The sequence below is a fragment of the Sporosarcina sp. BP05 genome (assembly GCF_014282005.1).
In the GTDB taxonomy this organism is placed as follows: Bacteria; Bacillota; Bacilli; order Bacillales_A; family Planococcaceae; genus Sporosarcina.
This window is the reverse complement of the sequence record NZ_JACFTD010000002.1, coordinates 230687-461372: the sequence shown is the minus strand read 5'-3', so window position 1 is coordinate 461372 and position 230686 is coordinate 230687. Positions and strand designations below refer to the sequence as shown.

The window sequence follows — 230686 nt, the reverse complement described above, 5'->3', positions numbered from 1 at the left end:
CATTATGATTGCGACTGGAAGACCGTACCGCGCGAGTGAAGTGTATTACCGTCAGCTTGGACTTAAAACACCGATTGTCAATTTCAACGGTGCATTCGTTCACCATCCTTATGATCAATCTTGGAAAACGATTCATGAAACAATCTCACTACCTGTAGTGAAAGACGTCATTGATGCGATGCAGCAATTTACATTCCATAATATTGTTGCCGAAGTGATGGATGATGTATACATGCATCATCACGATGAAAAACTGCTTGATATTTTTGGATTTGGTGATCCTAAAATAACGCAAGGAGACATTCGGAACTTTTTGCAAGTCGATCCTACAAGTTTACTGATCCATGCACCTGACGATAAAGTCGATGCAATTAGACGCCATCTCGGCGATGTACACGCAGAAGTCATTGATCATCGTCAATGGGGAGCTCCGTGGAAAGTCATTGAAATCGTACGGCATGGCTTGAATAAAGCTGTCGGACTTTCACATGTCTCGAAGTGGATGGATATTCCCAGAGAGCGGATTATCGCTTTCGGTGATGAAGACAATGACCTTGAAATGATTGACTATGCTGGAGTCGGGGTTGCAATGGGAAATGGCATTGATCGCCTGAAATCGATTGCAGATGAAGTAACAGACACGAATAATGAGGATGGCATTGCACGGGTGCTCCGCGAAAGGTTACACTTGGAATAACTATAATTATCCAATGGAGGGAAATACATGAGAATATTTGCGGACAGTGCAAGTGATTTACCAAAGTCATTTTTCGAAGACAATGATGTAACACTCTTCCCATTACGCGTCCTCATCGATGACCAAGAGTACGACGATATAATGACAATTGATTCTAAAGAAGTCTACCAAGCCATTCGCGATGGCAAACAGCCTAAAACGTCACAAGTATCACCTGAACTGTTCCTTCGGAAGTGGAAGGAACTCGCAGTATCAGGCGAAAATGGGATTTACATCGCTTTTTCTTCCGTGTTATCCGGGACATACGACACCGCAATCATGACTGGAGATCAAGCAAAAGAAACGAATCCGAATATGAACCTTATTATTATCGATTCAAGATGTGCTTCGCTTGGTTACGGACTTCTAGTAAAAGAAGCAGTTCGGCTACGCGATGCGAGAGAAGACGATGTGCGTACGATAGAGAGAAAAATCCGATACATGGCGGCACATATGGAGCATCTCTTCACGGTGCAAGACCTTGATTATATGGCGCGCGGTGGTCGCGTATCTAAAACAAGTGCATTCATTGGCGGGCTGCTGAATATTAAACCCCTGCTCCACGTCGAAGGCGGTAAACTTGTTCCGATTGAAAAACACCGTGGACGCAAAAAAGTTTTGCGCCGTATGACTGAGCTCATGGCAGAGCGCGGCGATCAACTTGCTGAACAGACGATTGCAATTTGCCATAGTGACGACGAAGGCATAGCACTCGAATTGAAAGCCATAATAGAAGAACAATTCCATCCAAAAAGTATTGAAATTCAAATGATTGGATCTGTTATCGGTGCTCATGTGGGTCCTGGTACAGTAGGCGTCTTTTTCTTGAATAAAGTTAATCAGTAATCTGATTCGAGGAGGATTTATTGATGAAGATTATAATTGTCGGTGCAATTGCGGGCGGTTCCACTGTCGCCGCACAAATTAGACGCGCAGTTCCAGAATCGGAGATTATATTAGTTGGACGTGATCCGGTACTTGGTTATGGTACATGCGGAATGCCATACGTCATCGGGGGATTAATTGAAGATAAGTGGCAGTTAGTTGGCTCGTCTCCCGAAAAGTTTAGCGAGCAAAGAGATATAACCGTTAAGTTAGGGCATGATGTACTTGCCATTAATCGGGAACAGAAAACGGTTGAAGTACGTAATATGGAGACAGATCATGTCTTTACAGAATCATACGACAAACTTATTTTATCGCCTGGTGGAATCGCCCGTACACCTGACTTAAAAGGACTCGGTGATTTACCTTTATTTACACTGAAGAACTTTAGGGAAATGGAAGAAATTATCGACTATATAGAACGTGAAAAACCGAAGTCTTGCGCTGTTATTGGAGGCGGATTCATCGGGATTGAACTTGTTGAGAACTTCACCCACAAAGGATTAAAAACAACTCTTATTGATCGTAATGAACGCGTCATGAAAGTAATGGATCCTGAAATTTCTCAAGTGCTCGGCAAGGAAATGAAGGATAATCAGGTCGACCTCTACTTCGAAGATACCATCGAACGCATTGAAGGCAAGCGCTTGATTATGAAAAATGGCATGAACTTTGAAGTTGACTTTATCGCGGCTAGCATTGGAATCGACCCTGATACGCAACTTGCGATTGAAGCCGACTTACATATCGGGCCGACGAAAGGGATCATCGTCAACAGTTATATGCAGACAAATGACCCTGACATTTACGCAATTGGCGACGCGGCTGAATGTAAAGATTGGTTCACGGGTAAACCGAAAAGCGTTAAACTAGCATGGCCTGCGCACAGGCAATCGTTCATCGTTGCGCGCCATCTGGCCGGCAATCCAGTCGAAATGAATGGGCTCCTTGGCACGACGATTACGAAATTGTTTGCTCTGACCGCGGCTATGACAGGTCATTCGGCTAAAAGCTTAACCGACGAAGGGATTGAATTTGGCACGGCCGTCTATGAAGGCCGAACAAATGCAGGTTATTACCCCGACCACGGGCGTATTTTACTGCGTGTTCATTATGACGTAAAATCCCGGCTCATCCTGGGCGCACAGGCGGTCGGTGATAAAGGAGTCGACAAACGAATTGACGTCATTGCAACCGCAATCATGGGCAAAATGACTGTCGATGACCTGGCTGCCCTTGAACTCGGCTACTCCCCACCCTATTCATCACCGAAAGATCCCGTTAATATGATTGGGTATAAAGCGCGTTAAAAAAACACCAGATTGGCAAAGTTGCCGATCTGGTGTTGTTTAACGCGCTTGCTTTTCAGCTTTTCTATCTTGTCTACCTTGACGCCCTTTTCTCCATGCCATAAACAGGAATCCAAGGAACAGTACATAGATTAAAATCGATGCGATTAGATAAGGCGTATTGAACCCTTTGTCTTCATCAGCGATGTAAATTTCTGCAACTTCACGTTCCAATACGACGCGGTAAATTCCATCCTTACCTTCTCGTACCAAATCACCATCGAGTAAACCGCGCAATTTTTTATTGTCTCCGATTACTTCTTTCGGTATTTCCAAATTGGATGTCCCAGTCGTATTATTAAGCGCGACAATCCATGTCTCTTCATCATTTGACAGCTTATACACTGTAAATCCTTTGTCATTGTGCAACATTTCAAAGTCCCCGTTACGGAACGCTTCTGATTTGTTGCGCAACTTGTTAAGATCACCGATGTGTTCAATTAACTCCTCATCGATTTTGAAATTCATGAGCTGATGACTTTCAGGAGCCGATTGGCCATTCACAGCGATTTCGGTACCATAAGGCATAATCGGTACCCCTGGCATTGAAAATAGTGCCGTAATCGCAAGTTTCCACCTCGTCGGCGGGAACATTCTAGCTTCTACGATGTCGTATGTAAAACGCGGTCCTGTTAATTCATCGAACTGGATTAATTCCTTTTCAGTTGCATTTGAAAATATCGATAGCGGTGAAGAGTCCGCGTCATAGTTAACAAATGAATTTCTCATTGCGCTCATCTTTTCGTTATTCGGAGCAGAATCGAAATCCGCGTCACTTTCTTCATTCGTTAGTACATATGCTTTTGGATTAACCGTTTTTACAGCCTGAATGATTTCATTCAAAAATGCTGTGTCGACCTTGTCCATCTTTGTTAAACGGATTCCATCCAATTTATATGTTTCCACGAAATCAACGATGGCTTCCTTCAACGCTTTCTGTGTTGCTGCGTCTGTTGTATCCCAATCAATTGTTCCGTCCGCAGCAGGAAGTGCCTTGACCGTTCCCTCTTTTGCCCAAACATGATTCGCACTTACTCCTGCGAGTGGAAAGTCAGCTATTACGGACATATCCTGCTTATGAATTGCTTTGATCATCTTACTAAATTCTTCAGAAGTACCGAAATGCGGTTCAAGCTTCGCATAATCAAGCACTTTACTTCCATCATACGTTTCCGTTTCAAAGACGGATCCAAGTGAAATAAGCGTAAAGCCCATTCGTACAATATGCTCAAGTCTCGTGCCGACTCCTGTAAAGTCGCCTCCGCTGAACGCACTCAAATCTTGCGTATTCACGTCAATGTCGTTCTTGCCATCCGCGTTATTAAACCGGTCCACAAGCAAATCATATATACTTTCATCCTCTATTGTTCTTTCCGTTTCTGCAAAAACCCCTGCTGGAGATAGGGTAGATACCAGTAATAGAAAAGTTGCAATAAGTCCAAACCATTTATTCACTTTCACAAAATTGCCTCCTCAATACGAGCTGTCACTCGTCATTTTACCAAACGAAGTGACTTGTCGCCATTGTTTACGCCAAAAACCTTACCCTTACGAATGAAATAGGTCGATATTGTGAATAACGAAAAGCGTAAGGTGCCGTTTAGCCCCGACAAGCGCTGGCCGACTAAATTCGCCACGTCCTGTGGCAACGTCGGCACTAGTACGTCCTGTACGTCGGAGGGCTTGATGATAAAGGCGGTCTTTGCCTTTTTCAACAAGTCTGAAGCGACTCGAGGGGCTGGCACCTGTAGCCTAGACAATATGGAAAAGTCGATGCGGCCTGCATAGACGCGACAGGCATAAGGCGAACTGGCGAAGCGGCGTTCTTCCCGCACAGCCAGTCCGACTTATGACCCCGAGCGTCTGGCCGCCTGAGACTAGACAATACGGAAAAGCGCAAGGTGCCGTTTAGCCCCGACAAGCGCTGGCCGACGTTGCCACGTCCTGCGGCAACGTCGGCACTAGTACGTCCTGTACGTCGGAAGGCTTGATGATAAAAAGCAGGTAAGAAAGAGTTATTAAACTCCATTTTCTCTGGTTCATTTGCGGTTCGCTTTCGGCGAAATAATCACGACACTTTTTCCGAGAGGCATGTGTGGCTAGAAGTGACTCCGTCACTTCTAGCCACACTTATTTCGGTCATCCTGTTGCGAATAATTGCCTGTCGCGTACCTTCAATGTTCAAGTGAAAAATGCAGTTATGTTTGAATGAAACGATTAGATGACTTTCTATAGAGAATGTCAGTGCCCGAAGATGCAATTTCGGGCACTCTTGCACGTTGTACAATGCGTTCCTTGCTTACTTCTAGAAAATAGTATGCATGTAATCATGTGATGATTTGTAGAAAGCAACACTTCTCTACTTGTAAAAAAGAGAAAACACTAAAGATAATTTCAGCCGCCAAAATTTCATCTTTGGCGGCTTTTCTCCAGGTAGATGACCCTCTATTCTTTCGTCCAAAAAAGCTCTAGCTCTTTGTGTACGAATACATTTGGAGCGCGACGGATGAATAAGCACCATACGATTACCGAGAAAATGTGTAGGGATGTGACGGAGTCGCATCCCTACACATCAAGACATCTAGGTAATCGTATAGAGGTCGTTCAATCCAATGAAATCCAAAAATAACTGTACACGAAGCGCCTAATGTTTGATTAAGTTATTTACTGGTTTTTTTAGTTAATCAACGCATGTGTTATCTTTTAGGAAACCCTATTCCCAACCCTAAATTTCCAATTCAATAAAAAACACCCGCCAGCACAATCGCCAGCGAGTGTTTCATTCATCAAATAGATCAACGTCTTCAACAGATGACCGCTTTTTTCGGGAAAACAGGAAGACGGAAACGGCAAACAAGACCATTAACATCAAAACAACGATAAGTAAAATCGGCCCGATACTAGATTCCATCTTCACACCCCGTTACTAAAAATTAAGCGAACCAGCTAATACCAATTGGCAATTTAAAGCCGAGGAACATGGTCGCCAATACGAAGACGAAAAACAGGATCCATACTACTTTGACACTCTTGTTCTTTGAAGAACGAACGAGCACCATTTCCATCATACCTATTGTCAGGAAGCCCAATAAGAATTTGACGCCATATAACGCGCCGTCAAGTGATGAGTATTCGAAGAATAACAATGCGCCTGAAATTAAAATTAGCACGTAGAATAGGCGTGCAATCATATGAAGAATCTTTCTTCCTTTTGACTCTGTATCCATACTTGCAGCAACTAGGAATAAGATAATTCCAACAACCCATGTGAAAATATGAAGATGTGTAGTGTTTGATAATACGTCCAAATTAGTCACCTCATTTAGTTAGTAATACTAAATAATCGTATCACAATTGACTAAATCACAAAAGGGAAACTACTCAAACAAACTTATTTACAAGAGTTCCGATGCTTTCAATGGACACTTTTACAGTATCGCCTTGTTTTAAAAATGTTGGAGGCGCCATGCCTTTGCCGACGCCAGCAGGTGTACCCGTCAAAATGACATCACCTGGTTCAAGCGTCACATAACGTGATATTTCGGCAATCAGTTCATCGATTTTGAAAATCATCGACGCTGTGTTTCCATTTTGTCGCACTTCATCATTCACTTTTGTCACAACTGATAAATTTTGTGGATTCGGTATTTCATTTTTCGTCACGATATATGGCCCCATTGGACACGATCCATCGAGACTTTTTCCTAAGAAGAACTGGCCATGTGCCGCTTGTACGTCACGCGCTGTCACATCATTTGCAATTGTGTAACCAAAAATATAATCATAGGCCAATTGTTTCGGGATATTACGGCCGCCCTTGCTAATAACAACCGCAAGTTCCCCTTCGTAATCAAGGCTATCCGTCACATCGGCATGGACTGAAACGTCTTGCTCATCCGCTGCAATAGCGGTTGGTGATTTCGTGAAGATCATCAGTTTTTCAGGCGGTGCATCTGCACCCATTTCCGCTACATGATCTGCGTAGTTCTTGCCTACACACAGGATATTTTTAGGCGTTCTCGGAATTGGAGAAAGCCATTCAATAGCTGTGAATGCATATTTGAAACGCGCCGAATCTTCATCCACTCGCGCCTGTTCTGCAAGTTTTCGTACCTTTTCAACGAAATCCAGACCAGATGCAATACCTTCCGTGATTGTTTGTGGAAAATCAGTATCCTCAAACGCTTCTGCAATAGCCAGCATATCCCATACTGCATCTTCCTTCTTCACTTTAGGTCCAAATAACGTCCTGCCGTCGTAACGGAACGATAATAATTTCATCTGTCAGCCCATCCCTTCATAATAAAACCCCTATTCTGATTACTACGACAAAGGTCGATCCTTTTCCTCTTTATTCGGCAAAACTTTTCCGTATGTTCCTTTACGCCACAACCACTCCAGTGGACCCATGCGGAATTTCGACAGCCACAGTTCTGCAAATAGGACTTGAATGATGAACACGCCGACTGCAATACCTACTCCCGTTGCCACGTCTACTTTGCCATACATGCCGAAACCGTAGGCATAAAAAATTAGTGTCCCTACAATCGATTGCGTAATATACGTCGTCAACGACATCCTGCCCGCTTTTGAAATAGGTCGCAGTAGTGTGCGAACTAACGGCAGTTGGTAAAGTAAAAGTAACAAGCCGATATAACCAATCGCTAAAACAGGCCCACCAAATTGTGATTGCAAAGTAATCGCGTCCATTGAAGGACTACCAATAAACGGCGCAGCTTTCATCCAAATGCCCGCAGCTAGTGAAACTGCAGTCACGATTGCGATGCCCACTTTTAATTCCCCAGCACGCTCAATTACTTTCCACTTAGACAATCCGGCCCCAATCATTATCAGCGGCAATATAACAAAGACGCCCAGTAACGATGCCGGCAATCCGTAAGTAAGCCATTCAGAAAGACGGAAGCTAAAGATTTCGCCATAACTACCGTAGGCATACGCTTCAAGCGATCGTTCAATTTGATGTATATCCACGTAACCTTCCATAAGTGCATTCGGATCAAATTTATTTAGAAAATAAGTGAATCCATACATGATTCCTGAAGGCACAATATACACGAAGGAAGCTAAAGGCAGCATCCACTTCTTCGGAATTCTTACAAATGCAATCATGATAAAGCCCATCAGCGCGTATGTGAATAAAATGTCGCCCATCCAGATGAGCAGTGCATGGATCAATCCGAACCCAAGTAATACACCCATACGACGTGCCATAACCGGCGCAAATGGCATCTTGTTTGCAATCGATTTCTCATATTGCATATTCAAACCATAGCCAAACAGCATCGCAAAAATCGGGTAAAAACTCGCTTCTACAAAAATATCAATCCATTTAAATGTCGCCATATCAGCCGGTGTACTGAACCATGTATACGGATCCATATACATATATGGCGAATGGAATACTAGCATATTCGCGATGAATATGCCGAGTAATGCAAACCCACGCAGCATATCGAGCGCCTCAATACGATTTCCAAGCGTTGTTGGTGTTAATTTCAACTTGATTCCCCCTGAATAGTTACAGTCCTCTGTCCGTCAAATAAATATAGGACCATCTCTTTTATGTCGATTTTCACAATTTCTTCAATCGCCTTCTTGTACAAATTCAACTGGATGCCATACCGGACCTGCATTTCCGCATCGACTTCTTCATCGGAACCAAAGCGTCCGCGAACTCGGTCAGTTTTATAATCCAGCAGTACCCAGCCATCTTGCTCTTCGAATAAACAATCCGCGATTCCTTGCAGAATTTGGTAGTCGCCGTCTTTATCATCAAAAGCGTACGTAAACGGCAATTCCCGCTCCACTTGCGCAGCTGTCATAAGCCGTTTCGCAATCGCCGTTTGGAAAAATTGTGCAACCGCATTCGCATCGACCGCAATCGCTTCTTCTGTAGTCAGCAACTGACGGCCCGTCAATTCCGTTAAGAGCTTCTCAACGTCAGCGACGCTACTTTCTCTACGGATATCAATATGTTGCATGATCGTATGCATCGCTGTCCCTACTTCCGCCGCAGATAGTGCCCGCGATTGCATGAAGGCTGGTCGATTATGAAGATACGCCGTACTGACATCAGCATTCGTAGACACCAAGAAGTCATCTTCCGCCTGCTGTTCTAGAATCGACAGCCGTTTCAACTCACTGACCGTCTGTTTGGACCGTTTTGTCACCGATGAAAGATACGGGTATGTCGCGTCAAACCTGCGTTTCACTTCAAGCAGCATACCCTCGTCCACCTCTTTAATCGGGACCGCGTCCAATGATTTCACTGTTCCCTCATCGATTTCTTCAACCTTCGTGAACAATGCCGAAACTGGAAGCGCATCTATTTGCCACACCGAGGCATCTATTACAGACTGACCGCCTGGGACACTACCAAATTTCGCAAATGCCGGATGTCTAGCGACAGCTGGACCAATCCAGTCTAAATAACCGTTTGCGCGTGACCTTGTATACTCAGGCAACATCAGGTCAGGGTCGACCAACTGGGCGTCCTGCCATTTGACAATCGACTTTTCAATATCTTTTACGGAAGCAATGATTTCAAGATGCTCTTTCGCCCGCGTCATGGCCACATATAACACACGCATTTCCTCCGCACGCATTTCAAGCTCTTTCTTTTCTTTCATTGCAAGAAACGGTAGAGATGTATAGGTGATTCGGTTGTCCGGGTCAATCGCTTTCACAGCCAGTCCAAAATGCTGGTCAAATAAATACGGTTCATTGAAATCCATTTTATTGAATTTCCGGCCTGCCCCTGCGATGAACACAACAGGAAATTCCAGTCCTTTTGATGAATGGATAGTCATGATACGAACAACGTTTTCCTTTTCAGTAAGCGATCGCGCCGCACCAAGATCATCGCCCCGCTTACGCATACGGTCAACAAAACGTAGAAAACGGAACAGCCCACGGAACGACGTTTTTTCATAGTCAATTGCCCGGTCATGCAGCGCACGAAGATTGGCTTGACGCTGTTTACCATTTGCCATTGCACCGACCATTTCATAATAATGCGTATCGGAATAGACTTGCCAAATTAGTTCGGACAACGATCCACGCCGCGCCAAGTTGCGCCAATCCTCAAACTGATTGAAAAAGCGTTGCAGTTTTTCCTGCGTCGCCGCTGCAACACCTGCTCCGCCTGTTGTAACGAAACGCTTCAACGCTTCAAAGAACGGCTCACTTTTTCCAGCGAGCCGGATTTGCGCCAACTCATTTTCCGTCATGCCGATAAATGGTGAACGAAGGACAGATGCAAGCGGAATATCCTGATAGGGATTATCAATCACACGGAGCGTATTCAACATAATCATTACTTCAAGTGCATCAAAATAGCCGCGTTTTAGTTCAGCATAGATTGGAATTTCCGCCAGTTTGAATTCCTCTGCGATTTCACCCGACCATGTCATTGAACGCATCAAAATAACGATATCCCTATATTCAAGAGGGCGCTTTTTATCGCTGAACGCATCCGTTACTTCAGCACCTGATGCGATCATATCTCGGATTTTTTTAATCATAAATCGCGCTTCCGCCTGCGAACTCTTCAAGCTTTGGCCTGCTAGTTCCGTGGCAGCGTCTAGTTCCTGTTCGTCTTCCTCTTCTTCATACAGTAGCGTCAAACCTGCTGTTACGGCTTTTTCTGGGTAGTTTGCGCCATATTTCAACGCCGCCGCATCATCGTAATCGATTTCTCCGACACGCGCGCCCATCACTTGCGAAAAGATGAAATTTGTCGCATCGAGCACTTCTTTACGACTTCTGAAGTTGGCATTCAAATCGATTTTCAAGCCATGATGGCCATCCGTTGCCGTAAATCGATTGTATTTGCCAAGAAACAGCATTGGTTCAGCAAGACGGAAGCGGTAAATTGACTGTTTTACATCGCCAACCATGAACAAATTGCCGTCCTCTTCCCCGCCGCGCTTGACGAGCTGGATAATCGTCTCCTGCAACATATTGACATCCTGGTATTCGTCGACAAGAACCTCTGAAAACCGATTTTTGTAATCAACTGCGATATCAGAAGGGACTAGTTCTCCGTCCTGCGCATTCGATAAAATCCGTAGCGCATAATGTTCCAAATCCGAGAAATCGACAATCCCTCGGTCAATTTTCACAAGTTCAAAACGCCTGCCGAACTCAATCACTAAGTCAATAAGTGTATGCATGGTGGGCGCCATTAACCGAATTTCATCAAGTAAACGCGCTGGCGTTCTCGTGAAATAGGATTCTTTCAACGTATTAATAATTTTCTTCACCGCATCACGCAGCGCTTTCGCTCGTTTTGCAAGTTCTTCATCACACGAGTCTTTGCGAATTGTTCCCGCTTTTGCCCATTTAAGCGAGCCAAAAAATGCATACGTTTCTTCCCATGTACCATCCGTTACGCGCCGAATCGCTTCATTGATCCACATCAAATCCGCTTCAGCCGTAGCAGCAAGCGGTTCAGGTCCATCCACCATCAGCGCAATGTTTCGCATATCTCCAGTTAACGCCACTGCCTCTTCAAGCGTATGGCGTATAGCCGTTTTCAGTGGTTCGATGAATTCAAGATCATCTATAGAAGCTTGATCACCAATTTCATATTGCATGGGAATTTCGCGAAGCCATTGTTCCGGTACTGGGTGAACGCGGGAATAATCGTACAAGCGGTCAATCAGAGTTTCGATGGACTGATCGTTGCGGTCAGACGTAAAACTGTCCGCCAGCCGGTACATCGCTTCCGGATTTTCTGCACTATAAGCATCTTCAAGTACTGCCCCAATTGTATCGTCACTTAACAGCGCCGCTTCCGTACTATCCGCAATTCGGAATCCCGGGTCGATATCGATTAAATAAGCATATTGGCGAACGACGTTCATACAAAAAGAGTGCAGTGTGGAAATCTGTGCTTTGTTCAATAAATTCAACTGCCTGCGCAAGTGGACGGATTCCGGCCTTGCAGCAATCGCTTCTTCCAACGCTTCCGCCATCCTGTGTCGCATTTCCGCAGCAGATGCATTGGTGAATGTCACAACGAGCAATTCATCGACATCGATTGGATTATTTTCATCCAATACTTTTTCAATCATTCGTGTAATTAACACCTTTGTTTTCCCCGAACCAGCAGCAGCGGAAACGAGAATATCTTTCCCTGTCGCCCAAATTGCTTTCCACTGAGCGTCAGTAAATGTTAGTCCCTTAGGTTTCACGGGTATGTTCATCATCCGCCACCTCCTTGCGCATTTTATCAAGCGACATTTCTGGGTCCATTTCAGCATAAGGCCGATGTTCCGCTGACGGATCTGTTTGATCGAACTGACAAACCGAACGATACGAACAAAATTCGCATGGCATTTTATTTTTTAATTTATAGGGATAAACACGTGTATCGCCCGCAAGCATTGCATCTCCAGCTTTTTGATGGCGTGTTCTAACAAACGACCGCATCATCTGCAAATCATCTGATGATAGTACTTTCGACGTTTTCGCAAATGTACCGTCCGTTTTAATAGAGGCTGGCACGATTGAAGATGATCTGCCGATATCAGCATCCATGCCGATGACAACTTCCTGATTATCGAGCAGATAGCCTCTCATCTTATAGGATTTCGCGACTTCTGCCTCAAGGAGTGCAGGTGTTAATTCGGAACCGGAGCGGATCATCGGGTTATGAATATGCATATACAAAATGCCCGCTGGATCCGCATGTATGCCGAGCCATTCGTCTGCGTTTTCTAGTGCTACGTCAAGATAAGTCATCATTTGCAAGGACAAGCCGTAATACACTTCCGTTAAATCTAGGCTTTTCGCGGATGATTTGTAGTCGACAACACGGACATAGTTTTTGCCGCCTATTTCTGTCGCATCGACACGGTCAATTCGACCACGTAGTTTCATTGAATCACCGCGGCGCAATGGAATTTCAAGCGCTGGCAATTCTTCGCCAGGTCCAAATCCTGCTTCAATAGCAATCGGTTTGAATACAGTCGATTTGGCCTGCGTACTAAGTGAAAAAATCGTTCGTTGAATAATGTGCATGAGCTTACGTTTAATATAAACATAACGGTTCGTTGACAATAAAATCCGGTTGAAGAAGTAAGGCGATATATCTTCCACCGCTGCTCGCGCAAGCTTCCAACATTCTTCGCGCGTCAGTTCTGCCCACGATTTCCCGAGACGCATTGTTTCATCGGACACCCATTTAAGCGCGGCGTGAAATAAATCCCCGATTGCCGGTGCTTCCAGCGTAAATTCCGTCCGTTCACGCAAGCCAAGTCCAAACGACGCATAATGCTGGAACGGGCAGCTGTAATAAGATTCAATCCGTGACACACTAGAAACAAATGATTCCCCGTACAAGCCTTCCGTTATCTCTGGACGCAGTCGTTCCGCCCCATTCTTCGCATTCATCGGGCGTATGATATGACTAATTACAGACGACCAATAGGGATCCTCGTCGTAATACGCCATGACCGCACGCCATTCACGTTCCAGCACACCCGACTGTTCCGCTTCTTTCAACTTCATCGACACATAAGGTAGTGCCGAACGCGGGTGGCTGATGTAATCGAATTGATTGGCTTCTAGCGTCAATTCGGACGGATCCGTTACGGCGATTTTCGTTGTAGTTCCTGTCAGCATATGCCCAATTCTCGAAATGTACAGCGATGGAATAAGTGCTTTCCCTTCCTCGTCTGCCACGGGATATGACACATATAATTTTTCGCGCGGTGCTGTAAATGCACGATAAGCCATAAACGTTTCATCCATCAATTTCATCTTCGACGTGGGTGCCAGTTCAAAGCCGATTTCCGAAAACCATTCACGGTCTGCATCCGACAGCAGTCCTTCATTGTCAACGCGTTTCGGCATGACGCCATCATTGACCCCGAGTACAAATACTGCGTCAATATCCATTAAACTTGAAACTTCGACAGTCGATACCGTCACCTGGTCAAGCGACGGCGGAATGCGAGCAAATTCGAGTGAGTCGAATCCTTCATCCAAAATTCGAGCTGCTTCTACAGCATCCATTTTTTTATCCCCGAACATAAGGACAAACTGATCCAGCACATTAATCCAGCCGTTCCAAGCTTGTTCATGTTCCGTTGCGCCAAGTAATCGTCCTGCACGTTCTTCTTCCGCACGCAGATCGATGATTTTATCATAAACATGTAAGTTTTCCATGAATAAAAACAAGGCTTCCGCTACATCACGTCCCGTTTCGGACCGCTTCAAACGCTTTTCAAAGTCGGCAAGTGGATCCCGAATTTCATCGCGAATCATATGCAGTTCTTGCTCCATTGCACGCTCTTCGTCCGTTTGCACATCTGTATACAGTTCAAGGCCGCGATACTTTTTCACGCGCCAACGACTGTCATCGAACCACCGCTGGCCGTAAATCCCATGGGCAAGGACATAGTTTTCGAGTCTATCTGCACGATCACGCCATAATAACTTTGTTTCTCGGTGCGGGAAAAATAGATCTGTTTTTACCGCGCGGAACACTGATTCATACGACCAACCCGTTGTCACCGCTTCTAACACAGAACGTGAAAACTCGATAAGCGGGTGATGCAACATCGGTTTCTTCTGGCTAATGAACACCGGAATATCATAATGCGGGAAAATCGTTTCAATTAGTTCATCATACTTTTCAGGCTGCCTGTACAAAATCGAAATGTCTTTGTACCGCTTGCCTGCAATCATTAATTCGCGAATTGTACGTGCCACTGAATGGATTTCCGCGCGACGATTCGCCGCTTCAACTAAGACAATATTGCCTGCTGACGGCTGTTGTTTCGCGGGATAATGGTCGAATTCCGCCTCAAAATGTTTTAAATCTTCATTTTGATAACGCGGCGAATCTGCCAAATGGATATCTTCCTCTACTTCCACCGATTCAGCACGCGCTAGTTCACGCAATTTGAGGGAAGTCCGTACAGGGTTGAAAAATAATTCATGGTCCGCAAAACCAGTGAGAGCGCCTTCCATTGGTAACACAACTGTCAGTCGGTTGGCGTGTTTCATCAGTTCCGTGACAATTTCGTATTCCCGCGTCGTAAAGTTTTCAAAACCGTCAATATAGATATCAGCCCCTTTTAACAGGTCGGAATGGGTAATTTGTGAGGCAAGAAGGGCCAGATGTCCTTCACTATCGACGTAAGTCGTGCCCAGCTTTTCTTCGATTTTTGTCAGCAACAAGGATAAGTCTTCCGCTTTGTCGAGCAATGTGCGCGGTGCACCTGTTGAAGCCAGCGCATCGTAGAGATTGCTCATCGTTTGGTGATCGAGGCAATAGCGACTAAACTCTTTCAGCAAGTCCCCTATTTGTTCCGTGAATCCACGTTTGCTTGCCGCTTGCCGAAACAATTTGAACTGGTCCCGATTGTCTTCCAAAACACTTCGTACAAGCATCCGGTACCCGAAGCCATCTATTTCCTTGCGCGTAATGCCGCCTGTTTCCTGCAGCACACGCCACGCCAACCGTTTGAACGTCAACACTTGTGCACGGATGATCCCTTTTAAGCCGAAATTAACGGACATACTATGCTCCATCGAGAACGACATCTGGTCAGGCACAATGACAATAACAGGCGCCCCCATCGGATTCCGCTCTAGTTCGGCAGCCATTTCCCGCTCAATGAACGTCGTCTTTCCAGCGCCCGATCTACCGGTTATGAAACGCAGTGACATATGGTTTCCTCCCTTTCTATGTGTGTATGTATAATTTATCCAATAAAAAAATCCCTATCATCCTTACCTTCCATTGTACAGAAAGTTAGGGATGACAGGAACTGTTTCAACTGAATAGGGTGCGATTACTTATCATTACGCGGAGCGGCGGATGCACGGAAATCGGCTTCTATTTTTGCATTCAGTCTGCGCTCGAAATATTTGCCGACCAGCCATAGCAGAAAAATCACGCCAATTACAATTGCCGTCCGGATTGGATTGGTGAATAAAGCCCTTATATCATACCCGATATAGCTAATCATGGAAATCATCACAAATTTCCCAGCCATCAGTGTGATTAAATAATTCTTTTTCTTCATATCAGATAGGCCCGCTACAAAATTGACGAGTGCGGACGGTGTAAACGGAAAACAAATAAAGATAAACAAAGGTCCGAAACCATTTCGCTCCACCCACTTAATCAACTTTTGGATACGTGGACTTTTTGTTAGGAATTGAAGCATGCGGTTGCGCCCATATTTGCGGACGATAAGAAATACTGCATAAGAGCCAATGACTGTTCCCGCCCAGGATAGAAGAAAACCATACCAAAGGCCATAAGCTCCTGCATTCGCCAGAACAAATGCGAATAAAGGAAGAAAGGGTAAAAATGATTCTATAAGTGGCAGAAACAGCCCAAGGAATGGTCCAAGTGCCTTGTAATGCTGCGCTAATTCGACGATTTTATCAGGATTCATCCACTCGTTCATCAGTAACAACCTCAATTCGAAAACTTTTTTGTCAGGCTTCTACTTTTTTATTACATAGAAATACCCCGTATTTAGAGTTTTCCTTTAAATATGAACATTTAAACCCATAAGTATAGTATAATCACTTAAATATACTTTGGGAAGATGTGAATACAATGACCAATAACCAATTTTCAGCTGGCTTAAAAGCAGGGACGAGCATTGCAATCGGATATTTCCCCGTAGCCCTCACATTTGGACTGCTCGCAAAAACGGCCGGTTTGTCCATTATTGAAGCTACAGCAATGAGTATCTTCGTCTATGCCGGTGCCGCACAATACATGTCGCTCAGCCTAATTACTTTAGGTATCGACCCGCTGTTGATCGTCATGAACACATTCGTGGTCAATATTCGACACTTTCTAATGACGGCTTCGCTCAATGAAAAGATGCAGCCCGCACGAAAATGGGTCAAAGCGATCTATGCGTTTGGTATTACGGACGAATCATTTACAGTACTCGCAACAGGAAAGAAAGGAAAGATTCCGACAGCGTTCGCATTCGGCGTTACGCTGATCGCCTACGGCAGCTGGGTCATCTTCACAGTCATCGGACATATTATCGGTGCTAATCTGCCACAGTTCTTACAAGCCGCAATGTCGATTGCACTCTACGCAATGTTCATCGGATTGCTTGTTCCTTCGATGAAAGGCAACCGCAAAGTTGTCATGCTCGCTGCTCTTGGGGCGGTCATCCATTGTATCCTGTACTTTACAGAGGCATTGTCGACAGGATGGTCGATTCTTGTCGCAACGCTTGCGTCCTCGATTCTTGTGGAGATTGTTTATTCGCGGCGCGGGAAAACGGCGGAATCGATGTTCATACGAGAGGAGGAAGTATAATGGGGCCAAGTTATTGGTGGATGCTTCTCGGCATGGCGCTTGTGACGTACATTCCGCGTATGATTCCGCTGGCTGTTTTAGATGGTAAAGAGTTGCCGCCGGTTGTGTCAGGTGTCTTGCGTAATATTCCATATGCTGTCCTAGGTGCACTCATCTTTCCGGCGATTCTATTCGTACAGGAAGGGAATATCTTGTTTGGGGTGCTTGGAGCAGGTGCCGCATTTTTAATCGCAATTTTAGGCGGCGGGGTTATGTCCGTTGTTCTGGGTACGATTGCTGTGCTGGCCGTTTATAGTTTGTTTATGTGAGGATATGGGGGCCGCTTAGTTGCGGTCTTTTTTGTTGGAGAGGGCTGATTGGTTGACCGTGATACGCTCATCCACACTCCCCTATTTCATCCCACAACAAAACCGCTCCTTTAACAGCGAACGGCTCCATTCGTCATTCCTCTTGTTCATGCTGCCTTGCAATCTTCATCATACGTGTCGCATACCAGAATCCGACGGTGAGCGATAGCGCATCCGCCCCGTAAAGTAGCCAGTTATGCGTATAACCCGCGTAGACCGATGCCGCAATCAATGCAACCGTTAAAATAAGGCCAACGACATGGTGAAATGTCACACGGGTGAATAAAATCACAAGCAGACCCGGCAAAATTAAGGCAAGTAACAGTTTAGTTTCGAATGAATCCATTTTCAACATTCCTTCCAGAGTAATCGTTCACTCGATGTTCACCGAACGACGAGAAGTCCAAGGCGATGATGGTCATGTCGATAAATAACCTGCTGCATAAGCCGAACTTCCCCGTTACGATCAATCACTTGCAAGCGACAATGTGCAGCATTAAGCTGAATCGCATCATATAGTTCTTTCTCGTTGCTTACCTGAAGACCATTTACAGAACGGATATATTCACCCGGCAGAAGCCCCATTTTTTCTCCTGGAGATCCTGGCACAACACCCGCGATAACAACCCCCGTTTCACGCGGCGCAACAACGAACCCACCTTGCCTGTCATGTAGCCAAGCCGTAATGGAAATAACTGCCCGACACACTACCCCTAACAGTAAAGCTACCCACCCTAGAATCGGGAGCCATAGTGCAGCAATCCCAACGACAACTACTGTACCGCCTGTCCAAACGACAGCACGACCAATTTTAGGGAATAAAACATCTGGATACAGCGAGCGCGCCACTTGTGAAAATCCGATTAGTACAGGAACCGGAACAAAACTGAATGCACTCTCCCCAAATGTGAACTGCGGCCAATACGGTACGAAAGCCGAAATCATATCCCCCGGCACCAAGAATACAACTGGCAACAGCCATAGCCGCTTCGTCTTGAAGGCTGCAGCTCGCAGTCCACGGTTTGTATGCACCAAGGTCGGCGACGCATACCGGATCGTATGACGTCTAATAAGAAGTCCTTCTGCAATTAAGAATAACCCCGCAATGACTGGAATCGTTACCGCTAGATTGCCAAGTAGATCCGCCTGAGCTGGCGTCCATCCGCCAAACGAGAAATCTCCCATATACTTTTCTATGAAATAAAGAGCGAAAAAAGCCGCCGACGCAAAATAAATCGGTGAAGTCACTTTATAATAGAATGTCAGCAGGGCAATAAGCGCCGACGCAGAAAATAGCACAAGCCAACCTGGATCTGCTAGCAAACCCACCCCAGAAATCAAAACGGACAAAACAAGCGCATATGGCCATGACTCCGCCAAAAGCCGCTTCAATTCTGTTAACCCCGGCAACAAACGGACTTTGAAACTCCTACGCTCTTTTTTCACACGGAAATACCCAACTCCAACTGCTGTAAAAAGAACCGCTATCAATAATGGATTCAGGAAAAACAGCGCAACCGCTTCTACTATATTAACTATCGTTTTCTCGGACACGAACCGTCACCATCCAATCTTCGTTTACACTATCATGTTTCTACATTGTAACAAAAGAATGCCGCTCTATGTGAACGTTATTGAATTATTCAATGAACCTCCCGCCACTTAAAACGAATCGTTTTTGAAATGGGGGTTTCCTACGACATCGACAACAGCGTTCCAACAAAATAAGTGGGTGACACTTCTCTTTTGTGATCAATCACAGGAATCACTTTCGTCAACTACAGTAGGCAACAACTTACCTAGAGATAAGCAGGGTCGGAACTGACCATCTACTACTTCTTGCTATTAGGCAATCCGTAGATACTTTGTATGTTTCAAACTGAAGTCCAGTTCTCTTATTTTCCCATAAAATGTTTTGGCAAAGAAAGTTGACGCACCGTGAATATCACGATGGTTTGAGTAGCCGCATGGGCATTTGTACAATCTCGAAGACACTTTGCGTCTCTTCGCGCAACAAGGACATTGTTGCGTCGTATAACTTTCATCATGTTTATCGATTTTAATGCCTTCTGCATCCAATTTGTACGTCAAATATGCATACACTTTTCCAAAAGACCAATTCGATAATTTTTGGTTCGTCGTTCGACTCCGAACCTTTTTCTTTTTACGGCGAGAGGTATTGCGTTGCACTCCGTCTACATTACCAAACGCCACTTCCTTCACTTCATTTTCAACGCACCAGTCGACAAATTGTTTCGTGGTTTTATGAAGCCCATCTTGGAGCTGTCTTTCACTTTTGGAAAGCACATATTTTTTTGCTCGGTTATACTTTCCCCACTGCTTGGAGCCTTTTGTACACTTGCTCATTTTCCGTTGCAGTTCAGCGATTTTTTTATTGCGTAGCCGATGAATCGAGCGGAGTTTACGACCTGTAAGGATGATGTTTTCGCCATTCTCTGCCACTGCGGCAATAGTGTGCACTTCACCAACATCGATAGCTGCTCGTTTGTCAAAAGTATGTTCTTTGATTTTTTGACCGTTTTCATAAGCGATGGATAACAGGAGTTGTCTATCAAAAATCAATTCAATTTCTTTAATTTTGCCTACCGGAACTTCTTTTATCCAAACAACAAGAGGTGTCTGCCTTTTACCTTCAAAAACGCCCATCGATAATTCGATTTTCCCGTCTTCATACACCTTGAAACCATTGTTCGCCCATTTTGTATTGAAATACTTCTTCTGTTTATAGGGATATTTAGTTACATACCCTGCTTTTCTGGTTTTTTTTGCCGCATCCCGGGCAAACAAATATTTATGGCAAACAGCTTGTACAGATTGGGAATGAATCGGATATATCCCTTTTGACCTTTTTTGCAATTCACTTTTCGTGACCCATTTACCCGTTTTCAAATGGTGTTCTTTCGCAAGTTCCAAACAACGATTCCACACTTCCCCCGAAACTTGATTACACTGAAATAATCGGGCAATAGTTTCCTTGTTCGTTCGAAAAGACGTTTTTAGACAACGAATCACGTTCATCCCTCCAATCTTGTATAACAGACTATTCCCGCAATCAATTATAGCACATATTGAAACAAACGTTCTCTATAGGATTGCATCAAGTGCAAGCATTCATCCCCCACCTACGCTTTGCGTTGAGGAAGGAGAATTCTGCCCTGATGTGTTAAATGGTAAAAACCGCTTATAGTTTTGGTGTGGTGTAGACGATAGTCATGGCCGTCCTCTTCGAAGTTATGGCTACCTAAGTTAGTAAGGGCAAATCCCGACTTTGTCAAGGCTATTGTTCTTAAAGTCATGGCCGTCCGCTTCGGAGTCATGGCTACCTAAGTTAGTAAGGGCAAACCTCGACTTAGTCAGGGCTACTCTCCCTGAAGTCATGGCCGTCCTCTTCGAAGTCATGACCCCTGCCCCCCATCATCATCCAATAAACCCCCAAAAAACTCCCGACGGCTAACGTCAGGAGTCCCCTTTTACCTTCCAGCCACTATATGATGAATATAGCCAATTGCCATTTGCAGCTGATCGTCATTTTTACGGTCATTTCGGAACTCTTCGACTTTAAGTTTCAACGTTGAGTAAAATAATCGATCCATGGTCGGCCCCGCTTCTACTTTAGCGTCTTCACGGAAAGCACTAACTGCACGGGAAGTTGATTCGTCAAAAAATCCGTCTACACGAGCAACGCTATAGCCTAGCCCTGTCAGCAACTTTTGCCCATAAGCGATATCATCGTGGTAATCGCCTTCCGTATAGACCTCAGTGACGAGTCGTATATGCTCGCCAAACAATTCACTTTGGACAACTTCAAGGTCTTCTTTCACACCTTTTCCGTGAATCCACTTTTCTTTTGGTGTAAGCCATTTATGCGTCGACAATTTCATTTCTCCGCCGTTTGACAAGTCCAATGTTTCTTGAACCGTTCCTTTTCCGAAACTTGTTGCACCGATGATATAGCCTCTTTTTAAATCTTTCAATGCAGCACTCATCACTTCACTTGCAGAGGCACTGCCTTTATCCTGCAGCAAAACGACCGGCATTTTCTTCAGCTTTTCATCATACGGAAATTTCTCGAGCTTTTCCGTAACGAGCGGATCCAATGTTCCTGCCGCATCTTGCATGTAAGCAAAAACCGTATCTTTCTTCACCAGACTGCCCACGATACCGCCAACAGTATGCAAGTAACCGCCTGGATTGCCGCGCACATCGATAATCAGTGACTGCGCCCCGTCCTTAACAAGCTTATTTGTTGCGTCCAGCCACTCTTGACGGCTTTCATTGCCGAACATCGTAATCGATATGTAACCGATCTTCTGTCCACGCTCTTCCATTATTTCAGCGGATACAGTTTTTACAGGAATACTGTCTCGCACGACCGACACTTCGATATGCTTATCCAAATCCGGCCTAAAAATCGTCATTGAAACCGCTGTCCCTTTCTTGCCGCGGATTCGCTGTACAACGTCCTGTAGTGATTCCCCTTCAATTCGCTCACCGTCAATACGAATGATTTCGTCATACGGTTGCAAGCCCGCTTTATCAGCTGGAGAACCTTTGACTGGGGCCACGATGATGTATTTCCCATTCGAGCGCGTAATTTCAGCGCCGATCCCGATTCGCTCTCCTGCCAGCGATTCCTTATGGGCGGCCGCCTCTTCCTGCGACAGATACGTCGAATACGGATCGCCGATGACATCCGCCATTCCACGAAGCGCCCCTTCAATCAACATGTCCCTATCCACTGGATATACGCCTTGCTTCTTGATGACGTTGAACGCTTCATCAATGACTGGAAACGAGGCACTTAGCGTCCCTTCTTCCTTCTTGGTACTTCCTTCTCCTGCACAACCATCCAACAGAAGAAAGACGACCGTCGCCAAAGCGGCCAATACGACGAATAACATAAACCGGCTTCTTTGCATAATGCAATGTCCCCTCCTCCGTCCACTATATGAACGACAAAGGAACATTACGACAGCAGAAAACCGGCTTTCTTCAATCTAACTTCTTAACAAGGCCCCTCAATGTCTTTTCATCCATCGGCCCGACGATTTTCTGATTAATTTTACCGTCCGTACCAATCATAAACGTGGTAGGAATCGGGATAATCCGATAGTCATCCATCACTGTACCTTCTTTATCCAGCGGAATCGGGAACGTCAATCCATAAATATCGATGAATTCCTCAACGCCCTTAATGCCCCGCCTTTCCGCCGTCGTTAAATTGACCGCAACAATTTCAACATTATCGGCATCCTTGTATTTCTTATAGTATTTCTGCATATGCGGCATTTCCGCCTTACACGGACCACACCACGACGCCCAGAAATTTAAAATTACTTTCTTGCCCTTCAAATCCGATAGCTTAACCACTTCTCCAGAAAGCGTAGACAGTTCAAAGTCAGGTGGAATCGAACCTTTTTCCAAGCCAGGCTCTTCGTCTAATGCACTAAAATCTGCACCAATCAGAAATTCATCAATCTTCTTCGGTTTATCCAAATTCGATTTCACCATAACTACCACCATCGATCCAACTAGCAATGCAGCTACGATGAATCCAAGTGTTTTCTTATTCATAGTCGTTCCTCCAATCTAACTTCCGCATAAACACGATTACAAAAAACAAACCCATGACTACAGTCGTAATTAGCGGCGTCTGAATAAATTCATCCGGTTGAACAGCGGATACAAAAACATGAACCGCCATAAACACAAGCGCAAGTTGAACCGGCCAATTACCAGATTTCCCACTATTCATCCAGAAAAAGACCGCGAATAACCCGAATACAATAATTGTCACTGCTTGCGCAAACAGTTCGCCTTCATTCAATAAAACCATAATCACCTGATACACAACTTGAACTAAAACTGCACCCGTAAAAATGGCCCGAAATCCCTCAGCAACAAGCCGCCCCTTATTCATATCCCATAAGATCTTCCCGGCAATAAATAACAGTCCTAAGTAAAAACCAACGACCCCACCGTGGAAATAAATAATCGCAAGAGGTGACCGAAGAACCGATTCGTAATCAGTGAGTACGATACTCAATTTCCAAACAATCACCAAATAAAAGAAAGCATCCCCTATGATCTCCGCATGCTTCTTCCCATATCGGAACCGAACTGCACTATATGCAACAACAAATGCCGCCATGATGGCAATCCAAGACGCAGGAACACTGAGGCTTCCTATTGTAAAAAACGAAGTGACTGGCATTCGCATAAAACCCCTTCGACAATTTATACCATAATCGTATCCAATAATAGCCTCGAAAGCCATCATTCTAGTTTAAAGAAACAAAAAAAATCCGCCCCAGTCTTGGGACGGACACAATTAGTTAAAATGATACATAACGTAACGGATTCACGGCACTTGGTCCAGATGCTGACCAGTTTCCAATATGCATTTCAAAATGGAGGTGAGGCCCGGTCGATGCGCCTGTAGTTCCAATTTTCCCAATGAATTGGCCTTTTGCAACTTGCTGACCAGCGCCTGTATTAATGCTAGACAGATGTGCATAGACAGTTGTGAAAATCTGCCCATCAATTGAATGTGTCACCATGATAACATTGCCATAAGTCCCCATTGGACCCGCATGGGAAACAACCCCGTCCCCTGCAGAGACAACAGACGTTCCGGTGCTATTCGCAATGTCGGCTCCACGGTGTTGCCTTTGAGTACCGTAGATTGGATGCGTTCTCCAACCGAATGACGAAGTGTAAGTTCCTGAAGCTGGTTTCGTCCAATTACCGTTTGATACGGGTGGAAGATAAGATGACGAACCACCACTATTTTGTTTATCCTTCGCAGCTTGAGCTGCCGCTGCTTTACGAGCAATTTCGGCTTGACGAGCAATTTCAGCAATACGCTTTTGCTCCGTTAAAATCTTCGCTTCAAGATTTTTACTAACTTCATACGTTTCATGCAAATCAACTTCCAACTTTTCTTTTTCGTTGGCTAATTTCTGTTGTTCAGCTTCTAGCTGATCGATTAACTTATTCTTATCTTTTTTCTGTGCTAAAAGAGACGCTCTCAAGTTTTGAAGATCTTTTTTAGCTGCTTCTTGCTTAGCGAGTTTTGATTCGACAAGTGCTTTTTCTTCTTCAAGCTGCGCAATATCACTCGCTTGCTGCTCCATGATACCCCGATCTGCATCCATTAAAGAATTGACAGCCGAAAAACGGTCTATGAAATCTGCAAAACTATTTGCTCCAAGAAGAACGTCCAGATAGTTAACTTGTCCGCCTTTTACTTGCATAGTACGAACACGGTCACGCAATACCACATCACGTTCTTCAATTTTCTTTTCAAGATCAGCAATTGAAATGCGCAACGCATCAATTTCATTAGTTGTTTGATTTATTTGTCCGATAACACGGTTAATTTGTTCATTGGATTCGTTTATTTTAGCGTTAAGTGCTAAAATTTGATCCGTGATTTTTTCGATTGTTGTTTTTTTGCTTTGAATTTCAGTATTCTTTTTACTTATTCCCGTATTCAATTCACTTTTCTTCATATCAAGTAATTTCTGTTCTTTTTTCATGTCATCCAAGGGACTTGCTAAAACGCCCGCTCCATTAATAATAGTAGACAGGAAAACGATTGCAATTATACCTGACAATAGCTTTTTGTATCTATTCAATTTCCCAGTTCCCCTCTCACACTCTATCTCTAATTTACACTTTAAGAAATTTACGCACAGACATAAAGCTACCCCAAACACCAATAAAGATCCCCATAAATAGAATCAGTCCATTCAGTTGGATAATGAATGGTGTCGTGTTAAGTAATTGGAACAGTTCTCCTTGCAGTTTCGGTTCCAAAAGTTCAAATAGCTTGTAATAGGATATAGAAATGATGAGCATTGGAGCGATTGCCCCCAAAATGCCTAGCCACATTCCTTCCAATAAAAACGGAATACGCACGAAGTTATTCGTCGCTCCGACTAATTTCATAATTTCAATTTCAGTTCGTCTAGCAACGATTGTTATACGGATTGTGTTCGAAATAAGGAACATCGCCGTAAATAATAGTGCCACTATCAGAACCAGACCGACGTTTCGGCTCATGTTCAATATTCCGAAAAGCTTCTCCACTTTTTCTTCGCCATACACGACGTCATAAGTGTAGTCGTATGTATCAATTTTCTTTGCAATAGTAGCAGTCTGTTGTGGGTCCTTCGCTTTTACATACAGTGCATCGCCAAGCGGATTGCTCTGTTTATATAAACTAAGTTCATCACCAAATGATTTAATCATCTTGTCCAGCTCCGCATCTCGCGACGAATAAACCACTTCGAGAACACCATCTGTCGAACGGACCTTTTCTACTAGCTCTTTAATTGTCGTTTCGTCTGCTGCTGGATCAGCAACAACTTTGATTTCCACGTCATTCTCGATACTTTGCGCAAGTTGGTTTAAATTCATCATAATCACGATAAATACACCGACAAGCAGGAGAGTGACAGTAACAGCACTGACTGACGCAAACGTCATCCAGCTGTTACGGCGAATGCTTTTGAAACTTTCGCGTACATGCCGGCCGAGGGTTCTAGCCTTCATAGTACTCACCTCCGTATTCGTCACGGGTAATGAGTCCGCCCTCTATAGCGATAACACGGTGTTTTATTGTATTAACAATCTCCCTATTATGGGTGGCCATGACAATCGTCGTTCCACGAGCATTAATCTGTTCGAAGATCCTCATGATCTCCCATGATGTTTCAGGGTCAAGATTTCCTGTCGGTTCATCCGCAATGACAACTTTGGGTACATTGACGATTGACCTAGCGATGGAAACACGTTGCTCTTCTCCACCTGATAATTCGTTCGGGAACATCCGCGCTTTTTGCGTAAGTCCGACAAGGGCAAGAACATCATTCACTTTTTTCCTAATCTCTGCTGGAGGCGCTTCGATTACTTCGAGCGCAAACGCCACATTCTCGTAAACAGTCAATTTAGGTAATAATTTGAAGTCTTGAAAGACGACGCCAATCTGCCTGCGCAATTGCGGTACACGTTTGTTACGCAATGTTGCAAGATTTGTCCCATTAATAATAATATCTCCACTTGTTGGTCTTTCCTCACGATACATCATTTTAATGAACGTCGACTTACCTGCACCACTCGGACCGACCACATAAACAAATTCGCCCCGGCCGATTTCAATATTAATGCCATTTGCTGCAACGACGCCGTTTGGATATTTTTTATAGACATTTTTCATCACAATCATTCTAAAACCACCTGAATATTTTTGTCTCTCTTTTTTTCCAACAGCCCCATTATAACATGATTCGACTTTCTAAGTATTACAGTTGTGTTTCATTTAACTCTTGAATATAACATCAATAAACATAGACAATAGTTCTATAATACGACTAAACCACTAGACCAAAAGACCGTCTCACTTGTCTGTATTCGACCTTTAGGAGCAATTTCCTCTATTATTGACAATAATGTTTGGATTAGTGGTTGATTTCATCAAACGCCGAGGAGTGCCGTCGAACTGTGAGGGGAAGTCGCGGACTGTGAGGGCTATCTGTGCGATTGTCATGGCTAATCGACAAACTTTCATGGCAATTCAGCAAACTGTGAGGACTAACAAACCATCTGTCATGGCATTTCGACTAACTCTAATGGCAACGCCAAACTGTCATGGCATTTCAGCTAACTGTGAGGACTAACACTCGAACTGTCATGGCTAACGACTAACTCTAATGGCAACGTCAAACTGTCATGGCATTTCAGCTAACTGTGAGGACTAACAAACCAACTGTCACGGCAATTCGACTAACTCTAATGGCAACGCCAAACTGTCATGGCATTTCAGCTAACTGTGAGGACTAACACTCGAACTGTCATGGCTAACGACTAACTCTAATGGCAACGTCCATCCCATTGCGCTAACAAAACAAAAAACCGCCCCAGGCATATAGCCCAGGAGCGGTTTCATCGTAAAAGTTACTTTTTCTCAGAAAGCCATTTTGCAACTGCAGTTGCTTCGGCACCTTCGATAAGACCACCTGGCATACTTCCGCGGCCGTTGACGATTACGTCATGGATTTCAGTTTCAGTCATGTGGTCGCCGACATTTGATAAAGCTGGACCCACGCCGCCTTTAAGTTCAAGGTTACCACCGTGACAAGCGATACAGCTCGTGCTAACCACTTTTTCAACGTCAACGGATGCTGTCTCAGTACTAGTACCTGTCGTACCTTTGTCTACTTCTTTTGCTTTGTTGCCGCCACATGCCCCAAGAACAAGAACAGCTGCGAACATAATTGCTAATAACTTGATTTTCATTTTCTTACCTCCATTTATGAATTATTGTACTAACTACCTAAGTATACCAAAACAACATGCATTTAAATCACCTAGGGATTCCCCTAAATTCATCAAACCGGCGACAAATACCGTCCTATCAACCTCCACCACAGTTTGTTTCAACTTTGTGAACTCCGTTAATAAACGCACCAGACGACTAATCGAAATAAATTAGGTCTGCATTACTTAATATACACATAATCCATGCTTCCAAAACCTCTTTATCGGACTATCCAATTTTTTCATAAAAAAAATCAGGCAAAAGAAAAAGCACACCGAAGTGCACTCCTCTTCATTTCATTCTATTAAGATATACGTGAACGTAAGTAAGCATTAATGAACAGGTCGATATCGCCGTCCATTACTGCACTGACGTTTCCTGTTTCTGCACTCGTCCGGTGATCTTTTACCATGGAATACGGGTGGAAAACGTATGAACGGATCTGGCTTCCCCAACCGATTTCTTTTTGATCTCCCCGAATTTCAAGAAGGCGTGCTTCCTCTTCTTCGACTCTGATCTGGTAAATTTTCGCTTTCAATAAATTGATTGCGCGATCACGGTTTTTAATTTGTGAACGTTCTGTCTGACAAGTAACAATTGCGCCAGTTGGAATATGCGTCATACGAACTGCTGAATCTGTCGTATTGACGTGCTGTCCGCCCGCACCACTTGAACGGTACGTATCGATTTTAACATCTTCCATTTTAAGGTCAATGTCAACTTCACCTTCAAATTCCGGCATTACTTCAATCGAAGAAAATGACGTATGACGTCGGCCAGATGAGTCAAATGGCGAAATCCGAACGAGGCGGTGAACGCCTTTTTCTGCTTTTAAATAACCATATGCGTTATGGCCTTTAATCGACAGTGTGACGGATTTCACGCCAGCTTCATCCCCAGCTTGGTAGTCGAGTGTTTCGACTTTGAAGCCGCGATGTTCAGCCCAACGTGTGTACATGCGAAGCAGCATAGAAGCCCAGTCCTGGGATTCCGTACCGCCTGCACCCGAATGAAGTTCAAGAACCGCACTATTACTATCGAATTCATCACTTAGAAGCATTTGCAATTCGAATGCATCCAGCTTCTTCTTGAAGCCCTTCAACTCAACGCCAAGATCTTCTTGCATTTCTGCATCGTTTTCTTCGCGTAATAATTCAAGCGTCATTTCTAGGTTTTCTTGTTCATCAGTCAACTCCGTGTACTCGCCAACAACGTCTTTCAACGCATTTGACTCGGAGATTACTTTTTGCGCGCCTTCCTGGCTATCCCAGAAACCTGGCTCCAGCATTGTTTCATCTAACTCTTGGATTCGTGCCTCTTTGTTTTCTAAGTCAAAGAGACCCCCTAAAGTCCGCTAATTTCTTAGCTGATTTGTCAAGCTCGTTGCGTACATCGGATAATTCCATCATAATTGTTTCCTCCTGAATTTGGGTTGCCCGGCAGCTTATGCTGTTCCGTGGCAGTTTTTATACTTTTTCCCGCTGCCGCATGGGCATGGATCGTTACGACCGATGTTAACTGCGCGACGCACTGGTTTCTTGCGCACTGGCTCGCCATCCTCTTTCGGATTAACGGCCTGTGCTTTGACAACTTCTTCACGTTCTAGGTTGTTACGGATTTCTGCTTTCATCACATATTTCGCTGAATCGGCTTCAATCGATGCGACCATTTCCTCAAACATTGTAAATCCTTCCGCCTGGTATTCACGGAGCGGATCTATTTGACCATAGGCACGTAAATGAATCCCATTACGCAATTGGTCCATAGCATCGATATGATCTGTCCATTTCGAATCAATCGCACGAAGCAAGACTACTTTTTCGAATTCGCGCATGCGCTCTGCCGACATTTCCGCTTCCTTCTCATCATAACGTTCCGTGACCGCATTCTGAATAAGCGACGTTAATGGTTCAACAGATTTGCCTTCCATATCTACAATCGATAGACGACCGTCAGGAAGCAGATTAGCAGCCAAGAAATCTTCAAGTCCTTTTAAGTTCCAATCAGATTCCTTTTCTTCCGTTGTATGAATTGCCACTGCATTTGCGACAACATTTGACAGCATTTTCTCTAGCACTTCACGGATATTTTCCGTTTCCAGAATTTCATTCCGTTCTTTGTAGATGATTTCACGCTGCAGGCGTAATACATCATCATACTGCAGCAAACGTTTACGTGCATCAAAGTTATTTCCCTCTACCCGTTTCTGAGCAGATTCAACCGAACGTGACACCATTTTCGACTGAATTGGCGTCGTATCGTCCATACCCAGTTTCGTCATCATCGACTTCATTTGGTCAGAACCGAAACGGCGCATTAATTCATCTTCAAGCGATAAATAGAACTGCGTCACACCCGGATCCCCTTGACGACCAGAACGTCCACGTAGCTGGTTGTCAATTCGACGCGACTCATGTCGTTCTGTACCAAGAACCGCGAGACCGCCAAGTTCCTGCACGCCTTCTTCAAGTTTAATATCCGTACCACGGCCCGCCATATTCGTCGCGATTGTAACAGCGCCTTTATGACCTGCTTCCAAAATAATTTCCGCTTCACGACTGTGGTTTTTCGCATTTAAAACATTATGCTTCACACCGTATTTTGTCAAATGCTTAGAAATGATCTCAGACGTTTCAATCGCAACCGTACCGACAAGAACAGGCTGCCCTTTTTCATTACGTTCTTTGATGTCTTCCGCAACCGCCTTGTACTTACCTTCCATTGAAGAGTAAATAAGATCTGCACGGTCATCACGGATCAGCGGACGATTCGTGGGAATCGCAATGACGTTCATGTTGTAAATATTTCGGAACTCTTCTTCTTCCGTTTTCGCTGTCCCCGTCATACCGGACAGTTTGTCGTACATACGGAAGTAGTTTTGGAACGTAATTGTCGCAAGAGTCATCGTTTCATTCTGAACTTCTAGGCCTTCTTTTGCTTCAATCGCCTGGTGAAGTCCATCACTGTAACGACGCCCTTTCATAAGACGTCCTGTAAATGAATCGACGATAACGACTTCGCCTTCTTGAACAACATAATCGACATCGATATGCATGCTCGCATGTGCTTTCAACGATTGGTTAATCGCATGGTTAAGCGTTACGTGCTGCAAATCGAATAAGTTATCGATACTGAACGCAGCTTCCGATTTCTCGATACCGCTTTCCGTCAACACGACACCCTTCGTCGACTCATCATATGAATAATCTTCTTCTTTTTTGAGTGATTGTGTAAATTTATTCGCCAAGCGATACAATTCGGCCGCTTTTGCAGCTTGCCCAGAAATGATTAGTGGAGTACGCGCTTCGTCAATTAAGATTGAGTCAACCTCATCTATAACTGCGTAGAATAGCGGACGCTGCACTTTATGTTCATTATAAAGCACCATATTATCACGCAAGTAGTCGAAACCGAGTTCGTTGTTCGTGCTGTACGTAATATCCGCACTGTATGCTTCACGTTTCTCTTCTTTCGATAAACTATTTAAGTTCAGACCGACTGAGAATCCAAGAAACTCATAAAGTTGCGCCATTTCCGTTGCATCCCGGCTCGCAAGGTATTCGTTAACGGTTACAACGTGTACGCCAAGACCCGCAAGCGCATTCAAATAAACTGAAAGCGTGGACGTCAGCGTCTTCCCTTCACCTGTTTTCATCTCCGCGATATTACCTTCGTGTAAAGCCGCAGCCCCAATAATTTGCACACGGAATGGATACATGCCTAGAACACGTTTCGACGCTTCGCGAACGACTGCAAAAGCCTCAGCTTGAAGGTCATCGAGCGTTTCTCCTTTTAAGAAACGTTCTTTGAATTCGGCTGTTTTCGCTGTCAGCTGTTCATCCGTAAGCTGTTCCATTTGTGTTGCAAGCGCTTCGACCTTGTCCGCAATCTTGTCAAGACGCTTCAAATCCCGTTTATTCATATCAAACATTTTATTCAATACGCTAAGCATTTAGGTCACATCCTCATTAGGTTCACCCTTCATTTTAACACTGTGAATTGCACGGTGCAAATGGTCTAGCCAAAACTTGTAAAGTAATTTTTTTTTGCGCAGCGGTAGTGCTGTTAGGCGTGTAGCATTGCTGCTTACGCTTGGCTTCAGTCACCTAGATTCATGCGACTTTGTGCACTGCTCTCCTGTTAAATAACAAAACAACCCCCCTATGCAGTATTACCGCTTAGGGGGGTTCCAAACTCAATCTTCTAGTTAGCTTGTTTCGATTAAACCGTATTTACCATCGCTACGTTTATAAACGATGTTTGTGCCGTCAGAATCTGCATCTGTGAAGACAAAGAATTCGTGGCCAAGCATGTTCATTTGAAGAATTGCTTCTTCTTGATCCATCGGTTTTAGATCGAAATTCTTTGTACGGACAATTGCGAATGCCTGATCTTCTTCAAGGGCTGTATCGCTGTTTTTCTCTTCGCTTTTATTCACGGATGCGAAGAATGCTGCAACGCCTTCACGCTCACGGAACTTACGGTTTACTTTTGTTTTATATTTTCGAATTTGGCGCTCTAACTTGTCAATGATTAAGTCAATCGCTGCATACAAATCGTTATGGCGCTCCTCTGCACGAAGAGTCAGGTTTTTCATAGGAATTGTTACTTCAACTTTAGTTTGTTTGTCATTGTACACTTTCATATTGACATTTGCAGTTGCGTTCGCACTTTCATCGAAGTATCTTTCGATTTTTTGCAATTTCTTCTCGACGTGTTCCCGAATTGATGGAGTTACCTCAAGATTTTCACCGCGGATATTAAAGTCTAACATATGAACTCCTCCTTTAATTAACCTATACAGTACACTTCTACATGTTCCCCATAAAGTCCTTCTAAAAACATTTAGAAAATTAAATATATTGTCACTTTGTGACGAATCCGTTCAAAAACTACTTTTTTTCGTCCTTCGAATCGCGCCCTGAAGCGATTTCGGAACGTCTACGAAGTTTAAGCTCTTCGACGATTAAATGTTCAATTTCTAGGTTGTCATCAAAATCATAGCCGTACATGTATCCCCCACTATATGGCTTCTTCCACACAATTACGCCTTGCAGGTCGATTAATTTTTCATAAAGTGTGAATTTGATATGTAAACGGACAGATTCACGTTCAACAGGAATATCGAACTTCGCAAAAAGCTTTGCACCGCCTGGACTGATGTCTAAGAAACAACATTCGCCCGGGCTCGATTCTACATCCGTTCCATTTTCAACGACAATCCGGAATTCAGCTACAAGCGGTTCCCCAAATGTATATCTAAAATATTCAGTCCGTTTATAAAGCATCATGGCCACTCCGTTCCACCAAAATCTGTTTCCATCATTATAACAGACTCCTTATTTTTCAACGAACTTCAGCCAAGCTTTTCGTTCGCTGCATTGTTCCGTCCAGCGTCGTCACAATTTGCTCATTGTCTGCAACCGTTTCATGAATTGTCGCATTCACTTCTTCTAGTGAAGCACTCGATTCGGTCAGTAAGTCCGCAAATGAGCTTGTCATACGCCCGATGTCCGTCGTCTCCTTTGTAATCGAAGCCATCTTGTCGTCAAACATGCCGAACTTGCGGTGAAGGTCACTCAATGTGTTGTGCATGAGTCCAATCTTCATTTCAGCGTCCACGGACAAAGCCGCCTGTGTAACAAGTTTTCCTGTACTGCTCGTCAAATTGGCACGCGAGCGATCATTCATCGTATTGACATCTTCTAAATTGCCATTTATCTCAACCAATGTCACCGCTGTCAGTCCAGCAAGTTTCCTGATTTCATCCGCAACAACCGCGAAACCTTTGCCGTGCTCCCCTGCTCGGGCTGCTTCAATCGACGCGTTCAATGCAAGAAGATTCGTCTGTCCCGTAATCGTCTCAATCGACTTGGCAAGCGCATTCGTCTTCTCGATATTCTCAGTAAGCGCATCAAATGACCCGTTCAAATCAGTAAGATAGGTTTCCACTTCTTGCATACCCCTACGCAAGTTTTGCATCAGTTCTACCATGTCAGCAGATTCAGCGCGCAGACTAGCTGTGTCTTCATTCATAAGATGCGTTTCTTTATGCATATCAGCTACATCGTCTTGCGTACGTTGTGCATTTTTTGCGATGTTCGCAATTTGAGATGCTTCCTGTTCAACACTTGCTGAAACGCTGTCCATAATTGTCAGCAGTTCTTTCTGTGCTTCCAAATGACGTCCAGCAGTCTCACCAATCGCCGTCAAATCGGCTGCAACCTGTTCAATCCCTTCATTTAGCGAACGGTGCTTGCTCTCTTCTAATAACCTGTGTGCTGCCTGCTCAGTCGTAAACAGATTGACTTGCATTTCTAGCTTTTTCGTCTGTTTTATTTGGATGAACAGCCCCACTGCCATCAAAATTAACACAAGCGCCAAACTGCCTTTACTTGCTGCAATTTGCTCTTGATACGGATAGTTCGTTAAAAATACGCCTAGAACAGCAAGCGACAGTGCAAAACCATAGGTCATAATCCGCATGGATAAATGAACACTTGCAATACCCGCTATGAAAAAGGCAATTCCAGCTGTCGCTACAGACGGTTCCCCTATAACCCCATTCAATATCGCCGCAAATCCCGTCACACCTAGGACAATCCACGGAAACATATTTTCAAAAATAATGACCTTTTTCGCCAACGCATAAAACAATAGCGTAACCACAACCGGTATTGCCATACTCACCGTCTTCAGCATCCCTTGTCCCGTAACAAAATAAAAAATCAAGCCGATGAAACTCGAACCACCAAGTGTCAAAAATAGAATGAAGTTCTTATTGGCAAATTCCTTCTGCCGAATCGTGTCCACAGTGTGCATTCTACCTTCCCCCTCAAATTCCTTTCATGTGTAAAATATACCATTAATGAATAATCATTCACACGGGACCTAGTGACTATACTTGCATATAAAATAGAAAAAACCGACTAGAAAATAATCTCCAGCCGGGAAGTAGTTATTGCTTCGTATCGTAAAACGTACCATCGCGCGCCACATTGCTGTAGGGGTTAAGATAGTTTTTCATATTGTCTTTCTTCGCTTGTGATTCCGCGATGTCTGTACGAATCAGTTTCATAAATTGAGCAAGTTTCTTTTGGACATCCGCTTCCGTCACGACAAGACTTTTACCAAAGACTTCTTCTTCGGGCGTGAACGGAGCGGCAATATGCGGTTGCAACTTATCACGATCATCGAGAAGTGCTTCGATGCCCGCAATCGTCTCATCTCGCTTATCTTCCGCTGTTTCTAGCGTCAACCTGACTAGTTTTTCCGTCACATCACGCCACGCTGTCAGTGCAGGCCGAATCATATTTCGTCTACGTTCGCGTACTGTTTCTGCCGGTTAATTTGGATAACCTGCTTCCACGTATCGCGGAACTCCGTAATGATAGCAGACGCTTCATCGAACAGAGCACTGTCGTTTTTAATATTGCCATCAACCAGTCTGCTGTTCGCAAACTCATAGAGGACAAGCATATTTTGTGAAACCGGGTACGACTTATCGAGTGTCAACATGAGTTCGGAAATGATTGCTTGTGCTTTTTGGATGGCCTTGTTTTTTTCTTCAATATTGTTGTCATTCATCGCTCTTTTTGCTTGTAGAATGAATTTCAAACAACCGTTATAGAGCATAAGTGTCAGTTCGCCTGGCGTTGATGTATTTACAGAGTTATTCTGGTAGGTTGCGTAAGGGTTGTTAATAGCCATTTATATTCTATCTCCTTTTAGTTCACTGCTGTTGTTAATTATTACTAAATGCATTCATAAGACTAGCCGATTGTGAGTTTGCACGATTGATTGCCGTTTCCATTGCGGTGAACTGTTTCCAGTAGCGGCTTTCCATTTTTTGCAGACGTACTTCGAACCGTTCAATCTGGTTGTTCATCTCTTTTAGTGAGCGGCCGAGTGAAAACGTATCGTTGACAGATCCCACTTTTCCTGCGCGTTGGGCAATTGATTTTTGGGTGTTGTCAACAATAGTTCGAAGTTTACGAGCAAACCCTTGATCAGCCACAGTTGCTCCATCTTTTGAGAACATTTCATGAACTTTATTCGGATCATCACTGATTGCTTTTTTTAATTCTTGTTCATTAATGACGAGCTTGCCATTTGCTGAGTAGTCCTTTGACGTTGTAATTCCGAGACTTTTTAGTGTATCGCTACCTACAGTTCCCATAAGGGCTGTCCTCATTTGCGTCAGCATACTGGAAATGGTGGAGTCGTTACGAAGCGTACCACTCTTCGCTTTTTCCTCCCATTGCTTAATCTCATCTTCCTTCATATCTTTCTTCTGTTCCGCTGATAGCGGCTGGAAATCACGATATTTAGGTTCACGGATTTGTTTGTTCAAGTCTTCGATAAGTTTATTGTACTCGTCAACGAATTTTGTGACGGAGTCGAATATTTTATCAGTGTCTGGTGCAGAACTGAAAGTAACTGTTTTCCCACTTGCATTGACACTTTTATCAGCATTAAGCGGTGCTGTTATCTGTTTTATTGAAAACTCAAAGCCATTTAGTTGAAATGTATTTGTTGAACGTTTTGTTCTGAGTCCGTTAATAGTGATATCGGCATTTTGACCTGTAGTTCCAGCTTTATTAATGGAGGCAGCGGCCGCAGTATTTGTTCCGCCTACTTGTAAAATATCTGCGAAACTACCACTCATTTCAATTTCAGAACCATTAAGAACTTCACCGCTATGTTTTGCTACAATACTGATTTTCCCTGAGAATGAATCGTAAAAAGCATTTACACCTGAATTTTTATTAATCTTGTCAAGAACTGACTGAAGTGTTTCGTCTGCAGGATTAAAATCTAGGGTGTACCCTTTTACATCCAGTTCTCCCTTTTCATTAATTGCCTTAATAGTTATTGACTGAACTGTTTCGATACCAAGCTCAGAAAGTTTTTTTGACATGTCCGCATCTTTGGCAAAAATACGCTGCTCTTGTGATATGTTACTTTGCATCGTCGCGTTTTTAGCTAATTGATGAATTTGAATAGTCCCTGAAAAATCACTAGTAGAACCCATATTTCTAATTGAAACAGCTTCAGGTGCAGAAATATTTACCGTCTTCGCTGAAAAAGACGTTGACAAAATCATCGTATCAAACGTCTTTTTACTAAAATCAAACAGCTGACGGTTTGTCGTACGGTAATTATCTAGCTGCCATTCCAAGTATTGTTTCTTTTGTGTAATTTTATTGAGCGGGATACGATGTGCATTCATCATATCCTTAATCATTGACTCCGTATCCATTCCTGAAGCTAGTCCACTAATTCGCATATTATTTCACGCCTTCCTTAAATTTTCCGATCGACCAGTAAGCCGACGAATTCGCGCATTGCCGCATGGATGTCCAATAGTTTTTTGGATGGGATTTCCCGTATGACTTCGTCCGTTGTCGAATCGACGATCGTCACATAGTATTCGTTGAGCTTCTCATGAAACTTGAATCGCAATTGCGTATTCGCACTTTCCATAAACGTGTTCATGCTGTCAGTCATTTGCTTTGCCTTGTCAGCCGGCAACTGTTGTTCATTGTCGGCTTTCTGCTGCACTTTCTCCTGAATCGCTTGCACTTGCACCACCGAGACTTCCGTATCCTGTACCGTTTTTTCTGCTAATACATCCGCTTGATTCACTACGGCTCCGCCACCCACACGACTTACCATTCGCCAAACCTCCCTGTATATAAGAACATTCGTTATGGTTAATATCGGCAAGCCCAAAAGGAAGTTGAGCAAATTGGCAATAAAAAGTATTGAACCGCCCACAAAACGATATTCATTCCCAACTAAGCTTCCCGCCACTAAACTAGTTCTATTGAAATCTGAAATATATTTTTTTTTACCGTTAGCTAAACAAATGAATTTATGAACCGAAATCTCTATAGCATTACTATTTTAAAAGAGTGAAAGAGAAGGTGCTAGATATACATGTTTAAATCCATCAAAACAAAAATCATCATGACGGTTATGGTGTTATTCCTGGTTGGGATTGCAACAATGACATTCATCAGCAGTACACAAGTAAAGAATACAACCGCAAAAAGTGCTACCGAATCAAGCGCAGCACTTATCAATGAAATCAGCTTCGCAATGGAAAACTTTCTTGGGCAATATGGCAAAGGTGTCGGACACCTATCTACGACGCGAACAGTGACCGATTTTGAACTTCCTAGCCAGGACAACCCAACCATCAATTCCATCCCGGCACTCGAAATGGAATTTGAAAACTTCCTCAGCGTCTACGAAGATGTAACATCTGTCTATTTAACACTTCCCACTAAGGATATCTTCATCATGCCACACGCTGACCTTGGAGCCGATTTTGACCCAACAACACGTGAATGGTATCAAAATGCGGTTGCGCATCCAGATGCTGTTCAATGGTCTAAGCCCTATACCGATTCGGCAACTGGAGAATTGGTTATTGCCGTCTCAAAGGCCGTCCACTCCAATGGCAAAATCATTGGCGTTCTCGGTATCGACATTCAACTTACCGCATTAGCAAGTACAGTCGCAGCGAGTGATGTCGGCTACGGTGGTTTTCCAATGGTGTTGGATACGGATGGTACTGTCGTCGCCCATCCATACAGCAATGGAGAAAACTTTATGAGTATGCCCTTCATCGCAGCTATGTATGAGAACGGTAACGACCAGAATATGTCCCATTACAGCCATGAAGGTGTCGATTACGTAAATGTTCACACAACATTACCCGATTTAGGTTGGAAAATTTCGGCCATCTATCAAGAAAAGAATATTAATGCAACAGCTACTACCTTACGCACTTCGATGATTATTGTTGCACTTGTCACGTTACTGGTCATCTTCACAACATTGTATCTCATAATTAGCCGGACCATTAGACCACTTGGTCAGTTAAATTCATTAATGAGTTCCGTTTCTCAAGGTGATTTGACCGTTCGTTCTGACGTCAAAACAAATGACGAAATCGGAGAACTTGGCGATAACTTCAATATAATGATAGACAATATGAACGCTATTATTACTGTCGTCAACGGCTCTGCATCGAACGTCCGGGCAAGCTCTGAAAGTTTAAGCGCAGTTGCTGAAGAAACGAATGCATCAGGTGAAGAAGTTGCGCACGCAGTAACTGAAATTGCACATGGCGCTTCAAAATCAGCAGAAGATGCTGAAATCGTTACGGAAAAAGCCTATCTTCTTGGCCAACAAATTAACGAAATCACAACGAAAGCCGGCGTCATGTCTGACATTGCAATTAAAGCAGGTGAAATGAATACGAGTGGTCAAGGTCAAATGCAAGAGTTGAAACTGTCCTTCAACGATTGGGAAACAAATTTGCAGGCCATGTCCGAAGTGATCGGTACACTTGAAAGTAAAGTGAATGCAATCGGTGGAGTCATGGAAACAATCACCCAGATTTCATCGCAAACGAATCTACTTGCACTAAATGCTAGCATCGAGGCCGCACGGGCAGGCGAACACGGCAAAGGGTTCGCAGTCGTTGCGGATGAAGTAAGGAAACTTGCAGAACAATCCGCGCGTTCAACAGAAGAAGTTAAAGTGACAGTCCAGGAACTTCAAACAGAATCCAGACTGGTTTCTGAACAAATGAACGAAACGCGTGAGAACTTCCAGCGCCAAGGCACAGTCGTAACCGACACCGAAATCACTTTCGGTGAAATTTCAACTTTGATGTCTGACATGCAAGACTCAATCGACGCAGTGTACGAAGAAATTCAGAAGGTCGCGACACACAAAGACGACGTCGCTGAAACAATCCAAACAATGGCGGCAACGTCACAAGAAACAGCCGCAGCTTGCGAGGAAGTCAGCGCCTCAACAGACGAACAACTTCGCGCGATTCAATCTGTAACAGATGCAGCAGAAACGCTCACGGAGTTGAGTGAGGAATTGAATTTGGCGGTTAATCGGTTTAAGGTTTAATATTTTAAGTTTGGAAAACCGCTTAGGACAGTTTGTCCTAAGCGGTTTTTGCTTGAATTTCTAGTTTTAGTTAATCTCCAAATTGCGAACTCTTGTTTTTTTTTCAGAAGCCGTGATGGTACGATTGACAAACCTGTCGGAGAACCTTTACCTGTATAGAACAAAGGTTATCGTGAAATAATAAATGGTTAAGGCGAAAGAATTCGTGAAACACAAAAAACATGAGGGAATCTATAGTCTTCAACATTCATATATTTCCTTCCACAGACAAGAAAAAAACCTTAGAAATAATCCGATGGCGATCTAGCACCCTATTTTGACTGGTCTCACTATCAATAAAGTGGAATAATAACCATAAGATATCTTAACCGTTAACCACAAAATAATAGTACCAGTATAACAGAACGAAAGAAATTTAAGGGAGCAAAACCTATGTGGTTTTGCTCCCTTAATTTTTCAATAACTATTTGTAATAGATCCATAGGCATATTTCTTAAGCATATATTATGAAAATATGCCGAGTTTCTCAATCCTTGAAATTGCTTCGACAATTCGATTTTCATCTACTAATAGTCCGACGCGTATATACCCTTCTCCATACTGCCCGAACGCATGACCCGGTGCTACAGCTATATCTGCTTTGTCCATTAGTAGTTTGGCGAACGATTCACTTGTATACCCCTCCGGAACAGAAAGCCAAGCGAAGAAAGAAGCTGTCGGAGAAACGACATCCCAACCGATTCGTTTGCATTCAGCCATTAGGACATTCCTGCGGCCTTCGTATAGTGAAACGAGCTCATCTACACAGTCCTGACTACTCGATAACGCAACTGCGGCTGCGCGCTGAACTGCCGGAAAAATATCAATGAATAGATGGTCTTGCAATAAGTTGATGGCTTCGATGATTTCTGCATTCCCTACAGCAAAACCGACCCGCCATCCCGCCATATTATACGTTTTTGACAATGTGTACATTTCAATTCCGACGTCTTTTGCACCTTCCGCTTGTAAGAAACTTACAGGCTTTACACCATCAAAACCAATTCCTCCATATGCAAAGTCGTGCAAAATCGTAATATCATTAGCCTTTGCCAGTGCAATTGTATCTTCAAAAAATGGAATGTTGGCAGATGCACTCGTCGGGTTATTTGGATAGTTTAAATACATTAGTTTTGCTTGCTTTTTTTGTTCATCCGAAAGGGCGTTATAATTCGGCAAAAAGTCATTTTCCGCGAGTAATGGCATTAAGTCGTATTTAATATTTGCCAAGCTAACGCTTGATAAATAATCGGGATATCCCGGATCCGGAAGCAATAGTAATTCACCATCGTTCATAATAGCAAGTGGTAACTCAACTAATCCAGGTTTTGTTCCAAACATAACTGCCACTTCTGTTTTAGGGTCAATTACAACATCGAATTCTCTTTTATAAAAATCCGCAATAGCTTGTTTTAACTCTGGCGTCCCTCTGAATGGAGAATATCCATGTGTTAAAGGATCTTCAACTGCTTCTTGTAGTGCTTTTACAATATGGGGAGGTGTCGGTTGATCGGGGTTACCTCGCCCCAAGTTTATAACATCTCGCCCTTCGGAAAGAGCTTTTTCAACGCTTTGAACAAGTGATGCAAAAAAGTGTGGTGGTAAATTCTTTAATCGATTTGAAATCGTCATGTAATAACCTCATTTTCAATTTAGTCATTCTTACTATCCAAGTACTTGAAATAAATGGTTCCGGAAGAATTCGATATAAGCACACAACAAATCAAAGTTTAATATCTTTTAAGCGAAAACTTTTTTATTCACTAGATATTTCGGTTCTTTTCCATCATAAACATCTAATATATTCAGAATTGCTTTTTCCCTTATTTCTACAAATGCTTTATCTGAATACCATGCTGCATGAGGTGTTAATATGACTTGGTCTAGCCGCCTCAGAATGTGATCGTGTGGAAGTGGCTCAGTTTCGGTAACGTCTAAAGCACAGCCACTAATCTGTCCATCCTTTAATGCAACGATAAGGGCTTCCTCATCAATGATTGGTCCCCTGGCAGTGTTTATTAAAAAAGCAGTTTCTTTCATTAAATTAAACTCGTTAGTAGAAATTAAATGTCGAGTTTTTTCAATTAAAGGAACGTGTACTGAAATAAAATCGCTACTAGCAAGTAGTTCCGATAAATCTACTTTCTTAACACTCGCTTTTTCCATTGTTACTTTGTCAATAAATGGGTCGTAAGAGATAACTTGATAACCGATTGCATTTAGTTTTTCAGCAAGTCTCGCAGGTATTTTTCCGAATCCAACCAATCCAACTAAAGCATTGGAGGCTCGCAGGGGGATAGAAGCCTTTTTAAAATCCCAATCCCCTTTCTTTGTTTGCTCATGATATGTAAATAATCTACGGGCACTTGATAAAATAAATGAAAGTGCATGATCTGAAACTTCATCAACACAATAATCATTCACATTAGCCACCATTATTCCTAGCCGCGATGCAGAATCTACATCAATCATATTAACGCCAATCCCATAACGAGAAATTATCTTTGCTTTTTTAGCGGCTTTTTGAATCTCCTCGTCAATATCTGCGTACATCACTAATAGTGCATCTGAATCTTTAATAGCATCAATGATGTGGTCTTTATTTCGTGATTGCAATACTTGGAATTCAATCGGAGCATTCTTTTTCGTTCGTTTTTGTATGCATTCCTGCTCGATTTTTAAATCATCCCACTCATGATCAATAAGCGTAATCTTAAATGGTTTTCCCATTGTATCTACTCCATTCTATTGTTTATTTCAAGAACATTAAAGAAAGCCAAGGCACATACGTGATTATTAATAAAACGATTATAAGTGTTATAAAAGCCGGTATGATTTTCCTGACAATTTGGTCGATCTTTAAATTTGAAACGCCTGAAGCCACGTATAGATTTAGTCCAAGGGGAGGCGTTATAAATCCAAGACTTAAGTTGACAATCATTATTATTCCAAAATGGATTGGGTCAATGCCTAATCCCATAGCCAGTGGGAATAAGATTGGCGTCATAATAATAATTGCCGCAATCGTTTCCATAAATGTCCCTATTAATAAAAATAATATATTAATAATTAGTAAAAATACCAAAGGGTTATCCGATATAGAAGTAACCACTTGTGCAATTTGATTCGGAATTTGTTCTAAAGTAAGTATTCTTCCAAATATTGCCGCCGCGGCAACAATGATCATGATTGTCCCTGTTGTTAATGAAGAAGAAATAGTAACCTTAAAGAAGTCTTTGATATTCATCTCACGGTATACAAACATACTTAATATAAAGCCATAGATTACAGCGACTACAGCTGCTTCAGTAGGTGTAAATATACTTCCATAAATACCGCCAAGGATTACGACTGGCATTAATAGGGCCCATTTACCTTCATTAATTGCTTGTAGACGTTCTTTCCAATTTTTCTTTGATGATTTTCCAAATTTATGTTTTTTCGCATAAAGTACTGCCCAAATGATTAATCCAGCACCCATTAATATTCCCGGAACAATCCCTGCTAAAAACATATCACCAATAGATACATTAGCAGTCACTCCATAGATGACCATCGGTATACTTGGTGGAATAACAATTCCAATCGTCCCCGCCGCCGCAACAAGAGCCGTAGCGAAAGGTTTGTCATAACCTTTTTTCACCATTTCAGGAATCATAATCGAACCGATTGCCGCAACAGTAGCAGGTCCTGATCCTGAAATTGCAGCAAAAAACATAGCAGTTAAAATGGTTGCGATTGCAAATCCTCCCGTAAAATGGCCAACAAATGCATTTGCCACTTTAAATAGTCGGGTAGAGATACCACCTTTCCCCATTATATCCCCCGCTAAAATAAAAAATGGAATGGCCATTAACGGGAAGGAATCGTTAGCAGTAAGTAAAACTTGTGTAATCAAATTGAATGGTAAATCTATTTCAGTCAAAAGTATTGTCAGGACGCTTGATATAATTAGAGCAAACCCTACAGGCACTGATATTAGCAGTAGTACAATTAAACAGACGAAAAGAAATATTGCTGGTGACATCAGTCTTGCACCTCACTTTGGTTCGTCCATAAGGTAATGGAGATTTGTAAAAGTCGTATTGTTGTCAAAAGAAAGCCTACGGGAAGAGCTAAATACACTAGCCACATTGGTATTTGCATGTTGGCCGAGGTCTGTCCAAAAACCATCATTTGCTGTACAAGAATATATCCTTCATATACAAAAAATATTGATAGACTAAAAACCAATAAATATACAACTTGCTTCATTACTTTTTGAACGATGGGTGGACATAAATCTAATATAATATCTATGCTAATATGCTTGTTTTCCTTAAATCCTATTCCAATAGTTAGAAATATTAACCAAATAAACAAATAGCGCGAAGCTTCTTCCGTCCAAGTGACAGAATCCCCGAAAACATATCTTGAAATTACTTGTACAAAAATAAAAATAGACATTGTAATCATAAACAATGATATAAAAATTTTTTCAAATGAATCGTCTATTTTTTTTATTATAGACATTTAACTCCCCCCTAATAAAATTTACTAAAAAAGGAGCATATCTCAATGCTCCTTTTTAATAAATATAGTTTATTTTACATACCTACTTCTTTCATTAACTTATCGTAAATTTCTTCTCCAACTTCAGCTTTAACGTCATCATAAACTGTTCTCATAGCATCTTGGAATTCTTTTTTATGCTCCTCTGTTAAATCTACCACTGCCATTCCTTCTGCTTTCAATAGATCAAGTGATTTCGCCTCATCTTCTAAAGAAAGTTGTCTATTGTAATCACGCGTTTCAATAGCTGCATCCATAACAACATTCTGCAAGTCTTCAGTGAGCCCATCGTAAAACTTTTGGCTTATGATTACAGGCCATGGAGAATAAAGATGCCCAGTGAGTGTTAAGTTATTCTGAACTTCAAAAAACTTCATCGCGTACATAAGTGAAAGTGGTGTTTCTTGAGCATCTACTGTTTTTTGCTGCAATGCAGCATACAGTTCAGTAAATGCAATTGGAGTTGCATTAGCACCGGTTGCAGACCATGCGCCAATTTGCATTGGGCTTTCTAACGTACGTATTTTAATGCCTTTCATATCGCTAACACTTTCAATTGGTCTTTTATTATTTGTTAAATGGCGGAAACCATTTTCCCAATATACAAGTCCTTTAATTCCTTTATCAGAAAGCGAATCAAGAATTTCCTGTCCTACTTCACCATCTAAAACTTTATATGCAGTTTCATGATCTTTGAATAGATACGGGAGATCCCATAGTGCCATACTCTTTGAAAACGATACTAACGGAGCAGATGATGGGAAAGCCATTGTCAAATTCCCAAGTTGGATAGCTTCAATCATTTCTCGTTCCCCGCCAAGTTGACCATTCGGATAAATTTCCACTTTAATTTTCCCGTCACTATTTCCTTCAACAATTTCCTTGAATTTCTCTATTGAATCTTGTGCGAAGTGATCTTGAGATGCCGCGTGTCCGACTTTAATAAGAAACTCTTTGTCATCTGATGTTTTAGTACCTTCTGGTTCTGTTTTCGAATCTACTTCAGAACATGCCGCCATAATAACTGTTAATATTAAAAGCATAAAGAACAACAGCTTATTTTTCTTCATAAATTAACACTCCCTTTTCCTTTTATTAATTCTTAACTAACCCCAATTCTTGCGCTACCGTTATAATCCAATCTTCTTGACCGCCAACTGCTTCGAGTTCTGCTAACCTAGTCAAGATATCTCTTGCATCTACCCCATATTCTTTTCCAGCACGTTCTGCAAATAACAAGAATGATGAGTACACGCCAGTATAACCAAGCGTTAGGCTGAGTCTATCAATCTGAACTGGTCTTGGCATCATAGGTTTCATAATATATTCTGCAGCATCCATTACCTTATATAAGTCCATATTATGTGGAATTCCTAACTTGTTCATGACTGCTATTAATTGTTCAAGTGCCGCATTTCCTGCTCCAGCCCCCATTCCCGCAAGACTCGCATCTATTCGCGTGGCACCTTCTTCGATTGCTACTATTGAATTCGCAACGCCAAGAGATAGATTATTATGTGCATGGAAACCTACGGATACACCCAAATTCTCTTTAAATAATGAAACCCTTTGGCGCACACCATCCATTGTCAATGCCCCTGCGGAGTCTACAACGTAAATGGTTTGTGCTCCGTACGCTTCCATCTTTTTCGCTTCTTCAAGAAGATTTTCTGGCGTAGTTCTGTGAGCCATCATTAGAAACCCAACTGTATCCATATTCAATGATCTAGCAGCCTTTATGTGCTGTTCCGATACATCCGCCTCTGTGCAGTGTGTTGCAACTCTAACAACTGAAGCACCTAAATCGTTTGCATTTTTCAATTGATCAATTGTTCCAATTCCAGGAACTAGAAGAACTCCAATTTTTGCATTTTTGGCAGTTGCCACTGCTGTTGAAATCATTTCCGATTCTGACACCTTAGAGAATCCATACTGAATCGAACTTCCACCAAGTCCATCGCCATGTGTAACTTCAATAATGTCTGCTCCGGCATCATCGATTATTTCAGTTAATTGAACAATCTGCTCTTTACTGTACTGATGAGAAATTGCATGCATTCCATCACGAAGGGTTACATCATTGATTATAATTTTTTCACTCATCGAACATTCTCCTTTTTAGTCAGTGAAATAGCCATTAGTTCCCCTGTTTTCACAGCCGCGGAAGTAATTATATCAAGGTTACCAGCGTATTTGGGTAGGTAATCTCCAAGACCTTCAACTTCAACAAACACCTTTACAATACCGTCTTTAATTTCTGGAGCCGAGATTAGTCGATAACCTGGTACATACCCCTGAACGACTTCTACTACTTTTAATATAGAATCAATAATTTCACTTTCTTTATTCTCATGACCAGCCTCGATTTTGGCAAAAATTGAATTTCTCATTAGAAGTGGCGGATTCGCTGGATTTAATATAATAATAGCCTTTGCTTTCTTAGCTCCGCCAACTTTCTCTAGGGCGAGTGCTGTCGTTTTAGTGAACTCATCAATATTCTGTCTAGTCCCTGGTCCCGCGCCTTTACTAGCTACAGTAGAAACGATTTCTCCATATTCAACAGGTACGATGTTTGAAATCGCTTTCATTATAGGTACAGTAGCCTGTCCTCCACATGTAACCATATTTACATTATCATGTTGTTCTATTGAATCTGAATTTGAGCTAGCAGAAGGAACATAAAAAGGACCAATTGCAGCAGGCGTTAGATCGATTACTTTCTTTTCTAACCCCTTCAATATTTCAGCGTGGTTATAATGGGCTTTTGCTGATGTTGCGTCAAATAGGATATCAGCCATATTTGGGTTTTCTTCAAAACCTTGTATTCCATTATCAAATGTTTTTAATCCATTTTCTCGGGCTAAGGTTAATCCCTTAGATTCCGGATCTACCCCAATCATTACCACTGGTTGAAGTGTTTCACTTCTAAGCAGTTTATACATTAAATCCGTTCCTATATTTCCAGAACCGATGATGGCTACATTTGTTTTAGTATTCACTTTTCATTTTCATCCTCTCGTAACAATATGGCTGCTTTTTTATAAAATTCCAACGCACCTTTAAGGTGATGCTCTAATAGATCTTGTGCTTTCTTAAATTCTCCCACTTCAAGAGATTTCACTACCAATATATGTTCTTCAATAATTTCTTTTTGGTGCCCGGTATAATCTGAAGTTACATTTATTAGCGTTTTCACTATTCCTTGCAACGACTTCCACAATTGTATTAATGTTTTATTCCCAGTACTTTTTATAAGTAATTCATGAAATAGTAAGTCCGCTTCAACATCACGCTCCCCTTTTTCATAACCTTCCTCCATCAATTCGAGACATCGATACAGATCGGCTTTTCCATTTTCAATATCCTTTGAAGTGAGTTGCGAAATTGCATACGTTTCTAGATTAATTCTTGTATTGTATAAGTTTTCAAGATCTTTAATTGAAAAGCCCTCCACAGCCGTTCTTCCATTTGACTGCGTGGATACAAGGCCTTCACTTTCAAGTTGTGTTATCGCCTCCCTGATAGGACCTCTACTGACGCCTAGTTCTTTTGACAAAATCGTTTCTTTTAAATGAAATCCAGATTTCAAATGACCTAACATAATCTTTTCCCTTAAAATCACCAAAACCTTTTCACCTGTTTTTTCCTTATTGATACTAACTAAATCAATATTATTCATTTTCCTCAACTCCAGTTTGTTAACTGTTAACAATATTTATTCTAGTTTGAATAAACAGATTTGTCAATACGTTATTCACCTAGGATGCTGTATACTTTTCCTACCACGTAATGGAATATGAACTTTCTCCGAAGATAAGATTGAAGCAAAGTGTATTAATTTGTTATTAAAAAATCACCCATTTTCAGTTTTCCTTGCTTATTCCAGGACATTTCATGCTTGATTTACTCAAATATGATATCACTTTTTCTTCCAAACTAATTAGGAACAGATATAAATAAACGCTATTTCGTTTGCAACATTTTTCTTTAAAGATAGATGTATTGAGGTTATATTTTTAAATAATTACAAATATTTAAAGTTTTTATGTCGTTACTAGTTCTTCTACTTTCACTGGGATACCCAGTCCTTTTGCTTCAAGTTTTGATGTTAATTCTTTTATATTATGAAGAAATCCATAAAGGCGCAGCACATAAAGACGATGGCAACAACTTCACGCACTCCAGTCTGATACGGATGAGGCAGAGACGCTGACAGGGTTGAATGAGGAATTAAGTCAGGCAGTTAATTGGTTTAAGCTGTATGTACTGAAAACCTACTTAGACAGATTGTCCTAAGTAGGTTTTTACTTGTATTATTTAGTTTCAGCTAATCTCCAAATTGCAAACTCTTGGTTTTTGTGTTTTTCGGAAGCCGTGATAGAACCATTAGCAGTTGTCATCACTTTTCCGTAAATTTCTTCCCCTATTTCTTCTATTGTGTTTAAACCTTCGATTATTTTACCGGCATTCACATCAATATGTTCGGACATAATCTCATATAATCTTTGATTTGTTCCGATTTTTATAACAGGTACGATTGGCGATCCTGTCGGAGAACCTTTACCTGTGGAGAACAACACAATTTGCGCCCCACCAGCCGCCAGACCAGCTACCGATTCTACATCATAGCCAGGTGTATCCATAAAGATAAAGCCTTTTTCTGATGGCGTTTTTGCGTATTCAATAACTTCCATTAAAGTAGAATTTCCGCCTTTTTTAATACACCCTAAAGATTTCTCTTCTAATGTAGTTAATCCTCCTGCCATATTTCCTGGCGTTGGATTTGCCGATCTGATATCTTCACCTGTAGCTCTTATGCGATTCTCATATTCTTTTACAACTCTAAGGAGTTTCTTTCCCACCTCTGGGTTAACTGCTCGTTGGGCTAATATATGTTCTGCTCCAATTGCTTCTGTTGTTTCCGCTAAAATACTTGTACCGCCGTCCCTTACGATGGAATCTGAACAAGCTCCGATTGCTGGATTTGCAGTAACACCTGACCAAGCATCTGATCCACCACATTCTAGCCCGATAATTAACTCCGTGACATCCGCCGTTACTTTTGTTTCCGCTTTACTTCTCTCCATTGCTTTTTCTAACCATTCCTTGCCTTCTTTAAGGACCTCAGTAATTGGTTTATCTTTATTAAAATAAACCACATGAATATGATGATTCTCATCTTTTAAGAGTTCCTCAATCTCTTTGGCAAGTTTGTCTTCACCCATACCCAAAAATAAAGCGCCACTTACATTTGGATGCCCCGCTGTCCCTTTTAACGTGCGAATCGTCTGTTCATAGTCTTCCTTAAATTGAGCTTCTCCACTTTGATGCACGACTGGTATGACACCTGGGACTAGCTGCGCCATTTTCTTTGTGAAGCTCGCGAGCTCACCGACAGTGTTAATAACAATAACATGATTCCTGACACCAATACTTCCATTGGGCCTGCGATATCCTTCGAATGTTTTCATCGACTACACCTTCCTTTTCAAGCTTTAATTAATTAATTAATTGATTTTCGTATTAAATGGAAACAGCATGTTCTTTCAACGAAGATAACCGTTCTTCCTCATTCAGACCGCGAACATTAAAAACATGTACATGGTGGCCTGGATGAATTTCCGCTGTCGACATCCCCATACATTCACCATATTTAATAACTTTCTCTTCATGTCCTATATAAGCAGTGGCTACTTTATGGCCATATGCAATAGCATCTTCCACTTTAAGTTTTTCATCTACACCTTGTATAGAAAGCATTTCACCAGCTTTAATATTCGTTAGCGCAACAGCTACATTATCATTTACATTTAGTTTCAGTGCATTATATTTCATTTCCATCGTCATTCCCCCCCTTTTTTTGTTATTAAAATGTAGTTCCTATATGTGGAATAGAGAACTCTCCTAATTCGAATTTCTCAAGACTTGTTTGTTTGCCTGAACTAATAGCGATAAGTTCATTCATTAATTTCTCTACTTGGACATCCGTACTTTCTTCTGTAATAATATAATCCGTCAGTTCATCGAAAGCGCCACTTTTACTCTCCGGTGATATCGTCATGCATGGTAATGCGATTGAACCCGTTAGAATTCCTCTGCTGCTGACAACTAGTACAATATTACAACCGCTTGATGCCATAGTTGAGAAAGTTTCAACTATATTAGTTGTCGCCGATGATAAATGGAGTCCTTTGCTTTGAGGCTTTTCATTGTAATTGAGCAAGCTATTTATCGGGTTCGCCCCTGTTAATTCTGATTCTAAAATAGCAAAGGTCTTTTCTTCTTCAGTAAATCCTAGAACAGTACTATGTTCTTTCTTAATTTCCTTCCATTGTTTCCGTTCTACTCCTTCGCCTAACTTTCTTAATCTGTTTGCCACTTCTTCATGATTAGTTCGTTTAGCTAATAGCAATCCGGCCGGCTCTAACGTTTCTGACAGTCCCATAACAACCGTTGCATCGTTCTGTATTAATAGATTGATGAGTCCGCCAACGACTGGTGTGACTTTTCTTAACGTATCCTCATCTGTATCGATGGTTACAATCCCGACAGTCAAATTGGATAGCGGTAGTCGTTCCCTTTTTTCTTCATCAACTTCATTCGACCATTTGCCAATTATTTCAACACCTCTGTTTACAGTGTTTTCTCCACCAGCCATTTGCTGGATTCCAATTCCTTTTACGGGCTTCGTTTTCGGAATGCTGTGAAGCAAACCGCTAACTTGGTTTGTTTCGCACCCCAACCCTACGAGAAGTGCAGAGTGAAGATTCGGATTCGAAGCGACTCCAACCAACATGTTTTTCGTCAATTGGAAATCATCACCGAGCTGTGCACAACCATTTGCATGGACAATGGGAATCGCTTTAGGGAAGCGGTCCGATATTTCTTTGGCAATGACACTAGAGCACACAACTGAGCTTACAACGCCGATATAATTTCTCGTACCGACAGTTCCATCTTTTCTTAAATAACCTTCAAATGTATATGCCATCTGCTTATCTCACCCTTCATTAGTAGGAAATCCTTAATCACTTCGTTTATATTATGCTTGTACGTCTTCTACGACTGGTACACTATTTTTCGCCTTTTTCTCCTTACTCACGGCAAGTTCTACTCTTCCATCAATCCCTTTTCGCCTTTGGTATTTATCTGCAAGAATTACGGCAACAGGGACAAGTAATGAGGTCGAAATGGCCGCAATTGAGATTTGAGCAGTGGCAACGGTTGCGAGATTTTGATAGACAAGTGCGTCTGCCGTACTCATTAATCCAGATCCTGCAGCTACAGTAGCCGCCGCCGCAATTGCAGCAGGTGTAGCGACCGCATTTCCTGCCGTGGATGCTTCAGCCCAAGGTGCAATGACACTTTTCTCGCGAAAGATTTTAAATGCCAGTGCCATTGCACCACCAGAAAGGATAACAGTCATTAACGCTAGTGCAACACCGGCACCCAACACTTCCGGATTAAAGAAGACGGATAGATTCATTCCTGCACCTAATGCAAAAGCAAAGAACGGAATTACCAATGATTCACCGGCAGATAAAAACTCTCGAATATCGCCATCCAAATTCCCTAGAAGCATTCCAAGCATTATCGGTAAGAGAACTGCGATGAAGGCGATCAAAGGGAAATTGGCTCCCATCATGCCCAGTGCCATCAAGGTGAAGAATGGCCCATCATTAAGTGAAAGGACGGCTGTTGCACCTACGTCGGAACGATTTCCATATTGTCCTGTTAACGCTGCGAACATTCCGCCGTTCCCATTAGTCATTGCTGCGATGATTGCCAATGTAGATAATCCAAGGAAACCGTTGACCGGGTCAGATAGCAGACCCCAAGTAATCCCGACGATTACACCTGCAGCATACTTTGAAGTTGTTAAAATAACGCCTTTTTTAAGTGCTGCCCCCCCTACACGAAGGTTCATTTGACTCCCCGCACAAAACAGGAATAGCGCACATAATGTTAAAGCGCCATCTTTAAATAACGCTTGTGAAAAACCTCCAATTTTGAAGAATTCATAATACCCGGCATCTGTGGCCGAGACACCAAGACTTTTTAACATATTCATGATAAACGGAATATGAAGCTGGTCTATCGTATTTAAAAACGCGCCTGCCAACAATGGAACAACCATGAGACCTCCAGGAACTTTATCGATTGCCTTTTTGATTTTCATATTTCATCCCCCAATTTTATTATTCCAGAAAATTGTAATCGCTTTCACGACTCCCGTAAGTGATTCCACGAATCTTCATTTATATCAAAGTGAAGATAAACTTTCTTTTCGCTTACTTTCAAGTCCTACTGATTTGATAACGGAATTTGTAAGCGTTCCAATGTTTTCAATGGAAATAGATAACTGGTCTCCGTCCTTCAGCCAAACTTTCGGATTTCTTCCCATTCCTACGCCAGGAGGAGTCCCGGTTGCAATTAGATCCCCTGGTTTTAACGTGATCGATTGTGACAAATAGGATAGGATGTACGGTATCCTGAAAATCAAGTTTTTTGTATTTGATTGTTGCATCACTTCACCATTTAACGTTAAATAGATATCCAAATTATTAGGATCATCCACCTCATCCTTTGTCACGATAATCGGACCTATCGGTGCAAATGTATCCGCAGTTTTCCCCCGCACCCATTGGCCATCGGAAAACTGGTGATCCCTAGCACTGACATCATTCATAATTGTATAACCAAAAATATATTCTTCAGCAGCTTCTTCAGTAATCCTTTTTGCTTCTTTTCCAATTACAACTACGAGTTCTGCTTCAAAATCTACCTGAGTAGAATTTATTGGAATTTCGATTGCATCTTTTTCACCAATTATTGCATTCGCATATTTCGAGAAAATCACTGGTGATGCTGGCGGCTCTAGTCCTGTTTCTATACAATGATCCATATAATTTAAACCGACACAAATGATTTTTTCAGGTGTTAGAACCGGTGCTAAAATTTCAATTTCCGAGAGATTATATGAAATATCCGTTAAAACACCCTCATTATTTTCATAGTATCTGAGAAGTTGTTCAACATAAGGAAGTGACTTTTCATTCATCTGAATTAGTTGTTCCATAGTAGTAGGTAATATAAAATCATCATTGTTATACAATTTATGTAAAGCATTTAAATCCAAAACGCTATTCTCTTGTAACACACCGAGCCGTGTTGTTGATTGATAACGGAAAGTCATGAATTTCATCTAGTTTCCCCCTTAACTATTATTTTGCTGAAATAAAAATACTTGAGATAAGCTAATTATTTTGCGTATCTCAAGTATGAAAAAAATCTTATGTTGTTACTAAGTTGTCAACTTTCACTGGAATACCTAGTCCTTCAGCTCCAAGTTTTGATGTTTTTGCTTCCGGATAATATCGCTCGATCATTTGTACCCCAAGTGCCGTGCGACGTACACGTTCTTGAGCTAGTTCTACATTTATTTTCTCCCACTGTTTTCCTGAAGGATACACATCGGGATGATTACGGAGCCCGAATTTAATATAAACAGGAGCCAAAACACGAATAATTTCCGGAATTTCATAGTAGCGAAGGAAGCCACCTAAGTTATCCGGCACCTCAACATATAAGTCGATTGGAATATCGATGGATTGACGGATAGACGCAAGTTTGGCTAGCGTAAGTGCAGTTGGCACGTTGTATGTGTCTGCACCTAGGTCCTGCATTAGTTTGATCGAAACCGGATTTGCCGAGCCCATTTGAACAGATGCCTTCACTACAAAGTCTTCGGGTAATTGTCCGGCTTTTTTCATTTCTTTTGTCAAGAGAAGTAGACCTTCGTCTGCGACTAATGCACCTCGCAATCCAAGTTCAGCTCCTCTTTTTAAGTCTTCCATTGCGTAAACTAGTTGATCTGCTCCTTCATGGCGCAAGGCAATAGACTGCCCGCCACTTGTCAACGGCTGTGCACTGATATCCCATGTTCCGCGGGGTCCTACGAACAGGCTAAGCTCCATGCCTCTCTCAGCAGTAAGCTCACACATTTCCTTGATTTCTTCATCCGTTTGAAGCATAATTCCACTTCCTTGAGACACTCTGTGAACAGTTAAACCACGTTTGTCAATTTCGGCCAATGCTGCTTTTAGAGCAACCGGTCCTTCAACACTTGGTATCTCAATACGATACTGAGCGCCGTCTGGAAACGTTTTCGTTGATGTAGGAAGCTCTTTATAATCTGTTGAAGGGTACCCTAGTTTTTCTAATAGTTCGCGAGATTCTTTCATAATTTCATTCCTTCTTTCTTTTCAATTATTTTTTTATAAAGATGAGACCTGTTCTGATAGATCTGCAGGATATACATCAAATGGTGCCCGATGTCCTGCTTTTTCTGATAGCCATCTTTGATGAATTGCTTCTTTCAACGCCGTGAAAAGGCTGGTCCAATAATATAAATCCCCATTAACAGGGGTAGTCTTTTATGTTCTATTTCTGCTTCAGCAAGATTTTCTTTTCGGTATGCTTCATACAAGTCAACCGAAACTTCTGGAGCGAAGACGCTGCTCCAATTAATACTACCTACAGATCCAATCGTTCATGCAGGCAATAAATGTTCGTCAAAAGCGGAAAATATCATAAAGTCTTCTCTCACTGTTTTCACCGCTGTAATCATTTCCCGAATCTGACTAATCTTGCGAGCAGCTTCCCTTATACCGCGAATATTCAAGTAATTACAAGCGAGCCTTTTTACTAATTCAACTGACAGCGATTGACCCGTTAGACTAGGAATGTTATATAGAATAACGGGCAACTTCGTGCTTTCAGCGATGATAGAATAATAGTTATATAATTGCTCATCGGAAAGTTTCCAATAAAAAGGGTTCACTGCAAGTACACCATGAATGATATGTCTAAGCAGTTCGTTTACGTATCTTCGATTCAAATCTATATCAAGTTCCCCAGTTTCATCAAACAAGATGACCAATGGAGGGATAATTCCGCGAAATTTCATTTAACTTCGCTTCCTTTCCTTTAACCAATCCTGGTAGTTTGGTTGACTATGATTTGATGAAGACTGTTTTAATGGCTGTATAGAATTCTATTGCCGCTTGTCCTTGTTCGCGAGATCCAGTACTCGATGCTTTCATACCCCCGAATGGTGCCTGAAGTTCTACTCCTGCACTTTCCGCATTAATCCGAATTAACCCAACCTCAATTTCGTCAATGAATTCAAGGATAGAACCTATATTAGTTGTGAAGATTGATGCACTCAATCCGTACTTTGTATCATTAGCGATGTCAATTGCATTTTCCAAGTCTGTTGCACGGAGCAATGCAATAACTGGGCCGAAGATTTCTTCTTGAGCAATTCTCATATCTGATTGCACATCTCCGAAAATGGCTGGTGTAATATAAAAACCTTTCTCAAACTCTTCTCCAGTCAGTACTTCCCCGCCAACTAACAGGGTAGCTCCTTCTTCTTTCCCGATTTCAATATATTGTTTGACTGTATTAAACTGACTTTCACTAGCAGATGGGCCCATCCAGATTCCTTCTTTTAGCGCATCGCCTACAGTGACTTTTTTAGTTTCTGTAACCAGCTTGTCTACGAATCTATCGTAAACTTGCTCATCTACAATTACGCGGCTTGAGGCTGTACATTTCTGACCGGATGACCGGAAAGCTCCGCTAATCACCGCTTCTACTGCTACATCAATATCAGCGTCTTTCGTAACGATAACCGGATTTTTCCCACCCATTTCTAATTGGAACTTAATGCCGCGGGCTGCCGCTGATTTCGCTACACCTTCACCTACGTTTTCAGAACCAGTAAATGTAATCGCGTCCAGAAGGGGATGTTCAATTAAATCCTGGCCAATTACGGATCCTGAACCTGTGATGAAGTTCAGTACTCCAGCAGGCAATCCCGCTTTAACGAAACAATTCACTACTTTCGTAGCCGTAACAGCTGCTTCGGTTGCAGGCTTAAACACAACTGTATTACCATAAACAAGTGCAGGTGCAATTTTCCAAATTGGAATAGCTACTGGGAAGTTCCACGGCGTAATGATACCAACAACTCCAAGTGGCGTTCGTTTTGTAAACATAAGCGCGTCTTTGTCGGAAGATGGAATTACATCTCCCTCTTTCCTCATTCCTTCTCCAGCATAGTAGCGAAGAATTGCAACACCTCGTGCGGTTTCTCCTTTTGCCTCCGGAAGTGTTTTACCCATTTCCCTGGTCATTGTTTCAGCAATATCATCTATGTTTTCCTCAAGAATATTTGCTACTTTAAACAAATATTGTCCCCTTGCTGCTTGACCAATTTTCCTCCAAGCCTTTTTCGCTTCATGTGCTGCATTGACTGTTTTCTCCAAGTCTTCTTTGTTTGAGTTTTGAACGTAGCCGACTACATTTTCTTTATTTAACGGGCTAATGCTTTTAATTGTTTTCCGTGAAGATGACTCCACCCATTCGTTGTTAATCAGATTGTTGAAAACTTTCTCTTTAGATAGCGTTTGCATAATTGGTTAGCTCCTTCAGAATTATTATTTTCAAAATGGATTATTCTATTTCTTTATTGACGGCCTGTTTCATATGGCCTGAATACCCTGCAATCTGGGATAATCGAAATGCTAGATTTAGTATTTCATCTTTTGCTGCATCTTTTTTCGTTCCCCAACTGCTTTTCATCATTGTAAAACTAACACCAGCAATGATTTTATTTTCAAAGTTATAAATAGGGGCAGCTACGCAATGGAATCCTAGTGATGCTTCTTCATTCTCAATTGCATATCCATCGCGTTTGGCAAGTTGTACATTTTCGTAAAGTTCATCAAGGGATGATATTGTGTTTGGTGTTTTTTGTTCCCAATCACTGGTTTCAAATCTTTTTTGCAATTCTTCTTTTGTATGTCCAATTAATTGTATTTTACCAATTGAAGATGCGTAAGCTGGAAAACGCATTCCAGGATTTGTAACAAGTCGGACTCTTGAGTCGCCTTCCATTTTCCCAAGATAAATCACATCTTCTTCTTCCAAGATTCCTAGTTGTATATGTTCATTAATAACCGCAACTGAGAATCCCGCTTCTTTATGGAACGATTGAAGTATATTGAACTGGTTTAAATACGCCGCACTTAGTGCTCCGAGAGCAGGACCAAGATTATACGTATCACCTTCTTTTGTTATCCATTTTAAATTTTCTAAAGTATTCAACAGAGAAAACAAGGAGCTTTTATTTATTTCCAATTCCTTTGATAAGTCTATCAATCGTAATTGATTTGGTGACTGACCTATTTTTTTTAAAACCATGTCTGTTCTTTCTATAGATGGAACCCAATACTTTTTTTCCATATACCTTTTCACCTCTAGCTTAAAGATAAATTACAACGGTTTATTATAAAAAACCAAGTTTTCCCTGTTAAACTAAATATATCTTACCATGACCTTTCCGAGTGCACAAGTGGTTATCAGACAATTTACAATTTTTATTTCACTCCAGTGGAGTATGGCAGTAAATCCGTGTAAAGTTTAAGAAGCCACAAAACCCGTATTTGACTAAGTGTCCAATGCGGATTTTCAATTGTATTATTTGGTTTATGAATGGTAAAGAAGTAAGTGCTTCAACAGATGAACAACTTCGTGCGATTCAATCTGTAAAGGATGGAGCGGAGAGGTTGACGGAGTTGAGTGAGGAATTGAGTTTAGCGGTTAATCGATTTAAGGTTTAAGAAAATGAAAACCACTTAGGATATATTGCCCTAAGCGGTTTTCATTTTCACTAATTTCACAGCGGACTTTTATACATAACTTCAAAGTTTGATATCCCCGGATGCATCAATGACATATCCTATTGTTGATTCCAATAGATTGAGTGGATCATAATTGCGTAAGTCTTCAAAATCAAGACCTGTAATCGCTTCAATTTTTGAAATGGGTACTTGATATGTTTTATACTCGCCGTAAGCAAATTCTAAATCCTCAATAAGACTTTTTTGAGTCTGTAAATAAGCAGTTGCAGATAAATTCCCGTCTTTCTTAACGATGACGGCTATTTTCCAAAACTCTGCCGGTATCTGAACTCCCCTATAAATAATGTCATCCATCCGAAAAACGGGTCCAGTAAACACTGTCACTTTAAGATTCGAGTTTTCGGCATTGTCTAAAATGTAATTCTCCAGATCTAGCCAACTTTTTTGATTCAACTTACTTTCCTGAGGGGCACAATTTGTAAAATGGAACGTATCCTCATTTGCCTTTTTTGCTGAATCTCCCCAAACAGGATCACGTCGACGGACAAGATGTCCCCGATCAAGCGAATTATTTTTATATAATTCAGGACCGCACTGGTACGCTGTTTCAATGCGGGAATCGAGATACCATTTGTCGTTACGGCCAATCTTCATCAATTGATTGCCGTCAATATTCACCACCGTATAATAGGCTAAACGGCGCGACTTGCTCATGACAATTGAAAAATGCGTATAATGAAGCACATTGCTCCCGTCTTTTAACTGGGCAATATCCTGCTCAAGATCAGACCGGAATACCGGATGAGGAACGTCATAATCATTACCTAGAAATTGAGTGTCGTAACCGGTCAAACCTTCATACCATGAATCGCTTAGCTCTTCTACTAGCACCTCTTGATGGCTTTGACCAGGAATTTCCCATTCCTTCACAATATCCTTCATTAACAATTTTTGATCATCACTCAAGTTGGTACCTTGCTCCACGACGAACTGGATAATGCTGCTAATACGAATCCCTTCATTGGCTATAAATTCAGTCCCGTTCTTTGGATCTGGAACTCCTGCATGGTGGAGGGAAATGACAATCCATTCATCATTATATACAGGTGAACCGGAGGATCCTGGCATGGTATCTGTTGTGTAGTGCATGTAATCGTCAAATACATCCATTATCTGATTCTCTCTGATTGCTACAGCTTTGGGTGCACCTAGTGGATGTTGAATAATTGATACACATTCACCAACTAGCCCTTTGCCCGTTTGAGGTAGGAGAGGCAAGAACCCAAAATCACTTATTTTTGTGCCATCAGATGACACTTCCTCTATCGCGACTAATGTGAAATCAAGCTTTTGATCCGTTATAAAGAAACGCTCAGGTGTAAAATGGAAGCTTTTCACCGGGCGCTCCTTTAAGTCTAGACCAACTTCATAGTTGAATTGTGCGACACTGAACTGGGCCGTATTGTAATTCCCCAAAACATGATTATTTGTAAGCAATAATGAGGGTGAGACAAGAAACCCTGTAGCATGTCCGAGAACTTTGCCTATACGATCGCGGATTTCAATTCTACAAACTGGATTGGCTGCTTGAAGCCCCGCTGCAAGATAAGAAATAGGAAGCAAATCATCTTCGCCAATAATACGCTCAATTGCAAGTCCATCACGTGGATCAATCATCGATTTGCGAAACGCCACTCGTTCAGGCGTATCTACTTCAAGAGGATTTTTAGTCTTCAGTTCGCTAGCAATACGTTCACGTTCACTAATACGCGTGATGTAACGCTTTAATGCTTGTTGTTGTTGCGAATCCACAAGATCCACATTAAAATCCAGATACTTTTCAAGTCTTTTAATGGACATGTTTCTCCTCCTTAGATTTTAAAATCGAGCCTTATAAATTGAAATAAAGATTTCCTTCAATTAGCTCCGATGCTTTTGGGATGGTTACGTACAATTTAAACATTTATTCATAAGTTCAATTTGAAATAATTTCAATTATTGTAATTATTCTAACATTAGAGGCATTTTTTTAAAAGGTATTTCTTCAGTATAATTTAATAAAGTCTTTAGACCAATAATTATCCAATTGCGACTTTAGTCATTAAAGACCCGTTTTCACAGCGTTTTATCTGATAAATACAAGCATCAGTATAAGATTCAAGAAATTCAAAAAAACGTTCTAGACACTTTTGTGTCTAGAACGTTTTTTATTTTGTCTTCCTATAGGAGTTGGATCTTTATTTCATAGTTTGAAAAATGGTTTCCAAAAAAAAAAAGCATTTTCTACAACAATTCGACATATACATATTAATTTCACATATACATAATAATGAGTTACGTATAAAGTTTTTTAGTTTATGGGAGGAGTATGTATAACAGACAGTTAGGTACTTCAAAATGAAAAGAAGTGCAAACCAATGACAACATACGAAATACTAAGCTTTTTCATTTCACTATCTAGTGAATAGATTGCATTAATATCGGTGACTTTGTCAGTAATCTTTTTATTATCAAGAAAGAAGTAACCGCCCCCCATCGGCAGACGTGTGACAATTACTTCTTCCTTCTCGGCCAAATGCTTTTTCTATCCAACTATTTACACAGTCGAAAGATGTGCACTATTGACCTGCATTACATTTACTAGTATACCACTTTAGGACTGATTGTTCAATCAATTAATCCCTTTTAATTGCCTGCCACGTTTTTTATTCTATGATGAATTATCAATAAAGGCGGCCAAATCCACTCTTACATGGATTTTGCGCCCTATCTACCCTCGTTTTAGTCATTGATTAAAAAGCAAGCATAGCTCAACTTTATTTTAGCAGCATGCGCATTTAGGACTTACCGTTACACAATCTACACGTAACAATTACCCAAAATATGTAACATGTACTACTAATTGAAAAATTTCTTTTAAGTTCCGGGCTGCACTAGTGACTAAGCGCTAAAATGGATTAATCTTACATAAGGCTTCTGAATCAATTATTCAATCTATTGAATAATTGATTGGACTGAATAGTCAGTTTATGATACGATTTACATGAGGGTATCCCATATTTATCCTTGGGTTATAGTGGATATCACACTTTGTTTCTGGAATTTCCCGTCGCAAATAGACATATACATATTGATTTCACATATACATAATAGTAGGGCTTTTTATATAATTTTTCAACCCTATAAAATATGCATCTTGGTTTTAATTTATCTACAAAGAATAGAGGAAGGATTTTTAAGCCCTTTGAAATGAAAGGAGGTGAAAACCAATGACAACATACGAAGTACTAAGTTTACTCATGTCACTATCTGGTGGATGGATTGCTTTTATGTCGGTGTCGTTGTCAGTTATCGTTTTCCTGTCTAGAGAGAAGTAACCGCCCCCCATCGGCAGACGTGTGGACAATTACTTCTTTCTTCTCGGCCAAATGCTTTTCCTACCCAACCAGCTACACCATCGTACGATACGTAAAGTCGAACATGATTTTGTCTTACAGATTATTAATATAGGACTGAGTGTTCAAACGCCCAGTCCCTTTTTATTCTATGTCACGTTTTTTATTATATGATGAATTGTCTCCAAAAGTGCAATGCATTTTGCTAGATTCATTGCCAAGGCTAGACTTCTTCGTATTTAGTTAATGATCATAGACTAAGCTTGCACGTAGAGGACCTACTGCGACTGACTATGTAGGTTCCGTTCAATTATAGTATGTAGCAAGCACTACTAATAGAAACAAATAGTTTACTATTTTTACTGCAACCGTGACTAAATACTGGTAAAGTCTCTTTCTTAGCAGATTGCAAATCATACAATGAGGAGGTATAAAGTGGAGAATTTAGTTCATGTAATTCCATACGAAGTGATTGCTCAAGCCACGGAGGTCCATGAAGTTCCACCGGGCGTGGAATTAATTCAAGCACCCGCAATTTGGAAGGAAACAAAAGGAAAAGGTATCACGGTAGCTATCCTGGATACAGGGTGCGATAGTAGCCACCCGGATTTACAAGAACAGATTATAGGCGGTCAGAACTTTACGGACGATGATGGAAGCAATCCCGATATATACCTTGATTACAATGGTCATGGCACGCACGTTGCTGGAACGATTGCTGCACAACAGAACGATAAAGGCGTAGTTGGAGTAGCCCCTGAAGCTAGTTTGCTTATCGTGAAGGTATTGAATAGAAAAGGCTCGGGACAATATGGCTGGATTATCAACGGCATCAATTATGCGATTGAACAAAAGGTGGATATTATCTCCATGTCACTAGGCGGCCCAACCGATTTGCCAGAACTTCATGAAGCGATTAAAAAAGCGGTCACAAATAATATCCTCGTAGTTTGTGCAGCCGGAAACGAGGGTGACGGCGACGATTCAACCGATGAATTCGCCTATCCAGGCCGTTATAACGAAGTCATTAGTGTGGGTGCCATAAATCTTGAGCGACGCCCTTCCGATTTTTCCAACTCTCATAATGAAATCGATGTAGTTGCTCCGGGTGAAAAGATCCTCTCTACCTATTTAAACGGGAAATTTGCAACATTAAGCGGAACGTCAATGGCTGCACCCCATGTTTCCGGAGCACTAGCCCTCATCAAAGGATTGGTCAACAACAGTTTCGGTCGAGAACTTTCAGAGCCAGAGCTCTATGCCCAGCTAATTAAAAGGACCGTTCCACTAGGATTCTCGCCAAAGCTTGAAGGTAACGGGCTTGTTTATTTGACGGTGCTTGAGCATTTGACTAATGTATTTGAGAAAGAAAGTAGAGAGTTGATTTTGAGTTCGCAGTGATTTGAATAAAAAGTGGTGCACTACCATTTTTCCACGTATCAATAAATACAAAACGCGGCTATGGTTTCCCCTGGCCACGTTTCGCTAAATGGATGAGTATGGAATCAGGAGTTAACCTTGTTCGGAATAGGCGCTTCAGTTGGTGCGTTACCCTACACATAATTACACTAATGATAAATACCAATTCAATAAAATCGACGTATTCAACTGTCGTATGCGCAGAATTCACTTTTCAGCTCCTTTGTTGAATAGTGAATTCTGCTATTATTTTATTTCCGCTAACTTATACATTCGATCTTGTAGGCCAAAGTCTTGAATCAAGACTGCCCGTCCCTCTTCAACTAGTCTATCCATATAATATACACATTGGGGATATAGTTTCGTTCGTCCTGTTAAAAAACGCTCGGTATAATGTCCTGCATTGTGTAATTCCTCAGCGATTACCATACTGCTACTACAACCACTCTCTAGCATCCCGATGACAAATGCTTTTTCCGATTCTTTCAAATCGAAAGGTCCAATTGGTTTTGTATCATTAGTAAAATCCAATTCCCCAAAAAGGTTTATCGATTTCCTTTCATATTCTAAAATCGGCGCTCTTTGTGGGGGCAAACTTCTCCATTCTTGCCGTTGCGCTTCATTCACAAGACGGATTAGTTGTTCTTCTCCTCGCTTCGATAGTGGCAATCCGTCATCGAGTGTACTTTGCAATTCATCAGGTAGCTCCAACGACTCTGGTATCTCGAAAGTTAGACGCCAGTTTTCTTTAAGTCTTTGTTCAACTTCTTCAATCTCACGATCTGCAGCATTCAAATACTTCCCTATTCCCCGAATTGCTTGATCAGAAAACCCGGTTTCCGCCTGCAGATGATGAATGCCAAAGTTATGTATCTCTGCGGTTAAGCGATTTGTCACCGTGTATTGATAGCGTAGAACTTTTCCACAATCACACTTTAATGCACCAATCTCCCTCCACCTAGGACCTGCATCTTGAAAATTGGTCATATCCCACTCACCAATTGCATCACGATACTCAGCAAGAGCCAGTTGAAAAGCTTCTATTTTCTTTTTCTTTTGAAAAGCCAAGAGTTTTTTCATTTGTACTTCAGTTAATTCTTCTGAAACTAATGCAACTTCCATTAAATCGACACCCCCAGTATAGTTTAATTTTGTTATATTTTAACTATACCAATTGTTATAATAAAATCCACTACTAAACTACTGGTAATTCATTACCTTCAAAAAATTCATTGGTTAATAACTAAAATTAAAACAACAGTGATAAAACTAGTTTTAAAAGGTTACCTTCTTTCCTATGCAATTATCGTTTCCCCGAATTGTCGAAGGTAAAACTTTTTTCACAAAGTTGTCCCCTATCCCCCACATTTCTTCTATATAAAAAATAAAGGGGATATTCTTTATGACAACTTACCTTTCTGAATACGCTCACTTCACAAATAAACACGGTCTGGACGCTGCGACGAGGCAACATGTACTTACGAATTGGGATGCTATGAACCAAACAGAGCGGGCTGTTCTTGATATTATCCGTCGTTACTCCTTCAAATACGGCGCTGCACATTTGAAACACGAAACAATCGAAAAGGCTATTTTGAAATCCAACGCGACTGTACGACGCGCCATTCGCAAATTAGAAAAGCTCGAAATTATCGAACGCATCCACTATATCCGCCCTGTCATTAGCGGTCTAGGCGCTAACATTTACGTCATTAAACCTACTAGTGACCAGTCGAAAATGAGCACCCCTAAGAGTGATGAAAAGCCTACTGCCAGTAAGGTAGAACCCGCTAAACCGCAATTCGAAGCTTTTCTTTCTAAAGCGATAAATACTAAAGACCTTAAAAGAACGTCTCCTTCGGAAATTGTGCCTACTACACTTTTTGGCAGGATGAAATCTCATCTTTCTTCAACCATCGGAGAAAGTAAATTAGCACGTGATTTTTACGGTGTCTACCGGAAACAGTCCCTGCAAATGTTAAAATTCAGCATTCACGAAGACAAAGGGGAGCTGTTCGAGCAATTGGCCATGCAGGCCCTCCGTATTGCTATTCAAACTACCAAATCGAAAAAAGTCCGAAATCTGCCCGGCTATTATTCAGGGATTTTGCGCGAACTGATTGGCAAATCTTTATTCAGTGAGACTTTCATGGATTATGACGTGCCAGTTGAAGGGTTTTTCTCTCGATGAAATTATTGTGTGGGTGCCTATGCAACAGATAACAACCAAAATTCATACAAAGCTGCAATGTCAGACGGTGCAATATGCGCCATCGACAACGGCAAATTCATCCCAAGGGGAAGTGCAAATTGCACCCTCTAGAGAAGGCAAAATGCACCTAGCAATAACCAAAGAGTATAAGAGTATTAATCGAGTAGGAGGGAGTGATTAACTCCCGACCTCTCACACCACCGTACGTACCGTTCGGTATACGGCGGTTCAATTAAGATAAATAACGCAAGGTTTCATAACGAGCTTGCAGACTTTTGAGCCCTTGGGAATTCCAATAGGAATTCCCAAGGGTTCTGTGTAGTATTGGACTTTTCGATATTCTCCAGTAACTTTTTCGTGTATTTCCCCATTGATAGGCTTGCCAATCTGCAATACCTAATCGAATAAGATTCTTCACTTTCGTTTTAGGTTTCTTCCAATTCTTCCATAAGCACATTCGTAACCTTCTTCGAATCCAACCATCAAGCTCCGCAAAAATTGTCTTCGTATCCGCTAATGCAAAATAGCCACACCATCCGATTAGGTATTGATTCAGCTTACGTATACGATATTCCATTGGATATGGCATCTTCCTTGAAGTGATTTCTCGAATTTTCTTCTTCATTCGCTGTTGGCTTTCTTTTGCGATTCGAACCTTCGGTTCTTTGTTAGAAGTAAAACTAAATCCAAGAAATTTACGTTTCCAAGGGCGATCCACTGCGGATTTCTTTTCGTTTACTTTTAATCGTAGTTTCGTTTCAATGAATGATTGTATACTTTCCATTACACGTTCACCTGCACGTTTAGTTTTCACATAAATGTTACAGTCGTCAGCATAGCGTACAAACTTGTGTCCTCGTTGTTCCAACTCTATGTCTAGTTCGTCTAGGACAATATTTGAAAGCAGAGGGCTAAGGGGACCGCCTTGTGGCGTTCCTTCATTCGTACCTAGGACAATCCCATTGATTAATACACCCGATTGTAAGTATTTACGAATTAACTTGAGTAATGGTTTATCGTTGATTCTTTTCGAAAGTGTACTCATTAGACGGTCATGGTTCACCTTATCGAAGAATTTCTCTAAATCCATGTCTACCGTCCAGCGATATCCCTCTCTTATATAGCCTTTTGCTTTTCTTACTGCATCGTGTGCACTTCGACCTGGTCGAAAACCATAACTATGGTCTGAAAAGCTTGGGTCATATAGTCGGGATAGCACTTGGGCAATTGCTTGTTGAATCAAACGGTCTGTTACAGTTGGGATACCTAATAGGCGCACTCCGCCGTCAGGTTTCGGGATTTCGATTCTGCGGACTGGTTGCGGTTCATAGGCTCCGTTGAGAATATGCTCCTTAATGGATGACCAGTTTTCGAGGATGTGCTGACGTAAGGTTTGTACGGGCATCATGTCTACTCCATGGCTTCCTTTATTCTTTTCTACACGTTTTAGTGCTTGAAGCATATTCTCCCGTGACAGGATTTGATTCATAAGCATCGTTAGTTCTTCCTTCCGTGAATAGCTGTTCTTTTAATGCCCGAGTTTACTCCACCCTCCAAGAGGACCCTCATGGGATTCACCATTACCTTCTCTCAAGTGAGGTCATTTGTTTTCTGTGGTCATGATAAACTTCGGAATGCCAAGGGCTATTTTCTCATTAATCGTTCAGTCCTTCCCAATTGTTCTAGACCAATTGGTACTACGACGTCTGCTGACTTCTGATGATTCAGTTGTCTATCACTAGACAAGTTACTACGGGAACTTAGCGTGTTCATCAGATCTCCCCAGGTAAGAGCGTAATCTTTCCCTCCACCTATCTGCTTCATTTACTCCGTACAACCTTCGGTAGAAAGGGCTTTGTTTTGTTTTGCAAACTCACCCAATTGTACTTAGCCTTATATGAAGTTCGTGTTCCTCAGACCGGAGGTTTGCCGCTCGCTTCCTTCAGATTCCACGTCGCCATGGACACCCTTGCGTTAAGCTAACTGTTACTTCTACCTTCACAGTTCGGGACTTCCACCCTATAGATTACGCCCATGCTGGGCGCACAAAAAGAACATGTCGAGAACGATCTCGACGATGTGTCTGTCATTGATTATTTGAACGACAAAGCTTGCAAGCAATTTAAAGCCTCTTCGAAGGCGGCTGCACGATTGGTAAAAGGGAGTTTCAGCGAAGGGTACACAGTGGCGGATAGTAAAAAGGTCATTGACACGAAGGCTAAGAATTAGCTGGATGATCCACATTGGCAGGAGTACTTACGCCCTTCGGCGTTATTCAATGCGACGAGTTTTGAAAACTATTCGGAAGAATCTAGGGTCAGTGACTTGCCAGAAAGCAGGCCGCCAAAGCCGTTCGAATTAGACTGTAGCGAAGTGGAGGCGTAACGTGACGCTGTGCATGACAAAATGGCAAATAATCCACATCTCTTGATACGTATTCAGAGTACAGATATTCTCTCTTGAATATTCGATTCTACTTTTACTATTATGCAATTGCAGTGAATTCACTGTATAGCTCCTTGCACAGCCTGTAATGTGAAATTATTCAGGATTAAATGAGGACCTACTAGCATCCGTAATTAGTGGAGTATTGGATATAGCTGTCGTTCCAGAGAACTGAATTCAGTTTTCAATGTATCCAGTTCACCATTCAACCTCTCAATTTCAATTGCTGAAAGGTTATGTGCTAAAGCATACTCATCTATCCTTTTCATTTCATGCAACTTAACGTTCATCTCATCCAATACACGAACCTGTTCCACAGTCCATTGGAGTTGTTGTTCAAGGTGATTCTTCTGTTCTTGGTGTTCTTCATCCATCTTGTTTCCTCCTAGTTAGCAGCTACTAAGTAACTATTTAAAATCGGGTACCCCATACGAAGAGATTGCCCTAGCATTTCTTAATAATATGTGTCGTATCTATATCTTTTATATCGGTTCAATTATGAGTTATTCAAATAGGTGTTGGGGCAAGTTGTTGGGAGACGGCTGTATTACGATGTTGAAAAATCGGTACCCGCGCAACAAACAATTCACACAATCTCATAAAAACACAAAGAAGATTAGATATTACAATAAATACCTAATCCACGCCTTATAAATATGTAATTGTAGTAAATAGTGTTTGGTGCACGAAACTTTAAAGTTAATTTCAGCAAACATGTAAGTTTCACGGAAGAAACAACTCAGAATTGTGCTTGAATTGCGTGGTGCACAGGCACCCATCACTTATACAATTGTAGCGAATCTATAGAATAGTTTTATGTACCTAAAACTTTATGAATCCAATTCTTTGAAACTTCTCCTTAACATCTGGATGAATTTGATTCACTCCTTCTATGATTAATTCACCATTTCCAATTTCAGTGAACACACTATGGATTGATCTTAACTGATTCATTTGGTCAGCAGTTGGTGAATTGTTAACCATTTCGTTAAGAAGGTCAATTGTACTATCCAAAGAAATCTTTAGTTCACGATTCAGCTCTACAACCACTTTTAACTTTTGTTGAGCATTTTCAACATCAACTAAGATTGGCTCAATGATTGCCATTCTCTCCTGACGATCCTGAAGAGAATTCTCACTAGCTTCTAAGACTGCCAACGTTTTAGCCGTAAAAGCTATTTCCATTAGTTCGTATGCATCCTTAAAAAAACCATAAGAGGCAGGTTGATTATAGTGATCCTGCATATTCTCCTTATGATAAAAGGTTTCTATCTCATATCCCTTTTCTTTTTTATCATAAGTAAGTTTTTGAATGGTTATATTAGCGTGCTGCGTCATAAGCATCACAATTCCTGGTTCTCCATCAAAGGTTGTCGTACTAAAATCTAGTGATCCTAACTGAATATAATCATCAAAAAGCGGATAAGTGATCCCCCCATCTTTCACTACCAACAACCAGTCCTGTCCATCGTCCCAGGCCAACGATCCATTCTCCATTTTTTCCACGTTCACATACAACTCGATTATTTCATCCTCACCGTCTCCATCAATATCAAATGTACTACTCTTATAAAGTGTTTGTGGATACTTTTCAATATTCTTTGCTAAAAGCGTAGTAGAATCACTGGTCACTTGTTCATTCTTTGCTAACTCAAGCTCTTCCTTTTGATTCTTTATCGTACTTAATAGAGCTTCCTTTTCTAATGAGTTCTCCTCAATTTGCTTTTTAAGTTCATTGATATCTTGAGTTTGATCTGTGGTTGACTGAGCAGTGCAGCCGACTAGTATGACAATTGTGCAAATTAATCCGGGTAAAAGTCTCCTCACTACTATCACTCCTTTATTATATTAAATAATTAATGATTACATTAATTAGCATTGCGGGTGACGCAACCAATGCAATGAAAAAGTTGGAATAATTACCACAAATGAAACTAAAAATGTCCTTGAATTATACCCCATTTATCAGAAGTATTAGCACTGCATCTGTCTCTCCTACTTCCGGTTTCATAGGAGTGATGGTGTTGGTTCTAATCAGTAATTCCTGAACATAGTAGCGTACACTAACCTCTTGATTTTGAAAGATTCACTATTATTTCATTGTGCCCGTTTGTTTAACTTTTTTATTAACCAAGTAAAATAATTTCATATGTTCCTTTAAAAAATAAAATTATATCACCAAAAGAACCTATACAAAAGAAAGCGAAATAGTAGCTTGCATTAGTAATTTCCAATTTAAATAGTTCTTTGAATGCCTGGACAAATAACTTATTAAATTTAAACCAACTTAGTATCCAAGCAATCATAAGAAAAGTTAAAATCACCATTTTTATATCTCCTTCCTTAAATTAGATCAAAATACTATTTGACTTTTACAATATCTTCACTGAGTGAAATGGTTTATTCAAGTATATACTAATTAGTTGTTTGTGTGCCTGTGCAACAAAAAACAACCAACTATTCACCCTATTGTATAAAAAACCAAAATTGTTTTGATAATCAATTACCCATCTAAACCCCTTCGAATAAATATAAAATTGTAGTGAATTGTTCGAATACGACCTTGCACAGGTACCTGAAAATTATGTCATTGATTCTTTGAATGACAAAGCTTGCAAGCACTTTAATTCGTCTTCGAAGGCGACTGCACGATTGGTGAAAGGGTGTTTCAGTGAAGGGTACACATTGGCGGATTGCAAAAAGGTCATTGACACGAAGGCTAAGAATTAGCTGGATGATCCGCATTGGTAGAAGTATTAACGTCCTTCGACGAAAACTATTCGGAAGAATCGAGGGTCAGTGACTTGCCTGAAAGCAGTCCAGCAAAGCCGTTCGAATTAGACTGTAGCGAAGTGGAGGCGTAACGTGACGCTGTGCATGACAAAATGGCAAACAATCCACATCTCTTGATACGTCTTCAGAGTACTAAGATTCTTACATGAATATCTGATTCTACTTTTAAAATTATTCAATCGCATCGAATTCACTGAATAACTTCACAGCGTTTAATGTGAAATTACTCAGGATTAAATGAGGACCTACTAGCATCCGTAATTAGTGAAGTATTGGATATAGCTGTCGTTCCAGAGAACTGAATTCATTCTTCAATGTATCCAGTTCTCCATTCAACCTCTCAATTTCAATTGCTGAAAGTGTATGTGCTAAAGCGTACTCAGCTATCCTTTTCATTTCATGCAACTTAACGTTCATCTCATCCAAGATACGAACCTGTTCCACAGTCCATTGAAGTTGTTGTTCCAGGTGGTGCTTCTGTTCTTGTAGTTCTTGATCCATCTTGTTTCCTCCTAGTTAGCAGCTACTTAGGACATACTAAAAACCGGGATTTTTAGTAGCCGTATATAGCTAGATATTTTACAGATTTCATTGGCACAACCGATTTATCAGTATGGCTTTAGACGCTACTACCAAGGCTAAATAGTGCCTCTACTTTTTTATAGTGCACTACGTTCTATACCCTTTATATCGGTTCAATTATAAGTTATTGAATTAGTTATTTGATACAATTGGAATAAACGTTTGCAATCTAGGAGGTGTGTTATAGGATGAACGAATCAAGTAGGTTTCAAAATTATATCTGTGGCAAGTTGTTGGGGGACGGTTGCATTACGAAGCAGGTCGGAAGAAAACCCTCGCTTTCAGTTTATGCATCGAGCAGAGGACGTTGGATGGGCAGAATACTGCTATGATCACTTGAAAAACTTCATACCTCTATCTCCCCCGACCTATCGCAAAGTGATGGATTTACGAATCAAAAAGGGCTATTCGGAAAGCTATATCGTGCAATCCCGGACAGATGAAGTGATTACGAATTTGTATAAGAAATGGTATCCGTACGGAAAAAAGGTTCTTCCTTTCGACTATATTGAACAGCATCTAGATGAACGATCATTGGCGTGGTGGTATCAAGATGATGGCCATTTAAAAATAGTAAACGGAATTGTTAACAAAGTCATTTTATCGACTGTTAGTTTTTCTATCCCGGAAAATGAGTGGTTGATTCGATTGCTTTTTGATAAATTCAACCTGCGTTTTGTTATAGACGGACAAAACCGAATTCTACTTTATGATCAGTTTCAAATCAACTATTTTCTTCACCTTGTCTCACCCTGTTTGCATGGATTTATGAACAGAAAGGCTTTACCTATACAACCTATCCGACCGATTGCGAAACGTACAACAATTTACTTGTCGGAAAAGTTCAAGTTATTGAAGCCCACGTCTGAAATCAATTTAAAACTGGATAAGCTAGACACCTTGTTTGCCAATTCCAAGAAAGAGGTCTGTATCCATACTACTTTTTCAACATTCAATCCGTTATTATCGCATAAAGAAAACGCGAATAGTTACCAAATTATCATTGATGATAATCATAGACAAACACTTGCGAGAATTCGACAGCAAACTGGGCTGACGATTAGTCAACTAACAAACTATTGCTTTAGTATCTAAAAAATGCGACCGGAAATTTCCCTGACCCCGTTTTGTTGAGCAGATTATTTTAGAAGTACGCTCGTGGTTGCCTGGTTGTTCGTTTGTTAGTTGGCTTGCTTTTCTACTACTTCTTTAGACTATATCATCATCTTTAAGTTACCTGTAGGAGCTTAGTGTGTGGTGCCAGTTCACGAAACTTTCATGTTAATTTCAGCAAACATGAAAGTTTCATGGATGGAATAACTCAGAATTGTGTTTAATTTTGTGTGGTGCACAGGCACCCATCACTTTTATCCCTTCCTACGATTATGTGATCAAGCAAATCTATTCCAATAATCTCCCCAGCTTCCTTCAGACGTTTTGTTAGAGCATGGTCCTCTGGTGAAGGCTCGCAGTGCCCCGAGGGGTGGAAATGCTGATGTTAATTTTGGTAAGTTAAACTATTTACCCTATAATGATATTCCATTAAATTCCCATTCTAACTTGAACTCCTTAGATAAATAACGCCAAAAAAAGCAACTGTTCCATATAAAAGAAACTGTTGCTCTCACTAGACTCAATTCCATTATCGTTGTAGATTAAAAAATAAATTTGTACTGTCTATAAAAAAGTTCTACCGTATGAATAAAGTTCTTTAATGTCGGCGAATGAATAATAAAAATTATTAGAAGTTTCTTTACTAGAGAAAAGTGTACAAAGGGCAATAAATCAATCTAGTAGTATAATTGTTTAGCGAGTTATCTTATCCTTCATTTCTAAATAAATATGTTGAAATTATATAATCTAAAATTATTGAACTCAAAAACGTACAATGTTCTTGATAGTCATCACTTTTAGAACTATCAGCTAAATCAGAAACAACTTTAAACGCCAAGTAGGATGGTTTAGGGATGTTAGAAAGAAAACAAGCTCTTGCAAATCCGTATATCTCCATATCTACTCCTAATAGCCTTCTTTCGACTTCAGTTATACCATTTAAAATTGTTTCATTGGCAATTACGGCATTTCCGCTACTGACTGGTCCAATGATTAATTTTGGTTCACATTCAGGTTTCGAGTAGGTTGAAGCTTCATAGAAACCTTTTAAAATCTTGTGTTCATAAGATAATTCTTGGTACAAGGTTAACAAATTAGGGCTAGCTCTAATGTGAACCGCTGTAGGTTCAAATTTAACTTTATCTTCTTCAAATCTATCTATTGTGTATTTACCAGCCTCATGTGTATAACAAGGATCCGCTACTATAATATCACCTATATTAACTTTCCCTTTTACACCACCTGTTATACCTGTCATAAACATATATCGAGGTTTGAAATTTTCAATCATCTTCATAGTTGCGATTGTAGTATCTGTTATACCCATTTGATTTGGCGTAGAACAGACTATTTTTATCTTTCTGTTCCCTATAAATTTTTCTGCAACAAAATAAAGTGTACTATCATCTTTGTATATTCTTTTAGTAGACCAATCTAAATCTAATTCTAGGATTGGTTGCAACTCTTTTTGTAGTGCACAAACAATTCCAATATCGTAATTGTGTTCAAGCGATTTTGACAAAGTACTCTTTTTTATTGCTGTTACATGTTGTATAGCTTCAATCAGGGGCAATTGCCAAGAATCAGTGTATCCATCATATTTTACGATTTTAAAAAAAGTATCTTTAAATTGCTCATTAAAATCATCAATACTGCTGCTATGTTCAGTTAAAATAATTATAGTAGAAGGTCTTTTCAAAGAACTATTTCTATTTGGTCGACTTCCAATTATTTCTTTTAATAAACTAATACCAGCATCTTCTCTAATTTTTGTACTATCAATAAATTCAAGAAATTGTATATCAAGTATCATTAGGTCAAATACCTGTTCATTTAATTCTTTCCTTGCATCTGACATATTATTAATTTCTGTAAAGTTACATTCATCAATAACAGCCTCATTAACAAAACCCTTTATCCGGGAATTTTTTTCCGCATTATCTTCGATTAATAGGATTTGAATCATTTAATAAACCTACTTAATAATTCTTTTATTTCGATTTCCCAATCAGATTTCCCAGCCTCATAATAAATCATTGAAACTAAATTATTGCTAAATTCTTCTTTTAATTCTTTTTCCATTTCAACAAAGCTTTTTAATGTATCATTTTCACCGAAAGTAGCGTATTGAGTTATTACAATTGTAGGAGTTACTATTTTTCTTCTACGCATTTGCAATAATATCTCTTTTCCCGCGAACTGAACTAATTTCCCACCATAAGAAGAAGATTCATCCTTGTCAAAAGTGGGCATAGTCATATCTAAAAGAATTAAATCGTATTGATTAAACAATATATTTCTTAATCCAGAATTATATGAGTAGGATTTTTCGATTTCAATATATCTAAATTCATTAGTTAAAAAGGTTTCAATCTTATTGATTTTATTTATATCATCTTCAACTACTAACACTCTCAATTGCAACCCTCCCTGTATCTAAAATGATTTCAATATAAAATTCATCGTTCTCAATATCGAAGTTTAGTGTTGGCTTATCAGATTTAATATCGTATTTCAATAATTTAACAATTTTGTAAAATCCAGAGCCTCCCTCTTTAGAAGCACGAGACATTATTTCAGATTCCTCAGTATCTGAAATGATTTTTATTTCTTGTAGTTTTGCAGTTAACAATTGTTTTCTATTTGAAATTTCTATTTCAGAGAGGTGTAACGGGTTTCTACAAACTATTACCAGTTTATTATCCGTGTTGAGCGAAATTTCTAAAGAGAAATGAATTTCGTTTCGCATTCCACTTCTTTTTATTATATTATCAAATATAGTTATAAATATTTCGCTAAACCATTTCAAATATCTTCCATCAATTAATAAACTTTTAGTGTTAAGATTAGTTGTTTCGAAAATAGTAGTATTAATATTTATACTTTTAACAAATTCTAAAGCAATATTCACTGGTAAATCGATTGTGAAATTATCAATTTCAATTACTTTTTCTTTTGTAAACCAACTTGATACTTTGTTAATTTGGTAGCTCAAATCAGTTTTTAAATCCACCATCTTTTGATTGAATTCTCGAAGGTTAATTTGATGACTTACCTCAATTTGTTTAATGTTTTTTATGAACTCATCAATTTCAGTTAAAATCATGTTTTTGTATTCGATCTTCAGATAGTTTCGAACGTTTTCAAGATTCCCCTCGGTGATTGACCATAATTTATCAATATTATTATTTATAAATGAATCTAGCGATAAATTCTTATCTTTAATATCCTCTGAGAACATCACCATTAAATTAAAATCTGAGAGATGATAATTAAACAAAGAAATATCATTATTTACATCAGTAGTTATTTGTAACTTATGATCTTTTAAATAAATAAGTACCTCATCTATTTTTTGGTTGAAGATTTGAAATGCCATATCTACTTCATCAATAACTAAAGGATTTTTGATATTCATTTTATCAATCCAAAAAGTGTTTTTCTTGTACTTATTAAGATTTGAAACAAATAAAGTCATAAAGTTGTCTTTCTCAAATAATTTTCTAAGTTGACCGAAAATAGTACCATGTCTAATACCCAAACTTAGATATACATCCAGCCCGTATTCTTTACTAGAAATGAATGAGTCTCTAATTTGATGAATTAAACTGTTGTAAATGTCAGAATACCTATTCCCTTTGATCTGCGCTATATTACCGTCATCGCCTTGATAAGTGAAATATAAAACCTCTCCTTTATTTCTAGCACTGTTAAAATATTCCCGAATTCTATTAAAATTGTCCTCAATTTTTTTGCTTGTTTGTTTTTTTATCCCATCTATATCTACATATATCTTACTTCTTTCTAACGCTGCGCTATATTCTCTAATTTGCATTGTTTGTGTTATTTCTTTAATTTCATTATTGTATATTTCTTGATTATCACTATCGATTTCTGTTAAAAGTATACATATTTTAATCCGTTCTTCCTCAACATCTTCATAACGATTGAAGAAATAATATTTAGACATTGTCTCTATAGTACAATATTCTTTCAATACATAGATTAAACCTTGAAAATCAGATTCAAATAACGAAATATCCAGTTCACTTATAAGGTTTATTTTAAATTCAAGTAAAAAATCTTCTAAAAAATCATGTTTATTTTCAAAAAGCGTAGGATTAATATATTTTGTTATTAAATTAATAAAAATCAAGGTTTTTAAATTTGATGAAGAAGATAATGAAGACATAATCTTACTGGATATTGTTTCTATATCGATTTCTAATAAAAGGTTTGTATTTGAAAAATAAGAATCTACAATTAGATTAACGGTTAAATCAATTTCATCTAATGCAGTGTAAGCTTGTATTTTCCCTATGCTAATTTCAAAATAATTTATTTGTGAATTTTTCGAATCTATTAAATCGAAGTAATCTAATGCATCAGTATAATTAGCCTTCAGAAGATGCAAATTAGCGAGTAGTCTATACTTTCTGTTTTTATCTATTTCAAGAGTTTCTATTAATTTTAAATCAAGTGATGCATAAGCGTCATGAATTTTATTAGTTATATTTGATCCCGCAAAAACAATAGATATATATAAATCCTTTTTGTTTGCTTCATTATAAATATATGGTATTATTTGTGGTTTAATATATTTAGAGTTTTTAAACCCTTTCCTAATAAAAGGGCTACTTTCTAAGATTTTGTTACCGAACTTAAGAACGTAAGTAAGACTCAACATTTTCCAAGCCCAATCATTTGATAAGTGATCATTGGAAATTTTCAATAATTTTTTCACTGTTTCATCGTCGGTATCTTTTGATTTATAGAATTGCATAAATAAGTTTATTAATTCATTATAAAAATTACTATCATCTAATTCTCTTATATCACCTTTACTTAAAAGTGATTTTATTAGAATATCATAGAGTTCGATTTCATATGGCCGATCTTTAAGTATTAAATTACAAATTTCTATAGCGTTATCATAATTACCTATAGAATATTCATCAATTGCTTTTAGATTATTCAGATTAGAAGAGCGTGAGTTATTCAATAATATTTTTTCATTCTGGATTTGGTGATAAATAGTGGATTCTGTTCCTGAAATAAAAGTAATAACATTCATACATTTATCAATTATGGTTTTATTGAAATTTAAAAAGTTATCCTCAAAAATATATTCAATTAAAGTAGCCAAAGTAAAATATCTATCGATTATTGAGAGGTTTTCTTGCAGTTGTAAAATGGATAAAAAATCCAATTCATTAAGTTCTGTTCCAATAGAAAATTTAAAGAGTAAATAATCCTGAAAATTCATTTTTTTTATTATACTAAGGCTATTGATTGATCTTTCAAGCTCAATTTCGAATCTAGAAGGAGATACCATGTCTTCTGACTTCATAAATAATATCCAGCTGATGATTTTATAGTATTCACTAATTTTACTATTTATAATTCCATCTAAATATGCTTCACTTTGCTTGTATGTATGATCAATTTTTTTATAAAGGTTTATATGGCTTTCAATTAACCATATAGAAATACCAAACTTAAAGTTAATATTTTCAAGGATTTGTTTACACTTCTCGTAATCTGATTTAAAATAGGCTGTATTGTAAGAGTCTTGAAGTTTTAAAAATTCAACTATGTCATTTTTTGTAATGTTCAGCATCTCTAACAACCACTCAACTTCAAACTCTATATTATTTGAATTTCTTCTGAAATTAAAAATAGGGATGCTATCCTTTTGCGGAAAATGTTGATTGAAAAAAATCTTCTTTGAACCTGGAATTCTTTTGGCTTCTAAAAGTTTTATTTTGATATTTTTTTTATTAGAACGCTGTTTTATTAGGGGCAAATTTATAAACCGATTGCGATTTGGGTTCATTGATATCAGGTCTCCTTCGTAATATTTGTTATTTAGTTAATAAAAAGAAAAGAGGAGAAATTATGTTAGATGGTTTAGACGCAACTCAAAAAATAACTTTGATAGGAATAATAATTACAGCATTTACAGGTATAGTAACACTTATTTATACAGTTAGAATCAATAAAAATACAGCTTATGCAAATTCAGTTACTAAAGAACGGATAAATTCTATGAATACTTTAAAGCTTAACTTTTCAGAATTCATTTCGATTTTTTATAGTGAATTATCAAATGAAAACATGACTTCTTTAAAAGAATTGTATAAGTTAAAAATGTTAATAGAATTGCAACTAAACGAAAATAGAAATGTTGAGATTGGCATAGTATATAGATTGACCAATATTATGTGGTTATATAATTTATATAATAACATTCATAAAATTGCAAATTATTCAGAATTAAAAGCGCTATTAGAAAAAAAGAATATATCGTACTCAAATGAATTGATTTACTTGAGTAATCATCAACTGTTGAAGAGTATACTTACAATTGAATTAAACTTATTAGAATTAGATTTAAAAAAACAAGTTAAAAGAGAATGGGAAAAGGTTAAAGATGAATTCTAAATAAGCTATATTCCATTCGATATTACAGTGGAAACATGTTTGTTTTAATTTGGATCAGACTTGTTCAACCTAGCGTACCCCCCCACTTTTTACTGGGTAGTTATAAATAAAAGTCATTTATTTATTACATCATGGATTAATTCAACTAATAATGTTTCACCAATATCAGCATATCTGGCAGCTTGTGTTATCGATAATCCAATACAATTGTGCAGATACTCTGCTCCAAAAGTTGCGGAACAATATTGTAAGGCTGCTATTCTTAAATGCTTCGGAGATATCGAAATAACCGATTTTACATATTAAAGAATCGTATTAGTTTTTATAGATACATCATTTATTGAATTAAATGAACAAAAATACAATTTCCCCCTAATTTAATATTATCGAATTTTATTTCCACTAGTTGTTTACTTGTTAAACCATGAAAATAGATTAGGGAGCAAATTAACTTTTCAACAAATAATTCATTAATATCTGTGGTTAATTTTCGATATATTTTTGCATGTTCACGCTTTGATAACGGTTTTACTTCCATCATTCTGTCTCTTGAAACAAATTGCTCAATTGGATTATTAAAAATAAATCGTTGTTTTTTTGCATATTCAAAGAAATTAAACAATAATCTTTTTGTTATTTCCCTCGAACTTACAGGGAAATTTAATAAATAAATATTTATTTCTCGCTCAGAAACTTCTGCCCACCCCTGAACCTCAGTGGTATCTATCAACCATTTATAAAATTTAATAATGGCATCCATGCTATGCTCAACCGTTACCCATGTCTTTGTATTAACGGCACCTTTTTTACAAGCAGATCAATCGAGGCAGATTCTTTTTCTAGCATTTTTAGTACAAGTGCTTGAAATTTTTCTTCCATCGCATTGATTTTTTGTCTAATTTTTTGATAAGGATTTTTTAAAGGTGGTATAATTAATCCCCTTTTTTCAAGAAAAGCTAAAAACAATGAATAACTCACATTACTCCCTTTAAATTTTCGTTCAAACATATCTACCAATTCTTGTGAAAAAGTAAAATTAACCAAAGGTTTTCCACTAATCACGTGAAACCGTGTCGTTACTTCGCCCTCATTAGAATTAAAATTAAATAGTTCATTATCTATGTTATCTGGTATATAGTCACTCAAAAATAAAAAGTGTTCACGAGATTTCTCTAATATGTCTGCCACCGTTTGTGGTTTCCTACCTTGGCTAGCCATAAATCCACAAAAATTATAATATAAACCCTTAATAGAGTTGTTAGTAAAGTTTTCTTCAACGTACTCCCTACGCGTCCGATTATATATCGTTCGACAGGCTAAACAATCATAACAAAAAGAATGGGAGTTTTGTGGTTTAGGCTTTCCACAATCATGACATTTTTCTTTTTCAAAAAAATATTCTAAAATACCCTTTTCAAACCTTTGAACATGTCTAAAATCCAAGGGTTAAAATGAATTCGAAATAATATCAAATTTAATCAAGTCTTTGGAATACAAAAATACTAGGCTAGTTGTACAATCAAGTTAGCCGCCTAAATTCAGACAAAAAAATGGCCAATATAAAATTTCGTGTATCATTGAAGTTACTAGACTAACAATGAGAGGAAGTTTTATAATGGCACACACCGAGAATACCATACAAAACCGTAAAAATAAACACCTATCACCTTTTGAGCGTGGTCAAATTGGGGCTCTCCATAAGGCGGGAGATCCCAACTGGGAGATCGCAAGACGCTTAGGGCGAGTTCACCAAACGATTGCTAACGAACTTAAGCGTGGAACAACGACACAGCTTAAGACTGGTAGAGAACCATACAAAGCCTATTTTCCTGAAACGGGACAGGCGGTATATGAAAATAACCGAAGAAACTGTGGAGCGAAAAGCAAATTACTAGTTGCATCTGATTTTGTTGAATTTGCCTGTCAACAAATCACGACTCAAAGCTGGTCACCTGACGCAGTAGTTCGATTCGCAAAGCAACAAAACGATTGGAAGGACAAGCCAATGGTATCCACGAAAACCCTTTATAATTACATTGATCAGTGCCTATTAAGTGTTCGTAACGTTGATCTACCAATGAAAACAAAACTGAATACGAAGACGAAGCGTGTCCGAAAAAATCGTCGCATTCTAGGAACAAGTATTGTAGAACGGCCACTTGAAATTGAAGATAGAGAAGAATTTGGTCATTGGGAAATCGATACAGTAGAAGGTAAGAAGTCATATGACAACGCGCTTCTAACGATCGTTGAGCGTAAAACTAGAAATTATTTCGCAATTAAAATTGACGATCAAGATCATGACTCAGTTGATCATGCCATCAAACAATTACAACACTTTTACGGCGACCTATTTTCGCAAGTATTCAAGACAATTACTTCTGATAATGGAAGCGAGTTCTCCAATCTTTCTGCGAGTTTGGAAGGAGTCACGGAAGTCTATTTCGCTAGACCTTATGCGCCTTACGAAAGAGGTTCTAATGAGCGACACAACGGACTTCTTAGACGCTTTATCCCCAAAGGAAAAGCAATTTCAGACTACTCAAGAAAAGCAATTCAACGCATTTATCAGACAATCAATAATCTACCAAGAAAGATTCTAGACTATCAACAACCAGCAATGGCTTTTGAACAAGAAATAGCCAAATTAGCTTAACGTTATAAAATCAAATTCAAGGTCAAAACCCGCTTTCTAAGGTTGGTAAAAACAGGAGAATTTCATAAATACACCGGGTTTTATCAGAGTGGCTAACTTATTATTGCAATTTAGCACTCATTAATATTCCTTAAATTTAAAGCAACTGTTGCTGCTGTGTAACCTTTAACCAATTGCTGTCTTTCCCAATCACCTAATAATTGGGCTTGAAACTTACTTTTTTCTTCAAATGTCAAATCAACTTTACTATATTCTTCATTTATAAACAGCTTCAACTTATCCATTCAGCACCTCATTTTATTAGGTAACACCTAAATTTTCTAGGTGTTACCTAATATTATATGGATTTTAAGCTGTCTAACATAAACATAATCCGATGATTGTGAAAAACTACCAATGATGCGACATTAGACATAATTACCATTTTTAGCACCTCTCTAGGATGCACTATTGATGCATTAAGTGAGCCTATATGACACATTTGGATATTAATGGGCTGATTTTTAATATCAAGTGCCATGGAAATAAACATTTTCCTGTCCGAGTCTTCCAAGAATGTGCGAATGATGTCGTAGGAATCTTGTGGTGAGCGAATTTGGCGATTTTGATACAGAATACTGGAATCACGGATCATTTTAAGAGAAACAATGTTCACCCTTTTGGCCGGTACACGCTTCTTCTCCTCTTTAACCATCACCAATTCCAACTGATCCACTTTCGGTTCATACGTTTTACTCATAATAGATTCCTCCTCCAATTAAAATAAGCCCTACCTCCGTTGTTGGAAGTAAGGCTTTACTATTTGTATTCAAGATAATAATATCTACTTGAAAGAGCTATAGAAACAGATTCGATACAAAAACAAAATCCTCTCAAGTCCCGAAAGACTCAAGAGGATTTCCTCCATTGAATACACTCACCATTTACCTATTCTTACGAATGACTAGCAGTCGATTGTATGGATTGCTTTAAAATACAAAATATAGAGAAAAATCCGGTCTTCCAATTAAGGAATACCGGATTTTCATAAATATTAACGAAGAAGTTGTAGAACCCCTTGTGGTTGTTGGTTGGCTTGCTTTGCCGCTATGTCTTTCGATCATAGAATAGACTATATCTTCACCCACAGCATGATCTGTTTGGGGCTGGGCGCTTCGGACGGTGTTGCTTGTCCTACGGATTTCATCGTCATAGCCGTGAAGCCTTAGACGGTGTATCCTAGTCGTTGAACCTTCTCCAGAGTTTCCTCACAGGAGCTTGGCTGCTGATTGTCCATTGTTTCATCCTCATCATTTTCAGACCATCACGCTGACCGTTTCCAGATACGTTGTGGTTGATGAGGCTTTAGGAAGTTCCAGCAATTCACCCAGTTGTGCTATTATCCGTTACCAGATAAGACGCCCTTCGAATCATTATCTCAAAAGTTGTAAGACACCTTGAGGCATTTGATTAGATTGAGCCAACATTGCTTGTGCTGCTTGAGAAAGGATAGAGTTCTTTGTTTGTTCCATCATTTCTTTCGCCATATCAACGTCACGGACACGTGATTCCGCAGCAGTTAGGTTTTCAGAAGATGTGTTTAAGTTGTTGATTGTGTGCTCTAAACGGTTTTGAACGGCTCCAAGTTTAGAACGCTCTGTAGAAACAGTTGTAATTGCCTTATTTATTGTTTCAATTGCACTATTTGCCTTTGATTGAGTGCTAACATTAATACCGCCAGCAGCGCTTGCTTCTGTAGCGACAGTTCCATCAGTATTAAATGTAGCAGCGTTAGAACCTACACTAGCAAGATCGAATTTTGTATTCGCTCCAGTCGATGCTGTCAAAGCTGCAAAATTGAAACTGATTTTTGCTGTTGCGTCAGTGCTTGAATTACCTATTGTAGCACTTGTTTGGTCATTTTTAATTGTCACAGCTGAACCAATATTTGTAGTTCCCGCTGCATCCGCAAGTTGAGCAGTCGCCTTAGAAGCAGTTGCTCCGAAAGTCCATGTATCACCCACAGCATTTGTTGTTGATCCATCTAGTGCAATAGTAAGCCCAGTTCCTGTAAGTGTCGAAGCGCCACTACCTGTAACACTTATATCGGCTTCATTCCAGTTTACTCCACCGTCTAAAGAATATTGAACTTTGTTAACAAAATCATTACTATCAACACCTGTAGCTTTTACGACTAAGCTAGCTACATCATCTCTGCCAGTGTAGGTACCGCCAACTGTCAGCTCTGACCCTGAGCCATTAGACTTAACACTAGCATCACTGCCTGATAGTCCAGTTAGTGCAGCAGCAGATGTAGTAACTTTAACGCTATATTGTGCATTTGTTAATCCTTCTCCCGCATCACTAACTCCAGAAAGTGCTGCTGTGTTAGTTGAAGTCATGGATGCTGCTGTAGTGTCTCTTGAAACTCCAAGTGATTTTGCATCCATCGCATTGATGGAAACACTCATATTTTGACCTTTGTTTGCACCTATTTGAAACGTATTATTCAATCCACCTGCAAGAAGGTTCTGCGTATTAAACTCAGTAGTACCTGAAATACGTGTAATTTCTTTAGCTAATTGGTCAACTTCTGCTTGAATTTGCTTACGATCATCATTAGTATTTGTATCATTTCCTGATTGAACTGCTAATTCACGCATACGTTGAAGAATATCATGTGTCTCGTTAAGTGCTCCTTCAGCAGTTGCAATCATAGAGATTCCATCTTGTGAGTTTTTAGAAGCTTGATCCAATCCACGAATCTGCCCACGCATTTTCTCAGAAATTGCAAGACCAGCTGCGTCGTCCCCTGCTTTGTTAATGCGAAGACCTGAAGCTAATTTCTCCATAGATTTTGATTGGTTAGTAGTTGCACTGTTCAACTGACGATGTGTGTTAAGTGCTGCAATGTTGTGATTAATTCTCATTATAATTTCCTCCTTGAATGTATGTTGCTAACGTCCTTGTGAGCACATTTTTTTTTGCAACGAGGATACCGAGCCGGCCGGACCCCGTTTTCCTCGCTACAATACTATTATCGGATTGTCTTTTAGAATGTTTAATAGAAATGTTTATTTTTTAAAAATGGGTGCCAGTTGCCGCCACAATTAGACCAACAGCATGTTGGTCATGCATTCGTTACCAATCGAACTGCGATGGATTCGGTTTGCCGTATTTCTGTGTTCTTTGCAGAAATTAAGGCACCTTTGGATGTGACGAACTTAGAACACCTTCCTTTTGGATCGTGAATGGAGCCGGTAACTGGCACCCGGGCTTCAACTTATTTTGTTTCGTTTTTAAGATAATCCATAAAACTGTCTATTTTAACTGCTTCTGTATTCGACTCCGACACTTCTCTTATTAATTCTCCACGTAAAATAGTGACGTTTTTGGGTGCATTGATGGCAATTCGGACTTGGTCGCCTTTTATTTCACTGATGGAAATTTCGATTTGATCGCCCAGCCAAATAGATTCACCTTTTTTCCGAGATAATACGAGCATTCCCTCACCCCTTATCTTTCTGCATCTGTGCGGCAATGGAGTATCTAATTGGATAATCCGATTTTTCTAGAATGCATTGTTTTGCTTTTTTGGATTTTGTGTTGATGATGACAGGTGCTTTTAAATTTACTGTTGAGGCATTGAAAGGTTCTTTGACTGTAACAATTGTTAGTACAATAATATCCTCTTCTGAATCTATGTTGAGGGCTTCTAAGGTTGATGCATCCAAGTCGAACGTATAGTCACTGATGAATAAATAGGGATTGGCTGTTACAAAACCTACTTCTTTTGAATTTGTGGACTGGAGAATCTGATAGACTTCATTTCCTTCTATAGAAAGTAATATGAAGTTTTTTTCATTTTCGAATCCTGGTAACCCACTGTCAAAAGTAAGGATTTCGGATTCTGATGCTTCTACTTCTCCTAAGATCGTGGATTGGATTTTCATATATTTTTCCTCCTTTATAGGTTGCCAGGTGCTACTTAAACTTTCCAATCAATCTGGATGGATGGTTTTTGAAGTAACTCTGTTGTTACTTTTCCAGGTGTGTATGTATGCATTGGTTTGTTCGCTTTACTGTTATTAATCACTTTTTGAGGATCTACCCGAATATCGACACTACCGGGTTCAAAAGAAACTTTGACGCTGCCATAGGACGGGATGAATTTGAGGTTTAGACTACTATAGGGTTGTCTAAACGCTCTTTCGGCAAATGATGCATTTGGACTCCCCCCGTTTTCAATCTTCATCAGTTCATTGCCGTCTTCAGCACGGCGAGCGATTCCATTAGAGACTTCAGAACGGGCATACTGGGCGACTTCTTCTGTACGTTGGGCGGCACTTTTTAAGTCCATGTCGGCACGGGCTTGTGTTGTGTCTATGAATAGTCTCGACTTTGTAGTATTAATTGTCATTTCTGCTTGTGGTTGTTGTAAATCCAGGGTTGCTTTTGGTTGTTCAATTTGTTGCGTTGGTTGCCTAGTTGTTAGACCTAGTTGGGCTTTTGTTGTTGTTACTTGGAGTTGCGGGATGTTCAATGTTGTCACCTTCTAAAGAAAGCGTTTGGAGGTTGTCCAAACGCTTTCTGGGATTTGTATTGGGTGTACTTAACGTAAAAAGTCTACAAGTGATGGTTGGATAATACGTGAACCAACTGAAAGTGCTGCACGGTGGATGGACTCAAGTGTCAGCATATCGGTGATGGCTTTTTCGTAGTCAATGTCTTCGTTTTCACTCATTTGTTTTTTTGCAGCTGCTTCTTGGGACTCTAAGCGGTTACTCATCATTTCGACACGATTTTGGCGTGCGCCGATGTCGGCACGTTTTGTTAGAACGACATCCATATTATTTTGGGATTCACCGATGAACCGACCAAGTTCTGATGATTCCTTTGTAACCTCAATTGCATTTTCGATGTCGCCAAACATTTTGTCGATTTCTTTGAACATGTCTACTACATCCGTATTTACATTTAGTGTGACGCCGTCAAATACTTCTATGTCTACTGATTTACTAAAAGCATTATCCGCAATAGGATACCCTTCCTCAGTTGATGGTGCATGAACACCATGGAGGGGTGAGTCTGTTTTTGTTCCACTGAAGATATATTTATCCCCGACTTTTGTGTTCGCTAAATCTTGAACTTGCGCCCGCAACTGTTTAACCTCTGAAAGAATTGCCTCTCTATCTTCCTGTGTAAGAGTTCCATTGGGCGCATTCGTCATGAGATCTTTCACACGGTGTAGTGCTGAACCGACTTTATCTAGCGCGTCATCTGAGCTATCAAGGTAGTTGTTCACTTCTCCTAAATTACGCTGGTATTGAGCGACTTTGTCAACTTGCATACGGTAGCCCATGCCTTTCATAGCGACAACGGGATCGTCTGACGGTCGATTGACTTTTTTGCCTGTATTAATTTGCTCCTGTACTTTGCCCATATTATTGTAACTCGTAGATAAGTTCCTGAGCATATTACTAGAAAGCATTGATTGTGTCACGCGCATTTAGATTTTGCTCCTTTCTTACATTCCGACTCTGCCCATGCCGTTGATGATTTTGTCGAGGGTTTCGTCGACGACGGTAATCATGCGTGCGGATGCGTTGTAGGCTTGTTGGAATCTGATCATGTCTGTCATTTCTTCGTCTAGTGATACTGAACTGATGGAGTCTCGTCTGTTTGCGACGGCACCAAGTAGTGTTGCCGAGTTGAATGCCATTCGATCGGCTTGTTTGCCGTCGACGCCGAGTTGTCCTATTATGCTTTGGAAATAGGTTTGGATTGTCGAACCTTCAAGGTCATCTACTTTCGCAAATAGAACATCGCCAAGTTTTTTAGCGTTTTTTCCGTTCCCTACTTCTTTCTCGCCTGGTTCGGAACTTGATGCGGCTAGTAAGCTGGGATCTTTTGCAAGTGCTTCAGACACAGAAATATTCCCCGCTGTAAATGGACCAGGACCTTTTGTATCAAAGAAATTGCCTCCCTTGTCACCGTTGATATCAGTTCCACTTTGATGGGCGATATTCATTTGATCGCCGAAGGCTGCTGCCATTTTGTTTAATTTCGCAAACATTTCAGGGTACATGCCTTTGACGTCTTCCGTGCCATATGCATTCATCAATGACTTCAATTTTCCGGAATCTAAAAACTCTTCATGACCATATGGGATGGCTGTTCCACCGTCAACCGGGTTAATCGTCATTCCAGTTATCAGTGTATTGCTTTTATCAGTTGCAACAAGTGATTTTGGGTTTGTTTCTAGCGTTGCACTTTTGTTGCCTTCTACTAATGTCACTTTCGTTCCATCTTTCAATTTCAACGACACCGTTATAGAGCCTTCAGCAACCGCCGATGCCCGTCCACCTGATTTTTCATAGCTCGTTTCAATCGGAAAGTAGCCGGACAATTCATCCAGTAGCATATCTCGGGCATCGTACAAATCATTCGGTAAGTAGCCGTTTGGCTCGACTTGTTTAATTTGTGCGTTGAGCTCTGAAATCTGTTTTAGGATGGAGTTGACTTGACCTGTCGTTACATCGATTTCATTGCCAATGTTCGTCTGGATCTCCGTCAATGATTTGTGCATGTAATTGAACGAATCGGCAACTGCCTGACCGCGCTGTACGACAACCGCACGAGCACCACCGTTTTCAGGGTTGACGGCAAGGTCCTGCAGCGACTGCCAAAATTCACTGAGTGATTTCTGAAGCCCATAGGCAGATGGTTCATTTAAGACGTCTTCCATTTGAGCTATCGCTTTTGTTTGAGTATCCCAGTAGCCAAGTTTGTTGGATTCCTGTCTGAATTGATCATCAACGAAACCGTCACGAACGCGTTGGATGGAGCCCGCTTGAACACCTGTCCCGAGGAATCCTGTCATTGTACCAGCGTTCAGACCGACGCCTGGAAATCCTGCTGTTGCTTCCATATTCACACGCTGACGTGAGTAGCCGAGTGTGTTGGCGTTACTGATGTTGTGCCCTGTTGTATAAAGAGCGGATTGCTGTGTGAACAGACCGCGTCTGCTTGTTTCTAATCCCATAAATGTAGACATTAGTTTACCCCCTCAGGCATTTGTATCAAAAGATGGCTGTTTGTTAGATACTTTATTTCCGTTGATTTCTGTTTTTGAATAGTTGGTTGATTCCGGACGCGGTCTTACGATGTCCAGCGACAAATTCACGAACTGAAGAGACTGGTAGGTCAGCTTTTGGTTCAGATCATTTTGCCATTTCAAGTCGTGAATTGCATGCAGGAGACGGTCCCTCGCCTCCTCAAGGCTTGTCTTGTCCGCTTCCGGTACGACGTCGAGCAAGTCGGTGACGGTTGGATTGAGTGATGCTGATCGTCCTTGATCAGCCAAATACTGCGCCACATCCCGTTGTCTGAGACCGTCCATTTGGATGATTGCAGCCAAATGGGATTGCTCGTCTTTCAACAGTTGGTCGAGTCCTTCCATGTCCCCGTTTTTGATAACTGCCGTCTTGTCGTACGCAATCCGGAGCAGGCTTCTATGAAGTTTTTCCAGGTTGTTAAGTGACGTCAGGATGGTTGTGATAGACATGTTTTCTTCCTACTTTCATAAGTATATAGATTGAATTAGGGAATCCCAATGAATTCGCTGCGGCGCTAGGGGATGCCTCCCGCCCTAAGCCAGGCAGCTTCGCCGCTAGTCTTAGGGCTTCGGCGACCCCTTGTAAGGCGCCTTCGCTCTGTTTATATAGGTATTCATTTGTTCATAATCTAAAGTCAGTATTTACGGTTTGAAATATTTCACCAAGTTGGAGGCGAGCTGTTCGGGATTGACTTCGTACGTTCCAGCTTGGACTTGCGCTTTTAATTCTTGGACACGCTCATTACGCCCCGCTGTAAATGTGGAAGTTTCCGAAAGCTTTTTTGCTTCAGATGAAATTTCGAGTTTGTCGGTTTTCATTTTTGCTTGCTGTTCGGACTTTTCCGCTTTTACCTGGTTTGCCTTGTATGGATTAATGGCAGGTACATTAATTTTTTGGATTTTCATTTGATCTCGCTCCTTTCGTTAGTAGCTTATGCACTAAGTTATGCTCTATTCTTTATTTCGGCATAAATTATTGAACGTTTAGGGTCTTTCGAACGAAAAAACCGGTTAGTCCGAAAACTACCGGTTCATTCTTATTTTAGTCTACGGTCTGTATGGTAGGTTGCTTTTTCATTTGCATTGACCGCTTCCCTGAATTCCTGCACTGCTTCAAACGTTTTAATGTCATTTTTCAAATCAGCTGTACAATTAACGCACAATTTTCCCGTGATAGTAAGCTTGCCGCAATTATCACACGGATAACCAAGATTCGGGAATAGTGCTGGTTGAAGTCGTCCTTTTCGTACCCATTGGTGAAGGAGTGTTTCAGTCACGCCTGTCACTTCTACAATCCGTTCAATTGTTGCCGCCCGGTTTTCACGACGTCTTAAAAAACGATAGACTTCTTCATATATTTTCTCTTCATTCCCAGCGCACTTTGCGCAAACGTCTCGTAGACCCGTATAGTTAAAAAAGCCGCCACATTTCGGGCAGTCTCGTAGTTCAGCCATCTTATTCATCTCCTATTAATTCATTGCTCAGCTCGGATTAGTGTTACCGCTTCAACACGTGTAGCACCTGCCTCTTTTAAGACAGTTGCCGCATGTCGCAGCGTAGTACCGGTTGTATATATATCATCTACTAGTATGTACGTGCCAGGTTGGATTGCCGTTCCGGGTTTCACCTTGAATAAAGACTCCATTGCAATACGCTCCGCCCTCGATTTCTCGCCCATTGCTTCAGTTCCTGTTTTTTCAAGTAAAGGCGTAAACGGAATACGTGCACTTTTTAACAGTTCATCGACATGAGCGAATGTCCGCTGAATCCTTTTTTCCGGATGCATTGGGATTGGAACGATTGTTTCGTTTCCTTTTAAGTGGACACGCAGTTCATTCGCGAAGACACTCGCTAAAGCAACGTCTTGAAGGAATTTGTATTGGTGCAGGTATTCCCGCATTGCTTCGTTGTATGTGTATAGTGAAGTAATTTGATCCAAAAAAGGATCTTCTTCTTTTATGTCGGCACGTTGGAACTCTTTTGAACAGTCTTGGCAAATTTCTGTTTGTTTTTGGAGTGCTAGTAGCGCTTTCCAGGACGGTATTTGTGCAATCGGCGTTTCACAAAGTAGGCAGTTGTTCATGTGCGGACACTTCCTTTATTCAACTGAATGATTTCCTTCTTCGCTTCGTCCATTGCATACGTGATGCCGTGGTGAAAAAGGACGAAATCGCCTGTTGGATGTTGCGCGGAACGTCCGACACGGCCGCCAATTTGAATAAGCGCACCTTTGTTGAATATGAGCTGTTCGGCTCCGACAACTGCAACTTGGACATTTTGGATTGTGATGCCACGTTCCAGGATTGTTGTGGTTAGAAGCCCAGGTACTTCTTTATCGCGCAGCGCTTGGACGTGCTCTTTTCTGTCAGGATGCGAAGCATGGACGGCGTGAATGCGTGCGTCTAGCTGTTGAAATAACGGTTCCGCTTGTTCCATGAGTCCAATGTGATGGAAAAAGATGAGGAACGGTTCTTGTCTTTTGAGCCGCTCAGCTGTCCAGTTAGCGAGTTTTTTGGGTAGTTTACCTTTTTGGATCTGTTTCGTGTAATTCCATAATGTGTCACACCGTGGAACTGGTAATGGATGTCCGTGGTATCGGCGGTCAATGGTTGACACTTGTCCTGTTCGTTTGATGTCGGTTAGGAGTTTGTCCGATGGTGTGGCTGTGACGAAATGGACGGGTGCATCTAGTTTCGCGGCTTTTCGGACCGCTCGTCTCAATGTTTCCTCGGCTGTGTAAGGGAAGGCATCTGCTTCATCGACAAAAATGGCATCGAAAGCGTGACGGAATCGGTATAACTGATGGGTCGTTGCGAGAATGAGTTGGGGTGCGGATTCTGTTGTTGATTCTGAGCCGCCATATAACGCTTCGATTGCTGTCTGCGGAAATGCTGCGCGCAGACGTGGTTCGAGTTCGAGAATGACGTCGACACGTGGCGCTGCGATGCAAACCCTTTTTCCTTCCGTCAGCAGTTTATGGATTGGTTCGAAGAGGATTTCTGTTTTTCCAGAACCACAGACGGCATGGATAAGATGCGGGATGCGTTTTGTAGTACTGATTGTCAGTTCCTCTGATGCTTGTTGCTGGCGTGGTGTCAATGTACCTTGCCAAGCAATTATATGGTCTGTCGGATAGGTCGGCGGTGCCGCGTTCCAGACGATCAGTTCAGTGCAAGTTGACACACGCCCCATTTTTAGGCAGTGTCTGCAATAGGTACAAGGGGCTTCGCATTTTGCGCAATCGAATGTTGTGAAGCGGGACTGCGTGTCGTTTTCACATCGGTTGCAGAAGTGCTGTGGTTGACTAGCAAATGCTTTGGTTGATTGGATGCCTTGAATGGTTTTGATATGCTCGGAAGCGATGTGAGCGTCGATTGTTTCAGTTGGAAAAGGGGTGTGCAGGCGCAGCCAAATACGGCCAGCCAGGAAGTCCCTGACTGACGGATCGAATGTAATGGTCATTTGCAACACCTCCTGGCCTGCTGGACGCAGGTTATGCAGCGGAGAGGAATTGAACTTCATTCCTCTTTGTTGCGACAGGACGTCGCGAACTTAGGCTGCGTTCCTTTTTTAGTTACTTCTTCGTTTCACCCATCCAAGCCCCATAGACGCTTCCCCAAGATGTGTGCCGATGACGGGTCCAAAGTGACTGATGGTGAATTTGACGTCTGGCAACTGTGCTGAAAGTGCCGCGTGCCATACTTCGGCATCTTCTGGTCGGTTAGCATGAATGATCACCGCCTCGAGTGGCATTTTCGCTGCGTCCTCCGCCAGCATTTCTACAATCCGTTTCATGGCTTTTTTGCGTGTGCGGATTTTTTCAAACGGGACGATTACTTTTTCTTGGAAATGTAGGATTGGCTTTACTTGAAGAAGTCCGCCAATCAGTGCTTGTGCAGCGGAGAGTCTGCCGCCCCGTTGCAAATGTGTGAGGTCGTCTACCATGAAATAAGCGCGCATGGTCTGTTTCATGTCATCAAGCTCTGTCATGATTACGTCTGAAGTCGCCCCTTCTTTGGCAAGTTGTGCCGCGCGGAGTACGTAAAACCCTTGTAAATAACATGAAATTTCGGAGTCAAATGTATATACTTCGATGCCTTCTACCATTTTGCCGGCTTGTTCAGCACCTGCATATGTGCCGCTTATACCGCTCGACAGATGGATAGAAATGACTGCGTCGTATGTGTCTGTTAACGACTCGAACAGTTCAATGAATTTACCAATTGGTGGCTGTGATGTCTTTGGTAACGGTCCATCACCACGTACTTTATCGTAAAAGTCGGTTGAACGAATATCAATTTCTTCATCGTACATAACGCCGTTAAGTGCCACTGCTAGTGGAATCATATGAATATCCAATTCTTCCATTAAAGCTGCTGGTAAATAAGCCGTGCTATCCGTAACAATTGCTATTTTCAATGTCAAATCAGCTCCTCCCCCCATTCTACCTAAATCGAAGTGAAATGGGAATGTGTAAATGAAGCGATTCCGTAAAAGCAAAAATCGTCCACCCCATTAAAATAGGAATAGACGATACTCTTTTAGTGCTGCAAACTTTGTGTCCAACGATGTGCTTCTAGCGTACACCTACTCAATTCCGCTTGTGTTAATCCCATTTCGGTGACCAGTTGCTCGATACGTTGCCAATCAAAGCGTTCAACGGCTTCGGCAAGTTGAAGGTAAGGGGTGATTTCTGTCTGCTTCCCTCTAACTGTAAGCGCTACTTCGTCAGATAACGGAATGAGTTGTAAAATTGCATCCCAGTCCCGCTTCATGATGACGTCAATCAGTGAAAACATGCCCGCAAAGAAATACTCTTCGGGGTTTTTCTTGCCGTCATGTTTCGCGAGAAGTTCACACATTTTAGCCCGTGTTAACGAGTAGTCAGCAAGCGCTTGTGTACGACCATTTCCCGGCCCTTCCCCTATCTCACGTAAAGCAAGGACTTGTACCCACCTTTTGGTTTCACGCAACCCAATAAGAACAATGGCTTGTTTGATGGAACTAATCCGTTTTGGCACCCCAAATGCCAATGTATTAATCAGCCTCAGTAATTTATAGGACAGTGAGATGTCGTGCATGATGAGCTCCGTGACTTCATCGATATTTGGTGGTTCTGTATGAAGACGCTCGATAATTTGAAAATGAAGACCAACATTCGATGGGATTTCGATTCCCGTGACAATTTCCGGTTTGGAGAAGAAATAACCTTGAAACAATTTGTAGCCGGATGCTTTGGCCGCCTTGAATTGTTCTTCTGTTTCAATTTTTTCTGCAAGCATCACGATAGCGGGGTACTGTTTAACAAATTTTTCAATTTCTAATCGCTCCGCTGGCGTTGTATCTAAGTAATCGACCTTGATGTAATCGACAATTTCAAACAATTCACTATGTACACGATATTGTGCTTCCAGGATAAAATCATCTAACGCTATTTTAAAGCCCGTCCCTTTTAACAGCCGCAATTTAGTCAGGAGTGAGGGTGTAATCTCAACGTTTTCCAACACTTCAATGACGACTTTTTCAGGGTCAAGGTTTGCAAAAATGTCTTGGGTAAGTAATTCGCCTGTAAAATTGATAAATGATATCGTGTTCCCCGCTACTTTCTCGATTCCTATTGTAAGGAATGTATTAACGAGTAAGCCAATTGTCGCTTGTTCAGGGTTCACGTTCGGGAAAAAGTTCTTATGACTGTTTCTATATAACAATTCATAGCCATAGATGTCGCCATTTCGGTCCAATATTGGCTGTCTGCCAACAAATATATTTGTATCGTTCATTCATTCGCACCTCATTTCTTGTAGTATAGCAAAAAATCGATATTTTACCACTATAATTAATAAAAGGGACTAAATATGTTGAAATAAAAAACCCATTAAATTGTGACAGCAACTTATACCGAATAGCGCCTTCGCTCCGCTTATATAGGTATTCATTTGTTCATCTTATCAATCAATTAAAATAGCAACACACCATGAATAATGGTATGTTCTAGTTACTAATCGATTTTATCCAAGGGGGATATTAATATGGAAGCAATTCATTATGAACAAAAAGGGAATCTCGCTTTCGTGACGCTCGATCGTCCAGGAACGATGAATGCATTTAACTACGATATGTTGGTTGAACTGGGGCAGATTACAGAGTCAATACGCATCAATCCCGATATCCGCGTCATCATTTTCACGGGAGCCGGTGATCGTGCCTTCAGCGTTGGGGCTGATCTAAAGGAACGAAAAACGCTTACTGACCTGCAAGTGAAGCGCAATCTTTATAAAATTGGCGAGGTGTTCTCGGCGATTGAAAACTTGCCACAACCAACGATTGCGATGATGAACGGTTTTGCATTCGGGGGTGGCATGGAGCTTGCGCTAGCTTGTGATTTCCGAATTGCGGCTGATACTGCGCTTATGGGATTGACGGAAACAGGACTTGCCATTATTCCGGGGGCTGGTGGAACGCAGCGTCTTCCGCGGTTAATCGGCGAAGCGAAAGCGCTTGAACTGATTTTGACGGCACGCAGAATGTCAGCGGCCGAAGCGCTTAGCTATGGTGTTCTGACGAAGATCACTACGCCAGAAAACCTAAGCCAAGAAACAGCCGACTTTGCAGATTCAATCCTTGCGAACGGTCCAATTGCCTTACAGCAGGCGAAATTCGCGATTAAACACGGCATGAATGTGGACTTGCAGACGGGGCTTGCGATTGAACGGAAAGCGTATGAACTTACGATTCCGACTGAAGATCGTATTGAGGCCTTGAACGCGTTTGCGGAGAAGCGCAAGCCTGTTTTTAAAGGGAAGTAAAGTGGTGATGTGCGAAGGCATTCATTGCACAACCAAAAGCCTGTCGCTCCTAATGGAACGACAGGCTTTTGGTTGTTATACAGTTGCTGCCGGAGTAACAGGTTTCATCGCCGGGCAACGTGGACTACCTGACACAAATGCGGCCGCTTTTGTAACAATTAGTATAATATTCGTAGCACCTTGACGATCCGCTTCATGTGACGCCCTGACATAGGGTCCATATTCCTCGTTAGCAATATAACGTGGTGGCAATTCATTGAGCGCGATTGCCATGATATCGTTAAAGCATCGCTCACACTGACAAGTCAGTTGCAGTTGGTTTTTATATTGCATCAATACATCGCGTACGACTTCTTCCATAACATTGTAAAGGGCCATTTTCTCACGCTCCAGTAGTTAATAGATATGTTTCGCCAACACTCCCATATCCATCATTTCCCACCCAGTATATCATTTCCCAAATGGATTTCCCTCTGCTAAATGACCTAATGAATTCCTAATTTGTTTGTATCCATTACGCTCGTCTGAGTCTGAGTCCAAGTACATGCTTGGAAATGGCATATATAATCACTATTTTTATAGGGGGGTAAAATTAAAGGAGAAGGCTTGGATGCCTTCTCCTTTTTTATTTGATGAAAAATGCAATTATCGCGCCCATGATTGTTAATGAAACGATATGGTAACCTGCGCTAATGAAAAAGAGTGTATACTTTCGTCCCTCGAAAAAGGTAGGCGATAATTCGCGCGCGCTTGCAATACCAGCACCCGCTAAGAATCCAATTAACGCTCCCCCACCAACTGTCACTGAGTCTAGCATTGTGATGACTAACGATAAAATGATTGCTGTGATAATGCCGGCAAGTGTCGTAAGTCCGTATCCGATATTCGGATTGCTCGTATGCAGTTCTTCGCGTGTCTTTCCAAGGCTTTTCATCCAAATGTTGGCGAAGAGTAGTGGTGAATACCAGAGTGCACCAATAATCATATTTGCAACGACAGCAAGTATAATTGCTAAAATACTAATTTGTGATAAGTCCATTTGACGTTTTCCTCCTATAGGTAATGCAGTAGATCGATTGTACCATATACACCTATTTTTACAGTGAAATAAAGTAATAGCCGACTGATGACTACTCCTTTATTTCTTCACGTCTGTTGATTAACCATTTATTTGCGAAAAATACTGGCGAGAAGGGCTCGATATCCTTCATTTTCACTGGACTATTTCCGGCTCGCTTTCGACTAACTATTCATGACAGATTTACTGAGGGGTCCTGTTGCGTTTAGAAGTGACTCCTGTTGTGAATAGTTGCCTGTCGCGTTTCTACACTATTCAATTGAAAAATGAGGGTTTTTTGGAAGAAAAGACTAGATGACATTATATAAAGAGTGTTAGTGCCCGAAGATACAATTTCGGGCACTCTTGCACGTTGTACAATGTGTTCCTTGCTTACTTTTAGCAATGAGTTTGCATGTGATCATGTGATACCTAATAGAAAGTGAAACTACTTTACTACTAGCAAAAAAGAAAAAACCATAGAGTAAGCATTAGCCGCCAAAATTGTATCTTTGGCGGCTTTACTCCAGGTAAGAAACCAGCTATTCTTTCGTCCCAAAAAGCTTTAGCACTTTGTGTACTTATGCCTTTGGAGCAGGGCGGATGAAGGACCACCATATGATTACCGAAAAAGATGTGTAGGGATACGATAAAGTCGCATCCCTACACATCCAGACATCTCGGTAATCTTATAGAAGTCATTCAATTCAAAGCGCTCCAAAAGCGCAACTATACTAGGCGCAATAAGTGTTAGGCCATCACCATGCACCTAAGTGGTGTTGGAAGAACACTCCATTTGTTTAGTGCCGACTCTATATACTAAATTGTTCAATTTCATAGTCACTGCTCCGGCGCCAATCCTTTCATCAAAAACTTAACTGTCGAGTCTACCTCCGCTTCGTCATCCCAATCAGCATCAGGTAAAATACCATATCGAGTCACAAAATAGCCGATAATTGTCGAACCTGTTAAGCGAATGACGGTATCGATGGGCAGATTGATAATTTGCCCTTTTTCCTGGTAATGTTCAATAATCTGCCTGAGGCGTGTAAAGACTTTGCTGCCGACATGCTCCATGAATTGCTCTTTTAGTTCTGGATGAAAAGGAATTTCCTGAATGAAGATTTTAATGATTTTCACATTGTTCTTTAAAAACTTTCTACGATTGTCGATCATCGCTCTTACGAAATCTTCAAATGTCTCATGGTCATGATTCAGTACTTTATTGATATCCTTTATTATAATCGGCGCCATCAACTTGATCATCATCGGTGTGACTATGGACATCAGTAACTCTTTTTTCGTTTTATAATGTCTGAAAATCGTTCCTTCAGCTACTCCGGCTTTTTGAGCAATTTCCTTTGTGGATGTGGCAGAATAACCTTTTTCAGCGAATGATTCAATCGCGGCAGCTAGTATATTCTTTTGCCGCTCTGTTAAATCACCATCTAAATTAAACATTTCCTCTATCATTTGATCCTCGTTTATCATACTGATCTCCCTTTTCGTCAATCACTTCTATTAGATTTTACGGTATTTTCGAAGGGCCAGGATATTAACGCTGATAAACAGTAAAGAGAATCCTGCTAACGCGAAAATATCCATGTAAATAGCACCCCATCCATAGCCTCTGACCATTATATCGCGCAATGCATCCGCCGCGTAATACAAAGGCGTGAATGGGCCAACCCAGCTCAGCCACTTCGAGATTGTATCCAAATTGAATAGTCCGGAAAAGAAGATTTGTGGGACGACAATGATTGGGATGAACTGCATCATTTGAAGTTCATTATTAGCAAATGATGATAGTAAAATACCTAGCGTCAGCGCTGTTAACGCGAGCAGCAAGGTAATCAGTAATACATAGCCGAATGCCCCTTCCATCATCATTCCGAGCACATAAATCGCATAAGCGGCAATAATTGCCGATTGAATCATCGTAAAAATCCCGAAGCCAACTACATACCCCATCACGATTTCCCATTTCCGTAAGGGGCTCGCGAGTAAACGTTCAAGCGTGCCCGTTGTCCGTTCCCGTAAGAATGATACGCCCGCAATTAAAAAGACGAAGAAAAAGACGAAAAATCCAAGAAGAACGGGTCCGAAATAGTCGAACGTCCCCATATCGCTAGAGCCGTGTAAGTAGTCGATTTCCAACTGGGGACTATGACCATTTTCCTGTCCAGTCGGCATTGCTTGTTGAAGCCATTTCATCGTGGCTCCTGCTACACCCGGGTCACTTCCCTCCAAAACGACGGCGGGGGCATTGTTTGCAATTGTTAAGTAGCCATCTATCATTCGATTGGCTAAATCAGCCTTCGCGCTTTTTTCATCGCTATATGTTGTGACATCCGCCCCTTCTAAATTCATCTGTTCTACAACTGTAGTGGGGACATCCACGAAGCCTATTTTCGGGGTATAATCTCCTCCGTTAAACACGAGATGGAGCATCGTCAACACGAGAATGGGTGCTATGATAAGTAATCCCATTGTTCGTTTGTCTCGCACAATTTGTCGCAAGATTCGTTGTGTCAATGCGAAAACTCTCATTTTTTTGCACCCCCGTAGACCAGGAATGCTTCCTCAATCGTTGTTGTATTGCTCATTTCTTTTAATTCATCGGGCGTTCCGACCGCAATTAGACCACCGTCACGAATCAATCCAAGTCGATCACATTTACCGGCCTCATCCATTACATGTGTCGTCACAATAATTGTCGTTCCGTTTTGTTTTAATTTGTAAAAGGCTTCCCAAATGCTTTTTCGTAAAACGGGATCAATGCCAACAGTCGGCTCATCGAGAATTAAAATTTTTGGTTCATGAAGTAGCGCTATTGCTAATGAGAGTCTGCGCTTCATGCCACCTGAAAAGTTGGAAACTAACCTTTTTAAGTCACCAGAAAGTTGAACAAGCTCCATCACTTCTGCGATTCTACGTGTTTGTTTTTCACCTTTTAGACCATATAGACTTGAGAAAAATTGCAAGTTTTCTTTTGCTGAAAGATCTTCATACAGCGCATCCGATTGCGCCATGTAACCGATGCTAGTAATTAATTTTAATGAAGGCATTTTCGTTTGAAATACATAACTTTCCCCTGAAGTTGGTGTATCCAAGCCTGTTAATTGTTTAACTAATGTTGTTTTCCCCGCACCAGAAGGACCGAGGAGACCAAAAATTTCCCCTTCAAAAATATCTAAGTTTATGTCCTGCAACACATGGTGTTTCTTATAGCTTTTTGATACGTGACGAATTGATACACACGTCTTTGGTTGTTCCATCCTTAACACCCCTCTCCCGATAGTGAGTGAGTACTCACTTTTATTGTATGTAAAGAATTGGAGTTTGTACAGTGAGTAATTACTCATTATGGTCTTGGCGGATTGTATAATTTTGGGGACCGATTATATATCCCCTCATATCCCTCGCCAAATCCTAACATACATGAAATATAAACAGCCATCCCAATTTTTCTGGAATGGCTGTTTGTTATTCTATAGAACCAGCTACTAAGCTATGCTTGTAAGTCTGCTTGCTTCCTGATAAGTGCAAACTTCTTGTACAAACCGCTTTCTTGCTCAGAATCGATTTCTGCGAGTCTCCTCTTGCCAAACCGCTTATCTAATAAGCTAATTGCTCTTACAAACGGATGCTCATGCACGATTGCTTCTTCAAACGGCATATGGACGTAATCGAATAATAGTTCTCTCACAGCCCATGCAGGGAAAACTTCGTCAGCAATCATTGCCGTTTCAGTATCTTCATACGCACAATGATAGGCTTTGTAGTCTTCAGATTGTTCCCATTCCCGCCAATGGAGATGCCACGGGAACGGATTCAATTCCCGCTCGTCCCGCAAATCGCCACTGCGTCGAGTCAACTCCAATGCGTATGGAATATCCGATGCCCACCCAATCTCTTTACCGTCAAAGGTCATACGGAAACTGCTTGTCTGGTCATGACTTTTCCGATGAACGATTGCCTGATAATGTACCCGACCTTTCAGTGACTCACATAGTAAACCTTCCGCCATCTGTTTCAGCTTCGACCACCTCATGAAAGCCCGGATTCCCATTCTTCGCGGAGAATGCCCATCCGGATTGAATCGTAGTACGTACCATTCCAAAAGCGGACTTTCCGCAACCGTGCTTCCATCGTCATGCCCAGTTTTTCGCCGACTTTAATCATCCGCGCATTACCAGACCATGTTGTATAGCCGACACGAACCAACGGCATTTCATGGAATAAATGATCAATCCACATCGTGAGCGCTTTCGTTCCGTAGCCGCCGCTCCAATACTGCGGTTCGTAAATGACGATCCCCATCTCAAGCCATAAGGACGACTGATGTTCCCAGTAATAACTAACCATGCCAATCAATTCGCCATCCACTTCAATGCCCCAGTAATCGTCCTGTGCAACGATTTTATCGCGTTTTTCCAGAAATACTTCGTACGTCAATGTCTGATGCTCATAATAGGGGGCATCCCATTTTTTCCATTCAGGATTTTCATCTTTAAAACTCAGTTCCCACATTCGGTGTAAGTCCTGTTCTATGATTGGACGAATTGTTACGCCTTCTGTCGTATAATTCAACTAACTGCCACCTATTCTTATTAAAGATATTTAATTGTGTGAGTAAATTTCACGCTAACAACAAGTCCTCAGACTGTATCTCGGTTTTAGCCACCATACGCATGGCTTCCATTACTTCTTGAATTCGTTCTAACGTAGCCCCATAATATTCATTTCGCTCATCCCTCGACACTTGGGAAGCGGATACGCCTAAGCGATCTGCAAGTTCTTGCTGACTTAGCCCTACGTAAATCCGATAAGCAATCAATGATTTCCCCAAATTATAAAGGTTGATAATCGGTTCAAATTCGCCCCTTCGAATTCGTTCATAATAAACGACTTCCTCCTTCAATTGCTCATGGAAGGTGATGGAAGGTTGCAATGCTTTTTCCACTTGTTCTCCCGTTAATCCCATGTCTTCCAATGCTTTTTTTTGATCTCGAATAAATAACTTATCCTCTTGCAGCTTTTCAAGCGATTTTTTATAGGCTGTTTCTGTTTTAATCATAGTTCTTACACCTCCATCATTGAATAATTTTCACAATACCTTTTGGCAGATAAGAGTCCCTTGTTTTTCTAAATGCGGCTGGAAACTGCTGTTGATTTCCATGTTCATCCCGAATACCGGATGGCTGACCAAAATGAGGATATAACTCTACACGGTAGCGATGCCACATTGGCAATTGCTTTTTAGTAAAGCCACGATAAGGTTTTCGACTACTACTATCCCAAGTCCAAACTTTATAAGGATCTAAGGCGTTTAATTTACGCTCCAATTCCCCCGATGCCAAGTCCATTAACTCACATTCAAAATAACCATCGATGTCATTAGGATGGGCTTTATCCTCTACAAATGACCCGTCAATATAAATTTGATTAATCCCCACCGCCCAAAGCTGCTCAGCCATGATTTCCAACTGATTGACCAAAAACAATCGCCATTTCATATCCCATGGATTCTCATTTTGCGATCCCTTGACGAGAATGGATACCCTCAGTTCGCTTAACGTTAATTCATAGTCTTTTGGTGGTAACAGACCTTCTTCGTTAAATTTCATGATTTGATTTCTCCTTTTAGTATATTCAAAAAGAACGTGTTTGATAACTTAACAAATATGTTAATTATATCTTAACATGGTCATTCATTAATAAAAAGAAATGTGCGATACGCTTAAATACCCAGTAGCCACTTATAGATGTTTTACGGCAAAAAAACAATGCGCTCTTTTTTTTGACGGAGGCATTGTTTTTGCTTTTTTTTGGTTTTGTTTATAGATACTTCGCGAACCAGCCTGTTATCTCATCGAGCCTTGCAATGCGCAGGTTCGGTGTACCCGTGCGTGATAAGTTATGATTTGCATCTGGGAAGCGGACAAATTCTGTTTCTTTCCCCATGCTTTTTAATGTAATGTACAGCTGCTCTGCTTGTTCAATCGGGCAGCGGAAGTCTTTTTCTGAGTGTAAAATTAATAAAGGCGTCTCAACTTGTTTCGCATATTTCAGCGGCGAATGTTCCCACAGCTTTTCAACGTCGTTCATGTTCGCCCCGATTTGCCAATCACTAAAGTAGTACCCAATATCGGATACGCCGAAGAAACTAATCCAGTTCGAAATCGAACGTTGCGTGACAGCTGCTTTGAAACGATCCGAATGGCCAACGATCCAATTTGTCATGAAACCGCCGTAACTACCGCCTGTTACGCCCAGACGATCCGTATCAATCCAGTTATTTTCTTGAATAACATAATCCAGTCCAGCCATTATATCTTCATAATCTCCGCCGCCATAATCGCCTCGCACTGCATCTACGAATTCCTGGCTATACCCATGGCTTCCGCGCGGATTAACGTATAGGACGCCATATCCTTGCGCCGCCAATAGTTGTAACTCGTGGAAAAACGTATTCGCATACATGGCGTGTGGCCCGCCGTGAATTTCAACTATCAGGGGATACTTTTGCCCTTCAACGTAGCCCGCCGGTTTCATTAACCAACCATGCACGTCCCAATTTGTCGCGCCTTTATAGACGATTGCTTGCGGTTCGACTAGTTCAACTTCCTCTAAATACACCGCGTTAAATGAAGTGAGTGCTTGTCGTTCGCCAGTTGCGATTGTCTGCTTATACAGTTCGCCCGGATTGACTGCACTACTGACTGCAACAAGTGCGAACTCGCCATTAGACGATAGATCATAGCCATATACATGTTCATTTTCAGGTGTTGCTGGATATAATTCACCTTCAAGTGACGCAAAGTACAGACGGATATCGCCCATTGTCGACAACTGGAAATACAAATAGTTGTCCTTTGTCCAAACTGCTGATGGCGCCCCCGCCCCTTGCTGATGATCCGCAACTGCTGCATCTCCAACTGGGGCGTCTATGCTTTCCGTTAAATTCATGCGCATACCATCTTCCATGTCATAAACATACACATTGCTATGCGTCGCGTTTTCGAATATCCGCTCTGAACCAACGTACGCGATGTAGCGGTCATCAAAGGAAAATTGTGCGCCGCCGAAATAGCCCTCTTCATCGACAAGAACGGTTTCCTCTTTCGTTTCAACGTCTATAATAACTAGTGGTTGTCGGAATTCGAAATCCAAATTATCCTTTCGGTTGACGCCAACGACTAGTTTCTTGCCGTCATGCGATATCGCTTGCAATCCATGCTGGAAATTCCCCTCTGTGAACTGTGTTACCTCTCCCGTTCCGATATCGACAAGGCCGATTTGTCGGAATGTATCTTGCGGCAACAAGCCCGCACCGTCCATCTGGTATTTCATTGTCGTGACACGGTATGGTTCAGGCTTTTTCTTGTCGTCCTTTTCCTCTTTATCTGTGAACGTCTTGCCTTCTTTCACGACTGCGTCCACCCAAACTTTCTTGCCGCACGGCGACCAAAGGAAACTCGAAACCCCCTGTTCGAATGACGTCACTTTCTGTGCTTCCCCACCTCTTGCTTGTAGGATGAACAACTGATTCTTTTCTTCACGGTCCGATAAAAAGGCAATCTGCTTCCCATCAGCAGACCATTCGGGGGATGAAATCGTCCCTTTGCCATGCGTCCACTGCGTCACTTCGTTCGATTCCAAATCTATGTGATATAAATTCGCTATATACTTATTGTCTTCCTCGTCAATATGCGTCTTCACAAATACCGCTTCCTTGCCATTCGGCGCTAACTTCGGATCCGTCACAGACTGTAATTTGAATAGGTCAGCTACTTGCAGTTTACGTTTTCCCATTGCTAATTCCCCCTTATTTCTTCTCTATCTACTTGTTTCGACATTCGTGATAGTTTCCCTTTTTTTATGGAAATGAAAAATGATCTCCTTGCGCGGCAAAGGAGATCTGGCACGGAACTATAAGGGCTAGGCGTGATGCTGTCATAGCCAACTTCGGAACTGTCATGGCTAATCGGCTAACTGTAAGGGCAATTCGTCAAACTGTCATGCCTAACTCCGAAACTGTGAGGGCAACGCGGAATTGTCATGGCTAATCGGCTAACTCTAAGGGCAATTTGTCAAACTGTCATGCCTAACTCCGAAACTGTGAGGGCAACGCGGAACTGTCATGGCTAATCGACCAACTGTAAGGGCAATTCGTCAAACTGTCATGCCTAACTCCGAAACTGTGAGGGCAACGCGGAACTGTCATGGCTAATCGACCAACTGTAAGGGCAATTCGGCTAACTGTCATGGCTTACTCCGAAACTGTGAGGGCAATGCGGAACTGTCATGGCTAATCGGCTAACTGTAAGGGCAATTCGGCTAACTGTCATGGCTTACTCCGAAACTGTGAGGGCAACGCGGAATTGTCATGGCTAATCGACCAACTGTAAGGGCAATTCGTCAAACTGTCATGGGTAACTACGAAACTGTGAGGGCAACGCGGAACTGTCATGGCTAATCGGCTAACTCTAAGGGCAATTCGTCAAACTGTCATGGCTTACTCCGAAATTGTGATGGCAACGCGGAACTGTCATGGCTAATCTACCAACTGTAAGGGCAATTCGTCAAACTGTCATGCCTAACTCCGAAACTGTGAGGGCAACGCGGAACTGTCATGGCTAATCGACCAACTGTAAGGGCAATTCGTCAAACTGTCATGGCTTACTCCGAAATTGTGAGGGCAACGCGGAACTGTCATGGCTAATCGACCAACTGTAAGGGCAATTCGACTAACTGTCATGGCTTACTCCGAAATTGTGAGGGCAACGCGAAACTGTCATGGCTAATCGACTAACTGTCATGCCTAACTCCGAAACTGTGAGGGCAACACGGAACTGTCATGGCACAATCAGCTCCCTACATGAAACCGCTAATCCTAATCTACCAATTCGCCTACATATACCGATTGTGGTCGAAAAATGGTGTTATCACTTAACTGTTCAATCGCATGCGCTGTCCAACCAACAATTCTTGCTGCACTAAACGTCGGTGTGAATAACTCCGGCGGCATTTCGATTGAGCGCATGATAGCTGCGGCATAATATTCGACGTTTGTATACAACTTGCGTCCTGGCTTATACTCTTCCAGTAAAGAAATAATTTCTTTTTCAGCTGCTGTTGCCAAATCCAGCCAGTCATCTTCCCCCGACATACTCATACATTTATCTCTCAACAAAATTGACCGCGGATCCTCCGTTTTATAAATTCGGTGACCAAATCCCATAATCCGTTCGCCGCTCTTCATTTTATCTTCAACGACAGAACGGATATTTTCCTGCGTTCCCATCTCTTCCAACAAATCGATGACACCCGACGGCGCGCCTCCATGTAATGGCCCTTTCATCGTTCCGATTGCCGACGTGATTGCAGATGTCAAATCCGATTCAGTCGAAATGGTGACCCGTGCTGCAAATGTGGACGCGTTCAATCCATGTTCCATCGTTAATTTCAAATACGTTTCGAGCGCCTCGACTTGTACTACATTTGGAACAACGCCCGTAAGCATCCACAAATAATTTGCTGTGTGCGATAAAGCCGGATCTGCCTGAATGATTGATTGTCCTTGTTGATTTCGATAATGACGCGCAATAATCACAGGAAGTGCAGCTGTCAATTTAATCGCCTGATCCTCGATTGTTTCATCTTTAAATTCAGTATATCCATAAGCGGAAATTGCCGTCCGCATCGCATCCATCAATGCCATATCAGCAGGTAGTGCATCTATAATCGCCATAACGTGTGGAGGAAGTTCTCTTCCTACACGCATTTTTTCATCCAATTTACGACGTTCATTTTCATCTGGGAACACCCCACTCCACATGAAGTAAGCTACTTCCTCGAATGAATGCGTCGCGATTAGTTCGCCTACAAAAACACCCCTATACCGCAATTCTCCTTTATCCCCATCGACCGACGCAATTTTCGTGTGTACTGCAATAACATCTTTCAACCCTTTTTGAAACATGATTATTCCTCCTTCTTTTCTTTAGTATAAGGCGGAGGTATAATTATGGAAATTGAATGTTCTCCATCAAATCAATTAGGATTCTTAATTAAGAAGGAGCCCTGCCTAATGGACTACCAATGGTTAAAAACATTTATTATAGCCGCAGAGACCTTAAATTTCCGTAAAGCTTCTGAGAAATTAATGTTATCTCAACCGAGCGTGACCGTACATATTCGCCTTTTGGAGGAGCAACTTGGCTCCAAACTTTTTGATAGGATGAATAACCGCGTCACGTTGTCAAATGCCGGCAAGTTTTTTTATCCTGAAGCGGTTCGACTTACCAAGGACGCGGACGCAAGTGTAAATCGGATGCATTCGTTTTCTCAAGGCTATCGTCGCAATTGGACCATCGCCATTTCACCGTTAATGGCAGAAACGATATTACCCTATTTATTGCGGACATTCATGGAACGTCATCCCGATGTCGAACTATCAATTCGCATCGAAGAATCGGATTTGATTGAGCAGCTTGTGGACAATGGTGATGTGCATCTCGGTGTTTCAGCACTCGATGCTAAGTTCAAAAGTATTGAATCAATCCTGATTTACAAGGACCCCATTTTATTCATCATGCCAACGGATCCATACGATGAAGAAAGTGGCCCACCCATTGACGTTTCTAATGAACTGCGGAAAAACTACTTATTTACGCATCATCATCCTGTCTATTGGGACGACTTACTTTTCACTCTTAATAAACATATCCCTGGCATCCGGACGATGAAAGTCACACAAGCGCACATCGCAAAACGGTTCATCCAAGAAGGACTAGGCGTCTCGTTTCTCCCTCATTCCATCGTTCGGCGTGAACTGATTGAAGGTAGACTTATGCAGCCACATTTTGACCTATTAGAATTGCCAACCGTTTCGACATATATTATTGTGAAAAAGAAAGGCAAGCTTGAAGAAGAGTTTATCAATCAGATTTCTAATTATTATTTTGGGTAGATTATGCAAAACCACGTAAATCACGTAGGAACCGGACCCTTCGCTGTCCAGTTTTGGTATACTGAGAAGACTAGATAAGGGAGTGATTTTTATGCACGTTGAAATCTTCCATAAGGTTCGTGAATTTAGTATAGAAAAACTAAATCCCGACTTCATCATTATTTTCGGTTCTTACGCAAAGGGGACAACGCATAGCGAAAGTGATATTGACGTAGCATTCTATCGCGAAGATAAGGTGTTCTCTGCTTACGAACTTTTTATGTTCGCGCAGCAACTTGCAGACATCATTGACATTGAAGTCGATCTTGTCGATTTAAAAGAGGCATCCACTATTTTTGCGACCCAAATCTTTTCAACTGGAGAAGTCATTTATTCAAAAAATGAAAACCTGCGAATGGAATTGCATATGCGGACATATAGCATGTATGCAAAGCTCAACGAAGAACGACAACCGATTATCGATAAAATTATTGAAACGGGGTCAGTTTATGGTGAATGATGTGATTCTGAATAAAATCAGTGTAATTGAAAGATGTATTGCAAGAATTAAAGATGTATACGCCGAAGATGCAAACAATTTAATTGATTTCACAAAGCAAGACTCCATCGTTTTAAATATCCAACGCGCTTGCGAAGCGTGTATTGACTTAGCCATGCATATATCAGCCGCCAATAAATTCGGTGTTCCACAAAAAAGTAGAGAAGCATTCGAACTATTATACGCGAATCATGTAATTACTGAAGAATCTGCGGCTAACATGAAAGCAATGGTTGGCTTCCGCAATATCGCGGTCCATGATTACCAAACCATCAATACAAACATCTTAAATGAAATTATTAAGAACCACCTAGAAGACTTTACTTCTTTCACAAAACAAATTCTTGCATACTAATTCAGCCAAAAACCCTCTCCTCCATGGAAAGGGTTTTTCAAATTTCCACCTAATGCAAAGCATCTAATTGGCTTCTTATATAGTTTCCTCGAGCCTCAATATACGCACAGATGAAATCCGGTTCACCATCGAAAAGGTCGATATTGTCCTTTTCATAGGGATCCTTTTGAACATAAGGCCTTATTAAATTATGCATAGCTTGTATTTTAGGTTTCATATAGTCCACATTAAATTTGCTAGTTAATATCTCTTCTAACAGATTCTTGTATTGCGTTCGAAATGTTTTCACATCGAGAATTCTTGCGGTAAGGGTATTAAATCCTTCGATTCTCAAATAATCTGCCCGCATGCTTTCTCCATTAACATCTCTTCCCCATGTCGCATCGTAATCCCAAGGGATAATTTCAAACAGACCCGTGTCCCCATTCTGGTACAGTGCATAGTTATGAACAAATCCGTCGAAATTTTGAGTGAAAACAACCCCAGCAAGCCACCTAAGATACTTATCCACATTTACATACTTTACGATTTCATGTTCAAATTCTTCTCTAGGAATGGTATTAATATTTATGATTAAGTGCTGTATTTGTTCATCAGCTTGCGCTGGTCCATACTTTTGTTCATAGCCTAATATGAGCGATTTCTTTACTTCTTTATCAAGATCACTCATCAACGAAAAGTTAGCATCCCCATCAACTGCATAATAGAGCGGTCCTTCCGGCAACTGTCGATTCGCCAAAAAATGTTCATCCACTGATTCTATCTCTAAATATACCCCTTCATCTTTTCCATTCAATTTCAAAAGTACGAAACGTGAGTTGGGAGCCAGGCATCCGATTTCATTAAAAAAATCAAAAGATAATTTATTTCTTAACAATGAAGGGTCTTTAAATTCCGCATTCAAATGAACCTCTTTTGCGTTTCTATACGTGCTTGGTTTGTAAAACGAGAGTTGATACGATTTCTTTGGTAAATCTCGAATATGAGAGCCGCGATATGCAAGATCTATCGTATATTTCTTTTTATTAATCGCCAGTTTTGCGGCAACTGGATCATCCATCCAACTATCTTTTCGCAATTCATTTACTGCGCTAGGATGAATAAATAGTTGGTATTCAGGTAGTTCCATGACAGCACCCATTTGAATTCTACCCCTTCCCTTTTATCCTATTCGTATGTATTCAACTGCTCAACGTTACTCCAAACAGCTAATTATTTTTAACGTGTATGCATTTGTCTCTTATGCCGTAGGTACAACCGCGTACTTTAAGGAGAGAGGAAGGATTACAAAGTTCTTTTCTCCCAATAAATGAAAAAGGAGGGCGGACATGTCACTATTTTTTGATGATGAAATACAAAAAGTAAAGAATAGAACTGATCGCTTAGGATTAGATAACTTAATGTCACAGGATCCTCGTGATACCAAGACGCAAGCGAACAGATACAGACGTGCTTCACAAACCCAAACATTCTCGAACAAAAATCAACATGATTCCGGAAAACGGCCAAATAGAAGGAGAAATAACAAGTAGGAAAGATAATGCAGGGCGCCACTACAATTGTATGAGGGATGGATCCACTTGTTGTTATTTCCAAAACTTGTGCGTTTGCCCCTTACACTTTTCATGCAGCCACGTACATTAAGAGGAGAGTAAGGAGTTGTATAAACTCTGAATTTATTCTGCATAGAGGTATAGTAGTAAATCTCCATTCCCTACCTACAAAGAAAGGAGGTTTTAACATGTCACTATTGTTTAATGATGACATTCAAAAAGCGATTAATAAGGTTGTTAGCTTAGGAATAGACAATTTCATGTTCCAGGAGCCTTCCAGTACCAAAAAACATTCGGATGACGACCGCCGAACAGCTAGACATGAACGGCGGACAAGTAGCGATCGATGTCCTTGCTGTAAGAAACGGCATACTAGCGACAAAAAACGCACATGCCAAAAACGACGTACTTGTAGTAAAAGTGAATCATCAACGAACCATCACTCTCCTTGCATTGGTCCACAACTCCCAAGCCACAAGCGACGAGATTGCTGTGAACAAAAGCAATCAAGTCACAAGGGACGCCCTTGCTGTGGTCGCTATAAGTAATCACCTTAGCAATTCTTACAACTAAATGTATTCAAACGAAAACCCCTTTCCACGGAGAGGGGTTTTCGTTATCGTCACATTTAATAGGCACGGCATTATTTATTTTTTCACTGTAAACGTTTGTCCACTTCATGTGTGGGACAGCCACATAGTTTAAGGGGAGGGAAAGATTAATTACGATTAGCGATACGATTCTTATATAAGGAATAGTTATCCACTTTCTTTCTCTTAATTAAGATGAAAGGAGGTAAGAGTATGTCTTCTTTTTCAATGAATAATAACCAAAATGCCGGTAAACATGGTCATGATTGCAGATGTGGATGTGGTTCCCACAAACCCCAGCACAGTCATTCACAATGCTGTTCAGAGAGCAGACCGCAAAATACGTGCACAATCACATTCAGACATACTGGAGAAAGTCGTGTTTGGAGACCTGATACTGGTTGCAACCAGTGTCGGAATTCTACTCACCAACATTGCCACCGCAAGCACCATTCTTGCGAGTGTAACTTCGGGTTTTAACAGGATTATGGGCTACCCTGTAAGACGCAATTGCGCGGCTTGCTTGGACTAGCCCTTTTTCTATTTGACACCTGGAATACCACACCTTACTAGACCACTACATAGTCGGCACTTAACAAATAGAATGTTCTTCAAACATCGCTTTGTCGCTAGATTTGTTCGTTATACTGTTGAGGTATGCCACCTATATAATCTGAGCGAAGGCACCTTACAAGGGGTGGCCTAAGCGAATTCATTGGAATTCTTTATTTCAACATAACTAGTTAATTCTAAATAAGTAGTGCCGAATATATAAAAGACCCCCCGTTAACAACCCGGAGAGGTCTACCTATATATATTGAACAAATGAATACCTATCTAATCTGAGCGAAGGCGCCTTACAAGGGGTAGCCAACCGAACAACGAAGAGTTCGGTTTGTATAATTTCTGCGTTCTTTGCTGAAATTATACAGTCAATGCCAAGAGGTTATTCCATATAGGTCAAAGGATAACTCATCTGACTTAGGGCGGGAGGCATCCCCTAGCGCCGTAGCGGATTTGAAAGGAATCTCTATCTCAACTTATCCAGTTAGACTTTCACTTGGTCTTTCAATGACCGTCTCAATATTTTACCAGTCGTGTTTTTCGGCAATTCATCTAAAAACTCGATTTGTTTCGGTACCTTGTATTTCGCCAAACGAGTCGCACAGTATGCGATTAGTGCTTCTTTGTCCTCTTTGACACCCTCTTTTAAGACAACAAATGCATGGACTGCTTCGCCGAAATCTAGATCAGGCAAGCCAATGACTGCCGCTTCGACGATATCACGATGAGTAAATAATACTTCTTCAACTTCACGCGGATAGACATTATAGCCCCCGACGATAACAAGGTCTTTTTTACGGTCAACGATGTAGAAGTAGCCATTTTCATCGCGTTTGGCCATATCCCCCGTGTACAACCAGCCATCCCGAATAGCGGACTCTGTTTCTTCAGGCATTTTATAATAGCCTTTCATGACATTCGGTCCACGTACGACTAATTCGCCGACTTCCCCGACTGGTACTTCATTGCCCAATTCATCAACGACTTTATTTTCGACATTGATGATATTCGTCCCGATTGAACCAGGGATACGCTCACGATCAGTCGGATTGAAGCATGTTACAGGTGATGCTTCAGAAAGACCATATCCTTCCGAAATCTGTACATTGAATTTCTCTTCGAAATTATGCAGCAATGCAACCGGCAGTGATGATCCACCTGAAATAGTTCTCCGAACAGTTTTGAAATCGCTCGGATCAGCGTCTGGGAACTGGTATAAGAAATTGTACATTGTCGGTACCGCCGCGAAAATAGTCGCCTGCTGTTCCTTGACGACTTTGAATACCTCTGCTGGACTGAAGCGCGGTACCAGTAAAATCGTTGCACCTTTCACTAGTGGCGCATTGACAACAACTGTAAGCGCGAAGACATGGAAGACTGGCAGCGTCGCTACAACGCGGTCATTTTCCGTGAAATCCAGGTAATCCGCCACATCGCGCGCATTTGAATACAGATTGCCATGTGTCAGCATCGCACCTTTTGGCTGTCCTGTCGTGCCTGATGTATACAGAATGATAGCGGTTTCATTTTCCTCAACAGCAACGGGTTCCTGATTAGGTCTTCCTGTAGCAATAAGTTGTGTAAATGAACGAACTTTCGACCTCACGGCAGCTGGAAGTGCGGCGATTTTCTCTGGTGTTTCTGGAACGGTTTCGCAAATCACATAGTGCTCAACAGTCGGAAATGCACCCGCCGCCTGCTCAACTAGTGGTAGCAGAAGGTCCAGCGCGATAACAGCCAACGCATCACTGTTATGTATGATGTACGAAATTTCGTCTGGCGTGTAAATTGGATTAACCGGAATTGCTGTTGCACCAATACGCATTGTTGCATAAAGCGATACCAGAAAATGTGGTGTATTGCCTAGCAGAAATGCGACGTGATCCCCTTTGCCAACGCCTAGATCTTGCAGTGCAGATGCGAACATGGATACCGATTGATCGAATTCTGCATATGATGTATCTTTCCCCATAAAGTGATACGCCGCTTTTTCAGGCTGTGTCATTGCAATTTCGTGTACTCGCGTAACTAAATTCATACGTTCATCCCCTTTTGATTAAATGAATGATCATTCACCGTTCACCATAATCATTATATAAGAAAAGTTCTGAAAAATCAATAGACTAGTAAAGTACATGAAGTACTTGTAAGTAAAGTGTGAAAGTTTCCATTTCTACTTGTTCGTTTTCGGCTCGCTTTGGACAAAATAATCACGACAACTTTACAGAGGGTTACGTGTGGCCACCATACGATTAACGAATAAAACTGCTTAGGGATGCGACAAAGTCGTATCCCTAAGCAGTCATTTACTGGTTTGGTTAATCAACACACGAGGTACACGAACAGAGTAAAGCATCAGAAACATCACACCGATGCTTTAATATGCGCAAGATAGCGCCAGCGTATCAAATAGAAATAGAAGATCTGCATCAGCGTAAATCCGGCAAGAACGAGGACTAGTTCTTTTACAATCGAAATTTCCGCAAGTGCATCCCAAATTACTTGTAAAGACAGAAATGCGAACGAACTATGGACAAATGCAACTCCCCATGGGAAGAAAAATTGCGGGATTAATTGGCGGTTGACAATTTTCTTGAACTCACGATCCGTGATACCCATGCGCCGCAGGACGTCGAACTGTTTACGATCACTTTCAAGTGATGTATAGAGTCTGAAGTAAATGAAACTTCCTGCCGCCAGGAAAAATACAGCTGCCAGTAGTAAGCCAATGAACAATAACAGTGAAAATGTCGTGCGGATGACCGAATAATTCAAGCCCGGATTTTCAAATGAATACGGTAAATCACTAGATCCCCCGGCAAGAAATGATTCCGCAACCTTAGCATCGATGGATAAGCCGATTTCCTTTGTTTTTTGCCAATCGGGCACATTGAATGCGTAGTAGGAAAATGACTTCCCCCTCTGAGTGAATCCTTTTTCGAAGACCAACTCATAATCTGCATCATTCAAAACGATAGCGTTTGATGCAATCGAATACGCTGAAAATAAATGATAGGGATACGCCCCATCTATCGTAACGTGGATGTTACTTTCTTGGAGTAGCGTTTTCACGCTACGATTCTTCAGCTGGTCATAGGATGAAGCAGAAGGTGGTAGGAAAACGGCTTGGCCTTTTTTCATGTCAATCGCTTGATAACCAAATGACTGAGCAAGCATATTCACATTGGATAGCTTCAGTATCGCAACGGTGTTTTCCGTAAACGTCGAAGTCTGTTCCAACACCTGGAACCGGACAAGTGAATAATCAATCTGCTCCGCATTCAATTCATCAACAAGCTGCGCGATATGCTTCCTTTCCTGTGCATTCTCTGACTTACTTTTATAAATGAGACCCAGCGGATGCATTTCATGGTACTGGGAAGCAAACGAAGTAAGCGATGCAAGTATGCCAACCGACATGAACGCTACAGTGGACACAATTGTCACAATGAAAAACATACGCGCATTTTCACGAAGCCGAACGACACCTTCGGAAATCGATAGTAACCAAAAATGATGCCAATAGTACTTTTTCCGTTTGCGAAGCTTATGCAACAGAAACGGTAAGGAATCCATGAAAAAATAATAAGTCCCTACCGTTGCAAGCGGTGGCAGGAAAAAGATTAGGCCAATAACAACTGAATTCGTTGTCGACGCCGCCATTGCATATGACAAAGCAAGGAAAAGTAATCCAAGATAGCCACGTGTTTTTGAATAGCCGTATGCGCCCCGATTTCCCGCATCTCCTAGTATAAGATCAGCCACTTCTCCGGTCCGAATGAACACTGGCGCGACATATGAAATAATGATAAATAAGCTTAGAAAAGCCCCAATCGTCAATGCAAAGGGCTCCCATGAAAAATAGAGTGGCAATGCTGGCAAAAGAACGATTTCCCGAATAATCATGAAAAAGAATTTCGAAAACATAAATCCGAGAATAGTCCCCGCCACAATAGATGCAACCCCGATGATCATTGTCTCAATGAAAATAAGGCGTTTCAATTGTCGCTTTGCCATCCCTAAATGCAGCAAGATGCCAAATTCCTTCGATCTTGCCTGAAGAAATGCCCGCATCGAATAAAACAGGAAAAACACAGTGAAAATATATAAAATAATTTCTGCGATAACCATACCCATGAAGGCAATTTCTTGAACAAACCGATTTTCTATGGATGGATGAAACAACAACATGGAGTAAAGGAAAAATACCATAACTGAGAAAACACTAGCCATGAAAAATGCAGTGTAAACACGCCTATTTCGAATGACATTACGGTAAGCGAACTGACGAAAGGTCATTAACATTCCCCCCGAGAAGAGACAAGACGTTCAAAATACGTTGGAAAAATGTTTGACGTCTTTCATCTTTATAGATTTCATTGAAAAATTCGCCGTCCTTGATGAATAGCACGCGGTCACAATAACTGGCGGCAATCGGATCATGCGTCACCATAACGACAGTTGTTTTTTCGTTTTTATTAATATGACTTAGCAATTCCAGCACATCTTTCGCAGACTTCGAATCGAGATTCCCAGTTGGTTCATCAGCGAGAATAATTTTGGGTTTATGAATAAGTGCCCGCCCAATCGCCGTTCGCTGTGCTTGTCCCCCTGAAAGTTCATCGGGTCTGCGGTTCAGTATGCCAGTCAAATCAAGACGTGCTGCGGTTTCCGCAATGCGTATTTCCATTTCAGGTACAGATAAGCCATCAAGGGTCAGTGGCAAAACAAGATTCTCCTCTACCGTCAGCATTTGAAGCAAGTTAATATCTTGAAAAACGAAGCCGAGATTGCGTCGTCGAAATAGTGCCAGATCGTTTTGCTTGAGCGCTTCTGGCTCAATTCCATTTATCATCAGGCGTCCATATGTCGGTAATGTAATCGTTGAAATCAAGTTCAGCAAAGTAGTTTTTCCGCTTCCGGAAGGCCCCATTACCGCGACAAACTCACCTTCCTCCACTTCAAAGTCGAGACGATTCAAAGCCCGGTGCATCACTTTTCCTTCATAAATCTTTGTCACTTCCGTCAGTTCCACGATTGTGTTCCGTTTCACCCGTCTCACCAGCCTCTCCATTTTCAAAAAGTACGCTCACCGTTGTCCCCATTCCTTTTTCAGACTCAATTGATAGTGGATGACCTAACCGAGTGCACACTTCTGACGCTATATAAAGTCCCATTCCTGTTGATTCCCCAGTCAGTCGGCCATTTTCACCAGTGAAGAAAGCTTTGGTAACTCGCTTCAGATCCGAAGATGCAATGCCGATTCCTTCATCGCGAATTGTCAATTTGAGTCCATGCCCTGTACAAGTCGCAGTTAAATGGACTTTCTTCCCTTCATCGAATGTATATTTCACCGAATTAGTAATAAACTGCCCGATGACGATTTTCATCCACTTCACATCTGTGGCAACAAGAAAGTTGTCATCGATTGAAATAACCGGAAATACGCCATTGGTAATGAACAGCCGCTTATGTTCCGTCACGATTTCTTGTACGAGTTTTTTCAAACCAATGCGCTCGATTTGCATATCTTGTTCAAACGTTTCGAGCCGTGCATTGACAAGAACCGAATCAAGCCCACGCCGTATTTTCTCTACCTCTTCAGTGATACTTTCACGGTCGAGGTCATCTTTTTCCTGCAGTAAAAGTCTCATAACGGAAATTGGAGTTTTCATCTGATGGACCCACTGATTCATGAAGTGGAGTTGGCGATGTTGAGCTGCATACAATCGCTGCACTTCATTTTGATACAACCGGTATAATTCACGTGTAAACTCAGTCGTTTGCCGATGCTCTGGTGCTTGTGCAAATCGGATAAGTGCATCTTCCATCTTTCTTGGCTTACGCGTGATAGCGTCGTAAAATGAACGCCTCATAATAAATTTCCCCAGTAAATAGCCGCTGGTCAACAACATGCTCATACTGATTGAATAGACAGCTGTGTTAAAATTGCGGAAACCATCCAACCAATACAGCAGCATAATGAACAATATAAGAATTAGTTGAAAAACGAGGAAAGATAGATGTTCTCTTAGAAAAAGGCTAAGCTTTTTCATGATTCTCCCGGCGCCAATAAAAACCGATAACCCGCGCCACGCACGGTTTCGATCGAAGATTTAATGTCATAATCAGCAAGCTTCTTACGCACCCTCGTCATATTAACGTTTAATGTATTTTCATCGACAAATGACTGATCATCCCATAGTTCTTCAAGCAGTTTTTCCCGCGACACAATTTTCGGCGCCGCGTCTATCAACAACTCAAGGATGACACATTCTTTTTTCTGGAGGGGTACACTTTTTTCACGGATATGCAGTTCCATCCGTTCGATATATAAATGAAGTGCACCGATTTTCACGGTCCGCTCTGATTGGTTCGGAGCGTATTCGCCAAACGTTCTACGTAAATGGCTCCTTATCTTAGCAAGGACGATTTCATAATGGAATGGTTTCGTGATGAAATCATCTCCACCATTTTCTAGCGCAAATACTTGGTCCATGTCACCAGAACGCGCAGAAATAAATAGTATATGACACGTTGTATGTTGGCGAAGCTGACGGCACCAATAATAGCCGTCATAAGAAGGTAAATTGATATCAAGCAAAATAAGATGCGGATTAAATGCGAGGCTTTCCTCGGTAACTCGGTCGAAATCTTCAACGATTGCAACGTCATATTGGTATTTCCGAAGCGTGTCTGCTAACAGTTGTGCGATTTTCTTATCGTCTTCAACTATGAATATACGATGGTTTTCCATAGGTCAATCCCCTTTCACACTTCCCTTTAGTATAGCGTAAAAATGGGTGCGGCGGTTGGAAGGTTTTTGGAAGTATTGTTTGTTTCAACAAAAAAAGCCCGACATATAGTCAGACTTCTAATCACGTCTGTAGATTAACCATTTTATTACATGAGTTAAATGGAATGAAAGCAAGAGATAACCTATTTCACTTGTATCTTTTCGGTTCGCTTTGGACATAATGGTCACGTCAACTTTACCGGGTATTAAATGCGGCTGAAAGTGACTCCGTCACTTCCAGCCGCATTCTTTTCGGTAATCCTGTTGTGACTATCTGTCCGTCGCGTCCCTACAATGTTCAAGTGAAAAATGCTACTACTTTAAGAAATGATAGAATTACTACCTTTCCATAGGGGTTGCAAGTGCCCGAAGATGAAATTTCGGGCACTCTATCACTTTTAATAAAGTCTTCCTTGCCAATTTCTGCAAAGATTATATAAGTAACAGTGTGACGCTATATAGAAAGTGACACTGCCTTAAATCCGAAAAGGAAATGCTATTAAGAAGGAGTTAGTAGTATTTTACTGGTTACTTTGGTTTGGTTATTCAACACATGTGGCTTCTAATCCCATCAATAAATCAATTGAAGGAACTCTTCTTTCGTAATGCCGCCCAGGTACGTTGGAATATCAATCGATGCAAGTGCGTCGCTAATTGCCTGTCTTTCATACTGGACGCCTTTCAAGCTTTCCTCGATAACTGCCACTTCCCCGACACCGAAAAAGTCTCCGAAAATGTGGATGTCTTCCATAATTCCTTTTTTCACTTGGATATGAACATCAATGCCGCCAACTGGGAATCTGTGCGTGTGCTGCATATTGAACTTCGGTGATTTACCGTAGTTCCAATTCCAGTTGCCATACCGCTCCGCAGATAGCTCATGAATGTTTGTCCAATCTTCATCCGTCAACTCTAGATACTGAATTTTTTCTTCCCCACCAAAAATCGACTTCAGAATTTCCATTCGGAACTGTTCAATTGTCATTGGGTCATTCAGGAATTCGGAAATATTCGCAACACGACTACGGATTGATTTAATGCCTTTTGACTCAATTTTATCTTTACGTACTTTTAGTGCCGAAACTACTCGCTCGATTTCAGTATCAAACATCAGCGTTCCATGGCTGAACATACGGCCATTCGTTGAAAACTGTGCGTTACCAGAAACTTTACGCCCTTCAACGAGAATGTCATTGCGTCCTAGTAACTCTGCTTTGACGCCCATTTCTGCCAGCGCCTGAACGACAGGCTCTGTCACTTTTTTAAAGTTGCGGAACGATTCGCCATCGTCTTTTGTTAGGAAACTGTAATTCAAGTTACCTAAATCATGGTAGACCGCGCCCCCGCCGGACAGACGTCGAACAACATGAATGCCGTTTGCTTCCACATATTCTGTATCAATCTCTTCAATCGTGTTCTGATTTTTACCGATGATGATAGAAGGTTCGTTGATATAGAACAGCAAAAATGAATCTTTGTCGATATCCATATTCTTGAGGACATATTCCTCTATAGCCAAGTTGATATGTGGATCTGTAATTCCTTTATTATCAATGAAATACATGATTATCGCTCCTCATTAATAGCTTCCCACCTATTTTATCATTTTTAAGAAGAGAAGACCTCACTTCTCAACTTTCAGAATAAATCATTAAATGTATTGACATCTAACACCCTGTTATAATACACTACTGATAACAGATTTAGTTGTAGTACAAATTAGGAAGGGGAGAATGAAAATATGATTAAGAATGTCATCGAGTTTTTCAAAAATCTACCTGCTAAAATTTGTACATCATGCGGGAATGAAATCGACGAGCAACATGAATGCTATGGTAACAAATGCGACAACTGCAACATCTTGTGATTTTTTTTACAAACTCTGTACTATTACACATATATAAATTCATCCAAAACTAATACAATCGAAAAGGGGAAATTAGCTATGATTGAAAATGTCATTGAATTTTTTAAAAACCTGCCCGCTAAAGTTTGTGCGTCGTGTGGCAATGAAATCGAAGAACAACATGAGTGTTACGGCAATAAATGCGATGCCTGCAATATCGTATAACTATTTGCATATACTGTACTATCACAACGATAATAATTGACTTAGTACTAACACAAACAGGGAAGGGGAGAATAAGATATGCTTGAAAATGTCCTTGAGTTTTTCAAAAATTTACCTGCTAAAATTTGTACGGTATGCGGGAAAGAAATCGAAGAGCAGCATGAATGCTACGGCAATAAATGCGACGATTGCAATATCCTATGAAGAACAAAAGCGCAAGCGCCTGATCAGAGGCGACAGGCATAAGACGGGCTGGCGAAGCGGCGGTCTTTGCCGCACAGCCGGACCGACTTATGACCCGAGCCTCTAGGCGCTGGAGTCTAGACGTGAAATAGCTTCTTTTGGAGGTTATCCACAGTACGAGATTTTATAATTTCCAAAACAACAAAAACAGCCGCGGAGATAAACTCCTGCGGCTGTTTTTATCATTTCAATCAATTTCGCCTCGGCGTAATTGCGTCCAAATTTTGAATTACGCTTGCGTAATTAACTCCTTTCAAAATTTGTGACATCCGCCGGAGGCATAACTTGAATCAGCAGGAACTTCTGCTGATTCAAGTTAAAATAAATCTTCCAATACTTCTTTCACTGCCGCTCTCCCCTGATCAATACAATCGGGTAATCCGACACCATTATAAGATGCACCGGCGAGTTTTACTTGTGGGAACTTCGACTCGAGTTCCGCGCGGGCTGCTGCAATCCGCTGTTTGTGACCAACCCGGTATTGCGGCCGGTCTTTTTTAAAACGGGTAATAACCGTGAAATCTGGTTGCCCTGTTATATCCATGACTTTGCTGAGGTCTGCAAGAACAATTTTCTCAATTTCGGCATCGGGTAAGTCAACAATTGCTTCATCGCCTACGCGACCTACGAAAGCACGGATGAGCACTTTTCCATCCGGCGTTGTCGTTGGCCATTTTCGGTGCGTCCACGTGCACGCAGTTATCGAGTAATCGCTGCTTCTCGAGACAAGAAAACCTGTTCCTTCTTTGACCTGTACAACATATTCTTCCGGAAAAGCAAGTGCCACTGTTGCAACAGAAGTTGTCGGTATTTCTCTTAAGTCTTGCAATAATCCGTGTGGGGCGAACAAGCGACCCGCCATCTCATGCCCAGTTGTGAGTATAACTGCATCGGCTTCGATTTTACGGCCGTCATTCATTTCAAGTATCGTCTTTTCACCGGCCATTCCTGGCGCCTCGATTGCATCAATCCGGACACCTTTCATAACGGAACCTGGTTCAAGTTGTTGCTCAATTGCTTCAACAACTGTTTCAAGCCCGTTACGGAACGTGTGGAAAACGCCTTCTTTCTTAGCGCCGTGTCCGTCTTTCTGTGGTACTAGTTTCGGTGTCGTTTTTTTCATCCCAAGAATCAGGCTTCGGTGTTTCTTTTCCACTGCGTAGAATTGTGGGAATGTCGACTCCAAACTCATATGGTCAATATCACCTGCGTAAACGCCTGATAACAGCGGTTCAATCAGGTTCTCAACAACTTCCCCGCCAAAACGTCTGCGGAAAAACCCACCGAGTGACTGATCCCCCTTGATGTTTGAGCGCGGGAGGACAAAATCGCCTGCCGCACGCAATTTTCCAGCCAACGAAAACAGTCCCGTTTTCAGGAATGGACCAATTTCCGTTGGGATACCCATGACAGAACCGCCTGGAATCGGATGCAACTCGCCGCCGACAAGTACATATGCCTGCCCTGTCGCGTTTTTTTCAAGTTCTCCTTCGATTCCAAGGTCTTCCGCAAGAATTCCCATGCTTTTTTTCCGTATGAGAAATGAATCCGGACCACGCTCAATAATAAAACCGTTACGCCGGACTGTCTGGATTTTGCCCCCAAGTCGATTTGATGCCTCGACAAGGATGACGTCTAGAGGTAAACCTTTTTCACGCGCTTCCTTCTGCATATAAAATGCCGCGGAGAGGCCCGTTATCCCTCCGCCGACAATAACGACTTTCTTGTTTTGTCCGTTCATGTCCATCATCACTTTCTTTCAACCATATTAAGCTTCTTTCACTTTTTCAAATACAGCGTCCACCATCGCATCTACGAATAGCGGATCGATGTTCGGCATTGCCGGACGGTAGTAGGATGCGCCGATTTCATCACACACAACTTTGCACTCATAATCATTGTCAAATAACACTTCAAGATGATCGGAAACGAATCCGACTGGTGTATAGACAAATGTCTTATAGCCTTTGTCGTTATGCAAGTCGCGTGTCAAATCCTGAACATCGGGACCAAGCCATGGTTCAGGTGTTTGCCCTGCACTTTGCCAGCCTAGTTCATAGTTTTTTACGCCAGCAGCTGTTGCAATCAATTCAGCTGTTTCTTTCAACTGGTCTGGATATGGATCGCCACTCGCGATGATTTTTTCCGGCAATGAATGCGCTGAAACAATCAGACACGCTGTCGCTCTCTCTTCTTCGCTCATACTAGCGAATGTACCGCGTACTTTATCCGTCCAGTATTCAATAAACTTCGGCTGTTTGTACCAGCTTTCCACAGAAGTAACTGAGATACCATGCTTCTCCGCTTCTTCTTTTGCCCGTCCGTTATACGACTTAACAGAAAACGTTGAGAAATGCGGTGCAAGTACAATTGAGACTGCTTCTGTAATACCATCTTGATGCATTTTTTCTACTGCCTCTTCGATGAATGGCGTAATATGTTTTAATCCGATATAGACGTTGAATTCGATGTCGTCCTGCACTTCATTCAGACGGTTGCACAGTGCATTTGCCTGGTCTTCAGTTATTCTCGCAAGTGGAGAAATTCCGCCAATCGCCTCGTAGCGATTACGAAGGTCTTCCAATTGTTCGGGTGCTGGCGGACGACCGCGGCGGATATGCGTGTAATACGATTCAATATCCTCTTCCTTATTCGGAGTCCCGTAGGCCATCACTAAAAGTCCCATTTGTTTCTTTGTCATAACATTCACCTCTTTGTTTGGATCAGCACGTTATTTACGCAGCTGTGCACTATACTCATGTATAAATTCAGTTAGTTTTTTCAATGTTGCTGGTTTCACATCAGGGAACACGCCATGTCCAAGGTTAAAGATGTGATTGCCATGCTCTACACCTTGCTCGATGATTACTTTCGCACGCTCTTTGATAATGCTCCAATCTGCAAGTAGCAATGCCGGGTCAAGATTCCCTTGCAACGGCTTCGTTAGACCGCGTTCTCCTGCTTCCTTGATAGACAAGCGCCAGTCAAGACCAACAACGTCTACAGGCAAGTCATGCCATTCGTTTGCCAAGTGGCTTGCGCCGACACCGAATGTGATTAGTGGAACGTTCAATTTACGCAGTTCTTTGAAAATACGTGTCATAACTGGTTTGATGAAAATTCGGTAATCAGATACATTTAATGCCCCTACCCACGAATCAAAGATTTGAATTGCTTTCGCACCCGCATTAACTTGTGCAGTAATATACGTAATCGTCATATCTGCAAGTTTGTCCATTAGTGCGAACCATGCTTCCGGCTCAGATACCATGAATGATTTAGTCAAGTTGTAGCTTTTCGAAGGACCGCCTTCAATCATATAGCTCGCCAATGTGAAAGGCGCTCCCGCAAAACCGATAAGTGGAACATTTAATTGTTCCTTCGTCAGAATTTTAATCGTTTCAAGAACGAAAGGGATATCATCTTGTGGTGATAAATCGCCAAGATTATAGACATCTTGAACTGTACGGATTGGATTGGAGATAACTGGACCAATGCCTGCTTTTATTTTCACATCAATACCAATTCCCGGTAATGGTGTAACGATGTCTTTGTAAAGAATTGCCGCATCTACGTTGTATTGATCGACGGGAAGTTTTGTAACATATGCACAAAGTTCAGGCTGGTGCGTAATTTCTTCAAGCGAGTATTTCTCCTTGATTTTCAGGTATTCCGGTTGTGAACGTCCTGCCTGCCTCATGTACCAAGCCGGTGTATGATCAATTTTCTCGCCTCTTGCAGCGCGTAGAAGTGTATCGTTGAATTTTGTCATTTAGTCTATTCCCACTTTCTTAATTAACTATTTCCGTGTTACATATCCGTACTCAATATAGACGTTTCCCCTTGTAAAGTATAGCTTTTAGCCCCGTTATTCATACAATTGTGCTAACTCCTTACTATTTCCGCCATCATTTTGTCAAAGTTTGTTTTAAGTTCTCAAATAGGGGAAACTAGATAGATAAGAACTAATAGGAGGTTTTTTGAAAATGAATATTTATATGACATCAGGCACACCCGAATTTATGGAAAATTTAAAAGATAAATATGCGACAGAAGGTTTGATTGCTATGCATGGTCAGGGTAATTCTCTCTTATTACATGAAACAACAGGCAAAACTGTATTCCAAACACCACGCCGTTACGAAGTCATTAGCTCCTCAGGGACACTTCAAGATAACGGTTATTTCGTTTTCAACAATATTCCTGTCACAGATGAAGGACGTCCTGTTTTCGAGCATCGCTTTTCAGAACGCGCGGGTGCAATTGAATCTGAACTCGGATTTATAGCATTTCGTTTGCTCCGTCCACTCGGTTCAGACACGTATATCGTCCTGACAGAATGGTCTGAAAGCACCTATTATACAAGATGGAAAAACTCATCTTCTTTCGATAATGCTCACTCCTCAAATCGCGCAGACGCAGGCATCGACAATACGCTGCATATTTTCTCGAGTGCTCCTTATATAACGACTTATACGACTAGAGATAAAAAGTGAAACGCGCGACCCGAACTATGGGTTGCGTTTTATTGTTCCCTATCGAATGTTTGCTATAATAGAAGTAGCAACATTCAAATTAGTTAATTTTTAGGAGGAACAGTCCATTGAAAGAACAATTGTATGAAAAGCTCGATAGCGCTTACGAGGACATGGTTGTTATTCGCCGCCATCTTCACATGAATCCTGAATTATCTTTTAAGGAAGAAAAAACCGCGCAATACATACATGATTTTTACGCTGATCTTGGAGTGGAAGTGCGTAAAGGAGTTGGCGGCAACGGTGTCGTTGCACGGGTTAAAGGTGGAAGGCCTGGTAAGACGGTTGCACTGCGTGCCGATTTCGATGCGCTGCCGATTCAAGATGAAAAGGATGTAGCGTATAAATCGACTGTCCCTGGCGTCATGCACGCTTGTGGTCACGATGGACACACCGCTACGCTACTTCAGCTCGCAAAAGCCATTCATGAATTGCATGAAGACCTTGCCGGCGAATATGTCTTCATCCACCAACATGCAGAAGAATTTGCTCCAGGCGGTGCAATTTCCATGATTGAAGACGGTTGCCTTGACGGGGTCGATGTCATTTTTGGAACGCATCTATGGTCTTTGACATCTTTAGGTACAATCGAATATTTGGCCGGCCCTGTTATGGCAGCGGCAGACCGTTTTGACATCACGATTCAAGGAGCCGGCGGTCACGGTGCGGCACCGCATCAAACGAAAGACGCCATCGTTATTGGCGCACAGCTCGTCATGAATTTACAGCAACTTGTTTCCCGTCGCGTCAATCCAATCGACTCTGCTGTGTTATCTATCGGTTCATTCGTTGCACAAAACGCATTCAATGTCATCGCCGATTCAGCAAAACTAGGTGGTACGGTTCGGACATTCAACCCTGACATTCGCCATTTGATGGAACGCGAAATGAAACGCGTTATCGACGGAACTGCACTTGCAAATGACTGTACAATCGATTTTGAATACGTACGCGGCTATCCAGCCGTTGTCAATCATGAAGCTGAAACAGAATTTCTTAAGACTGTTGCGGAAGGTATTCTAGGCGTCGACGCAGTTGTAGAATCTACACCACAAATGGGTGGCGAAGATTTTGCCTACTACTTGGAAAAAGTACCGGGTACATTTTTCTTCACGGGGGCAAAACCTGAAAATCCCTATCCACACCATCACCCAAAATTCGACATCGATGAAAATGCAATGCTTCTCGCCGCGAAAACACTCGGCGCTGCAGCTATCGATTTCCAAAACTCATAAAATGAAGGCCTTCTCTCTTAAATTCTCAGAGTAGAAGGCCTTTTTGTGTACCGTTTATACGTAACCCTGCCCACTTGGAAAAACGACTAATTTCATACAGCCAACTAGCATATTAAGTGTGAAAATTGCATCATTAGACAAAATAGTACAAATAGTTTAATTAAATGATTGCTTTTTCAATTTTCTAATTTATACTAGGACTTATGCAACAATAATAACTATAAAGGGGTGCAGTTAATTGGATAAAAAGGGACGGATAGGAAGTTATATTGTTTCTTTCGATACATTTTTGTTACTACCTGTTGTCAAAGGAAATAAAATATCAACGCGCGTTATCGAGCGAAACGGTGAATTGAACGTCCCACGAAAACCCATTCATATCGTTAAAAAGTCTTGCAGTTATTATGGCGGCTCTTTACAAAATTCGACGAATACAGCAAAACTAGCAATTGGGAAACGCCATAAAACGCCTATAATTATAGCTCATGATTTCGGAGTACCTTATATCTTTCTACCCACAATGTCACCAAATTCCGAACAGAATTCCTGGGTTTCATACAGTGCAATTGATAATATAGAGCCAGATAATCTAGGCTGCATTCTCTACTTAGAAAATGGCCTTTCCTTCAAGTTCGATATTTCGGCTACAACAATGTTTCGACAATTCGCAGTCGCTACTCTTCTCGAAAAAAACTTTTTGAAAAAACAAAGACAGTTGAACAGGCCATCCAATTTCGACTTTCCCGATGAGGATTGACTTAACTTTCGATCACGGCGAAGTAAATATTTAACAGTTCCTCCGTCCGATTTCGTAGGCGCACGTTCAAATAACGTCTGTGGTCCTTATAATCCCCGTGTACGAAAACATACTCGGTGAAGGTAGCGTCTGTCTTGTTACGTATAACTTTCATATTATGACGACGTAAGTAGATGGTGGTTTCCCTAAGCTCGGCACGTGCGGCCCTTGTTGCTTCATCAACAAGTTTGACATAAGGTCCTTTCAGTTTGAATGGACCTTTTTCAAATGAATCCCGATCTTTTTCCAATATTATAAGGAGCATCGGCAAATAAATCATATTTTCAAAATGCGGCAATGCCTCTGCGGGTATTAAAAGCATTTTAACCGTCCCTTCCTTCTAAACAGAACATTAGTTCCTATACTTATTGTATGCCCATACCATCGAAAAAACAACCTTATAATTTTTGGAAGTTTGATGTATATTAGGTAATCTGTACGACAGCCTCGACAAATTCATGAAATGCTAGTACCAATTCGGAAAAAACACAAAAATAAAAAGACCCTTAGCTGAGAAGCCAAGAGTCTTACATCTATTTATTATTTTGCCTTATCTTCAATTTGATGCACGGATGCCAATCTCCACTCGCCATCTTCTTTCGCGAAAACGGTCACCTGTCTGCCTTTCGGGTTTGTTTCGAGTCCGTTTGACAGTAGTTTCATCGCTGTTTTTACATTCGCAAATACATGGGTTTCGTCCTCACTGTATTTTACGATTGTCACATCGGAAGCTTGAAGATTGACATCATAAGTGCTGAACACTTCCTCCATATAGGAACGCTCCTCTGCCTTATCAAAGCTTTCAGTACTGTCCGATAGCATGTCGATATAGCTATCAATATCTTTTTTATTGAATGTCTCTATATAATTCTTAAAAGCAGCTAAAATTCGCTCTTTCTCTTCAACTGGAACACCAGACGCTTCTTCTATTGCTCCTCCCTCCAAGCTAAAGCCTACTTTTTTGTCATCCACGCCATGATCAATTGCGCCGTTTTTATTCGCAGCCTCGCCATCATCGACCGAGCCGCTACCATTCAATTTCTCTGCATCGCTACTACATGCGCCAAGGAGCAGAAGAATCGACATACTTATAGGAACAAACAACTTTTTCATCTTTTTTCCTCCTGAATAGGTAAAAAGGCCGCTCCAACTGGATGGCCTTTTTACTTTTTTTCAACAAAGTCAAATTTACTTTACTTCGACCCAACCATTTTTTATAGCAGTTACAACTGCTTGTGTCCGGTCATTTACAGCCATTTTTTGCAAAATACTTGAGACGTGGTTTTTAACCGTCTTTTCGGAAATGAATAGCGTTTCTCCAATTGTCCGGTTGCTTTGCCCATCCGTCAACAGTTGTAGTACTTCACACTCACGTTTTGTCAACAAGTGGAATGGTCGACGGATATCATTTTGCTGGAATGATCCCTTATGTTCCCGTTCACTCAATCTGCGGAATTCAGTAACAAGGTTATGTGTCACTTTCGGATGAAGATAAGAACCGCCCATCTCAACGACCTTAATCGCTTGAACGATTGCATCTGCATCCATCTCTTTCAGCATATAGCCAAGTGCACCCGTTTTCAGTGCATGCGATACATACGACTCGTCATCATGAATCGACAACATAATTACCTTCGCATCAGGAAACTCTTTGACAAGATTCTCAGTCGCATCGACACCATTCATACGCGGCATATTAATATCCATAAGAACAACATCGGGTTCGCACTGTCTATACAGTTCATTTACTTCACTACCGTCATCACCTTCTGCAACAACTTCAAAAGAATCTTCAAAATCAAGGATTCTCTTTACCCCTTCACGGAATAATTGGTGATCATCTACAATTAAAATTTTCGTAACACTCATAGTCATTTCCTCCCCATCTATCTAGCCGTCAATTATTTCATTCCGAAGCGGAATCCGGAAATGGATCATCGTACCGTTGCCAGGCGTTGAAGCAATTGTCATATCGCCTTTTAATAAATCAATTCGTTCCCGCATCCCAATCAAACCAAACGACTTATCTTTCACTTCACTTTGGTGGAATCCTTGTCCATTATCTTTAATGATAATATTCATTATATCGCGAAGCCATTCAGTTTTCACCCAAATGTCCTTCGATTTTCCATGTTTCAGTGCATTTGATACAGATTCTTGTACAAGTCTGAAGACCGATACCTCAAAGTTGGTTTGAAAACGTTGCTCTTGTCCACTATTTTGAAAGTGAATTTCAACACCTTTTTCATATTCTTCAATTGTCGACAAATACTTTCTCAATGTCGGAATCAGGCCGAGATCGTCAAGCGCCATAGGACGAAGATCATAAATGATACGCCGGACTTCATAAAGCGCATTCCTCACCATCACTTTTAGATCTGCTAGTTCATCCAATGCAGGTGTAGGACCTTTTTCTACAAAAATCTTTTCAATCAATCCAGTACGGATCATCACATTCGCCAACATTTGCGCAGGCCCATCATGAATGTCACGGGAAAGTCTTTTGCGCTCCTCTTCCTGTGCCTGAATAATTCTGATGCTGAAATCCTGCTTGTGTCTTGCATTTTCAAGTGCTTCCCCAACATTTTTCAAATCAGATGTCAAATAATTAATAACGGTCGCCACTTGATTAACAAGCTGATCCGCCCTTTCAATTGTATCAAGTAGCGCTGCGAGGCGTCTGTCTAAATCGTCCCGACGAACACGCAACTGTTTCTCCTCCATCTGGTTAACGGATAACCGGACATGTAAATCATTCGCAACTTCGTAGGCCTGTCTCACTTGTTCCTCTGAGTAATTCATGAAGTTCTTCGAGACGTCTGCGAGGCGTTTGCGTGAATGGCCAGTCATATTTTCCAAATAGTCACCTTCGGTTATTGCCCGGGAAATATCAATTTTGACCGTTGCAAGCTCTTTTTTCATATCATCGAAGCTTTGACGGCTTTGTTCACTTATAATAAAGATATCGTTCTTTGAGTGATCCATAGCACGGACCATACTATTGAAGATTGTTTCAAGCGTTTGGATATCAACTATATTTTCCTTCAATTTAAGTTCCCTCCCGCCTACAGCCTGAAAAATTACATATATACTTAAGTAAGGAGTGTTACAGGAACACTGATTTCTCGTAACACTTCATTACAGTATAGCATCATAGTACCAAATGAATATTAAGATTGTATTACAAGTGATGGGGGTGCCGCAAATGCGAGCAAATTATTATACAGTTAAAGAGTACGGAGAAAGTGAATTGATCATCCAAAAGTCACGGTTTATCACCTACGTGTTGCGTGCAGAAACAGAAGTTGAGGCTCTTGAGTTCATTCAAGAAATCAAGAAAAAGCATCATAATGCCAACCACAACTGTTCTGCCTATATGATTGGTGAGCACGATACTATCCAAAAAGCGAATGATGATGGTGAACCAACGGGTACAGCTGGCGTGCCAATGCTCGAGGTCTTGAAAAAGCAAGGGTTGAAAGATACAGTCGTCGTTGTGACGCGCTATTTTGGGGGTATCAAACTCGGGAGCGGTGGATTAATCCGTGCATATGGCCGCGCGACGTCTGAGGGCATTACAGCCACAGGCACTGTCGAAAGAAAACTACATCATTTGATGAAAATAACAATTGATTATACATGGCTGGGAAAAGTCGAAAACGAGATAAGGCAGTCCGCTTATCCACTAAAGGAAATTTCCTATGCAGACGGCGTCAACTTATTCGTATACGTTCCAGTGGCAGAAGCGAATGTTTTCACTGCTTGGATGGCTGAACTGACGAATGGACAGGCGGGAATTGTGTCGACTTCTAGCGAATTTCTCGAGTTCGACAACTAACTAAATAAATAGTATAATAGAAAATATAGTGGGAATTTGTGTCATGAATCCTTGTGATTCATTCTACTCTTTGGCGAAGTTTGTAAATTATATGATCAACTATGAAAAAACTTACATAGTCGATTCTGGAGGAACTAAAAAATGAAAAGAAAAGACTATAAAAAAAGGAACAAATCGTCCGGAAAACGCTTAGCCATAAAAGTTGCGCTTGTTCTTACGCTGTCCCTATTTCTTGTTGTAGCGGCATACGCTGCTTCACTACAGAAAAGAGCAGAAAGTATGGCGGTTAGCGCATATGAAGCCGTCCCTGATCGGCCAGTATCTGAAATACGCGAAGTAAAAGTCGAGCCAGCAAACGACAATGTTTCAATCCTATTCATCGGTGTCGACGATAGTGAAGCGCGCAACCAAGGGGATAGCAACAGCCGGTCTGATGCACTTCTATTTGCTACATTGAATCCGGCGAATAAATCTGTGAAACTAGTTAGTATTCCGCGTGATTCATACGCTTATATTCCAGAAGTCGGGTACAGTGATAAAATCACCCACGCTCATGCATTCGGCGGAACCCGTGCAACAATCGAAACAGTTGAAGAATTGTTCGAGATGCCAGTCGACTACTATGTGAAGATGAATTTCAATGCATTCATTGATGTTGTTGATGCAATTGATGGAATAGACGTTGAGGTTCCATACAACCGAACAGAAAAAGACGAAAATGATAAATATACGATTCATCTTGAAAAAGGTCTGCAACATCTTGATGGCAAACATGCCCTCGCGCTTGCACGGACGCGTAAACTCGATACCGACGTCGAACGCGGAAAACGTCAGCAAATGATTTTGCAAGCAATCATGAAAGAAGCCGTTTCAGTGAAATCAGTAACGAAGTACGGTGATGTTATTGACGCAGTTGGCGACAACATGAAAACCGACATGACGTTCGACGAGATGAAATCGTTCTTGGAATATGTAAAAGGCGGTATGCCACAAGTCGATACACTCAGTTTGAAAGGTTACGATGATACGTCTACAGGTACTTATTACTGGAAACTCGATAAAAACTATTTAGCTGAAGTAAAGAACATATTACAAGCACATCTCGGTCTTATCCCGGACTCGTCCAGTCTGACTGACAGTGGTTCGACCATAACTGGTTCAACAGAAGAAGCTTTGGAAGATAGTGTTACTAACTGATACCGAAAGAACCAGGCTAACGATAGCTGGTTCTTTTTTCTTGCCACACATAGTTCAATAAAAAATGGCCATGCTACCTTAATGAAAAGGTGCATGGCCATTTTTTCTTGTTGTCTAGTGTTCAAACAGCTGTGTTACTTCCCAATCATCCGCACAAGATTTAACAACGGCCGATAGTTTGTACCGGCAAGACCAATTACTTCCACTACTAGTTCAATTGCGATAAGCATGACGACAATGAGCAAGATTGCTCCCCATACTGTCGCTTGCGAGAACAGTACAGCTGCAACTCCAAACAGAATTGCAAGCCCATAAATGATCAAGACTGTCTGCCTATGTGAAAAACCGCTACGAAGTAAGCAATGGTGTAAATGTGATTTATCCGGTGCCATAATAGGCTGTTTCGTGCGTATACGGCGAACAATTGCGAAGAACGTATCAGAAATTGGGATTCCCAATATTATAATTGGGATAATTAGTGATACGACAGTAATGTTCTTGAATCCTAATAATGCAAGGACCGAAATCATAAAGCCCAGGAACAAGGATCCGGTGTCGCCCATAAAGATTTTTGCCGGATGGAAGTTGTAAAACAGAAAGCCCAGTGAGCTTGCCGCAAGAATCGAAGCTGTTGCAACAACGAATACATTTCCCATTATCAACGCCATAACAGCAATTGTAATGAGTGCAATCGTCGAAACACCTGCTGCAAGTCCATCCAAACCATCTATAAGATTTATTGCATTTGTAATACCGATGATCCAAATAATTGTAATTGGAATACTTAAGTAACCAAAATCGAATACCCCTATAAATGGTAAATTAATAACTTCAATGTGTAAACCGCCCCATACGACAACGACGACAGCCGCAGCCAATTGACCAGCAAGTTTTGCTTTCGCGGTAATTTCAAGCATATCATCAAGAAAGCCCATAACGATGATGATAACAGCACCGAAAAGTATTCCAATAGCGTGTTCGTCTTTCGGTAGTAATACCGCATAGCCGATTAGAAAAGCCCCAAATATCGCAAGACCGCCAATTCGCGGCATAACAGACGCATGCACTTTCCGGTAATTCGGTTTATCGACCGCTCCAATCCGGAATGCCAATTTAATGACGAGTGGAGTAAGTAAGATGGAAGCTAGTAATGCAGCAGCCATTGCAAGGAATAACATGTCCTTCCTCCCTATAGTAAATCGCTAATTTATCATACCAACAGTATCATAGCATATTTAAACAAGTAAAGCACTTTACTAGAAAACTCTATTCCAATTATTATTGTTTCTTCGGTGCTTAGGGCATTATAAATTATCGTGCTGTCGATCCCCTTCGAAAAGGGGTGTTTCACATCTAGATTCCAGCTCCTAGTGTCTAGAATACCCTCAGGAAGTGGAGCACTTATGTTGTATTCATTTGTAGTAGAAGCTTTCGCTTTTGTTTATCTTATCTTCCCCTTCCACTCCCCTCGCTATCCCTCGACCTTCTCTATCCTTATCTATGTAGATTTCTAGCTCAAGGTAGTCATTTTCCATTCTTTTTGGTAAAATGGGGACGGGTCTTTTATAAGGGATCGGAAAAAAGGAGCGTTCATCCAATGCTATCACTATTCAAACGTTCAAATCAGACGAACGAGAGACAACTTCGAAAATATCGAAAGATTGTCCTTCAAATAAATAAATTAGAAGCTACATACGAACCAATGTCAGACGAACGGCTAACAAGTATGACTGATATATTTAAGGAGAGAATCCAATCTGGAGAAAAGATCCAATCTATTATTCCAGATGCTTTTGCTGTTGTTCGTGAAGCATCCAAGCGAATCCTTGGCATGCGACATTTCGATGTTCAGCTTATTGGTGGCCTTGTTTTGACAGAAGGAAACATTGCTGAAATGCCGACAGGAGAAGGTAAAACGCTAGTCGCTTCACTGCCTTCGTATGTACGCGCTCTCGAAGGAAAAGGTGTCCACGTTATTACTGTGAACGACTATCTTGCGAAGCGTGACTATGAACAAATTGGTCAAATCCATCGTTTCCTTGGCCTTACAGTCGGGTTGAATGTACCGATGATGCAAGGTCCCGCAAAACAAGCTGCTTACAATGCGGATATTACCTACGGTGTGGGGACTGAATTTGGTTTCGACTATTTGCGTGATAATATGGCGCTTCAAGTGGAGCAAAAAGTTCAACGCCCCTACCATTTCGCAATTATCGATGAAGTTGACAGTATTCTTGTTGATGAAGCAAAAACGCCATTAATCGTTGCTGGTAAAATGCAAGCGGATGCAGATCTTCATCACATTTCTGCACGTCTCGCAAAACGTTTCAAAGAAGGGGTCGATTTCGACTTTGATGATGAAACAAAAGCGACTTCCCTTACCGATACTGGAATCGGGAAAGTAGAAAAAGCATTCGGCATCGACAATTTATATGAATTGGAGCACCAAACGCTTTATCATTATATGATTCAATCATTACGTGCACATGTCATCTTCGAACGTGATGTTGACTACATCATAAAAGAAGAGAAAATTGAACTCGTTGATATGTTCACGGGTCGAATCATGGAAGGACGCACACTTTCCGATGGTTTACACCAGGCGATTGAAGCAAAAGAAGGACTACCAATCACTGAGGAAAATAAAGCGCAAGCACAAATTACAATCCAAAACTACTTCCGTATGTATAAAGAATTGTGCGGAATGACTGGTACGGCTAAAACACAGGAGAATGAATTCCGCGAAGTGTACGGTATGGAAGTTATCCAAATTCCAACAAATCGTCCGCGTGCACGTATCGATTCACCTGACCAAGTATACAAAACGATTGACCAAAAATATAAGGCGATGGCGAAAGAAGTCGCTAAGCGTCATAAAACAGGACAACCCGTCCTTGTTGGCACAACATCCATTTTACAATCTGAAAAAGTAGTGGCGTATTTAGATGAATACAAACTTACTTACAACTTATTGAACGCTAAAAGTGTCGAACAGGAAGTTGATCTTATTTCCCTTGCAGGACAACTCGGTCAAATTACAGTCGCGACAAACATGGCTGGACGTGGAACTGATATCGTGCTAGGTGAAAAGGTTGAAGAAATTGGTGGCCTTTTCGTACTTGGAACAGAAAAGCACGAAAGCCGTCGTATTGACAACCAGCTACGCGGACGTTCTGGAAGACAAGGTGACCATGGTGAGAGTCACTTCTTCCTCTCACTCGAAGATGATATGTTCAAGCGATTTGCTAAAGATGAGCTTGAAAAGTTCCTCAAAAAAGTAACGACGAATGAAGACGGTCTTGTGCAGAATCCCGAAGTGGATGAACTGACAGAACGGACACAGCGCATTGTAGAGGGCGCCCACTATTCAATGCGCGAATACAACTTAAAACTCGACGACGTCATCAATGACCAGCGTGAAGTCATCTATACACTTCGTAATACCGTCCTGGACCGCGAAGGTATCCTTGAACAATTAAAATCGATGCTTTCCGAGACAGTAGAATTTGTCGTTTTCGATAGTTGTCCGGATGAAGAAACTGCAAACAATTGGGATTTCGATCGAATCGAACGCACAATGAACAGCCTGTTATTGGAACCTGTCGCAATTCCGCCGACGCTTGAAAAGACGGCGGACATTCTAAAACTATATGATGCTCCACTTAATGACTTACTTAGCTTCATAGATTCATTCGTAGACAACGAACAGGTCAATCAGCTGATTCCACAGGTGATGTTGTCCCATATTGACGCGATGTGGGTCAAGCACTTGGAAGTTATGACACGCTTAAAAGAAGGTATTGGACTCCGTTCATATGGACAAGAGGACCCAATGCGGATCTACCAACGTGAAGGACTCGAGTTGTTCGGGCGACATTATCAAAAATTACGCCGCAGCATCGCATCTGAAGTTATTAGCTTTATGAAACTGATTACACAACAACAGGAGGCACAACAATGAAACTTTTCCCTTTTTTCAAGAAAACCGAAAAGACAGGATCAGAGAGTACAATCGGTTCCGAAGAAATAATTGACGGTGTAAACGCATCGGCAAATACGGATGAGGTCGAAACTACGCTCTCCCTTCACCCGGAATGGAATGTTCCACAGGAGCAGGAGTACGTTTTCCGCTTCCTTTCGAATGAGCTAGAACCACTTAAACCGAACCAAATCTCCCTTTCAGGTATTGATATCGACGTTGAACCTGCTAATGGTAGTTGGCTCGTTAAAGCATTTCTCCGTTCTTCACTAGACCAACAGATTTCAGTTGGATCAGTCGAACTGATGCTGCTTGATGAGGAAGGAAAAACACTTGCTTCCGATGAATTCGACTTGAAAGAGCTCGGCGATATTCCGGCACGCAGCGCAAGACCTTGGGTATTCGTCTTCACAAAAGACAATATCTTTGTAGAACAACCACCTACTGAAAACTGGAAACTTGCATTTAACGTCCAATCGATGGTGCCACACAAACTAGAATTAGAGCAAACATGGGAAGACGGTTTAACAGAAGAACAAAAGGATGGACTGACAAAAGTTGTCGAAGGACTTCCGAAATTGAAACCGCGTGAAGTAAACATTAGTGGATTCCAGGTAAAACAGCAGGATGATGGCGGTATCGCAGCATCTGTATTTATCCGTAATGGTCACTCGAAACAAATCAATATCGAGAAGCTTCCACTAGAACTACTTGATGCATCTGGCGATCTAGTTGCTAGCGGTTCATTCGCCCTTGATTCACTTTCTGTGAAAGCCAACACCTCAAAACCATGGACGTTCATCTATCCAAAAGAATTGATTCAAAAAGATGAGCCAGACTTATCTCGTTGGACAGTTCGTGTACCACAACAAAACGCGTAATAAGAAAAGCGCAAGGCGCCTTCTAGACGCGACAGGCATAAGTCGATCCAGCGACGTGGCGCTCTTTGCCACATAGCTGGATTGCTTATGACCCGAGCGGCTGGCGCCTGGAGTCTAGACAATATTCTAAGTCAAAAAAACTTATACTTCCTTATCTTATAACAAAAGCGGAAGCGCCTGTTCAGCCCCGAAATGCGCTGGAAGGCAGAGGAAGGCAGCCTAAGTTCGCGACGTCCTGTCGCAACAGCTGCATGACCTGCATCCTGCCGGCCCAAGCGGTGTTCTTTTCCGCACAGCCGGACTGACTTATTAAGGAACACAGCCAAAGTACGCCGCGTCCTGCGGCAATGTCTGCGTGACCCACATCCCGTGAGCCTCCGAGCACCTAGGCGCTGGAGTCTAGACGTAACAAAAAAAGGCTGCACATTCAAATCAGGTACTTTCTGATCCGTTTGTGCAGCCTTTCTATAAATTCAGCCACGTCTGTTGATTAACTAGTTACTTGCATAAGATACTAGTAAGGTAGGCGAAAAAGTATTCATTTGATCTAGTACGTTTTCGGCTAAACTAATCACGACAGTTTTACCAAAGGACAAGGGGTGTTGGGAGAAAACCCAAATCGCTAAGTCCCGACTATATAGTTAAAAAACGACAGCGCCAAGTGCCCTATTTAGGACGCTCAGTGCTGTCGTTTTTTATTTTATACTGGCTGTAGCAACTGCATTCACACCTGAGATGCGTTTCGCACCTACGTAGCGTGCGCCCCAGTAATAAGGGTCGTTCAACTTATCAACGCGTACACCTCTTGATGACGATGCGTGCGCAAATTTACCATCGCCTATGTATATACCAACGTGCGAAACCTTATTTCCTACCGTATTGAAGAATACGAGGTCTCCCGTTTCTAAATTCGTTTTACTGACAGAAGTTCCTGATGCATGCATACTAGCTGCCGTACGTGAAACTCGAACATCATGCTGTTTAAGTACATATGATACGAACCCCGAGCAGTCAAACCCACTTTTTGTATTGCCACCATAGCTGTACTTGACGCCAATTAGGCTTGTAGCAGTTTTTGAAATTGCAGCCGGTTTGGATGAAGCTTCGGCCTGTCCAACGAAAGGCGCGACGAGCAATAGAAATGACATAGCAATAATTGTAATGGACTTTTTGATTGTGAATGTAAGTTTCATATGTTCCCCCAAAGGATTAATTTATCTGAAATGTTTATCTGTTATAACCTTAACATGCATTATGCGGCTCCTACATTACAGTTGTGTAACAAGTCTATTACATTATCTGCATTAAAGTAGATTTTTGAAACATAATTGTCTTTTCATAGGGTTTATAGTTTCTTAGAACGGGAATTTAGTTAAGTAGTAGTTAATTTGACGGCAGGCGATGGAAGTGAAACATGAAGATGACATTTCGGATAATACCAATGAGTCTTTTGTTGATACAGCAGAAAAAGCACATGATTGGCGAATTAGCACACCAACCGACAAGAAACATACCGCTAGAAGTTATGTCCCTGATCCCTATCTTGGTCATGCGGCAGGTGATTATGAACCGTTTAAAGAAGATAGCCGTTTTCACACATCAGAAGACCCACATCAAACAACTGGAAAATTCAACAAAGCGCGCGGATTCTCTCCAAAAAACTAGATGAACTAATTGCTGAAAATGGACGGCTTGGTGACACGCCAACTATATTCAGTGCACTAGATCATGATCGACACTAATCCCCTTCTTTCTATATAACAAAAAGGCGATTGCCTGTAAGTCTTAGGCAATCCCCTTTTTGTTTAGCTTCATTAAACTTCTAAATCCGTGATGACAATGACATCGTCGTGGTCCACTAATTTCGTAATCGGCCACTCAGTCGTTACATTACCTTCAAGCAACTTCTCGATAGCTGCACGTTTCTTTTCACCGAATGCTAGTAAAACCAATTTTTTCGCACCAAATATCGAACTGATGCCCATCGATAAAGCTGTTTCAGGTACTTTTTCATCATTTTCGAAGTACTGGCTATTCACACCCAATGTCGATTCCGTCAATTGCGCTACATGTGTAACCGAATCGAAAGGAAGACCTGGTTCGTTGAAAGCGATATGGCCATTCTCCCCTACTCCAAGTAGCTGGATATCCAGTGGGTACTCTTCTAAGAGATCTTCATAGGCAGCACATTCTTCAGCCAAATCTTCAGCCATTCCATCGGGAATATTTGTTTTTCTAAATTCTTTTTTATCAAAAAGATGCTCATTCATAAAATAGGCGTAGCTGTTCGGACTTGATTCAGGTATTCCGATATACTCATCTAGATTAAAGGTGACAATGGTCGAGAAATCAAGATCTGATGAAACCCATTTATTATAAACAGGAATCATTGTACTTCCTGTTGCGAGTCCAAGAACACTAAGACGTCCACTTTCAAGTTCATTTTTAATGATTTCATAAACTTGTTCTGCTCCTTGTTCCGGGTTTTCAACTTTTATTAGTTTTAGATTTTTCATATAGATCAACCAACTTTCAATAAGATTTAGCTCACGCTTAATTGTAATTTCCACAAACAGTCTGGTCAACTTTAATGGAACTTAATATATCGGCTAGCCGACTTTTTTCATTCGCCAAGCTAATCTATCGGCCTTTATTATATGGATTCGGCAAATTTATGAAGAATCCGTGAAGTATATAAGAAATTCACTCTCACATCTATAGACATAGGGTTTTCCCTAATTCCCATATTAAACCTTAAGACTATGATAGAGATAAGACAGCGAATCCACTTCGCAAGAAACAGGAGGTGTAATAATGGGGAAAGGTAATTCAAAGCAACATCAGCCCAATTCGAATGAATCTACACATAATTTGAAAGGTACTTTCATTGCCGTCATGCTGTTGGGCGTCTTCATTCTAGTATCTTGGTTCGGATTTTATGCACTATTTTTATCTAGATAATAACTATATCAGGAGGGTTACATATGCATTTGCATAAATATGAAAAGATTTGGCTTGTTTTCGGAATGGCTTCACTCGTCCTATTCTTACTAATTATCGGCTTCGCTGCTTTCTGGAAAGGGACGCACCCACAAAGCCATATGGAAACAATCGATCCACAAAATGTGGAAGCACACGACGCATTTAAGCCTGAAAATCTCGGCATCCGTGAAGTAGCTGACGGCAAATATATCGTCAATATCGTAGCTTCTGCATTCAACTATGATTTCGGTAAAGACACAGAAGGTAATGCTAATAAAACGATTCGCGTGCCAAAAGGTTCCACTGTTCTTTATCAAATCACAACAAAAGACGTTGTCCACGGCTTCCAAGTAGCTGGAACGAATGTCAACATGATGGTTGAACCCGGCCATATTAGCCGTTACGAAGCTGTTATGAAAAATGTAGGCGAATTCACGATTGTCTGCAACGAATACTGCGGCATCGGTCACCACCAGATGTACGGAACAGTGGAGGTGTATGAATAATGACTAAGGTTCAATTACCGCTTTCTAAAAAAGAATCCAGATTGTATATGGCATTCATGTGGGTCACTTATATCTCGCTTTTTGTCGGAGGTCTGATGGGTTTATTGCAGACACTTGTACGATCCGGCAAATACACATTACCGTTTAATATTGATTATTATACAATCCTGACTGTTCACGGTGTCATTCTTGGACTCGTGTTAACAACCTTCTTCATTATCGGCTTCCAGTTCTCACTTATGGGGAAAACAGTCGGAATTTCGGATAAACAGTTAAAAGTCGCATGGTTATCGTTTTGGGTAATGCTTGTCGGTACTATAATGGCCGCTATTACGATTCTTGTTGGTGAAGCATCCGTATTGTACACATTCTATGCACCACTTCGAGCACATCCAGCATTTTATATCGGTTTAGCACTCGTTATTGTCGGTAGCTGGATTGCTGCATTCGTTAATTTCCGTCAGCTTTACGTATGGAAGAAAGCGCATAAGGGCGAAAAATCACCTTTACCTGCTTTCATGGTTATTATCAATATGCTTATGTGGTTCATCGCTACAATTGGCGTAGCAACGTCAGTGCTGGTCCTGTTCATCCCTTGGTCACTCGGCTACGCTGAAACAATCAACGTTCTACTAAGTCGTACGCTATTTTGGTATTTCGGACATCCGCTCGTTTATTTCTGGTTACTTCCAGCTTATATGGCGTGGTATGTTGTTATTCCAAAGATCATCGGCGGAAAGTTATTCAGTGATGCCCTTGCTAGAATGGCCTTCATTCTATTACTAATGTTCTCGATTCCAGTCGGTTTCCATCACCAATTGACAGAACCTGGTATTGACCCAACTTGGAAGTTCATTCAAGTTGTGCTGACATTCATGGTTGTTATTCCGTCGTTAATGACCGCGTTCTCGATTTTCGCTACATTTGAAACAACAGGCCGACGAAAAGGCTTTAAGAGCTTATTCGGCTGGTTCAAAAAGCTTCCATGGAAAGATGTACGTTTCCTAGCACCATTCATCGGTATGGCGGCATTCATTCCAGGCGGCGCGGGCGGTATCGTTAACGCATCTCACCAAATGAATGCGCTCGTCCATAATACAATTTGGATTACGGGTCACTTCCATTTAACTGCTGCAACAACAGTCGTTCTGACATTTTTCGGGATAACGTATTGGCTTGTTCCGCACTTAACAGGCCGAAGACTGACTCCAAGATTGAACAAACTCGGGATTATTCAAACGTTCATTTGGACATTTGGTATGACAATCATGTCAGGTTCTATGCATATCCAAGGATTACTTGGCGGACCTCGTCGTTCTAGCTTCTCCGAATATGCAGGCGGCGAACAAGTCGCTACGTGGATCAATTACCAGATTGCGCAAGCTGTTGGCGGTACAATTCTGTTCATCGGTATTCTTTTGATGGTCTATATTTTCATCCAACTGACATTCTTCGCGCCACGCGGCGTTCAAGAATATCCGATTGCCGTAGAAGAAGACGATGCAGAGCCTACACCTAAAATTCTTGAAAACTGGTATTTGTGGATTGGGATTACTATTGCACTGATCCTGTTTGCCTATACGATTCCAGTAATTGATATCATAAAACACTCACCTCCAGGTTCTCCGCCATTCGATTGGCTGATTGGAAGATAATCACTTGATGAAGCAGCTCTGATTTCCGGATATTGTCCGTGGAATCTGGGCTGTTTTCATTTCGTTGAACACTATAGAATTGCAAGGGGATGGATGGACGGCCACTTTGAATTGTTGGTAGGACGCTTCGACACGTTTGTTGGACACTTCAGCAAGTTGGTTGGACACTCCCCCTGTTTGTTGCACACTCTGGCGTGTTTGTTGTACACTCTGGCGTATTCGTTGCACACTCTGACATGTTTGTTGCACACTCCAGCGAGTTGGTTGGACACTCTAACACTTCTGTTGCACACTCCCCCCTTTTAGTTGGACACCACATGCAAAACTATCATGGCAATTCGCAATCTACTTTTCTCCATAAAAAAAGCCCCTTACCCGGTTCATTTCTACCAGGTAAGAGGCCTCTATCAATTATAAGTTATTCGCAACTCGCTCAACCGCAGCCGCTACATTTTGATGGACGTTTGGATCGAGCGGATGTGGGACAAGATCACCCGGTTTCGTGCTGTCGACAATTGCAAGTGCAGCTGCAATTAGCATCGGATAGGTAATTTCCTTTGCGTGCGCATTGAGTGCACCGCGGAAAATACCCGGGAAGCCTAAAATATTATTCACGAGACGACCATCCGCCGCAAATGCTGCGCCTGCTGCAAGTGCGTCTTCCGGTGAAATTTCAGCGTTTGGATTAGACAAAGCTAAGATAATTTGCCCTTTTCGTACCATTTCTGGTTTGATAAGTCCCGCAACGCCTGTTGTAGCTACAATAATGTCACATGTCGCCATCAGTTCTTCAAGTGAATCAATGACGGTACCGCCGTGATCAGCAAGCCTCTGCCGCGCAACTTCATTACGGTCGATGCCACGCATTTCCTTCACGCCATACTTCATAAGCATACGGCTGATTGCTAGACCAGCTGCACCAAGGCCTATTTGCCCCACAACCGCATCTGAAAGCTTGACACCAGTTTGTTGACAAGCTGAAATTACAGATGCCAATGTGACAACTGCTGTACCATGTTGATCATCGTGCATGACCGGAATCGACAGTTCCGCTTTCAACCGCTCTTCAATTTCGAAACAGTGCGGCGATCCAATATCCTCAAGCAATATTCCGCCAAATCCTTGCTGAATATGCTTGATTGTTTCGACAACCTCGTCTGGATCACTCGTATTAAGCAAGATAGGAATACCACTTATCCCGGCAAATTGATCGAATAACACAGCTTTCCCTTCCATTACCGGCATTCCAGCGACAGGTCCGATATTTCCAAGACCGAGAATCGCTGTACCGTCAGTCACGATAGCGACCGTGTTCGAGATTCCTGTGAAATATTTCGCCTGCTCCGGATCATTCTTAATCAGTTCACAAACGTTCGCGACGCCTGGTGTATAGACACGTCGTAAATCACCTAAAGAGCGAATTTCCATACGGCCTTTCATATGAATCTTGCCGCCTTCATGTGCTTGCAATACATCATCCGTTACAGCGTGAACACTAATTCCATCGCCGATTTGATTAACTGCTTCAACAATTTGCATCAAGTGTTTTTCACTTGAACATTGAATTGATATATCACGAATCGTCGATAATGTACCTACTTTTATGGTTTGAATATCACCAATATCTCCATCTAATTGTCCGATAGCTAACGCGACTTTCGCGAAGTTTCCCGGCATCGAAGGTGTTTCGATAATTAAATTACGCATAAATTGTACTTGTTCCATTGTATTACCCCCTGATTATACTAGCCGTTCCTCATTTTACACGTATAGGACCAGGTCGTAAACATTTTACGACTTCGGTTATAATAAATCAAAAATTGATACATTTCACACAAGATTTTAGCAAACAATAATTTGTCAAACTATATTTATTTAAAACAGATATATAAACAACGTGTGAACTATTCTGCAATTAGTTACAAGATTCGACATTTTTTTCACCACAATGTCGAATTTATTAGACGATTGCCCCTTCTTTCGGTTATAATAAAAGATAGTAAGTTTCGTTACATCATTCTTTCAAGGAGTTGCAGTTTACTTGTCTTTACAGAAAAATTTCGTTATCGGGCTTATGCTTTTTGCTTTGTTCCTTGGTGCGGGTAACATCATTTTCCCACCACTTCTCGGGCAAATGGCAGGAGACGAGCTATTCATTGCTATGATTGGATTTCTAATTACAGGAGTCGGATTGCCTCTTGTTGCAATTCTTGCAATCGCGAATGCGGGTGGCGGCTTAGAAACCATTGCAAGTCGTGTCAATCCTTATTTCGGAATTGCCTTTACGATGATTGTCTATATGGCGATTGGTCCGTTTTTCGGCATTCCGCGAACGGCTACCGTTTCATATGAAATCGGTGTCGTTCCGTTTCTGCCTGATAGTATTTCCGACTCAAACTGGCCACTTGTATTGTTTACGATTGTCTTCTTTATCATCACAGTGGTACTCGCACTGAATCCTGCGAAACTCGTAGATCGCATAGGTAAGGTGTTGACACCTATACTATTCCTAGTCATTGGAGCACTAGCTGTGAAAAGTATTGTGTCACCTATGGGAGATATCGGACAAGCACACGTTGATTTCGCAACCAATGCCTTCTTCCGTAGCTTTGTTGAAGGGTATTTAACGATGGATGTCATCGCAGCACTTGTATTCGGCATCGTCGTTATTAATGCACTTAAAGCAGAAGGCGTAACAGAAAGTCGGGCTGTCATGAAAGCCATGGTTTTCGCTGGTGTTGTCGCAGCTACGGGATTAGCACTCGTTTACATTTCACTCGGGTACATCGGAGCGACTAGCGTCGATGCTATCGGAATACAGGACAATGGAGGCGCAGTTCTCGCACTCGCATCTACCGTCTTATACGGACCATACGGCACGATGATTCTAGCCTTGACAATTATTTTTGCCTGTCTAACAACATCGATTGGTCTCGTTTCAGCATGTGCACAGTATTTTAAGCATGTATTTCCGCGGAATTCTTACAAGACATACGTCTTAATCTTCGCAGGATTCAGTGCAATTATTGCGAACGTTGGATTGACGCAACTTATTTCCATTTCAATTCCAGTTTTACTAACAATCTACCCGCTTGCAATTGTACTGATGCTCATGTCATTCATCGACAAATCGTTTGGTAGAAAGCCAATTGTCTATATCTTGGCGCTTCTGGCAACTGCTTTTGTTAGTATTTTTGACGGATTAAAAGGTGCTGGAATCGAGATTAAGCCTGTCAATGATATGCTTGCCCATCTCCCGCTCTATGAACAGCAGATCGGTTGGCTTGTACCAGCTATTGTCGGTGCACTTATTGGCGTGGTTCTAAGCCCGTTATTTAAGAAACGGATTTAGTTCCCAGAAAGTTCATGCTTTTCCGTACCATTTCAGCTATACTGAATGAACATTCAGTATTATGGAGGGTTGTCCAGTGACGATGAACTTTGATGACATGACTTTGGCGGCAATTTGGCTTAAAATCGACGAAAAGTTGAATGGGGAACCAGGTCCAATTAAAGGAATGACTGTCAGCTATTCATTCAATTTATCCGGTGAAGATGGCGGTCTATATGGCTTAACATTAGCAGATGGCAAAGCCGTAACAATTACCGGAGATCCCGGTGAGGTTGATTGTGCATTAACGATGAGTGTGAAAGATTTCAAGAAGCTACTTGCTGGCAACTTGAATTCGACCGCTGCCTTTATGATGGGTAAACTCAAGGTTAAAGGTACTATTGGTCTTGCGCTAAAATTAGAAGGTTTATTGAAAGAGTATTCGTTTTAATAGAAGGAACCGACTCTCACTGAATGTGGGAGTCGGTTTTTGTTTCCCCATAATTAATGAAATAATTACATTTAAAGCCATCAATAAGTAATTATACAAATTACAAGCACCATCTTGCATAATCAAAGTACTCAAGACGCGGAAAAATCTGCAATTAGCAACGCTGAATTAGGCGACCGGTTTGAGATAACAAATGAATACTTGTGATAAGTGAGCGAAGGCGCCTTACAAGGGGCAGCCGAAGCAAATTCAATGGAATTCTTTATTTTAACATATATAACATTGTAATAATCATTCCATCGCAATACATCTGCAATCTCCTTGTAACATAAATGTTATTTAACAGTCTATTGTTCTAGTTCTATCAATCCGATAGAATACATATATAGAACTGTTTGTCGTGGAGAGGGGAAAATAGATGCAGAAGAAAGCGTTTTCGTTACTAGCGACGTTTGCCCTAGCAATGTTTATCTCCGTTGAGAGCGCAGATGCAGCAACCGAATCATACACCGTCAAGCTAGGTGATACACTATGGCAAATTGCCAAAAAGCATAAATTGACTGTAGACGAGCTTAAAAGCTTAAACAGTCTTGCTTCCGATTCGATTAAAACTAATCAAAAATTGGCCGTTTCTGCAAAAGTTGCGGTTAGTCAAAAACCAGGTGCAGCCAATTCAGCCCCAGTAAAAACAACAATTACAAAAGTTCCCGCTGTACTAAAAGAGACTTCTTCCACTTACTCATGGAAGAATGCCGTTGCAACAACTGTGAAGCCTAAAGTGTTGAATCTTCCCTCTAAAAAGGTATTAGTCAATGCGGTCGAAGTTTCGCTTCCGCTTTTGGATACACCTTATGTTTGGGCTGGCGCAACTAAAGAAGGCTTTGACTGCAGTGGATTCATTTATTATGTATTTAACGAGGCAGGACTTAATATGCCGAGACTAAATACAATTGGTATGCATACCAATTCTTTTAGTGTGGACGAGCCTATACCAGGCGATTTAGTGTTTTTCGAAAATACATACCGAAGTGGCATTTCGCATGCTGGAATTTATTTAGGTGATGGTAACTTCATCCATGCCGCTTCGCAAAAAGTTGAAATTACTTCAATTAACTCAGTTTACTGGAAAGATAAATTCACAGGCTTCAAACGTTTTAATCAGCTAAATTGATACTTAACAGCTTTCCTATTAGTGGGGAAGCTGTTTTTATATTGGTGTGTAGGGTTGATGGAGTTTGGTGTAGTATTCTAGTGATTTGTCGTATTGTTCAACAGTTCTGTCGGACAGTTCATCATACTCCGCGTACAATCTCCAACTTGTTTTCATCCCATTCAAAATTCTATCTATTCTTCAACCCAAATGTAAGTTATAATCGAATTGACAACTGTCAAGACACCTTGTCTTTCAGTGTGTCGTTTGGGGTATACGCCTCATACGTTATACAAAAGGAGGAACGAATTCGTGAAGAAAAACAGCATGTGGTCACTCAATTTTACGACTGCCGCCCTTGTCCTTATTCCAGCAGCTATCGGCATCAACTATTTAGGGAAGTTGTTTGCTGGCCTACTTAAATTGCCGCTATGGCTTGATTCTATTGGTACAGTGCTAGCAAGTATGCTAGCAGGTCCGATTATCGGTGCCATTGCAGGGATTGTGAACAATATTATTTACGGCTTCACCGCCGATCCGATTTCATTCGTCTATGCAATTACATCCGCAGTCATCGGTCTTGTCGTGGGAATTATGGCGTATAAAGGATGGATAGTAAACGTAGGAAAAGCACTTGTACTTGGACTTGTCGTCGGCTTGATCGCCGCTACAGTATCAACTCCTCTTAATATCATGTTTTGGGGTGGGCAAACCGGGAATGTATGGGGTGATGCACTTTTCGCAACAATGATGGCACAAGATATGCCGCTTTGGTTTGCATCATTCGCAGACAGCATTGTCGTTGACGTGCCTGATAAAATGGCAACAGTTCTAATCAGTTTCCTTCTCTTCAAAGGTCTACCTAAGAACTTGACGCATATGTACGACAACCGTTCAAAAATAGAACGTCTTTAAGGACTACGTAAGCGGCCTGGTTCATCGGGCCGTTTATATCAAATTATAGGTTAGGAGGATTCCCGTGAAAAACATGACACTGTATGTAGATAAAGATTCGTTCATCCACAACATCGATCCGCTAACCAAGCTCTTATTTGTCTTCCTATCAATCGCATTGACCTATATCCTTCCGACTCATTTATTCGTCATCTGTGTCTTGGCGTTTACACTCCTTCTACTTCTCGCTGGTAAAGTGTTCAAGTACATTTTGCCGGTTATTGGTGTCAGCCTGTTGTTGATTATTTCTATCATCATCGTTCAAGGTTTCTTCCATCCGGACCGCGCGACACTTCTTTTTGAAATTGGTCCCCTTCCTATTTATAAGGAAGGATTCGCATTCGCGTTACTACTCACCCTTCGTATCATTAATATGGTGTGTGCGTTCGGCGTTCTTATTTTGACAACGAAACCGGATGATCTTGTCGAATCACTTATCAATAAAGGAATGTCCCCTAAAATCGGCTACGTTTTTCTGTCGGTTTTGCAGATTATCCCGCAAATGATAGCAATGACTAGTAAAATCACCGATGCACAGCGAGCACGTGGCATGGAAACAGAAGGAAATTTACTTACGCGCATTAAGTCATTTATCCCACTTCTCGGTCCAGTTGTTCTTAATTCATTAAACGATACGCGTGAAAGGTCTATTGCACTTGAAATTCGCGGATTCAATGCGAAAGGAACAAAAACGTTTTTGAATGAATCTTTTCATTTTAAATATGGACTCATCTTGAAAATTATACTTATCATCACGTTAATCGCCGCTATCGTCTGGAGGGTTGTCTTATGAACAGTATCCGTGTCGAAAATCTAACATATAAATACCCGAACACCGATACTTTCGCCCTTGACGGTATTTCATTCACCGTTAAAAAAGGGGAATTCGTTGGCATAGCAGGCATGAATACCGCTGGAAAAACGACGTTATGTTTTGCACTCAGTGGTTTGGTTCCCCACTTTTTCAAAGGCGCCTATGGTGGTGATGTTTTCATTGGTGACATGGACGTACTGACACATGAAATCAGTGATATTACAGCAAAAGTTGGACTTGTTTTTGAAAATCCATTTTCACAAATGACTGGCGCCAAATTCACAGTTTACGATGAAATCGCGTTCGGGCTTGAAAACTTAGGCATCCCACGCGACGAAATGCATAGGCGAATTAAAGAAAGTATGCAATTCCTCGATATTGAAGCATTAGGGGATAAAAATCCATTCTCCCTATCTGGCGGGCAAATGCAGCGTGTCGCAATCGCCAGTGTTATCGCCATGAAACCCGATATTCTCATACTTGATGAACCGACGTCACAGCTCGATCCGCGTGGGTCTGAAGAAGTATTCCGTGTCGTTGAAAACCTGTCAAAAGAAGGTATGACGATTATAATGGTTGAGCAGAAAATGGAGAAACTTGCTGCTTATTCCGATCGAATTCTCCTTATGCATGAAGGTAAATTAATAGATTCCGGACCGCCTGCTGACATTTTTTCACGTGCTGATTTACTGAATTTTGGGGTTGTCCCACCTGTTTATACAACAGTCGCAAAAGCACTTCATTTAAAAAACGAGTTGACTGGCCTTTATCCGATATCACTTGAAGAAATGCCTGCAAGTGGAATTACCAATGGCGATATCCGGACAATTAGTGAATCCCTGCCTTTAACAAAAACGGCTGGTCCTGAAATCAAAGTAAAGGATCTTCAGTTCAGCTATAACAAGGATACCCCTATTTTGCGTGGGATCAGCGTCACGTTAAGCGGCGAACCTACAGCCATTATCGGACAAAATGGCGCTGGTAAAACTACTTTCGTCAAACTATTAAAAGCATTACTAAAGCCAAGTGCTGGTGAACTCATCATAAATGGCACGAATACGAAAGACACGACCGCGGCAAAACTTGCGGGCACTATCGGACTCATTTTCCAAAATCCAAACGACCAGATTTTTAAAAACAATGTCTTGGATGAAGTGATGTTTGGGCCGCTCAACGTTGGACAAACGCCTGAAGTGGCGCGCTTGAATGCTGAGAAGATGCTGGAACGCGTTGGCTTGTTAGGTAAAGCAGGAGAAAATCCATACGATTTGAGCCTCGCCGAGCGGAAAATGATTGCTGTTGCATCCATTCTTGCAATGGATACGGACATCGTTATTTTCGATGAACCGACAATGGGGCAAGATGCACGTGGTAAGGCGATTCTAAAAGATATTATCCACGGGTTGCATGCGCAAGGAAAACTTGTGCTCTGTATTTTGCATGATATGGATTTTGTCGCTGAAACATTTGGTCGTACGATTATTATAAGTAATGGACAGTTGTTATTCGATGGCCCAACTCGCATCGCCTTTTCGGAAGCGGATATTCTCCACACTGCTCGCCTTGAGCAGCCTCATATTACCCAACTTGCTCGTAAGATGGGGTATGACGGAATTTTATTGAAAGAAAGCGAATTGATTCAAGAATAATCTCAGATTAAGTCTGAGCTTTTTGTATGCTATTTTTAGTGTTGATTAGTTGTTGAAAAATAAAAGATTTGAATTCTTATTAGTCTATTCTCTTCGGATACCAAAGCCGAACTCGGTACTGTAAATGTGAGCCTTTGGTTTTTACTTTATATTTCAAACGCAGTAAAACTTCCTACGTCATCAAAATCTTTAACTTGTACCACCTTGTCTGAAAACTGTTTAACTGTTTTTATATTACTTCCTATCGTAAGGGATAATACAATGCAGTTCTTTTCTTTTTTCTTTTTATTGAACGACTCAAGAAACGAATCTTTTACTTTGTCCTCCCCATCTGTAATAAAAACTAAATCAGCTTGTTTAAAACGACTTTCGTTTATTACATTCATCGCTCTTTCAAGGGGTAGTGCAAAGTCCGTTCCCCCTCCTAAGAAAGTTTGAGCTAAATTGATCATATCTGAACTTTTCATCTTCCCTCTTTCATATTTAAAGATTTTTGTATGAGTAGAAAACAGGATTAAACAAAAATCCCTTTTCTGTTTTCTTGAAATCGACATGAGCGCTAACGTAAACCCTTTTGACTGGGTATCTAGTTTATGCATACTACCTGATTGATCCAGACAAAGCACAATTGGACCTTTCCCTAGTACCTCATGTCCTTTCTGTTCATATTGCATCGTCTGGCCTTCCACAAAGCGACGTAGGAAGTCATTCTTCGTTATTGGGTGTGTATACAAACCCAACTCCATCGGTAGCAATCGCTCAATATCGTTGCCAAGCGTAACCCCACTTCTTTCCATTGAATCACTATGTTTGGATTTTTGCTTTTTACGGGCTATCTGTTTAAATCGACCCGCCCAATCCGCAATTTCTCTCATCTGTTTATCTGATGCGATCTTTTCAGCTAATGAAATTTGGTCCCGTAAAGGAACTTTTTTCAATTCTGCGTCCCCACTACCCGCACTTGTTCCACCAAGTAATGATTTCAAGCTATCCTTCGTCTGTTTCGTTTCCTGCACAGCTTGTGACATCGCTTCTGAAAAGCTATGACTGTTGTTCTGCAATGTCTGATGAAGTTGACCCCCTAAGTCTAACATTGCATCTTTTATGTCTTCTTGTAACTCCTCACTACCATTTCCAGCACCATTTTGTTGGTCCTGCTTTTGAAGTTGCCTTTGCATCGCCTGAATTTCTTGCATTTGTTTTTGTAGGTCTTCATCTCTGTCTTTTTGTTCAGCTAACCATTCATTCGTTATCTCTCCAAATTTCACTGTTCCTATGGCTGATGATAAATCATCCAGTCGGGTAAACTTTCGGAAACTTTCAAACGAATTATCATTCATGATTTGTTCCATAAATAATTTGTTAACTTGCAAATCATCGGGAATATCATCTTCAGTCAATTCAGGTTTCATTTTGTATAGCGATGCCCAAATATCAGCGAGCAATGGTTCAAATGTAGGAAATTCTGCATCAAGGCTTAACTTTTGAAGTCCTTGCGACATATTATATATTTCTTTGAATCGTCTTTTATCAAATGAATCTGTATTTAATACAGAATGATTTTCATTTCTTACAATCGTTGACCTCAAATAAAACACTTCCTCTCAATTTTAAAACAAAGAAATGCCAAGGATTAGTTCCTTAGCATTCCAATAACGTCCGTCAATGTATTTTTAGAATGGCATTTGTACAGTTGATTTTTCACTTCCGGCGCCAAAATCCATTGGCTCCAAAATACTGTCAAGAATTTCTTGCTGCATCGCTTTCACTTTATTAAGTAAAGAGTCAATATCCGTATCTCTACTTTGATTATGCTTTTTCAACTTATTTAAATCAGCAACCAACGATTTCAATTTTTGGGTAGCTTCCATACCTGCGTCAGTAGAAGCATACGTCTGCATGGAAGAAAATATTTCACTTGCCTCTTCCTGAATCGTATCAAGTTTTCGAGTAACCACATCTTGTGAGTGACTACGAACAATCAGAGAAACGTTATCCTTTTGATCAACCGTTTCCCAAAGGGCATTTTCAAGGATGACAATATCATCTACCTTTACAATTTGCCTTTGGTTTATCAAAGCCTTCGCTTGTAGAACCGATAGGGATTGTTTAAAGCGTCTGTCAGAAGGGCGTATGCCTTCATCACGCAATTCATTTCGGATTTTTGAAAGAGTTTCATACACTTCATCCGGTATTGTAACCATGTCAGTAAAAAACTGAAGTTGAACCAACTCATCCATAGTCATAGAAGGCATAAACTGATTTTGACCGGTTCCCTTCATCATAGAAACAAAATTCATTTCATCTGCAATATAATCCAGCTCGAACCGAAGTAAGAACCTATCGAAAAGTGCTTCAAGTCCTTCTCCTTCTTCGGGATACTCATTTGAGGCCCCGATAACTGACATCAAAGGAACCTTTATCGGCGTTCCGTTATTATAGAAGAGCCTTTCGTTTATAAGTGTCAGCAAACTATTCAAGATTGCCGAGTTGGCTTTGAATATTTCGTCAAGGAAAACTAGATTCGCTTCCGGCATTTTAGTTGCTGTATTCCGCTTGTACACGCCTTGTTCAAGGTCCTTTAAAGACAATGGGCCAAATACTTCTTCGGGTGTACTAAACCTCGTCAGCAACCATTGAAAATAGTCTGTTCCCTGTACAATCTTGGCTAACTCTACCGACAATGCTGATTTCGCTGTTCCCGCAGGTCCAATCATGAGCATATGTTGCCTAGAAAGTAGAGCAACTAGAATCCCCTCAACTTCTTCTTCGCGTTCAAAAAACTTTGCATTGAGTGCCTTTTTAATTTCCTCTAACTTGGTAAAATTAGTGTTTGTCATTTTGATTAACCCCTTTTTTTAGTTTAGATAGAAAAAGGAAGCAGGCTTCTAATGAAACCCTACTTCCCTTTTTAAGATTCATTTTAGTTTTTCGCTGAAAGAATATATAATTCTTGTTCTTTTATCGATAGCTCCCGCATTTTTAACTGCAATTCCTGTTCTTTCAATTCATTTGAACGCTCAAGTTCTTGTGCAATTTTCTTTATAGATTGCACATACTCGACAACATCCCGCTCGTAGAATTTTCTCCCCATTATTGTTTGATAAAACTCAGGCATTCTAATCGCTCCATTCCTATATTTCTTAAAGATCCGCAACCATTTTCGCAATCGCTGCACGAATCGTCATGATTTTATTTTCTAGCGTATCCGCTTCATTAGTGACAATACCTTTATAATTTCGGTAGTTGGCAATAACAGACTTCGCATTTTCAATAATCTCTTTTACTTGTCCCTTTTTCAGCCCACCAATCGACTTACAATCATGTAAAATGGATTCCAAATGATCATTTAGCTTCGTGTTCACCATTTGTCGGTTGTCGAATGTATTAACGACGGGTATTTTGAACCCTTCACTGTTCTCAAGAGAGGAGGTAAAGTTTACAAGTTGATTCAACCCTTCTGTATGTGAATCCGGAACAAAATAAACTCCGCCATTTGGACGCACAGGTGTGGGTGCTAACGATTGAAGAATTTTACTCACCATTACTCTTACTTGCTGGGCTGAATAATGGTCTTTATAAATATTGAAATTCCGCTCGGCTTCAAAGCACAGCTCTTTTGCAATTTCGTTCTCTGTTATAAACGTTAGAGAACTATTCTGCTTATCTAGCGTGATTACTCCCGCTTTACTGTTGTAATCAAGTCGTTTACCGGCCTGATCCACTTTTTCCACTACAATGTTTCTTTGCACGTGACTCTTGTCAGAGAACACTTCACGTATAAGAAAGTTTTCGAATACCCCAGCATGTCCAGTAGATTTTCTAGTCTCTATCTCTTTCGTACTTCTTCGGAAAGCATCGGCTGGACGAATCGCATTCGGCATCCATTCAATAGGCAATCCTGATTGAACAAGCCCTCGTTCTAAATCATCCATTTTGACTAATTGCTTGCCTAATGAGAACCACATTAAGTGTCCTAAAATACCACTTTTTTGCTTGTTTTGAACAGCCGTCATATTATCAAGATTAATTGACATACCTAACAACCCTCTCTATTTTTTTATTTTAAATAAATAAAAAACGCACTTAACCTAGCGATTGCTAAGTAAATGCGTTTTAAAATAACCCAATTTGCTCGATTTCAATAAATCCTCTTTTATCACCTTTCAGTGCCTTTTTGAAAGCAAAAAAATCGATATTCCCTGAATAGGGAATATCGATTTTAATATATATCACGCAAAATGCGAAAGTATTCCTTTTGACATGCCTAAGCAAATTTTTGACGTGGAATACGTCTGCCTAACTTCCCCTTTAATAAGGAGTACAAAGGCTGAACATTTGTGCCGGATCACTTTACCAAAAGACAAAAAGTATAACGGCTTTCACTAGTGGAACAGTGACTTAATAACATAAAGAATATACTTTCACTTTAACAAAACCAGGGGCTGATAGCAACTTCATTGGAATTTACGGTTTAATTTAGAACTTTCACTGTGGGTTTCCACAGTAACACCCCGTTGATTCAAGATAAGTTTTCAATACATTAATGCATCTTTATACTATCTTTTTTTAGCAGATAGTTCACTTTCTGTTACCCATTTATGATTTGTAACTTTTTCCCCACCAGTATTAGGAGTATAATCAATCATATATACAGTAGTTTTTTCGGCCGAATCAATTACCGCTTTTGCTCCTTTCATCCCTTTCATATGGTCTGCCTCTATAGTTACTTCAGTTCCTGGTTCCAAAGTTTTGTCACCAGCATCTTTTATCTCTTCTTGGATAACCCATTTATGATTTTCTACTCTTTTTCCGCCAGTTACCGGTGTATACGATATAGCGTAAGCTGTAGTATCATAAGCACCTACTATCTTTGCTACAGCACCGTACATACCTTTCATATGGTCTGCTTTAATAATTGCTTCGCTTCCGACTTTATAGGCGGGATTTTCTTCCACTTTCAAATTTTCAGGGACTTCACCTCTAGCAGAATGGTTCACCTCCATCTTCATGACTTCCTGTTTGGATTCATTATTGTTGTTTGGGCCTTTCTCGTTGCTAGTGTTATTTCCACATCCACTTAAACCAATGATTATAGCGGCACCTAAAAAAAGTAATTGTTTTTTCATTTGATTAACACTCCTATTCTTAGATAATACACAAATAGAAAGAAGCTATTCCTAGAAATCCAAATTAATTTCTTGAAACAGCCCATAGCTGGTTACATTTTCTGCATATCGCTTAAGCCACCATTCGTCGGCATGCCTCAGCACACTTTCTGCAAGATTCAGCACAACGTTGGCAATGATCGTGATCATGTTTAGCACATTCTTGCTCGCAACGTTCGCAAACTGCTGCACAAAGTTCTAAAATCTGTTTAGTAAATGGACTATTGCGCGTCATCGCTTGTGCTGTATACGCACATATATCTGCACATTCACGGTCCAAGCGAATGCACTCGGCCATCATTTTCATATTTTCTTCTTTTAAACATGCGTCAAAACAGGTATTACATGCCTTTAGACATTCTAAACATGCTTTCAGGCATTCTTCGTATTCCGTATTCATGGACTCACCTCCTGCTATTTTTGCAATCAGTGGTATTTTCCCCTTAAAAGTCGTTTTAAAACTAAAAATAAAAAACTCCTTAAAAAGTCCTTATTTCCCTTTATATGTCAGGTTCCAAAGAAACTGATTACTATTCTCTGTGCCAGTAATAATCACTTAGTACATCCGCTAATGCTTCGGTAGTCCGATTAAGTTCTTCTAACGTATTATCGACGCCACCAATTTCTACAATAACTGAGTTTGGAGATACATCTTGGTTATAAACTCCGTTCCCTTGACTGCTATCTTTTTTAAGTATTCCTTTTGACAAACCCGGATAATGAGTAGCAAGAAGTTTATCCAAGCCTTCTGTAAACAAAAGATTGCTTGCATAATTTTTATGTCCAGTACCAACTACAAATAACAGACGTGCAAAACTTTCTCCATTCATTTCTTTAGTGGTAGAATCTTTACGCAATGAATCACGATGAACATCCAAGAAAATTTCCAAATCTTTGTTTTTCGCACGTGCAGAGCGTACCAGTTCCCCCGATAACTTATAAGAACTGTTAAAGTCTAACCCTCTTATATCTAATTCTTGTACGATATCAGTTGAATCCACTTTCGTCCCTACTCCTCTTTTCTCCAATGCCCTCCCAAGCATTTCACCTACTAACGTAATATTCGCTCTCGAGTGGTAAGCATCCTTCGGTTTATCAGTGTCTTTAAAATACGGTAAAAAAGATTCCCTACTATGGGAGTGATAAATATAAATGACATCCTTTCCAAAAGTAGAGTGCAAAGAATCTATCGGGATTATTTTGGGTGATTTCATATTTTCAAAAATCGCATCGAAACCCTCTCTGTCAAAGCTTCTATCTTTTAAAAGGTCTTTCATAGCAGGTTTGAATTCATCTCTATCTGGTTGGTCCAAATTAATTTTCGGAATATCTATTCCATTGAATGTTCCGTCAGAGGATTCGTTTATTTTCCCAAAAAGCTTAGGTATAACTGACGGGCCCTTCAACGTATCCATTTTTAAATCGGATATAAAATACAATTTATCCGGCAAAGAATTTCCTTTGATTTCTTCACGAAAAAAAAAGAATGTTAGAAATAAGACTATGAGCAACCAAATGAGAAATAGAATGGTTGCTATATATAGTAAAGTTATTAGTAAAGGCCTTTTCTTCTTATCTTTTTTATTGGATTTACTGAGTATTGGAGACATTATGTAACTCACCTTTATTAAAAAGCAATGAAACATTGACTTTTTTATTTTATTATTTATTTATGCAAATTTTAAAACAGCCAGTGTGGCTAATGCACACTGGCTGTTTACATAATGAATTACGTCATTTTACAATATGCTTTAGCGTTAATGTCACGGACTTCCACATATTATTGGATTGAGTTTATTCCACCTTTACCTGTCCCATCATGCCGTTGTCTTCATGTTCAAGAATATGACAATGGAACATATACACACCCTTATGCTTAAATTGTATAGCTATTTTCACTCTCTCATCTGGTTTTATGGAAATACTGTCCTTCCATCCTCGTTCATTTTCCGGTGGCTCTTTTCCGTCTCTTGAAATTATTTTAAATTGCGTTCCATGAATGTGGAACGGATGGATCATTCCGCCCATCATGTCCGGTTTATTGTAAATTTCCCATACTTCAGTGACTCCTTGCTGTTGTGTGAAATCAATTCTTTCCGCATCAAATTTCTTTCCATTTATCGTTACCTGGTCCATCATCCCAAAGAGTTCCACTTTTTTTGTAACTGGCATTTCCATCTCTTCTTCTGTCAATGAAAAATTATTCATCTCTCCCGGAATCCTGCTAATTTTTCCGCTTTGATCAGAAACCTCAAATGGTAAAAGGATAGATCCATCTTCATTTATTAGTGCCAAGTCAATTGTTGTATTAAGTTGTGAAAAATCAACAACTATTTCCACCCGTTCGGATGGTGTTAGTGTAATTTCTTTCAGTGCAACCGGTTCATTTAAAAAACCACCATCCGTAGCGATTTGAACAAAGGAATCCCCTGTATTCAATTTAAATGTGTAATTCCTCGCATTCGATCCATTTAATAAACGGAGACGTACTTTCTCTTTGTTTACAGTCAACATGGGATTCAACGTCCCATTGATCAATAACGTATCTCCAATAGTACCATCATCATTCAATACAGCGCTGAAATTCAATTGCTTCTCGTCATCAAATGTTCTATCTTGAAAAATCAATGGAATATCATTCTTCCCATAGTCATTTGGAAGTCCAAGACCCTTTGAATTGTCATCTTCGATATAAATCAATCCTGCAAGTCCATTGTATACTTGTTCAGCAGTTTTCCCTTCTGGATGAGGATGGAACCATAACGTTGACGCTTCTTGTGCCACTTCAAATTCGATAACCTTTTCTTCTCCCGGTTTTAAAGAATTATGTGGCCCACCATCTACGTCCCCCGATACTTCCAGCCCGTGCCAATGAAAAGTCGTCTCCCCATCTAGTTCATTTATCGTTCTAATTTTAACTGTATCACCTTTATCAAAACGAAGCATCGGTCCTAAAAACGTCCCATTGTAGCCATACGTATTTGTTTCAACACCATCAAATATTTCCGTTTTCCCTTTTTGTGCTCTAACTGTGTATACGACTCCTTCCTCATTATCACGTTCAAGCATGGAAGGTATTTTCAGTTCATTTTCCCCTGTTGAGTTGTATAAACTTACAACCTCGTCATGGCTCATATGATCATTTCCCATCATGTCTTGATCCATAGATGAGTGATCCATTTCTTCCATGTCTTGATTCATAGTTGAATGATCCATTTCTTCGTTAGGCTTCGAATTGTTACTACCACAGCCGCCGATAACCAATATACTAATCGCCAATGCGGCAATCTTTATCTTTATTCCCATCAATTATTTCCCCTCTCGTCTGGATTTTTTCTTTTTTAGTGTAACAAGAAAATATGAAAAAACTATGCACGAGAAAGGTATGTATGAAAATCGTCATAATTATTGCAGAGTCTTTGTATAATTGATGAGAATTCCAAATTAAAGGGTGTTGCAACAACAGAACAACCCCATTCAAAACAACCAAACAAGGAGTTACCGATTAAAAGCTTAAAAAAATGCTAGTGGTGGTTGTAATGGCGGGCTTTAATTAAATCGCAAGAGCCCTTAATGACTCCAATGTGGGTCATTAAGGGCTCTGTTATATCATCATTAAATCCTGTATTGTTTTTTTGTTAGGCCCGTTATACAAAAGCATGTAACTAATGCAACGAAGGAAACATACAATGCAAATAGTAATCCAATAAAAGCCATGAATGTATCATTTTCCGGCGTTCCAGGCCCAAGATTAGCTATCATATAAATAAAAGTGAGCAGCAGGAAAAGATAAAAACTACTGCCGATTGTACTCATGATTAATCTTTCTCTCTTTCCTTTATTTCCGGCATTATGAATTGCTATCCACAAATATATGCTTACGAATGTTGCTAATAGCATGATTACCAAATGGAGAAAAGGAATATTTAGCACTCCCAATAAAAAAAATAATGATACCGCAACACTAAACAATAAAGCATTAATGAAAAATAAAAATATGCCACTAAGCCATTCATTCTTAAACCATCTTGCGTTCGACAATTTTTGGACTAATAATGTGTTTGTACTGGGCATTTGAATGAAAGCTTGTTTGTTAAGCAAGAAAATAACTATCAAAAGAGAACCCAGTACCAATAATATTGACATAAACACCTACTCCTTTACCTGTTTTTCGATTATTATAATTTTTAATAATATATTCAAGCATAGCCCCTTTTCCATTCCTTCTCAAAAATTTGTCAAACTCCTTTCTCTATCAATTGTAACGTCATAGTGTTCTTAAAGTTTCGTTACATAATTTTTTTTAAAATGGTGCCTTCGCGCCTTTTGTAAGGTTGTATGTTAAATTGAAAGGAGCCTATGCCAACTCTTAAAGGAATCGGCATGGGCTCTTTTTTGTTATTCTTCTCTTGTTAATTTTTTAAATTCACTTTTTGTAGACGCAATGCATTCAACACTACCGATACCGAACTGAACGCCATTGCTGCCCCCGCCACCCAAGGGGCTAATAAACCAATTGCCGCGACTGGTATTCCAATCGTGTTGTAGAAGAAAGCGAAAAACAGGTTTTGCTTAATATTTCGCATTGTTTTTCGGCTCATGATAATTGCATCCGCAACACTATTTAAATCCCCCCGCATCAGTGTAATGTCAGCTGCTTCTATGGCGATATCCGTTCCAGTACCGACTGCCATTCCGACATTTGCCATGGCAAGTGCTGGCGCATCATTGATACCATCCCCTACCATCGCTACATTCTTGCCTTGTTCCTGAAGCTTTTTAATCTCTTCACTTTTCTGTTCCGGCAACACTTCCGCAATTACGTTAGACAGACCGACTTGACGGGCAATGGCCTCTGCGGTACGTTGGTTATCACCCGTAAGCATGATGACTTCTAGACCAAGCTCCTGCATTCTTGCAATCGCTTCTTTCGACGTTTCTTTCACTGTATCGGCGACTGCAACGACACCTGCAAGTTTGTGATCCACAGCAATTAGCATCGCTGTTTTCCCTTCGCTCTCTAGTTTTTCCATCGCTGCTTCCGAATCCAAGATTGCGATGTTATGTTCTTTCATCAATTTTCTTGTTCCAACTAACACTTCTCTACCACTTACTTCAGCCCGAATTCCATAGCCCGGCAAAGCTTCAAAATCAGTTGTTTCAAGAAGTGCAATGCCTTTTTCTTTTACGCCATTAACAATCGCCTGTGCTAAAGGGTGCTCGGATTGGTTTTCAGCCGTTCCAACCAATTGGAGAACTTCCTCTTCGTTAAAGCCGTCAGCCACCGAAATATCTGTCAAGGCAGGTTCGCCTTTTGTAACTGTTCCCGTTTTGTCTAAGACAACAGTATCGATTGACTGCGTGTTTTCCAAATGTTCTCCGCCTTTAAAGAGAAGTCCCATTTCAGCGGCTCGACCCGAACCTGCCATAATCGAAGTGGGTGTCGCCAAACCAAGTGCACATGGGCAAGCGATGACCAAAATAGAGATGGTCGGAATGAGGGCTGAACGGAAATCACCCGGTGTAACAGCAAAATACCAAATAAAGAACGTGACAATCGCGATAACGACTACTACCGGTACAAAAACTCCTGAAATCCTATCGGCTAAACGCTGGATTTCCGCCTTAGATCCTTGTGCTTCTTCGACCACTTTTACAATCTGTGCTAACGCTGTGTCTTTCCCCACTTTTGTCGCTTTTATTTGCAATGAACCATTCTTATTAATGGTTGCGCCAATCACTACGTCTCCGACGACTTTATCAACTGGAATGCTCTCACCTGTGATCATCGATTCATCAATTGCGGAGCGCCCTTCGATGATTGCTCCATCCACCGGAATCTTTTCACCAGGTTTCACAAGGATTGTATCTCCTGCTATGACTTCCTCAATCGGCACCTCTTTTTCTATGCCGTCTCTCAGAACGCGGGCTGTTTTAGCTTGCAAGCCAAGAAGCTTTTGAATTGCCTGACTTGTTTTCCCTTTTGCACGAACTTCAAATAACTTACCAAGTACGATTAATGTGATAATGACAGCAGATGCTTCAAAATAGAGCTCAGGCATTCCAGTGCTACCTGCCATTTTCCATTCCAGCGTAAGATAAAGGCTATAGAAATATGCCGCGCTCGTACCGAGTGCTACCAATACGTCCATGTTGGCACTTTTGTTTCGAAGCGCGTTAAAAGCACCTTTATAAAATTGAGCGCCGACGATAAATTGAACCGGTGTTGCAAGCGCGAGTTGTACCCATGGGTTCATTAGAATAGCAGGCATATAGATAAATGATAGGAATTCAAAATGAGCAACCATCGTCCATAACAACGGAAGCGTCAAGATGAGCGAAAAGATGAACTTTCTGTATTGCTTTTTGATTTCCTGCTCTTTATGATCCATCTTGTCTTTACCGTCTTGCTTGGGAATCAATTCATAGCCCATTTTCTTAACAGCCGTAATCATATCAGCCGTTTCGACCTGTTTACCGTCATATTCAACCGAAATCGTTTCCAACGCAAAGTTGACATTTGCATTGGCTACTCCATCCATCTTACTAATTCTTTTTTCTATCTTCGTCGCACATACCGTACATGTCATGCCAGAAATATCAAAAGAAGCTTTTTCTTGAACGACACTATAGCCAAGTTTTTCAACTCTTTCCTTAAACTCATTGACATTCGTTTTATCCGGGTCGTAGACGATTGTAGAACGCTCCAATGCAAAATTGACATTTGCTCGCTCAACGCCTTCTATTTTGGAAAGCCCTTTTTCAATTCGGTTTGCGCATGCAGCACAAGTCATTCCATTAATTTGTAGCGTTTTTTCATTAGTTGCCACTTATTATCACTCCTATACGTAGTAGGGGTATACTCATTCAAAAAAGAAAGACCATACCAGAAGGTACGATCTTATCCACCGCCTTCTACCCCCATATGGTAGAAGCGGAAGATTATTAGTTGACTAAACCCTCTAACACATAATGCACGAAATCAGACGATGTCATACCCTTGCTCTTCAATCGTCTCCTTGATCTGATCCAAAGTTGTTTCCTGATTGTCAAACTCTACTGAAACTTCACCACTGCCAAGATCCACCTTTACGGAAGAAACACCTGTAAGATTGCCAACACTTCCCTCGATTGAACCGACGCAATGATTGCATGACATCCCTTGTACTTTTACTATATCTTTCATTTTGACGACCTCCTGTTTAGTTATCACTATAAACTTACTATACCCCCGTATAGTATGTCAACTATTAAATAAAAGTTTTTTCTATAGCCTTTTATTTCGTCATTGTTTTCATGACATCCATCAATTCCTTAATGGCGTTTTCACCGTCTTGCCCTTTAATCGCATTCGCTACACAGTGGTGCGTGTGATCTTCAAGCAAGGCCAAAGAAACTTTATTCATTGCTGATTGGATGGCACTGATTTGATGTAAGATATCCACACAGTACCGATCATTATCGACCATCTGATGGATACCCCTCACTTGCCCTTCAATTCGTTTTAATCGGTTGAGGAGCTGTTGTTTATTTGGTTGAACCGTTGTTTTGTTTGTCTCCTTCATGATTTCCCCTCCTTAACAAGTACTTATACCCTGTACCCCTATACTAACACTTTTCTAATTGTAGTTCAAATTATTAATTTACGCAATTTCATTTGAGTATCATCACTACTGTAAATCCAAACATTAAGAAAATCGAAGCTAAATCTTCCATTCCACATTTAAAACTCTTGAAACTGAACTCTATTCTTCTACTCAAAGAAACATAAAATTGGCGTACATCCTTTATAGTAGATGTACGCCAATGACTAGTAATAAAAATTTATTTGTCCGAAATTGCGCTGTATACAGCTGCAGCGAATTCTGCACGAGTTGCTTCTTTTCCTAGGTTAAACTCCGGTGTCTGAAAGACTTTTGTCTGATCAAGAGTCTTCAATGCATGAATTGCTTCTGAGGCCCAATGACTTGTTGGGACATCATCATAATTTGATGCGATTTGTACTTTCCCATCCAGTTGTCCTTGCAGATCAAATGCTCGATTGACGATGGCGGCAAGATGTGCGCGTGTAAGTTTGTCGTTAATGCCGAATTCACCTGTTGCATATCCTTGAAGGATTCCAGCTTCATTCAAGGCCGAGATGTCAGCTGCAAATTGGTGATTTGGCGCGACATCCTTAAATGTCACTTCGTTTGATGCTTTCAATTTAAGCTCGCGATTTATCATTGCAGCTGCTTGTCCACGAGTAATTAATTTTTCCGGTTTGAATGTGGAGTCTTCGTAGCCAGTTATAACTCCACTCTCGTTTAATGCAATGATTGCCTCAAAAGCAGGATGTTTTATCATTAGATCTTTAAATGCTTCACTCATCTGCCCAGCAGTTTTTACCTGTACAGGCTCAAAAGCTACTTGGGTGTTTGATAGACGTTTTGCTCCAGCATATTTAGGAGCCCAATAAGGATCTGTCTTTAGATTTGCTTTTAGGACTCCACGGCTCTTAGCCGAGATGAACTCGTTGTTCCCTAAATAGATTCCCGTATGTGAAATACCTTTTTTATATGTATTTGCAAAAAATACAAGATCCCCAGGTTGCAGATTTTCTTTACTTATCGTAGCCCCCACCCTAAACTGATCCTCAGATGTTCTCGGTAGGCTCATGTTGAAATTCTTGAATACATATCTGATATAACCCGAACAGTCAAATCCAGACGTAGTTGTCCCACCAAATTTATATGGCGTTCCATATAAATTTTCAGCATACCTTGCAATCTCATTCGAAGTTGCTGCACTAACTTTATTTGATGATATAAAAGGTATTGTACTAATAATAAACACAGCCATTAATATTTGGATAAATCGATTTCTCATTTTCCACCCCAACTATTTTATTGATGTCTGTTTTTCTTTGTTCGACATCTTTATTTATCACTTCCTGTATAACTTTAGCATAATAACTATGATTTCTGTTTTACAATCACAATACATTCGCATGACAAAACTAAGGATTAATTAAGGAGAAAAACTGTAATATTTTTAGCAATTAATCTTGCATTTTCAATATGCTAAACATAAAAAAAGTCTAGATTTAGTTAATCCAGACTTTTTTTATATCGATAAGCTCTAATACTTGCAACAATTCCTTAATCGCGTCTTCCCCATCACCTTCATTGATGGCGCTCGCCACACAATGTTCCTCCCTCGTCTACTAAACGAACAGAAAAAGAATATTATAACAGGCAAGATACCGGCTTCGTTTAATCAAGATTATCAACATGTTCATTTATCGTTTTTTCATCCATCGGTCCAATAATCTTTTGCTTAATTGTCCCATCCGTGTTGATCATGTAAGTTGTCGGTATTGCCAATACTCCATACATACCCATTACTTCACCATCATTGTCAAGCGGAATCGGAAATGTTAGCCCATACGCATCGACAAACTTCTCGATACCTACGAGTCCGCCCCGCTCCGCCGTCGTCAAATTAACCGCAATGATTTCTACGTTTGCAGAATCCTTATTTTTTTCATAATAATTTTGCATATGCGGCATTTCCGCCTTGCACGGACCGCACCACGACGCCCAGAAATTAAGGATAACTTTTTTCCCTTTATAGTCCGTCAGCTTTACCATGTCACCCGAAAGCGTATATAGTTCAAAATCAGGGGGTGTATTTCCTTTTTCAAGTCCAGGCTTATACTCAATCATTGTACTATCCGCCCCAGAAAAAACTGTATCGATTGGCTCCGCTTTTTCTATATTCGATTTAACCATCATAACAATCAACGTACCCATAATTAAAGCTGTTATTACAATAATTACGGTTCGTTTATTCACAATTGTCCCTCCGATTCAATTTTTCTGTTTCAGCCCCGCAATAATAATTTCGCGAAAACCAAGGCGATGAAAAACGTCGACATGACAGCTTTACCAGTCATGTTTTATAGTGTTGGATTTCAAATGCTTCGTGTGAATGTGTAGTGTATAAAAGGCACTTATTCCTGTTTGGACTTCGCGTTCCATTTCGATAATATTTGCTGCATAAACAAATTTCCGCTCATCGATTTGAACAACTAATTCCTCTCCCGCTATTTCACGCGGAATCTTTTCCAAAACGATAGGGAATAAGAAGTGGACGTAGATTAGTGAACTCCAGATTTTCAACGACTTTTTCATAGACTACCCTCGGCAATTCATATATGTAGCTTAGGCAGGTTAAAGTATTTAACTTACAATAAATTGCCCTATCATCCCTAGTTCCTTATGCCCGGGTACAGTACAATAAAATTCATAAACTCCAGATTCAGTTAAGGTAAATGTTAGTGTCTCCGTATTTTCAGGTGTAGCATGTAGATGCAACAAATCTTTCTTTCCCCCATGATTATGTTTGGATCCCATTACCATATTAAAGGAGGAAGTCTGGATTTCCATGTCATGCTCAACCATATCCAAATTTGTGAGGGTTAATGTGACTGGTTTATCTTTCTCCACATAAATTTCATTTTTTGAGTACTTCATATCGACGGTTTCCAGAACAATCATTTGACTTTCACCACCGGGATTATCGGTTGACCCCGGCATCGCTGAATGATGACTTTCTGGTATCACTAACTCCTTTAGACTTCCGTATTTCTCAGCAATAGAATTGCCGCCTATTATAAAAAAAGCTACAAAAGTTGAAAGTACCAGAGGTTTTAATAACCACTTTTTAGTAAGCACTTTCGAGTTTTGTGGTGTTTTCAAAATAGCTATAATAAAAATTGTACTGATGGATAAAAATAAGAAAATCTGTATCAAACTAATCGACTGATCTACACGAATCATTTCTCCTACCATTGCCCCCATCATGCCACCCATTAACCCGGCCATCAATCCTTCTAATACCGCGAGAATCCCAAAACATAATCCGCATAATGAGCCTGCAAGCACACCAATAGCCATTGAAAGTATCGTTGAAAGGAATAGGTTACCTTGATAAGTAACACCTAATAGAACGCCGGCAGTCAATCCCACATTCATCCCAAAGAACATTGAAATCATCATTCCTTGCATCGTTCGAAATTTTCTTTTCCAGATTATTGCTACTATAACGACTACAAGTGTTAACAAACCAAGTGAACCTAATACAAATAATTGATAGTTCCCCATTAATCCCCCACCTTTTTCTAAATTGAAATAATGCTTATGTTTACATATTGCATGTAATGGTTATATACCTTATAAGGGTATGTAGCATGACCAATCTTCATGAATCGTTCGTTTCTTTTATATAGAGAAAACGAAGATTTTGCATAATTTCTGCATATTTTATGAGTATATTGACGATATACCTATAACCTGGTAATTATGAGAGGAGTAAATCGCATGCCTAATCATTCACATCATCACCACGAACCGGAAAAGCATATTGCAAAAGAAGAACACTTGAATCACAAAGAACAACATGGTCATGAAGGTCATCACAATCATCACACCCATATGGTAGAGGATTTCAAAAAACGTTTTTACATCTCATTGATCGTAACGATTCCTATTTTGGTCCTTTCACCGATGATTCAAATGTTTCTCGACGTTGATTGGCGTTTTAACGGAGACATGTACATCCTGTTTGCGCTATCTACATATGTATTCTTTTACGGTGGTTGGCCATTCCTTACTGGTGCAAAAGATGAGCTGAAAAATAGAAATCCAGGTATGATGACATTGATTTCATTGGCAATTATCGTTGCATATGTTTATAGTACAGCTTCCGTATTCGGCTTGGCAGAAAACGATTTCTTTTGGGAACTGGCTACTCTCGTTGACATTATGCTACTTGGCCACTGGATTGAAATGCGTTCCGTAATGGGTGCATCAAGGGCTTTGGAAGAGCTCGCCAAATTGATGCCTTCAGAAGCCCATCTTATTGACGTTGACGGAAATATTACGGAAGTTGACGTAACGGAGTTGAAACAAGGGGATCATGCACTTGTCAAGCCTGGCGAGAAAGTACCGGTAGATGGAAAGATACTAGAAGGTAAATCAACAATTGATGAATCGATGCTGACAGGTGAATCGGTTCCAGTTGAAAAAGAAGCTGGCTTAGAGGCTATCGGTGGGTCCATTAACGGTGAAGGATCACTTATCATTTCTGTAATGAAGACCGGAAGTGAAACGTATCTCTCGCAAGTCATCACCTTGGTTAAAGAAGCTCAGGAATCCAAATCTCGGGCGCAAGATCTTGCCAACAGAGCCGCGAAGTGGTTGTTTTATGGCGCACTGGCAGCAGGTCTGATAACTTTCCTAATCTGGATTTCACTTGGCTATCCAGTTTCATTTGCGATGGAAAGAATGGTGACCGTTCTGATCATAGCCTGTCCACATGCATTAGGGCTGGCAGCTCCATTAGTAGTCGCCGTCTCAACGTCCATAGCGGCTAAAAATGGGCTTCTCATACGAAATCGGGCAGCTTTTGAAGGCGCCAGAAATATTGAAGCGGTCGTTTTCGATAAAACAGGTACGCTGACAAAAGGTGAATTCGGTGTTACGAACATTTATCATTCTATAGATTTCAGTGTAGAAGACGTCATTTCTTATGCAGCTGCAATCGAAAGACAATCCCAACACCCACTTGCTAAAGGCGTTATAAGAAAAGCAGAGGAAATGGGTCTTACCCTTTCCCCGGTAGAAGAGTTCCAATCATTGACTGGTAAAGGTCTGAAAGGGACTGTTGATGGAAAGATGGTCTTGGTCGTCAGCCCAGGCTATGTAAATGAGCTGAAACTAGAATATGATAACGTTCAATTCGATGAGTGGTCTTCGGAAGGAAAAACGGTGGTCTTCACATTAATCGACGGAAAACTCGCCGGAATGATAGCCCTTGCGGATATTGTCCGTGAAACGGCAATAGAAGCTATTAAGAAACTTAAAGAAATGAATATCAAATCAATTATGCTAACAGGCGATAATTTGAAAGTAGCACATTATATTGGAAAACAACTCGGTATGGAAGAGATTTATGCTGAAGTGCTCCCACATGAAAAATCCGAAAAAATTGATCATATCCGAAAAGTCGAGGGTCTTCGAACTGCGATGACCGGTGATGGTGTCAACGATGCACCCGCCCTAGCAAAAGCTGATCTCGGTATTGCGGTAGGAGCAGGAACAGATGTAGCCATTGAAACAGCTGATGTCGTCCTTGTAAAAAGTAATCCGCTTGATGTTGTAAATATTATCAAGCTTTCAAGAGCTACCTATCGTAAAATGACTCAAAACTTATGGTGGGCTGCTGGCTATAATATCCTTGCAATCCCATTGGCAGCCGGAGTTTTTTATAATTTCGGTATAGTTCTTAGCCCGGCAGTTGGCGCTATATTAATGTCTCTGAGTACGGTTATTGTCGCAATTAATGCTCGCTTGTTAAAAATTTGATTTAGAGGTAATGCAAAAACTCGATGGAATGACATTCTCCATCGAGTTTTTGTATACATCAGTACCTTTTTCGTAACCAGTTCAAAAAACAACAATGCTACTTGGAAGCTATCACTTATATTTTATTATGTTCCAATTATACTTTAAGAAATTTACGCACTGACATAAAACTGCCCCACACACCGATAAAGATCCCCATGAATAGAATTAATCCATTCAGTTGATAAATAAATGGCGTCGTGTTTAGTAATTGGAACAGTTCCCCTTGTAGTTTCGGTTCCCAGTATTCGTATAGTTTGAAATAAGAAATGGAGATGATTAACATCGGTGCGATTGCGCCTAAAACACCCAGCCAAATCCCTTCCAATAAAAACGGAATACGCACGAAGTTATTCGTCGCTCCGACCAATTTCATGATTTCAATTTCAGTTCTTCTAGCAACGATTGTTATACGGATTGTGTTTGAAATAAGGAACATTGCCGTGAATAACAATGCCAATATCAAGGCAAGACCAACATTCCGGCTTGTGTTTAATACATTGAAGAGCTTTTCTACTTTTTCTTCACCGTAAATGACCTCATATGTATAGTCATATGTATCAATTTCCTTTGCAATAGTAGCTGCCTGCTGCGGGTCCTTCGCTTTTACATACAGTGCATCGCCAAGCGGATTGCTCTGTTTATATAAACTAAGTTCATCACCAAATGATTTAATCATCTTGTCCAACTCTTCATCTCGCGAAGAAAAGACCACTTCGATTATTCCATCTGTCGAACGGACTTTCTCTACTAACTCTTTAATTGCTACCTCGTCTGCTGCTGGATCTGCAACGACTTTAATTTCCACGTCATTCTCGATATTTTGCGCGAGTTGATTTAAATTCATCATGATCACGATGAATACACCGACAAGTAGGAGAGTGACGGTAACGGCGCTGACTGACGCAAACGTCATCCAGCTATTGCGTCGAATGCTTTTTAAACTTTCGCGAATATGCCGACCGAATGTTCTAGCCTTCATAGTACTCACCTCCGTATTCATCTCGGGTAATGAGTCCGCCTTCTATCGCAATAACACGATGTTTTATTGTATTAACAATTTCCCTGTTATGGGTGGCCATGACAATCGTCGTACCACGCGTGTTGATCTGTTCGAAAATCCTCATAATCTCCCATGATGTTTCAGGGTCAAGATTTCCTGTCGGTTCATCTGCAATAACAACTTTCGGTAGATTGACGATTGACCTCGCGATCGAAACACGCTGTTCTTCTCCGCCTGACAATTCATTTGGAAACATCCGCGCTTTTTGCGTAAGTCCGACAAGCCCAAGGACGTCATTCACTTTTTTTCGAATCTCTGCTGGTGATTCTTCGATTACTTCGAGTGCAAACGCCACATTCTCGTAAACATTCAATTTAGGTAAGAGCTTGAAGTCTTGAAAAACAACACCAATCTGCCTACGTAAATAGGGTATACGCTTATTCCGCAATGTTGCTAGATTTATGCCGTTAACAATAACATCTCCGCTTGTTGGTGCTTCTTCACGATACATCATTTTAATGAATGTCGACTTACCAGCACCACTCGGACCGACTACATAAACGAATTCTCCTGGGTCGATTACGACGTTAAGACCATTCGCTGCAACCACGCCATTCGGGTATTTCTTGTACACATTTTTCATCACTATCATGATAAGACCACCTGAAGTTTTATATCCTTCATATATTTTCCCCTATCCCATATGTTATTCTATGATTCTCTATCTTCCAGGCCTCCATATTATGGAGTAGTCGATTCTCCACTCGAATCTTGCAAAATGACACCTTTAAATCAATATGAAACACACCCTTTTCCACTCTACTTTTTATTTATCCTGGTATTTCACATCGACTTTTCGCACAAATCTTCTTACGATAAAAATTACTAATGCAGCAACGATTGTGACGACCGATACAAGCTGTGCAGCTCGAAGTTCACCGATGACATATAAGCTGTCCGTTCGCATTCCTTCGATGAAGAAACGTCCGGCAGAATACCAGACAAGGTAAAAGAGAAACAATTCGCCGCGCTTCATATTCACTTTGCGCAACAGAATGATAATGATAAGCCCCACAATATTCCACATGGATTCATAAAGGAATGTCGGATGATAGGTTACACCTTCAATAGTCATCTGATTCATGATCCAGTCTGGAATAATCGTCGTTTCAAGAAACTTTTCCGAGACGGGACCTCCGTGTGCTTCCTGATTCATGAAGTTGCCCCAGCGACCGATCAGCTGACCGATTAAAAGGCCAGCCGCTGCAATGTCAACCGTTTTCCAGAACGAAATACCTCGGCGTTTTGTATAAACATATGTTGTTATGAAGGCCCCGATCAATGCGCCATGGATTGCTATGCCGCCTTCCCAGATTTGAATAATCTGTCCCGGGTGATCTTTATAATAATCCCATGAGAAAACAACATAATAGATTCTTGCACTAACAATTGAGATTGGAACAGCCCAAATGAGCAAATCCGTCAAAAGGTCCGGATGCATCCCGCGCTTCACCATTTCCTTTTGAACGACAAAGAATGCAAGAACGATTCCAACTGCAATTATTATCCCGTACCACCGGACTTCTAGTGGACCAAGTGAAAATGCAATTGGGTTTATTGCTAACAAATCAAACATAAATGTATTCCCCCCTCCTGCCAGCTAATACGGTATTTGACTAATTGTCACATCAAGCTTCTATGTGAATTCATCTACAACAATGTTTCATAGCCTTTTTATCCGGTACTTCATCCCACACATATAAATTTTATTGAAATCTAGACCAATGCATCTTCCAACCATAACCCATTAACTTCAAATGAAAATATCACGTTGCTTAAATCACACTTTTTCAATATCCTCAATTTTGCTGGATGCAAAATCATACATTTTCCCTAAATAAAATGATTTAGTCCTGATTGATACTAGTGGATATTTAGTTTAGCTAACGAAGTCGCTAAAGCTGAATAGTCTCATGCGTATGAATGCAGCCCTGCGATAATCAAGTTAACAGCGAGCAGGTTGAACATGATGATTATGAACCCTATTACCGCTAGCCATGCAGACTTCTCACCTTCCCAGCCGCGCGATAGACGCAGATGTAGGAATGCTGCATAAAATAGCCACGTAATGAGTGCCCAAACTTCTTTCGGATCCCATCCCCAGAACCTGGACCAAGCTTCATGTGCCCAAATCATAGCGAATATGAGAGCACCCAGCGTGAATACTGGGAATCCAATTAGAACGGCACGGTAACCGATTTCATCCATCAGTTTGGAATTTGCTTTTTTAGCAAACGGTTGTAACATAGTCGCAACTGGACGGCGTAAAATAATCCGTATTATTAAGTAGAGTACAATTCCTACCAGTAAAGACCACACGAAAGTCGTCAGTGTTTTCGCATTAACAATAGCTGGCATTTCTGCGAACGGTTTCATTGTATCTGGTGTGAGCGACTCGTATTCGTTCATACCAAATAGCGGCGGATAGTTATAAACGATTTGAGCAGGATTATCATTTTTATCAATAAACGAAAATTTGGCTTCGTAACCTGTAATAGTAAATGTTGTGGATGATAGAACAAAACCGAATACAAGAATCAACGTGAATATGATTGATTCTAGCCAGAAACGTTGTTTAGATTTTTTAGTCAAATCAACATTTTTCAATAAGTATACTAGTCCCGCAATCGCACTGATTGCGAGTATTGCCTCACCAAGCGCCGCAGTAATGACATGCACCGTCAGCCAGTAACTTTGAAGCGCCGGGATGAGTGGTGCAATATCCCTCGGGAACATACTTGCGTAGGCAATGATGATAATTGCAATCGGTAACGCAAACAAGCCGAGTGACGGTGTTCTGTAAAGGTAAAATAGGAGGATGAACGCACCCACGAGCATCATTGCAAATGCAGTAATAAATTCGAACATATTACTAACTGGAGCATGCCCAGATACAATCCAGCGTGTGATGAAGAACCCGACATGGGAAACGAATCCAATAGACGTAATGACGATTGCAATCTTTCCCCATCGATTACTTTTATAGGATGCCTCCGATTTCGTACCTTTTACCGCTCCACCGAAGAACAGTGTGGCGACAAAATAAGCGACAAATGAGATGAGTAGCAAGTTTGCACTTAACGACGCAAGTTCCATTATGAATTATCCCCGTTCTGTTGTTCAAAAGACTCTGTATCTTCCCGGTCTTCATACTGTGGTAAGTTTGCATAATCTCTAACTTGATCAAGTTCTTTTCTCAAAGAGAACCAGTTTTTATTTGTATGGCCGGCGAGGAGAAGTTCATTGCCTTCCCCTTTTTGAATCCATATTCTTCTATGATTCCAATAAGACCCTTGCGAAACACCAATCATGAAAATGATGCCCCCAAGGAGCAATATATACAATGTCTTGTCTTTCCGAACTGTGAGACCTGAAATATCACGAGTGTCAGCACTGACAAACGACACTTTGTAATCATTTACTTCTGTTTCAAGAGTTTGCTGAATTGCAACGAAACTCATTTCACCTTCCGGTTTATCCGATGTCACCATTTTAAAAATAAATGCTGGATTGTTTGGTACAGGTGATTTAGTTTTTGGCTCACCATCTTCAATTCCATCGTAATCTGGGAAGTAATCCTTTAGTTCAACACGGGCACCTTCCTCAAGCTCGTATGTAGGTTCTGGATTAGTAAGGTCTACAGTGAATTCACCGAAGGACCTATCCGTGGATTTTTCCGTCAAATGAAATGTCATTGATTTCAATTCATCAAGACGATAGTCCATTTGAAAAACATTATACCCTTCAAAGTTAAGCGGTTTATTGACAATTATCGAATAATCTTTAACGAATTCTAGTTTGTCGGACTGTCCTAGAAGTGCATCTTCCGCTTCTTTATACAATGTGACGTCAGTCTGATAATTCTTCACGATTGCACCTACTCGGTCGATTGCATCTCCAAACACCTCGTCTTCTTCTTTCGAGTATAATTCAATCATAAAATCCTGGTTCTCTATATAGAATCCCGGTGCTCCAGGGATTGCACGCATCTCCCCTTCACGAAGCCAAAGTGTTTCATCTACATAAAAACCTGGGAGTCCACGTAATAGAACACCAAAAAGAAAAATAATCAGCCCCGTATGATTAACGTAAGGTCCCCATCTAGAAAAGCGACCTTTCTCTGCAAGTATTGCTCCATCTTCTATCTTCACATTATATCGGAGTTCCTTTAGTTTCTTTTCCGCTTTACCAAGTGATACATCCGTATCATTGACTGAACCTATTCCATAAATCCGTTGCCTACTCATGAAGGAAACATGACGTTTTGTTCGTTGTTTTTTCAATGACTTGTAAAGTGGGATCACTCTGTCAAAACTGGCTATGATGATTGATGTACCAAGCATCCCAATCAGTGTAATGAACCACCAACTATTGTACATGTCGTAAAAACCCAGTTCATAATATAGAACGCCTGGGAATCCATATAACCTTTCATAATAAGCAGCAATGTCCGCATCCGTAACAGCAGGAACATATAACTTTTGCGGGAACAACGTACCAAAAGCGGAAGTCACGAGAACTGCGACAATAATGCTAATTCCAACCTTGACACTTGAAAAGAAATTCCATACTCTGTCAATGATTGACCGTTTATATGTTTGTGATCTTCTTGCTGACCCTTCATAGCGCATATCGACAAGTTTACTTTTCTTTGCCTCGTCTGTCTGCGGCCTTCCGCATTGCTCACAAAGAATTGTGCCAAACGGGTTTTCATGCCCGCAAAGGCATTTTTTATTACTCATTTTATATTTACTCCTTATGCAAATTCCATATTTGTATGAACTTCAACTTCAACTTCTCCACTCTTCTTCGTTAATTTTCTAGTAGAAGGAACCTAAAATTACATCAGAATCCCATAAATCCTCCAAAAATCGGACTAAGCCATATGATAATATAAGTCAACCCATCGAAGAATAGGAGTACACCAAGTGCAATCATAAAGTATCCCCCGACCTTCGTAATTGTCCGATTGTGTTTTTGGATCCAAGAAACCCGTGTTATGAAAAGGGACAGAAGGAAAAACGGGATTGCGAACCCAAGAACGTATGCACTCATATACCATACACCCGAACCTGGATTTTGGGAGGCAATCATAAATACAGCCCCCGTAATCGGTCCGGTGCATGGGGTCCAGCCTGCAGCGAATGCGAGTCCTATAAGGAACGTACCAAAATAGCCGGCTGGACGATTCTTAAATTGTAATTTCTTCTCTTCCATTAAAAACTTGGGCGTAAAGAAACCTAGTATCATCAAACCGAATATGACAATGAAAATTGCACCGACTTGACGAAGAAGATCTTGGTACTGGAAAAAGAACGTTCCAACAAACGATGAACTGTATCCAAGAAAAATGAAGATAACTGAAAAACCTATTAGGAAAAAAATTGTATGGAAAATCCCACTTTTGTTGAACTTCCTTTTATCGGATTTTAGGTCATCAAGTGACATCCCCGTAATGTAAGAAATAAAAGCAGGATATAGCGGCAGTGTACAAGGGGATATGAAATTAAGAAAGCCGGCACCAAACGCAATAAATAAATTTAAATCTGTAAACATCTATGTAATCTCCTTTTTTGAAAAATTCATCAGAACAAAAACGTCTTTAACACCACTTATAGGTGTAACAACCATGATGCTTCAAATCCCCCAAAAAGTGATTGTATCTAAAACACCAATTACCACGAGTACAAAGCCGGCAAAACGTTGTATAATTCTTCCCACTTTCATGCTTCGCTTCATAATTAAACGCTTTGCATCGAAAACCCATATTAAAAAGAACAGTAATAGGAGAGGAAGTGAAGTCGCGATACCAAAAACAGCTGGCAGAACTAAACCATACGAAGTTGACACAACGACGGGCATGAGCCAAAAGAAAAAAATGACGAACATGGTCGGACAGAAGGCAAGGGAAAAACTGGCTCCCAACAAAAAAGAGCCAAGCTTTCCTCCCCGCAACTTCATAGGAATACGCATTGTTATGCGTTGAAGAAATCTTAGTTTGAGTACACCCAGCAAAACAAGTCCCGTCATAATAATGAGCGGGCCAATCGTTTTACGGAACAGTGGAAAATAATCCGTCATTTTCGTTTCAAATGATTGGCCAACTAGCCATGTCAGTAAACCAAGAGAACTGAAGACAAACACTTTCCCAGCAATAAAGAAGAGTATATCTACCCAATCAGTCTTCATTTGGATAGTACGATTCCCATAAATAGTGATTGCACTCATATTTCCGGTCAATTGACAAGGTGCAACTGCACCTATTAAACCCAATAAAAGCGCATAGATAAGCGGATCATCTGCAAATGAATGTACGAGTATCGTAAGCGGTTCACTAATTGTTTGACTGATTTTCGACATCATTCCATACATAGATGAAGCACCTCCAAACTCCTTACTTTGCCAATTCGCCGCTTTCTGCGAGCGTCTTCCAATTGAGCCCTTCATCTTTTGTTAAATAAATATCATTGTTGTGAGTAGCGATAACAATCTCTTTTTGGTCATCAGGATTCATCGCGATAAAGGCGATAGGTTCAATCTGTTGATTTTTTGGTAACTGAATTTCTATTTCTTGATCACTACCAAATGCAAATGATGTGAGCTTCACTGTTTCATTTTCAAGGTTCGCATATAATCCGCCAGTTTCAGTCAATGTCACATAAGTGACCATTTTTGCTTCATTGGGCAAGCTGAAATTTTCACCATAATCTTCGGAAAGGAATAACCCATCTTTACTGCCAATAGCGATCATTTCTTTACGTGAAGGATGAGCGGCCAAGTTCGAAATAAATTCAGAATTGAATTCATTCATGGATGATTCTTTCCAAGTGGTCCCCTCATCCGCAGAATAATGAAGTCCCGTGGGCATCTCTTTCGTTGGTGTTTCATTCAATACATAAATCGCTTTTGAATCATAACCAGCAGCGAGGTAATGGAAATCGATTTCTCCATAGAATGCTAATTGATCAAAACTGGCACCCCTGTCAGTGCTTTTGATAAGTCCGAGTGGATTTTTATAGTTAGAGCCAGGTTCCGGATGACCGCTTGAAAAGAATCCTTCGCGTATTGCCTGGAAACCCATATAATCATGTTTTTCACTATTTGCTTCTTTCCATCCGTCTTTGACATACTCATAGAGCCCGTCATGTGTGGAAATCACAATTTCGGGTCCGCCATTTATATATCCCATGCCGTGTAAATGATTGATTTTACTATTTTTCACTTCTTCAAATGAATATGATTTATTACCAGTAGTGCCACAAGCTGATAATATAGCAATTAGTAGTAACAGCCCTGCATACATTTTGATTTTCTTCATCATAATATCCCCTTTAGTTCCACTTATATCCAATCCCCCATACAGTCAGTAGAAATTCATCACTAGGAAATCCAGCGGTTTTTAATTTTTCTCTTAAATTACGTATGTGTGAGTCCACTGTTCGAATATCTGTGTAAGTGTTATATTCCCATGCTGAAAATAATAACTGTTCCCTTGTAAAAGTCTTATTTGGTCGTGAAATCAATGCTTCAACAATATAAAATTCTTTCAACGTGAGTTGTACTTTTAAATCATTAAATTGTAAGGAATATGTTTCTTTATCCAGTTTATAATCACCGTAAATAATCTTATCCGCATCTGATTCATCTGCTGGGATACGGCGCAATAATGCTTTTACTCTTGCAACCAACTCTCCCTCGTCAAAAGGTTTCGTAATATAATCGTCCGCGCCTGTGTCTAGCCCTTTAACCAAATCCAGTTTGTCGGATCTCGCTGTCAACATAATGACGGGGACGTCCGAGAACTCGCGTATTTTCCTACATACTTCCCAACCATCGATTTCCGGCATCATGATATCCAATAGGACAAGGTTAATCTTCTCATGTTTAAGTGTCTCAATCGCCACCTGTCCGTTTGTCTCTTTAATGCATCTAAATCCATGTGGAATCAGAAACAATTCAATTAAATCTAACATCCTTTTCTCATCATCAATTAGTAAGATCGTCCGCATGTCATCTTCAGGCCTCCCATTAAATTTTAACGGTGAACGTACTTCCTTTTCCAAGGCTACTTTCCACTTGAATACTGCCACCGTGGGCTTCGACAAGTTCCTTGACGATTGCCAGACCAATACCTGATCCCCCAGAAGTGCGTGAGCGTGATTTTTCGACCCGGTATAGTTTCTCGAAGATAAATCCAATGTCTTCGGGTGGAATTCCGATTCCGACATCAGTAACTGAAATGACTGATTTCCCCTCATCTTTATACACTTCCAACGTAATATTTGTATCTTCTTCTGAGTATTTATAGGCATTGTCCAGTAAATTCAGGACAATCTGTTCCAATCGCAAGGGGTCAGCGTGGATTTGGAAATCCTCGTTACATAGTAAGTCAAGCCTTAGTTTTTTAAGTTTATAAGAAGGTCCAACTAGCCTATGGAGATCCTCAATGAACGGACGTATCCAAAAAGATTCCTTTGAAACAGTGAAAGTTGTCTCATCCATTTTCGCTAAATCCAATAAGTTTTTAACGAGATCCTTCATTCGGTCTGACTCTTCCGCAATAATTGTAAGATAATGCTGACGTTCATCAGTATTCAGCCCTTGTCTCATGGCCACTTTCGAATAGCCAATCAAGTATGTTAATGGCGTACTTAGCTCGTGAGATATAGATGCCAGGAATTCATTACGTTCAGTTTTTAACCGTTCCAAATCACTCGCAAGTTTTTGGATTGAGCGCGATAACTCACCTAGCTCATCGTTACCGACAAAAGGAAGACTTACATCGAATTCTCCTTGGCTCAATTTCTCAGTCGCTTCCTTCATACGGATGAGAGGGCGTGTTAGGAATTTAGAAAGGATTGCATAGATGATGAACAGTGCGATTCCACTTGCCCCTCCCGCCAATCCGAAGTGCAAGTTTAGCTTACTGACTAACTGCTCAATCGAACGAGTACTTTGAAACATTACAACGTATCCGGAATGACCTGAATCCACTTTATAAGGATGAGCGCTAATAATATACGCTGACTCTTTCCAGTCGGAAACCAAAATCCTGTCTTCATCCAAATCAAGATCATTTAATAGGGAAGAGTATTGTTGTATTATCGAATTGTTTTCGTCAGAGCTGCTGGCTATGATTCCTTGGCTACCTGTGATAACAACTTCCCGCTCACCAATCTCCATCAATGCGATATGTTTTAACGTCATATCAGAATAATGATCTTCCAACACGTCCCGATGATTTGAACCGTCCGCCAATAATCGAGAGTATTCTTCATCAATCCTTGCGTGGATGATATTCTGATGGAGATAAAAGATTAATGATGTTTCCATTATAAGCACAGAAATAAAAAAGTAAGCGGCCAGTTTTATAGAGATTCTGTTCATCTGAACACTCTCTCCTCTCAAAATTAGTATAGAGAATAAATATGAAAAAATTATGCAGAGAGAACTAAACATGACGAAAGGTAACGATTTCATTGAACGAACATGACAGCTTTGTGTCTGCATAATTTTTTGATATATCTTTAGTATAGTACTTATCATAACAAAGACATTTCAAGCATACCGTTAGCGGCTCGAAGGGTCTCGAAAGGGGCAACCGAAAGATGAATAATAAAAAAAGGAATCGTTTTATCACGCGTTTAATTATTTTAACGGTGTTGGCTGGTGCCGTTGTCTTTACAATATACAGTAGCTTTACAAAAGAAAAACATGATATATTGAAGGTCGGGGACGTCGCACCGGATTTTGCATTAGTCGACTTGGACGGTGTGAGTCATCGACTCTCGGATTATAAAGGTCAAGGTGTGTTCTTAAACTTTTGGGGAACTTGGTGTGCACCATGTAAAAAGGAAATGCCCGCGATGGGTCGGCAATACCAAGTTTATAAAGATCAAGGAGTTCAAGTATTAGCGGTTAACATCGCAGAATCGGACTTGAAGGTTCGAACATTTGCTGAGCAATATGGGATGACTTTCCCGACACTAATTGATAAAAATAAAAGTGTTATGCAAGCGTATAGCATTCGACCATTACCGACCACCTTACTTATCAATCCAGAAGGTAAAATCGTGAAAATTATAACGGGAGAAATGAGCGAAAAAAGTATTCAAGGATATATGGAACAAATTAAACCCTAAACAATAGTCAATGAACACTAACGAAAAACGATGTTTCCTGGTGTTGAATTCCTTCTTCGACAAACAGAATATAGACTCCCCAAAATAATGAAGAGGCAGCTCCCAAAGTTTTCACTTGGGGCTGCCTCTTCTTCTTCTTCTTCTTCTTCTTCTTCTTCTTCTTCTTCTTCTTCTTCTTCTTCTTCTTCTTCTTCTTCTGAAATTCGTTGTGCTTAACCTGATTCAGCATCCGTTGAAGACTTCATGTCAAAGCCGTTAATCTTTCAACAATAAACACGCGATGCATTAATTCTTTAAATTGATCTTCTTACTGAAGAACCTTAGAAACAGCTTTTGCAAGAACAGCTGATGTTCTGTTCAGTTCTGCTTCATTATTACCGATCCCACCCATTTCAATAAGTACGAGACGCGGATCAAGATCTTGGTTGTACTTTCCGTCTACACCGTGTCCTGCTTTGAAAACAAGAGGCCTAGTTATACCCGGAACAATTTTTTCTAATTCAGCTGTCAATCTATCGACTAATTCCTTATTTAATTTGAAATTACTATGCTCACCGCCAATAACAAAAACGATTTTTGCATACTTTTCCCCTTCATACGTGAGTGTCGTTCTGTCTGCTTTAAGGTAATCGCGGTGTATGTCGACTATGATGTCATAATCGACTTCTTTCAACGCCTTTTGTACATACGGCCTAATCACATCGTACGATTTGTGATAAGGTATCCCCTTCTGAATCATTACCGAGGAAGTATCGACATCAAGAATTTCAGTTGATATTCCATTGAATTCCAACTGGGATTTTATCGTTTCATTAAGCTTCATAATATTCGCTTCCGGATGAGAAACCGCAATTTTTCCATCATGTTGTTGAGTGATAGGTTCAAATGCTTCATGTGAATGTGTAGCAAATAAAAGCGCACGCATGCCTGTTTGGATTTGTGGTTCTGGTTCTGCTTCCGGTTCGATGAGATTTGTCGCATAAACTAATTGCCGGTTATTCAATGGAGCGACGACTGCTACTTCTTCTGGGGTTTCACTCGGGATCTGTTCTAAGATAACTGGAAATATGAAAAGAAAGAAGATAAGTGCACCCCAAACTTTCAACGACTTCTTCATAGGCATTCCTCCGTCAGCTAATATATGTAGCACACTGTCGGATATAGAAGTCTTTTTAATAATTAAAAGTTGTTCCATTACAAGTTGGATTGTAATGACCGCATCTTTAAACTCTTTTTTGTTATAAATCATTAAAAGCAAGAAGAACGCCCATATTACTGTTAATCGCTTTTTTTAACGAAGATGCACATCACGAATTTAACTTAGGCAATTTTAACAGATAAAGTTAAGAGGGTTTTTATGACCAGGGATTTACATAATGGTAATGATCTATTTTGCTTTAGTTTTAAATAAGTGAATGTTTTCTAAAGCTGTTCCTATTCCAATAGCTACACAATCGAGTGGGTCATTAGCTATTAGAGCATGTATTTGAGTTTCTTCACTAATAACTTTATCCAAGTTACCCAACAAAGCTCCGCCACCCGTTAATATAATTCCGCTATCCATAATGTCAGCAGCCAGTTCTGGAGGTGTATTTTCTAATGTATTTTTCACTGACTCGATAATGGAATAAACCGTATCGCTTAATGCATTCCGAACATCCTTTGCCTGTATCTCAATGATTTTTGGTAGTCCGGTTAGTTGATCCCGGCCACGAATTTCCATGCTCGCGATTCCTTCTATATCTCCAACAGCGCCGATTTCCATTTTAATACTTTCGGCTGTTCGTTCCCCTATTATTAAATTATACTTTTTTCTAATATAACTAATGATTGATTGATCCATCTCATTACCAGCGACACGAATGGAGTGGCTAATCACAATTCCACCCAAAGAAATGACCGCGACTTCCGTTGTACCGGCGCCAATATCAACAACCATGCTCCCAGTTGGTTCCCATACTGGTAAACCAGATCCAATTGCTGCGGCAAACGCCTCTTCAATCAAAAAGGCATCCCGCGCACCTGCTTGTTTAGCTGCATTGATGACAGCACGTCTTTCTATTGTTGTTACCCCAGATGGTATACAAACCATTACATACTGCTTATTGCTAAGAATACTTGGTTTTTTTGTTTTTTTTATAAAATGATTCATCATCATTGCAGTAGTTTCATAATCCGCAATAACACCGTCTTTCATCGGACACACGGTAACAATGTTTCCCGGAGTACGTCCAATCATATTCTTCGCTTCATTTCCGATCGCAATAATTTGATTTGTTTTAGTTTCCATCGCAACAACAGAAGGCTCCCGAACGACGATCCCTTTCCCTTTAACAAAAACAAGAGTGTTTGCTGTTCCTAAATCAATTCCAAGATTTCTTGCATCCATACCAAACATAGTTTTTTCTCCTTATCCTTCATCTAATTGTTGAAAAATCGAATATGTGTTGCTGGTTATCTGCCTTTTTTATAGTCTTCCAAAAATAAAGGTTCCACATTTACTGTACTTTAAAAGTTTGCAGGAAATATGGAGATAGCGCATCAATATTTTTTCCCTTCCTTTAATATGTAGTTAAATTTCATTGATAATCTGATTTGGTCAATTACTAAAAATAAAGATGTGAATCTGAGTCAATACATGGAGTCTTAATATTGCAAAGATAGATTGTGATTAGAATTCCATGACATAGTATTTCGTCAAAAACGAAGTGACCGGACATCAAAAAAGAGTCCACTTTATTTAGTGGTACTCTTTCTTATTAATATACTAATGATGATAATAGATGAAATTCCAAAGATTACTTTGCCCTGCCCGCTCCATTTGAGAATTTGCTGAGTGGAGTATGCTTCTATAAAAAGAGCAGGTATTTTTCCAAGTGTACTGGCTATTGAAAAGTTCAACATTCCAACGTTGCTACCCGCACTTGCCAAAGTAACTAAACCTGATGGTACAAACGGGAAAACCCTGAGTGCTAAAATTAGTGAAAAAGCTTCCATTCCTTTGCTTTGTTGTAACCTATTTAAATATTTATTGTTAATTATGACCTTAGTTTTTACTTTGTTTATACCTTTTCGATACAGATAAAAGCTTATTATTGCGCCCAAAACCTCTCCTAGTATAGAAAGAATTAAACCTTTCCCAAATCCAAAGTAACTGATATTTGCCACCGTTATAAAAACGCTTGGTATAACCCCCAAGACACTAATAATAATATTTAAAATTATACTTATCCAAACAGCGAGTAAACCACTATTTTCAAACCATTGCAGAATCTCTTCTACCATACACACCACCGGGTTTCATAAGTCGTGATAACCGTTTATTTTCTGCATTCAAATTATTTTGTTGAAGGTGAATGTTATCCTTGTTAAGAGTAATCCGCACGGTGTCGTAAAAATTATTAAACTATCAAGGACGACCTATTGGAAATGATACAGTGGTGGACCGCCGGTAATAATAACCTTGACATCAAAGCTATATTAATGTTATTGAGCATTGCAATTTTCGCCATTAATACAACCTATTTTGATTAAAAGAAACAGTGCCTATAATAATAAAACTACACGATTAGTTACCATTTCTTTTCGCCACCACTATGAAATTCTTAACCAAAATACTTCTTATGCCAAATTAGGAACGAATAGATTGTCCATACTTTTCGCCCATTATTAGTTTTACCATTATAATGTTCATTTAACAAATCCATAATTGACTGCTGATTAAAAAATTGAGCCGCCTCTACACTTTCAAAATAAGACTTGATTTTCAAATAGTATTTTTCCTCTCGAATCCAATGGCGAATCGGAACTGGGAAGCCGATCTTTTTACGGTTCGCATATTCTTCTGGCAACGTCCGTTTTGCAGCGATTCGAAATGCATATTTCGTATCTATATCATTTACACGGTATTTTGTAGGTACTTTTGAAGCGATTTTTATTACTTCACGGTCTAGAAATGGCATCCGTACATCAATAGAATGTGCCATACTCATCTTATCTGCTTTCAATAAAATATCATCCACTAACCAAAGGTGTAAGTCTAAATACTGCATTTTTGTAACATCGTCTTCACCCTTCACTTGGTCATAATATGGTTTAACGATTTCATTTACGGTAGGTGTGTTGTTATACGAGCTTGTTAAAATTTTACTCGCTGCTTTTTCTTCAAATATTCTTGCTTGTCCAATAAACCACTCTTCTGGCGAAAGTCCACCTTTAATCAAGAATTTCTTTCCTCTTATTTCTGGTAGATGTTTTGATAGTATGCCCAAAGGTTTTCGAACTGTAAGTGGGAGTTTTTTATACTTCTTCATCAAGTTTGTCGAATCGTACTCATCGTATCCGCCAAATAATTCATCAGCACCTTCTCCGGAGAATATGACCTTTACATCACGGCTTGCAAGCTCCGCCAAAAAATACAACGGCACGATTGATGGATCTGAATGTGGTTCATCCATCATATATTGAATGTCCTCCAATTTTTCAAAGCAGAGGTCGGGATCTAAAATTGCATTGCTATTTTCAATTCCTAATTCGTTAGATAGTTTTTTTGCATTATCGATTTCGGAGAAACTTTGGTTACCAAAGCCCACCGTAAAGGTCTTTTCCGGTTTCAACACAGATGCTACATAACTTGAATCAACGCCGCTTGATAAAAAGGAACCAACCTTTACATCACTAATTTGATGTGCATGTATAGATTCTCTTACCACTTGATCAAGTTCTTCTACAATCTCTTCCAATGGTTGATCTGTTGGATTGAATTTTGGAGCCCAGTAACGCTGGGTATTAATTTGTCCGTCCTCATATGTCATATAATGCGCCGCTGGTAATTTAAAAACGCCTTTAAAAAAGGTTTCGTTTAATACGGAAAACTGAAACGTTAAATAAGGTTTCAAAGCATTTTCGTTTAATTCTTTATTGAAGTGAATATGCGGCAGAAAGCTTTTAATTTCAGAGCCGAAAAATAATGTACCATTCATATGCGCATAATAAAATGGTTTAATGCCAAACATATCACGAGCGCCAAATAGTTTTTTATTTTTCCGATCCCAAATAACAAATGCGAACATACCACGTAATTTCCCAGTCAAACTTTCCCCATACTCTTCGTATCCATGGATCAATACTTCGCTATCAGTGTGAGTTTTGAACACATAACCATTAGAAATCAGTTCCTCCCTTAACTCATGGGAATTATAAATTTGCCCATTAAAAGTTAAAACAAGTGATTCCTCTTCTTTGTAATACGGCTGACTCCCATACTCTAAATCAATATTACTTAAACGACGAAATCCGAGTGCTGCTTCGTTTTCTATAAACATACCCGAAGAGTCAGGACCGCGATGGATGATATTGTCCATCATGCGCTCTAAAACAACTGAAGCATTTTTTGTTTCTCCAATAAAACCGGTAAATCCACCCATACATTGTAACTCCATTCGTTTTTTGTATAAACTAAGCACCATTTTTAGGGTGCTAAAAAAGCATACCTTTTTAATGTGCAAAAACTTTGCAGAAGAACCACCCAATTTAGTGGTTATATCTTAAGATTATCGCGATTTAATACTAATTCGTGGCTATTACGTATTTAGAAAATAAAAAACTGCAAAGACTAGAGTTGTCTTGGCAGTTTTAAACTAAAATAGTATTTTATTAACATTAAGTAACTTTACATCCAATTCTACTTTTGATTAAGTTCTTGGCTAAGCGCTTCAATATTTTTTTTCATTAAACTTAAATAATCTTCGTTAGATTCAATGTTTTCTTTAGAAATCGATTCAAGATTGTGTAAAGCCAAAGTTTCTAACCCTGTTTCTTTTTTTACAGTATTAGCTATTTTATTCTTTACATTAGTCTCATAATAGATGTATTGTAAGTTGTTTTCTTTCACTGATTTTATAATTTCTACTATTTTTGATTGAGAAGGTTCGTCAAATGGGGATAAACCACTGATAGCAATTTGCTTTAAACCATATGCATCTTCCCAATAACCATATGCAGAATGAGAGACAATAAAAGTTTTACTTTTTGAATTATTAATCACATCAGTGAATTCTTTATTTAATTGCTCTAAATCCTTCTTTAGTGAATTGAAATTTTCTTCGAATACCGGCTTGTTTTTCGGATCTAATTCAATTAATGCATTTTTGATATTTTCAGCAATTATTGTTGAACGAATAGGATCTAACCAGGCATGTGGATCGACAGCAAACTCATCGCCATGTTCGTCATGAACGTCCTCATTTTCTTCTTCACTATGCTCAACTGAATTTTCTTCTTCCACATCATGAGGATCAACTTGTCCACTAATTAATTTAACATTCTTTGTGGCATTGATGATTTTTACATTTTCATTTTCCATAGCCTCAATTACAGATTTAGCAAAGCTCTCTAATCCTGTTCCTGAATGTATGAACGCATCACTATCTGCCAGTTTTGCCATTTCCTTCATCGTGATATCTATTGAGTGAGCATCAGCTCCGGGAGGTACAATACTTTTGGTCGAAACGGCATCTCCCCCAATTCGCTCTGTAAAATATTGAAATGGATAGATGGTTGTATATATTTCCAACTTTCTTTCATCACTTTCTTCGGAAGTCGGTGATCCCTCATTACTACAAGCAGTTAAAATCAATATCCCAATAATAAATGTTATCGTAGCAAATATTTTCTTATTCACTATCTATTCCCCCTTTATTCTAATTATGTGCTTTTTTATTGTAATCGTAATGATTACTATTTGCAAGTGCATAAAAATAAGTTCTAAGTCATTGGGTAGGGAGAAGGTATGGTTAAATTAAACTTTATATGCGTTATCTAAACCTACAATGTCATTAGTCTATGAAAAAAGTCCGCACACGGACCATGCACACCAGGTATGGACTTATAAAATTTATTAATAACTTCCCCATCTTTCGCAGATGTAATCTAATGTCTCCGTTATTTAAGTAAGTCCAACTTATCCAGGAAGGTAATGGGCTTTTCATTGTAAATAAACGGTTGTATTTCCAAGTATATTTCCGCCTAAAATATAGTAAAATGAATATCCTTACTAAAGCGGACTCTTTGTTAAGTGTTGGACTGTCGCTTACTTACTCTTCGCCATACCCCATGGAGACTAATAATTTTACAACAAGTTCTTCAAAAAACTCTGGACTTCCTGAATTTACTTTTTCTATTAACTCATCCAACAAAGTATTTTTCAATTGCAAATAACTACTTATCAATTGTTCTTCAGGATCCAATTTTTCGTAATATACAAATTCTAGCTGAATCGAATCCCCTTTTGTTCCAATGGCTTGAAAGTCTTGGAATTCTTTATATCCAATTTAATCATTAGGAGTAAGGGCTATGATATTAGGGTTGCTAAGAATGGAATTCCCCCGATCAGATATTTTATAAGCCCCTCTTTGAACTTGTTCCAACATTCCTACTTTAAATAAATATGTACGAGCCGAACCAATACGATTGCGATATACTAACTGCTTTCCGCTTGGTAAATATTCTGCTTTTTGTGCATCTATTAAAGAGAACTCACGTGCGAACCGGTCATAAAAATCACTTGTTTTATGAACTTCTCCATCAGAAAATATTCTTAATTTGTCATTGATGTTACTATATTAAAAATATCAGGCCTTAAACCCATTTGAAAAAGTGCGTCTTCTGCATATTTGAACTGCGCCCCATAAAATGGACTGAAAAAAAAGACCCTGTTCCCTAGATAGCTAGTAAGTGACCCCGGAAATGTTCGAGGTCACTAAAAAGTCCATGTAGATCAAAAAGACATCGTTTCCCCCATTTGAGGAACGATGTCTTTTTTCGTCATATAATAAGCAACGGCATGAAATGTGTCTCCATCCTGAATTTAACGTTTAACAATCACAACCATGTTCATGTTTTTTCTCTTTCATCGTATCCCGTTTGTGTTCCTCTTCCCGAGGTGTACAACAGTTTTCTTGTTCTTGAGGTTGAGCTTGAGCTTCTTTTTTTTGATTTTCTCCATTTGTAGAACAACATTCTTTCATATTCTCACCCCCTCTACTTCGATGGACTTACTGTTGTAAGTTGATGTCTCAATTGTATTTTTATGGAATAGATTATTATATTTAAGTTTATACTTTGGTAAATCAGCTTAAATTAGCTGGAATTCTGTATGAATTGCTGAATTTTCTGCGGGAGCTGTGTAGTATTCCCCTAATTTGAATTATAATTCGACTTTTTCCTTTTACACTACTTTAATCACATACGGATAGACTGTGACTTCTCCATCAAATTTAAATTCTGCCCATAATTTATATAATCCCGGCTTATCAAATTGTGTTTGAAACAATGTACTCTCATCTGAGATGGGGTGAACATGAATAAAATTTTCTACTTTTTCATCAATAATTACCACATGACCTAATGCTCCTAAGTAAGGTTCAGCTATTGCGTTTTTGATGTTAAAATTAAGTTTGATATCCTTTCCAGTCTCAAATGAATCATGCTGGAATTCAACTATTACCCCGTTAATCTCTTTTGTCCCTTGTTTATCTATATTTAAACCAGTACTCATGTTATGACGATCAATGTTATCACCTGTTGGTACGGTAATCCCTTTAATCGTGTAATTTTTCCTTTTAGGTTTAATGTCCACAAAAGCCATATATGAGTGACCTGTCAATACAATATCGATTTCGAATGCTTGTTCATTCTTTTGAACAGGGTGTAGGTGAAAATATTCATTTAAATCTTCACTTACAATTATAAGGTGAAGTAGTTTCTCGTGATTAAGCTCTAATTCCGGTCCGTTTCCCTCATCATCTTCTAAATACAATTTAAAGACCTTATTTTGATAAGAAATAGTTACCTGAATTTCATTTTCCTTTGTTGTATCTATATGATTTTTATGATGTTGTTCCATTTCAGATTCCTCCAATTTTATTTAATAGTTATTAACGCATCCGGACATAGTTTCTTTTGACGTTTGAGGATGACATTCATCTTCAGCGTCCTTTTTAACAGAAATCCATTTACCACGCTTGAACTGTATAGTTAAGACCACAGCCCTAAAAGCAATATCTATACCAATTGCAATCCATACACCAAGAAGTCCCCATCCAAGTTGAATTCCTAATAAATACACAAGTAATGTTCGAATTCCCCACATACCAGCGGCTGTCAGGTACATTGGAAACTTGGTGTTATTCGCTCCCTGAAATGCACCGGTAAGAATGAGTAATAAACCGAGGAATGGCTGGAAAACACCCGACACTTTTAAGGAGGTTCCGATATTTTCAATTACCTCAGCGTCGTTCGTAAATATGCTGCCTGCCCAGTTTCCTAAAGTAAAAATCAGAACGCCTATAATGGTCATCAAACCAATACCGATCCCTGTACAAAGGACTGCATATTTCTTTGCTTCGCCTATGTTTCCTGCACCAATTTGCTGTCCAACAAGAATGGTTGCTGCCGTCGCAAAACCGTAGCCAATCATATATGATAAAACTTCCACGTTTCCTGCAATTTGATGTGCTGCAAAAACATTTGTACCAAGTGCGACAATGAATCCAAAGTAAACGATTTGTCCAATCCTCATGACTAGCCTTTCACCAGAAGCAGGGCCTCCGAGAGTTACTAATTCCCGTATGTGTTGTTTATCTGGCTTCCAATAATCCTTCCTAAAAGCAAGAACAGGAGTACGCTTTATATAATAAAAGAGAGCAAGGCTACCAATAATTCTTGAAACAACAGTTGCTATTGCAGCTCCAGTAATGCCCATTTCGGGAATTAACCAGAACCCAAAAATTAAAATATAGTCCAACACACCATTAACTATGTTAATTAAAATACTGACTTTCATTGGGGCACGTGTATCACCCGCTCCTCTTAAGATTGCACTTAGCACAAACATTAAAGACATAAATACAGAGGGGATAGCTACGATTTTAAAGTAAATAACCCCTGCCTCGAGCACATTTTCTTCTATTCCCATCAGCTTTAATAATGGTTCTGCAAAGAAAATAGTAATAATTCCCGTCAATATGCCAATCAAAATAGCCAATATAACTGATTGCTGGGCAATATGTCGTGCTTTTTCTGGCTGTTTTGCTCCAATGAAATTTGCTATTCGTACATTAGCTGCAACGCCAATTGCCATAAACAAAGCAAAATAAATGGCAAGCAAAGCATTAGTGACACCAACTGCTGAAACTTCAGCAAGACCAATTTTCGATACAAAGTAAGTATCAACAAAGCCGAGAATCGTCTGAAATAAATTTTCTATCACCGCAGGCAATGCTAGCACTAAAATAATCTTAATTTTATCCTTTGTGCTTTTTGAATTAGGTATGGTAACATCATTATTTTTCATGATAATCCTCCCAAGATTATTAGTATTTCCGGTAAAAAGATTCTTATCCTTTAGATTAAGAATCTGTTACCGGTATACAAAAATGAGGATTGAATCATGAAGAGAACTGATCGAAAGAGGTCTTTATTCGCCAAAAGATTTATCAAATAACTGGCCCGATTGAAGCGCAGATCTTATGCGACAACTGCTCCCTATTTTGGAAGGAGAATAGATTATTTCTTTCATTGGCGTGGTGCAAACAATATCACTGAAACACCAATCAGGCAGATAAAAGCACCTAGAAAGTCATATACGTCAGGTGTTTTTTTATCAATTCCCCATCCCCACAATACAGACAGAAAGACAAAGACTCCTCCGTAGGCTGCATAAACTCTACCAAAGGATGGAAACGTTTGGAATGTCACTATCACACCATATAAAAATAATGCTATTCCTCCGAATAATCCTAAAACAGCAGATTTTCCCTCTCTTAGCCATTGCCAAATTAGATAACCTCCACCAATTTCTGCTAAGCCTGCCAAAATAAAAATAATAACGATCTTTAACATCTATAAAACCTCACCTCATTTATGTCTTCAAACTATGTATTAGCCAGTTTGCGGAATACCTTTCTTACTGAATATTCACTATTACAACAGTAGTATAGCATTCGTAATTATAAGTTCCAATGCTACCTCCTTTTATCATTCACATTAAATCTGCAAAATAAGTATCAAAGTATTCACGTTCGTAAAAGTACACTTTAACGAACACCCTGTTTGATATGAAATACATTGCGAAAAATAGTTCGTAAATATATAAAACCGCTTTTCGAACGTTCACTCATTTATTTGCGACTTTTCGAACAGAATTGTACACTTTAGGAAACGAATTTTCTAAAGGGGGGGTGTTCTATTTTGGAACCACGAAAATTTGGATATGTCAGGGTAAGTGCAAAAGATCAAAATGAAAATCGACAGATTGCATCGATGAAAGATATAGGAATTGGTGATCGGGATATATTTATAGATAAACAGTCGGGGAAAAACTTTGAACGTGAAAGTTATCAATTGATGAAGAGGATGATAAGGAAAGGTGACACTCTTTATATTCACTCCCTCGATCGGTTTGGACGAAACAAGGAATACATTCTAAATGAATGGAAAGAGCTGACAAAGGAAATCGGTGTCGACATCGTCGTTCTGGACATGCCGTTGTTAGATACTACAAAACATAAGGACAGTATCGGGACATTTATTTCCGATCTAATTCTACAGGTACTGTCCTGGATTGCAGAAGATGAACGTGAACGTATTCGAAAACGGCAGCGTGAAGGAATTGATTCAGCCATTGCAAATGGCGTAAAATTCGGACGGCCATCAATCGAAATAACGGAAGAATTCATTCAGTCTTATGAAAAATGGCAATCCGGGGAGATTACAGCAGTAAAAGCAATAGAGGAAGCCGATATGAGGAAAACATCTTTTTATAAAATGGTGAAAGAGTATGAAGCGTTGGTTAGAATTTAGAGCAGCACTATGAAAAGTTAATGTATAGGGATATTCAACAAGAGTTCAACTCCCGTTCAATATCCCTAACCGTCTAAACCGTTGCACCGAATTTATAGCAGTTTTTATATGGAGATTGCGGGAATCGAACCAACCGTCACATAAAACTTTGACTTCAATACACAAAAAGACTTAAAGATAATACTACAATTATTGGTATTTATAAAGAATAAAATTCATCGGATACAATAATAATTTCGTCGTTAACTTTTATTTCTTTAAGATCACTAATATTTACATAAATAGCTGTTGTTTTTTGTTTTCTAAGATCTTTAATTACCTCATCTAAGTGAAGTACATTATTGTCTGAATACAATTCAAATAACCACAAGAGACCATAAGATGGGACTAATATATTCCCATCAACATAAAGTTGGCTTCTTTTATCTACAGAGATATAAAGTATATCTGGGTTATTAGCAATTTCTTCAGTTTGAAGTTTATTTTCTAAAACAAAGCTTAAATTTTCTTTGTCTGAATCAATAAAAGCCTTATGTTTACTAATTTGTTCTTTATAAATTTCGTTTAAAGACTGATGTATTTTCCTATAGTTTTCCTCACCAACAGTTATATAATGATTATCTTTCCATTTACATTCAATAATTAAAAAAGTATTAGAATTTTTATCGTATAAGGCTACATCAATATCACTATTTAAAATTCTTCCTTTATTTTCAAATTCATAATAAACTTCATTTCCAACTACAATATTAGAAAACTTTTGGACTTTTGTTGCAATATCATTTACTACGCTATGTGAGATAGTCTTGTCACGATTATTAAAAGATTTTTTCTTATAATAGTGTCCATTTACTATACTAAATTGAAAGTCGTTTAACATCCAGGACGAAGCGATAAATAATACTTTCTCTTTATGGAATAATAATGGAAATTCAGATAAACTTCCCTCTCCCTCAAAATTAAAATAGTCTAGATAATTTTTAATTCTATTTTCTGTTAATCCTGTATATTGAACTATTTTATTTATAATCCATTCCTTGTCATAGAAATATAATAAATCAGAAGAAGTGACACTTCCCATAGCCTTTCCAATATCATAGGAGTAGTTTATAACAATGCTACAGTAATAAAAGAAAGAAATTATTAATTTTAATTCGTCGATATTTCTTATAACACGACTTTTCACATTGCCTCCTAAATGATTTAAATCTATTTCTATAGATTCATAGCATAAATCAAGTAGTTCTCTATCCACATCAATTAACAATCTTTTGATTCTCCGATATGACTTTTTATTATCAACTCGATACTTTTCGACAATTCTATTTGAAGCTTGAGTTTTTATAAAAAGCTCCTTCTTAAATTCCGCTTTATTAGCAAAGCCATTGAAATATAAATATTCTTTTCTAAACCCGCCGTCAACGAAAGCCAATGTGAATTTATATTTTTTATCTTCTATTTTTTCAATTTGACTTTTAGCAATTGAATTCATATCCATAATCTGCTCACAGTTTAAAAAATCAAAATAAAGGTTTTTTATTTTCGGCAAATGATTAGCTATGAAGTATTTAAAATCGCTCTCAGTATGCTTAAATTCTAAATCAAAATCTATTCCTTTTTTTATAAGCTTGCCTAAAAACCAGCTCAAAGCATTTCTGTCATTTCCAGCCCTTTCAAAGTTAGGTGTTTCTTCTTTAAATCTATACTCAATTGTAAATATCGGATAATATAACATAAACCCTATATCTTCTTGATAAATTGATACATACCCTTCAATATAATCATTTATTGAATTCAGAACAAAATCTCTCATTGCCACTCGAATATTATATTCTTCCATAATCAAATTCCCCCGACCTACTTCCTAAAGATAATTCGAAGCTATCAATAGGACATATTTAATTCATCTATTATTATTTCTATTGGAGTCAATTATTTGTAATCATTGATACACTTTTCTGTATTACCATGTAAATACACACTCGCCTTACTTGGATTAATCATTATTACCGTAGCCTTTCGCTTGCTCTTATCCCAATTCCCGGTCAATTGATATCTATATATTCCGTTATCGGAAAGTATAGCAGTAGAAATAATGTTTACGGTTATTCTCTGAACCATTTTGATATAATCCCCCTTTATTTTATTGGATTAATCAATTATAGCTCATAAAATAATAACGCTAGCTTATTTTACGACTTCCTTACCAGTTCATTCCACATCCCTTGTTTCGGAAAAATAAAAAGAACGCCGGGTGGACGTTCTTTAATTAGTATTATCATTCCCGAAATCAATTCATGCCCCTAATCAAATTACTTTTTCGCACTTTCTCCAATTCTTGAACTTTTGCTAAACCAGCTTGTAGTTCTTGCTCTGTAAATGACCTAGACATTATTTCTTCATTCATTTTTATTGCTTCCAACGTCAATGTCTCATAAGAAAAGTGAGAAATATAACCATTCTCTTTTATATAATCCAACAGTAAAGAAGCATCCCCTGTCAACACTTTATCATTATCAGTAACCTGTTTTAAAAGCCATAATGGTACATCAATAAGCTGTAGCCCTGCCGAATCATGTGAAGATAAAAAAGATAATTGTTCTGTATATGTTTCCGTTATCTTTACTTCTGGATATCCAACAATTTTTTGATTCACCGAAAAGTTTTTCAATATATCAAACATTTCTTTGAGATATCTAGCGAACTGATTTTGTTCATCATGAATTATAGTAGTAATTTTAGATTCAGAGTTGGGTAGAACGTTTTTTAATCCATCCAACATCGAGCTAAAAGCCACTAAGTTTGGTGACTCATATTCACCTTGACAATCATCAAGTAACCTTTCAGGATTTCTAATTCCAAAATCAAGAGCATCATATAGTATTTCTCTCAACCTTGGATCAGGAATGTATATTGATACTGTCGATTTGAAATCCCTTAAAAACTTTATATAATCTTCAACTTTGTGATTTCTAAAAATATCCCAAAAAATCTGTTTAGCCCCTTCACTAAGCATAGTGGCAATAGGATGAGCTAACAATAACCTCGTACCTCTTGAGGCATAATATAGGTGAGGGATAGCAGGGTTATGGCCGCTATCAATTAATGTATCTACAAACTTCATAGATGCTATATGGCCTTTTTCAACTCTAACGAATAAAAACTTAGCATCTAGTTTGTTGTAAGTCTTAATTAAACGCTTAGAAACCTCGCTAATTCTCCCAATTCCCAATTGGTTCCCATGTAATTCCTTCGTATCAAAATACTTCAATAATGGTTTTAATTCTTCTTCAGCTAAGCTTGAAGTATTTTCGGGAATTATTAAAGCCCCTATCCAAAAATAAGGTTGCTCCTTATCAAATATGTTCATTCCCGAATTTCCTGATTCATCAATAAACACATTATACTTGTTCATTCCTATAACCCCCCCTTTCCAGTATTCGACAAAAAAGGAGGGAATCCTTCAATAAAAAAGAATGCCCGGGTTTGGACGTTCTCATGTTTGTTCATTTAAGATTTACTCATAGTGTTAACGCTATTCTTCCGCTTGTTCTATCTTCGTTAAAACTGACATTAAACCCATTTTTCTTATAGAAATGTTCAAGTTTATCAAAGCGATCTTTATCAACATCAGAAAGCCAACCCTGTATTTTCGCCTTCGGCAAATATATCTATTAGCTGACACGTTTTATACTTCCCGTGAAAATCCTGATGAATTTTTGCGAATAATCTAGGATGTGGATGTCTTGTGTACACATTGCGTAAGCTAATAGTAATTGAATCGCCATCATAATAAAGACTCACATATTACTTTTCATTGTCATTGTTAGTCGCGACTCCTATAATATGATTATCTTTTATTAGACGATTGATTAATTCATTTTCCTTTTCGATTTTTCGTAAGCGCGCCAATTCACTTTTCCCTTGAACTTCACATTGTCTTACTTCCGCATAGTTTTCTTTTAACTTTTGATAATCAGCTTTTAGTTGTTTATTTTTATTAAAATTAAACATGCCTACACCTCTATGAACATTTTTTATAACACCTTTTCATTAGTATCGGTACTTTAAATAAAAGATAAAGTGTTTTATTTTCATTCTTTAATCTGTTCGACCAAGTACTCCGCCGCCGAAAACTTTACAAAGAACTCCCGGGTGGACGTTCTTTAAGAACGGTTGCACTGTTTGAAGCGTGTAGCCGAATGGCAGCAATTCAGTTACGTCCGTTATGTGTTAGGATTGCTGTATTTTGCAAAAACGTAATACATAAGATTGCAATTGCAACTTGACATGGAGCCTCTGCGGGCATGAGTACCTAGCTAAGAAGGCAGCTGTACCAAGGGCTGGCTTTGCCTGCGAAGGCTATCATGCCCACCACTCCATGTAAAGTTGCAACGCCAAGTTTGGTTGCAATACTATGTACTTTCATTTTGCACTATACACCAGTACCAGTTCAATTTCTAATCCTTCACGTTTCAATGCGTTCTTCACTTGCTTGGGCTTATGCTTCAATTGACCTTCAATACGTCCAGTGTTGCCATACACGACCTCCGCAAAGCTCAAAATGCAGACAAGGCGCATCCGTCCGTTCGGGGCTTGCGGCTAGAATCTCAACAGCCATTACTTTTCTTCTTCGCTTATCGGGATGATTGTCGACGACCTGCACTGACTTCTAGTCTTTGATGGTATTTTCACTTAGTTCACTTGAATTTAAATATTCTTGGAAATCCCCCATCATAATATCATCTCTCATAAATTATGTTGCATATATTATCGAATACATCTCGTAAGCTATGTTGCATAAAAGCCTTAAATATATATAATAGAACATAAAAATACAACATAATTTATATTATGTTGTGTTGTAAATCACTCACTATTTATTGTGTATGTTTATGAGTATTTCTCGTATATCAAATTAGTCTAATAATAAGTTAAAATTCATAAATGGACTTCTTTATTAATTTAGTAAAGAGTGGAGAAGCTAAACAATTTCAATTGCTAGACTAATAGAACCCAAATGTAACAGCAAATTTCTAACCAAAATTACGCCTCCAATCTTCCATAAGGGTTTCCCAAAAAAGAGCATAGTCACGAACGATACCAAGTTCCGATGTAATTCACTGACCGATGATTTCGTGACTATAAAAATCAATAAATAAGTAGATGTCGTAACTCCACTTTCCAAAAGGTTCATTCTTCGTTAACATTGGATATCACTTCTTTTCCGTGTCTTACTCCAGAATCATTTCCTGTGATATCATGCAGTAAATACCATATATTAGAGATGTAACGTTAATATGGTAGTAATTTTGATAACCATTATTCCCATGTGTAAGATTATTCCTTAAATTAAGTTTATTAGGATCAAACATAATATCAATAATATTCCAAAAACGAATATCAACTTTCCCCTTGAACTTCGGAGATACTATTAAGTTATTTAAAGTTAAGGGATTGATTCCAAAAATACCTTTAAAAAACTGTTTTTCTTTGTTTTCATCTTCGATAATACCATTACTTTCAAATAAATTGTATGCAAGCGACGATGAAGCATAAAGACTATCGTATATTTTTGTTGAAGAGTTTTCTATATCCATCTTATATTGATGTCTTAGGTATAAATACAAGTCTTCGTCTACGGCATTAAAACTGATTTTCTCTTGAGCAATTTTAGTCTCAAGTTTCCTAAGTAATTCATCCATATAAACAAGTTTAATGAATGTTTTTAAATCTCTTTCAAGTAGTGTCATAAAAATCAAAGTGGCCCCAAAAGAATTTTTCATACTATTTTGTTTTGCCATGAGGAATTCATTATACCCGGCAGCAAACATATCCGTAGTTTTGAATGGCAAATCCGATCCTTCTTCAACGTCACGCAGCCTATTACCCGGTTTATCAAAGACTTCATAATAAATTGTTCCTAAGACAGCGATTAAATTGTAGAAGTAAATCATTTTTGTTTTCTCATCACTTAGTTTAAATCCAATAGTATTTTCAAAATCAGAAAAACTAAACTTTGCAGTTGCAATATCATGATTATTCATATCTAGAATTTCTTGAAAAAGATTTAGTAACTCATCTTTATCAATGTAATTCTTATGCTCTGAAAAGTGTTTAACCTTCTCTCCCAGATAATTATTTATTTCTGTTTTATTAGTTAGTACTAGCCCTTCTGTTTTGGTAAATATAAATTTTTTAATAAGATTCATTAATATACCCCTTCCCTTTTTCAATTTATAAAGGAACTTTTTAAATCAGTGGGCTCTCTGGATCTTCCTGATTAAAAAATCACACTAGGATGATGACAGTTTGTATTTTCTATTATTTTAAACGACTCAATCATACATTCCGTTCATTCGGTAGCAACGTTATTCCTGATTATCCAAATTATGATTCCAATGTCTTAGGAACCAATTTTCTGGAATTTCTAATTTGAAGCTATATTTTAACTTCTAATACCTGGATTCAAAATAATTTCCATTTCTTCTTCTTCTTCTTCTTCTTCTTCTTCTTCTTCTTCATTCAATTCTTCAGGATCTGTTATGATTACATCCATTTTATTTCCGTTAATATTTACTTCTACATTACTATCAGTATAATTGTAAAAATTAACTTGCGGAGCTTGTCCACCCTGCATAGAAATAATTAAGCTTAAAACCGAGATTAAATCTCTTAATGCCATTGCGACAAGGGAGGAATTCACAACACTATAAACTCTAATGATATGTTCATATATAGCAAACCAGTATCTAGTGAATTTGTTATCTTCAATCTGTATTTCTTCATCTACATTAGATCTAATTAAAGATTCTAATGGCATTTTCAAATTACTTAATATTTTAAATCTCTCGTTTAAATTTAAACTTCTTGCCGACAATTCTATAAGGACTGAATTTACTGTCTCGTATATATTCGGTATATCTAATGCTGCTTTAGCAATTTCACTTCGCTCTGTTAAAACCATTCTCATACTATCCAGGACTCCTGATGATGGGCGAGGTGATTCTTGTATTGAAGCCATTCCCTTTATACTATCCATGGCACCCAATGATGGGCGAAGTAATTCTTGTATTGCAGCCATTCCATTTATACTATCCATGGCACCCAATGATGGGCGAAGTGATTCTCTTATTGAAGCCATTCCCTTTATACTATCCATGGCACCCAATGATGGACGAAGTGAATCTTGTATTGAAGCCATTCCCTTTATACTATCCATGACACCCAATGATGGACGAAGTGAATCTTGTATTGAAGCCATTCCCTTTATACTATCCATGACACCCAATGATGGGCGAAATGATTCTTGTATTGCAGCCATTCCCTTTATACTATCCATGGCACCCAATGATGGGCGAAGTGATTCTTGTATTGAAGCCATTCCCTTTATACTATCCATGGCACCCAATGTTGGACGAAGTGAATCTTGCATTGCAACAATTCCTCGAATATTATCAGTTAAATTTTTTATATTATTACTTCTCCAATCCTTATCCATTTATCACAACACTCCTTTTATTAGAAAAAAAGTTTAGCAATACTGTTTGACGAATTGACTCTTGCTTAGCCCCCATCAAATAACTTTCAATCCAACTCCACCATTTTTTCCAAGCTCTCCTTCAAAATCTTTAACTCCGAGATCTTAAACGTCATGCCCTTGCCCATCTTCTTATGATCCTCAGTCCAGTCTCTTATATCAAAAACTGGCTCTCGACCATTCCAACTAATTAAGTTTAATTCTTTTTGCCACCCTTTATTACCTTCAGATAAAACTGCTACTGTTTCGATGATTTCGTATTTAAATTCTGCCAACTATATCGCTCCCTTATTAAAAGTGCCCTTGCAACATTAGATTGATAAATCTGTCATGCAAAGGCACTATTATTCTTTTGTTCTGAAGTTAATTACACATTCTGATAAGAGGACACTTTCTTAAACTTAATACCAGTATCCAGTGCTTTAAAGTGCTTTTTCCCACAACGAATTTTAGCTGTTTCAGATGGTCTGAGTTCATCGCTAGAGATATCGCCTTTCGTTTCAATCACGAAATAAAGCTTCTCTTTGCCATCTTCTTCTTTTAAAAGTGCCCAGTCTGGATTGTATGGACCCAGTGGCGTTTTCACTTTAAACCAAGCAGGCAATTTTATATAAAATTTAACATCCTCATCTTTTTCACATTGAATAGCAAAATCTCTTTCTACGTTTGAATCATAAATAATATGGTTATATGGAGTCCGCTGACTATTCGTCTCAACGACTTTGTCTTCATAACTCGTCAGTTCTTCCTCTAAAAACAACTGCTGGTCATAGGTGACATCACCTTCTAGTCGTTCATACTTTATGCCATCTACCATCATATGACGTTTCGCGATATTGATAATTCGCGCTACTTCCATCATATACATTTGAGGATTTCGCTTAAAGTCACGCAGTGTATCGCTTTTCTTTAACGTTTCAATGAGTGTCGTTCTTGTTAAATTAGTTTCATTTTGTAAAAAAGATAAGATATCTGGTGCTTCAACGTATTGTGATTCTGAGACGCCAAATGCTGCAAAACGTTCATTTACTGCTTCAATACCCGATGCTTTACTTTCTAAATTAGCTTTTACGTACTCTAATTTTTCTATGCGGACTTCCAGTTCCTCCGCAAGCATTTCAGCAGCCTGATCAATAAATTGCTCTGTATCAAATTCTAATGAATACGTTGTTTGATACTTTATACGATCCCAAAGTGCAATAAATGGTTCAGCTAATGCTTCTTTCTGAACTTTAATTTCTACTCTTTTTGCACGGTCTTTAATATCAATTTTTTTACGGTCAAACTCCTCTAATATTATAGAAGTAATTTGTTCTACCATCGTCTTACTAATTGCTGCAATTTCTTCGGGAACTTCTAGTGTTCTATCTTTCAATGCTCTTGCTAGATTTTCTGTACCTTTATTTTTTTTATCCAGATATTCTTTATCCTTGAAGAACTGCACGAGCTCTTTGGATTTTGCTTTTCCTAATACTTCCTTCAGACCCGTTTCTTCATTAAACTTAATCATAATTGTACTGAAGATATCATCTTCAAAAATCCCGAATTTCATCCCGTCTTCTTCGTATTCTTTCTGCAAGTCCCTTGCAAATTCATCATAGCTTTCGTTCGCCATTACAGTTAATGTATTTACATCGAACCCCTGAATACGTTCTCCTTGTTGATTTACCGCAATGCGAAGCCCACGACCAATTTTCTGACGTTTTGTTATGGTATCTTTAGACTCAATCAGTGTACAAATTTGGAAAACGTTAGGGTTGTCCCAGCCTTCTTTTAAAGTTGAATGAGAGAAGATGAAACGTAGTTTGTTTGCTTTTTTTGTCTTTCCATTTTTCTCATCATAAAAAGTAAGCAAATCTTCTTTATCTTTCATGATAATTTGGTAGGCAGTCTCATCATCTGCTCCTGAACCTAGCGTATTCTTGAATTTCTTACCACTCTTATCCGCTGCAAAATAACCATCATGTACTTCTTCAACTGGAATAGAATAATCTTGTAACTTCTTATACTTTTCACGTGTCATTAAGTCGTTATATTCTTCTTCAAATACTGTCGCATATTCACCTGGTAGTGCTTTCCCCTCATCGTCATAACCACGATAATTCGCAACATTGTCAATGAAAAATAAGCTAAGTACTTTAATACCTTGTGGATTCAGTTTCAGTTCTCGATCAAGATGTTCTTCTATCGTTTTCCGTATTTGGCCACGTTTCACTTGACGGTCTATTTCGTACATCTCACTAAGACGAATAATTGGTGTTTCTCCTGAAAACTCAATGTACTCATTGCCTGGTTCGGCCGAAAGATTTTGAACAAATTCCATTTTCTCGTACGCTGCAATACGTTTTGATTTTAAATAGACGTCATCACCTTTTTCAAGCTTCACTTCTTTTTTAGTGATATCATTTTTGGATTTTACATACATTTCAACAGTTGCTGTAATGCCAGATTTAAGTGTTTTCACATTAATCAACCGCATATACGCATCGTTGCCACTAGAATCACTTTTAATCCCGGCAACTTCAATTTGTTTCACCAACTTTTGTTGGTATGCCTCTACTGGTCCCAATTTGTACAACAGAGGATATGACTTGTTGCGATGCGTCGCTGAATACCGAAATGTAACCGATGGACTAAGCGATTCAATTGCTTTTTGAGCATTCTCTGTATTATCAACGCTTTGTGGTTCATCAATAATCACGACAGGATTCGTTTCTGAAATTAAAGTAATCGGAGCTACACCGTACATAGCATCTATGTCATCACGAAAAATAATGTTCATTTGGCCCTTATTATCTTGGCGTTTTGAAAATGCTTGAATATTAATAACCATAACTTCAATTCCATCATTTTGAGCAAAGTTACGTACTTCATCTAATTTTGCACTGTTATAAGGAAAGACATGATAACTTTTCTCTTTTAAGGTTGGTTTGAAGACATCTTTTGTCATCTGATAGGTTTTCATAACACCTTCTCGAATTGCCACTGAAGGCACAACAATTACAAACTTCGTAAACCCATATTGTTCATTTAATTTTAAAATGGATTTTAAGTAAACAAAAGTTTTACCTGTACCAGTCTCCATATCAATATTAAATTGTGGAAATGGTGTCGTTAAATTCTCCGAAATTGGAATGCCGTTATCAATCTGAATTTGTTGCACGTTTTGCAACATCTTTGCAGGTTGATAAATGACGTTATTGGCAAGTCCATGTTCACCAAATAACTTTCCTTGTCGATCATTGTCTGAAATCGTAAAATTGGATTGTCTAATTTGTTGTCCTACAAAGACACGCGTTATCGACTCAATAGCATCTTCTTGGTATTGTAGCTCTTGAAATTGAATTTTCAACTCTCATTCACCTCTCTTCTATATTGTCATGAGATGTTCTTCATGATAACCAGCATCTTTTAGCAACTCAAAGCAATTTAGCTTCTCCGAGTCATTACCATTAAATCCACTATCTTTAAAGACAACCGTGCTTGTTTCGATGCCATATACATCCCGCTTTTCGATAATTGCTTGTGCAATCGATTGATTAATATCATCATCTAAACAAATGAATAAGTTTCCTAACGCAATGTCATAAACATTCTTTTCGTCTATTTGGAACGTTGTTATTGGATATGTCAATTCAAGTCCATTTTTCAACATAATTTCGAATACAATATCCAATTCTTCACGATCTGGCATAAAAACATCTGCATAGTTTTCCAAAGTAGCTTCTAAATCATCAAAATCTGTATTCCATTCTCGGATGTTAGACTTGTCTAACTTTAATACTTTAAAACCAGTATCTAAATAATCTGCTGCCTCTGGGTGATCTTCTAAGACTTTCGCTCCTGCGCGACGAATACGTTCTTTTCCAATATCACAAATTGTACGATAATCCTCTTTAAATGCTTCTGATTTCTCGTCTAATTCTTCTGGTAATTGCACCATTATGAACTTACGCTTTCCTTCATCTTCGGCGTTTAGTTTCATAACGGAGTGAGCCGTTGCAGCTGAACCCGAAAAGAAATCTAAAATAATATCTTCTTTTCCTGATGTCAACTGTATAATCATACTAATTAACTCAACAGGTTTTGGTGTTTCAAAGACTGACTTTCCATCAAAAAGTGATTTTAACGCATTTTTAGCTTCCTCATTTGTAGATACATCATCAGAAAACCATATGGATTCTGGAGTGAGACCTCTTTCTTTAGCGTTCAGATAGGTTTTCACTCTTGGCACGCCATCCCCAGACTTTCCAAACCATATTCTTCCTTCCTCGATTGCCTCTTGCATAACATCTTTTGTGTATAGCCAACATCTTCCACTCTGCAGATAATGTTCCTTACCATTCGGGGCTGTCAAAACATAAAACTGACTCTTTGTCCCATGTCCAGCTTGAGCTGTTGCAGGATCAGACTTCCATAAACCTCTAGGGTCGTTGTCCATATTTTTGTAACTTGAAAGGGCCTTCTCTGTCATTGGAAGTTGTTTAATTACCTTCTTATCCAAATTAAGGTTTTTAGAATAACACAAGACGTACTCATGTCTAGCTGATATCATCTTCCTGTTTTCTCTATTGGTTCTTTTCTCCCGAATAAATTGAGCTACAAAGTTAGCTACACCAAAAATTTCATTACATATCATTTTTAGTTTCTCTTGTTCATTATCATCAATACTAATAAAAATTGTACCATCATCAGTCAGCAAATTTTTAGCTAATTTCAACCTTGGATATATCATGTTCAACCAGTCTGTGTGGAATCTACCATTGCTTTCTGTATTCGTAGATAGCTTTCTGCCTTGTTCATCTACTTGTCCAGTTTGTTCTAAATAGTTTTGAATCGTATCTTTAAAATCATCTTTATATACAAAGTCATTTCCCGTATTATAAGGTGGATCAATATAGATCATTTTAACTTTTCCGTTGTATGATTTCTGTAGTAGTTTTAAAACTTCTAAATTATCACCTTCGATATACAAGTTTTCTGTCGTATCAAAGTTTTTACTCGCTTCGACATCTGGGCGTAGTGTTCCTTTGCTTGGTTTTTGTGCTCCAAGAATAGAATCTTTTTTACCATGCCACGTGAAGTTGTAGCGTTCTGTATTGTCGTCTATTTCCTTGCCTAATACAGTACGTAGCATGTCGAAGTCTATTTTATCTCCGTCTGTTAAAATTTCCGGGAATAATGCTTTGATTGCTTCTATGTTTTCTTTAGTAATATCTACTGAACTTGATGGGACACGGTTCTTCACTTGATTTCCCCCTTGATAGTATTTTGTAGTCTAATTTTCAATTCATTTGCCTTAGTCTGCCATTCAATTCTTTTGTTCATTTGGACTTCTCTTTTCGCCTTTGCCACATAATCTGCAATTTGCTTTTCTAAATCTTTAATTTCTTCTAAACGTTCCATACCGTTTGATGACTCAGCATGAATCTGGTAATTTTGCTGAAGTTCTACTTGCAGAATTTGCTGTATGAAATGGTCGTAGTAGGTCTTCAAATTATACGTATCACTCATAGCAAAAGCCCATTTTTCTAAATAACGTTCAATTGGTATTGTCAGATCCGTCGTAAACAGTTTGTCCATTTTTAATAGCCCTGTTTTAGCAATCTTTTTATGCGTTGCACTAATCCATTTAACGTGGTCATTCGCTTCAAACATTATTATTAATGGATAAGGCATCGCTTCAGCTATGATTTTGTATATTCTTTCTGCACGGGTTAATTGGTTTACTTTTATTTTAAATAGATGTATTTCCTGATAAGATGTTTCTTCATCTTCATAGGCAGTAATATTTGTCGTTTTCGGGTTAATCGTTGCAAGTAAACGAACCCCCCTAGCTTCTACTACTTCAGAGAACACTTTCTTCTCATCCGCAGTAAATTGAGTGGCTAACTTAACATAAGGAAACGTTCGTAATACGTGCGTACTTTTCGGAAGATTTAAAGATTCTAAAACCTCTTTTTCATCCACTCATTCCTCCCCCTTAATAACAAGAAATGAAATAAGTTCCAAATCATCAAAATCTAATTGCAAATCCGTCTGCATAGAAGTTCCCCCAGGTGTGAAAAAGCTATCAAACGCATTATCTTCCTGCTTATCCTTCACAATATCAATAGACTTCTTCAATAAATCTGTATATTGCTGCATGTCTTCTCCATTCATTGTCTCTTCATTAAATAATTGAACAAGAAGATTTAGTGGTTCTTTTTGGCCAAGCGACAGTTTTCTAAAATGATCCCAAATTTGTTTAGCGTACATATAATGCAACTGAACTTCACCTTGGTCTGTCAAATACAATAAAATATAAGGCGTTAAACTATTCTTCGCCATCTCTAATGAAGTCGTTTGTTTAAAACAAAAGATCACACCTGGCACAGCTTCTTCGAATGCTTCATTTGATGCGATCGCATACATTCCTTTCGGGGCCTTTTTCAAGTCGTCCCCGTACTTTTTCAGCGCCATACTTAAATCACTTTTGAATTCAGTATTTGTGAGGTCTGTAATCGAAATTGCTCCGGTAACGTCTTCTAAATTAACAACTTCTTCTTGTAGTTGTTTCAATTGGTTACGACGGTATTCCATATCATTCATCTCTTTACCAGACGTGTCTAGTATATCTTCTTCACCCGTAGCTGAGGCACTCAACATTTTCATTCGACCTTTTACCCGTTCTTCAAGGTTAATATATTCATCAATATCCATATTAGGCCAGAAATTCACAAGTAAAATCTGTTTATTTGTTGAGCCGATTCGGTCTATACGACCAAATCGTTGAATCACTCTAACTGGGTTCCAATGAATATCGTAGTTCACTAGAAAGTCGCAATCTTGCAAGTTTTGTCCTTCTGAAATACAGTCAGTTGCGATTAAAACATCTATTTCTTCGGCTGTATCTTCCATTACTTTGGAACGTTCTTTTGATTTTGGTGAAAAATTCATTAGGATATCATTGATGTCCTTCGTTCGCACACCCTTCATCGTGGTTTTATTGGCACCACTACCGACAACCATTGCCGTATGTAAACCCTGCTTTAGCATTTCCTCATGTAAGTTTTCATATAAATACGTGACTGTGTCCGCATAGGCTGAGAAGATAATGATTTTTTTGTTTCCAGCATTAATCGGGTTCTCAATTTTATTCTTAATAAGCATCTTCAAATCTCTTAACTTTGAATCTCTATCTTGACTTACTTTTATTGATTGACCGATAATTTCTTGTAAAATTTTCAAATCATGTTTTAAATCATCTAACCATTTTACGTGATCAATATCGGTTAGTTTAATTTTAATCTTTTCACTACCTACTGTAATTGCTTCTAACTGGTCATCATCTAAATCATCAATTTCGCCTTCTTGTAAACTAGATAAATTATTCTTTTGATTCGTATTCAATAAACCGATTGTATCTTCTACTCTTTTCACTAATCTTTGTAGCGTTATATTAAACGAGCAAATGGAGCTTTCCAATCGTTTGAAAATATTAACTTTCATTAGAGCAGCCACTGCAAACTCTCGGTCTGTTTGTTTAAATACGCCAGCTCCTTCTTTTACTTGTGTATCATAAAGTTCCTCATAATAGCGTCTTTTGGAAGGTAAAACATATTTCATTGGTTGATAAATACTAAACCCATTTGAATCTATCAATTCGCTTATTTTTTTCATATCCATAAACTTAAGTTCTAAATCAATATCAGACTTAATGGATTCAGGCTTCAATCTGATAGGAAACTCGCCCATGTCTTTGCTATCATAATATTTTTCAATATGTTTTCTACTTCTAGCAATGGATAATAAGTCTAGTAATTGGAAGTACTCTGGATTCACCATATTTAAAAAATTCCCAGTTGTTCTATCCTTTGCAGATAATTCTGTCCAGCGATTAAATGATCTTTGTGCGGCTTTTAATGTTAGGTCAATACTATCAATACCATGTTTATTAAGAGCGTCATCATTATCTTCTGTTATAAAAGCAATTTGGTTCTTAATATCATTCATTTTATTGTTCACGGGCGTAGCAGAGAGTAGGAGAACTTTAGTTTTAACACCTTTTTTTATGACTTCTTGCATTAGCTTTTGATACCTTGTTAAATAGCCTTTTCTCGGGTTATTATTTCTAAAGTTATGCGATTCGTCGATAACAATTAAATCATAATTAGCCCAATTGACTGTATCAAGATTCATTTCACCAGAATAACCACCATCACGGCTTAAATCTGTATGATTCAATACGTCATAATTAAAGCGGTCATCGATTAGTAAGTTCCTTTTATCGTTTTGTGTGTAAACCGTCCAGTTATCCCGCAATTTTTTTGGAGAAAGGACTAGGACCCGATCATTTCTTAATTCATAATATTTAATAACTGCAAGTGCTGAAAAAGTTTTACCCAATCCCACACTATCCGCTAAAATACAGCCATTGTATTTCTCTATTTTATCAATCATTCCAACGACACCATCACGCTGAAAAGGATATAATTTATTCCAAATGACAGTGTCTTTAAAATTTGTTCCTTCTTTAATAATCGTATCTTCTTCAATGCCTTCTAGCTGATCTGAAAAAATATGATAAAGGGTTACAAAGTAAAGCCATTCTGGGGCATTTTCTTTATAGATAAGCTCGATTTGACCAAGTACTTCCTTTGTTACATCTTTTACTTTTTGTTCATCATTCCAAATACGATTGAACTCTCCCATGGACTGTGCGATAAAATTATTATCTCCCAGTAATACAGGGAAACTTGCAAACCGATTTGATTCTGTAATGCCTAAACCATCTGCTGTAAATTCGATTTCTGATTGGACTTGCATGCTTGTTTTCTTATTCTCAATGACAATTTCTTTTGGAAAAGACGTATCATCTACAATTGTTTTAAACTGTGCTTTATCTTCTATCCATTTTGCAGCACTATTCGCTATATGAGGTGATAACATCTTATTCCTTAATTGGATTTCAAAGTTATTACCCTCAAACTTAGGAAATGTCGTTTCTGTACGATCCTGACCAATTGTATACTGCCTTTTTAAATCATTTTCTTTTTTATAGAAAGTAGGTTTCGTGTACAGAAACCTAAAAGAATTAACATTTTCTAATTTATCTTTTAGTGAATGGTATGCAAATAAGCTGAAATAAGCCGATGCAATCGCAACTTTAGAATCCTTTTTTATTTCTGACTTCAAAATATTTAATAACGTATTATCTCCCTTATTATCGACCATTTTAAGTTTCATTTTAAAAACCCCCATCTATCTAAGTACTGGTTCCTTATCTTACATTATATCTGAAGGTCATCACTTTTGTGGAATTATGTATAAATACCTATGAATTTTACATTCTATTAACTATGTATTTACGGATTATCAAAAAACAAAAAGCAGTAGGATGTGATTAAATTAATCACATCCCACTGCTCGTTTTCATTAAGTTTTAAAATAATTACTCTATTTTACATATACCCCTTCTCTTTAAGCGAAAGAAACTTATGATCACCAATAATCAAATGATCCAAAAGCTCCACCCCCATCACACTACCTGCTTCAGCCAATCTCTTCGTTACATCCACGTCCTCAGGTGAAGGATCAACTGTGCCGCTGGGATGATTATGCAGACAAATTATAGAAGCCGAACTATGTTTCACAGCTTCCTTGTACACCTCCCTAGGATGTACAATCGAGGAATTTAAAGAGCCAATGAAAATGGTCTTTTTATGAAGTACTTCATTTTTCACATTTAGATACAAAACCACGAAATGCTCCTGCGTTAAAGATGTCATTTCTGCCATCATATACGACGCTGCATCCTCTGGGGATCTGATTGTATAGCGAGATTCATTCTTTCCAACGTTCCGTACCTTTTTAGCTAGCAGCATGCCCGAATGAACTTTCAAAGCTTCATTATGTGTCATGCCTTCCTCTTCCAATTCAGAAACGGTCATTTCGACTAAAGTTCTTAATCCACGGCCTGCTAAACGTCCTGTAATTTCAGGCGTTGAAGATGGTCCGATTAAGACAGCAAGAATGTCCTTTAGCTCAATGACTGCTTCAGAACCGATTGCATCATATGTTGCGACTGCTTCACGAGCAGATGTAATATATTTTTTAGTATTCATTTTAGTTGTCCCTTCTCACACAAAGCTAGCGCCGAGTGGCACTAGCTTTCATGTGCCACTCATTCCTACCCGGTGGAGGGTTTTTATGTTATAATCAATCTACACTGTTTTAAAGAATCACTTTTTACGAGACGAGAATCTTCTTGTCTCTTTTTTTTCGCCCATTTTTGCTACAACTGCATCATCCCAACCCAATTTCTTTAGGTTAGAAGCAGTAATGTTTAATACTTTCCATGGATTGACACCTTCAAGAACCATATTCTGCGCTAATTCTTTGAGCCCCTCTTCATTGAAACTCCACGATGCAGATAGGGTATAATCCCAAATCACGTCACCGGTATCAACAGGACCATTTACATCAACGAACGCTTTTAGTTCTGCTTTCATTGCTTTTAATGCTGCTTCGACACGTTCAATTTCTTTACCTAAAACTATTGCATGATCCATGCTTTTAACTTCTTCTGTCTTTGCTAGTACCATGATTAAACTCCTCCTTTAAATTCCTATATTTCCGCTCCCAATAACTTTTACATCACCTTTTTCAATGGCTAAGAAAATATCATGAATATCGGTAAGTAAATCTAGCTTTTCAACTTCTCCTTTGTCATTTAGTTGGTAGATACCGCCAAACTTAAAGACAAGAAATTTCCTCTCCTTCTTTTCATCTACATAACAGATGAATGATTTCTTTGTACCTCCTGTTTTAACATTGGAAATAAGACTATCTAAATGTTTTCCAACCATTTCAATCACTCCATTTCTTTTTATTTTTGAAAACAAAAAAAGCCGACGTCATCCCGAAGGAATCAATCAGCTTTTAATATATATCACGCAAAAATGCGGAAATACCCATATGAATATGCTCGAAAGCAATTTTGTGACGTACAATAACATCTGCCTATCTTTTCTCGAAACGAGAATGCAAAGGCTGCAACATTTGTGTCGAATCTCCTTTTATAAAGTGAAAAGGTGTAACGACTTTCATCAAAATGCGATGACTTGGAAACTAAAAGAATATAGTTTAAGTTTATCAAATCGAAGTAGGCGTCGCAACACTTTGGAAAATAAGTATCAAGTAAACCCGATATTTATTTGTTTCATATGACCTAATAAAGAGAGAAGCAAATCGAAAACTTTATGTTTATACGATAATAGTACAATAATAGTACAAATATTTTAAAATGACTTTAGTTTAAATTAGCCAGGATGAATTACAGCATTAAAATTGCCAAATACTAGCACATTTAGGCTTATGATGGTATTCGGCAAATTACAGATGCTCCTAAGACATGATTATCTCGACTACTTACGATATTTTCAATGATGATATTACCACCTAGATCATCACAGATTACTGACTGTGCTATATATAATCCTAGGCCTTGATGTTTATTATGTCGGCTTGGATCATCGGTGTAGAAAGCCTCCTTTGCTCGTCTCTGACTTTCTTCCGAAAAACCACGACCGTCATCCAACACGGTGAATTCGATAGTACCTTCTACGTTGTCATTGATGGTCACAGTAACCTTTTCTCTAGCCCTTTCTGTTGCATTAGCTATGAGATTCATGAATGCCCTTTTTAGTCTAGTTCTTTCACTACGTAGCATAATCGGATCATGAAGTAGATTTTTCCATTCCAGGCTCTTTCCATCTAGCAAAGTTAAAGAGCGTGCTTCCTGCTGTAACTCATTAAATATTGTTCTTACATCGATTTTTACTTCTTCTCTTATCTCTGTATCCAATTCCGTTAAACTCATGGCATATTCACTAAGATGCTGTGCGCTTCCGATAATATCTTCAAGCATGCCCTGTATTTCTGGGTGTAGATCCATTTCCGTTATTAGTTCAGCATTACCTTTAATAATCGTTAACGGTGTTTTAATATCATGTCCAAGAGCTTTGACCTGTAACTCTCGTTTTCTTTGTCCTTCCCATGTTTGTTCTAATGAAAACTTTAATTCATCTCTCATTAAATTAAGGCTTTGAGTGATATCATTTAACTCTTTGAACTCGGTTTCCTTACTAATAAAGTCCAAATTATTCAGTTTAATTTCATTCACGTTTTCCTTTATCAATCCCATGGCATTGGAAAGTCTCATCGCGTATCTTTTAACAAAAACCAAAACAATCAAAACGGAAGCTATGAGTATTGAAGTAATCAATACAATTTCAGGATTTGGAACATACTTCCTCATCCAGTCATTTTTATACATCATTTTTATAGGATAGGATACTAAGAGAATCTCATCGTTTCGTTCGAATGCTTTAAAATACCATCCCTTTTCTAAATAGAAATCCTGCTTCTCGTAGTGATTCCACACCATCTGGGGATCAACTATACTACCATAGAGAAAATCTCCTGAACTATCAAAGACTGCATATTGATTAAATGGTAGAAGCATTTCTTCCCTAACCTCTTGCTTCTGCTCAAGTTCATGAGCATTCTTTGACAAATGTAATTCACTTGCATCTGCAGGGTATAGGGAACCAAAGCCAGATGAAACTATAAAAAATAAGGCCGCAATCCAAATGAAAATCAGACAAGCAGCAAGTAGGAAAGTGAAGCGCAACAGAAATAAGTCAATCCTCTTTATTCTTCCCACTTATAACCAATCCCCCAAACTGTAACAAATGGATTGATATCAAAGTTATCGAACTTTCTTCGGATGTTCTTAACATGTTCTGTAATGACAGACTCATTGCTGTCCCGATCATAACCATATGTGTCGATAAAGATTTGCTCACGGGAATAGGTTCTTCCGGGATGCATTGCCAATAACTTAAGGATCATGAATTCACTCTTTGTTAACTCTACTTTTTGATCCTTTACAAAAACTCTTGCCCCTGAAAGGTCAATCCGAATAGCTCCCCGAAAAATAGAGTGTTCTTTCGTTCGATTTTCTCGACGAAGGTGAGCATGCACTCTTGCTCTTAATTCAGATATAGAAAAAGGTTTTGTTAAATAGTCGTCGCCACCAATGCCAAGACCAGTAAGAATTGATTGTTCTTCCTCCAAAGCAGAAAGAAAAATAATTGGACAATCTACTTTCTTTCTGATTTTTTCACACAACTCAAATCCGTCCATATCAGGCATCATGATGTCGAGCAGAATGAGTTCAAAAGATGTAATGTCCACCGATGAAAGTTCATCAGGATTGTCAATTATGGTAACAGTCACATCTTGCCCTAAGAATGCTCGTTGGATAAGCTTTAAAATTCCTATATCGTCATCAATAGCAAGTATTTTATTCATCGAAAGCTCCTTTAATCATCGGTATTTTCACCTTCCCACTTTTTAAACCATATGAAAAAAATAATGAGTGAGATACAAACGATCACAGCGTGAGTTGTGGCGCTATTTATTAAAGTTTGTCTAATTTGACTTAGAGTGCCGACATCTGTTGATTGGTTATATTGCATATAATAGGAAATATAACGGACTGTCCAGCTGCTTGGTGCGAATGTCTAGAAGCCTTCGCCCAAGCCAGTCATAAAAACAGCTGCAATTAAGCTTTCAACCAAGCCCAGTGCAATGGAGTAATTTCTTGAAAATCGAAGGTCCACAAACCAATGTACGAAGTATAACAATAACACGGTTAACATGATAATGGACGTGGAAATTAGAAAATACATCACATCATTGGACGATTGATTTTGCAATTTCAGTCCGGTAACAAAAATCAAAATAGAGCAAGCAAGTGAAAATGTACCCCAACAAAAAAGCCTGAGGATTTTCACAGCGATTATTGTGTTTTTATTAGGTATACCAGCTAGTAAAGAGACAAAGCCATTCTGACGTTCTTGATCAACTGCGATTGATACGACCACGGAAATCATAAATGGAAAACTAATCGCAAGTAATTGAATAAAAGCTGTCCATTTTGTTTCAAAGTTAACTTGGGAAAAACCGTAATACCAAAGAAAAAGGAAGGAAATTGCAATAGGTATAAAAAGATGTAGCCATACACTAGGAGTTCTTCTGATTTTGACTTGTTCAGCTCTCCATAAATGAATCATCTGTTTCATCGCTCAGACTTCCTTTGAAGCAGTTTGCTCCCTAACCATAAGCTAACAAACCAGTAGCAAATTGAAATAAACAATGATGAAAATATTGCCAGAATGGAAATCGAGTCCATTATTCCATTATTAGGTAGACCATTTGGCAAAGTATTAACAATTGTAGTCATAATAACAGCTGGCGTAATAAAGGGATTCAATTGCCAGATTGGGAACTGAGCGTATAGCATTTGCATCATCTCTGTGCCTATAACTATACATATGGTTACCAAAAGTGATGGTAGATAAAGCATAAGTAATCCACACAATGGGATTAAAAACAAATAACCAAGCCAAGTTACAAATATCGCTGAACTAATTTGTATCCAATCGAATTCAGTCGGCAAAACTAATGTTACTATCAGAAGCAATGAACAATAAAGAACCGATGAAATGAACATTATACATCCTGCAACCGTAGATTTTGCAATAAAAAATTTTCCCATATGAATCCTGCTTAGAAAAAGTGGTTGAAATCCATGTTTTTTGTCCAATGAACCAAATATAGTCGAGCAGACAAGCGCAGTTAATAAAGGATATAAAAGAGTGTACCACCAATTCATAGAATTCTGCACCAGAAAACCTGATGCCAGTATTCCTGATACTATGACAGTGAAAAAAGTTATACCTATCACTAGTTTAGAGGTGGAAGTCCTCTTTAGTTTTATTGCTTCAAGTCTCAATGTATTAAGCATGAATCGGTCCTCCTTGCCTAATAATTTCCTTAAATCTACTTTCTAAATCTTCATTGGGATCAATAGGGGCTTCATATAGTAAATTTCCTTGATGGAGGATCCCAATATGTGTAGCAACTTGTTGTACTTCAGAAAGGTTGTGTGATGACAAGAGGACTGTTATTCCTTGTTCTGGGAAAGATCTTATCAATTCTCTTAACTCCTCTATTCCCACAGGATCCAGTCCATTGGTCGGTTCATCTAGTATTAGAAGACGGGGTTCTTTCAGTAGGGAAATCGCAAGACCAAGACGCTGTTTCATTCCCATTGAAAACTTCTTTGCTCTCTTTTTACCAGTGTTTGTTAATCTTACTGTCTCCAACACTTTCGAAATAGATTGTTTGTTAGAGATATTGTACATTAAGCGATAAACTTCAAGATTCTCCCATGCTGTTAAATTAGGATAGATTGCAGGATGTTCAATTAACGCACCAATATCTAAAATATCTTCTCTTTTCCAAGGTGCATCTTGATAAACGATTTCGCCAGAAGTAGGACGTGCCAATCCCGCTAACATTTTCAAAAGTGTTGATTTACCAGCTCCATTAGGCCCTAACAACCCATAAATAGATCCTTCTTCAATATTAATGGAAACTTCATTATTGGCTTTCTGGTTCTTATAGGCTTTTGTTATTTTCTTTGTATTAATAATATATTTACTCATCTTTATTACCTCCTTCTAATAAGGAGTATAAAGGTCATTTCTAAGGATTCTATAAGATTCCAAGAAAATCTATACAGATTTTTTGTATATTCGAAGCAATATAAAAGGATTGTTGGACAGTAACTATTTAAACAGCGGTCTTTTTTGAGTATTAACGTACTAGATTTGAGGTGTTAAAGAAACATGCGAGCTCATTTGTGAGATGAGTAGATACGGGGGTGGACGTAATACACTTAAATAAGGGGTATACCAGAATCAAGTGTGCGATTAGGGTATAGAGATTTTTTCAATGCAAGAAATCTGTATTAATTGTTGGATCAGTAAATATTAAAAAGTTTGTCAAACAAAGATAAATCAAAGAAAGAAAAATAAATAACCGGTTGATGTTCTAATCGGTTTTCTATTTAGTGTATTAATTAGAATTTTGCGCCTGAAAACCGAAGAGCTTAAATTTCTACTCAAAGAGTATTCCTATTTTCCTTACCTAGACTTAATCCAACCAAATACGACAGGGTTGCAAGGTCACCCCCTGCACCTATAATTACGACTCCTTCAATTATTGTAATCATAATCATGTAAATACCTCCTTCCACTTTAATTGAACAAAGAAAAACACCGAAGGGATTAATCCACATCGGTGCTAATCTTGTTCTGTATTCATCTTTTAATAACAACTAAACTTTCTATAGCATTCAATTGCAAACGGACAATGTCTACAATTACTAGAAGGTGTTGATAGGAATAACTTTTCCGCTTCTTCTGGTAATAAGTCTAAAATCTCCCGTTTGGAATTGATTTCATTCGCTACGCTTAAAGCCCACTTTCTTGAATCTTCCATATCAGTCTGATTAAAAACGTATTTGCTCGCTCTCCTGAACCGGAGAAAATATAAGCTGCCTTCAACATGTGTTCTGTTCCTTAATTGACCTACAGCCCATGCGTACAATCCTATTTGATGGTTGTCCCGAACATCGTATCTCACTCGATTTGATTTCCAATCAACTATCTTACTTCCGTCTGGTGACATAAGATCAATATAACCTTGCAACATTGGGGCTGAATCTGCATCGGATAAAGGGAGTTGAAAATGGATCTCAGTCTGCCCCATATCTGTTGTTAGCGGTGCATGACTTACCAACTGCGATAATTCATCCATCGTTACTTCTGGATGAAACTCGGCTTCAATCATGCCATTTAAAACGGCTTCTGAATGAGACACCCCATTGATTTTATCTTCGACTGCTTTATGAACACCCTTTCCTAATGCTAAAGGGTATGTCGTTGGTTCTTCGTATCCTTCAATGTATTTCTTGAAGAATCGATACGGACAGGTTGTGTAAAGATTTAAACGTGAAAAAGAGTAAATCAATATGATCCCTCCTTTCTTCTTTCTGTTTTCAAAAACAAAAGGAGACTGGAAACCCAATCTCCTTCTACTAAAATTCCATCAGAACGGCAGATCATCATCGCTTACCGCAATAGGACCTCCACCCGTTTCGAATTGATTACCATTTTGATTTTGAGTGCTACTGTTGCCAGCATACGGATTGGGTTGCTTCTGGTAGCTGCCTTGTTGTTGATTCCCTTGACCTTGTGGTTTCGGTTCTAGGAACTGTACAAATTCAGCGACTACCTCTGTCACGTATACACGGTCTCCTTTGTCATTCTTGTAATGGCGAGTATTGATACGACCATTCAACGCAGTCTGACTACCTTTTTTAAGATAATTCGCTGCATTTTCAGCAGACTTTCTCCAAATTTGAACCATGATGAAATCAGCTTCATTTTCACCATTGGCATTTTTAAAGGGGCGATTCACAGCAAGGGTAAAGTTGCAGACAGCCACACCATTTTGCGTGTATTTCAATTCTGGCTCTTTCGTTAATCGGCCTACTAGGCTTACGTTATTCATACTGTTCTCCTTTTCTCGCAACTGTTTTACAGCTACGTCCCTATTTCTCCTCCGTAAAGGGTGACGGAAATTTTAATTAGCAAAAGACATGTTGTCATTCACGATTGATTCTTTTTTATGCGTATATTTTATAGGGATTTTCTTTTTATCCATTTCTAGCAGGTAATAGAGAAAAACGACGTTGTACACGACTTTATCCATTTCAAAGTCATAAGTGGATAACGATGCTTTCCAAGCTCCTCGTGCTATTACGGTTCCTTCTATAGCCCAAGCGGAACGTTCTTCTTCATCTTTCACGTATTCAGCCAACAGTTGATTGAACAACAAATAAATCCGTGTTTTATGACACGACTGAATGACATATTGAAGAAGTTCATTTTGGCGTTCATTTTGGCGTTCAGTTTGATTTTCAATATGAGCGATCACCATGAACAAGGCAAAGTGTTTTACCAGCTCTCCATGCTCATATTTTTTCCAATCTCTTAAAACCGATTCTCGATTCTTTTTGAAATCGTTACGATCTTTTCGTTTATATTCAGCCCATCCGATTAATCGAAGCTGACGTGCATTTAAACTTTCAGCAGCATGTACTGGTTTCTTTCTTTTCCCAAAATACTTTTCACGTACTTTGTTATAAGAAAGACCTGACAACTTTGCTTCGAAGTCTAAAACGCCACCGGAAACGCCACAGTACCAACATTTGTACACTTGATCTTGTGTATTTAAAGATAGGTAAAACTTATTACCTTTTCCAGGCTTAGAATCTTCTTCGCAAAACGTGCATTTGCAAAGCGTCTCCTTTTTACCGTGATACCGAGGATTGAACGTTAGTCCATATTCCTCGGCAACTTTTAGGATCTCTGGGAGCATAATTAAGCACTCCTTTTATCTGCATCTTCCAATTTCACGAAAAACGTAAATCCATTTTCGATGCGCGTCTGCATTGCAAATTCGCTACCTTCGGAAAGATGCTTCGTTTTCTCAACCGCTTCTTGACCTTGTGCAAAAACCATAGATTGCTTTTTATCCGCTATGTTTTTCACATACATTTTCGCAAAAGATACGCCAGCTGGTGTTGTACCTAGTTCGTATTTTTCCATAATGAATGCTCCAAGTGGTTCAGCAGATTCAGAAACTAATTGCTTTTCATTTTGAACAGATTCTGCTTGTTCGGGCGCTGATTCAACTTGAACATTTTGTTCTTCCATTTGAACCAGAGTGAACGTTTCAAGAAAATTAAAGCCACTTTCATTTTTGATTACCAATGATAATTCTGTTCCCATTTGAACATGACTCAGAGATTCAATTATTTCTTCTTTCTCTTTTACCAAAACAAGACTTACTTCACTGCTTGCTTTGTTCATTACGTTTAATTTTGCAAACGGAACATTTTGTGGACTTACGCCTTTTTCAAAACTTTGTAGGATGAATACCCCTTCGACAGCGTTTTCCTTTGGCTGTTGAATAGGTGCTTCAGGAGTCTGTTGATGCTCAACCACTTCGCTTTGTTTTTCAGGGGCTGGATTAGACTGGTTCGGAATGTCTGCATTTCCACTATTACCGTTATCGTTTTCTTCAAGCGACATTTCCTCACGAGTGTACAAACCACCTAGTGGGAACTGACGACGAAGTACAAATACCTCTGCTATTTTTTGAATCATAGCGGACGGCATCTTGTCCCAAACATTTTTATTACCATACTTCGAGTTAAGCTCTCCTGAATTCGCTTGAAAGTACTCCAAGAAATCAACGAACACGGCTACAGGTCTAAAACGCTTATGATGCATCACTGCATAGGCACCAAGAATGGAGCCACGTTTCTGACCGAACTCATGCCGCACACTTCCCTCTGAAGGAATGAACTCGAATGTATCGCCTTCTCTGACTACGTTAGCGTTGGGAGGCCCTACATAGCCTTCTTGTGTAGTCGCTACACGAAGCAACCCATCGCGAGTAGTAATGAAAGATGTATTCGGTCCATTCTTCGTTTCATAACGTTGAAAAACGATGTCACCAAGCAAAGGATTCAAGCCGAATGTTTCACACACTTCAATAAAATGATTCGCCTCTTCTTGAGTTCCATTTGCTGGCTGAACAAACCGATTCCAAATCAACGACTTCTGTTCGTTTGTAAACGTAAGTACTTTTTCCACTTAAACCATCTCCTTTTGTATTTTTTATAAATAAAAAAGCCGACTTCACCCATAAGGGATCAATCGACTTTTATGTAACCCACAGTAACTGAAAAAGAAAGTTGTTTTGTTCTCATGTCATTTCTTTGCAGCACTCCTTTCAAATTTTAATATTAAAAAAGCCGATGTCACCCATAGCGGGATCAATCGGCTTTTAAAATATATATCACGCAAATAATGCGTAAGTATTTAGTGTGCATAAAGCAGTTTTGTGACGTGAAACGTCTGCCTGACTTTTCTCAAAGAGCATGAAAATACAAAGGCTAAACATTTGTGTCGAATCTCCTTTAGTAATGAAACAAAGGCTTAACGACTTTCACCCGGGAAAAATGGTGACGTGAAAACTAATGAAATATGTATATATTATATCTAATTGAAAAAGGGATAGCAAATTGATTGAAATCAACATCCATATTTCCGGACAAAAAAAGCACCTTAAGATGCTTTTCGATTGCCTTATGATTGTAACTTTGTCCCTTTTTACAAGGATTCATTACTAGAATGATTTAAAAAATATGTAATCACCATTTAGCTCTAAGCTTAGCACGATTCTTCTTCGTCAAATAGCCCAAAAAAGGATTCTAATAATACTTGTAATTCCACTTTTTTATCATCTGAAATATCACCTTGAAGCTCATAAAGTTCTTTTTTTAGAATTGGTTGACTCAGCTGCAATTGTAATAAACAATTTTCCTTTACATTGTCATTTGCTTTATCTAGATTTAAATCATAATTTCTTTTCAAATCCACTCTTGTGGAAAGTGGGGAAACAGTAACAATTGGACAAAGGGGGTGGTGGTTTTCAGGGTTGTTTGAAGTTACCACCACCCAGCGCTCTTCATGTACTTTTCGGGTTTGCAAATGGTCTATTTGTGGAATTACAATCTCACTATCATTCAATAACCAAACCTGCCCAAAAGAAAAACTTCGGTCATCGAAAAAATCCCTTTTACTCTGATAAGTTTGACTCGACAATTATAGCCCTCCCCCTTGTATCCTCAAAATTGCTATACTGATTTAGGAGATGACCATAATACTCTTCATCAGAGCCTCTTTCCCTTTGTTGTGCTTTTAATCTTCTTCTAGCTTCCTCTTTTTGTACACGGGTGGATTTAAAAACAGGTCCTGTTTTTGACATATCCAACACCCTTCCCAAAATTTTGCTACCAACAAGTTCTTCTTCCTTTAATATTTCCACCATTGGTGGGGTCGAATAAGCGAAGTTAATAACCCCGTCATAACTTTCATTCCCTAATCTGTCCAAAATAAAACTTGCCACAAATTCTGCTTGCTCTGGTAAATCATATGAATCAACTCTTGGTTGCATGACAAATTTATGTCTGAAAGACAGTCGACCATAATAATTTTCAATCCTAGAAACTTGAATTATTCCCTCTTCTTCAAGCCCGGAAACAGCTTCTAGAACCATTGATTCGTTGGGTCCATAATGATACCGATTAAACTTTAAATCGGTAAGTTGCTTCCCATACATTTGGTAAAAGTAATATTCGAACGAATAAACATATTTCATAATTTCAGTTCTACCAAGTTCCTTTTCAGAATTAGTCAGAAAATAAGTCAACAAGGATTTCAATTCATTAATGGAAGATGACGGATTTTTTTCCCCTTTATACATCAATGTCATATTCATTTTTCTCCTCCAGTATCTCCATAGTACCTCTTTTTATACGATAAAATACGATCAATAGTAACCCTAAGTGTATAACTTCTATATCTAAAGTGTCAATACCTCCAAAAAGCAAAAAGATCTTCCACTCAAAATTTTGTATTATTATCTACTACCCTTGCTTTTCTACCTCACTAATAAATTCACCGGATTCATCCAGGAAATAAAAGTGCTTTTGAAGGTCTTCAATGTCGTCCCGTAAATCAAGATCCAGGGCGACTCTTACTTTTAAGGCTGCCGCAGTCACCCTTAGCGGTAGTAAGTGCCTAATTGATTCAGTAATAATTATTACTCGATCTTTAAAGTGCTTACCTCTCCACTTTAAATACGTAAGTAAATCATTTACATCTCCGCGCACCACATATAAATAGATTGGCTTGCCCTGAAACTGAATCGCACCACTGAACGGTAATTGCGCTGGCACAACTTTCGATTCAGGAAACTGCTTCAACAGTTGGAAAAACAGTAGACGTTTCAAAACATCCTCTATTTTATATTCAACCCAGTAATTACTTTCATAACAATCATTCAGTCCAGCAATGACTGCCCCATTTATTCCAATTGTGTAAATTGGTACTACCTGTTGGTTTCGATGGATCTCATGCCAAACAATTTTCTTTTCCATTACCATTCGTTTGAGCCGTTTCTTATCCAAAGAAAATAACCGAAAGAGCTGTGCTCCCTCAATTATCCCCACTGCTGCCAGTGCCTCCAACGCCTTTCGTTCTTTCGGTGATTCTCCGTTGATATAATCTGAACGTTTTATGTTCGATGGTATCCGTGTCCAATGCAAACTCCATTCATGCGATAAAGAATAAGGGCTAATTGACATTGTTATCCTCCTCTAATTTTAATATAGAAGGGGGATGCACTATGACGTCCCCCTCAACAATTTCTTTTTACAGTACGCGCGTAATACGTGTACGAATCTGTTCTTTCTTTGCATCCGTTTCTAACACACGTACTAATACCCGGTCACCTCTTTTAACGTTTTGGAACTTCAAGTGACGGGCCAATGAATCCACACCGGCTTCCAAATTGACGAACACACCGTATTCACGAACACCGGAAACTGTGCCCACGTATTCATTACCTGACGAGTATCGACCAATTGAACGCAACCACGGATTCTCTTGTGTGGCCTTTGCACTTACAACGACTTTCTTCTCTTCTTTATCAATCTCCAAGACCTTAACTTTCAGGTGATCGCCTTGCTTAACCTCTTCCGTTAAATCGTCAATCCAGCCATATTTGATTTCTTCCAATGGAATTTTAACTTCGATTCCACCGATATCTGCTCGGACAAGTGATGGGCTGACACTACGAACAACCGCAATGATTTCGTCTTCTATATCAATCTTTTTCAACGTAATGGAGGCCATGTGATCCAATGCTGCGATACGTGATCCAGTGAATACTTCTGCTTCACGGTCATAGTTCAGAACTTTGAACGCAACAGACTGTCCTGTCATCGCTCGAAGCTGGCGTAAGTTGGCTGCACCTGTAAACTCCAAAGGGATGAACCCACGGATGTTGCCAAGCGTTACAACAGCACAAGGCTTATCGAGAAGCGTTTCAATTCCAGTCATTGAAGCTTGCAAAATCGTGTTGTTTTGGTAAGCACCGTAAACTTTTTTCCAGTCACCATTAAATTCGCTATCCACTTGTACTTTCGATGGGTCAAAACCTTCAATTAATACTTGCATCATGTCTTCAGTCATTTTCAATTCTCTCCATTTCATTAGTATATTTTTGTTTGAGATTAAAACCTGTGTCATTTTTTCATTCTGATTGGATTTTTCCTTACTTATAAAATTGGCAATAAAAATAACACCGACCATTAATCAACAAGTACCGATTAACGAAAGGTGTCTCCCATTTAAATAGCTATAACTAATCCCAAAATCCATCATTAGACTTAACAACATTACTCATTTCCTTCTTTTTATGATTTGAAGCCGGTTGAACAATGATTTTCTCTTCTTTTACAGGCAAGGTAACTACTGTTGGCTCTTTCCGTACCTTAGTTTGTTTAGAACCATGTTTAACTCCCCCCTTATAATTATCCGAACCCTTATCATCAATTGGATTAGATGAAGATGGTTGCTTTTCCTTTATTGATTCTATTTCTACTATTGGTGCATCATCTGGAATTTCGGCGATAGATGTTTCTAACGATTGAAGGGTTTCAAGAGTTTCAATTGGGATATCTGGTAATCGTTCCTGTTGTTCTTTTTCAGCCCCCTTCTCTATTCTGTTATTCATCCGTTCCCGAAAACGATCAATTAGACTATCCTTCGTGACCTCCTTAGACTTTTTACCCCTCGACTTTTTAAAAGTTGTTTTGTCTTCCCATTCCCTCAACTCCTTCCAATTACGTGGCACAAAGTTACCTTTTGCTAAGGCAGGTTTTTGTGGGGTACCATCTTCTAAAAGTTTATGGACAAAGTTAAACTTTGGTATGCCGTCCATTAAGTCTGTTGGATCGAAACGGTATTCTTCATCCTCTGTGTCCCGATAGGAATCTGGAAATAGCCGTGGTAACAATATTCGATTCTTATACGTACTTTGTCGCATGATGACTTTATCTTTACCGAATTCATCTGCAAAATCTTGAGCGTCTTGTGCAGATATACCGCCAAAACAAATTTTGTTTCGGCAGGACGTAAGAATTGCTTGTTTCATCGCCTTTGGACCAAGACTTCCCGATTCGATTTCAAGTTGGCCAAGAGATTGCGTCGCAAAAATACCCGCTACCCGATATTCGGCAGCGAGTGATAAAAAGATTTCTACATCTGGATTAATATAGCGACTGTATTCATCGACAATTAAAAAATGAGGAATGCGTGTATCTTCTGTTCCGGGTCTTCTGAATGTCCCGTTTTGTAAATGCATGATCATAAACTGTCCGAATGCATCACCTGCTTTCCGTAGTTTACCAAGTGCTGTATTGACGGCTAAAACACCGCCTGTTGCCAAATGCTCGTCTATGTTCACATCACTCTTACCTGTCATAATCGTTCGTAACGATTCATTGCTTACAATATTTTCGAGTTGTGCCCTTAATCCAATAACAAACTGCTGATATTTCTCACGCATACTCCCCAGCAATTCCGCCTCGAAGAAGTGAACCAAATCTGTCATACCATCACGATGTTTCAGTTCGGATACTTTCTGCTGTAAGACATTTTGATCTCGAAGCGTATTCATCACATCGATAATGTCCATGTTGTTGCCGTGTAATTCTTTCAAAAGTTTCGTAACGTTACGTGCCGAAAGTTCCTGAACGGTAGCAAAAAATGCATCTTGCTTTCCGAACAAGCCCTTTAATACGACTACTGTTGCCTCCGCCACAGTGTCAGTGTCACCTTCCATTGGATTAAATCTAGCTGAATTGGTTTGTTCAGGGTCAACATGCGTACAAGGTATATCCATTTCCGCACACATCTCGGCAACCATTGCTGCTACATCACCTTTTGGTTCTACAACTGATATACCTAAGGGGACACCTCGTTTCTTCTGAAGCAACAGTTGATATATCATCGGTTTCAATATTGTCGCTGTCTTACCGCAACGCGTTGGACCAACAGCAAGCATATGTGTGAAACAGTCGCTCCCTTGCCATATAATTGGCATTCCCATCTGCCTCAACTCCTTTCGTGGTTATCTCTTTATCCAATCCCACTTCTCAAAGTACATATGAATCTGCTCCATTTTGAATAAAGCTCGTTCATTTTCTTCAAAGCTGAACAAGGTTTGAATTACTTTCGAGATTTTGAATCTGAGGTATTCTAGGTCTTCCTCGCTTTGTTTTCTAATTATCAGCTGACTCGTTTGTTCATCATCACCCCATAATAATTCAGGTAGCGCATGAACATTGTGCGAAATTCGCTTCCTCCAAAACTGCATTTTCTTTTTGTCGTTGCTGTTATTCATTCTTCTCAATAAGAGGAGTGAAGTTTCAAGTACAAGAAAACCCAACTCTATTAATTCGGTTGAGCTTTGTTTGGCTATATGATCTTCTACTTCCGGGAAGATATATAGCTTCTTTCTACAGATTTTAGAGTTGAAAAACACTTTACGACTCTCCTTTCGTAAAAATGGCAATAAAAATAACACGCTTCATTTAAAAAATATATGAAACGTGTTGTTGTAGTTTGAAATTATATTTTATTAGGTTTCTAAAAAACAACAAGTTAGAAGTTAATCGCTACCACTCCCTACTCGATTATCTTATTTTATGTTAAGCGCTTTAAACGCTTTAAAAATATTCGATGATTCGAAGATATCCTTGTGAGTGTATCGCCCTCTTTTCAAGTGTTGTTGGAAAGTATAAGTTTCAATTAGAAAAGCATACATCGCTTTTTCAATAGTGAACAAAAGAATCTGCTGTTCAATAATATCTTCTGCAGAAATATCAAAGTACTTAATTTCATTTGCGCCACTTCTTAAAAGTTGTGACACTCGCTTATTCCCATCAATAAGCAGGTACATTTTGTTACCTGTAGGAAGAGTCGTAAGATAAACTGGATCATTTATTTCATGTGATGATTCAGTTTCCTCTTCAGTCCACATTACTTTCTTTAAAAACTCTGATACGGGTATTTTTTTAGGTGTTGCTTTACTATTCTTAATATAATTCTTTGCTCCTTCAACAATGAAATTGAATTTAAAATCTGCATTACCGAAGCTAATCTCTTTTACGAATACTTCAAATAACGGAACGCCGTTTCTCTCTAAATTTTGAATTTGAGTTAAGGTATCAATTTCAGCGTTTATAAACACATTCATCCAACCATTTATCCACTCGTCATAGTACTTGAAATCAAATTGATTCTGTAAAACGTGATTTCGTAGTTCCTTAATGTTTAAGTCGTATTTGGTTAGTGTTGAATAGTCATAGGCCATAATTACAATTTCCTCTTTTCTATGAGATATTTTAATTAATTCCATTCTATCTACGATTTTTTTATAACAATTCTTTGATTGCCTATTATTGAACGAAATTCTAGTAATTTCATTGTAACTCTACTACACAAGCTTGGTGTTTATCAATTATTGTCATTATCTGTAGATACCCCCAGTATTATTCTAACCTCTCCCCGTTCAATTCTTTCTCTTTCCTCTTTACGTTTTTCAAAATAACTTTTGTTCGGCTGTTCCTCGATTCGCTGGTTCCCTCGTTTTTTCTTGTAGGAGATTTCAGCTCGTATGAAGACGATATTCAGGTATATTCCGATTACGCCAAGCAATACCAATGTGAGTTTCATCATTGTCAATCGAGATAGAAACTTTTCCATGTCCCAGGTCGAATAGATGAGACTAGCAAGGAACATTGATCCGAATAACGTCGTACTGATTGACATTAGTTTGTCTAACTTCTTATTTCTCGACTGCTGCAACTGCTTTACGATGAAGTAGGTGGCCAGAGCTATCAGTCCAGCAATCAGGATTAACTTTGCTGAAGGGATATAGACAGCGTTGTACATGATTGTGACACCCATCGCTGCCGAGAGAAAGCTAATTACCACTATAATTACTTGCAATTGGATCATCCCTTTCTACTTCGGGCACTGGACACTTCCAGATTCAACACAAATACAAGTTCATCAGCTAGTAACTCACGCATAGTACGGTACATCCTCTTTTGTTCTGCTTCCCCTAGATGCACGGCTATCTCATTATTAAGCCCCTTTTCGTGTGCGGTTAGTTTTGTCATTTCCAGTAGTTCAGGTATGACTTGATTAATAGTTGGCATGTTATTTTCCCCTTTCCTATTTTTATTATTTGGTTTCAAAATGTCTTTTGAAGAACAGTTCCTTCTATTTAAATAGCTCGTTAGATTGCGGACAGATAATCCACGAGATCCCCAGTATCAATTTCAAGGTAATCCACATGATGAATCGATGCCAATAACTGTTCATGCAAAGTTCGTGTATTTGAAGTTGTGACTACCAGCACTTTCCGACCGTCCAATTCGTATATCTCTTTGCGATATTGTTTGATGTTATAAACTTTGACTAAATCGGTATCCAGCAAATTCACCAAATACTTTTCTTCCCCATTGTGGCGAACGACTCGCTTTAATCCATCGTGTTGCTTCATTCCACTTACAGATGATGTTTTGAAGGACAAGTCGTAGATTTCGTAGTCCTCTAGAAACTTCATGACATTATTTTCATCTTCAAATAGACGGAGATAGTATTTGGCAAAGACAAACGGGAATATTTTCAAACTTTCACATTTCACGATTAGACCGTCATCTGCTGAAAACACATTGACGATCGTCGTAAAACTGTTTTGGCTTTTTGCAAATACCATATAGTTTGGATAATTGGATTCCTTTATCTCTTTTACTGTTTTGTTGAGATTCATTTTGCTGATACCATGCATGAACATATAAAATAAGTAGCCTACTTCTCTAGGACTCGTTAACATCCCCTGTACGTTGGCCCCACGGTTTAATTCATACTCTACTTTGACCTGACGACTGTCTTTCATGACCCATTGATATTTTTCTAAGTCAATCATTATATCGTTACTGGATAGCAGGAACGGGAGATGCCGTATGTTCACACGCAGTTGGTCTGCACTCCTTTCAACAACCACCCCCTGTTTGCGTAAGCAGGTGATGCCTGTTTCACTAATTCTATGGTAATTCCCTTGTCGTTTCTGATTCGCAAGGTATCCACGTATTGGATGGGTACTGATTAATTTACTATTTCGTAGCAATGTTAATTTCTTGTACGTGTACCACTTCGTCATTTCGTAGCGTCGCATGATCTGCTCCGTACTCAACGCTCGATGTTCGTAGAGGCCAGTGAGTATCTCAATATCACGAGCTTGCAGAATCTTCACCGCTTGTTTATTGCCCGTCTTCGACATGTGTTCCCCTCCTTTTTGATTGTTCGCCCCGGCTGTTTATTTTCGGTCACTTCTACACGCTGTTACGAATTGATTCAACTAAACTACTTGGATTTTGCTTTGATTTTCTTAATTCGCAAGGAATGAATGATTGTGCTGTATCCACAAATGTTTAAACAGCATAAACAGGGTATAATATTAGCTGATTTCTTGTATCCAATATTAGGGGTTTCAAAATCCCTTAATATTGGATATGAATCTCAGCATTAATATCTAGGTGCAATATGATGTTTTCCAGACATAGATTAACCCCAAAAAACCGCTGCGGAGACACCGCCCTTTTCTTCACTTTCCGTCTCAACTAATTTGGTCTTTTGGATTTCCTCTGCTTTATATTCCTCGATTATCAATTCTCTTCTGGCATCTTCTACAACAGATATTAAGTTCTCGTGCTCATTTTGTAAGTAAGACATAAAATCCGCAAAGTTGTCTTGCGATACTACATAAACTTGAACGTGATTTTCATTGGGATCAAGGAATCCCACATCAACATTCCATACTCTGGACCAGCTATCATCCCCAATTAAACCCGTTTGACGGATCGCATCTTGAAGGAGTTTTCTATTCCGGTTGTCTAAATCGCGTATCTGCATGTTGTTAAAGTAATGGGCTGTAATAATGACCGACTGATCAAATTTAATATCTATCTTGGATAAATCATACGCATCAAACGTTGCACGGTAATAATAGTGTCTAATCAATGCCAAGTAATCTCTGTCATCATCTTTATAAGCGGGTAATGCTCCCTCATATGAGAATTGAAAAACTGGATAACCATTGATTAACAAGGGTTTTACCTTCGCCATTGGGTATACCGATGTTCTCTTGATAGCAGCCTCATTTCCTCCCAACTTATTTATTTGTAACATTAGGTAAACCTTCATTTCTTCAATATTTTTCAGTTGCTCGAATAGCATCTTCTTTTCAGATTCCACAAAATCCATTCCTTTCTTGTTTGGGGACGTAAATTCACCTCTCAAACCCTTGATACATAAGTATTCTCGAAATTCAACGTCGGACGTTTATAGAGTTTTTCCAACACGAATAACCCAACGTCTGACGTTAGGATTTCAGAACCTTATAACAGCAACGTTTGTAGAGCACTTTCACGTCGGACATTCATTTTCTTCAACGTCCGACGTTACTTATCCGAAACACTGTTTTATCAACGTTTACACCTCCGATTAACGTCGGACAAATCATGTTTTTATATTTATTGCTTTCCAACAGCCATATATTCCGTCAAATACGGCATCGGATCTTCTTTTCCACCGGCACGAATTATCTCAAAATGTAGATGGTTTCCGGTTGATGTTCCCGTTGAACCACATGTGCCGAGTACATCACCTTGAGAAACCACATCATTTATTTTTACTTGCGTAGAATTTAGATGGGCATACAAAGTAGTGACTTCACCGTGATTGACGATTACATGTAGCCCGTATCCGTTTGACCAACCTGTTCCAGAGGCAAAAATAACATTACCGCTTTGGGCTGAAAGGATAGGGTCATTAATTGCACAAGCAAGGTCTACACCTGTATGCAGTCTTACATCACCATGCACAGGGTGTGTTCGATAACCGAATGGACTCGTAATTCTTAATCCATTTAATACAGGAAGCATCCAGTCACCTACAACATGTACTTCGCAGTTCATCGTTAGCCCACCAAATTGAGCTACCAACGTAGTAACATTTGGTCCCCAATGTTTATTTAATCCGGTTGGATCATTGTCTGCTCCAATTGGGGCATACACACTACCTAAATCTGCAATCGTTGTTAAACCGTCCTTAATAATACGATTGTGCAGCGTATTCCCCATTGCGTTTAAACCATCTTCAATTGTAGGAAATGAATATAAATACTTACTTCCTGTTGCGGGGTCCATCAAACCACCGGGATTGTTTTTTACCATAACCGCCGATGATGTTCCGAATCCCGTTTCATGAAAAGCTACTGCCGACATCAACACTGGGTCTATGCCGTACTTTTTTGCAACATCAATAAACACTTCTCCTTTGCCTGTAAATTTTCCAGCATCATTAAATTGAGAGAAAAATACTGTTTCACTAATTTCTCCATCAGCACGACATATCGCTCCACCCCCAAAGTTCATCTGTTCATCGTCTTCTTCCGTAAAAATTACAAATACCCCAAAGAAAAGAAGAAGGGCAAGAAGCGAAAACATTAATAGCAAAGCTGGGCTGGCGATAACTGGTACAATCCATAACAACTTTTTCATATTCATTCCACGAACTACTTACCCTTAAAAGAGCTTTTGTTCGCTCCCTCCTCCCTATCTTTTGTCGTCATAGTTCAAGTAATACTCAACAATTTGAAATTTGTGGCTGTCGTCTTTTTCAAACATCAAACTGTAAATATCTGTATCCTTTCTGGTTTTTCCATCACTAGTAATCACTTCACTTATAACTACCGCATCCCATGAAATAGCAATTAATGTTGGGGCAACAGGTTCTTTAATCTCCACTGAAAGAACTTTTCTTGAAACGATTCCTTTCACATTTTTTAACCCCGTAATCATTTCTTCTTCACTATCCATCAGGTAACTGATATATCCTTGATCCAGCAGTCCCTCAACGGATTCTAAATGTTTAACAGGTGATGCTTTATCAAACTCATGAAACTTTAAAGCAAATTCATTTGCAATTTCCATTGTTTTCTCCAAATCCTTATTGCTGAACATATCATTTTGAGTCGGTTTTTTTGAAACCTCTTCAGGTACTTTCAAATAGTTCTTTTCAGGATTTTCTTTTACAACACCACTATCTCCACTTCCTTCCTTTTTGGTATCAGCCCCTTCGTTTTCAGCTAAACTATTTTCTTTGGTTCCTTCTTTTGAAGTATATTGCCAAATATTTTCTTCCGCATTTCCATTGGGAGTTTGTATTGAATTATCATCTACACTGTTCTTCTTTCCTTTATCGACAAAACCGATAATAAAACCCAATAATAAAAGCGTGACAGCTAGACCCATCACGCCATAAGAAACTATTCTTTTTGTTTGCTCACTCACCGAAAGTGTCAACTCCTTTTTCTAGTTATTATGCTAGTTTCAAAAAACTCATTTACTACTCTGGAAAATCATCTAACGATTTCAGGTTATTGCCTTCAATAATGGCTTTTCTTTCCTTTTCCAATTCGATGGCCCTTCTTTCATTTTCAATGTTGCTAGCAAACGTGTCTGCAAAACCATTTTTCCATTCGCCTTTTTCAGCTTGTTCAACTACCAAATCGAAATGTCTGTTCATTTCACTTGGACTGACATTGTT

General features: G+C 39.8%; 217 protein-coding genes and 1 pseudogene (2 of these 218 cut by a window edge). 42 read left to right on the top strand and 176 right to left on the bottom strand.

Annotated features, from left to right (window positions below; all coding sequences use genetic code 11):
• The 3 genes in view from H2672_RS04015 to H2672_RS04005 are tightly spaced (at most 27 nt apart) and all read left to right on the top strand, a layout consistent with a single transcriptional unit that may run on beyond the window.
• On the top strand, positions 1-697 hold the 3' portion of the coding sequence (locus H2672_RS04015; RefSeq protein ID WP_186669252.1) for a Cof-type HAD-IIB family hydrolase. The gene continues 113 nt to the left of window position 1, outside the view; 697 of the gene's 810 nt are visible here — the last part of the coding sequence; its start codon lies off the left edge, out of view; the stop codon is at positions 695-697.
• Between the two features lie 27 nt (positions 698-724).
• The gene (locus H2672_RS04010; RefSeq protein WP_186669250.1) at positions 725-1582 is read left to right on the top strand and encodes a DegV family protein; all 858 of its coding nucleotides are present in this window, start codon (positions 725-727) and stop codon (positions 1580-1582) included.
• A gap of 23 nt (positions 1583-1605) precedes the next feature.
• The gene (locus H2672_RS04005) at positions 1606-2931 is read left to right on the top strand and encodes a CoA-disulfide reductase (RefSeq protein WP_370569593.1); all 1326 of its coding nucleotides are present in this window, start codon (positions 1606-1608) and stop codon (positions 2929-2931) included.
• Positions 2932-2970: 39 nt separating this feature from the next.
• Here the strand turns inward: H2672_RS04005 and H2672_RS04000 are convergent, their stop codons facing one another.
• Positions 2971-4431, bottom strand: coding sequence for an alpha-amylase family glycosyl hydrolase (locus H2672_RS04000; RefSeq protein WP_186669246.1), 1461 nt, complete (start codon positions 4429-4431; stop codon positions 2971-2973).
• A 1045-nt stretch (positions 4432-5476) separates the two neighbouring features.
• Between H2672_RS04000 and H2672_RS19535 the strand changes: the two genes are divergently transcribed.
• Positions 5477-5599: a hypothetical protein gene (locus H2672_RS19535; protein WP_255485300.1), complete on the top strand. Its 123-nt coding sequence runs from the start codon at positions 5477-5479 to the stop codon at positions 5597-5599.
• 150 nt (positions 5600-5749) lie between these two features.
• On the opposite strand, the gene H2672_RS19530 is transcribed toward H2672_RS19535, so the two are convergent.
• The 7 genes from H2672_RS19530 to H2672_RS03970 all read right to left on the bottom strand — a co-directional run bounded on the left by H2672_RS19530 (position 5750) and on the right by H2672_RS03970 (position 16424).
• Positions 5750-5881 (bottom strand): hypothetical protein, encoded by a 132-nt coding sequence (locus tag H2672_RS19530; RefSeq protein ID WP_255485299.1) that lies wholly within the window; start codon positions 5879-5881, stop codon positions 5750-5752.
• 22 nt (positions 5882-5903) lie between these two features.
• Positions 5904-6278 carry a YisL family protein gene (locus tag H2672_RS03995; protein WP_186669244.1) on the bottom strand — a complete coding sequence of 125 codons (375 nt, stop codon included), beginning with the start codon at positions 6276-6278 and terminating at the stop codon, positions 5904-5906.
• Positions 6279-6351: 73 nt separating this feature from the next.
• A complete protein-coding gene (locus H2672_RS03990) occupies positions 6352-7251 on the bottom strand; it encodes a fumarylacetoacetate hydrolase family protein (RefSeq protein ID WP_186669243.1) in 900 nt (299 codons plus the stop codon).
• A gap of 42 nt (positions 7252-7293) precedes the next feature.
• Positions 7294-8490, bottom strand: coding sequence for a DUF418 domain-containing protein (locus H2672_RS03985; RefSeq protein WP_255485298.1), 1197 nt, complete (start codon positions 8488-8490; stop codon positions 7294-7296).
• Positions 8487-12200 (bottom strand): helicase-exonuclease AddAB subunit AddA, encoded by a 3714-nt coding sequence (gene addA, locus H2672_RS03980; protein ID WP_186669612.1) that lies wholly within the window; start codon positions 12198-12200, stop codon positions 8487-8489. The genes H2672_RS03985 and addA overlap by 4 nt, the downstream gene beginning before the upstream one ends.
• A complete protein-coding gene (gene addB, locus H2672_RS03975; RefSeq protein WP_186669241.1) occupies positions 12178-15675 on the bottom strand; it encodes a helicase-exonuclease AddAB subunit AddB in 3498 nt (1165 codons plus the stop codon). The genes addA and addB overlap by 23 nt, the downstream gene beginning before the upstream one ends.
• Before the next feature lie 125 nt (positions 15676-15800).
• A complete protein-coding gene (locus tag H2672_RS03970) occupies positions 15801-16424 on the bottom strand; it encodes a TVP38/TMEM64 family protein (protein WP_186669239.1) in 624 nt (207 codons plus the stop codon).
• A gap of 155 nt (positions 16425-16579) precedes the next feature.
• On the opposite strand from H2672_RS03970, the gene H2672_RS03965 reads away from it, so the two are divergent.
• A complete protein-coding gene (locus tag H2672_RS03965) occupies positions 16580-17305 on the top strand; it encodes an AzlC family ABC transporter permease (RefSeq protein WP_186669237.1) in 726 nt (241 codons plus the stop codon).
• Positions 17305-17613 carry an AzlD domain-containing protein gene (locus tag H2672_RS03960; RefSeq protein ID WP_186669235.1) on the top strand — a complete coding sequence of 103 codons (309 nt, stop codon included), beginning with the start codon at positions 17305-17307 and terminating at the stop codon, positions 17611-17613. The genes H2672_RS03965 and H2672_RS03960 overlap by 1 nt, the downstream gene beginning before the upstream one ends.
• A 133-nt stretch (positions 17614-17746) precedes the next feature.
• Here H2672_RS03960 and H2672_RS03955 read toward each other — a convergent pair whose 3' ends face one another.
• From H2672_RS03955 to flaG, 19 genes are all read right to left on the bottom strand, one after another.
• A complete protein-coding gene (locus tag H2672_RS03955; protein WP_186669233.1) occupies positions 17747-17998 on the bottom strand; it encodes a CsbA family protein in 252 nt (83 codons plus the stop codon).
• Between the two features lie 38 nt (positions 17999-18036).
• A complete protein-coding gene (locus H2672_RS19890; protein WP_186669231.1) occupies positions 18037-19206 on the bottom strand; it encodes a PDZ domain-containing protein in 1170 nt (389 codons plus the stop codon).
• A 291-nt stretch (positions 19207-19497) separates the two neighbouring features.
• Positions 19498-20691 carry an RNA-guided endonuclease InsQ/TnpB family protein gene (locus tag H2672_RS03945; RefSeq protein ID WP_222439291.1) on the bottom strand — a complete coding sequence of 398 codons (1194 nt, stop codon included), beginning with the start codon at positions 20689-20691 and terminating at the stop codon, positions 19498-19500.
• 452 nt (positions 20692-21143) lie between these two features.
• Positions 21144-22592, bottom strand: coding sequence for a S41 family peptidase (locus H2672_RS03940; RefSeq protein ID WP_186669227.1), 1449 nt, complete (start codon positions 22590-22592; stop codon positions 21144-21146).
• A 73-nt stretch (positions 22593-22665) separates the two neighbouring features.
• Positions 22666-23247 (bottom strand): redoxin domain-containing protein, encoded by a 582-nt coding sequence (locus H2672_RS03935; protein ID WP_186669226.1) that lies wholly within the window; start codon positions 23245-23247, stop codon positions 22666-22668.
• Positions 23240-23887 (bottom strand): hypothetical protein, encoded by a 648-nt coding sequence (locus tag H2672_RS03930; RefSeq protein ID WP_186669224.1) that lies wholly within the window; start codon positions 23885-23887, stop codon positions 23240-23242. Before H2672_RS03930 ends, H2672_RS03935 begins: the two co-directional genes overlap by 8 nt.
• A gap of 121 nt (positions 23888-24008) precedes the next feature.
• Complete coding sequence (locus H2672_RS03925; RefSeq protein WP_255485296.1) at positions 24009-25313, bottom strand: murein hydrolase activator EnvC family protein; 1305 nt, start codon at positions 25311-25313, stop codon at positions 24009-24011.
• 34 nt (positions 25314-25347) lie between these two features.
• Positions 25348-26232 carry a permease-like cell division protein FtsX gene (ftsX, locus tag H2672_RS03920; RefSeq protein WP_186669222.1) on the bottom strand — a complete coding sequence of 295 codons (885 nt, stop codon included), beginning with the start codon at positions 26230-26232 and terminating at the stop codon, positions 25348-25350.
• On the bottom strand, positions 26222-26905 hold the full coding sequence (gene ftsE, locus H2672_RS03915) for a cell division ATP-binding protein FtsE (protein WP_186669221.1): 684 nt from the start codon (positions 26903-26905) through the stop codon (positions 26222-26224). The genes ftsX (H2672_RS03920) and ftsE (H2672_RS03915) overlap by 11 nt, the downstream gene beginning before the upstream one ends.
• A gap of 728 nt (positions 26906-27633) precedes the next feature.
• The gene (gene cccB / locus H2672_RS03910; RefSeq protein WP_186669219.1) at positions 27634-27975 is read right to left on the bottom strand and encodes a cytochrome c551; all 342 of its coding nucleotides are present in this window, start codon (positions 27973-27975) and stop codon (positions 27634-27636) included.
• Between the two features lie 326 nt (positions 27976-28301).
• Positions 28302-29403 (bottom strand): peptide chain release factor 2 gene (gene prfB, locus H2672_RS03905; protein WP_186669608.1). Its coding sequence is split into 2 segments (ribosomal slippage): positions 28302-29330 and positions 29332-29403, totalling 1101 coding nucleotides; the frame shifts between segments, so codons are not numbered across the junction.
• 38 nt (positions 29404-29441) lie between these two features.
• On the bottom strand, positions 29442-31949 hold the full coding sequence (gene secA / locus H2672_RS03900) for a preprotein translocase subunit SecA (RefSeq protein ID WP_186669217.1): 2508 nt from the start codon (positions 31947-31949) through the stop codon (positions 29442-29444).
• Between the two features lie 255 nt (positions 31950-32204).
• A complete protein-coding gene (gene hpf, locus H2672_RS03895; protein ID WP_186669215.1) occupies positions 32205-32771 on the bottom strand; it encodes a ribosome hibernation-promoting factor, HPF/YfiA family in 567 nt (188 codons plus the stop codon).
• A 118-nt stretch (positions 32772-32889) separates the two neighbouring features.
• Positions 32890-33285, bottom strand: a complete 396-nt coding sequence (locus tag H2672_RS03890) for a PilZ domain-containing protein (RefSeq protein WP_186669207.1) — start codon at positions 33283-33285, stop codon at positions 32890-32892.
• Positions 33286-33343: 58 nt separating this feature from the next.
• Positions 33344-34819 (bottom strand): methyl-accepting chemotaxis protein, encoded by a 1476-nt coding sequence (locus tag H2672_RS03885; protein WP_186669206.1) that lies wholly within the window; start codon positions 34817-34819, stop codon positions 33344-33346.
• A 136-nt stretch (positions 34820-34955) separates the two neighbouring features.
• Positions 34956-35309, bottom strand: coding sequence for a flagellar protein FliT (gene fliT, locus H2672_RS03880; protein ID WP_186669204.1), 354 nt, complete (start codon positions 35307-35309; stop codon positions 34956-34958).
• Positions 35306-35707 carry a flagellar export chaperone FliS gene (gene fliS, locus H2672_RS03875; RefSeq protein WP_186669202.1) on the bottom strand — a complete coding sequence of 134 codons (402 nt, stop codon included), beginning with the start codon at positions 35705-35707 and terminating at the stop codon, positions 35306-35308. The genes fliT and fliS overlap by 4 nt, the downstream gene beginning before the upstream one ends.
• 34 nt (positions 35708-35741) lie before the next feature.
• The gene (gene fliD / locus H2672_RS03870; protein ID WP_186669200.1) at positions 35742-37286 is read right to left on the bottom strand and encodes a flagellar filament capping protein FliD; all 1545 of its coding nucleotides are present in this window, start codon (positions 37284-37286) and stop codon (positions 35742-35744) included.
• Between the two features lie 17 nt (positions 37287-37303).
• On the bottom strand, positions 37304-37675 hold the full coding sequence (gene flaG / locus H2672_RS03865) for a flagellar protein FlaG (protein WP_186669192.1): 372 nt from the start codon (positions 37673-37675) through the stop codon (positions 37304-37306).
• A 264-nt stretch (positions 37676-37939) separates the two neighbouring features.
• On the opposite strand from flaG, the gene H2672_RS03860 reads away from it, so the two are divergent.
• Positions 37940-39937 carry a methyl-accepting chemotaxis protein gene (locus H2672_RS03860; RefSeq protein WP_186669190.1) on the top strand — a complete coding sequence of 666 codons (1998 nt, stop codon included), beginning with the start codon at positions 37940-37942 and terminating at the stop codon, positions 39935-39937.
• Positions 39938-40441: 504 nt separating this feature from the next.
• On the opposite strand, the gene H2672_RS03855 is transcribed toward H2672_RS03860, so the two are convergent.
• From H2672_RS03855 to H2672_RS03775, 17 genes are all read right to left on the bottom strand, one after another.
• Positions 40442-41608 carry a pyridoxal phosphate-dependent aminotransferase gene (locus tag H2672_RS03855; RefSeq protein ID WP_186669187.1) on the bottom strand — a complete coding sequence of 389 codons (1167 nt, stop codon included), beginning with the start codon at positions 41606-41608 and terminating at the stop codon, positions 40442-40444.
• A gap of 108 nt (positions 41609-41716) precedes the next feature.
• On the bottom strand, positions 41717-42706 hold the full coding sequence (locus H2672_RS03850) for a C-terminal binding protein (RefSeq protein ID WP_186669184.1): 990 nt from the start codon (positions 42704-42706) through the stop codon (positions 41717-41719).
• A 22-nt stretch (positions 42707-42728) separates the two neighbouring features.
• Positions 42729-44003 (bottom strand): TRAP transporter large permease, encoded by a 1275-nt coding sequence (locus H2672_RS03845; RefSeq protein WP_186669182.1) that lies wholly within the window; start codon positions 44001-44003, stop codon positions 42729-42731.
• The gene (locus tag H2672_RS03840) at positions 44003-44488 is read right to left on the bottom strand and encodes a TRAP transporter small permease (RefSeq protein ID WP_186669180.1); all 486 of its coding nucleotides are present in this window, start codon (positions 44486-44488) and stop codon (positions 44003-44005) included. The genes H2672_RS03845 and H2672_RS03840 overlap by 1 nt, the downstream gene beginning before the upstream one ends.
• Positions 44489-44562: 74 nt before the next feature.
• Positions 44563-45597, bottom strand: a complete 1035-nt coding sequence (locus tag H2672_RS03835; protein ID WP_186669177.1) for a TRAP transporter substrate-binding protein — start codon at positions 45595-45597, stop codon at positions 44563-44565.
• A 25-nt stretch (positions 45598-45622) separates the two neighbouring features.
• Positions 45623-46630, bottom strand: coding sequence for a 4-hydroxy-2-oxovalerate aldolase (gene dmpG / locus H2672_RS03830; RefSeq protein ID WP_186669175.1), 1008 nt, complete (start codon positions 46628-46630; stop codon positions 45623-45625).
• Complete coding sequence (locus H2672_RS03825; RefSeq protein ID WP_370569599.1) at positions 46627-47469, bottom strand: acetaldehyde dehydrogenase (acetylating); 843 nt, start codon at positions 47467-47469, stop codon at positions 46627-46629. The genes dmpG and H2672_RS03825 overlap by 4 nt, the downstream gene beginning before the upstream one ends.
• 53 nt (positions 47470-47522) lie before the next feature.
• A complete protein-coding gene (locus H2672_RS03820) occupies positions 47523-48206 on the bottom strand; it encodes a GntR family transcriptional regulator (protein WP_186669164.1) in 684 nt (227 codons plus the stop codon).
• A 634-nt stretch (positions 48207-48840) separates the two neighbouring features.
• Positions 48841-49998, bottom strand: a complete 1158-nt coding sequence (locus tag H2672_RS03815) for a UxaA family hydrolase (protein ID WP_186669162.1) — start codon at positions 49996-49998, stop codon at positions 48841-48843.
• 52 nt (positions 49999-50050) lie between these two features.
• Complete coding sequence (locus tag H2672_RS03810; protein ID WP_186669160.1) at positions 50051-50368, bottom strand: UxaA family hydrolase; 318 nt, start codon at positions 50366-50368, stop codon at positions 50051-50053.
• A gap of 25 nt (positions 50369-50393) precedes the next feature.
• Entirely contained in the window at positions 50394-51518 is a 1125-nt protein-coding gene (locus H2672_RS03805; protein WP_186669158.1) for a UxaA family hydrolase, read from the bottom strand.
• A gap of 51 nt (positions 51519-51569) precedes the next feature.
• On the bottom strand, positions 51570-52706 hold the full coding sequence (locus tag H2672_RS03800; protein WP_186669151.1) for a 2-keto-3-deoxygluconate permease: 1137 nt from the start codon (positions 52704-52706) through the stop codon (positions 51570-51572).
• An 84-nt stretch (positions 52707-52790) separates the two neighbouring features.
• Positions 52791-53732, bottom strand: a complete 942-nt coding sequence (locus H2672_RS03795; RefSeq protein WP_186669149.1) for a fumarylacetoacetate hydrolase family protein — start codon at positions 53730-53732, stop codon at positions 52791-52793.
• An 88-nt stretch (positions 53733-53820) separates the two neighbouring features.
• Entirely contained in the window at positions 53821-54771 is a 951-nt protein-coding gene (locus H2672_RS03790) for a U32 family peptidase (RefSeq protein WP_186669147.1), read from the bottom strand.
• 308 nt (positions 54772-55079) lie between these two features.
• A complete protein-coding gene (locus tag H2672_RS03785) occupies positions 55080-55496 on the bottom strand; it encodes a dihydrodipicolinate synthase family protein (RefSeq protein ID WP_186669145.1) in 417 nt (138 codons plus the stop codon).
• Positions 55497-55542: 46 nt separating this feature from the next.
• Positions 55543-57009 carry an alpha-ketoglutaric semialdehyde dehydrogenase GucD gene (gene gucD / locus H2672_RS03780; protein ID WP_186669130.1) on the bottom strand — a complete coding sequence of 489 codons (1467 nt, stop codon included), beginning with the start codon at positions 57007-57009 and terminating at the stop codon, positions 55543-55545.
• 40 nt (positions 57010-57049) lie between these two features.
• The gene (locus H2672_RS03775) at positions 57050-57841 is read right to left on the bottom strand and encodes an IclR family transcriptional regulator (protein WP_186669128.1); all 792 of its coding nucleotides are present in this window, start codon (positions 57839-57841) and stop codon (positions 57050-57052) included.
• 245 nt (positions 57842-58086) lie between these two features.
• Here H2672_RS03775 and H2672_RS19520 point away from each other — a divergent pair, with 245 nt between their 5' ends.
• Positions 58087-58218, top strand: a complete 132-nt coding sequence (locus H2672_RS19520; RefSeq protein WP_255485295.1) for a hypothetical protein — start codon at positions 58087-58089, stop codon at positions 58216-58218.
• An 81-nt stretch (positions 58219-58299) separates the two neighbouring features.
• Here the strand turns inward: H2672_RS19520 and H2672_RS03770 are convergent, their stop codons facing one another.
• Both H2672_RS03770 and H2672_RS03765 read right to left on the bottom strand, forming a co-directional pair.
• Positions 58300-60099, bottom strand: a complete 1800-nt coding sequence (locus H2672_RS03770; protein ID WP_186669126.1) for a DNA/RNA non-specific endonuclease — start codon at positions 60097-60099, stop codon at positions 58300-58302.
• A gap of 532 nt (positions 60100-60631) precedes the next feature.
• Positions 60632-60814 carry a hypothetical protein gene (locus tag H2672_RS03765; protein WP_186669124.1) on the bottom strand — a complete coding sequence of 61 codons (183 nt, stop codon included), beginning with the start codon at positions 60812-60814 and terminating at the stop codon, positions 60632-60634.
• Positions 60815-62069: 1255 nt separating this feature from the next.
• On the opposite strand from H2672_RS03765, the gene H2672_RS03760 reads away from it, so the two are divergent.
• Entirely contained in the window at positions 62070-63035 is a 966-nt protein-coding gene (locus H2672_RS03760) for a S8 family peptidase (RefSeq protein ID WP_370569592.1), read from the top strand.
• 264 nt (positions 63036-63299) lie between these two features.
• Here H2672_RS03760 and H2672_RS03755 read toward each other — a convergent pair whose 3' ends face one another.
• The gene (locus H2672_RS03755; RefSeq protein ID WP_186669120.1) at positions 63300-64175 is read right to left on the bottom strand and encodes a DUF3895 domain-containing protein; all 876 of its coding nucleotides are present in this window, start codon (positions 64173-64175) and stop codon (positions 63300-63302) included.
• Between the two features lie 280 nt (positions 64176-64455).
• Between H2672_RS03755 and H2672_RS03750 the strand changes: the two genes are divergently transcribed.
• A complete protein-coding gene (locus H2672_RS03750) occupies positions 64456-65244 on the top strand; it encodes a helix-turn-helix domain-containing protein (RefSeq protein ID WP_186669117.1) in 789 nt (262 codons plus the stop codon).
• A gap of 253 nt (positions 65245-65497) precedes the next feature.
• Here the strand turns inward: H2672_RS03750 and ltrA are convergent, their stop codons facing one another.
• Complete coding sequence (ltrA, locus tag H2672_RS03745; RefSeq protein WP_186669115.1) at positions 65498-66760, bottom strand: group II intron reverse transcriptase/maturase; 1263 nt, start codon at positions 66758-66760, stop codon at positions 65498-65500.
• Between the two features lie 539 nt (positions 66761-67299).
• On the opposite strand from ltrA, the gene H2672_RS19885 reads away from it, so the two are divergent.
• Positions 67300-67494, top strand: a complete 195-nt coding sequence (locus tag H2672_RS19885; protein WP_186669113.1) for a conserved phage C-terminal domain-containing protein — start codon at positions 67300-67302, stop codon at positions 67492-67494.
• A gap of 350 nt (positions 67495-67844) precedes the next feature.
• Here H2672_RS19885 and H2672_RS03730 read toward each other — a convergent pair whose 3' ends face one another.
• From H2672_RS03730 to H2672_RS03720, 3 genes are all read right to left on the bottom strand, one after another.
• Positions 67845-68084 carry a hypothetical protein gene (locus tag H2672_RS03730; protein ID WP_186669112.1) on the bottom strand — a complete coding sequence of 80 codons (240 nt, stop codon included), beginning with the start codon at positions 68082-68084 and terminating at the stop codon, positions 67845-67847.
• A gap of 448 nt (positions 68085-68532) precedes the next feature.
• Positions 68533-69537: a hypothetical protein gene (locus tag H2672_RS03725; protein WP_186669110.1), complete on the bottom strand. Its 1005-nt coding sequence runs from the start codon at positions 69535-69537 to the stop codon at positions 68533-68535.
• A gap of 299 nt (positions 69538-69836) precedes the next feature.
• Positions 69837-70037, bottom strand: a complete 201-nt coding sequence (locus H2672_RS03720) for a hypothetical protein (protein ID WP_186669108.1) — start codon at positions 70035-70037, stop codon at positions 69837-69839.
• Between the two features lie 220 nt (positions 70038-70257).
• Between H2672_RS03720 and H2672_RS19880 the strand changes: the two genes are divergently transcribed.
• The gene (locus H2672_RS19880; protein ID WP_186669106.1) at positions 70258-70440 is read left to right on the top strand and encodes a conserved phage C-terminal domain-containing protein; all 183 of its coding nucleotides are present in this window, start codon (positions 70258-70260) and stop codon (positions 70438-70440) included.
• 324 nt (positions 70441-70764) lie between these two features.
• On the opposite strand, the gene H2672_RS03710 is transcribed toward H2672_RS19880, so the two are convergent.
• Positions 70765-71004 carry a hypothetical protein gene (locus H2672_RS03710; protein WP_186669104.1) on the bottom strand — a complete coding sequence of 80 codons (240 nt, stop codon included), beginning with the start codon at positions 71002-71004 and terminating at the stop codon, positions 70765-70767.
• Between the two features lie 303 nt (positions 71005-71307).
• On the opposite strand from H2672_RS03710, the gene H2672_RS03705 reads away from it, so the two are divergent.
• The gene (locus H2672_RS03705; RefSeq protein WP_370569591.1) at positions 71308-72180 is read left to right on the top strand and encodes an endonuclease; all 873 of its coding nucleotides are present in this window, start codon (positions 71308-71310) and stop codon (positions 72178-72180) included.
• 238 nt (positions 72181-72418) lie between these two features.
• Here the strand turns inward: H2672_RS03705 and H2672_RS03700 are convergent.
• The 4 genes and pseudogenes from H2672_RS03700 to H2672_RS03685 all read right to left on the bottom strand — a co-directional run.
• Positions 72419-72565, bottom strand: a pseudogene (locus tag H2672_RS03700) (JAB domain-containing protein); the annotation flags it as partial.
• A gap of 339 nt (positions 72566-72904) precedes the next feature.
• A complete protein-coding gene (locus tag H2672_RS03695; protein WP_186669100.1) occupies positions 72905-74164 on the bottom strand; it encodes a phosphorylase family protein in 1260 nt (419 codons plus the stop codon).
• On the bottom strand, positions 74161-74616 hold the full coding sequence (locus H2672_RS03690) for a response regulator transcription factor (RefSeq protein WP_186669097.1): 456 nt from the start codon (positions 74614-74616) through the stop codon (positions 74161-74163). Before H2672_RS03690 ends, H2672_RS03695 begins: the two co-directional genes overlap by 4 nt.
• Complete coding sequence (locus H2672_RS03685) at positions 74597-78034, bottom strand: hypothetical protein (RefSeq protein ID WP_186669095.1); 3438 nt, start codon at positions 78032-78034, stop codon at positions 74597-74599. The genes H2672_RS03690 and H2672_RS03685 overlap by 20 nt, the downstream gene beginning before the upstream one ends.
• 62 nt (positions 78035-78096) lie before the next feature.
• On the opposite strand from H2672_RS03685, the gene H2672_RS03680 reads away from it, so the two are divergent.
• Complete coding sequence (locus H2672_RS03680) at positions 78097-78642, top strand: hypothetical protein (RefSeq protein WP_186669094.1); 546 nt, start codon at positions 78097-78099, stop codon at positions 78640-78642.
• Between the two features lie 337 nt (positions 78643-78979).
• On the opposite strand, the gene H2672_RS03675 is transcribed toward H2672_RS03680, so the two are convergent.
• Together H2672_RS03675 and H2672_RS03670 are read right to left on the bottom strand one after the other, a co-directional pair.
• Positions 78980-79402: a hypothetical protein gene (locus H2672_RS03675; protein WP_186669092.1), complete on the bottom strand. Its 423-nt coding sequence runs from the start codon at positions 79400-79402 to the stop codon at positions 78980-78982.
• 14 nt (positions 79403-79416) lie between these two features.
• The gene (locus H2672_RS03670; RefSeq protein WP_186669090.1) at positions 79417-79830 is read right to left on the bottom strand and encodes a hypothetical protein; all 414 of its coding nucleotides are present in this window, start codon (positions 79828-79830) and stop codon (positions 79417-79419) included.
• A gap of 424 nt (positions 79831-80254) precedes the next feature.
• Here H2672_RS03670 and H2672_RS03665 point away from each other — a divergent pair, with 424 nt between their 5' ends.
• Positions 80255-81298: an IS30 family transposase gene (locus H2672_RS03665; protein ID WP_370569598.1), complete on the top strand. Its 1044-nt coding sequence runs from the start codon at positions 80255-80257 to the stop codon at positions 81296-81298.
• A gap of 110 nt (positions 81299-81408) precedes the next feature.
• On the opposite strand, the gene H2672_RS03660 is transcribed toward H2672_RS03665, so the two are convergent.
• The 15 genes from H2672_RS03660 to H2672_RS03590 all read right to left on the bottom strand — a co-directional run bounded on the left by H2672_RS03660 (position 81409) and on the right by H2672_RS03590 (position 94174).
• Positions 81409-81582 (bottom strand): hypothetical protein, encoded by a 174-nt coding sequence (locus H2672_RS03660; RefSeq protein ID WP_186669086.1) that lies wholly within the window; start codon positions 81580-81582, stop codon positions 81409-81411.
• A 53-nt stretch (positions 81583-81635) separates the two neighbouring features.
• Entirely contained in the window at positions 81636-82037 is a 402-nt protein-coding gene (locus tag H2672_RS03655; protein WP_255485294.1) for a JAB domain-containing protein, read from the bottom strand.
• Positions 82038-82710: 673 nt separating this feature from the next.
• On the bottom strand, positions 82711-84207 hold the full coding sequence (locus H2672_RS03650) for a flagellin N-terminal helical domain-containing protein (RefSeq protein ID WP_186669084.1): 1497 nt from the start codon (positions 84205-84207) through the stop codon (positions 82711-82713).
• 353 nt (positions 84208-84560) lie between these two features.
• On the bottom strand, positions 84561-84782 hold the full coding sequence (csrA, locus tag H2672_RS03645) for a carbon storage regulator CsrA (protein WP_186669082.1): 222 nt from the start codon (positions 84780-84782) through the stop codon (positions 84561-84563).
• A gap of 4 nt (positions 84783-84786) precedes the next feature.
• Positions 84787-85230 carry a flagellar assembly protein FliW gene (fliW, locus tag H2672_RS03640; protein WP_186669080.1) on the bottom strand — a complete coding sequence of 148 codons (444 nt, stop codon included), beginning with the start codon at positions 85228-85230 and terminating at the stop codon, positions 84787-84789.
• A 35-nt stretch (positions 85231-85265) separates the two neighbouring features.
• On the bottom strand, positions 85266-85820 hold the full coding sequence (locus tag H2672_RS03635) for a DUF6470 family protein (RefSeq protein WP_186669078.1): 555 nt from the start codon (positions 85818-85820) through the stop codon (positions 85266-85268).
• A gap of 69 nt (positions 85821-85889) precedes the next feature.
• Positions 85890-86786 (bottom strand): flagellar hook-associated protein FlgL, encoded by an 897-nt coding sequence (flgL, locus tag H2672_RS03630; protein WP_186669076.1) that lies wholly within the window; start codon positions 86784-86786, stop codon positions 85890-85892.
• A gap of 18 nt (positions 86787-86804) precedes the next feature.
• Positions 86805-88334 carry a flagellar hook-associated protein FlgK gene (flgK, locus tag H2672_RS03625; RefSeq protein WP_186669074.1) on the bottom strand — a complete coding sequence of 510 codons (1530 nt, stop codon included), beginning with the start codon at positions 88332-88334 and terminating at the stop codon, positions 86805-86807.
• A gap of 12 nt (positions 88335-88346) precedes the next feature.
• Positions 88347-88844: a flagellar protein FlgN gene (locus H2672_RS03620; protein WP_186669072.1), complete on the bottom strand. Its 498-nt coding sequence runs from the start codon at positions 88842-88844 to the stop codon at positions 88347-88349.
• 192 nt (positions 88845-89036) lie between these two features.
• Complete coding sequence (flgM, locus tag H2672_RS03615) at positions 89037-89300, bottom strand: flagellar biosynthesis anti-sigma factor FlgM (RefSeq protein ID WP_186669070.1); 264 nt, start codon at positions 89298-89300, stop codon at positions 89037-89039.
• Positions 89301-89431: 131 nt separating this feature from the next.
• Positions 89432-89848: a TIGR03826 family flagellar region protein gene (locus H2672_RS03610; RefSeq protein ID WP_186669060.1), complete on the bottom strand. Its 417-nt coding sequence runs from the start codon at positions 89846-89848 to the stop codon at positions 89432-89434.
• A gap of 20 nt (positions 89849-89868) precedes the next feature.
• Positions 89869-90477, bottom strand: a complete 609-nt coding sequence (locus H2672_RS03605) for a ComF family protein (protein WP_186669058.1) — start codon at positions 90475-90477, stop codon at positions 89869-89871.
• Complete coding sequence (locus H2672_RS03600; RefSeq protein ID WP_186669056.1) at positions 90474-91856, bottom strand: ATP-dependent helicase ComFA; 1383 nt, start codon at positions 91854-91856, stop codon at positions 90474-90476. Before H2672_RS03600 ends, H2672_RS03605 begins: the two co-directional genes overlap by 4 nt.
• A 108-nt stretch (positions 91857-91964) precedes the next feature.
• Positions 91965-92813 carry a DegV family protein gene (locus H2672_RS03595; protein WP_186669602.1) on the bottom strand — a complete coding sequence of 283 codons (849 nt, stop codon included), beginning with the start codon at positions 92811-92813 and terminating at the stop codon, positions 91965-91967.
• A 122-nt stretch (positions 92814-92935) separates the two neighbouring features.
• A complete protein-coding gene (locus H2672_RS03590; RefSeq protein ID WP_186669054.1) occupies positions 92936-94174 on the bottom strand; it encodes an EAL and HDOD domain-containing protein in 1239 nt (412 codons plus the stop codon).
• 249 nt (positions 94175-94423) lie between these two features.
• On the opposite strand from H2672_RS03590, the gene H2672_RS03585 reads away from it, so the two are divergent.
• Positions 94424-95200 carry an enoyl-CoA hydratase-related protein gene (locus H2672_RS03585; protein ID WP_186669052.1) on the top strand — a complete coding sequence of 259 codons (777 nt, stop codon included), beginning with the start codon at positions 94424-94426 and terminating at the stop codon, positions 95198-95200.
• A 75-nt stretch (positions 95201-95275) separates the two neighbouring features.
• Here H2672_RS03585 and H2672_RS03580 read toward each other — a convergent pair whose 3' ends face one another.
• The 11 genes from H2672_RS03580 to H2672_RS03530 all read right to left on the bottom strand — a co-directional run bounded on the left by H2672_RS03580 (position 95276) and on the right by H2672_RS03530 (position 106245).
• Positions 95276-95578 carry a late competence development ComFB family protein gene (locus tag H2672_RS03580; RefSeq protein ID WP_186669049.1) on the bottom strand — a complete coding sequence of 101 codons (303 nt, stop codon included), beginning with the start codon at positions 95576-95578 and terminating at the stop codon, positions 95276-95278.
• Between the two features lie 247 nt (positions 95579-95825).
• On the bottom strand, positions 95826-96239 hold the full coding sequence (locus tag H2672_RS03575) for a DUF1761 domain-containing protein (RefSeq protein ID WP_186669047.1): 414 nt from the start codon (positions 96237-96239) through the stop codon (positions 95826-95828).
• A gap of 858 nt (positions 96240-97097) precedes the next feature.
• On the bottom strand, positions 97098-97748 hold the full coding sequence (locus tag H2672_RS03570) for a TetR/AcrR family transcriptional regulator (protein WP_186669045.1): 651 nt from the start codon (positions 97746-97748) through the stop codon (positions 97098-97100).
• A gap of 30 nt (positions 97749-97778) precedes the next feature.
• Positions 97779-98807: an ABC transporter permease gene (locus tag H2672_RS03565; RefSeq protein WP_186669043.1), complete on the bottom strand. Its 1029-nt coding sequence runs from the start codon at positions 98805-98807 to the stop codon at positions 97779-97781.
• Positions 98804-99535, bottom strand: coding sequence for an ABC transporter ATP-binding protein (locus H2672_RS03560; protein WP_186669041.1), 732 nt, complete (start codon positions 99533-99535; stop codon positions 98804-98806). Before H2672_RS03560 ends, H2672_RS03565 begins: the two co-directional genes overlap by 4 nt.
• Before the next feature lie 233 nt (positions 99536-99768).
• Positions 99769-100311 (bottom strand): SF0329 family protein, encoded by a 543-nt coding sequence (locus H2672_RS03555; protein WP_186669039.1) that lies wholly within the window; start codon positions 100309-100311, stop codon positions 99769-99771.
• Entirely contained in the window at positions 100308-100850 is a 543-nt protein-coding gene (locus tag H2672_RS03550; protein ID WP_186669037.1) for a GNAT family N-acetyltransferase, read from the bottom strand. The genes H2672_RS03555 and H2672_RS03550 overlap by 4 nt, the downstream gene beginning before the upstream one ends.
• A gap of 49 nt (positions 100851-100899) precedes the next feature.
• Complete coding sequence (locus H2672_RS03545; RefSeq protein ID WP_186669035.1) at positions 100900-101337, bottom strand: helix-turn-helix domain-containing protein; 438 nt, start codon at positions 101335-101337, stop codon at positions 100900-100902.
• A gap of 16 nt (positions 101338-101353) precedes the next feature.
• A complete protein-coding gene (locus H2672_RS03540) occupies positions 101354-101887 on the bottom strand; it encodes a DUF6932 family protein (protein WP_186669033.1) in 534 nt (177 codons plus the stop codon).
• A gap of 211 nt (positions 101888-102098) precedes the next feature.
• On the bottom strand, positions 102099-104075 hold the full coding sequence (locus H2672_RS03535) for a S9 family peptidase (protein ID WP_186669025.1): 1977 nt from the start codon (positions 104073-104075) through the stop codon (positions 102099-102101).
• 1081 nt (positions 104076-105156) lie between these two features.
• Positions 105157-106245, bottom strand: coding sequence for a citrate synthase/methylcitrate synthase (locus H2672_RS03530; protein ID WP_186669023.1), 1089 nt, complete (start codon positions 106243-106245; stop codon positions 105157-105159).
• Between the two features lie 45 nt (positions 106246-106290).
• On the opposite strand from H2672_RS03530, the gene H2672_RS03525 reads away from it, so the two are divergent.
• The 3 genes from H2672_RS03525 (at position 106291) to hepT (ending at position 108128) form a co-directional block, all read left to right on the top strand.
• Positions 106291-107235, top strand: a complete 945-nt coding sequence (locus H2672_RS03525; protein ID WP_255485292.1) for a LysR family transcriptional regulator — start codon at positions 106291-106293, stop codon at positions 107233-107235.
• A gap of 91 nt (positions 107236-107326) precedes the next feature.
• The gene (gene mntA / locus H2672_RS03520) at positions 107327-107734 is read left to right on the top strand and encodes a type VII toxin-antitoxin system MntA family adenylyltransferase antitoxin (protein WP_186669021.1); all 408 of its coding nucleotides are present in this window, start codon (positions 107327-107329) and stop codon (positions 107732-107734) included.
• Complete coding sequence (hepT, locus tag H2672_RS03515; protein ID WP_186669019.1) at positions 107724-108128, top strand: type VII toxin-antitoxin system HepT family RNase toxin; 405 nt, start codon at positions 107724-107726, stop codon at positions 108126-108128. The genes mntA and hepT overlap by 11 nt, the downstream gene beginning before the upstream one ends.
• 49 nt (positions 108129-108177) lie before the next feature.
• Here the strand turns inward: hepT and H2672_RS03510 are convergent, their stop codons facing one another.
• The 7 genes from H2672_RS03510 to lplA all read right to left on the bottom strand — a co-directional run bounded on the left by H2672_RS03510 (position 108178) and on the right by lplA (position 119195).
• The gene (locus tag H2672_RS03510) at positions 108178-109269 is read right to left on the bottom strand and encodes a CotH kinase family protein (protein WP_186669017.1); all 1092 of its coding nucleotides are present in this window, start codon (positions 109267-109269) and stop codon (positions 108178-108180) included.
• 2050 nt (positions 109270-111319) lie between these two features.
• Complete coding sequence (locus tag H2672_RS03505; RefSeq protein ID WP_186669008.1) at positions 111320-112873, bottom strand: fatty acid--CoA ligase family protein; 1554 nt, start codon at positions 112871-112873, stop codon at positions 111320-111322.
• Positions 112874-113199: 326 nt separating this feature from the next.
• A complete protein-coding gene (locus H2672_RS03500) occupies positions 113200-115134 on the bottom strand; it encodes an FtsX-like permease family protein (RefSeq protein ID WP_186669006.1) in 1935 nt (644 codons plus the stop codon).
• Positions 115106-115828: an ABC transporter ATP-binding protein gene (locus H2672_RS03495; protein WP_255485314.1), complete on the bottom strand. Its 723-nt coding sequence runs from the start codon at positions 115826-115828 to the stop codon at positions 115106-115108. The genes H2672_RS03500 and H2672_RS03495 overlap by 29 nt, the downstream gene beginning before the upstream one ends.
• A gap of 10 nt (positions 115829-115838) precedes the next feature.
• Complete coding sequence (locus H2672_RS03490) at positions 115839-116711, bottom strand: sensor histidine kinase (RefSeq protein WP_370569590.1); 873 nt, start codon at positions 116709-116711, stop codon at positions 115839-115841.
• Positions 116712-116887: 176 nt separating this feature from the next.
• On the bottom strand, positions 116888-117592 hold the full coding sequence (locus tag H2672_RS03485; protein WP_186669002.1) for a response regulator transcription factor: 705 nt from the start codon (positions 117590-117592) through the stop codon (positions 116888-116890).
• Positions 117593-118202: 610 nt separating this feature from the next.
• On the bottom strand, positions 118203-119195 hold the full coding sequence (gene lplA / locus H2672_RS03480) for a lipoate--protein ligase (protein WP_186669000.1): 993 nt from the start codon (positions 119193-119195) through the stop codon (positions 118203-118205).
• 177 nt (positions 119196-119372) lie between these two features.
• On the opposite strand from lplA, the gene yhfH (H2672_RS03475) reads away from it, so the two are divergent.
• The 3 genes from yhfH (H2672_RS03475) (at position 119373) to yhfH (H2672_RS03465) (ending at position 119906) form a co-directional block, all read left to right on the top strand.
• Positions 119373-119498: a protein YhfH gene (yhfH, locus tag H2672_RS03475; protein WP_186668998.1), complete on the top strand. Its 126-nt coding sequence runs from the start codon at positions 119373-119375 to the stop codon at positions 119496-119498.
• A 78-nt stretch (positions 119499-119576) separates the two neighbouring features.
• On the top strand, positions 119577-119702 hold the full coding sequence (gene yhfH, locus H2672_RS03470) for a protein YhfH (protein ID WP_186668996.1): 126 nt from the start codon (positions 119577-119579) through the stop codon (positions 119700-119702).
• 78 nt (positions 119703-119780) lie between these two features.
• Entirely contained in the window at positions 119781-119906 is a 126-nt protein-coding gene (gene yhfH / locus H2672_RS03465; RefSeq protein ID WP_186668993.1) for a protein YhfH, read from the top strand.
• Between the two features lie 355 nt (positions 119907-120261).
• Here the strand turns inward: yhfH (H2672_RS03465) and hemY are convergent, their stop codons facing one another.
• The 3 genes from hemY to hemE are packed head-to-tail and all read right to left on the bottom strand — an operon-like array spanning position 120262 to position 123717.
• Positions 120262-121686, bottom strand: a complete 1425-nt coding sequence (gene hemY / locus H2672_RS03460; RefSeq protein ID WP_186668991.1) for a protoporphyrinogen oxidase — start codon at positions 121684-121686, stop codon at positions 120262-120264.
• A 27-nt stretch (positions 121687-121713) separates the two neighbouring features.
• The gene (gene hemH, locus H2672_RS03455) at positions 121714-122646 is read right to left on the bottom strand and encodes a ferrochelatase (protein ID WP_186668989.1); all 933 of its coding nucleotides are present in this window, start codon (positions 122644-122646) and stop codon (positions 121714-121716) included.
• Positions 122647-122676: 30 nt separating this feature from the next.
• On the bottom strand, positions 122677-123717 hold the full coding sequence (gene hemE / locus H2672_RS03450; protein ID WP_186668987.1) for a uroporphyrinogen decarboxylase: 1041 nt from the start codon (positions 123715-123717) through the stop codon (positions 122677-122679).
• A 214-nt stretch (positions 123718-123931) separates the two neighbouring features.
• Between hemE and H2672_RS03445 the strand changes: the two genes are divergently transcribed.
• From H2672_RS03445 to H2672_RS03435, 3 genes are all read left to right on the top strand, one after another.
• Positions 123932-124441, top strand: a complete 510-nt coding sequence (locus tag H2672_RS03445) for an antibiotic biosynthesis monooxygenase family protein (protein WP_186668985.1) — start codon at positions 123932-123934, stop codon at positions 124439-124441.
• Positions 124442-124548: 107 nt separating this feature from the next.
• Complete coding sequence (locus H2672_RS03440) at positions 124549-125715, top strand: M20 metallopeptidase family protein (RefSeq protein ID WP_304626067.1); 1167 nt, start codon at positions 124549-124551, stop codon at positions 125713-125715.
• A gap of 238 nt (positions 125716-125953) precedes the next feature.
• Positions 125954-126472, top strand: a complete 519-nt coding sequence (locus tag H2672_RS03435; RefSeq protein ID WP_186668983.1) for a competence protein ComK — start codon at positions 125954-125956, stop codon at positions 126470-126472.
• A 1-nt stretch (position 126473) separates the two neighbouring features.
• Here H2672_RS03435 and H2672_RS03430 read toward each other — a convergent pair whose 3' ends face one another.
• The 4 genes from H2672_RS03430 to H2672_RS03415 form a co-directional block, all read right to left on the bottom strand.
• Complete coding sequence (locus H2672_RS03430; RefSeq protein WP_186668981.1) at positions 126474-126833, bottom strand: YhjD family protein; 360 nt, start codon at positions 126831-126833, stop codon at positions 126474-126476.
• A gap of 218 nt (positions 126834-127051) precedes the next feature.
• On the bottom strand, positions 127052-127624 hold the full coding sequence (locus tag H2672_RS03425) for a nuclear transport factor 2 family protein (protein ID WP_186668979.1): 573 nt from the start codon (positions 127622-127624) through the stop codon (positions 127052-127054).
• 75 nt (positions 127625-127699) lie between these two features.
• A complete protein-coding gene (locus H2672_RS03420; RefSeq protein WP_186668977.1) occupies positions 127700-128380 on the bottom strand; it encodes a response regulator in 681 nt (226 codons plus the stop codon).
• A gap of 21 nt (positions 128381-128401) precedes the next feature.
• Entirely contained in the window at positions 128402-129559 is a 1158-nt protein-coding gene (locus tag H2672_RS03415; protein WP_186668975.1) for a sensor histidine kinase, read from the bottom strand.
• 157 nt (positions 129560-129716) lie between these two features.
• Here H2672_RS03415 and H2672_RS03410 point away from each other — a divergent pair, with 157 nt between their 5' ends.
• Together H2672_RS03410 and H2672_RS03405 are read left to right on the top strand one after the other, a co-directional pair.
• Positions 129717-130349 (top strand): YigZ family protein, encoded by a 633-nt coding sequence (locus tag H2672_RS03410; protein WP_186668973.1) that lies wholly within the window; start codon positions 129717-129719, stop codon positions 130347-130349.
• Positions 130350-130490: 141 nt separating this feature from the next.
• Positions 130491-131546, top strand: coding sequence for an LCP family protein (locus H2672_RS03405; protein WP_186668971.1), 1056 nt, complete (start codon positions 130491-130493; stop codon positions 131544-131546).
• A 134-nt stretch (positions 131547-131680) separates the two neighbouring features.
• Here the strand turns inward: H2672_RS03405 and H2672_RS03400 are convergent, their stop codons facing one another.
• On the bottom strand, positions 131681-132724 hold the full coding sequence (locus H2672_RS03400) for a glycosyltransferase family 4 protein (RefSeq protein ID WP_186668969.1): 1044 nt from the start codon (positions 132722-132724) through the stop codon (positions 131681-131683).
• A gap of 419 nt (positions 132725-133143) precedes the next feature.
• Between H2672_RS03400 and secA2 the strand changes: the two genes are divergently transcribed.
• A complete protein-coding gene (gene secA2, locus H2672_RS03395; RefSeq protein WP_186668967.1) occupies positions 133144-135507 on the top strand; it encodes an accessory Sec system translocase SecA2 in 2364 nt (787 codons plus the stop codon).
• Positions 135504-136406, top strand: a complete 903-nt coding sequence (locus H2672_RS03390) for an accessory Sec system S-layer assembly protein (RefSeq protein ID WP_186668965.1) — start codon at positions 135504-135506, stop codon at positions 136404-136406. Before secA2 ends, H2672_RS03390 begins: the two co-directional genes overlap by 4 nt.
• Before the next feature lie 695 nt (positions 136407-137101).
• Here H2672_RS03390 and H2672_RS03385 read toward each other — a convergent pair.
• A complete protein-coding gene (locus H2672_RS03385; RefSeq protein WP_186668963.1) occupies positions 137102-137599 on the bottom strand; it encodes a C40 family peptidase in 498 nt (165 codons plus the stop codon).
• 214 nt (positions 137600-137813) lie between these two features.
• On the opposite strand from H2672_RS03385, the gene H2672_RS03380 reads away from it, so the two are divergent.
• Positions 137814-138071, top strand: coding sequence for a hypothetical protein (locus tag H2672_RS03380; RefSeq protein ID WP_186668961.1), 258 nt, complete (start codon positions 137814-137816; stop codon positions 138069-138071).
• Between the two features lie 149 nt (positions 138072-138220).
• Here H2672_RS03380 and H2672_RS03375 read toward each other — a convergent pair whose 3' ends face one another.
• Positions 138221-138922 (bottom strand): glucosamine-6-phosphate deaminase, encoded by a 702-nt coding sequence (locus H2672_RS03375; RefSeq protein ID WP_186668959.1) that lies wholly within the window; start codon positions 138920-138922, stop codon positions 138221-138223.
• A gap of 298 nt (positions 138923-139220) precedes the next feature.
• Here H2672_RS03375 and H2672_RS03370 point away from each other — a divergent pair, with 298 nt between their 5' ends.
• From H2672_RS03370 to H2672_RS03360, 3 genes are read left to right on the top strand one after another with little or no spacing between them, the layout of a single operon-like run.
• Positions 139221-139367 carry a cytochrome c oxidase subunit 2A gene (locus H2672_RS03370; protein ID WP_186668956.1) on the top strand — a complete coding sequence of 49 codons (147 nt, stop codon included), beginning with the start codon at positions 139221-139223 and terminating at the stop codon, positions 139365-139367.
• A 23-nt stretch (positions 139368-139390) separates the two neighbouring features.
• On the top strand, positions 139391-139894 hold the full coding sequence (locus H2672_RS03365; protein WP_186668954.1) for a cupredoxin domain-containing protein: 504 nt from the start codon (positions 139391-139393) through the stop codon (positions 139892-139894).
• A complete protein-coding gene (locus H2672_RS03360) occupies positions 139894-141549 on the top strand; it encodes a b(o/a)3-type cytochrome-c oxidase subunit 1 (RefSeq protein ID WP_186668952.1) in 1656 nt (551 codons plus the stop codon). Before H2672_RS03365 ends, H2672_RS03360 begins: the two co-directional genes overlap by 1 nt.
• A 411-nt stretch (positions 141550-141960) precedes the next feature.
• Here H2672_RS03360 and H2672_RS03355 read toward each other — a convergent pair whose 3' ends face one another.
• On the bottom strand, positions 141961-143274 hold the full coding sequence (locus H2672_RS03355) for an NAD-dependent malic enzyme (protein WP_186668950.1): 1314 nt from the start codon (positions 143272-143274) through the stop codon (positions 141961-141963).
• Positions 143275-143590: 316 nt separating this feature from the next.
• On the opposite strand from H2672_RS03355, the gene brnQ reads away from it, so the two are divergent.
• The 6 genes from brnQ (at position 143591) to H2672_RS19510 (ending at position 149898) form a co-directional block, all read left to right on the top strand.
• Positions 143591-144901: a branched-chain amino acid transport system II carrier protein gene (gene brnQ / locus H2672_RS03350; RefSeq protein WP_255485291.1), complete on the top strand. Its 1311-nt coding sequence runs from the start codon at positions 143591-143593 to the stop codon at positions 144899-144901.
• Positions 144902-144983: 82 nt separating this feature from the next.
• Positions 144984-145331, top strand: a complete 348-nt coding sequence (locus tag H2672_RS03345; protein WP_255485313.1) for an SCP2 sterol-binding domain-containing protein — start codon at positions 144984-144986, stop codon at positions 145329-145331.
• A 418-nt stretch (positions 145332-145749) separates the two neighbouring features.
• Entirely contained in the window at positions 145750-146502 is a 753-nt protein-coding gene (locus H2672_RS03340) for a C40 family peptidase (RefSeq protein ID WP_186668946.1), read from the top strand.
• A 291-nt stretch (positions 146503-146793) separates the two neighbouring features.
• Entirely contained in the window at positions 146794-147396 is a 603-nt protein-coding gene (locus H2672_RS03335; RefSeq protein WP_186668944.1) for an ECF transporter S component, read from the top strand.
• 73 nt (positions 147397-147469) lie between these two features.
• Entirely contained in the window at positions 147470-148228 is a 759-nt protein-coding gene (locus tag H2672_RS03330) for an energy-coupling factor transporter transmembrane component T family protein (protein ID WP_222439300.1), read from the top strand.
• Positions 148225-149898: an ABC transporter ATP-binding protein gene (locus tag H2672_RS19510; RefSeq protein ID WP_186668940.1), complete on the top strand. Its 1674-nt coding sequence runs from the start codon at positions 148225-148227 to the stop codon at positions 149896-149898. Before H2672_RS03330 ends, H2672_RS19510 begins: the two co-directional genes overlap by 4 nt.
• A gap of 146 nt (positions 149899-150044) precedes the next feature.
• Here H2672_RS19510 and H2672_RS03320 read toward each other — a convergent pair whose 3' ends face one another.
• The 16 genes from H2672_RS03320 to H2672_RS03245 form a co-directional block, all read right to left on the bottom strand.
• Complete coding sequence (locus tag H2672_RS03320; protein WP_370569589.1) at positions 150045-151496, bottom strand: VWA domain-containing protein; 1452 nt, start codon at positions 151494-151496, stop codon at positions 150045-150047.
• Between the two features lie 75 nt (positions 151497-151571).
• Complete coding sequence (locus tag H2672_RS03315) at positions 151572-152738, bottom strand: AAA family ATPase (RefSeq protein ID WP_186668931.1); 1167 nt, start codon at positions 152736-152738, stop codon at positions 151572-151574.
• Between the two features lie 83 nt (positions 152739-152821).
• Positions 152822-153016, bottom strand: a complete 195-nt coding sequence (locus H2672_RS03310; protein ID WP_186668929.1) for a hypothetical protein — start codon at positions 153014-153016, stop codon at positions 152822-152824.
• Positions 153017-153041: 25 nt separating this feature from the next.
• Complete coding sequence (locus H2672_RS03305; protein WP_186668928.1) at positions 153042-153935, bottom strand: DUF6744 family protein; 894 nt, start codon at positions 153933-153935, stop codon at positions 153042-153044.
• Between the two features lie 522 nt (positions 153936-154457).
• A complete protein-coding gene (locus tag H2672_RS03300; RefSeq protein ID WP_186668926.1) occupies positions 154458-155027 on the bottom strand; it encodes a YdhK family protein in 570 nt (189 codons plus the stop codon).
• 112 nt (positions 155028-155139) lie between these two features.
• Entirely contained in the window at positions 155140-155466 is a 327-nt protein-coding gene (locus H2672_RS03295; protein ID WP_186668924.1) for a four-helix bundle copper-binding protein, read from the bottom strand.
• A gap of 130 nt (positions 155467-155596) precedes the next feature.
• Positions 155597-156676 carry a stage II sporulation protein P gene (locus H2672_RS19505; protein WP_255485289.1) on the bottom strand — a complete coding sequence of 360 codons (1080 nt, stop codon included), beginning with the start codon at positions 156674-156676 and terminating at the stop codon, positions 155597-155599.
• A 184-nt stretch (positions 156677-156860) separates the two neighbouring features.
• Complete coding sequence (locus H2672_RS03285) at positions 156861-158372, bottom strand: multicopper oxidase family protein (protein WP_186668922.1); 1512 nt, start codon at positions 158370-158372, stop codon at positions 156861-156863.
• Positions 158373-158681: 309 nt separating this feature from the next.
• A complete protein-coding gene (locus H2672_RS03280; protein ID WP_186668914.1) occupies positions 158682-159212 on the bottom strand; it encodes a hypothetical protein in 531 nt (176 codons plus the stop codon).
• Between the two features lie 266 nt (positions 159213-159478).
• On the bottom strand, positions 159479-161896 hold the full coding sequence (locus H2672_RS03275; RefSeq protein WP_186668912.1) for a heavy metal translocating P-type ATPase: 2418 nt from the start codon (positions 161894-161896) through the stop codon (positions 159479-159481).
• 152 nt (positions 161897-162048) lie between these two features.
• The gene (gene copZ, locus H2672_RS03270; protein ID WP_186668905.1) at positions 162049-162252 is read right to left on the bottom strand and encodes a copper chaperone CopZ; all 204 of its coding nucleotides are present in this window, start codon (positions 162250-162252) and stop codon (positions 162049-162051) included.
• A 91-nt stretch (positions 162253-162343) separates the two neighbouring features.
• Positions 162344-162631, bottom strand: a complete 288-nt coding sequence (locus H2672_RS03265; RefSeq protein WP_186668903.1) for a metal-sensitive transcriptional regulator — start codon at positions 162629-162631, stop codon at positions 162344-162346.
• Positions 162632-162890: 259 nt separating this feature from the next.
• Entirely contained in the window at positions 162891-163934 is a 1044-nt protein-coding gene (locus H2672_RS03260; protein WP_186668901.1) for a C40 family peptidase, read from the bottom strand.
• 386 nt (positions 163935-164320) lie between these two features.
• Positions 164321-164902 (bottom strand): redoxin domain-containing protein, encoded by a 582-nt coding sequence (locus tag H2672_RS03255; RefSeq protein ID WP_370569588.1) that lies wholly within the window; start codon positions 164900-164902, stop codon positions 164321-164323.
• A gap of 90 nt (positions 164903-164992) precedes the next feature.
• Positions 164993-165241 (bottom strand): hypothetical protein, encoded by a 249-nt coding sequence (locus H2672_RS03250; protein ID WP_186668892.1) that lies wholly within the window; start codon positions 165239-165241, stop codon positions 164993-164995.
• A gap of 48 nt (positions 165242-165289) precedes the next feature.
• Positions 165290-166213 carry a plastocyanin/azurin family copper-binding protein gene (locus H2672_RS03245; RefSeq protein ID WP_186668890.1) on the bottom strand — a complete coding sequence of 308 codons (924 nt, stop codon included), beginning with the start codon at positions 166211-166213 and terminating at the stop codon, positions 165290-165292.
• A gap of 216 nt (positions 166214-166429) precedes the next feature.
• Between H2672_RS03245 and H2672_RS03240 the strand changes: the two genes are divergently transcribed.
• Positions 166430-168475, top strand: coding sequence for a copper-translocating P-type ATPase (locus H2672_RS03240; protein ID WP_186668881.1), 2046 nt, complete (start codon positions 166430-166432; stop codon positions 168473-168475).
• A 136-nt stretch (positions 168476-168611) separates the two neighbouring features.
• Here the strand turns inward: H2672_RS03240 and ftsX (H2672_RS03235) are convergent, their stop codons facing one another.
• The 10 genes from ftsX (H2672_RS03235) to H2672_RS03190 all read right to left on the bottom strand — a co-directional run bounded on the left by ftsX (H2672_RS03235) (position 168612) and on the right by H2672_RS03190 (position 178964).
• Positions 168612-169496, bottom strand: coding sequence for a permease-like cell division protein FtsX (gene ftsX / locus H2672_RS03235; protein ID WP_186668878.1), 885 nt, complete (start codon positions 169494-169496; stop codon positions 168612-168614).
• Entirely contained in the window at positions 169486-170169 is a 684-nt protein-coding gene (gene ftsE, locus H2672_RS03230) for a cell division ATP-binding protein FtsE (RefSeq protein ID WP_186668875.1), read from the bottom strand. Before ftsE (H2672_RS03230) ends, ftsX (H2672_RS03235) begins: the two co-directional genes overlap by 11 nt.
• Positions 170170-170343: 174 nt before the next feature.
• On the bottom strand, positions 170344-171153 hold the full coding sequence (gene lgt, locus H2672_RS03225) for a prolipoprotein diacylglyceryl transferase (RefSeq protein WP_186668873.1): 810 nt from the start codon (positions 171151-171153) through the stop codon (positions 170344-170346).
• A gap of 335 nt (positions 171154-171488) precedes the next feature.
• Entirely contained in the window at positions 171489-172673 is a 1185-nt protein-coding gene (gene ccsB, locus H2672_RS03220) for a c-type cytochrome biogenesis protein CcsB (RefSeq protein WP_186668871.1), read from the bottom strand.
• Positions 172673-174319: a cytochrome c biogenesis protein ResB gene (resB, locus tag H2672_RS03215; RefSeq protein ID WP_186668869.1), complete on the bottom strand. Its 1647-nt coding sequence runs from the start codon at positions 174317-174319 to the stop codon at positions 172673-172675. The genes ccsB and resB overlap by 1 nt, the downstream gene beginning before the upstream one ends.
• 103 nt (positions 174320-174422) lie before the next feature.
• Entirely contained in the window at positions 174423-175133 is a 711-nt protein-coding gene (locus H2672_RS03210) for a cytochrome c biogenesis CcdA family protein (RefSeq protein ID WP_186668859.1), read from the bottom strand.
• Positions 175134-175214: 81 nt separating this feature from the next.
• On the bottom strand, positions 175215-175949 hold the full coding sequence (locus H2672_RS03205) for a cytochrome c biogenesis CcdA family protein (protein WP_186668857.1): 735 nt from the start codon (positions 175947-175949) through the stop codon (positions 175215-175217).
• Positions 175950-175971: 22 nt separating this feature from the next.
• Entirely contained in the window at positions 175972-176895 is a 924-nt protein-coding gene (locus H2672_RS03200; protein WP_255485288.1) for a F510_1955 family glycosylhydrolase, read from the bottom strand.
• Between the two features lie 13 nt (positions 176896-176908).
• A complete protein-coding gene (locus H2672_RS03195; RefSeq protein ID WP_186668853.1) occupies positions 176909-177586 on the bottom strand; it encodes a response regulator transcription factor in 678 nt (225 codons plus the stop codon).
• A 19-nt stretch (positions 177587-177605) separates the two neighbouring features.
• Positions 177606-178964, bottom strand: a complete 1359-nt coding sequence (locus H2672_RS03190) for a sensor histidine kinase (RefSeq protein ID WP_186668851.1) — start codon at positions 178962-178964, stop codon at positions 177606-177608.
• 221 nt (positions 178965-179185) lie between these two features.
• On the opposite strand from H2672_RS03190, the gene resA reads away from it, so the two are divergent.
• The gene (gene resA, locus H2672_RS03185) at positions 179186-179719 is read left to right on the top strand and encodes a thiol-disulfide oxidoreductase ResA (protein ID WP_186668844.1); all 534 of its coding nucleotides are present in this window, start codon (positions 179186-179188) and stop codon (positions 179717-179719) included.
• Between the two features lie 7 nt (positions 179720-179726).
• Here the strand turns inward: resA and H2672_RS03180 are convergent, their stop codons facing one another.
• The 11 genes from H2672_RS03180 to H2672_RS03130 all read right to left on the bottom strand — a co-directional run bounded on the left by H2672_RS03180 (position 179727) and on the right by H2672_RS03130 (position 190621).
• The gene (locus H2672_RS03180) at positions 179727-179948 is read right to left on the bottom strand and encodes a hypothetical protein (RefSeq protein ID WP_186668842.1); all 222 of its coding nucleotides are present in this window, start codon (positions 179946-179948) and stop codon (positions 179727-179729) included.
• Positions 179949-180026: 78 nt separating this feature from the next.
• Positions 180027-180968, bottom strand: coding sequence for a stage II sporulation protein P (spoIIP, locus tag H2672_RS03175; RefSeq protein WP_255485312.1), 942 nt, complete (start codon positions 180966-180968; stop codon positions 180027-180029).
• Positions 180969-181106: 138 nt separating this feature from the next.
• Positions 181107-182117 (bottom strand): rod shape-determining protein, encoded by a 1011-nt coding sequence (locus H2672_RS03170; protein WP_186668840.1) that lies wholly within the window; start codon positions 182115-182117, stop codon positions 181107-181109.
• A 338-nt stretch (positions 182118-182455) separates the two neighbouring features.
• A complete protein-coding gene (locus H2672_RS03165) occupies positions 182456-183004 on the bottom strand; it encodes a TVP38/TMEM64 family protein (protein ID WP_186668838.1) in 549 nt (182 codons plus the stop codon).
• Between the two features lie 320 nt (positions 183005-183324).
• The gene (asnB, locus tag H2672_RS03160; RefSeq protein ID WP_186668836.1) at positions 183325-185145 is read right to left on the bottom strand and encodes an asparagine synthase (glutamine-hydrolyzing); all 1821 of its coding nucleotides are present in this window, start codon (positions 185143-185145) and stop codon (positions 183325-183327) included.
• 257 nt (positions 185146-185402) lie between these two features.
• The gene (locus H2672_RS03155; protein WP_186668834.1) at positions 185403-186401 is read right to left on the bottom strand and encodes a metal ABC transporter solute-binding protein, Zn/Mn family; all 999 of its coding nucleotides are present in this window, start codon (positions 186399-186401) and stop codon (positions 185403-185405) included.
• 649 nt (positions 186402-187050) lie between these two features.
• Complete coding sequence (locus H2672_RS19875) at positions 187051-187314, bottom strand: winged helix-turn-helix domain-containing protein (RefSeq protein WP_370569597.1); 264 nt, start codon at positions 187312-187314, stop codon at positions 187051-187053.
• Between the two features lie 279 nt (positions 187315-187593).
• Positions 187594-187746 carry a hypothetical protein gene (locus H2672_RS03145; RefSeq protein WP_186668832.1) on the bottom strand — a complete coding sequence of 51 codons (153 nt, stop codon included), beginning with the start codon at positions 187744-187746 and terminating at the stop codon, positions 187594-187596.
• 200 nt (positions 187747-187946) lie between these two features.
• The gene (locus H2672_RS03140; protein ID WP_186668830.1) at positions 187947-188624 is read right to left on the bottom strand and encodes a hypothetical protein; all 678 of its coding nucleotides are present in this window, start codon (positions 188622-188624) and stop codon (positions 187947-187949) included.
• Between the two features lie 21 nt (positions 188625-188645).
• A complete protein-coding gene (locus H2672_RS03135) occupies positions 188646-190073 on the bottom strand; it encodes an MATE family efflux transporter (protein WP_186668828.1) in 1428 nt (475 codons plus the stop codon).
• Positions 190074-190294: 221 nt separating this feature from the next.
• Entirely contained in the window at positions 190295-190621 is a 327-nt protein-coding gene (locus tag H2672_RS03130; RefSeq protein ID WP_186668826.1) for a YnfA family protein, read from the bottom strand.
• A gap of 348 nt (positions 190622-190969) precedes the next feature.
• Between H2672_RS03130 and H2672_RS03125 the strand changes: the two genes are divergently transcribed.
• Complete coding sequence (locus H2672_RS03125; RefSeq protein WP_186668824.1) at positions 190970-191581, top strand: recombinase family protein; 612 nt, start codon at positions 190970-190972, stop codon at positions 191579-191581.
• Positions 191582-191780: 199 nt separating this feature from the next.
• Here the strand turns inward: H2672_RS03125 and H2672_RS03120 are convergent, their stop codons facing one another.
• The 37 genes from H2672_RS03120 to H2672_RS02940 all read right to left on the bottom strand — a co-directional run.
• On the bottom strand, positions 191781-193421 hold the full coding sequence (locus tag H2672_RS03120) for a hypothetical protein (protein WP_186668822.1): 1641 nt from the start codon (positions 193419-193421) through the stop codon (positions 191781-191783).
• 92 nt (positions 193422-193513) lie between these two features.
• Positions 193514-193702 (bottom strand): DUF1643 domain-containing protein, encoded by a 189-nt coding sequence (locus H2672_RS19870; RefSeq protein WP_186668820.1) that lies wholly within the window; start codon positions 193700-193702, stop codon positions 193514-193516.
• 169 nt (positions 193703-193871) lie between these two features.
• Positions 193872-194996: a DUF3800 domain-containing protein gene (locus tag H2672_RS03110; protein ID WP_186668818.1), complete on the bottom strand. Its 1125-nt coding sequence runs from the start codon at positions 194994-194996 to the stop codon at positions 193872-193874.
• A gap of 392 nt (positions 194997-195388) precedes the next feature.
• Complete coding sequence (locus H2672_RS03105; protein ID WP_186668816.1) at positions 195389-195595, bottom strand: hypothetical protein; 207 nt, start codon at positions 195593-195595, stop codon at positions 195389-195391.
• Between the two features lie 1220 nt (positions 195596-196815).
• Positions 196816-197793 (bottom strand): DUF4209 domain-containing protein, encoded by a 978-nt coding sequence (locus H2672_RS03100; protein WP_186668814.1) that lies wholly within the window; start codon positions 197791-197793, stop codon positions 196816-196818.
• A gap of 236 nt (positions 197794-198029) precedes the next feature.
• Entirely contained in the window at positions 198030-199082 is a 1053-nt protein-coding gene (locus H2672_RS03095) for a hypothetical protein (RefSeq protein WP_186668812.1), read from the bottom strand.
• An 86-nt stretch (positions 199083-199168) separates the two neighbouring features.
• Complete coding sequence (locus H2672_RS03090; RefSeq protein ID WP_186668810.1) at positions 199169-199396, bottom strand: YdbC family protein; 228 nt, start codon at positions 199394-199396, stop codon at positions 199169-199171.
• A gap of 92 nt (positions 199397-199488) precedes the next feature.
• Positions 199489-202473 carry a restriction endonuclease gene (locus tag H2672_RS03085; RefSeq protein WP_186668808.1) on the bottom strand — a complete coding sequence of 995 codons (2985 nt, stop codon included), beginning with the start codon at positions 202471-202473 and terminating at the stop codon, positions 199489-199491.
• A gap of 18 nt (positions 202474-202491) precedes the next feature.
• Positions 202492-204369, bottom strand: a complete 1878-nt coding sequence (locus H2672_RS03080) for a site-specific DNA-methyltransferase (protein WP_370569587.1) — start codon at positions 204367-204369, stop codon at positions 202492-202494.
• Positions 204366-205091 (bottom strand): DUF4391 domain-containing protein, encoded by a 726-nt coding sequence (locus H2672_RS03075; protein WP_186668806.1) that lies wholly within the window; start codon positions 205089-205091, stop codon positions 204366-204368. The genes H2672_RS03080 and H2672_RS03075 overlap by 4 nt, the downstream gene beginning before the upstream one ends.
• Entirely contained in the window at positions 205092-208349 is a 3258-nt protein-coding gene (locus H2672_RS03070; protein WP_186668805.1) for a helicase-related protein, read from the bottom strand.
• 215 nt (positions 208350-208564) lie between these two features.
• Positions 208565-209227, bottom strand: a complete 663-nt coding sequence (radC, locus tag H2672_RS03065) for a RadC family protein (RefSeq protein WP_186668803.1) — start codon at positions 209225-209227, stop codon at positions 208565-208567.
• Between the two features lie 117 nt (positions 209228-209344).
• Positions 209345-209707 carry a hypothetical protein gene (locus H2672_RS03060; protein WP_186668801.1) on the bottom strand — a complete coding sequence of 121 codons (363 nt, stop codon included), beginning with the start codon at positions 209705-209707 and terminating at the stop codon, positions 209345-209347.
• Positions 209708-209722: 15 nt separating this feature from the next.
• On the bottom strand, positions 209723-209971 hold the full coding sequence (locus tag H2672_RS03055; protein ID WP_186668799.1) for a hypothetical protein: 249 nt from the start codon (positions 209969-209971) through the stop codon (positions 209723-209725).
• 506 nt (positions 209972-210477) lie between these two features.
• Positions 210478-211830, bottom strand: a complete 1353-nt coding sequence (locus H2672_RS19865; RefSeq protein ID WP_186668797.1) for a sensor histidine kinase — start codon at positions 211828-211830, stop codon at positions 210478-210480.
• A complete protein-coding gene (locus tag H2672_RS03045) occupies positions 211818-212480 on the bottom strand; it encodes a response regulator transcription factor (RefSeq protein ID WP_186668795.1) in 663 nt (220 codons plus the stop codon). Before H2672_RS03045 ends, H2672_RS19865 begins: the two co-directional genes overlap by 13 nt.
• 212 nt (positions 212481-212692) lie before the next feature.
• Complete coding sequence (locus H2672_RS03040; protein ID WP_186668793.1) at positions 212693-213253, bottom strand: lantibiotic immunity ABC transporter MutG family permease subunit; 561 nt, start codon at positions 213251-213253, stop codon at positions 212693-212695.
• Complete coding sequence (locus H2672_RS03035; RefSeq protein ID WP_186668791.1) at positions 213250-213978, bottom strand: lantibiotic immunity ABC transporter MutE/EpiE family permease subunit; 729 nt, start codon at positions 213976-213978, stop codon at positions 213250-213252. Before H2672_RS03035 ends, H2672_RS03040 begins: the two co-directional genes overlap by 4 nt.
• Positions 213971-214681, bottom strand: coding sequence for a lantibiotic protection ABC transporter ATP-binding subunit (locus H2672_RS03030; RefSeq protein ID WP_186668789.1), 711 nt, complete (start codon positions 214679-214681; stop codon positions 213971-213973). Before H2672_RS03030 ends, H2672_RS03035 begins: the two co-directional genes overlap by 8 nt.
• A gap of 664 nt (positions 214682-215345) precedes the next feature.
• On the bottom strand, positions 215346-216050 hold the full coding sequence (locus H2672_RS03025; protein WP_186668786.1) for a PD-(D/E)XK nuclease family protein: 705 nt from the start codon (positions 216048-216050) through the stop codon (positions 215346-215348).
• 78 nt (positions 216051-216128) lie between these two features.
• Positions 216129-216593 (bottom strand): single-stranded DNA-binding protein, encoded by a 465-nt coding sequence (gene ssb, locus H2672_RS03020; RefSeq protein WP_186668784.1) that lies wholly within the window; start codon positions 216591-216593, stop codon positions 216129-216131.
• A 72-nt stretch (positions 216594-216665) separates the two neighbouring features.
• Positions 216666-217463 carry a hypothetical protein gene (locus H2672_RS03015; protein WP_186668782.1) on the bottom strand — a complete coding sequence of 266 codons (798 nt, stop codon included), beginning with the start codon at positions 217461-217463 and terminating at the stop codon, positions 216666-216668.
• Positions 217464-217465: 2 nt separating this feature from the next.
• Positions 217466-218746 (bottom strand): RecT family recombinase, encoded by a 1281-nt coding sequence (locus H2672_RS03010; protein ID WP_186668780.1) that lies wholly within the window; start codon positions 218744-218746, stop codon positions 217466-217468.
• A gap of 579 nt (positions 218747-219325) precedes the next feature.
• Positions 219326-219760: a type II toxin-antitoxin system PemK/MazF family toxin gene (locus tag H2672_RS03005; protein WP_186668778.1), complete on the bottom strand. Its 435-nt coding sequence runs from the start codon at positions 219758-219760 to the stop codon at positions 219326-219328.
• Complete coding sequence (locus H2672_RS03000; RefSeq protein ID WP_186668776.1) at positions 219735-220436, bottom strand: type II toxin-antitoxin system antitoxin SocA domain-containing protein; 702 nt, start codon at positions 220434-220436, stop codon at positions 219735-219737. The genes H2672_RS03005 and H2672_RS03000 overlap by 26 nt, the downstream gene beginning before the upstream one ends.
• A gap of 148 nt (positions 220437-220584) precedes the next feature.
• Positions 220585-221304 (bottom strand): hypothetical protein, encoded by a 720-nt coding sequence (locus tag H2672_RS02995; RefSeq protein ID WP_186668774.1) that lies wholly within the window; start codon positions 221302-221304, stop codon positions 220585-220587.
• A gap of 67 nt (positions 221305-221371) precedes the next feature.
• Entirely contained in the window at positions 221372-222193 is an 822-nt protein-coding gene (locus tag H2672_RS02990) for a S1 RNA-binding domain-containing protein (RefSeq protein WP_255485286.1), read from the bottom strand.
• A 172-nt stretch (positions 222194-222365) separates the two neighbouring features.
• On the bottom strand, positions 222366-224114 hold the full coding sequence (locus H2672_RS02985; RefSeq protein ID WP_255485285.1) for a type IV secretory system conjugative DNA transfer family protein: 1749 nt from the start codon (positions 224112-224114) through the stop codon (positions 222366-222368).
• A 21-nt stretch (positions 224115-224135) separates the two neighbouring features.
• A complete protein-coding gene (locus H2672_RS02980) occupies positions 224136-224549 on the bottom strand; it encodes a hypothetical protein (RefSeq protein ID WP_186668770.1) in 414 nt (137 codons plus the stop codon).
• 156 nt (positions 224550-224705) lie between these two features.
• Complete coding sequence (locus H2672_RS02975) at positions 224706-225425, bottom strand: hypothetical protein (RefSeq protein ID WP_186668767.1); 720 nt, start codon at positions 225423-225425, stop codon at positions 224706-224708.
• Positions 225426-225523: 98 nt separating this feature from the next.
• The gene (locus H2672_RS02970; protein ID WP_186668765.1) at positions 225524-226018 is read right to left on the bottom strand and encodes a hypothetical protein; all 495 of its coding nucleotides are present in this window, start codon (positions 226016-226018) and stop codon (positions 225524-225526) included.
• A 5-nt stretch (positions 226019-226023) separates the two neighbouring features.
• Positions 226024-226230 (bottom strand): hypothetical protein, encoded by a 207-nt coding sequence (locus tag H2672_RS02965; protein ID WP_186668763.1) that lies wholly within the window; start codon positions 226228-226230, stop codon positions 226024-226026.
• 80 nt (positions 226231-226310) lie between these two features.
• Positions 226311-227357, bottom strand: coding sequence for a replication-relaxation family protein (locus tag H2672_RS02960; RefSeq protein WP_186668761.1), 1047 nt, complete (start codon positions 227355-227357; stop codon positions 226311-226313).
• Between the two features lie 284 nt (positions 227358-227641).
• The gene (locus H2672_RS02955) at positions 227642-228331 is read right to left on the bottom strand and encodes a hypothetical protein (RefSeq protein WP_186668759.1); all 690 of its coding nucleotides are present in this window, start codon (positions 228329-228331) and stop codon (positions 227642-227644) included.
• Positions 228332-228609: 278 nt separating this feature from the next.
• Positions 228610-229644, bottom strand: a complete 1035-nt coding sequence (locus tag H2672_RS02950; RefSeq protein WP_186668757.1) for a peptidoglycan DD-metalloendopeptidase family protein — start codon at positions 229642-229644, stop codon at positions 228610-228612.
• A 48-nt stretch (positions 229645-229692) separates the two neighbouring features.
• Positions 229693-230430, bottom strand: a complete 738-nt coding sequence (locus H2672_RS02945; protein WP_186668755.1) for a hypothetical protein — start codon at positions 230428-230430, stop codon at positions 229693-229695.
• Between the two features lie 55 nt (positions 230431-230485).
• On the bottom strand, positions 230486-230686 hold the end of the coding sequence (locus tag H2672_RS02940) for a CD3337/EF1877 family mobilome membrane protein (RefSeq protein ID WP_370569586.1). Its footprint extends 2289 nt past the window's final position; only the last 201 of its 2490 coding nucleotides appear in the window; its start codon lies beyond the right edge, outside the window — the gene reads right to left on this strand; it ends in the stop codon at positions 230486-230488.

Excerpts from the sequence above, each read along its gene's own strand:
- H2672_RS03610 (WP_186669060.1), bottom strand. The coding sequence starts at position 89,848 with ATGGCTGAACTACGAGACTGCCCGAAATGTGGCGGCTTTTTTAACTAT.
- ftsX (WP_186668878.1), bottom strand. The coding sequence starts at position 169,496 with ATGAAGGCTAGAACATTCGGTCGGCATATTCGCGAAAGTTTAAAAAGC.
- H2672_RS03570 (WP_186669045.1), bottom strand. The coding sequence starts at position 97,748 with ATGATAAACGAGGATCAAATGATAGAGGAAATGTTTAATTTAGATGGT.
- H2672_RS03845 (WP_186669182.1), bottom strand. The coding sequence starts at position 44,003 with ATGTCACCAGCAATATTTCTTTTCGTCTGTTTAATTGTACTACTGCTA.
- gucD (WP_186669130.1), bottom strand. The coding sequence starts at position 57,009 with ATGCAAACGCTATCTAAAGAGAAAGTTTTCAACAATCTGATTAACAAC.
- H2672_RS03730 (WP_186669112.1), bottom strand. The coding sequence starts at position 68,084 with ATGGATGAAGAACACCAAGAACAGAAGAATCACCTTGAACAACAACTC.
- hemY (WP_186668991.1), bottom strand. The coding sequence starts at position 121,686 with ATGAACGGACAAAACAAGAAAGTCGTTATTGTCGGCGGAGGGATAACG.
- H2672_RS03140 (WP_186668830.1), bottom strand. The coding sequence starts at position 188,624 with ATGGAACAACATCATAAAAATCATATAGATACAACAAAGGAAAATGAA.
- H2672_RS03305 (WP_186668928.1), bottom strand. The coding sequence starts at position 153,935 with ATGTCAATTAATCTTGATAATATGACGGCTGTTCAAAACAAGCAAAAA.
- H2672_RS19520 (WP_255485295.1), top strand. The coding sequence starts at position 58,087 with ATGAATGGTAAAGAAGTAAGTGCTTCAACAGATGAACAACTTCGTGCG.
- H2672_RS03600 (WP_186669056.1), bottom strand. The coding sequence starts at position 91,856 with ATGACCATTACATTCGATCCGTCAGTCAGGGACTTCCTGGCTGGCCGT.
- H2672_RS03260 (WP_186668901.1), bottom strand. The coding sequence starts at position 163,934 with ATGAGAAATCGATTTATCCAAATATTAATGGCTGTGTTTATTATTAGT.
- resA (WP_186668844.1), top strand. The coding sequence starts at position 179,186 with ATGAATAATAAAAAAAGGAATCGTTTTATCACGCGTTTAATTATTTTA.
- mntA (WP_186669021.1), top strand. The coding sequence starts at position 107,327 with ATGCACGTTGAAATCTTCCATAAGGTTCGTGAATTTAGTATAGAAAAA.
- H2672_RS03940 (WP_186669227.1), bottom strand. The coding sequence starts at position 22,592 with ATGCAAAGAAGCCGGTTTATGTTATTCGTCGTATTGGCCGCTTTGGCG.
- H2672_RS03585 (WP_186669052.1), top strand. The coding sequence starts at position 94,424 with ATGGAAGCAATTCATTATGAACAAAAAGGGAATCTCGCTTTCGTGACG.
- H2672_RS03755 (WP_186669120.1), bottom strand. The coding sequence starts at position 64,175 with ATGGAAGTTGCATTAGTTTCAGAAGAATTAACTGAAGTACAAATGAAA.
- H2672_RS03805 (WP_186669158.1), bottom strand. The coding sequence starts at position 51,518 with ATGGCATATACATTTGAAGGTTATTTAAGAAAAGATGGAACTGTCGGT.
- H2672_RS03135 (WP_186668828.1), bottom strand. The coding sequence starts at position 190,073 with ATGAAAAATAATGATGTTACCATACCTAATTCAAAAAGCACAAAGGAT.
- H2672_RS03510 (WP_186669017.1), bottom strand. The coding sequence starts at position 109,269 with ATGGGTGCTGTCATGGAACTACCTGAATACCAACTATTTATTCATCCT.
- H2672_RS03545 (WP_186669035.1), bottom strand. The coding sequence starts at position 101,337 with ATGATTAAAACAGAAACAGCCTATAAAAAATCGCTTGAAAAGCTGCAA.
- ftsX (WP_186669222.1), bottom strand. The coding sequence starts at position 26,232 with ATGAAGGCTAGAACCCTCGGCCGGCATGTACGCGAAAGTTTCAAAAGC.
- H2672_RS03370 (WP_186668956.1), top strand. The coding sequence starts at position 139,221 with ATGGGGAAAGGTAATTCAAAGCAACATCAGCCCAATTCGAATGAATCT.
- H2672_RS03345 (WP_255485313.1), top strand. The coding sequence starts at position 144,984 with ATGAACTTTGATGACATGACTTTGGCGGCAATTTGGCTTAAAATCGAC.
- H2672_RS03810 (WP_186669160.1), bottom strand. The coding sequence starts at position 50,368 with ATGGAAATGAAATATAATGCACTGAAACTAAATGTAAATGATAATGTA.
- H2672_RS03855 (WP_186669187.1), bottom strand. The coding sequence starts at position 41,608 with ATGACGATTTCAAATCGATTAAAGAATTTACCACCACACTTTTTTGCA.
- H2672_RS03190 (WP_186668851.1), bottom strand. The coding sequence starts at position 178,964 with ATGAACAGAATCTCTATAAAACTGGCCGCTTACTTTTTTATTTCTGTG.
- flgM (WP_186669070.1), bottom strand. The coding sequence starts at position 89,300 with ATGAAAATCCAAAAAATTAATGTACCTGCCATTAATCCATACAAGGCA.
- H2672_RS03145 (WP_186668832.1), bottom strand. The coding sequence starts at position 187,746 with ATGAAAGAATGTTGTTCTACAAATGGAGAAAATCAAAAAAAAGAAGCT.
- H2672_RS03935 (WP_186669226.1), bottom strand. The coding sequence starts at position 23,247 with ATGAATAAGAAAACACTTGGATTCATCGTAGCTGCATTGCTAGTTGGA.
- H2672_RS03825 (WP_370569599.1), bottom strand. The coding sequence starts at position 47,469 with ATGTATAAACTGCTTAGAAGTGAAACACTTCAACCAGTGGTAATGATT.
- H2672_RS03820 (WP_186669164.1), bottom strand. The coding sequence starts at position 48,206 with ATGAATAATATTGATTTAGTTAGTATCAATAAGGAAAAAACAGGTGAA.
- H2672_RS03560 (WP_186669041.1), bottom strand. The coding sequence starts at position 99,535 with ATGGAACAACCAAAGACGTGTGTATCAATTCGTCACGTATCAAAAAGC.
- H2672_RS03390 (WP_186668965.1), top strand. The coding sequence starts at position 135,504 with ATGAAACTTTTCCCTTTTTTCAAGAAAACCGAAAAGACAGGATCAGAG.
- H2672_RS03105 (WP_186668816.1), bottom strand. The coding sequence starts at position 195,595 with ATGTTTAATTTTAATAAAAATAAACAACTAAAAGCTGATTATCAAAAG.
- yhfH (WP_186668993.1), top strand. The coding sequence starts at position 119,781 with ATGCTTGAAAATGTCCTTGAGTTTTTCAAAAATTTACCTGCTAAAATT.
- H2672_RS03525 (WP_255485292.1), top strand. The coding sequence starts at position 106,291 with ATGGAAATTGAATGTTCTCCATCAAATCAATTAGGATTCTTAATTAAG.
- secA (WP_186669217.1), bottom strand. The coding sequence starts at position 31,949 with ATGCTTAGCGTATTGAATAAAATGTTTGATATGAATAAACGGGATTTG.
- H2672_RS03120 (WP_186668822.1), bottom strand. The coding sequence starts at position 193,421 with ATGGAAGAATATAATATTCGAGTGGCAATGAGAGATTTTGTTCTGAAT.
- H2672_RS19510 (WP_186668940.1), top strand. The coding sequence starts at position 148,225 with ATGAACAGTATCCGTGTCGAAAATCTAACATATAAATACCCGAACACC.
- H2672_RS03285 (WP_186668922.1), bottom strand. The coding sequence starts at position 158,372 with ATGGGAATAAAGATAAAGATTGCCGCATTGGCGATTAGTATATTGGTT.
- yhfH (WP_186668996.1), top strand. The coding sequence starts at position 119,577 with ATGATTGAAAATGTCATTGAATTTTTTAAAAACCTGCCCGCTAAAGTT.
- H2672_RS03965 (WP_186669237.1), top strand. The coding sequence starts at position 16,580 with ATGACCAATAACCAATTTTCAGCTGGCTTAAAAGCAGGGACGAGCATT.
- radC (WP_186668803.1), bottom strand. The coding sequence starts at position 209,227 with ATGAATACTAAAAAATATATTACATCTGCTCGTGAAGCAGTCGCAACA.
- H2672_RS03070 (WP_186668805.1), bottom strand. The coding sequence starts at position 208,349 with ATGAAACTTAAAATGGTCGATAATAAGGGAGATAATACGTTATTAAAT.
- H2672_RS03530 (WP_186669023.1), bottom strand. The coding sequence starts at position 106,245 with ATGTTTCAAAAAGGGTTGAAAGATGTTATTGCAGTACACACGAAAATT.
- fliS (WP_186669202.1), bottom strand. The coding sequence starts at position 35,707 with ATGGCTATTAACAACCCTTACGCAACCTACCAGAATAACTCTGTAAAT.
- H2672_RS03495 (WP_255485314.1), bottom strand. The coding sequence starts at position 115,828 with ATGCACCGGGCTTTGAATCGTCTCGACTTTGAAGTGGAGGAAGGTGAG.
- H2672_RS03710 (WP_186669104.1), bottom strand. The coding sequence starts at position 71,004 with ATGGATCAAGAACTACAAGAACAGAAGCACCACCTGGAACAACAACTT.
- H2672_RS03445 (WP_186668985.1), top strand. The coding sequence starts at position 123,932 with ATGAATATTTATATGACATCAGGCACACCCGAATTTATGGAAAATTTA.
- H2672_RS03295 (WP_186668924.1), bottom strand. The coding sequence starts at position 155,466 with ATGAATACGGAATACGAAGAATGCCTGAAAGCATGTTTAGAATGTCTA.
- hemE (WP_186668987.1), bottom strand. The coding sequence starts at position 123,717 with ATGACAAAATTCAACGATACACTTCTACGCGCTGCAAGAGGCGAGAAA.
- spoIIP (WP_255485312.1), bottom strand. The coding sequence starts at position 180,968 with ATGATTTATAACAAAAAAGAGTTTAAAGATGCGGTCATTACAATCCAA.
- dmpG (WP_186669175.1), bottom strand. The coding sequence starts at position 46,630 with ATGAGTGAAAAAATTATAATCAATGATGTAACCCTTCGTGATGGAATG.
- fliT (WP_186669204.1), bottom strand. The coding sequence starts at position 35,309 with ATGATTCGGCCTGCACTGACAGCGTGGCGTGATGTGACGGAAAAACTA.
- H2672_RS03420 (WP_186668977.1), bottom strand. The coding sequence starts at position 128,380 with ATGAGTGTTACGAAAATTTTAATTGTAGATGATCACCAATTATTCCGT.
- H2672_RS03565 (WP_186669043.1), bottom strand. The coding sequence starts at position 98,807 with ATGAGAGTTTTCGCATTGACACAACGAATCTTGCGACAAATTGTGCGA.
- H2672_RS03000 (WP_186668776.1), bottom strand. The coding sequence starts at position 220,436 with ATGAATATGACATTGATGTATAAAGGGGAAAAAAATCCGTCATCTTCC.
- H2672_RS03315 (WP_186668931.1), bottom strand. The coding sequence starts at position 152,738 with ATGACAAACACTAATTTTACCAAGTTAGAGGAAATTAAAAAGGCACTC.
- lgt (WP_186668873.1), bottom strand. The coding sequence starts at position 171,153 with ATGTTTGATTTGTTAGCAATAAACCCAATTGCATTTTCACTTGGTCCA.
- asnB (WP_186668836.1), bottom strand. The coding sequence starts at position 185,145 with ATGGGTGGATTTACCGGTTTTATTGGAGAAACAAAAAATGCTTCAGTT.
- ccsB (WP_186668871.1), bottom strand. The coding sequence starts at position 172,673 with ATGGAACTTGCGTCGTTAAGTGCAAACTTGCTACTCATCTCATTTGTC.
- lplA (WP_186669000.1), bottom strand. The coding sequence starts at position 119,195 with ATGTATTTCATTGATAATAAAGGAATTACAGATCCACATATCAACTTG.
- H2672_RS03245 (WP_186668890.1), bottom strand. The coding sequence starts at position 166,213 with ATGGGGAACTATCAATTATTTGTATTAGGTTCACTTGGTTTGTTAACA.
- H2672_RS03180 (WP_186668842.1), bottom strand. The coding sequence starts at position 179,948 with ATGCTGAATCAGGTTAAGCACAACGAATTTCAGAAGAAGAAGAAGAAG.
- H2672_RS03165 (WP_186668838.1), bottom strand. The coding sequence starts at position 183,004 with ATGGTAGAAGAGATTCTGCAATGGTTTGAAAATAGTGGTTTACTCGCT.
- H2672_RS03990 (WP_186669243.1), bottom strand. The coding sequence starts at position 7,251 with ATGAAATTATTATCGTTCCGTTACGACGGCAGGACGTTATTTGGACCT.
- H2672_RS03500 (WP_186669006.1), bottom strand. The coding sequence starts at position 115,134 with ATGACCTTTCGTCAGTTCGCTTACCGTAATGTCATTCGAAATAGGCGT.
- H2672_RS03425 (WP_186668979.1), bottom strand. The coding sequence starts at position 127,624 with ATGAAAAAGTTGTTTGTTCCTATAAGTATGTCGATTCTTCTGCTCCTT.
- addB (WP_186669241.1), bottom strand. The coding sequence starts at position 15,675 with ATGTCACTGCGTTTCATAACCGGTAGATCGGGCGCTGGAAAGACGACG.
- secA2 (WP_186668967.1), top strand. The coding sequence starts at position 133,144 with ATGCTATCACTATTCAAACGTTCAAATCAGACGAACGAGAGACAACTT.
- H2672_RS03660 (WP_186669086.1), bottom strand. The coding sequence starts at position 81,582 with ATGGATAAGTTGAAGCTGTTTATAAATGAAGAATATAGTAAAGTTGAT.
- ftsE (WP_186669221.1), bottom strand. The coding sequence starts at position 26,905 with ATGATTGTGATGAAAAATGTCTATAAAAAATATCCAAACGGCGTCGTT.
- H2672_RS03590 (WP_186669054.1), bottom strand. The coding sequence starts at position 94,174 with ATGAACGATACAAATATATTTGTTGGCAGACAGCCAATATTGGACCGA.
- H2672_RS03060 (WP_186668801.1), bottom strand. The coding sequence starts at position 209,707 with ATGGTACTAGCAAAGACAGAAGAAGTTAAAAGCATGGATCATGCAATA.
- H2672_RS03695 (WP_186669100.1), bottom strand. The coding sequence starts at position 74,164 with ATGATTCAAATCCTATTAATCGAAGATAATGCGGAAAAAAATTCCCGG.
- H2672_RS03785 (WP_186669145.1), bottom strand. The coding sequence starts at position 55,496 with ATGAAATTTCGCGGAATTATCCCTCCATTGGTCATCTTGTTTGATGAA.
- H2672_RS03375 (WP_186668959.1), bottom strand. The coding sequence starts at position 138,922 with ATGAAAAATCTAAAACTAATAAAAGTTGAAAACCCGGAACAAGGAGCA.
- H2672_RS04010 (WP_186669250.1), top strand. The coding sequence starts at position 725 with ATGAGAATATTTGCGGACAGTGCAAGTGATTTACCAAAGTCATTTTTC.
- H2672_RS03040 (WP_186668793.1), bottom strand. The coding sequence starts at position 213,253 with ATGAAACAGATGATTCATTTATGGAGAGCTGAACAAGTCAAAATCAGA.
- H2672_RS02975 (WP_186668767.1), bottom strand. The coding sequence starts at position 225,425 with ATGGAATTAATTAAAATATCTCATAGAAAAGAGGAAATTGTAATTATG.
- H2672_RS03770 (WP_186669126.1), bottom strand. The coding sequence starts at position 60,099 with ATGTCCATTAAAAGACTTGAAAAGTATCTGGATTTTAATGTGGATCTT.
- H2672_RS03850 (WP_186669184.1), bottom strand. The coding sequence starts at position 42,706 with ATGGGAAAACCATTTAAGATTACGCTTATTGATCATGAGTGGGATGAT.
- H2672_RS03580 (WP_186669049.1), bottom strand. The coding sequence starts at position 95,578 with ATGGCCCTTTACAATGTTATGGAAGAAGTCGTACGCGATGTATTGATG.
- H2672_RS03405 (WP_186668971.1), top strand. The coding sequence starts at position 130,491 with ATGAAAAGAAAAGACTATAAAAAAAGGAACAAATCGTCCGGAAAACGC.
- H2672_RS03535 (WP_186669025.1), bottom strand. The coding sequence starts at position 104,075 with ATGGGAAAACGTAAACTGCAAGTAGCTGACCTATTCAAATTACAGTCT.
- H2672_RS03485 (WP_186669002.1), bottom strand. The coding sequence starts at position 117,592 with ATGGAAAACCATCGTATATTCATAGTTGAAGACGATAAGAAAATCGCA.
- H2672_RS03240 (WP_186668881.1), top strand. The coding sequence starts at position 166,430 with ATGCCTAATCATTCACATCATCACCACGAACCGGAAAAGCATATTGCA.
- yhfH (WP_186668998.1), top strand. The coding sequence starts at position 119,373 with ATGATTAAGAATGTCATCGAGTTTTTCAAAAATCTACCTGCTAAAATT.
- H2672_RS03205 (WP_186668857.1), bottom strand. The coding sequence starts at position 175,949 with ATGTATGGAATGATGTCGAAAATCAGTCAAACAATTAGTGAACCGCTT.
- H2672_RS03680 (WP_186669094.1), top strand. The coding sequence starts at position 78,097 with ATGTTAGATGGTTTAGACGCAACTCAAAAAATAACTTTGATAGGAATA.
- H2672_RS03620 (WP_186669072.1), bottom strand. The coding sequence starts at position 88,844 with ATGTCTATCACAACCATCCTGACGTCACTTAACAACCTGGAAAAACTT.
- H2672_RS03130 (WP_186668826.1), bottom strand. The coding sequence starts at position 190,621 with ATGTTAAAGATCGTTATTATTTTTATTTTGGCAGGCTTAGCAGAAATT.
- H2672_RS03095 (WP_186668812.1), bottom strand. The coding sequence starts at position 199,082 with ATGGATAAGGATTGGAGAAGTAATAATATAAAAAATTTAACTGATAAT.
- H2672_RS03330 (WP_222439300.1), top strand. The coding sequence starts at position 147,470 with ATGACACTGTATGTAGATAAAGATTCGTTCATCCACAACATCGATCCG.
- addA (WP_186669612.1), bottom strand. The coding sequence starts at position 12,200 with ATGAACATACCCGTGAAACCTAAGGGACTAACATTTACTGACGCTCAG.
- H2672_RS03655 (WP_255485294.1), bottom strand. The coding sequence starts at position 82,037 with ATGAGTAAAACGTATGAACCGAAAGTGGATCAGTTGGAATTGGTGATG.
- H2672_RS03685 (WP_186669095.1), bottom strand. The coding sequence starts at position 78,034 with ATGAACCCAAATCGCAATCGGTTTATAAATTTGCCCCTAATAAAACAG.
- H2672_RS03055 (WP_186668799.1), bottom strand. The coding sequence starts at position 209,971 with ATGGTTGGAAAACATTTAGATAGTCTTATTTCCAATGTTAAAACAGGA.
- H2672_RS03505 (WP_186669008.1), bottom strand. The coding sequence starts at position 112,873 with ATGAATTTAGTTACGCGAGTACACGAAATTGCAATGACACAGCCTGAA.
- copZ (WP_186668905.1), bottom strand. The coding sequence starts at position 162,252 with ATGAAAGATATAGTAAAAGTACAAGGGATGTCATGCAATCATTGCGTC.
- flgL (WP_186669076.1), bottom strand. The coding sequence starts at position 86,786 with ATGCGCGTGACACAATCAATGCTTTCTAGTAATATGCTCAGGAACTTA.
- H2672_RS03970 (WP_186669239.1), bottom strand. The coding sequence starts at position 16,424 with ATGAACGAGTGGATGAATCCTGATAAAATCGTCGAATTAGCGCAGCAT.
- csrA (WP_186669082.1), bottom strand. The coding sequence starts at position 84,782 with ATGCTCGTATTATCTCGGAAAAAAGGTGAATCTATTTGGCTGGGCGAT.
- H2672_RS03955 (WP_186669233.1), bottom strand. The coding sequence starts at position 17,998 with ATGGATTCATTCGAAACTAAACTGTTACTTGCCTTAATTTTGCCGGGT.
- H2672_RS19505 (WP_255485289.1), bottom strand. The coding sequence starts at position 156,676 with ATGTCTCCAATACTCAGTAAATCCAATAAAAAAGATAAGAAGAAAAGG.
- H2672_RS03575 (WP_186669047.1), bottom strand. The coding sequence starts at position 96,239 with ATGGACTTATCACAAATTAGTATTTTAGCAATTATACTTGCTGTCGTT.
- H2672_RS03540 (WP_186669033.1), bottom strand. The coding sequence starts at position 101,887 with ATGAAATTTAACGAAGAAGGTCTGTTACCACCAAAAGACTATGAATTA.
- H2672_RS03355 (WP_186668950.1), bottom strand. The coding sequence starts at position 143,274 with ATGGAACAAGTACAATTTATGCGTAATTTAATTATCGAAACACCTTCG.
- H2672_RS03280 (WP_186668914.1), bottom strand. The coding sequence starts at position 159,212 with ATGTCAATATTATTGGTACTGGGTTCTCTTTTGATAGTTATTTTCTTG.
- resB (WP_186668869.1), bottom strand. The coding sequence starts at position 174,319 with ATGAGTAATAAAAAATGCCTTTGCGGGCATGAAAACCCGTTTGGCACA.
- H2672_RS02960 (WP_186668761.1), bottom strand. The coding sequence starts at position 227,357 with ATGTCGAAGACGGGCAATAAACAAGCGGTGAAGATTCTGCAAGCTCGT.
- H2672_RS03100 (WP_186668814.1), bottom strand. The coding sequence starts at position 197,793 with ATGAATCTTATTAAAAAATTTATATTTACCAAAACAGAAGGGCTAGTA.
- H2672_RS19535 (WP_255485300.1), top strand. The coding sequence starts at position 5,477 with ATGAATAAGCACCATACGATTACCGAGAAAATGTGTAGGGATGTGACG.
- H2672_RS03555 (WP_186669039.1), bottom strand. The coding sequence starts at position 100,311 with ATGAGGTGGTCGAAGCTGAAACAGATGGCGGAAGGTTTACTATGTGAG.
- H2672_RS19870 (WP_186668820.1), bottom strand. The coding sequence starts at position 193,702 with ATGGTTCAGAGAATAACCGTAAACATTATTTCTACTGCTATACTTTCC.
- H2672_RS02965 (WP_186668763.1), bottom strand. The coding sequence starts at position 226,230 with ATGCCAACTATTAATCAAGTCATACCTGAACTACTGGAAATGACAAAA.
- H2672_RS03410 (WP_186668973.1), top strand. The coding sequence starts at position 129,717 with ATGCGAGCAAATTATTATACAGTTAAAGAGTACGGAGAAAGTGAATTG.
- H2672_RS03430 (WP_186668981.1), bottom strand. The coding sequence starts at position 126,833 with ATGCTTTTAATACCCGCAGAGGCATTGCCGCATTTTGAAAATATGATT.
- H2672_RS02985 (WP_255485285.1), bottom strand. The coding sequence starts at position 224,114 with ATGGGAATGCCAATTATATGGCAAGGGAGCGACTGTTTCACACATATG.
- H2672_RS03750 (WP_186669117.1), top strand. The coding sequence starts at position 64,456 with ATGACAACTTACCTTTCTGAATACGCTCACTTCACAAATAAACACGGT.
- H2672_RS03170 (WP_186668840.1), bottom strand. The coding sequence starts at position 182,117 with ATGTTTGGTATGGATGCAAGAAATCTTGGAATTGATTTAGGAACAGCA.
- H2672_RS03385 (WP_186668963.1), bottom strand. The coding sequence starts at position 137,599 with ATGAAACTTACATTCACAATCAAAAAGTCCATTACAATTATTGCTATG.
- ssb (WP_186668784.1), bottom strand. The coding sequence starts at position 216,593 with ATGAATAACGTAAGCCTAGTAGGCCGATTAACGAAAGAGCCAGAATTG.
- H2672_RS03200 (WP_255485288.1), bottom strand. The coding sequence starts at position 176,895 with ATGAAGAAAATCAAAATGTATGCAGGGCTGTTACTACTAATTGCTATA.
- H2672_RS03800 (WP_186669151.1), bottom strand. The coding sequence starts at position 52,706 with ATGAAAATCAAAAAGGCAATCGATAAAGTTCCTGGAGGTCTCATGGTT.
- H2672_RS04005 (WP_370569593.1), top strand. The coding sequence starts at position 1,606 with ATGAAGATTATAATTGTCGGTGCAATTGCGGGCGGTTCCACTGTCGCC.
- H2672_RS03960 (WP_186669235.1), top strand. The coding sequence starts at position 17,305 with ATGGGGCCAAGTTATTGGTGGATGCTTCTCGGCATGGCGCTTGTGACG.
- H2672_RS19885 (WP_186669113.1), top strand. The coding sequence starts at position 67,300 with ATGCTGGGCGCACAAAAAGAACATGTCGAGAACGATCTCGACGATGTG.
- H2672_RS03815 (WP_186669162.1), bottom strand. The coding sequence starts at position 49,998 with ATGAAAACATTCGAAGGATATCGCAGGCCCAATGGAAGTATTGGTGTC.
- H2672_RS03365 (WP_186668954.1), top strand. The coding sequence starts at position 139,391 with ATGCATTTGCATAAATATGAAAAGATTTGGCTTGTTTTCGGAATGGCT.
- ltrA (WP_186669115.1), bottom strand. The coding sequence starts at position 66,760 with ATGCTTATGAATCAAATCCTGTCACGGGAGAATATGCTTCAAGCACTA.
- H2672_RS03795 (WP_186669149.1), bottom strand. The coding sequence starts at position 53,732 with ATGAAATTCATGACTTTCCGTTATCAATCAACAACACGGCTCGGTGTG.
- H2672_RS03775 (WP_186669128.1), bottom strand. The coding sequence starts at position 57,841 with ATGGAAAAAAAGTATTGGGTTCCATCTATAGAAAGAACAGACATGGTT.
- H2672_RS03030 (WP_186668789.1), bottom strand. The coding sequence starts at position 214,681 with ATGAGTAAATATATTATTAATACAAAGAAAATAACAAAAGCCTATAAG.
- H2672_RS02990 (WP_255485286.1), bottom strand. The coding sequence starts at position 222,193 with ATGACTGAAGACATGATGCAAGTATTAATTGAAGGTTTTGACCCATCG.
- H2672_RS03720 (WP_186669108.1), bottom strand. The coding sequence starts at position 70,037 with ATGGTGATTTTAACTTTTCTTATGATTGCTTGGATACTAAGTTGGTTT.
- flgK (WP_186669074.1), bottom strand. The coding sequence starts at position 88,334 with ATGTCTACATTTATGGGATTAGAAACAAGCAGACGCGGTCTGTTCACA.
- H2672_RS03300 (WP_186668926.1), bottom strand. The coding sequence starts at position 155,027 with ATGAAAAAACAATTACTTTTTTTAGGTGCCGCTATAATCATTGGTTTA.
- H2672_RS03035 (WP_186668791.1), bottom strand. The coding sequence starts at position 213,978 with ATGCTTAATACATTGAGACTTGAAGCAATAAAACTAAAGAGGACTTCC.
- H2672_RS03210 (WP_186668859.1), bottom strand. The coding sequence starts at position 175,133 with ATGTTTACAGATTTAAATTTATTTATTGCGTTTGGTGCCGGCTTTCTT.
- H2672_RS02950 (WP_186668757.1), bottom strand. The coding sequence starts at position 229,644 with ATGAATATGAAAAAGTTGTTATGGATTGTACCAGTTATCGCCAGCCCA.
- fliW (WP_186669080.1), bottom strand. The coding sequence starts at position 85,230 with ATGAAAATCCAATCCACGATCTTAGGAGAAGTAGAAGCATCAGAATCC.
- fliD (WP_186669200.1), bottom strand. The coding sequence starts at position 37,286 with ATGCGAATTAGTGGACTAGCTTCAGGAATGGATACGGAGTCAATGATT.
- H2672_RS03250 (WP_186668892.1), bottom strand. The coding sequence starts at position 165,241 with ATGAAAAAGTCGTTGAAAATCTGGAGTTCACTAATCTACGTCCACTTC.
- H2672_RS03945 (WP_222439291.1), bottom strand. The coding sequence starts at position 20,691 with ATGAACGTGATTCGTTGTCTAAAAACGTCTTTTCGAACGAACAAGGAA.
- H2672_RS03015 (WP_186668782.1), bottom strand. The coding sequence starts at position 217,463 with ATGCTCCCAGAGATCCTAAAAGTTGCCGAGGAATATGGACTAACGTTC.
- H2672_RS03340 (WP_186668946.1), top strand. The coding sequence starts at position 145,750 with ATGCAGAAGAAAGCGTTTTCGTTACTAGCGACGTTTGCCCTAGCAATG.
- H2672_RS19530 (WP_255485299.1), bottom strand. The coding sequence starts at position 5,881 with ATGGAATCTAGTATCGGGCCGATTTTACTTATCGTTGTTTTGATGTTA.
- H2672_RS03860 (WP_186669190.1), top strand. The coding sequence starts at position 37,940 with ATGTTTAAATCCATCAAAACAAAAATCATCATGACGGTTATGGTGTTA.
- H2672_RS03835 (WP_186669177.1), bottom strand. The coding sequence starts at position 45,597 with ATGAAGAAAAATAAGCTGTTGTTCTTTATGCTTTTAATATTAACAGTT.
- H2672_RS03650 (WP_186669084.1), bottom strand. The coding sequence starts at position 84,207 with ATGAGAATTAATCACAACATTGCAGCACTTAACACACATCGTCAGTTG.
- H2672_RS03790 (WP_186669147.1), bottom strand. The coding sequence starts at position 54,771 with ATGAAAGAATCTCGCGAACTATTAGAAAAACTAGGGTACCCTTCAACA.
- H2672_RS03930 (WP_186669224.1), bottom strand. The coding sequence starts at position 23,887 with ATGCCAGTCACTTCGTTTTTTACAATAGGAAGCCTCAGTGTTCCTGCG.
- H2672_RS03195 (WP_186668853.1), bottom strand. The coding sequence starts at position 177,586 with ATGCGGACGATCTTACTAATTGATGATGAGAAAAGGATGTTAGATTTA.
- H2672_RS03840 (WP_186669180.1), bottom strand. The coding sequence starts at position 44,488 with ATGTCTATAATAAAAAAAATAGACGATTCATTTGAAAAAATTTTTATA.
- H2672_RS03885 (WP_186669206.1), bottom strand. The coding sequence starts at position 34,819 with ATGCACACTGTGGACACGATTCGGCAGAAGGAATTTGCCAATAAGAAC.
- H2672_RS03490 (WP_370569590.1), bottom strand. The coding sequence starts at position 116,711 with ATGAGGCGTTCATTTTACGACGCTATCACGCGTAAGCCAAGAAAGATG.
- ftsE (WP_186668875.1), bottom strand. The coding sequence starts at position 170,169 with ATGATAGTGATGAAAAATGTGTACAAGAAATACCCGAATGGCGTGGTT.
- H2672_RS03400 (WP_186668969.1), bottom strand. The coding sequence starts at position 132,724 with ATGTTATTCCTTGCAATGGCTGCTGCATTACTAGCTTCCATCTTACTT.
- H2672_RS02995 (WP_186668774.1), bottom strand. The coding sequence starts at position 221,304 with ATGTCAATTAGCCCTTATTCTTTATCGCATGAATGGAGTTTGCATTGG.
- H2672_RS03675 (WP_186669092.1), bottom strand. The coding sequence starts at position 79,402 with ATGGATGCCATTATTAAATTTTATAAATGGTTGATAGATACCACTGAG.
- hepT (WP_186669019.1), top strand. The coding sequence starts at position 107,724 with ATGGTGAATGATGTGATTCTGAATAAAATCAGTGTAATTGAAAGATGT.
- hpf (WP_186669215.1), bottom strand. The coding sequence starts at position 32,771 with ATGTTAGACTTTAATATCCGCGGTGAAAATCTTGAGGTAACTCCATCA.
- H2672_RS03110 (WP_186668818.1), bottom strand. The coding sequence starts at position 194,996 with ATGAACAAGTATAATGTGTTTATTGATGAATCAGGAAATTCGGGAATG.
- H2672_RS03265 (WP_186668903.1), bottom strand. The coding sequence starts at position 162,631 with ATGAAGGAGACAAACAAAACAACGGTTCAACCAAATAAACAACAGCTC.
- flaG (WP_186669192.1), bottom strand. The coding sequence starts at position 37,675 with ATGGTAAGTCGTGTGGGTGGCGGAGCCGTAGTGAATCAAGCGGATGTA.
- H2672_RS03045 (WP_186668795.1), bottom strand. The coding sequence starts at position 212,480 with ATGAATAAAATACTTGCTATTGATGACGATATAGGAATTTTAAAGCTT.
- H2672_RS03890 (WP_186669207.1), bottom strand. The coding sequence starts at position 33,285 with ATGCTTTATAAACGGACTGAATATTTTAGATATACATTTGGGGAACCG.
- cccB (WP_186669219.1), bottom strand. The coding sequence starts at position 27,975 with ATGAAAATCAAGTTATTAGCAATTATGTTCGCAGCTGTTCTTGTTCTT.
- H2672_RS03360 (WP_186668952.1), top strand. The coding sequence starts at position 139,894 with ATGACTAAGGTTCAATTACCGCTTTCTAAAAAAGAATCCAGATTGTAT.
- hemH (WP_186668989.1), bottom strand. The coding sequence starts at position 122,646 with ATGACAAAGAAACAAATGGGACTTTTAGTGATGGCCTACGGGACTCCG.
- H2672_RS03605 (WP_186669058.1), bottom strand. The coding sequence starts at position 90,477 with ATGAACAACTGCCTACTTTGTGAAACGCCGATTGCACAAATACCGTCC.
- H2672_RS03310 (WP_186668929.1), bottom strand. The coding sequence starts at position 153,016 with ATGCCTGAGTTTTATCAAACAATAATGGGGAGAAAATTCTACGAGCGG.